Source organism: Pseudomonas sp. IT-P171, assembly GCF_949767765.1.
GTDB lineage: Bacteria > Pseudomonadota > Gammaproteobacteria > Pseudomonadales > Pseudomonadaceae > Aquipseudomonas > Aquipseudomonas fluorescens_B.
In genome coordinates, this window is sequence record NZ_CATKQN010000011.1 from 571979 (window position 1) to 798859 (window position 226881).

210 protein-coding genes, 1 tRNA gene and 8 pseudogenes (2 of these 219 only partly in view) are annotated in these 226881 nt (G+C 57.8%); 113 read left to right on the forward strand and 106 right to left on the reverse strand.

Features of this window, described 5'->3' with window-relative positions; all coding sequences use genetic code 11:
- The 5 genes from ACM6I5_RS11030 to phbB all read right to left on the reverse strand — a co-directional run.
- A protein-coding gene (locus tag ACM6I5_RS11030; protein WP_414883819.1) for an OprD family porin crosses the window boundary here: on the reverse strand, positions 1 to 362 show its 5' end (the start). Its footprint begins 961 nt before the window's first position; only the first 362 of its 1323 coding nucleotides appear in the window; its start codon is at positions 360 to 362; its stop codon lies beyond the left edge, outside the window.
- 65 nt (positions 363 to 427) lie between these two features.
- Positions 428 to 1081: a hydrolase gene (locus tag ACM6I5_RS11035; protein ID WP_017338794.1), complete on the reverse strand. Its 654-nt coding sequence runs from the start codon at positions 1079 to 1081 to the stop codon at positions 428 to 430.
- A gap of 147 nt (positions 1082 to 1228) precedes the next feature.
- Complete coding sequence (gene phaC / locus ACM6I5_RS11040) at positions 1229 to 2932, reverse strand: class I poly(R)-hydroxyalkanoic acid synthase (RefSeq protein ID WP_414883820.1); 1704 nt, start codon at positions 2930 to 2932, stop codon at positions 1229 to 1231.
- Positions 2933 to 3031: 99 nt separating this feature from the next.
- Positions 3032 to 4210 (reverse strand): acetyl-CoA C-acetyltransferase, encoded by a 1179-nt coding sequence (locus ACM6I5_RS11045; protein ID WP_414883821.1) that lies wholly within the window; start codon positions 4208 to 4210, stop codon positions 3032 to 3034.
- Between the two features lie 57 nt (positions 4211 to 4267).
- Positions 4268 to 5014 (reverse strand): acetoacetyl-CoA reductase, encoded by a 747-nt coding sequence (gene phbB, locus ACM6I5_RS11050; protein ID WP_017338797.1) that lies wholly within the window; start codon positions 5012 to 5014, stop codon positions 4268 to 4270.
- 281 nt (positions 5015 to 5295) lie between these two features.
- On the opposite strand from phbB, the gene ACM6I5_RS11055 reads away from it, so the two are divergent.
- Entirely contained in the window at positions 5296 to 6333 is a 1038-nt protein-coding gene (locus ACM6I5_RS11055; RefSeq protein ID WP_017338798.1) for an AraC family transcriptional regulator, read from the forward strand.
- A gap of 153 nt (positions 6334 to 6486) precedes the next feature.
- On the opposite strand, the gene ACM6I5_RS11060 is transcribed toward ACM6I5_RS11055, so the two are convergent.
- On the reverse strand, positions 6487 to 8871 hold the full coding sequence (locus ACM6I5_RS11060) for a DUF3141 domain-containing protein (RefSeq protein WP_414883822.1): 2385 nt from the start codon (positions 8869 to 8871) through the stop codon (positions 6487 to 6489).
- A gap of 242 nt (positions 8872 to 9113) precedes the next feature.
- On the opposite strand from ACM6I5_RS11060, the gene phaP reads away from it, so the two are divergent.
- Entirely contained in the window at positions 9114 to 9683 is a 570-nt protein-coding gene (phaP, locus tag ACM6I5_RS11065; protein ID WP_017338800.1) for a TIGR01841 family phasin, read from the forward strand.
- Between the two features lie 38 nt (positions 9684 to 9721).
- On the opposite strand, the gene phaR is transcribed toward phaP, so the two are convergent.
- The 6 genes from phaR to ACM6I5_RS11095 all read right to left on the reverse strand — a co-directional run bounded on the left by phaR (position 9722) and on the right by ACM6I5_RS11095 (position 17485).
- Positions 9722 to 10243, reverse strand: coding sequence for a polyhydroxyalkanoate synthesis repressor PhaR (gene phaR, locus ACM6I5_RS11070; protein WP_414880471.1), 522 nt, complete (start codon positions 10241 to 10243; stop codon positions 9722 to 9724).
- Positions 10244 to 10519: 276 nt separating this feature from the next.
- Positions 10520 to 11788, reverse strand: a complete 1269-nt coding sequence (locus tag ACM6I5_RS11075; protein ID WP_414883823.1) for an OprD family porin — start codon at positions 11786 to 11788, stop codon at positions 10520 to 10522.
- 127 nt (positions 11789 to 11915) lie between these two features.
- Positions 11916 to 13688 (reverse strand): acyl-CoA dehydrogenase C-terminal domain-containing protein, encoded by a 1773-nt coding sequence (locus ACM6I5_RS11080; protein ID WP_414883824.1) that lies wholly within the window; start codon positions 13686 to 13688, stop codon positions 11916 to 11918.
- Positions 13689 to 13748: 60 nt separating this feature from the next.
- Positions 13749 to 15410 (reverse strand): cation acetate symporter, encoded by a 1662-nt coding sequence (locus tag ACM6I5_RS11085; protein ID WP_414880466.1) that lies wholly within the window; start codon positions 15408 to 15410, stop codon positions 13749 to 13751.
- Complete coding sequence (locus tag ACM6I5_RS11090) at positions 15410 to 15736, reverse strand: DUF485 domain-containing protein (RefSeq protein WP_031318916.1); 327 nt, start codon at positions 15734 to 15736, stop codon at positions 15410 to 15412. The genes ACM6I5_RS11085 and ACM6I5_RS11090 overlap by 1 nt, the downstream gene beginning before the upstream one ends.
- 126 nt (positions 15737 to 15862) lie before the next feature.
- Positions 15863 to 17485, reverse strand: a complete 1623-nt coding sequence (locus ACM6I5_RS11095; RefSeq protein ID WP_017338806.1) for an acyl-CoA synthetase — start codon at positions 17483 to 17485, stop codon at positions 15863 to 15865.
- A 230-nt stretch (positions 17486 to 17715) separates the two neighbouring features.
- Between ACM6I5_RS11095 and ACM6I5_RS11100 the strand changes: the two genes are divergently transcribed.
- From ACM6I5_RS11100 to ACM6I5_RS11120, 5 genes are all read left to right on the forward strand, one after another.
- Complete coding sequence (locus ACM6I5_RS11100) at positions 17716 to 19992, forward strand: PAS domain S-box protein (RefSeq protein WP_017338807.1); 2277 nt, start codon at positions 17716 to 17718, stop codon at positions 19990 to 19992.
- A gap of 4 nt (positions 19993 to 19996) precedes the next feature.
- The gene (locus tag ACM6I5_RS11105; protein ID WP_414880464.1) at positions 19997 to 20632 is read left to right on the forward strand and encodes a response regulator transcription factor; all 636 of its coding nucleotides are present in this window, start codon (positions 19997 to 19999) and stop codon (positions 20630 to 20632) included.
- Between the two features lie 75 nt (positions 20633 to 20707).
- Positions 20708 to 21790 (forward strand): AI-2E family transporter, encoded by a 1083-nt coding sequence (locus ACM6I5_RS11110; RefSeq protein ID WP_017338809.1) that lies wholly within the window; start codon positions 20708 to 20710, stop codon positions 21788 to 21790.
- Between the two features lie 147 nt (positions 21791 to 21937).
- Positions 21938 to 22102, forward strand: coding sequence for a hypothetical protein (locus tag ACM6I5_RS11115; RefSeq protein WP_414880462.1), 165 nt, complete (start codon positions 21938 to 21940; stop codon positions 22100 to 22102).
- Between the two features lie 21 nt (positions 22103 to 22123).
- On the forward strand, positions 22124 to 22588 hold the full coding sequence (locus ACM6I5_RS11120) for a MaoC family dehydratase (protein WP_414883825.1): 465 nt from the start codon (positions 22124 to 22126) through the stop codon (positions 22586 to 22588).
- A 161-nt stretch (positions 22589 to 22749) separates the two neighbouring features.
- Here ACM6I5_RS11120 and ACM6I5_RS11125 read toward each other — a convergent pair whose 3' ends face one another.
- Positions 22750 to 24375: a methyl-accepting chemotaxis protein gene (locus tag ACM6I5_RS11125; protein ID WP_414883826.1), complete on the reverse strand. Its 1626-nt coding sequence runs from the start codon at positions 24373 to 24375 to the stop codon at positions 22750 to 22752.
- Between the two features lie 213 nt (positions 24376 to 24588).
- Between ACM6I5_RS11125 and ACM6I5_RS11130 the strand changes: the two genes are divergently transcribed.
- Entirely contained in the window at positions 24589 to 26376 is a 1788-nt protein-coding gene (locus tag ACM6I5_RS11130) for a SulP family inorganic anion transporter (RefSeq protein WP_414880460.1), read from the forward strand.
- A gap of 72 nt (positions 26377 to 26448) precedes the next feature.
- On the opposite strand, the gene ACM6I5_RS11135 is transcribed toward ACM6I5_RS11130, so the two are convergent.
- Genes ACM6I5_RS11135 through ACM6I5_RS11145 form a run of 3 tightly spaced genes read right to left on the reverse strand, consistent with a single transcriptional unit; the run spans position 26449 to position 30427 of the window.
- The gene (locus tag ACM6I5_RS11135; protein ID WP_017338814.1) at positions 26449 to 28485 is read right to left on the reverse strand and encodes an LTA synthase family protein; all 2037 of its coding nucleotides are present in this window, start codon (positions 28483 to 28485) and stop codon (positions 26449 to 26451) included.
- Between the two features lie 41 nt (positions 28486 to 28526).
- A complete protein-coding gene (locus ACM6I5_RS11140) occupies positions 28527 to 29132 on the reverse strand; it encodes a hypothetical protein (RefSeq protein WP_414883827.1) in 606 nt (201 codons plus the stop codon).
- Positions 29129 to 30427, reverse strand: coding sequence for a sialidase family protein (locus ACM6I5_RS11145; RefSeq protein ID WP_414880509.1), 1299 nt, complete (start codon positions 30425 to 30427; stop codon positions 29129 to 29131). Before ACM6I5_RS11145 ends, ACM6I5_RS11140 begins: the two co-directional genes overlap by 4 nt.
- 436 nt (positions 30428 to 30863) lie before the next feature.
- Here ACM6I5_RS11145 and ACM6I5_RS11150 point away from each other — a divergent pair, with 436 nt between their 5' ends.
- A complete protein-coding gene (locus ACM6I5_RS11150) occupies positions 30864 to 31526 on the forward strand; it encodes a dTMP kinase (protein WP_414883828.1) in 663 nt (220 codons plus the stop codon).
- 55 nt (positions 31527 to 31581) lie between these two features.
- Here the strand turns inward: ACM6I5_RS11150 and ACM6I5_RS11155 are convergent, their stop codons facing one another.
- The 6 genes from ACM6I5_RS11155 to ACM6I5_RS11180 form a co-directional block, all read right to left on the reverse strand.
- The gene (locus ACM6I5_RS11155) at positions 31582 to 32733 is read right to left on the reverse strand and encodes an MFS transporter (protein WP_414883829.1); all 1152 of its coding nucleotides are present in this window, start codon (positions 32731 to 32733) and stop codon (positions 31582 to 31584) included.
- Between the two features lie 96 nt (positions 32734 to 32829).
- A complete protein-coding gene (locus ACM6I5_RS11160) occupies positions 32830 to 33864 on the reverse strand; it encodes a GlxA family transcriptional regulator (protein ID WP_414883830.1) in 1035 nt (344 codons plus the stop codon).
- A 48-nt stretch (positions 33865 to 33912) separates the two neighbouring features.
- Positions 33913 to 35262 carry an MmgE/PrpD family protein gene (locus ACM6I5_RS11165; protein ID WP_414883831.1) on the reverse strand — a complete coding sequence of 450 codons (1350 nt, stop codon included), beginning with the start codon at positions 35260 to 35262 and terminating at the stop codon, positions 33913 to 33915.
- Positions 35263 to 35349: 87 nt separating this feature from the next.
- Entirely contained in the window at positions 35350 to 36393 is a 1044-nt protein-coding gene (proX, locus tag ACM6I5_RS11170; RefSeq protein WP_080995141.1) for a glycine betaine/L-proline ABC transporter substrate-binding protein ProX, read from the reverse strand.
- Positions 36394 to 36459: 66 nt separating this feature from the next.
- On the reverse strand, positions 36460 to 37464 hold the full coding sequence (gene proW, locus ACM6I5_RS11175) for a glycine betaine/L-proline ABC transporter permease ProW (protein WP_274521491.1): 1005 nt from the start codon (positions 37462 to 37464) through the stop codon (positions 36460 to 36462).
- A gap of 8 nt (positions 37465 to 37472) precedes the next feature.
- Complete coding sequence (locus tag ACM6I5_RS11180; RefSeq protein ID WP_017338823.1) at positions 37473 to 38510, reverse strand: quaternary amine ABC transporter ATP-binding protein; 1038 nt, start codon at positions 38508 to 38510, stop codon at positions 37473 to 37475.
- 448 nt (positions 38511 to 38958) lie between these two features.
- On the opposite strand from ACM6I5_RS11180, the gene ACM6I5_RS11185 reads away from it, so the two are divergent.
- Complete coding sequence (locus ACM6I5_RS11185; RefSeq protein ID WP_031318919.1) at positions 38959 to 39912, forward strand: LysR family transcriptional regulator; 954 nt, start codon at positions 38959 to 38961, stop codon at positions 39910 to 39912.
- A gap of 132 nt (positions 39913 to 40044) precedes the next feature.
- Here ACM6I5_RS11185 and ACM6I5_RS11190 read toward each other — a convergent pair whose 3' ends face one another.
- Positions 40045 to 41280 (reverse strand): aromatic ring-hydroxylating oxygenase subunit alpha, encoded by a 1236-nt coding sequence (locus tag ACM6I5_RS11190; protein ID WP_414883832.1) that lies wholly within the window; start codon positions 41278 to 41280, stop codon positions 40045 to 40047.
- Between the two features lie 745 nt (positions 41281 to 42025).
- Here ACM6I5_RS11190 and ACM6I5_RS11195 point away from each other — a divergent pair.
- The 4 genes from ACM6I5_RS11195 to ACM6I5_RS11210 all read left to right on the forward strand — a co-directional run bounded on the left by ACM6I5_RS11195 (position 42026) and on the right by ACM6I5_RS11210 (position 46774).
- A complete protein-coding gene (locus tag ACM6I5_RS11195) occupies positions 42026 to 42937 on the forward strand; it encodes a dihydrodipicolinate synthase family protein (protein WP_031318920.1) in 912 nt (303 codons plus the stop codon).
- A complete protein-coding gene (locus tag ACM6I5_RS11200) occupies positions 42930 to 44447 on the forward strand; it encodes an aldehyde dehydrogenase (protein WP_414883833.1) in 1518 nt (505 codons plus the stop codon). The genes ACM6I5_RS11195 and ACM6I5_RS11200 overlap by 8 nt, the downstream gene beginning before the upstream one ends.
- Complete coding sequence (locus ACM6I5_RS11205; RefSeq protein ID WP_414880454.1) at positions 44444 to 45790, forward strand: NAD(P)/FAD-dependent oxidoreductase; 1347 nt, start codon at positions 44444 to 44446, stop codon at positions 45788 to 45790. Before ACM6I5_RS11200 ends, ACM6I5_RS11205 begins: the two co-directional genes overlap by 4 nt.
- Positions 45791 to 45859: 69 nt before the next feature.
- The gene (locus ACM6I5_RS11210; RefSeq protein WP_414883834.1) at positions 45860 to 46774 is read left to right on the forward strand and encodes a DMT family transporter; all 915 of its coding nucleotides are present in this window, start codon (positions 45860 to 45862) and stop codon (positions 46772 to 46774) included.
- 107 nt (positions 46775 to 46881) lie between these two features.
- On the opposite strand, the gene ACM6I5_RS11215 is transcribed toward ACM6I5_RS11210, so the two are convergent.
- Together ACM6I5_RS11215 and ACM6I5_RS11220 are read right to left on the reverse strand one after the other, a co-directional pair.
- The gene (locus ACM6I5_RS11215; RefSeq protein WP_017338830.1) at positions 46882 to 47637 is read right to left on the reverse strand and encodes an SDR family NAD(P)-dependent oxidoreductase; all 756 of its coding nucleotides are present in this window, start codon (positions 47635 to 47637) and stop codon (positions 46882 to 46884) included.
- 12 nt (positions 47638 to 47649) lie between these two features.
- The gene (locus tag ACM6I5_RS11220) at positions 47650 to 48417 is read right to left on the reverse strand and encodes an SDR family NAD(P)-dependent oxidoreductase (protein ID WP_017338831.1); all 768 of its coding nucleotides are present in this window, start codon (positions 48415 to 48417) and stop codon (positions 47650 to 47652) included.
- Between the two features lie 292 nt (positions 48418 to 48709).
- Between ACM6I5_RS11220 and ACM6I5_RS11225 the strand changes: the two genes are divergently transcribed.
- Both ACM6I5_RS11225 and ACM6I5_RS11230 read left to right on the forward strand, forming a co-directional pair.
- On the forward strand, positions 48710 to 49417 hold the full coding sequence (locus ACM6I5_RS11225; RefSeq protein ID WP_017338832.1) for a TetR/AcrR family transcriptional regulator: 708 nt from the start codon (positions 48710 to 48712) through the stop codon (positions 49415 to 49417).
- Positions 49407 to 50183 carry a pyrroline-5-carboxylate reductase family protein gene (locus ACM6I5_RS11230; protein ID WP_414883963.1) on the forward strand — a complete coding sequence of 259 codons (777 nt, stop codon included), beginning with the start codon at positions 49407 to 49409 and terminating at the stop codon, positions 50181 to 50183. The genes ACM6I5_RS11225 and ACM6I5_RS11230 overlap by 11 nt, the downstream gene beginning before the upstream one ends.
- A gap of 53 nt (positions 50184 to 50236) precedes the next feature.
- Here ACM6I5_RS11230 and ACM6I5_RS11235 read toward each other — a convergent pair whose 3' ends face one another.
- Complete coding sequence (locus tag ACM6I5_RS11235) at positions 50237 to 52273, reverse strand: NADH:flavin oxidoreductase (RefSeq protein WP_017338834.1); 2037 nt, start codon at positions 52271 to 52273, stop codon at positions 50237 to 50239.
- Between the two features lie 171 nt (positions 52274 to 52444).
- Here ACM6I5_RS11235 and ACM6I5_RS11240 point away from each other — a divergent pair, with 171 nt between their 5' ends.
- The 4 genes and pseudogenes from ACM6I5_RS11240 to ACM6I5_RS11255 all read left to right on the forward strand — a co-directional run bounded on the left by ACM6I5_RS11240 (position 52445) and on the right by ACM6I5_RS11255 (position 56667).
- Positions 52445 to 53434: an isopenicillin N synthase family dioxygenase gene (locus ACM6I5_RS11240; protein WP_017338835.1), complete on the forward strand. Its 990-nt coding sequence runs from the start codon at positions 52445 to 52447 to the stop codon at positions 53432 to 53434.
- A gap of 131 nt (positions 53435 to 53565) precedes the next feature.
- Positions 53566 to 53773, forward strand: a pseudogene (locus ACM6I5_RS11245) (helix-turn-helix domain-containing protein); the annotation flags it as partial.
- Between the two features lie 472 nt (positions 53774 to 54245).
- A tRNA-Lys gene (locus ACM6I5_RS11250) sits at positions 54246 to 54320 on the forward strand.
- A 55-nt stretch (positions 54321 to 54375) separates the two neighbouring features.
- Entirely contained in the window at positions 54376 to 56667 is a 2292-nt protein-coding gene (locus tag ACM6I5_RS11255) for a hypothetical protein (protein ID WP_414883835.1), read from the forward strand.
- Positions 56668 to 56988: 321 nt separating this feature from the next.
- Here ACM6I5_RS11255 and ACM6I5_RS11260 read toward each other — a convergent pair whose 3' ends face one another.
- The 3 genes from ACM6I5_RS11260 to ACM6I5_RS11270 form a co-directional block, all read right to left on the reverse strand.
- Positions 56989 to 57243, reverse strand: coding sequence for a hypothetical protein (locus tag ACM6I5_RS11260; protein ID WP_414883836.1), 255 nt, complete (start codon positions 57241 to 57243; stop codon positions 56989 to 56991).
- 657 nt (positions 57244 to 57900) lie between these two features.
- Positions 57901 to 58116, reverse strand: a complete 216-nt coding sequence (locus ACM6I5_RS11265) for a hypothetical protein (protein ID WP_017338837.1) — start codon at positions 58114 to 58116, stop codon at positions 57901 to 57903.
- 206 nt (positions 58117 to 58322) lie between these two features.
- Entirely contained in the window at positions 58323 to 60218 is a 1896-nt protein-coding gene (locus ACM6I5_RS11270) for a sigma-54-dependent Fis family transcriptional regulator (RefSeq protein WP_414883837.1), read from the reverse strand.
- A 243-nt stretch (positions 60219 to 60461) separates the two neighbouring features.
- Here ACM6I5_RS11270 and ACM6I5_RS11275 point away from each other — a divergent pair, with 243 nt between their 5' ends.
- Both ACM6I5_RS11275 and ACM6I5_RS11280 read left to right on the forward strand, forming a co-directional pair.
- Positions 60462 to 62285, forward strand: coding sequence for an NAD(P)/FAD-dependent oxidoreductase (locus ACM6I5_RS11275; protein WP_414883838.1), 1824 nt, complete (start codon positions 60462 to 60464; stop codon positions 62283 to 62285).
- Complete coding sequence (locus ACM6I5_RS11280) at positions 62278 to 62517, forward strand: AbrB/MazE/SpoVT family DNA-binding domain-containing protein (RefSeq protein ID WP_414883964.1); 240 nt, start codon at positions 62278 to 62280, stop codon at positions 62515 to 62517. The genes ACM6I5_RS11275 and ACM6I5_RS11280 overlap by 8 nt, the downstream gene beginning before the upstream one ends.
- A gap of 250 nt (positions 62518 to 62767) precedes the next feature.
- Here ACM6I5_RS11280 and ACM6I5_RS11285 read toward each other — a convergent pair whose 3' ends face one another.
- Positions 62768 to 64087, reverse strand: a complete 1320-nt coding sequence (locus tag ACM6I5_RS11285; protein ID WP_414883839.1) for an ABC1 kinase family protein — start codon at positions 64085 to 64087, stop codon at positions 62768 to 62770.
- Positions 64084 to 64548 (reverse strand): DUF3429 domain-containing protein, encoded by a 465-nt coding sequence (locus tag ACM6I5_RS11290; RefSeq protein WP_017338841.1) that lies wholly within the window; start codon positions 64546 to 64548, stop codon positions 64084 to 64086. Before ACM6I5_RS11290 ends, ACM6I5_RS11285 begins: the two co-directional genes overlap by 4 nt.
- Positions 64549 to 66480: 1932 nt before the next feature.
- Between ACM6I5_RS11290 and ACM6I5_RS11295 the strand changes: the two are divergent.
- The 9 genes and pseudogenes from ACM6I5_RS11295 to ACM6I5_RS11335 all read left to right on the forward strand — a co-directional run.
- A pseudogene (locus ACM6I5_RS11295) lies at positions 66481 to 67008 on the forward strand (methyl-accepting chemotaxis protein); the annotation flags it as partial.
- Between the two features lie 67 nt (positions 67009 to 67075).
- On the forward strand, positions 67076 to 67522 hold the full coding sequence (locus ACM6I5_RS11300) for a thiol-disulfide oxidoreductase DCC family protein (RefSeq protein ID WP_414883840.1): 447 nt from the start codon (positions 67076 to 67078) through the stop codon (positions 67520 to 67522).
- A 162-nt stretch (positions 67523 to 67684) separates the two neighbouring features.
- Positions 67685 to 68245, forward strand: coding sequence for a GTP cyclohydrolase I FolE (gene folE / locus ACM6I5_RS11305; RefSeq protein WP_414880446.1), 561 nt, complete (start codon positions 67685 to 67687; stop codon positions 68243 to 68245).
- 35 nt (positions 68246 to 68280) lie between these two features.
- The gene (locus ACM6I5_RS11310) at positions 68281 to 68991 is read left to right on the forward strand and encodes an SDR family NAD(P)-dependent oxidoreductase (RefSeq protein ID WP_414883841.1); all 711 of its coding nucleotides are present in this window, start codon (positions 68281 to 68283) and stop codon (positions 68989 to 68991) included.
- A 14-nt stretch (positions 68992 to 69005) separates the two neighbouring features.
- Positions 69006 to 69311, forward strand: coding sequence for a DUF6482 family protein (locus tag ACM6I5_RS11315; protein ID WP_017338846.1), 306 nt, complete (start codon positions 69006 to 69008; stop codon positions 69309 to 69311).
- A 25-nt stretch (positions 69312 to 69336) separates the two neighbouring features.
- Positions 69337 to 70875, forward strand: a complete 1539-nt coding sequence (locus tag ACM6I5_RS11320; protein WP_414883842.1) for a cryptochrome/photolyase family protein — start codon at positions 69337 to 69339, stop codon at positions 70873 to 70875.
- Complete coding sequence (locus ACM6I5_RS11325) at positions 70872 to 71012, forward strand: DUF2256 domain-containing protein (RefSeq protein ID WP_080995142.1); 141 nt, start codon at positions 70872 to 70874, stop codon at positions 71010 to 71012. Before ACM6I5_RS11320 ends, ACM6I5_RS11325 begins: the two co-directional genes overlap by 4 nt.
- Positions 71013 to 71216: 204 nt before the next feature.
- A complete protein-coding gene (locus tag ACM6I5_RS11330) occupies positions 71217 to 71789 on the forward strand; it encodes a TetR/AcrR family transcriptional regulator (protein WP_017338848.1) in 573 nt (190 codons plus the stop codon).
- Entirely contained in the window at positions 71786 to 72763 is a 978-nt protein-coding gene (locus tag ACM6I5_RS11335; RefSeq protein WP_017338849.1) for a DMT family transporter, read from the forward strand. The genes ACM6I5_RS11330 and ACM6I5_RS11335 overlap by 4 nt, the downstream gene beginning before the upstream one ends.
- A gap of 653 nt (positions 72764 to 73416) precedes the next feature.
- On the opposite strand, the gene ACM6I5_RS11340 is transcribed toward ACM6I5_RS11335, so the two are convergent.
- From ACM6I5_RS11340 to ACM6I5_RS11350, 3 genes are all read right to left on the reverse strand, one after another.
- Positions 73417 to 74961, reverse strand: coding sequence for a diguanylate cyclase domain-containing protein (locus ACM6I5_RS11340; protein ID WP_414883965.1), 1545 nt, complete (start codon positions 74959 to 74961; stop codon positions 73417 to 73419).
- A gap of 309 nt (positions 74962 to 75270) precedes the next feature.
- Positions 75271 to 76641 carry a heavy metal sensor histidine kinase gene (locus tag ACM6I5_RS11345; protein ID WP_414883966.1) on the reverse strand — a complete coding sequence of 457 codons (1371 nt, stop codon included), beginning with the start codon at positions 76639 to 76641 and terminating at the stop codon, positions 75271 to 75273.
- On the reverse strand, positions 76638 to 77309 hold the full coding sequence (locus ACM6I5_RS11350; RefSeq protein WP_017338853.1) for a heavy metal response regulator transcription factor: 672 nt from the start codon (positions 77307 to 77309) through the stop codon (positions 76638 to 76640). Before ACM6I5_RS11350 ends, ACM6I5_RS11345 begins: the two co-directional genes overlap by 4 nt.
- Positions 77310 to 77459: 150 nt before the next feature.
- On the opposite strand from ACM6I5_RS11350, the gene ACM6I5_RS11355 reads away from it, so the two are divergent.
- From ACM6I5_RS11355 to ACM6I5_RS11370, 4 genes and pseudogenes are all read left to right on the forward strand, one after another.
- Complete coding sequence (locus ACM6I5_RS11355; RefSeq protein ID WP_414880504.1) at positions 77460 to 77963, forward strand: GlcG/HbpS family heme-binding protein; 504 nt, start codon at positions 77460 to 77462, stop codon at positions 77961 to 77963.
- Positions 77964 to 77973: 10 nt separating this feature from the next.
- Positions 77974 to 78384, forward strand: coding sequence for a hydroxyisourate hydrolase (uraH, locus tag ACM6I5_RS11360; protein ID WP_017338855.1), 411 nt, complete (start codon positions 77974 to 77976; stop codon positions 78382 to 78384).
- A gap of 207 nt (positions 78385 to 78591) precedes the next feature.
- Positions 78592 to 78772: pseudogene (locus ACM6I5_RS11365) on the forward strand (alkene reductase); the annotation flags it as partial.
- 72 nt (positions 78773 to 78844) lie between these two features.
- Positions 78845 to 79297, forward strand: a complete 453-nt coding sequence (locus ACM6I5_RS11370; protein ID WP_017338856.1) for a PAS domain-containing protein — start codon at positions 78845 to 78847, stop codon at positions 79295 to 79297.
- Between the two features lie 429 nt (positions 79298 to 79726).
- On the opposite strand, the gene ACM6I5_RS11375 is transcribed toward ACM6I5_RS11370, so the two are convergent.
- Positions 79727 to 80506 carry an SDR family NAD(P)-dependent oxidoreductase gene (locus ACM6I5_RS11375; RefSeq protein ID WP_414883843.1) on the reverse strand — a complete coding sequence of 260 codons (780 nt, stop codon included), beginning with the start codon at positions 80504 to 80506 and terminating at the stop codon, positions 79727 to 79729.
- An 83-nt stretch (positions 80507 to 80589) separates the two neighbouring features.
- On the opposite strand from ACM6I5_RS11375, the pseudogene ACM6I5_RS11380 reads away from it, so the two are divergent.
- A pseudogene (locus ACM6I5_RS11380) lies at positions 80590 to 80868 on the forward strand (tryptophan-rich sensory protein); the annotation flags it as partial.
- A gap of 255 nt (positions 80869 to 81123) precedes the next feature.
- Here ACM6I5_RS11380 and ACM6I5_RS11385 read toward each other — a convergent pair.
- Positions 81124 to 81378, reverse strand: a complete 255-nt coding sequence (locus ACM6I5_RS11385) for a DUF3079 domain-containing protein (protein WP_017338859.1) — start codon at positions 81376 to 81378, stop codon at positions 81124 to 81126.
- 157 nt (positions 81379 to 81535) lie between these two features.
- Here ACM6I5_RS11385 and ACM6I5_RS11390 point away from each other — a divergent pair, with 157 nt between their 5' ends.
- The 5 genes from ACM6I5_RS11390 to ACM6I5_RS11410 all read left to right on the forward strand — a co-directional run bounded on the left by ACM6I5_RS11390 (position 81536) and on the right by ACM6I5_RS11410 (position 85069).
- Positions 81536 to 81874: a hypothetical protein gene (locus ACM6I5_RS11390; RefSeq protein WP_017338860.1), complete on the forward strand. Its 339-nt coding sequence runs from the start codon at positions 81536 to 81538 to the stop codon at positions 81872 to 81874.
- Between the two features lie 87 nt (positions 81875 to 81961).
- Positions 81962 to 82492, forward strand: coding sequence for an iron transporter (locus ACM6I5_RS11395; protein ID WP_017338861.1), 531 nt, complete (start codon positions 81962 to 81964; stop codon positions 82490 to 82492).
- Positions 82493 to 82825: a cupredoxin domain-containing protein gene (locus tag ACM6I5_RS11400; RefSeq protein ID WP_017338862.1), complete on the forward strand. Its 333-nt coding sequence runs from the start codon at positions 82493 to 82495 to the stop codon at positions 82823 to 82825.
- Positions 82826 to 82847: 22 nt separating this feature from the next.
- Positions 82848 to 83702 carry an FTR1 family iron permease gene (locus ACM6I5_RS11405; RefSeq protein ID WP_414883844.1) on the forward strand — a complete coding sequence of 285 codons (855 nt, stop codon included), beginning with the start codon at positions 82848 to 82850 and terminating at the stop codon, positions 83700 to 83702.
- Positions 83690 to 85069 carry a 4Fe-4S binding protein gene (locus ACM6I5_RS11410; protein ID WP_414880443.1) on the forward strand — a complete coding sequence of 460 codons (1380 nt, stop codon included), beginning with the start codon at positions 83690 to 83692 and terminating at the stop codon, positions 85067 to 85069. Before ACM6I5_RS11405 ends, ACM6I5_RS11410 begins: the two co-directional genes overlap by 13 nt.
- Positions 85070 to 85102: 33 nt before the next feature.
- On the opposite strand, the gene ACM6I5_RS11415 is transcribed toward ACM6I5_RS11410, so the two are convergent.
- From ACM6I5_RS11415 to ACM6I5_RS11475, 13 genes and pseudogenes are all read right to left on the reverse strand, one after another.
- On the reverse strand, positions 85103 to 86164 hold the full coding sequence (locus ACM6I5_RS11415) for a methyl-accepting chemotaxis protein (protein WP_414883967.1): 1062 nt from the start codon (positions 86162 to 86164) through the stop codon (positions 85103 to 85105).
- Between the two features lie 30 nt (positions 86165 to 86194).
- Positions 86195 to 86764, reverse strand: a pseudogene (locus tag ACM6I5_RS11420) (MCP four helix bundle domain-containing protein); the annotation flags it as partial.
- 51 nt (positions 86765 to 86815) lie between these two features.
- Positions 86816 to 87511 carry an anaerobic ribonucleoside-triphosphate reductase activating protein gene (locus ACM6I5_RS11425; protein WP_414883845.1) on the reverse strand — a complete coding sequence of 232 codons (696 nt, stop codon included), beginning with the start codon at positions 87509 to 87511 and terminating at the stop codon, positions 86816 to 86818.
- Complete coding sequence (nrdD, locus tag ACM6I5_RS11430) at positions 87508 to 87675, reverse strand: anaerobic ribonucleoside-triphosphate reductase (RefSeq protein WP_017338867.1); 168 nt, start codon at positions 87673 to 87675, stop codon at positions 87508 to 87510. Before nrdD ends, ACM6I5_RS11425 begins: the two co-directional genes overlap by 4 nt.
- A 32-nt stretch (positions 87676 to 87707) precedes the next feature.
- On the reverse strand, positions 87708 to 89723 hold the full coding sequence (locus tag ACM6I5_RS11435) for a ribonucleoside triphosphate reductase (protein WP_017338868.1): 2016 nt from the start codon (positions 89721 to 89723) through the stop codon (positions 87708 to 87710).
- Positions 89724 to 89986: 263 nt separating this feature from the next.
- Complete coding sequence (gene moaA, locus ACM6I5_RS11440) at positions 89987 to 90979, reverse strand: GTP 3',8-cyclase MoaA (RefSeq protein WP_414880441.1); 993 nt, start codon at positions 90977 to 90979, stop codon at positions 89987 to 89989.
- Between the two features lie 25 nt (positions 90980 to 91004).
- Positions 91005 to 91964, reverse strand: coding sequence for a peptidylprolyl isomerase (locus ACM6I5_RS11445; protein ID WP_414883846.1), 960 nt, complete (start codon positions 91962 to 91964; stop codon positions 91005 to 91007).
- Between the two features lie 10 nt (positions 91965 to 91974).
- Positions 91975 to 92655, reverse strand: a complete 681-nt coding sequence (gene narI, locus ACM6I5_RS11450; RefSeq protein ID WP_017338871.1) for a respiratory nitrate reductase subunit gamma — start codon at positions 92653 to 92655, stop codon at positions 91975 to 91977.
- Positions 92648 to 93403: a nitrate reductase molybdenum cofactor assembly chaperone gene (narJ, locus tag ACM6I5_RS11455; protein WP_017338872.1), complete on the reverse strand. Its 756-nt coding sequence runs from the start codon at positions 93401 to 93403 to the stop codon at positions 92648 to 92650. The genes narI and narJ overlap by 8 nt, the downstream gene beginning before the upstream one ends.
- 2 nt (positions 93404 to 93405) lie before the next feature.
- The gene (gene narH, locus ACM6I5_RS11460) at positions 93406 to 94944 is read right to left on the reverse strand and encodes a nitrate reductase subunit beta (protein WP_010460230.1); all 1539 of its coding nucleotides are present in this window, start codon (positions 94942 to 94944) and stop codon (positions 93406 to 93408) included.
- Between the two features lies 1 nt (position 94945).
- A complete protein-coding gene (locus ACM6I5_RS11465) occupies positions 94946 to 98719 on the reverse strand; it encodes a nitrate reductase subunit alpha (protein ID WP_414880439.1) in 3774 nt (1257 codons plus the stop codon).
- A gap of 69 nt (positions 98720 to 98788) precedes the next feature.
- Positions 98789 to 100186, reverse strand: coding sequence for a NarK family nitrate/nitrite MFS transporter (locus ACM6I5_RS11470; protein ID WP_414883847.1), 1398 nt, complete (start codon positions 100184 to 100186; stop codon positions 98789 to 98791).
- A complete protein-coding gene (locus ACM6I5_RS11475; protein ID WP_017338875.1) occupies positions 100164 to 101468 on the reverse strand; it encodes an MFS transporter in 1305 nt (434 codons plus the stop codon). Before ACM6I5_RS11475 ends, ACM6I5_RS11470 begins: the two co-directional genes overlap by 23 nt.
- 304 nt (positions 101469 to 101772) lie before the next feature.
- Here ACM6I5_RS11475 and ACM6I5_RS11480 point away from each other — a divergent pair, with 304 nt between their 5' ends.
- The 4 genes from ACM6I5_RS11480 to ACM6I5_RS11495 all read left to right on the forward strand — a co-directional run bounded on the left by ACM6I5_RS11480 (position 101773) and on the right by ACM6I5_RS11495 (position 105480).
- On the forward strand, positions 101773 to 103575 hold the full coding sequence (locus ACM6I5_RS11480) for a HAMP domain-containing protein (RefSeq protein WP_414880437.1): 1803 nt from the start codon (positions 101773 to 101775) through the stop codon (positions 103573 to 103575).
- Entirely contained in the window at positions 103572 to 104219 is a 648-nt protein-coding gene (gene narL / locus ACM6I5_RS11485) for a two-component system response regulator NarL (protein WP_414883848.1), read from the forward strand. The genes ACM6I5_RS11480 and narL overlap by 4 nt, the downstream gene beginning before the upstream one ends.
- A gap of 86 nt (positions 104220 to 104305) precedes the next feature.
- On the forward strand, positions 104306 to 104980 hold the full coding sequence (locus ACM6I5_RS11490; protein ID WP_017338877.1) for a Crp/Fnr family transcriptional regulator: 675 nt from the start codon (positions 104306 to 104308) through the stop codon (positions 104978 to 104980).
- Positions 104981 to 105054: 74 nt separating this feature from the next.
- Positions 105055 to 105480, forward strand: coding sequence for a putative zinc-binding protein (locus tag ACM6I5_RS11495; protein WP_017338878.1), 426 nt, complete (start codon positions 105055 to 105057; stop codon positions 105478 to 105480).
- 51 nt (positions 105481 to 105531) lie between these two features.
- Here ACM6I5_RS11495 and ubiT read toward each other — a convergent pair whose 3' ends face one another.
- From ubiT to norR, 7 genes are all read right to left on the reverse strand, one after another.
- Positions 105532 to 106029, reverse strand: a complete 498-nt coding sequence (ubiT, locus tag ACM6I5_RS11500; RefSeq protein WP_017338879.1) for a ubiquinone anaerobic biosynthesis accessory factor UbiT — start codon at positions 106027 to 106029, stop codon at positions 105532 to 105534.
- Entirely contained in the window at positions 106023 to 106913 is an 891-nt protein-coding gene (locus ACM6I5_RS11505; RefSeq protein ID WP_017338880.1) for a U32 family peptidase, read from the reverse strand. Before ACM6I5_RS11505 ends, ubiT begins: the two co-directional genes overlap by 7 nt.
- Before the next feature lie 10 nt (positions 106914 to 106923).
- Complete coding sequence (ubiU, locus tag ACM6I5_RS11510) at positions 106924 to 107919, reverse strand: ubiquinone anaerobic biosynthesis protein UbiU (protein WP_010460211.1); 996 nt, start codon at positions 107917 to 107919, stop codon at positions 106924 to 106926.
- Positions 107920 to 108041: 122 nt separating this feature from the next.
- The gene (glp, locus tag ACM6I5_RS11515; RefSeq protein WP_414883849.1) at positions 108042 to 109277 is read right to left on the reverse strand and encodes a gephyrin-like molybdotransferase Glp; all 1236 of its coding nucleotides are present in this window, start codon (positions 109275 to 109277) and stop codon (positions 108042 to 108044) included.
- Positions 109274 to 109828, reverse strand: coding sequence for a molybdenum cofactor biosynthesis protein B (gene moaB / locus ACM6I5_RS11520; RefSeq protein WP_010460206.1), 555 nt, complete (start codon positions 109826 to 109828; stop codon positions 109274 to 109276). The genes glp and moaB overlap by 4 nt, the downstream gene beginning before the upstream one ends.
- Positions 109829 to 110071: 243 nt before the next feature.
- The gene (gene pdxH, locus ACM6I5_RS11525) at positions 110072 to 110719 is read right to left on the reverse strand and encodes a pyridoxamine 5'-phosphate oxidase (RefSeq protein ID WP_414880431.1); all 648 of its coding nucleotides are present in this window, start codon (positions 110717 to 110719) and stop codon (positions 110072 to 110074) included.
- Between the two features lie 88 nt (positions 110720 to 110807).
- Complete coding sequence (gene norR / locus ACM6I5_RS11530) at positions 110808 to 112337, reverse strand: nitric oxide reductase transcriptional regulator NorR (RefSeq protein ID WP_017338885.1); 1530 nt, start codon at positions 112335 to 112337, stop codon at positions 110808 to 110810.
- 155 nt (positions 112338 to 112492) lie between these two features.
- Here norR and ytfE point away from each other — a divergent pair, with 155 nt between their 5' ends.
- Complete coding sequence (gene ytfE, locus ACM6I5_RS11535; protein WP_017338886.1) at positions 112493 to 113167, forward strand: iron-sulfur cluster repair protein YtfE; 675 nt, start codon at positions 112493 to 112495, stop codon at positions 113165 to 113167.
- A 136-nt stretch (positions 113168 to 113303) separates the two neighbouring features.
- Here the strand turns inward: ytfE and ACM6I5_RS11540 are convergent, their stop codons facing one another.
- Together ACM6I5_RS11540 and ACM6I5_RS11545 are read right to left on the reverse strand one after the other, a co-directional pair.
- Entirely contained in the window at positions 113304 to 113741 is a 438-nt protein-coding gene (locus ACM6I5_RS11540) for a CopD family copper resistance protein (RefSeq protein ID WP_017338887.1), read from the reverse strand.
- A 28-nt stretch (positions 113742 to 113769) separates the two neighbouring features.
- Positions 113770 to 114960: an NnrS family protein gene (locus tag ACM6I5_RS11545; RefSeq protein WP_414883850.1), complete on the reverse strand. Its 1191-nt coding sequence runs from the start codon at positions 114958 to 114960 to the stop codon at positions 113770 to 113772.
- A 483-nt stretch (positions 114961 to 115443) separates the two neighbouring features.
- Between ACM6I5_RS11545 and ACM6I5_RS11550 the strand changes: the two genes are divergently transcribed.
- Entirely contained in the window at positions 115444 to 116127 is a 684-nt protein-coding gene (locus ACM6I5_RS11550) for a Crp/Fnr family transcriptional regulator (protein WP_059182808.1), read from the forward strand.
- Positions 116124 to 116324, forward strand: coding sequence for a hypothetical protein (locus tag ACM6I5_RS11555; protein ID WP_017338889.1), 201 nt, complete (start codon positions 116124 to 116126; stop codon positions 116322 to 116324). The genes ACM6I5_RS11550 and ACM6I5_RS11555 overlap by 4 nt, the downstream gene beginning before the upstream one ends.
- Before the next feature lie 15 nt (positions 116325 to 116339).
- Here ACM6I5_RS11555 and ACM6I5_RS11560 read toward each other — a convergent pair whose 3' ends face one another.
- The 6 genes from ACM6I5_RS11560 to ACM6I5_RS11585 form a co-directional block, all read right to left on the reverse strand.
- Complete coding sequence (locus tag ACM6I5_RS11560; RefSeq protein WP_414883851.1) at positions 116340 to 118181, reverse strand: nitric oxide reductase activation protein NorD; 1842 nt, start codon at positions 118179 to 118181, stop codon at positions 116340 to 116342.
- A 77-nt stretch (positions 118182 to 118258) separates the two neighbouring features.
- Positions 118259 to 119686, reverse strand: a complete 1428-nt coding sequence (locus ACM6I5_RS11565; RefSeq protein ID WP_414880427.1) for a cbb3-type cytochrome c oxidase subunit I — start codon at positions 119684 to 119686, stop codon at positions 118259 to 118261.
- A gap of 3 nt (positions 119687 to 119689) precedes the next feature.
- Positions 119690 to 120130: a c-type cytochrome gene (locus tag ACM6I5_RS11570; RefSeq protein WP_414883852.1), complete on the reverse strand. Its 441-nt coding sequence runs from the start codon at positions 120128 to 120130 to the stop codon at positions 119690 to 119692.
- A gap of 155 nt (positions 120131 to 120285) precedes the next feature.
- Complete coding sequence (locus ACM6I5_RS11575) at positions 120286 to 120543, reverse strand: cytochrome C oxidase subunit IV family protein (protein ID WP_414883853.1); 258 nt, start codon at positions 120541 to 120543, stop codon at positions 120286 to 120288.
- Positions 120544 to 120553: 10 nt separating this feature from the next.
- The gene (locus tag ACM6I5_RS11580; RefSeq protein WP_414883854.1) at positions 120554 to 121141 is read right to left on the reverse strand and encodes a cytochrome c oxidase subunit 3 family protein; all 588 of its coding nucleotides are present in this window, start codon (positions 121139 to 121141) and stop codon (positions 120554 to 120556) included.
- Positions 121125 to 121916, reverse strand: a complete 792-nt coding sequence (locus ACM6I5_RS11585; protein ID WP_414883855.1) for a CbbQ/NirQ/NorQ/GpvN family protein — start codon at positions 121914 to 121916, stop codon at positions 121125 to 121127. The genes ACM6I5_RS11580 and ACM6I5_RS11585 overlap by 17 nt, the downstream gene beginning before the upstream one ends.
- Before the next feature lie 199 nt (positions 121917 to 122115).
- Here ACM6I5_RS11585 and ACM6I5_RS11590 point away from each other — a divergent pair, with 199 nt between their 5' ends.
- The 11 genes from ACM6I5_RS11590 (at position 122116) to ACM6I5_RS11640 (ending at position 131155) form a co-directional block, all read left to right on the forward strand.
- Positions 122116 to 123807, forward strand: coding sequence for a cytochrome D1 domain-containing protein (locus ACM6I5_RS11590; protein ID WP_414883856.1), 1692 nt, complete (start codon positions 122116 to 122118; stop codon positions 123805 to 123807).
- Between the two features lie 24 nt (positions 123808 to 123831).
- Entirely contained in the window at positions 123832 to 124146 is a 315-nt protein-coding gene (locus ACM6I5_RS11595; RefSeq protein WP_414883857.1) for a c-type cytochrome, read from the forward strand.
- Between the two features lie 19 nt (positions 124147 to 124165).
- Positions 124166 to 124489 carry a c-type cytochrome gene (locus tag ACM6I5_RS11600; RefSeq protein ID WP_414883858.1) on the forward strand — a complete coding sequence of 108 codons (324 nt, stop codon included), beginning with the start codon at positions 124166 to 124168 and terminating at the stop codon, positions 124487 to 124489.
- Positions 124486 to 125664: a cytochrome D1 domain-containing protein gene (locus ACM6I5_RS11605; protein ID WP_414883859.1), complete on the forward strand. Its 1179-nt coding sequence runs from the start codon at positions 124486 to 124488 to the stop codon at positions 125662 to 125664. Before ACM6I5_RS11600 ends, ACM6I5_RS11605 begins: the two co-directional genes overlap by 4 nt.
- A 1-nt stretch (position 125665) precedes the next feature.
- A complete protein-coding gene (locus tag ACM6I5_RS11610; RefSeq protein ID WP_414883860.1) occupies positions 125666 to 126124 on the forward strand; it encodes an Lrp/AsnC family transcriptional regulator in 459 nt (152 codons plus the stop codon).
- The gene (locus tag ACM6I5_RS11615; RefSeq protein WP_414883861.1) at positions 126121 to 126636 is read left to right on the forward strand and encodes an AsnC family protein; all 516 of its coding nucleotides are present in this window, start codon (positions 126121 to 126123) and stop codon (positions 126634 to 126636) included. The genes ACM6I5_RS11610 and ACM6I5_RS11615 overlap by 4 nt, the downstream gene beginning before the upstream one ends.
- A complete protein-coding gene (locus ACM6I5_RS11620; protein ID WP_010460162.1) occupies positions 126629 to 127072 on the forward strand; it encodes an Lrp/AsnC family transcriptional regulator in 444 nt (147 codons plus the stop codon). The genes ACM6I5_RS11615 and ACM6I5_RS11620 overlap by 8 nt, the downstream gene beginning before the upstream one ends.
- Positions 127047 to 127550 carry a nitrite reductase gene (locus tag ACM6I5_RS11625; protein WP_414883862.1) on the forward strand — a complete coding sequence of 168 codons (504 nt, stop codon included), beginning with the start codon at positions 127047 to 127049 and terminating at the stop codon, positions 127548 to 127550. Before ACM6I5_RS11620 ends, ACM6I5_RS11625 begins: the two co-directional genes overlap by 26 nt.
- A 26-nt stretch (positions 127551 to 127576) precedes the next feature.
- Positions 127577 to 128755, forward strand: a complete 1179-nt coding sequence (nirJ, locus tag ACM6I5_RS11630; RefSeq protein WP_414883863.1) for a heme d1 biosynthesis radical SAM protein NirJ — start codon at positions 127577 to 127579, stop codon at positions 128753 to 128755.
- A gap of 70 nt (positions 128756 to 128825) precedes the next feature.
- Positions 128826 to 129665, forward strand: coding sequence for a uroporphyrinogen-III C-methyltransferase (cobA, locus tag ACM6I5_RS11635; protein WP_414883864.1), 840 nt, complete (start codon positions 128826 to 128828; stop codon positions 129663 to 129665).
- Positions 129662 to 131155: a cytochrome D1 domain-containing protein gene (locus ACM6I5_RS11640; protein ID WP_414883865.1), complete on the forward strand. Its 1494-nt coding sequence runs from the start codon at positions 129662 to 129664 to the stop codon at positions 131153 to 131155. Before cobA ends, ACM6I5_RS11640 begins: the two co-directional genes overlap by 4 nt.
- A 184-nt stretch (positions 131156 to 131339) precedes the next feature.
- On the opposite strand, the gene ACM6I5_RS11645 is transcribed toward ACM6I5_RS11640, so the two are convergent.
- The 11 genes from ACM6I5_RS11645 to ACM6I5_RS11695 form a co-directional block, all read right to left on the reverse strand.
- Positions 131340 to 132083 (reverse strand): SDR family NAD(P)-dependent oxidoreductase, encoded by a 744-nt coding sequence (locus ACM6I5_RS11645; protein ID WP_414883866.1) that lies wholly within the window; start codon positions 132081 to 132083, stop codon positions 131340 to 131342.
- Between the two features lie 108 nt (positions 132084 to 132191).
- Positions 132192 to 132695 (reverse strand): nitrous oxide reductase accessory protein NosL, encoded by a 504-nt coding sequence (locus ACM6I5_RS11650; protein ID WP_017338905.1) that lies wholly within the window; start codon positions 132693 to 132695, stop codon positions 132192 to 132194.
- 32 nt (positions 132696 to 132727) lie between these two features.
- Entirely contained in the window at positions 132728 to 133558 is an 831-nt protein-coding gene (locus ACM6I5_RS11655) for an ABC transporter permease (RefSeq protein ID WP_017338906.1), read from the reverse strand.
- Positions 133555 to 134478, reverse strand: a complete 924-nt coding sequence (locus ACM6I5_RS11660; RefSeq protein WP_414883867.1) for an ABC transporter ATP-binding protein — start codon at positions 134476 to 134478, stop codon at positions 133555 to 133557. Before ACM6I5_RS11660 ends, ACM6I5_RS11655 begins: the two co-directional genes overlap by 4 nt.
- The gene (locus ACM6I5_RS11665) at positions 134475 to 135764 is read right to left on the reverse strand and encodes a nitrous oxide reductase family maturation protein NosD (RefSeq protein WP_414883868.1); all 1290 of its coding nucleotides are present in this window, start codon (positions 135762 to 135764) and stop codon (positions 134475 to 134477) included. The genes ACM6I5_RS11660 and ACM6I5_RS11665 overlap by 4 nt, the downstream gene beginning before the upstream one ends.
- A 27-nt stretch (positions 135765 to 135791) precedes the next feature.
- On the reverse strand, positions 135792 to 137714 hold the full coding sequence (gene nosZ / locus ACM6I5_RS11670) for a TAT-dependent nitrous-oxide reductase (RefSeq protein ID WP_414883968.1): 1923 nt from the start codon (positions 137712 to 137714) through the stop codon (positions 135792 to 135794).
- 53 nt (positions 137715 to 137767) lie between these two features.
- Entirely contained in the window at positions 137768 to 139981 is a 2214-nt protein-coding gene (gene nosR, locus ACM6I5_RS11675; RefSeq protein WP_414883869.1) for a transcriptional regulator NosR, read from the reverse strand.
- A 77-nt stretch (positions 139982 to 140058) separates the two neighbouring features.
- Positions 140059 to 141447 (reverse strand): oxygen-independent coproporphyrinogen III oxidase, encoded by a 1389-nt coding sequence (hemN, locus tag ACM6I5_RS11680; RefSeq protein WP_414883870.1) that lies wholly within the window; start codon positions 141445 to 141447, stop codon positions 140059 to 140061.
- Positions 141448 to 141469: 22 nt separating this feature from the next.
- Positions 141470 to 142816, reverse strand: coding sequence for a coproporphyrinogen III oxidase (locus ACM6I5_RS11685; RefSeq protein WP_414883871.1), 1347 nt, complete (start codon positions 142814 to 142816; stop codon positions 141470 to 141472).
- Between the two features lie 117 nt (positions 142817 to 142933).
- Positions 142934 to 143377, reverse strand: coding sequence for a CopD family copper resistance protein (locus ACM6I5_RS11690; RefSeq protein WP_017338913.1), 444 nt, complete (start codon positions 143375 to 143377; stop codon positions 142934 to 142936).
- 272 nt (positions 143378 to 143649) lie between these two features.
- Positions 143650 to 144993, reverse strand: a complete 1344-nt coding sequence (locus ACM6I5_RS11695) for an MFS transporter (RefSeq protein ID WP_017338914.1) — start codon at positions 144991 to 144993, stop codon at positions 143650 to 143652.
- Between the two features lie 306 nt (positions 144994 to 145299).
- Here ACM6I5_RS11695 and ACM6I5_RS11700 point away from each other — a divergent pair, with 306 nt between their 5' ends.
- Positions 145300 to 146733, forward strand: a complete 1434-nt coding sequence (locus tag ACM6I5_RS11700; RefSeq protein WP_414883872.1) for an aldehyde dehydrogenase family protein — start codon at positions 145300 to 145302, stop codon at positions 146731 to 146733.
- Between the two features lie 71 nt (positions 146734 to 146804).
- On the opposite strand, the gene ACM6I5_RS11705 is transcribed toward ACM6I5_RS11700, so the two are convergent.
- Complete coding sequence (locus ACM6I5_RS11705; RefSeq protein WP_414883873.1) at positions 146805 to 148091, reverse strand: OprD family porin; 1287 nt, start codon at positions 148089 to 148091, stop codon at positions 146805 to 146807.
- Between the two features lie 224 nt (positions 148092 to 148315).
- On the opposite strand from ACM6I5_RS11705, the gene gcvA reads away from it, so the two are divergent.
- The 17 genes from gcvA (at position 148316) to scpA (ending at position 164383) form a co-directional block, all read left to right on the forward strand.
- Positions 148316 to 149221, forward strand: a complete 906-nt coding sequence (gene gcvA / locus ACM6I5_RS11710) for a transcriptional regulator GcvA (RefSeq protein ID WP_414883874.1) — start codon at positions 148316 to 148318, stop codon at positions 149219 to 149221.
- Positions 149222 to 149315: 94 nt separating this feature from the next.
- Positions 149316 to 150254, forward strand: coding sequence for an NAD(P)-dependent oxidoreductase (locus ACM6I5_RS11715; protein WP_414883875.1), 939 nt, complete (start codon positions 149316 to 149318; stop codon positions 150252 to 150254).
- Between the two features lie 244 nt (positions 150255 to 150498).
- Entirely contained in the window at positions 150499 to 150858 is a 360-nt protein-coding gene (locus tag ACM6I5_RS11720; RefSeq protein WP_414883876.1) for a Zn-ribbon domain-containing OB-fold protein, read from the forward strand.
- On the forward strand, positions 150855 to 152000 hold the full coding sequence (locus ACM6I5_RS11725) for a thiolase family protein (RefSeq protein ID WP_017338920.1): 1146 nt from the start codon (positions 150855 to 150857) through the stop codon (positions 151998 to 152000). The genes ACM6I5_RS11720 and ACM6I5_RS11725 overlap by 4 nt, the downstream gene beginning before the upstream one ends.
- 1 nt (position 152001) lies before the next feature.
- On the forward strand, positions 152002 to 152766 hold the full coding sequence (locus ACM6I5_RS11730) for an SDR family NAD(P)-dependent oxidoreductase (RefSeq protein WP_414883877.1): 765 nt from the start codon (positions 152002 to 152004) through the stop codon (positions 152764 to 152766).
- A 10-nt stretch (positions 152767 to 152776) separates the two neighbouring features.
- Positions 152777 to 153583, forward strand: a complete 807-nt coding sequence (locus tag ACM6I5_RS11735; protein ID WP_414883878.1) for an enoyl-CoA hydratase/isomerase family protein — start codon at positions 152777 to 152779, stop codon at positions 153581 to 153583.
- A gap of 18 nt (positions 153584 to 153601) precedes the next feature.
- Positions 153602 to 154012, forward strand: coding sequence for a PaaI family thioesterase (locus ACM6I5_RS11740; protein WP_017338923.1), 411 nt, complete (start codon positions 153602 to 153604; stop codon positions 154010 to 154012).
- On the forward strand, positions 154002 to 155207 hold the full coding sequence (locus tag ACM6I5_RS11745; RefSeq protein WP_414883879.1) for a CaiB/BaiF CoA transferase family protein: 1206 nt from the start codon (positions 154002 to 154004) through the stop codon (positions 155205 to 155207). Before ACM6I5_RS11740 ends, ACM6I5_RS11745 begins: the two co-directional genes overlap by 11 nt.
- A 364-nt stretch (positions 155208 to 155571) precedes the next feature.
- Positions 155572 to 156054, forward strand: a complete 483-nt coding sequence (locus tag ACM6I5_RS11750) for an MSMEG_0572/Sll0783 family nitrogen starvation response protein (RefSeq protein WP_017338925.1) — start codon at positions 155572 to 155574, stop codon at positions 156052 to 156054.
- A gap of 84 nt (positions 156055 to 156138) precedes the next feature.
- The gene (locus ACM6I5_RS11755) at positions 156139 to 157083 is read left to right on the forward strand and encodes a Nit6803 family nitrilase (protein ID WP_017338926.1); all 945 of its coding nucleotides are present in this window, start codon (positions 156139 to 156141) and stop codon (positions 157081 to 157083) included.
- A gap of 4 nt (positions 157084 to 157087) precedes the next feature.
- Entirely contained in the window at positions 157088 to 158167 is a 1080-nt protein-coding gene (locus ACM6I5_RS11760; protein ID WP_414883969.1) for an MSMEG_0568 family radical SAM protein, read from the forward strand.
- Positions 158168 to 158180: 13 nt separating this feature from the next.
- The gene (locus ACM6I5_RS11765) at positions 158181 to 158744 is read left to right on the forward strand and encodes an MSMEG_0567/Sll0786 family nitrogen starvation N-acetyltransferase (RefSeq protein WP_414883880.1); all 564 of its coding nucleotides are present in this window, start codon (positions 158181 to 158183) and stop codon (positions 158742 to 158744) included.
- Positions 158734 to 159729: a sll0787 family AIR synthase-like protein gene (locus ACM6I5_RS11770; protein ID WP_414883881.1), complete on the forward strand. Its 996-nt coding sequence runs from the start codon at positions 158734 to 158736 to the stop codon at positions 159727 to 159729. Before ACM6I5_RS11765 ends, ACM6I5_RS11770 begins: the two co-directional genes overlap by 11 nt.
- 1 nt (position 159730) lies before the next feature.
- The gene (locus ACM6I5_RS11775; RefSeq protein WP_017338930.1) at positions 159731 to 160057 is read left to right on the forward strand and encodes an MSMEG_0570 family nitrogen starvation response protein; all 327 of its coding nucleotides are present in this window, start codon (positions 159731 to 159733) and stop codon (positions 160055 to 160057) included.
- Positions 160058 to 160083: 26 nt separating this feature from the next.
- The gene (locus ACM6I5_RS11780; RefSeq protein ID WP_017338931.1) at positions 160084 to 161307 is read left to right on the forward strand and encodes an MSMEG_0569 family flavin-dependent oxidoreductase; all 1224 of its coding nucleotides are present in this window, start codon (positions 160084 to 160086) and stop codon (positions 161305 to 161307) included.
- Between the two features lie 95 nt (positions 161308 to 161402).
- Complete coding sequence (locus ACM6I5_RS11785; protein WP_238588290.1) at positions 161403 to 162212, forward strand: Pnap_2097 family protein; 810 nt, start codon at positions 161403 to 161405, stop codon at positions 162210 to 162212.
- Complete coding sequence (gene scpA / locus ACM6I5_RS11790; RefSeq protein ID WP_414883882.1) at positions 162209 to 164383, forward strand: methylmalonyl-CoA mutase; 2175 nt, start codon at positions 162209 to 162211, stop codon at positions 164381 to 164383. The genes ACM6I5_RS11785 and scpA overlap by 4 nt, the downstream gene beginning before the upstream one ends.
- On the opposite strand, the pseudogene ACM6I5_RS11795 reads toward scpA, so the two are convergent.
- Positions 164307 to 164465, reverse strand: a pseudogene (locus ACM6I5_RS11795) (oxidoreductase); the annotation flags it as partial. The gene scpA and the pseudogene ACM6I5_RS11795 overlap by 77 nt on opposite strands.
- A gap of 270 nt (positions 164466 to 164735) precedes the next feature.
- On the opposite strand from ACM6I5_RS11795, the gene ACM6I5_RS11800 reads away from it, so the two are divergent.
- The gene (locus tag ACM6I5_RS11800) at positions 164736 to 166640 is read left to right on the forward strand and encodes a sigma 54-interacting transcriptional regulator (protein WP_017338934.1); all 1905 of its coding nucleotides are present in this window, start codon (positions 164736 to 164738) and stop codon (positions 166638 to 166640) included.
- A 41-nt stretch (positions 166641 to 166681) separates the two neighbouring features.
- Here the strand turns inward: ACM6I5_RS11800 and ACM6I5_RS11805 are convergent, their stop codons facing one another.
- Positions 166682 to 167617 (reverse strand): DMT family transporter, encoded by a 936-nt coding sequence (locus ACM6I5_RS11805; protein ID WP_017338935.1) that lies wholly within the window; start codon positions 167615 to 167617, stop codon positions 166682 to 166684.
- A gap of 146 nt (positions 167618 to 167763) precedes the next feature.
- Here ACM6I5_RS11805 and ACM6I5_RS11810 point away from each other — a divergent pair, with 146 nt between their 5' ends.
- Complete coding sequence (locus ACM6I5_RS11810) at positions 167764 to 168609, forward strand: LysR family transcriptional regulator (RefSeq protein ID WP_017338936.1); 846 nt, start codon at positions 167764 to 167766, stop codon at positions 168607 to 168609.
- Between the two features lie 186 nt (positions 168610 to 168795).
- Positions 168796 to 169971, forward strand: a complete 1176-nt coding sequence (locus ACM6I5_RS11815) for an MFS transporter (protein WP_414883970.1) — start codon at positions 168796 to 168798, stop codon at positions 169969 to 169971.
- Positions 169972 to 170043: 72 nt separating this feature from the next.
- On the opposite strand, the gene catC is transcribed toward ACM6I5_RS11815, so the two are convergent.
- Together catC and ACM6I5_RS11825 are read right to left on the reverse strand one after the other, a co-directional pair.
- Positions 170044 to 170334, reverse strand: a complete 291-nt coding sequence (gene catC, locus ACM6I5_RS11820) for a muconolactone Delta-isomerase (protein ID WP_017338938.1) — start codon at positions 170332 to 170334, stop codon at positions 170044 to 170046.
- An 83-nt stretch (positions 170335 to 170417) separates the two neighbouring features.
- A complete protein-coding gene (locus tag ACM6I5_RS11825) occupies positions 170418 to 170801 on the reverse strand; it encodes a winged helix-turn-helix transcriptional regulator (protein WP_017338939.1) in 384 nt (127 codons plus the stop codon).
- A 93-nt stretch (positions 170802 to 170894) separates the two neighbouring features.
- Here ACM6I5_RS11825 and ACM6I5_RS11830 point away from each other — a divergent pair, with 93 nt between their 5' ends.
- Entirely contained in the window at positions 170895 to 172022 is a 1128-nt protein-coding gene (locus tag ACM6I5_RS11830; RefSeq protein WP_414883883.1) for an alkene reductase, read from the forward strand.
- Positions 172023 to 172086: 64 nt separating this feature from the next.
- Here the strand turns inward: ACM6I5_RS11830 and ACM6I5_RS11835 are convergent, their stop codons facing one another.
- From ACM6I5_RS11835 to ACM6I5_RS11860, 6 genes are all read right to left on the reverse strand, one after another.
- On the reverse strand, positions 172087 to 172677 hold the full coding sequence (locus tag ACM6I5_RS11835) for a TetR/AcrR family transcriptional regulator (protein ID WP_017338941.1): 591 nt from the start codon (positions 172675 to 172677) through the stop codon (positions 172087 to 172089).
- Between the two features lie 100 nt (positions 172678 to 172777).
- Positions 172778 to 173602, reverse strand: coding sequence for an HpcH/HpaI aldolase/citrate lyase family protein (locus tag ACM6I5_RS11840; protein WP_017338942.1), 825 nt, complete (start codon positions 173600 to 173602; stop codon positions 172778 to 172780).
- Positions 173599 to 174804, reverse strand: coding sequence for a CaiB/BaiF CoA transferase family protein (locus tag ACM6I5_RS11845; RefSeq protein WP_414883885.1), 1206 nt, complete (start codon positions 174802 to 174804; stop codon positions 173599 to 173601). Before ACM6I5_RS11845 ends, ACM6I5_RS11840 begins: the two co-directional genes overlap by 4 nt.
- A gap of 6 nt (positions 174805 to 174810) precedes the next feature.
- Complete coding sequence (locus tag ACM6I5_RS11850; protein WP_017338944.1) at positions 174811 to 176163, reverse strand: MmgE/PrpD family protein; 1353 nt, start codon at positions 176161 to 176163, stop codon at positions 174811 to 174813.
- 10 nt (positions 176164 to 176173) lie between these two features.
- The gene (locus ACM6I5_RS11855) at positions 176174 to 177334 is read right to left on the reverse strand and encodes an acyl-CoA dehydrogenase family protein (RefSeq protein WP_017338945.1); all 1161 of its coding nucleotides are present in this window, start codon (positions 177332 to 177334) and stop codon (positions 176174 to 176176) included.
- 40 nt (positions 177335 to 177374) lie between these two features.
- The gene (locus ACM6I5_RS11860) at positions 177375 to 178202 is read right to left on the reverse strand and encodes a MaoC family dehydratase N-terminal domain-containing protein (RefSeq protein WP_414883886.1); all 828 of its coding nucleotides are present in this window, start codon (positions 178200 to 178202) and stop codon (positions 177375 to 177377) included.
- Positions 178203 to 178333: 131 nt separating this feature from the next.
- Between ACM6I5_RS11860 and ACM6I5_RS11865 the strand changes: the two genes are divergently transcribed.
- Positions 178334 to 179221 (forward strand): LysR family transcriptional regulator, encoded by an 888-nt coding sequence (locus ACM6I5_RS11865; RefSeq protein ID WP_414883887.1) that lies wholly within the window; start codon positions 178334 to 178336, stop codon positions 179219 to 179221.
- Positions 179222 to 179262: 41 nt separating this feature from the next.
- On the opposite strand, the gene ACM6I5_RS11870 is transcribed toward ACM6I5_RS11865, so the two are convergent.
- Positions 179263 to 180141, reverse strand: coding sequence for a LysR substrate-binding domain-containing protein (locus tag ACM6I5_RS11870; protein ID WP_017338948.1), 879 nt, complete (start codon positions 180139 to 180141; stop codon positions 179263 to 179265).
- A gap of 124 nt (positions 180142 to 180265) precedes the next feature.
- Between ACM6I5_RS11870 and ACM6I5_RS11875 the strand changes: the two genes are divergently transcribed.
- From ACM6I5_RS11875 to ACM6I5_RS11885, 3 genes are all read left to right on the forward strand, one after another.
- On the forward strand, positions 180266 to 181642 hold the full coding sequence (locus ACM6I5_RS11875) for an MFS transporter (protein WP_414883888.1): 1377 nt from the start codon (positions 180266 to 180268) through the stop codon (positions 181640 to 181642).
- Between the two features lie 61 nt (positions 181643 to 181703).
- Positions 181704 to 182117, forward strand: a complete 414-nt coding sequence (locus ACM6I5_RS11880) for an ester cyclase (protein WP_017338950.1) — start codon at positions 181704 to 181706, stop codon at positions 182115 to 182117.
- Between the two features lie 95 nt (positions 182118 to 182212).
- Positions 182213 to 182473: a DUF2790 domain-containing protein gene (locus tag ACM6I5_RS11885; RefSeq protein WP_414883889.1), complete on the forward strand. Its 261-nt coding sequence runs from the start codon at positions 182213 to 182215 to the stop codon at positions 182471 to 182473.
- 237 nt (positions 182474 to 182710) lie between these two features.
- Here the strand turns inward: ACM6I5_RS11885 and ACM6I5_RS11890 are convergent, their stop codons facing one another.
- The 3 genes from ACM6I5_RS11890 to ACM6I5_RS11900 all read right to left on the reverse strand — a co-directional run bounded on the left by ACM6I5_RS11890 (position 182711) and on the right by ACM6I5_RS11900 (position 185962).
- Complete coding sequence (locus ACM6I5_RS11890; RefSeq protein ID WP_414883890.1) at positions 182711 to 184048, reverse strand: MFS transporter; 1338 nt, start codon at positions 184046 to 184048, stop codon at positions 182711 to 182713.
- Between the two features lie 310 nt (positions 184049 to 184358).
- A complete protein-coding gene (locus ACM6I5_RS11895) occupies positions 184359 to 184925 on the reverse strand; it encodes a 2,4'-dihydroxyacetophenone dioxygenase family protein (protein ID WP_144425261.1) in 567 nt (188 codons plus the stop codon).
- Positions 184926 to 185074: 149 nt separating this feature from the next.
- The gene (locus tag ACM6I5_RS11900; protein ID WP_017338954.1) at positions 185075 to 185962 is read right to left on the reverse strand and encodes a LysR family transcriptional regulator; all 888 of its coding nucleotides are present in this window, start codon (positions 185960 to 185962) and stop codon (positions 185075 to 185077) included.
- A gap of 412 nt (positions 185963 to 186374) precedes the next feature.
- Here ACM6I5_RS11900 and ACM6I5_RS11905 point away from each other — a divergent pair, with 412 nt between their 5' ends.
- Together ACM6I5_RS11905 and ACM6I5_RS11910 are read left to right on the forward strand one after the other, a co-directional pair.
- Entirely contained in the window at positions 186375 to 186839 is a 465-nt protein-coding gene (locus ACM6I5_RS11905) for a hypothetical protein (protein WP_238588291.1), read from the forward strand.
- 37 nt (positions 186840 to 186876) lie between these two features.
- Positions 186877 to 187773, forward strand: coding sequence for an N-acyl homoserine lactonase family protein (locus ACM6I5_RS11910; RefSeq protein ID WP_017338956.1), 897 nt, complete (start codon positions 186877 to 186879; stop codon positions 187771 to 187773).
- A 62-nt stretch (positions 187774 to 187835) separates the two neighbouring features.
- Here the strand turns inward: ACM6I5_RS11910 and ACM6I5_RS11915 are convergent, their stop codons facing one another.
- The 3 genes from ACM6I5_RS11915 to ACM6I5_RS11925 form a co-directional block, all read right to left on the reverse strand.
- Positions 187836 to 189113 (reverse strand): OprD family porin, encoded by a 1278-nt coding sequence (locus tag ACM6I5_RS11915; RefSeq protein WP_017338957.1) that lies wholly within the window; start codon positions 189111 to 189113, stop codon positions 187836 to 187838.
- A gap of 131 nt (positions 189114 to 189244) precedes the next feature.
- Positions 189245 to 190039: an enoyl-CoA hydratase-related protein gene (locus tag ACM6I5_RS11920; protein ID WP_414883891.1), complete on the reverse strand. Its 795-nt coding sequence runs from the start codon at positions 190037 to 190039 to the stop codon at positions 189245 to 189247.
- A 36-nt stretch (positions 190040 to 190075) separates the two neighbouring features.
- Positions 190076 to 191245, reverse strand: coding sequence for an acetyl-CoA acetyltransferase (locus tag ACM6I5_RS11925; RefSeq protein ID WP_017338959.1), 1170 nt, complete (start codon positions 191243 to 191245; stop codon positions 190076 to 190078).
- A gap of 147 nt (positions 191246 to 191392) precedes the next feature.
- Between ACM6I5_RS11925 and ACM6I5_RS11930 the strand changes: the two genes are divergently transcribed.
- The 20 genes and pseudogenes from ACM6I5_RS11930 to ACM6I5_RS12025 all read left to right on the forward strand — a co-directional run bounded on the left by ACM6I5_RS11930 (position 191393) and on the right by ACM6I5_RS12025 (position 211125).
- On the forward strand, positions 191393 to 192499 hold the full coding sequence (locus tag ACM6I5_RS11930) for a phosphotransferase family protein (protein ID WP_017338960.1): 1107 nt from the start codon (positions 191393 to 191395) through the stop codon (positions 192497 to 192499).
- A 10-nt stretch (positions 192500 to 192509) separates the two neighbouring features.
- Positions 192510 to 193685: an acyl-CoA dehydrogenase family protein gene (locus ACM6I5_RS11935; RefSeq protein WP_017338961.1), complete on the forward strand. Its 1176-nt coding sequence runs from the start codon at positions 192510 to 192512 to the stop codon at positions 193683 to 193685.
- Positions 193682 to 194470, forward strand: a complete 789-nt coding sequence (locus ACM6I5_RS11940) for an SDR family NAD(P)-dependent oxidoreductase (RefSeq protein WP_017338962.1) — start codon at positions 193682 to 193684, stop codon at positions 194468 to 194470. Before ACM6I5_RS11935 ends, ACM6I5_RS11940 begins: the two co-directional genes overlap by 4 nt.
- A 14-nt stretch (positions 194471 to 194484) precedes the next feature.
- Complete coding sequence (locus ACM6I5_RS11945) at positions 194485 to 195672, forward strand: CaiB/BaiF CoA transferase family protein (protein ID WP_031318945.1); 1188 nt, start codon at positions 194485 to 194487, stop codon at positions 195670 to 195672.
- 52 nt (positions 195673 to 195724) lie between these two features.
- Positions 195725 to 197341, forward strand: coding sequence for an acyl-CoA synthetase (locus ACM6I5_RS11950; protein ID WP_017338964.1), 1617 nt, complete (start codon positions 195725 to 195727; stop codon positions 197339 to 197341).
- 14 nt (positions 197342 to 197355) lie between these two features.
- Positions 197356 to 198093 (forward strand): FadR/GntR family transcriptional regulator, encoded by a 738-nt coding sequence (locus tag ACM6I5_RS11955; RefSeq protein WP_414883892.1) that lies wholly within the window; start codon positions 197356 to 197358, stop codon positions 198091 to 198093.
- 7 nt (positions 198094 to 198100) lie between these two features.
- Positions 198101 to 198814 (forward strand): nitroreductase, encoded by a 714-nt coding sequence (locus tag ACM6I5_RS11960; protein ID WP_017338966.1) that lies wholly within the window; start codon positions 198101 to 198103, stop codon positions 198812 to 198814.
- Positions 198815 to 198837: 23 nt separating this feature from the next.
- On the forward strand, positions 198838 to 199599 hold the full coding sequence (locus tag ACM6I5_RS11965; protein ID WP_414883893.1) for an SDR family NAD(P)-dependent oxidoreductase: 762 nt from the start codon (positions 198838 to 198840) through the stop codon (positions 199597 to 199599).
- Between the two features lie 207 nt (positions 199600 to 199806).
- Positions 199807 to 201114, forward strand: a complete 1308-nt coding sequence (locus tag ACM6I5_RS11970; RefSeq protein ID WP_414883894.1) for an MFS transporter — start codon at positions 199807 to 199809, stop codon at positions 201112 to 201114.
- A gap of 206 nt (positions 201115 to 201320) precedes the next feature.
- Positions 201321 to 202577 (forward strand): 3-isopropylmalate dehydratase large subunit, encoded by a 1257-nt coding sequence (locus tag ACM6I5_RS11975; protein ID WP_017338969.1) that lies wholly within the window; start codon positions 201321 to 201323, stop codon positions 202575 to 202577.
- A 9-nt stretch (positions 202578 to 202586) separates the two neighbouring features.
- A complete protein-coding gene (locus ACM6I5_RS11980; RefSeq protein ID WP_017338970.1) occupies positions 202587 to 203099 on the forward strand; it encodes a 3-isopropylmalate dehydratase in 513 nt (170 codons plus the stop codon).
- A gap of 20 nt (positions 203100 to 203119) precedes the next feature.
- Positions 203120 to 203977, forward strand: a complete 858-nt coding sequence (locus tag ACM6I5_RS11985; protein WP_017338971.1) for an isocitrate lyase/PEP mutase family protein — start codon at positions 203120 to 203122, stop codon at positions 203975 to 203977.
- A 249-nt stretch (positions 203978 to 204226) separates the two neighbouring features.
- Positions 204227 to 204334 (forward strand): annotated as a pseudogene (locus tag ACM6I5_RS11990) (LysE family translocator); the annotation flags it as partial.
- 305 nt (positions 204335 to 204639) lie between these two features.
- Positions 204640 to 205239, forward strand: coding sequence for a lecithin retinol acyltransferase family protein (locus tag ACM6I5_RS11995; RefSeq protein ID WP_414883895.1), 600 nt, complete (start codon positions 204640 to 204642; stop codon positions 205237 to 205239).
- A 189-nt stretch (positions 205240 to 205428) separates the two neighbouring features.
- Entirely contained in the window at positions 205429 to 207267 is a 1839-nt protein-coding gene (locus tag ACM6I5_RS12000) for an ATP-binding protein (protein ID WP_414883896.1), read from the forward strand.
- Between the two features lie 17 nt (positions 207268 to 207284).
- Complete coding sequence (locus tag ACM6I5_RS12005) at positions 207285 to 207905, forward strand: response regulator transcription factor (RefSeq protein ID WP_144425315.1); 621 nt, start codon at positions 207285 to 207287, stop codon at positions 207903 to 207905.
- 113 nt (positions 207906 to 208018) lie between these two features.
- Entirely contained in the window at positions 208019 to 208411 is a 393-nt protein-coding gene (locus ACM6I5_RS12010; protein WP_414880404.1) for a response regulator transcription factor, read from the forward strand.
- A gap of 359 nt (positions 208412 to 208770) precedes the next feature.
- Positions 208771 to 209718, forward strand: a complete 948-nt coding sequence (locus tag ACM6I5_RS12015; protein WP_414883897.1) for a LysR substrate-binding domain-containing protein — start codon at positions 208771 to 208773, stop codon at positions 209716 to 209718.
- A gap of 230 nt (positions 209719 to 209948) precedes the next feature.
- Positions 209949 to 210580, forward strand: a pseudogene (locus ACM6I5_RS12020) (carbonic anhydrase).
- A gap of 68 nt (positions 210581 to 210648) precedes the next feature.
- The gene (locus tag ACM6I5_RS12025) at positions 210649 to 211125 is read left to right on the forward strand and encodes a DUF1348 family protein (RefSeq protein ID WP_414883898.1); all 477 of its coding nucleotides are present in this window, start codon (positions 210649 to 210651) and stop codon (positions 211123 to 211125) included.
- Between the two features lie 210 nt (positions 211126 to 211335).
- Here ACM6I5_RS12025 and ACM6I5_RS12030 read toward each other — a convergent pair whose 3' ends face one another.
- Positions 211336 to 211878 (reverse strand): hypothetical protein, encoded by a 543-nt coding sequence (locus tag ACM6I5_RS12030; RefSeq protein ID WP_144425262.1) that lies wholly within the window; start codon positions 211876 to 211878, stop codon positions 211336 to 211338.
- A 151-nt stretch (positions 211879 to 212029) separates the two neighbouring features.
- On the opposite strand from ACM6I5_RS12030, the gene cynS reads away from it, so the two are divergent.
- The 4 genes from cynS (at position 212030) to grxC (ending at position 213846) form a co-directional block, all read left to right on the forward strand.
- A complete protein-coding gene (cynS, locus tag ACM6I5_RS12035) occupies positions 212030 to 212497 on the forward strand; it encodes a cyanase (protein ID WP_414883899.1) in 468 nt (155 codons plus the stop codon).
- Positions 212498 to 212602: 105 nt separating this feature from the next.
- On the forward strand, positions 212603 to 212851 hold the full coding sequence (locus tag ACM6I5_RS12040; RefSeq protein ID WP_017338982.1) for a DUF2790 domain-containing protein: 249 nt from the start codon (positions 212603 to 212605) through the stop codon (positions 212849 to 212851).
- A 38-nt stretch (positions 212852 to 212889) separates the two neighbouring features.
- Positions 212890 to 213552, forward strand: coding sequence for a carbonic anhydrase (locus tag ACM6I5_RS12045; RefSeq protein WP_017338983.1), 663 nt, complete (start codon positions 212890 to 212892; stop codon positions 213550 to 213552).
- A 30-nt stretch (positions 213553 to 213582) separates the two neighbouring features.
- Complete coding sequence (gene grxC / locus ACM6I5_RS12050; protein WP_414883900.1) at positions 213583 to 213846, forward strand: glutaredoxin 3; 264 nt, start codon at positions 213583 to 213585, stop codon at positions 213844 to 213846.
- Positions 213847 to 213863: 17 nt separating this feature from the next.
- Here the strand turns inward: grxC and ACM6I5_RS12055 are convergent, their stop codons facing one another.
- The 12 genes from ACM6I5_RS12055 to ACM6I5_RS12110 form a co-directional block, all read right to left on the reverse strand.
- Positions 213864 to 215936 carry a pyridoxamine 5'-phosphate oxidase family protein gene (locus ACM6I5_RS12055; RefSeq protein ID WP_414883901.1) on the reverse strand — a complete coding sequence of 691 codons (2073 nt, stop codon included), beginning with the start codon at positions 215934 to 215936 and terminating at the stop codon, positions 213864 to 213866.
- Between the two features lie 195 nt (positions 215937 to 216131).
- Complete coding sequence (locus tag ACM6I5_RS12060; protein ID WP_414883902.1) at positions 216132 to 216812, reverse strand: glutathione S-transferase family protein; 681 nt, start codon at positions 216810 to 216812, stop codon at positions 216132 to 216134.
- Positions 216813 to 216912: 100 nt separating this feature from the next.
- Positions 216913 to 217536 (reverse strand): DJ-1/PfpI family protein, encoded by a 624-nt coding sequence (locus ACM6I5_RS12065; RefSeq protein WP_414880397.1) that lies wholly within the window; start codon positions 217534 to 217536, stop codon positions 216913 to 216915.
- A 269-nt stretch (positions 217537 to 217805) separates the two neighbouring features.
- Entirely contained in the window at positions 217806 to 218717 is a 912-nt protein-coding gene (locus ACM6I5_RS12070; protein ID WP_017338989.1) for a LysR family transcriptional regulator, read from the reverse strand.
- Entirely contained in the window at positions 218717 to 219637 is a 921-nt protein-coding gene (locus tag ACM6I5_RS12075; RefSeq protein ID WP_017338990.1) for a LysR substrate-binding domain-containing protein, read from the reverse strand. Before ACM6I5_RS12075 ends, ACM6I5_RS12070 begins: the two co-directional genes overlap by 1 nt.
- Positions 219638 to 219841: 204 nt before the next feature.
- Positions 219842 to 220471, reverse strand: coding sequence for a glutathione S-transferase family protein (locus ACM6I5_RS12080; RefSeq protein ID WP_414883903.1), 630 nt, complete (start codon positions 220469 to 220471; stop codon positions 219842 to 219844).
- 107 nt (positions 220472 to 220578) lie between these two features.
- Positions 220579 to 221496, reverse strand: a complete 918-nt coding sequence (gene cynR, locus ACM6I5_RS12085) for a transcriptional regulator CynR (protein ID WP_017338992.1) — start codon at positions 221494 to 221496, stop codon at positions 220579 to 220581.
- A 332-nt stretch (positions 221497 to 221828) separates the two neighbouring features.
- Positions 221829 to 223190: a glutathione-disulfide reductase gene (gene gorA / locus ACM6I5_RS12090; protein WP_017338993.1), complete on the reverse strand. Its 1362-nt coding sequence runs from the start codon at positions 223188 to 223190 to the stop codon at positions 221829 to 221831.
- Between the two features lie 46 nt (positions 223191 to 223236).
- Positions 223237 to 223470 (reverse strand): hypothetical protein, encoded by a 234-nt coding sequence (locus ACM6I5_RS12095; RefSeq protein ID WP_017338994.1) that lies wholly within the window; start codon positions 223468 to 223470, stop codon positions 223237 to 223239.
- Positions 223471 to 223787: 317 nt separating this feature from the next.
- On the reverse strand, positions 223788 to 224021 hold the full coding sequence (locus ACM6I5_RS12100) for a DUF2790 domain-containing protein (RefSeq protein ID WP_414883904.1): 234 nt from the start codon (positions 224019 to 224021) through the stop codon (positions 223788 to 223790).
- On the reverse strand, positions 224018 to 224593 hold the full coding sequence (rclC, locus tag ACM6I5_RS12105; protein WP_017338996.1) for a reactive chlorine resistance membrane protein RclC: 576 nt from the start codon (positions 224591 to 224593) through the stop codon (positions 224018 to 224020). Before rclC ends, ACM6I5_RS12100 begins: the two co-directional genes overlap by 4 nt.
- A 173-nt stretch (positions 224594 to 224766) precedes the next feature.
- Positions 224767 to 225108, reverse strand: coding sequence for a carboxymuconolactone decarboxylase family protein (locus ACM6I5_RS12110; protein ID WP_414883905.1), 342 nt, complete (start codon positions 225106 to 225108; stop codon positions 224767 to 224769).
- 111 nt (positions 225109 to 225219) lie between these two features.
- Here ACM6I5_RS12110 and ACM6I5_RS12115 point away from each other — a divergent pair, with 111 nt between their 5' ends.
- Positions 225220 to 226116 (forward strand): AraC family transcriptional regulator, encoded by an 897-nt coding sequence (locus ACM6I5_RS12115; protein ID WP_031318950.1) that lies wholly within the window; start codon positions 225220 to 225222, stop codon positions 226114 to 226116.
- A gap of 317 nt (positions 226117 to 226433) precedes the next feature.
- A protein-coding gene (locus tag ACM6I5_RS12120; protein ID WP_414880391.1) for a response regulator transcription factor crosses the window boundary here: on the forward strand, positions 226434 to 226881 show its 5' portion. It continues 203 nt past the right edge of the window; the window shows 448 of its 651 coding nt (coding positions 1–448); its start codon is at positions 226434 to 226436; its stop codon lies off the right edge, out of view.

Here is a 226881-nt window from a genome sequence, read left to right on the forward strand (position 1 = left end):
TAGTTGCCTTCGCTACGACCGTCATCATTTACGGGCAGCAATCCAGTCCCGGAATGCCCCTTGCCGCCATCCAGTTTCAATCCCAAAAAGGCATGAGCATCCAGGCCAAACCCAAGCGTACCGGGTGTGAAACCGGATTCAAAAGCGCCGATAAAGCCTTGAGCCCATTCCGCTTTATAGCTTTTGCCTGTCGGCGAAGGGGATCGGTAATCGCTATTGAGGTAAAAGTTGCGGCTGAGCACGTCAAGCGTCGCGCCGTCCAGAAACCCTTGTGCGGGTTCATCAGCCAGGGCTGTTCCAGCGAACAGCATCGATAACCAGAAGGGCAACCCGGCGCGAAGATCTTGCTTGCGAAACTTCATCGTCAATGACCACGCACCAGCGACTGCGGAATGTCCACAGTCGCTTGCTATTAAAAGGAAACCGCTTAGTGGCCTTCCGAAGCCCCGAACATGGTCTTGGCGTAAATCAGCCCCAGACCGTAGGAACCACCGTTGGCAATCGAGGTTTTCACGGTTTCGTCATAGGTCTCGGTACGTGCCCAGTCGCGCTGCAGTTCAAGCAGGTATTGCAGCGAGGTCATCGGCCGCGCGCCGATCTGGATCATGCGCTGCATGGCCATTTCATGCGCTTCGGTGCTGACGTCGCCACAGGCATCGGCAATCACATAGACCTCGAAACCCTGGTCGATGGCCGACAGCGCCGGGCCGACGATGCACACGGAGGTCCACAGGCCGGCGAGGACGATTTTCTGTTTGCCGATCTTGTTGACTTCGACGGCGATGCGCTCGTCTTCCCAGGTGTTCATGCTGGTACGGTCGATGACGTTGTGTTCCGGGAATACCGATTTGATTTCGTCGAAGATCGGGCCTGAGAAGCTCTTCTCGGCAACCGTGGTGAGGATGGTCGAGACCTTGAAGCCACGTGCAGCCTTGGCCACCAGCGCGGCGTTGTTGCGCAGGGTCACGGCGTCGATCGACTTGGTCGCAAAGGACATCTGCGACTGGTGGTCGATCATGATCAGTGTGTGGTCGGTCGGGGTCAGCAGGGTTTTGCCGGGAACTGCTTTTGCGATAGCCATGGCGAGGTCCTTACGGGTGAGTGAGGAGGCCATGGTTGCGTAAATTCATTCGGGGATATTGAACCGGTGTGCTGTGTTTTGACTTTCTTGCGGGGCGGGATCACCGCGCCGCCCCGCGCAATAAAAGCTATCGCACGGGACAGTCCATCATTGCATCACGTACCGACCGGGGGCCGATTCAAGTGCAGGATACTGCGTATTGCCGGTGTGCGGCGCCGAAGGCTGGCGTTCGCCGCCGTGTTCGGCGAGCCAGGCGAACCAGTCGATCCACCAGCTGCCGGGCTGTTGCTCGGCATTCTTGAACCAGGTATCGGGGTTTTTCGTGACCCGGTTATTGGTCCAGTAATGGCGCTTCTCCTTGGCGGGCGGGTTGATGACCCCGGCAATATGCCCCGAAGCACCCAGCACGAAGCGCTTGGTGCCGGACAGCAGTTCGGTGCTGGCGTAGGCGCTTCGCCAAGGCACGATGTGATCGTCATGGGTAGCGAGGATGTACGCCGGCGCGTCGATGGCGCGCAGATCGAGCCTGGCGCCGCAGCAGTCCAGCTCGCCGGATTTCAGATCGTTCTGCAAATAGGTGTGGCGCAAATACCAGCAATACATCGGGCCGGGAAGGTTGGTGCTGTCGTTGTTCCAGAACAGCAAATCGAGAGGGATCGGCTTCTGGCCCTTGAGGTACTTGTCGACGTTGTAGTTCCACCACAAATCATTGGGGCGCAACAGTGAGAAGGTGTTGCCCATGTCCTCGCCCTTGAACAGGCCGATGGGGCCGTCAACGCCACCGATGGTGCGCTCGCGGTAAGCCACCAGTTGCTCATCGACGAAGATGTCGATAGGGCCGGTGTCGAGGTAGTCCAGGAACGTGGTCAACAGGCTCACGCTGCCGATTTCGCGATCACCGCGGGCCGCCAGCACCGCCAGCGCGGTGCTCAGCAGCGTGCCGCCGATGCAGAAACCGACGCAATTGGGCCGTTGCTCGCCGCTGATTTCACGGGTCACTTGCAGGCCTTTGATGATGCCGGTTTCGATCAGGTCGTCCCACGTGGTGCCTGCATGTGCCTGATCGAAGTTGCGCCACGACATCAGAAACACTGGATGACCTTGTTGCAACAGGTGGCGAACCATCGAGTTGTCCGGGCGCAGGTCAAGGATGTAGTACTTGTTGATCGACGGCGGGACGATGAATACCGGTCGCCGGTATTGGGTGTCGCTTTGCGGGTAGTACTGAATCAACTGGAAGAGGTCGTTCTCGAATACCACTTCGCCGGGCGTGCTGGCCAGGTCGACGCCGACCTTGAAGGCGCCGCTGTCGCACTGGCGCATCTTGCCTTCCTGCAGGTCGCTGGCCAGGTGCAACAGGCCCGTGAGCAGGCTGGCGCCTTGAGTTTCCGCGGCCCGCTGCAGGGCATCGGGATTGCTCACCAGAAAATTGCTCGGCGCACCCGCGGCGATGGCTTGCTCTACGAGGTATAGCAGGCGCTGGCGGGGTTTCTTGTCTTTGATCGGCAGTTTGTCGAGCAGTTTGAGCAGGAACCCGGCGTTCAGCAGGTAAAACGCGGCGAGGGAGCCGAACAGCGGCTCGCGCCAGTTGCCACTGGCAAAACGTCGATCCTCAAAGGTGAAGGGCTGGCCGCTCATTAGCCGGTGCCCGAGGTCCGCCCATTGCAGCTGATAGTCCGACTGGAGGCTGTCCAGGGTGTCGCGCGGCAAGTCGAACCACTCGTTGTATTCCTGCCCGGTAAACCACGGATTGGTGCTGACCCATAAACGTAATTGTTGCACTGCAAAGGAGGCAATGAACGGAACCTGGCCGGACCAGAAGGTATTGAAGGTGTGCGCGTTATTGTCCATGGAACTCCTTGCCCACATCAGTAAACCGGGCAGAAAAAAACCGCGGTGCCGGAATTCGGCACCGCGTCAGCAGTCAAGCAAGCAGTCCTGTGTTTCGTCTTATCGTTCGATGACCAGACTGACGCCTTGGCCGCCGCCAATGCACAACGTGGCCAGGCCCTTTTTGCCGTCACGGCGAATCAGTTCGTGCACCAGCGACACCAGAATCCGCGCGCCCGACGCGCCGATCGGATGGCCCAGTGCAATCGCGCCACCGTTGACGTTGACCTTGCGGGTGTCCCAGCCCAGTTCCTTGCCAACTGCCAGTGATTGCGCGGCGAACGCTTCGTTGGCTTCGATCAGGTCGAGGTCGTCCAGGCTCCAGCCGGCTTTCTCCAGCACCAGACGGGTGGCCGGAACCGGGCCGATGCCCATGATCGACGGGTCGACGCCTGCGCTGGCGTAAGCCTTGATGCGTGCCAGCACCGGCAAGCCGAGGGCCTGGGCCGTGGTGGCGCTGGCCAGCAGCAACACGGCGGCGCCATCGTTGAGGGTCGACGAGTTGCCGGCGGTCACGCTGCCGTCTTTCTGGAACGCCGGTTTCAGATTGCTCAAGGCTTGCAGCGTGCTGCCCGGGCGCGGTTGTTCATCCGTATCGAACACCAGCGGATCGCCCTTGCGCTGAGGGATCAGGATCGGCGTGATTTCACGCTTGAAGTAGCCTGCTTCGATGGCGGCAGCCGCTTTCTGTTGCGAGGCGGCGGCGAAGGCGTCCTGGTCTTCGCGGGTGAGGCTGTACCGCGTGGCCAGATTTTCAGCGGTGATGCCCATGTGGTAGTCGTTGAAAACGTCCCACAAACCGTCCTGAATCACGCTGTCTTGCAATTGCGCATGACCCAGACGCAGCCCGGTGCGTGCCTTGGGCAGCACATAGGGCGCCAGGCTCATGTTTTCCTGGCCGCCGGCAATCACCAGTTCGGCGTCGCCGCAACGGATCGCTTGAACAGCCAGTTGCACGGCCTTGAGGCCCGAGCCGCAGACCTTGTTCAGGGTCAGGGCCGGGGTAGTAAAGGGCAGGCCGGCCTTGATCGCCGTCTGGCGTGCCGGGTTTTGTCCCGAGCCTGCGGTGAGGACCTGGCCGAGGATCACTTCATCGATCTGCGCGCCGTCCAGACCGGTTTCTTCCAGCAGACGGCGAATCACTGTGGCACCCAGCTCGGTGGCTGGAATCGCGGACAAGGCACCCTGAAAACTGCCAATGGCGGTACGAGTAGCGGCAACGATTACGACTTCGTTCATGCATGACCTCATTAAAATTTTGTCCTGCGGGAGCAGGGCGTCCGTGCCCTGATCGGTCTACTGCATGTTCATGCCGCCGTTCACCGAGAAGTCGGCGCCGGTGCTGTAGCCCGATTCATCGGAAGCCAGCCAGGCCACGATCGAAGCGATTTCTTCGGGTTGGCCGAGGCGCCCGACCGGGGTGGCCGCAATCATGGTGTCGAGGATGTCCGGGCGGATGGCGGCGGTCATGCTGGTCTGGATGTAACCCGGCGAGACGGTGTTGACGGTCACGCCCTTGCCGGACACTTCCCGCGCCAGTGCCATGGTGAAACCGTGGATGCCGGCTTTGGCCGCGCTGTAATTGGTCTGGCCGAACTGGCCGCGTTGACCGTTGATCGAAGAAATGTTGATGACCCGTCCCCAGCCCTTGGCCAGCATGCCTTCGATCACCTGTTTGGTGGTGTTGAACAGGCCGCTGAGGTTGGTGCCGATCACCGCGTTCCAGTCTTCGGGGGTCAGTTTGCGAAAGGACGCATCACGGGTAATGCCGGCGTTGTTGACCAGCACGTCCACCGCTCCGAATTGTTCGTGGGCCGTCTCGAAAGCCTTGCGCGTCGACTCCCAGTCGGTGATGTCGCCGTAGATGCACTCGAACTGGTAACCCGCTGCCAGCTGGGTGGCAATCCAGTCGTTCTTGCGGGCGGAATCGGCGCTGCAACCGACGATGACCTTGAATCCTTCCTTGTACAGGCGCTGGCTTATGGCCGTGCCAATCCCACCCATACCACCCGTGACCAACGCAATACGACCAAGCGACTTCATAAGCTCCAATCCTTTTTTGTTTTTGCGCTGCAAGATGGGCGATTGTTCGGTATTGGCAGGGGATGCGGAAGTGTTGGGAGGTGACGGTGTGGTGTCCAACGGTGCCATGCGCGGTTTGGCGACTCCGATGCGACGAATGGCCTGAAACAGTGGCTAAAGGTGAGGACTACCTATACTGGGATCAATATTGGCAACGACATCACCCGTTAGAATTTTGATTCATCGCAGATCAGTCATGGCTCCGGACAGGATGTCCGGTTCCACAGGTCATTGAGGACGCCATGTATAAAATGAGTTCAGGCTATGCCAGCGTGCTGGTAAATACGCTCTCGGCTCAAGGACTGGATGTTGCCAGTCTGTGTCGGGAGGCTGGACTAGACATTGATCTCGCCAATAAACCCGGAGCGTTTTGCGAGCGAAAGGCCATCTATCGACTCTGGGAACTGGCCGCTGAGGCCTCGGGCGATCCGGACATTGGCCTACGGGCCTATGGCAGTTTCCACCCCGGCAGCTTTCAGATCGTGGGCTACACCATGATGTCCAGCCTGAATCTGAAAAAAGCCCTTGAACGCCTGGTCCGTTTCAGTCCGTTGATTGGCACCGGGTTCAGCCTTTTCTTTACTTCGGAACAGCAACATTACCGTCTGTCCGGGCTCGACCATCAACAGCAGGGGTCGGTCAAGCCGCGGCAATACACCGATGCCGGGCTGGCATCATTGCTGGGTTTCTGTCGCAAGCTGTCGGGCGGCAACGCACCGCAACCCTTGAGCGTTGAGTTCACTTATCCCGAGCCCGAAGACATCTCCGAGCATCAGCGGCTGTTTGGCTGCAATCTGCAGTTCGACGCGGCTTACGACAGCATTTTGTTTGACCGGGAGGAGCTGATGCGGCCTTTGAGCATGGCCAACGAAGCGTTGGCGGTGCTGCATGACAGCTTCGCCGAGGCGCAGTTGGACCTGCTGTTCGGTTTTTGCATTGTCGGCCGGATTCGCGCGCTGATTACCGAGCGCTTGAGTCAGGGGCAGGGGCAGTGCGACATGGAATCGATCGCGGCGGCGTTGAACATCAGCAAACGAACACTGCAACGTGCGCTGGAAAAGGAAGGGACACAATTCAGGGACGTGCTGAACGCGGTGCGTCGACAACTGGCGGATTTCTACCTGCGTCATTCTCACTTCAACATGAAGCATGTCGCGTATCTCCTTGGTTTTCATGATCACAGCAGCTTCAACAAAGCCTGCAGCCGCTGGTTCGGCATGACACCGGGGCAGTACCGGTCCGATGAATCGTTTGAGATCGAGGAAGCCGCGCCGGTGTGACTTTCCCTGCGGGAGCGGGCCTGAGTGTGGCGAGGGAGCTTGCTCCCGCTCGGCTGCGAAGCAGTCGCAAGGATTTTGGGGCCGCTTCGCGACCCAGCGGGAGCAAGCTCCCTCGCCACACACACACACAGGCCCGCTCCCACAGGTTGCTCATCAGGGTGCGGGAGGTTTCTTCGCGCCTTTTTTGCCCTTTGCGGGTTTGTGCGTTTTTGCCGGCGTTACTGGCGCGATCGGTTCAGGGCTAACCACTGGAACCGGATCGGCTTCGCCGGGTGAGCGGGTCAGGCTGAACCCCGGCAGCGGCACATCGAGCAGCGTGTGCAGCTCGCACCAGAACGGGTTGTCCGCACCGTTGGTCTGCAGTTCCGGCAGCAAATTGGCGACAGCCGCCAGCACTTGTTGGCGTTCTTCGACCGCACCCAGCATCAGGGGCAGGCTGTCCAGGCTTTCCTGAGGGTGGGTGGCAACCAGCAGTTTTTGCAGGCGAAGGGTTTCACGCAGGTCCAGCGGCTCGGCGCTGTAGTCCTGCAGCAGTACTTGCAGTTGCAGGATCAGTTTCTCGACGCTTTGCTTGCCCGGTTCATCGCCGTCGCGGCCCAACAGGAACAGGATCCGGATCAAGGCTTCCATCAAACCACCAAGGGGCAGGGCGTCCTGAAGGCGTTCGGTCAGGGCTTTATCATGCTGCCTGGCATGCGCCTGGAGATCTCGCCCCGGAGTATTGCCGGCGAGGCTATTGAGGACGCCATACACGCCATAAAAACTCATCTCCTGAGCGGCATCACGCAGGTCCCGATAGCCGTTCAAGGCGTCCTGTATCTGGTTGGAAAACAGTTCCTGCCAGGCCAGCAACGGATTGGATGGGCTGGCGGGATGTCGCTCCTTGTTCACTTGAGCGGCACTGCCCGCCAGCCACCAGAGCCCCGGGTTCATACTGTTCCACATCACCTGTTGCTGGTGAAACGGGTGGGCCTTGCGCATCAGTTCGGCGGTCGGCTCGTTGATCAACTGACGCAACCACGGCCGTACAAATCCGTCATAAAGCGTGTTGTTGAAATCAGAGGCACGTTCGACCAGTGCGAACTCGCGATCGTCGTCACGGGGCGGCTGCACTTTACCGTGGATGTCGGCGATACGCCTTCGCTCGAAACGCACGGCGTACGGCGTATCCGAGTTTTCCGGCAGGTCATCGATGAGCATTTCATAGAGTCCGCCCGGCAACTCATTGATCGCGTCGACCGCGCCCAGCAACTCACGGTGTTCACGCCGCGCCACTTCACCCGACACGAAGATACCCAGGTGACCGATGCTCGCGTGCCGCAGGTAAACGATTGTGCGACCGGCATTTTGCAGGGCGAGATCGCTGGGATAGACGTCGGTGATCCAGTCCAGCGCCTGTTGTGGCGAGGTGATGTTGTCGCCATAGGAGCAGAACACTACCACCGGCACTTCGATGCGTTTGAGGTCGAGCCCGCTGCTCTTGCGCCCGAGGCCGCCGGACAGCTGATTGCCGATGAACAGGTCGTCGACAATCATTTCGATCTCTTCGCCATTGAGCAGGGTCGGGCTGCCCCACCAGCGTTCGAAGTCCAGAAAGCGCGGGGCTTCGCTGTCGACTTCGCTGAACAGGTGGTAGTACTTGCCCCACCAAGTGTTGGCCGGGTCGAGGCTTTCGAAATTGCTCACCAGCCAGGTGCCGTCGAAACGGTCATTGCCCAGGTCGCTGCCCAGGCGCGCCATCCAGCCGCCACCCAGCAAACCGCCGGTGTAGCGCATCGGATTGCGCCCGTTGACGCCGGCCCAGTACGACAAAGGTGCACCATTGACGATGATCAGTCCTGGCAGTTCCGGGCGGGTCGCCGCCAGGCCCATCAATGCCCAGCCGGCCTGGCAGTTGCCGATCACCACAGGTTTTGCGCTGGCGGGATGTCGCGCGCTGACTTCTTCGAGGAACCGCGCCTGGGCTTCAACGATGTCCGCCAGGGTCTGCCCGGGGCATGGCGAATGGCTGAACGAGATGAAGTAGGTCGGATGGCCGGCGCGCAGGCTTTCGCCGATGACTGAATCCTGCTTGAAACCGCCAATCCCCGAGCCGTGACCGCCGCGTGGGTCAATGATGATCACCGGCTGTTTTTTGCTGTCGAGCCGTTGCCCTGGCCCTGCGAGGATCTGCAGCAACGAGTAGTTGACCGGGCGAAGCAGGTCTTCGCCGGCGATCAGGGTTTCATGATCGAACTTGAGCAGCAGCGGATACCCGGCGCGTTCGTGGGCCAGGGTGTTGTCGCCACGCTGACGCAAGGTGTCCCAGAACAGCACGCTGCGTTGGCCCAGGTCGGTGAGGTATTCCTGCCAGTCAGCGGCGTTCGGCTGGGTGAGTAGCCCAAGGCTGGAAGGCGCGTAGGTTTTGGCCTGGCGCTGTTGCACGGCGTCGAGAACGTTGAGGGTGTTGAGGCGCTGGAGATGGTTCAGGTGCTCGAACAACCCGGACGGGGCTGAAAGCCCTTCATCTTGCAGCGCAATATTTTCTTCCTGACCCATCGTGAACTCCTGACGCCATGCGTGGGAATGTTGCCCTGACTAATAGAAGCCAAGCCGGCCATTCGATTTTCACGAGTGTATAGGGAATATCAGTCGAGGAAGCGAACTTTATTGTGCGCCGCACAAAATAGCCATTGCCAAATGGTTTTGTGCACTGCAATATCAATTCGGCGCGATGACTGGCAGGATCGCTATCGCGTCCTCAGGCCCATCCGGGCCTTCCCGTACCAGGAGATCCAAGCATGTCTTTTTTCAACCCGGAAAATCTGCAAACCGCTCAGAAAGCCAACCTCGACCTGCTGCAGCAAATCAGCGGCAAAGTGTTCGCCAGCGTTGAACAGCTGAGCCAGCTGCAGTTCAAGGCACTGCGCGACTCCACCGAAGAACATTTCGAAGGCGTTCGCAAATTGCTCGCCGTGCGCGATGCCCAAGGCTTTGCTGACTTGCAGGCATCGTTCACCCAGCCGAGCGCGCAAAGCGAACGCCTGGCCGAGTTCAATCGTCAGGTTCAGGCGCTGATCGTGGGTACGCAGTCGGACATCGCCAAACTGACGTCGAGTCAGGTCGAGGCTGGTACCCAGCAGGTGAATGAGTTTGTTGAGTCGATCAGCAAGCATGCACCGGCCGGCTCCGAGCCTGTAGTGGCTGCATTCAAGTCGGGCCTGGCGAATGCCGGCACAGTGTTTGAAAGCGCACAGAAAGCCGTGAAACAGGCTTCCGATGTGGCTCAGAGCAATTTTGACGCCGCCACTGCCGCTGCCGCCAAAGCGGCGCCAGAAGCCAGCGCCAAGACCACCAGCGGTAACAAGTAAGTCAAATCAGGCCGGCGGCACAAGAAATGGCGATGGGTTTATTCCCCATCGCCATTTTTTTTCGGCCCGTTATCGGTGCCGGGCTTGGCGCCAAACATGCCGAACAGGTTCTGGGTATTGAGGTACAAGGCCTTGGACTGGTCGACATACTGGCGCATCAGGTCCTGCATGACCGGTGCCTGTTGATGCATGAAGTCGCTCCACGCTTCGGACGATTGCGCACCGGTCTGGGACTGGATGTCGATGACGGTCTGGATACTTTTGTCCAGGTAGCTGCCCAGTACACCCTGATACGGACCGTAGAACTGGATAATCCCCATCAGCATGTCGCTGGTGAATATCGGCTCACCGCCGCTTTCGGCTTCCAGAATCACTTGCAGCAGGATGCTGCGCGTCAGATCCTCGCCAGACTTGGCATCGACCACCTGAAACGCAATCTTGTCGACGACCAACTGGCGTATGTCCGCCAGGGTCAGGTGACTGCTGGTGTGGGTGTCATACAGTCGGCGATTGGGATACTTCTTGATCAGGCGGGGGGTGTTCCGACTGTTATCTGGCATGCGGGGCGTCTCGTGGCGAGCCTGGTTTTCAGGCATCTTAACCTACAATGGCTGCGGCCGCGGGATGGTGTCGGGGGAGGGATGCCAGGTTCAACATCTTCAGTGCTTCTGAAGCCGTCTTCGCGAGCAAGCCCGCTCCCACAGGGGACTTGCGAACACTGAAGATCTAATGTGTGTGCGGGCTTGCTCGCGAAGAGGCCCGCAATCACAGCGAAAATCCGAAAAAAAAAGAGGACTGCGCCGCAAAGCGAGTCCCCTTTGTGAAACCTGAATCGCTTACCAGATCGGCAACGTGTAGCTGACAATCAAACGGTTTTCATCAAGATCGCTGCCAAAATTGGTCGAGCGAACGGTCGCATTACGCCATTTTACCCCGACGTTCTTCAACGGCCCGCTTTGCACGACATACCCGATATCGGTATCACGCTCCCATTCCTTGCCTTCCGGGCGGTTGCCGCCCAGGTCGATATTGTCACCGGTGATGTAGCGGGTCATGAACGTCAGGCCGGGAATACCGACGGCAGCAAAGTTGTAGTCGTAACGGGCCTGCCAGGATTTTTCATCCTTGCTGGCGAAGTCGCCGATCTGCACGAAGTTCACCAGGAACGCATCGGTGCCATTGACGTACGCATACCCGGTGTCGCCACTCATGCCCTGATAACCCAGGCCGAACGCATGCCCGCCAAGGCTGTAAGTGAACATCGCACCGACGGCGTTGTTATCGACATTGCTGCCGCCATCATCGGTGGAGCGGGCGAAGCGCAGGTCGGTCTTCAACGACTGGCCGGTGGTGACCGGCAACACATAGGTCAGGTTGACCAGGTGCTGGCTGTAGAAATTGTCGAGGTGACCGTAGCTGTAGCCGGTGGCGAGGTTACTGGTCCATTTGTAGTTGAGGCTGGCGAAATCGAAGCTGTCGCTATCCAGATGGCGGCTGGTGATGCCCTTGGCGCCGGTACGGGTGATGCCCATGTCCTCGTAGTCCGAGGAGTCGCGCTGGTTGACCTGCGTCAGTCGACCGGCATCCACGCTCAGGCCTTCGATTTCCAGGGAGGTCAACTGACCGCCCTTGAAGGTTTGCGGCAACAACCGTGAATCGTTAGCCAGCACCGTCGGCAGCTTGGGCAGCAGCGTGCCGAGTTTCAGCGTGCTTTTCGAGGCGCGCACTTTGGCGGTCAGGCCCAGTTCACCGTACTCGTCCTGAGCGCCTTTGCGCGTATCGCGATGACGCTGGAGCACACCGGAACCGGCGCGATCCGGGCTGGAGTCGAGTTTGACGCCCAGCAGGCCGATCGTATCGAAACCAAACCCGATCATCCCCTCGGTAAAGCCGGATTCGTAGCGCAGCAGGAAACCCTGCGCCCATTCCTCCTGTTTCGATTGCGCCGCGTTGGCCTGACGGTAATCACGGTTGAAGTAGAAGTTACGCAGCTCGAGGCTGGCCTTGCTGTCCTTGATAAAGTCAGCAGCGGCGGGGGCCGAGAGGCTGATGACGCCACCGGCCAGCAACAGTCGGGTAGCGAGAATGCGGGTGTTGCGATCCATGTGAAGCCCCTTTGTTTTTATTATGGAATGACGGCTTGTGCGACCCTCGCCAACCGGGCGAGGGCTTGTCAATAAAAAACGCGGACACCGAAAAGAGAGGAGCGTGGCGCCGCGTGCGGTTCAATCGTTAGAACTGCTCGGCACTCAGACCGAACAACGAGGCGCTGCCGGCGCGAATCGACTGCTCGAGGCTCAAAATGCGCGGCAGCAAGCGGTGGATGTAGAAGTCGGCGGTGGCGATCTTCGCCCCGTAGAACGCTTCGTCTTCGCCGCGTTTTTGCTGGGCCACCTGTGCCATGCGCGCCCACAGCCAGGCGTAAGCGACATAACCGAACAGGTGCAGATATTCCACGGAAGCGGCGCCAACTTCGTTGCGGTTGGTCGCCGCCCGGTCCTGTAACCAGTCGCTGAGGTCTTCCAGGCGCTGCACGGCATCGAACAGTTGCGCGGAGTAGGGCGCGTCAGGCTGGTGGGCAAAATGGCGGATCTCTCCGGTGAACTGACGCAGCGCGGCACCGTTGTCAGCCAGCACCTTGCGCCCGAGCAGGTCCAGCGCCTGGATGCCGTTGGTGCCTTCGTAGATCTGGGCGATGCGCACGTCGCGGACCAATTGTTCCTGGCCCCATTCGCGGATGTAGCCATGGCCGCCGAACACTTGCTGGCCGTTGATGCAGCTTTCCAGACCGGTGTCGGTGAAGAAGGCCTTGGCAATCGGTGTCAGCAGGGCGACCAGGGTTTGCGCGGTGTCGCGTTCTTGCGCGTCATCGGAAAATTTCGCCAGATCGAGCTGCTGCCCGACATAACTGGCGAACGCGCGGCCACCTTCGGTCATGGCTTTCATGCTGAGCAGCATGCGGCGCACGTCGGGGTGAACGATGATCGGATCGGCGACTTTGTCCGGGGCCATGGCGCCGGTCGGGGCGCGGCTCTGGATACGTTCACGGGCGTAGGCCACGGCGCTCTGGTAGGACGCTTCGGCGCAGCCAATGCCCTGAATGCCGATGGACAGGCGTTCGTAGTTCATCATGGTGAACATCGCCGCGAGGCCTTTGTTGGCTTCGCCCACCAGCCAGCCGCTGGCACCGTCGAAATTCATCACGCAAGTGGCCGAGGCCTTGATGCCCATCTTGTGTTCGATCGAACCGCAACTCACGGCGTTGGCGTCACCGAGGGAACCGTCGGCATTGACCAGCACTTTGGGCACCGCAAACAGCGAGATGCCTTTTGGCCCCACCGGTGCGTCGGGCAGTTTGGCCAGCACCAGGTGGATGATGTTTTCGGTCAGGTCCTGATCGCCACCGGTGATGAAGATCTTGCTGCCGGTGATGCTGTAACTTCCGTCGGCCCGAGGTTCGGCGCGGGTGCGGATGAGTCCCAGATCGGTACCGGCATGGGCTTCGGTCAGGCACATGGAACCGGCCCAGCGACCTTCGTACATCGGCGGCAGGTACAGCTCTTTCAAGCTGTCGCTGGCGTGGGCATCCAGTGCCAGGCAGGCACCGGAGCTCAATGCCGAGTACAACGCGAAGCTTGAATTGGCGCCGTAAAGCATCTCTTCAAACTGCACCGCCAGCATCTTCGGCATGCCCATGCCGCCGTATTCGGCGTTACCGGACAAACCGACCCAGCCACCTTCGATGTAAGTCGCATAAGCCTGTTTGAAGCCGATCGGCGTCGTGACCTGGCCTTCATGCCACTGCGCGCCTTCTTCGTCGCCGCTGCGGTTCAAGGGTGCAATCAGGTGCGCGGTGACTTTCCCCGCTTCCTCAAGGATTGCGTCGGCGATGTCGGCATCGATGTTGTCAGCCAAGGCAGGCAGGCGCGCCCACAGGGCAGGGGCGTCGAACACTTCATGCAGGACGAAGCGCAGGTCGCGCAGAGGGGCTTTGAATTCGGGCATAACGTGAACCTCGACAGGACGGTTGTGCACGGCGCCGCAACCGGGCGCCGTGTCTTTCAATCAATGACTGGAAGCGGCGGCAGCACCAAGACCGGTCTGGGCGCGCACGAACTGGTCGGCGTAGGCATCGCGTTCCTTGTCGGCCCGCACGCTGCGGTCGAGGCGGGACACGACGACGATCACCAGGAACGCCAACGGCATGGAGAACAGCGCCGGGTGGTCGTAAGGGAAAATCGCGTGAGCATGACCGAGCACGGTCACCCACACGGCCGGGGACAGGATCACCAGCACCAGGGCGCAGATCAGGCCGGCGAAACCGCCGATGATCGCGCCTTTGGTGGTCAGGCCTTTCCAGTACATGGCCATGATCAGTACCGGGAAGTTGGTCGAGGCGGCGATGCCAAAGGTCAGGCCCACCAGGAACGCGACGTTCATCTTCTCGAACAGAATGCCCAGCAGAATCGCGATGACGCCCAGGCCCACGGTGGCCATGCGGGTCACGCGCATTTCCTGTTTCTGGGTGGCTTTGCCTTTCTTGAACACGGTGGCGTAAAGATCGTGGGAAATCGCCGAAGCACCGGCCAGGGCCAACCCGGAGACAACTGCAAGAATGGTGGCGAAGGCCACGGCCGAGAGGAACCCGAAGAACAGGTTGCCGCCCACCGCTTTGGCCAGATGCATCGCGACCATGTTGCCGCCGCCGATCAAGGCACCGCCGACTTCGCCGTTGACGTAGTACTGCGGATCGGTACCGATGATCACCATCGCGGCGAAGCCCAGGGTGCACACCACCAGGAAGAAGAAACCGATGAACCCTGTGGCGTAGAACACCGATTTACGCGCTTCCTTGGCGTTGGGCACAGTGAAGAAACGCATCAGGATGTGCGGCAGGCCGGCGATACCAAACACCAGTCCGAGGGACATCGAAGCGGTGTTGATCGGGTCGGCGAGCATTGAACCGGGGCCCATGATGTTCCAGCCGCTGGCATGCGCCTCGACCGCTTTGGTGGCGAGGGTTTCGTAGCTGAAGCCGAACTGCGACATGGCCATGACCGCGAGGGTCGTGCCGCCGGCCAGCAGCAGCACGGCTTTGATGATCTGTACCCAGGTGGTGGCGATCATCCCGCCGAAAATCACATACACCAGCATCAACGCGCCGACGATCATCACGGCTACCGGGTAGTCGAGACCGAACAGCAATTTGATCAACTGGCCGGCACCGACCATCTGCACGATCAGGTAGCAGCACACCACCGTCAACGAACCGAACGCGGCGAAGATCCGTACTTTGTTCTGGTCCAGACGATAGGAAACGATGTCGGCAAAGGTGTAGCGCCCCAGATTGCGCAAGCGTTCGGCCATCAGGAAGGTGATGATCGGCCAGCCGACAAAGAAGCCGATGGTGTAGATGAAACCGTCGTACCCCTTGGCGAACACCAGGCTGGACAGCCCCAGCAATGTGGCGGCGGACATGTAGTCACCGGCAATCGCCAGGCCGTTTTGAAACCCGGTGATACCACCGCCGGCGGTGTAGAAGTCAGACGTGGATTTGGTCTGGCGTGCAGCCCACCAGGTGATCGCCAGCGTGCCGAGGACGAACAGGAAGAACATGCCGATGGCATGCAGGTTCAGCGGTTGTTTTTCTATGGTGCCCAACGCGGGTGCGGCGAGCACAGCGGAAGCCGGCAACAGGCACGCTGCGGCGAGGATGAGTTTACGCATCACTTGCTCTCCTCAAGAATGGCGGCGCCCAGCGCGTCGAAGCGCGTGTTGGCGCTGTAGACATACCAGCCGGTCAACAGCCAGGAAAAAATGATGATCGCCGCGCCAACCGGCATGCCCAGGGTCAACATCCGATGCTCGCCAAGCGGTGCGTGCAGCCACTGCGGGGCAAACGCCACCACGAGCATGAACAGGTAATAAGTGCCCAGCACGGCAGCACTCAACGACCAGGCCAGGCGCGAACGGCTGCTGACCAATTGAAGGAATTTCGGGTTGGTCCGAATACGTTCACAGCGTTGGGTATCGGTTGCATGGATGTCGATCATGGTGCGCTCCACATTGTTGTTGTTATCGGTGTGAGGTGGCCGGCCGTGCAGGCCGAATCCGGCGTGCACGAGCCCGAAGCGGCAGGTAAGGCACCTGCCGCCTGATAGGTGAAACGTGGGTGAGGGTTAGAGAGCCTTGGCCCTGTCGCGCAGCACGTACTTCTGAATCTTGCCGGTAGAAGTCTTCGGCAGCAGGGTGAAAATCACCGTGCGCGGGACTTTGAAACCGGCGAGGTGTTCGCGGCAGAAACCGATGATGTCGGCTTCGCGAACGTCCTGGTGATCAGCCTTCAAGGTGATGAAGGCGCAGGGCGTTTCGCCCCATTTTTCATCGGGACGGGCGACTACTGCGGCCTCCATCACACCTGGATGGCGGTAGAGCACGCCTTCGAGTTCGATGGTGGAAATGTTCTCGCCACCGGAAATGATGATGTCTTTGAGGCGATCCTTGATTTCGACATAACCGTCGGGATGACACACCGCCAGGTCGCCGGTATGGAACCAGCCACCCTCGAACGCTTCAGCGGTGGCCGTCGGGTTTTTCAGGTAGCCCTTCATCACGGTGTTACCGCGCATGAACACTTCGCCGATGGTCTGACCGTCGCGCGGGGTCGGCTCCAGCGTCTTCGAGTCGCCGACCATCACGCCTTCCAGCGTCGGGTAGCGCACACCCTGGCGGGATTTGATCTGCGCCCGTTCTTCCAGCGGCAGTTCATCCCATTCGGAATGCCAGGCGCACAGCGTCACCGGGCCATAGGTTTCGGTCAGGCCGTAGACGTGGGTGACCTTGATGCCCATTTCTTCCACGGCGCCAATGACTTTGGCCGGCGGTGCAGCACCGGCGACCATGGCGTTGACCGGATGATCGATGGCGGCCTTCGCCGATTCCGGCATGTTGACCAGCGCATTGAGCACGATTGGCGCGCCGCACAGATGGGTGATCTGGTGTTCACGGATCAGCGTGAGGATTTTCTGTGGATCGACCCGGCGCAGGAACACATGCACACCGGCCAGCGCAGTGATGGTCCACGGGTAGCACCAGCCGTTGCAATGGAACATCGGCAGGGTCCAGAGGTACACCGGGTGATTGCCCATGGCCCAGGTCATCTGGTTGCCCAAGGCATTCAGATAAGCGCCGCGGTGGTGATAGACCACGCCTTTCGGATTGCCGGTGGTGCCGGAGGTGTAGTTCAACGAGATGGCTTGCCACTCGTCCACTGGCCATTGCCAGGCGAATGCCGGATCGCCCTCGGCCAGCAGGGCTTCATAGTCCAGATCGCTGACGGCCTGACCTTCGCCGTACTCCGGGTCGTTGACGTCGATCACCAGCGGCGGGTGATCCAGCATGCCGATAGCGGCATGAATCACATTATGGAACTCGCGGTCGGTGATCAGCACCTTGGCTTCGCCGTGCTGGAGCATGAAGGCAATGGCTTCGGCATCCAGGCGTACGTTGAGCGGGTTGAGCACGGCGCCGATCATCGGTACGCCAAAATGCACTTCGAGCATTTCGGGGATGTTGGGCAGCATCACCGCCACGGTATCGTTCTTGCCGATGCCGCGACCGGCCAGCGCCGAGGCCAGGCGTCGGCAACGGGTGTAGGTCTGCGCCCAGGTACGGCGAATGGAGCCGTGGATGACGGCGGGGTAGTCTGGGTAAACGTTGGCCGTACGCTCAAGAAAACTGAGCGGAGACAGGGCGATGTGATTGACAGCCGAAGGGCTTAGCCCCTGTTCATAGATCGACATGTGCGGGTACTCGGTGGCTGATTGTTAGCTCTATCGGTGGCCCTTCAGCGTAGCCGCTGAGGTCACCTTTTATGTCCGGCCTGCTTTATATAACAATCCACCACAAATATGGAAGTACAACCTATAGCTTATAGTACATATACTATATTTGATTCTTGCTGATCTAAATGACTGCAGTCATATCGCCAAGGCCGGTATATCCTTGGCTTCCCCAACCAAGCGGACCCGTGATGACCCTGACTCCCGTTCGATTGCACAGCTGGTTGCGCCTGCAGCGCGAGGGCGTTTCTCTGGCCGCCCGGGCCGATGCATTGTGCCGTGCGTTGCAGGATTGCCCCGAGGTGCGTCGCGCGGTTTACCTGAGCTGGCAACCCCAGGCGCGGATCTACAGCCACGAAGGCGCGGCCCAGCATTTTCCACCGGGCCAGGGCGACCCGTCGCAGGCCAGCGATCAGTTGTTGTTCGATCGGCTGCTGGAAGCGGGGCGCCTTGATCTCGCGCAAGTACGGCGACTGGATTGCTGGTTGGCCGGCCGACTGCGCCGCGCCGCGATCAGCCATGGTCAGGTATTTGATCTGGCGTTGACGCCTGGGCAGGCGGGCCTGTTGCTGGTGGAAGTGTGCGAGGGTGTGAGTTTCGATTGGCTGGGTTGGGTGCAGGATTTGCTGACGACCTTGCTCAGTAGCGTCAACGGCATGCTGCGCGGCTCGCCGTTGTTGGGCCACGATCCACAGCCGAGCCTGTTACTCGATGCGCAGGGGCGGCCGCAGGAATTCAACGCGGCGTTGCTGGCGCTACTGGCCGAAAAGCCGCTGACCGACGTGCTGGGATTTCTGCCGGTCAATCATCGGGTGCTGGTACGCGCGTGTCTGGACCAGCAACGGGCCATTGAAGGGGTCGAAGCACAGTTCGAGGCGCAGATCCTGATCTGGACGTTCATTCCCGATCCCCAGGACAACCGCGTGCTCGCCCGTTGTCGCGACGCCACCACGCAAGTGCTGGCCGAACGCGAAGCAGCCCAGGCGCGGCGGCTGTACCGGTTGATCATCGAGAACACCACCGACCTGATTTCCCGGCACACACCGGACGGCTGTTTTCTCGATGCCTCGCCCGCCTCCTGGACATTGCTCGGTTACTGGCCGGAAGAATTGCGCGGAAAAATGGCCCAGGGCCTGTTCCATGGCCAGGAACTGGCCAGCCTGATGCAGCGCGCCCGCGATGCGCTTGAGCAGGATGGTTATCACACGATGACGTACCGCATTCGCCATCGGGACGGGCATTACCTGTGGTTCGAAACCGCCAGCCGGGCGATTCGTGAAACCTACACTGGCACGGTGGTCGAGGTGGTCAGCGTGTCCCGGGACATTACCGCCCGGGTGCAGGCCGAAGAGAACAAACGGCGCCTGGCCGAAGTCGTCGAGGCCAACATTGACCCGGTGCTGTTTATCGCCCCCGAAGGGCAAGTTACCTACCTCAACCCGGCGGCACGACGCATTCTCGGGATTGGCGAGCAACAGCCGATGCCGACCCTGGCTGAACTGTTCGCCAGCGCTGACCTGACACGCCTGCAACGTGACGGCTGGAGCGGCGCCGAACGCGACGGCGTCTGGAGCACCGATGCGCGTTTGCAACCACCGGGTGGCGGCGCGTCGGTGCCAGTGTCGCTGGTGCTGTTGGCGCACCGTTCAGCAGGTGGCGAGCGTTACTATTCCCTGGTCGCTCGGGACATGACCGAACGTGAATTGCGCGAAGTGCAACAACGTCGCCATCAGGATGAACTGGCGCACACCGCGCGCCTGGTCACCCTCGGTGAACTGGCTTCGGGTATCGCTCACGAAATCAACCAGCCGCTGGCCGCCGTGGTCAATTACGCCAATGCCAGCCAGCGCTATTTGCAGACCGTGGATTCCAATCCCCAGGCCGCCGCCCGGGTGGCACAAGGCCTGGAGCGCATCACCCACCACGCCACTCATGCTTCGGAAGTGATCCGACGTCTGCGGGCATTTTTGCGCAAAGGCCAGCGTCGCATGCAGGCGCTGAATGTCACCGATGTCGCCCGCGAAGCCGTGCGTTTGTGCGACTGGGAGGCGAGCAATTGCCAAGTGACAATCGAGGATCGACTGCCGGATAATCTGCCGCCGGTTTATGCCGACCGGGTGTTGCTGGAACAAGTCCTGCTCAATCTGCTGCGCAATGCCATCGATGCCAACCGCGAACAACATCCCGGCCAGCCTTCGTTGATCGTGATGACGGCGGGGCAGGGCAGTGCTGCCAGTGTGGACATCAATGTGCAAGACCAGGGCCCTGGCGTGAGCGAGCCGGAACTGGAGCAGATCTTTACCCCGTTCTATACCAGCAAGGCCGATGGCCTGGGGCTCGGCTTGTCCATGAGTCGCAGCATCATTGAAGGTTTCGGCGGCGAATTGCAGGCCCGGCGCCAACCGGTCGGGCTGCTGATGTGCTGTCGCTTGCCGCTTGCCGGCCCAACAAAACAACAACAGGAATAATGCAATGGCAGGTGTGGCGGAGCACGTGGTGTATGTGGTCGATGACGATCAAGGCATGCTCGATTCGACGGTCTGGTTATTGGAGTCGGTCGGCCTCAAGGCGTTGCCGTTCACCAGTGGCGTCGAGTTCCTCAATGCCTGCGACGCCAGTCTGGCGGCCTGTGTGCTGCTGGATGTGCGCATGCCTGGCATGGGCGGCTTGAACGTGCAGGAAGAAATGCGTTTGCGCGAACTGAATTTGCCGATCATCTTCGTCAGCGGTCACGCCGATGTCCCGATCGTGGTGCGTGCGTTCAAGGCTGGCGCTCACGACTTCATAGAAAAGCCCTACAACGAACAATTGCTGCTGGACAGCGTGCAACAGGCCCTCAGCAATTGCGCGACCCACCGTTCGGGCAATCAAGGGCATGAAGCATTGCAGGCGCGCTTGCTCACGCTGACCCCACGGGAGCGGGACGTCTTGCTGCCGCTGGTGCAGGGTTATACCACCCGGGAAATCGCCGAACAATTGGAGGTCAGCGCGAAAACGGTCGACCTCTACCGCTCACGCGTGATGAAGCGCATGCAGGCCAATACCCTGCCGGACCTGGTCGGCATGGCCATTGCCGCCGGACTGGTTGATCCATTGAAACTGCGTTGAACCCTCGCATTTTCCGCCGAACGTCTATGCTGGGCTAACCGATCCTGTACCGTTGCAGTGATCAGGGAGGCTGCCATGGAACCCACGTCCTTATCCGAAACAAAGCTGACGCGCACGCTGCTCGATGTGTTTATCCGGGCCGGGCTGATCGCCGTTCTGGTGCTGTTCTGCTTCCAGATCTTCAGCCCGTTCCGCGACCTGATGCTGTGGTCGCTGATCCTGGCGATCACCCTTTACCCACTGCAAGAACGGCTGAAGGGGCCGCTGGGGCAAAAGGAAGGGCGCATTGCGACGCTGATCATACTGGTCGCCATCCTTATCCTGATGGTGCCGATCTATCTGATGGGCATCTCGATTGCCGACTCGGTCGAGCACGCCATCAGCGTGATCAAGAACGGTGGTTTCCACATTCCGCCGCCCGCCGATTCAGTCGCCGAATGGCCATTGGTGGGCAAGCCACTGTCGGCCCTCTGGCTACAGGCTTACACCGATCTTCCGAGCCTGACAGAGAAGTACATTCCGCAAATCAAAGGCATCAGCCTCACCCTGTTGGGCAAACTCGCCGGTGTCGGCATGGGTTTCCTGATGTTCATTTTCGCCTTGATCATCGCCGGGATCTTCATGGCCTATGGTGAAAACGGTTACCGCAGCTCGGTCCAGATAGCCTCCCGCATCATCGGCCCGGAAAAAGGGGCGAAGATCGCCGGGCTTTGCACCGCAACGATTCGTGCGGTCGCACTGGGGGTGGTAGGCATCGCCTTCATCCAGATGCTGCTGGTAGGCCTGGGTTTCGTGTTCAAGGGGGTTCCCGGTGCCGGGTTGCTCGCACTGGGGGTGCTGCTGCTCGGAATCATGCAGTTGCCGGCAACCTTGATTACGCTCCCCGTGATTGCCTTTGTGTTCGCCACGGAAGGTGCCAGCACGGCGACGATTGTCTTTGCAATCTATGTCTTCGTTGCCGGCCTGGTGGATAACGTACTCAAGCCCTTGCTGCTGGGGCGCGGTGTCGATGTGCCGATGCCGGTGATTCTGATCGGCGCCCTGGGTGGCATGGTCACTGGCGGGATTCTCGGGCTGTTCATCGGCCCGGTAGTGCTGGCGGTCGCGTATCAATTATTCTGGCAATGGGTACGGGATCGGCCAGGGCCGCAAGAATGAATGCGCAGGGTGATGATCTGCTGAATCAGGTACTGACCGCCCACGGAGGGCTGGAGCGCTGGAACGGCTTCAGCCACGTAAGCGCCACCCTCGTGACCGGTGGCTCGCTCTGGGCAATGAAAGGGCTGACTCAGGCGACGCTTGCGGGTGACCTTTCCCGAGAACATCGCCACGCATTGCGCGGTGCAGGATTTCTACTTCGGTAAAGACTTTCTGCTACGTCGACACGACTACAACGTGGAGGTCAGCGGTGGCCTGCCTGCCGCCCAGTACGTTCATGGCTATGTCGAAGCCGACATCGACTATTCGTAATGCATTGCGGAGGAATGAATCATGACCGCGCATTCCTGGGAAAAACTCTACCTCGATGACCTGAGCCTGGGTCAGGAATTTGAAAGCGACCCTGTTCGCGTCCACCGGGAAGCGATGCTGGCCTTTGCTCGCGAGTACGACCCGCAACCCTTTCACCTGAGCGCCGAAGAGGGCGGGTTGAGCCTGTTCGGCGGCCTGGCAGCGAGCGGCTGGAACACCGCTGCCCTGACCATGAAAATGCTGGTGGCCAGCGTGCCTCTGGCGGACGGCATCATTGGCCTGGGCATCGAGCTGAGTTGGCCGACGCCGACTTATCCGGACGACGTGCTGCGCCTGTTCAGCACCGTGCAGGCCATCGAACCGTCCGCCACCAAACCGGATCGGGGCGTGGTGACGCTGTTCATGGAAACGTTGAACCAGAACGACAAGGTGGTGCAGCGCGCCACCGGGAAGTTGCTGGTGTTCAGAAGACCGGCAGAGGATTGAAGTGGCACTCCGAAGGATTGGCAGTTGCATTTACCGGTCAGTCAGTAATCCGGGAAGCTAACGACACGGGTCAAGCAAATACAAGACCTTGGAAAATGCTCATTACCGCCCCCGTCATAACTATCAAACTGCCGTTGATGGTTTGACGGGGGTCAGGTCTTTCAGAAACTGAACCGCTGCAAAATAACGCCCAGTCCGTCGGACATTGCCTTGAGTTCCTGGGTCGTTCGAACGATCCCGCCTTGGGCTGTGGCGTTCTCTTCCACACTTTGCGCCACTCTTTCGACGTTGCAGGCGACCTGTTCACTGGCGGCGCGTTGTTCCTGGAGCGACAACGAAATGAAACTGACGGCCGCAAGGGATTCGTCCAGTGCACCCTTGATCCTGCCCATGGAAAGGCCCGCGCTTTCGACCAGTTTCTGGCCATGGGTCACGCGCTCACAGCCAGCGGCCATGCTGTCTTTGGCTTTGACCATGCCGTTTTGTATGGCGTTGACCAAGGCCACGATTTCCGTGGTGGATTGGGCTGTGCGTGCGGCCAGGCTGCGCACTTCATCGGCGACCACGGCGAAGCCGCGACCTTGTTCGCCCGCGCGTGCCGCTTCGATGGCGGCATTGAGGGCCAGGAGATTGGTCTGTTCGGCGATGCCCCGAATCACCCCGACAATCAGACTGATGTCGTTAGACTGAACCGCCAGTTGATCGATGTCAGATGAGCTTTGTGCAACCAGATCGGCAATCTGATCCATTTCCTGGATGGATGCTTGCATGACCTCCATGCCTTCGCTGGTGATTTCGCCCGCTTTCTGCGCGGTGCTCTGTGCCTGTCGGGCATTGTCGGCAATGTGCGTGATGCTGACGGAAAGCTCTTCTACTGTGGCCGCCATGGAGGAAGCTGTCTCGCTTTGCAGGGCGGCGCTGCTCAATCCTTGTTCGGAAGATGCAGACAGTTGCAGTGTGGCACTCTCGATCTGCTCGGAGGCCTGGCTGATCTTGCCGATCATGTCGCTCAAGCTGTGGCGCATCGCCTGGACGGAGTGCAGCACCCCCGTCGACTGCTGTTGGAGATCAAACTGTGTAGGGGCCAGTTGCCCCTGGGCGATGTTCGAACTGATGGCGGCAAGTTCCGCCGGTTCGGCACCGAGCTGACGACTCAACAGTCGGGAGAACAAAAACGTGTAGGCCACGCCCGCGATCAGCGCCAATGCCAGAATCAACAGGCTGAACCGGAGACTGGAGGTATAGGCGATCTGGTTCAGCTCGAACTGGTTCTTGGCCTCCACCAGCTGAACCTCGATCAACTCGGAAAACTTGGCTGACAAGGGATCGATCAGTGGATACAACTGCTCTGTTGCGAAACGTGCAAGCCCGGCGTTGTCGTTCTGGCGCAGCATGCCCTGCAAGTTTTGCAATGGCCCGTGGGTGGCTTCCATTAGCGGATTGATTTGCGCGATTAAACGGGTTTCTGCGGGAATCAGTGTTGTCGATTTGTATGCTTGCCACGTCTGATCGATTTCCCTCTGCGCTTGCTCTATCCGGGTCAATGATTCAGCGTAGGTAAAGTTTCCATTACGTGCCTTGTGGGTGGCATCGACGATGTCCACGGCGTACAGGTCAGCGATTTTTTTCAAGTCGCGCAGGGGCACGACTCGATCGAGATACACGGTCTCCAGACTGTGTACAGCGGATTGCATTCCCAAGAGTCCGAGCCCGCCGACACACAATAGACCCAGCAGCAAAGTGCTAGTGAGCACAAGCAGGTGAGTCCTGATCTTCCAGCTTTCCATAGTCCATAATTCCTGAGTCAGCTAAGCGATAGAGATCGAGAAGGTCAGCATCAGTTGCAATGAGGGCACATTGACATCATCCGCTGAGGCTCAGGAGAAGAACATCGTTTGACCGGCGTACATTTATGAATTTGCGACGTTTGAACACCCTAAGTCTCGAGCTTGTTCCACACCTGCCGCACGCGATTTGTTAACCCTGAGGGCTAAAGTCCCATGAGCGATTCGGATGCTCTGCCTCCCGGTCCTGAACCGGGTCGGATTACACGCAAGCACACTGGCGATCAAACCACCTGGCGCCGTTGGCTGCCGGGGCTGCAGACCTTGGGTCGCTATAAGATGGCATGGCTGCAGCACGACATTGTGGCCGGACTCGTGCTCACTACCATGCTGGTGCCCGTCGGTATCGCCTACGCGGTGGCATCGGGGGTGCCCGGCATTTATGGCCTTTACGCGACCATTGTTCCATTGCTCGCTTATGCGTTGTTTGGCCCGAGCCGAATCCTGGTGCTGGGGCCCGATTCCTCATTGGCTGCCGTCATTCTCGCGGTAGTACTGCCGTTGTCCGGCGGCGACCCGCATCGCGCGATTGCCCTTGCCGGCATGATGGCGATCGTCTCGGGGACCGTGTGCATCCTGGCGGGTATAGCGCGGCTGGGTTTCGTCACCGAGCTGCTTTCCAAACCGATTCGCTATGGCTACATGAACGGCATTGCACTGACGGTATTGATCAGCCAACTACCCAGGCTTTTCGGCTTTTCGATCGAAACCGACGGACCGTTGCGCAACCTGTGGGCCATTGCCACCTCGGTGATGGATGGAAAAACCAACTGGACCACCTTCATGATCGGCGCGGCCACCATGGCGGTCATCTTGTTGCTCAAGGACAAAAAACGCGTGCCGGGGATTCTGATCGCCGTGGCAGGAGCCACCGTTGCCGTTGGCGTGCTGGATCTTGCATCCTACGATGTGGCGGTCCTCGGTTCTCTGCCCCAAGGCCTGCCGGGGTTTGCCATCCCCTGGATCAGCAGTGCCGATATCGTTCCTGTGCTGATCGGGGGGTGCGCCGTTGCGCTTGTCTCGTTCGCCGACACCAGTGTGCTCTCGCGTGTCTATGCGGCGCGCACCCAGACCTATGTCGACCCAAACCAGGAGATGGTAGGACTCGGCGTCGCCAACCTTGCCAGCGGTTTGTTCCAGGGCTTTCCGATCAGCAGCAGTTCTTCACGGACTCCCGTGGCCGAGGCTGCGGGTGCCCGAACACAACTTGCCGGCGTGGTGGGAGCACTGGCTGTTGCTTTATTGCTGGTGTTTGCCCCGGATTTGCTGAAGAACCTGCCCACCAGCGCACTGGCGGCGGTGGTCATCGCATCGGCGATCGGCCTGATCGAAATCACCGACCTGCGACGGATTTATCGTATCCAGCGCTGGGAGTTCTGGTTATCGATCGTTTGTACGGCAGGTGTGGCCGTATTCGGCGCCATCGAAGGCATTGGCCTGGCCATCGTCGTGGCGGTGATCGAGTTTCTATGGGATGCCTGGCGCCCGTATTCTGCGGTCTTGGGGCGCGCCAAAGGCGTCCAGGGCTATCACGACATCACGCGTTATCCGCAGGCGAATCTTATTCCCGGTCTGGTGCTGTTTCGCTGGGATGCCCCGTTGTTTTTTGCCAACGCAGAACTGTTCCATGACCGAGTGCTGGACGCCGTGGCGACATCGCCCACGCCGGTTCGTTGGCTGGTGGTAGCAGCGGAGCCGGTCACCAGCGTGGATGTGACTTCCGCCGACATGCTGGCCGAACTGGATGAAACCTTGAACGCAGCTGGCATCACGCTCTGCGTGGCGGAGATGAAGGACCCCGTCAAAGACAAGCTGAAGCGCTTCGGGCTTTTCGAGCGGTTTGGTGAAGCTGCGTTCTTTCCGACATTAGGCGTCGCGGTCAACAGCTACCTCAAGGTCCATTCGGAGGACGGGAAGGAAGGGCAGGGCGAGGATCGCGAGTAAATGATCGTGCGTGCACGCTATCGGGGCCGGTGCGGTAGTCCGGCCCCGACGTAATCGGGCTGGCGATCCCGGTTACTTACGCACGTTCTGGTACAGCATCAACCTTGAAGTTTCATGCAAGCCGCGGGTCAGCTGCACCAGGCGCTCGAACTCTCCAGGGTTTTGCCGGGCCACGTTGTCCAGCGGCGTCGGTGAGGCCAGGTCGTGCAACGTCGGCGAGCTGCCATCGTGCTGCATCTGCACCATGTAGTGTTGAGTGACGCCCGCAATCAACGGGAACGTACCTTCACGCAGCACCAGTGGCACCACGCGTTCCCCCTCTGGCGCAGGCTGCTGGATATCACGCCCCAGGCCGCTGTTGCGAAACTCGAGGCCGGCCATGCCGGCCACGGTTGGCAGCAAGTCCACCAGGCCGACGGCTTCCTTGACGGTCCGCGTGCCGAGCAGGCCCGGTGCATGGATGATCATGGGCACCGCGTTGCTTTCCAGACCCAGTTGCTCATAAGCCGGTGCCAGGAAAGGGATCTGGGCGATACGGGTGTTGTGGTCGCCAAACAGCACGAAAATGGTGTTGTCGTAGTAGCCACCTTCCTTGGCGATTTCCATCAAGCGCCCGATGTTGAAGTCCAGCAAGCGCACGGCGTTGTACTGCTCGACACTGCGCGATCCTGCGGCCTGAACTTCCGCCAGGGTAGGGTGCTTGACCTCGAATCCGTCATTACTCTTGGGAATCGTAAAGGGGCGATGGTTGCCGGCCGTCTGCACATAGGCAAAGAACGGTTTGTCCTTGGGCAATGCCTGCAGGATCTTGTCGGTTTCCTTGAACAGATCCAGATCAGAAATCCCCCAGACATCCACGACCGGGGATTCCCAGTCCCGCTCCTCAAGCAAACGAACCCCGTCGATACTTTGCCGGATCAAGGCGTTCATGTTGGCCCAACCGGAGTTGCCGCCAATGGTGTAGATCTTCTCGTAACCGGTGAAGGCATTGATCAATGTGTGCTGTTTGGTGATCAGCGGATTACGCGTCGCGGTTTCCTGCCGAGTGACGTCTGGAACCCCACTGATGCTGGCCCAAACGGTTTTTGCGGTCCCGGTGACCGGTACGTAGAAGTGCTCGAAGAACCAGCTCTGAGTGGCCAGGCGATCGATATTGGGCGTCGGATTGATCGGGTTGCCATAGGCCCCGACGGCACTCGTGCCCAGCGACTCAAGCATCACAAACATCACGTTCGGCGGCCGTGTGCTGGATACTTTGTAGGGTTGTGGCGCTTGATGACGGACGAAATTCAGGGTTTGCGGGTCGGGCTGGTCGACCCCCAGGTACTTGGCAATCACGGCGTAATGTTCACGCACCTGCGCTTCGTCATAGCGCGACTGGCCGACCTTGACCGTGTCATAGAGGAAAATCACCGGGTTCAGACCCAGCGCAGCGACCTGGTTATTGCCAGAGAAGAACGCGTCGCTCCAGCGCAACGGGACAGGGTTTTCAAGATTCATGTTCTCGACACGACCCAAGATGCCCAACAGCACCAACACGACCATCAACGCACCACCCCAGGTGGCGGAAAGCGGGTGAATGGCTTTGCGTGGGCGGTCCAGTGTCACGCGTTCCAGGCGCACCAGGGCCAGCGTCACCAATGCAACTGTTGCCAGCCACCCCAATGAAATCCAGATGACCGGGTAGGTTTGCCAGACCATGTCTCGGGATATTTGCGCATCTTCGATGAAGCGCAGCACGGTGGCGTTGATCCTCACGCCCAGGTAGGCGTAATGGCCAAAATCGACGATATAGATCAGCAGCAGGGCGCCCATGGCGACTGGCACATACACGCGTGCCAATTGGCGAAGCAGGCGGCTGCTGACGAGATTCCAACGCGGAATCCAGGCCAGCAACGCCAGTGGCAACATGACCAGGATGGCCAGGCGCAGATCGAAACGAAAGCCGATGCCCAGCGTTTCCAGGACTGCATGGTCGTCGCTCAATGCTTTGGCGTCGAAACCGGAAAAACCGAAAAAGAACACCACCCGTAGCAATGCAAACAGCACAAATACAATGGCTGTTGCGCCTAGCCAATAATGCAAACGTCTTGATTGCAGCCAACCCATCCCTGTTCCCCTGTTAAAAATGTCGTTGAATCTCAAACGGATCAGGACTCTTTCACTGAGCTACGCAGCGTGCTCAACCTGCCATACGACCAGCGCACCGCCTGCATCAGCAGTGCCGCGCAGCAATACAGGCCCAGCAGCGGATCAACCAGGTAATCCCAATAGTTATGCGAGGGTTTTACCCCGACGATGAAGGCCAGGGTCGCACTCGCAAGCATCACGACGGCCAGGTAACTGCGCAGGTAAAACAGACCTGCCGTGAGCAGTGCGACGAAAATCAGCAACGGACGCGGGCTGAAGCCAAACCGGTAAGGGTCCAGATAACTCAACCCCAGCGTTGCCGGGTAGAGCACCAGCGCCATCGCAGCGAAGATGATCAATACGCTGGTCGTGCTTTGCTGCGCAGACGACAGGAAACCCAGTCGCCGCAAACACCCCCACGCCATGAACACCAATGTCGTGACCGCCAGGTCATCAATGTGGCTGCGCAAGTACGCAGCCAACGACAAGCCACCCAGCGGTATGAAGCTGGCTGCCAGCAAGGCGATCAACAGCGTGATCCTCGCGGTCGTCTTTAAACCGAAGGAAGGCAGCAACAGAAAGATGATCAGGGTGAAGCTGATATGGGCTTGCCACAGGTTGATCATTTGGCACGCTCCGACAACCATGCATCGTTGAAGGTGACGTGCTTGATGAAAGTGTTGTTCCAGGAATAAACCAGGTGATACATACCGTCGGGACTTCGGATGAAGTACGGGTATTCATATTCGAAACTGCAGCCTTGCGCCTTACAGACCCGGGTGTCGAGGTTGTTCAGGAACTGCGCCTCCAGCGGTTGGCGAAGTGCGCCACTGGATCCGCGAAACTCTCTGCCGATGATTTCCTTGTATGCCTCGGGTGAAAACGTATCGCCCTCCGGATCGGGTGATTTGTCGAGATCCCGCAGCGAGCGCCAATCGTCCATTTTTGCGTCGGTACCATAAAGACTCAGTTTGAAGCGGCCCTCCTGCAAATCATTGAGCGCCACCAGCAACCCGTGTTCGGGCGTTGCGATGGCGGCCAACGAGGAGTTCGGATTGGAGGGGTCGAGCGGATAAGGATCGCTCCAGGATTGCCCGGCGTCTTCAGTGCGGGCCGCCAGCACACGGTGATGGGTGTTTCCGGCATAGCGCAACAAGGCGATACCGCGCTGTCCATCCAGCGGAACGACCGTGGGTTGCAATGAGTTGTTGCCATGGCTGATGCGGAATTTATCGATCACATCACCGTCTGCGCTCAGGTACAGGTACTCGGCAAACTTGCCCAGAAATTCGTGATAGACCGGCAAGCCGATGGAACCGTCGGCATGAAACACCGGGGCGGAACGTACCAGGGTGCTGATATTCAGAAAGGGCGAGGTGATCAATTGGCGCGGCGCGGACCACTGGCGACCATAATCGTCAGAGACCATCACATTGACCGCACTACCGGCCCAGCCCCCCATGGACACCGACACGTAGAACAGCCAGAGGCGGTTGTCCGGTGCGAGCGCAATGACCGGGTTGCCCAGTTTGCGGATGTATTTTCCTGTGCCCTGTTGGGTCGAATCCCGCGTCGCCAATACCTGTTCCGCCCCCCATTCGCCAGTTACCGCGTCGAAGCGGGCAGAGCGCACCTGAACGTCGGATGCGCCTTCGCGGGTACCCGCGAACCAGACCGACATCAGACTGCCGTCAGGCAAGGCGGTTACCGCCGAGGAATGCACGAAGTCCACCAGGCCGGATGAGGCAAAACGACTGGTATAGATGGGTTTGGCAACTTGATCAGTCACCGCTCTTACGGGACTCATCAAGGCAAAGGATGAGTGCACAGGAGCAGGATGGGTGAACCATGCGACCGAAAACAGGCAGGAAAGGGCTAAATAGGCCCCGAAGGCAGGGAGGGTGGGTAGGTGGATGCGCATGATTAAGGCTGTGCATCTCATGGCCAATTCAGGCCGCTCAACCTATCACTTGTAGTTACAGGTTCGATGTTTTGCGAGCTGCTATTTTGTAAGCAAATAATTGTAGCGCGGATGCGTAGTCCAGAGCCTATATCTATCAATAGGTTACAACCGAGATTGGGTACCGGACCGTTAATCGTATTCCTGAACTGGACGGAGGATGGCGTCATGGCGTCATGGCAAAGGTGTCCCCTCTGCGGCCGAAGGTCAGGAATGTGCTCGATGAGCCGATCAAGCTTGAGCATTGGCAGTTTTGAGACCCGTTAGCCAGAAACCAAGTTAGAGTGTTCATCAAAGTCCGTTCATAAGGTCCCTCCACTCGATTCGCGTAGTCGCGCCAAGCGCTTCCAGCGAACGAACCGGGCAAAAAAACCGAATCTCAATCGTTATGTGAAGAATGAATCGTCCGCTGTTTGTTTCTCTGGATGGGCCCAAGGGAGCCGGCAAAACCACACTGTTGGAAGCCGTGACGAAAGTACTGAGGGCCGACAACAAAAAGGTGATCCGACTTTGCGAGAAAAAAAGCGATCCCTATAGGGGGGAAACAATGACCGTCGTTAACAAGCTCGTCAGAAATCCCACTCGGGATCTGGAGTTGAGGGTTTGTGAGCGCTTTGCGGATAGCCGTACCTGGATTTCCCGGCACGTGCTGACTAAACAGCCACCAGACAGCATCATCCTGATTGATCGGTGGTACCCGTCAGATGCGGCGTTTCGCCGGTTAGTCCCATTTGCAGAAATTCTACAGTTGAACATTGACCGAAACGTGCGAGTGCCAGACCTGCATGTCGGGGTCGTCACTACTCCTGACATTTCGTGGGCAAGGGCGGCGGCACGAGGGCGCGGGCTGGGCAGTACCGTGATTCATAAGCTGGAAGAACATGTCGCTTGTACAGAGGCGTTCGAGCGAGCAATTGCCGATCACGGCTGGGTGTTGTGTCGTAATGAAGGATCGATCGAAGACGCAACGATGCAGGTGGTTTCCGAGATCTATAAAGTGCTTCGTCGCAGGGATTGCCCAAGTGATACATCCATCGAGTTGTCGCGTGACCCTTTCTGAAGGATGAGCTCGATTCGCAATGGCCTATGCCGAAGTGGCGCCTGAAAAAATCCGGCTAATTGCGAAGCAACCGAGCCGTAGCACTGACAAAAACCAGCAGCACACTCACGCAGCCAAGAGCGAATGACAAAGTGCTCAGATGGGCGACCGCCCCGATAAATACGGGTCCTACCAGAATCCCCGCGTAGCCCATCGAGATGACAGCGGGGATGGCTACCGCCTGTGGCATGCGTTGCTGGCGGCCTACAGCAGTAAAGAGCACAGGGACAATGTTCGAGCATCCGGCACCGACCAGCGCGTAGCCAATCAGGGACGCGGCCCAGCCATCGATACCAAGCGATACGAGCATGCCTGCGGCCGCGCAGAGTCCGCCAAGCGCAACGACGCGCACGCCGCCCAGTTTGCTGACGATGGCATCCCCTGTCAGGCGGCCCACCGTCATGGCCGCCGCGAAGGAGGCATAGCCCAAGCCGGCCATGCTTGGCTCTAACCCTCGGGTCGAGACAAGGAAAACTGCGCTCCAGTCGAGTATTGCACCTTCAGTGAGGAAGACGATGAAACAGAGCGCGCCTAAAAACAGCACGATACCCCTGGGCACCGCGAACAATGGCCCACCCCGTTCAGTGCCAGAAGTCAGAAAAGCAGGCGCTGCCTTGTAGAGCGCTCCCAAAACGGTGGCAACGATGCAGAGCACAGCAATCAGCGGATGCAGGCCCAAAGTCAGCAGAGCCGTCATCGCCCCGGCGCCCAATATGCCTCCAACGCTGTAAAGGCCATGGAAGCCGGACTGAAGTGCCTGCCCGCTGTTTTTCTCGACGATGACGGACTGTATGTTCATGGCGCAATCCAGCATGCCCATGCTGGCCCCGAAAATAACGACAGCGATGACCAGGCCAGGCAGCCACGCCACGGTGCTCAACAGCGGAAAAACGGCGCACAAGACAATCGTCGCCCAGATTACGACCGGGCGGCATCCATAGTGTGCAGTGAGATAGCCCGCGAAGGGCATGGCCACAATGGATCCACCACCCAAGCCAAGCAGCAGCAACCCCAGGCCACCATCGTCCAGGCCCGCACGGGCTTTGACCAATGGGACCATAGGCGCCCATGCGGACATGAGTAAGCCCGCGATCAGGAAGGCGATGCGTGTAGACATCCGCTCGCGGTGGTTAGCCGTGGGGACCAATACCGGGGATGGCGCATTCATAATTCTCGGTATTCCTTATCGATGATGCTAGCCATCGTTTGCTCGGCCTGGACAATGCGGATTCAGGTTTTTTTGCGGGCCCGATTTTCGGAAAACCTAACGCCTGCGCTCATACGTCGCTCTATAACTGCTTGGCGCCACGCCAAAGAAGTCCCGAAAGCGCATATGGAAGTTGGCGAAACTACAAAAGCCGGTCGCAATCGCGATATCGGTGATAGGCCGATTGCTCTGCAGAATAAGCTGCCGCGCCCGAGTCAATCTAAGTTCAAGGTAGTAGCGTGTGGGCGTGGCGCCCACGAAACGGCAGAAACGACGCTCCAGTTGTCGTCGGGAAATATTCACACACTCAGCCAGCTCGTCGATCGATAGCGGTTCTTCGATATTCTTTTGCATCAGTTCTAAAGCGAGCTTCAGGGTTTGGGGCAAGGTGGGGTCTGAGTCAACTATGACAGTCGATATCCCGGAGACTTCAGAGGTTTGATCGCAACTGAGTATTTCCTCGACAGCATGGGTCAGCGACACGCCTTGTTTAGCGGTGATGAGCTCCAGCATCATGCGTAACGAACTGCTGGCGCCGGCGCACGTGATGCGGTTGCGATCGATGACGTGCGTTCGACGAGAGACCAGCACCTTGGGGAAAACATCCTCCATCATCGCTCGCCCATCGGGATGGAACGCACACTCGACGCCGTCCATGAGTTGAGCTTCTGCCAGGAAAAATGCCCCGTTCCACAAACCGCCCATGGTCGCGCCGAGGGAGGCGGCGTTACGCAGCTTGCGCCGTAATAACGGGTCGCTGATCAGCTTCACTCGCAACCCACCGGCGACGATGAGAACGTCGATGCGATCCGGTAGTTGTGATAGCTCCAGGTCTGCTGAAATCGCAATTCCCAGATCGCTCATCACAAGACGGCCCCTGATGCCGACAGTCAACACTTCAAACGCCGGTGTATCGCTGATCAGGTTGGCAGTCACCAGCGCATCGATAGCACCGGTAAATGACATCATCGAGAAGTTGTTCATCAGTACGAAAGCTACACGAGTCACCGCCTGCGGCTTTACTGGTTTCTGCGCCGTACAGGAGTAGCCCCTGTTCTTGTCTTTGAGCACGCTCTCGAATACGAAGGGCATAAATCCTCTTTGAAACCTGAACGAATAGCCATGAAACCGTTGTGCAATCTAGGCCGCGGTTTTTGGAGCGGACAACAACAACTCAAAGAATGATTGGCAGTCACCACTGCCGGGCAATGCTTCAACACTGTGCTTGATGGCATTGCTGAGTGTGGTCCCCAAGCTGTCATCAGCCAACAGATGGTATTTAGCGGTGAGTTCGTCACTCGACATAGAGTTGCCGGGGTCGCCCTTGGCCGTTGCGGTCGGGCTCGTAAGGCGCGTGCCGTCTTTCAGGGTAACCGTGACGCGGGACAGAATTTCCTCCGGGAACCTGGCGGACAGGTCTGGCGCCTCATGGAGGGTTATTTTCTCGCTGATACTCAAGATGTCTGGCGCGTGAATGGAATCCCCGGTGACCTCTTCAGGCCCCAGCTTCCCGCGAACGATCAGGGCAGCCAGGGGGAACGCCAGCGCATACTGGGCCTCGTCCGCATTCTTTGGAAAATGCCCCTGCAGGCACACAGACTCGTGGAAAGTTTCCACATCAATGGTCTCGATCAACGCTGCAGTGATGACCGGATGTGCTCGCATCAAATCAGTCATGGCCGTGAGCGCCGGTTGCGCCCAGCGACAGACCGGCCAAGGTTTGAAATATTGCTCGTCGATCTCCCAGCGGGTTCCGATGTCCTGCCAGAAAGTGGAAATTTCCAAAGGTTCAACGGTGGCGGCTGGAGCGCCGGTGACACCTACCTGTGCCATCAATAGTGCGTTCAGTCCGGCATACGCCCCGGCGCCGTGGGCATCACGCAACATCGTCGGGAAGCTCACCAGGCGCATCATCGGGCACCTCGGGCCGAAGTATTCCGCGATACCGAGCGCATGACGGAACGTGGTTTCATCAAGCTTCAGCAAGCGGGCGCCAGCACAAACGACCCCGATCCCGGAAAAAGCACCTGAGGCATGATATTCAGGGGCGGTGGCCATCAATGCCTGGCCCGCCCGTAACGCGGTCTCGTAACCGATGCACAGTGCGCTGAGAAATTCTTCGCCGCTGATGTCCTTGCCTTGACTGCGACAGGCGTCGACCAATGCAACGATGGCCGGGACCACGGTCGCACCCGCGTGCCCCTTGGAGGTGAAGTGACCTTCATGTGCATCCAGGCTATCAACGCAGAAACCGCCCGCATACGCGGCACCCAATGGATGTACGGCTCTGCCGTCGAACCAGAGGCGGCTGGACAGCTTGTTGGCGGAGTAATGGGTGTCAGCGTAGGTTTTGAGCATCACGCTGGTTTGATTGTTGCGAGCTCCGGCGGCCACACCAATGATGTCGAGCAGGCAGGTTTTAACCAACTCGCGTGTATGCAGGGGAGCGTCCTTGTAACTGAAATTCTGGACGAATGAATACAACTGCATTTCATGATTCCTGAATGATGAACACCGAAACAGATGAAAAAGTTGCCCGGGGGAGGGCAACCTCTTATGCAGATTTAAATGAAGGGACTAGTTTTTGGCGGTGGCGGTATTCGCCGCAGCGCGTGCGTCTGCCAGCCAGGTGTCGTATTTCGCGCGATGGGCCGCGATCCATTCTTTGGCGTGACGAGTAATGTCGGCTGCACTTTTCTCACCATTGTGCATTTTGAGATTTTGCGCGCTTTCATCGTCGGTAGTGATCTGCATTTCAGACAGGAACTTCACGGCGGCCGGATTTTTCTCGGCGAACTCTTTATTGATGACCGCTCTGACACTGTCTACCGCGAACCCAAGGTTTTTACCATCGAAGGTCGTGTTGGTATCGTTTTTGCCACCTGGAAGATCCGTACGCGGCACGGTCAACCACACAACATCTTTACCTTCGACCAGAACACCGGAGATCCACTGAGGTACCCAGGTGTAATAGAGAATCGGCTTACCTTGTTTATAACGAGCGATGGTGTCCGCCATCAATGCAAAATAGGAGCCCTGGTTATTGGAAACGGTCTTCGTCAAGTCATAGGCTTTCATCTGGTGCGCAATGATGAGCTCACAGCCCCAGCCCGGGTTGCAACCCGTGAGGTCGGCTTTACCGTCACCATTGGCATCGAACAGTTTGGCAATTTCCGGTTTCTGCAAATCTGCGAGCGAGGTGATGTGGTGCTCATCGGCCGTTTTTTTGTCAATCATGTAGCCCTGCAACACGCCCGGCATGATAGCGCCGGTTTTCACCATCACCTCATCGCCGCCAGCCTTCTCGTAGAAGGATTTGTGCAGTTCCTCCCACAGATGCACGGAGAAATCCGCGTCACCATTGGCAATCGCAACCATCATGGTTGAGTACTCGGTTTCCTTTGGCGTTTCAACGTCGTAACCCAATTCCTTGAGGCCCGCCATTGCAATTTCTCCGCGGAACCGCTCCTCGGCGATTGACGGAAAGATCGGGGTGATGGAGACCCCTTTTCCGGGCTCCTGCGCCGAGGCGGCCGATGCGAACACAGGTGATACCGCTAACACTAAAAGCGCCACAGAATGAATGAATTTCTGTTTTATTCCGAAGGTTGTGAAGTTCATTATCGTTTACCTTGGCTGGTTAAGAAGTTGGCTTTTCTTTTGGTTCACAACATGCCGCTAAGCGAATTAACTTTCTTTGGGACTCACTTCTATCTTTGTAATAGTGTTCTTTCTCTTCAGACGGTAAACGACACCCGCAGGGCCGGTCTGGTACCAGTGCTCGCCTTTGGTTGCCCTGTTACTGCGTTCGCCCATTGCCTGGGTCAGGCGGTCGAGGAAAATCGCCAGCAGTACCAGGCCCAGTCCACCGACGGTTGCCAAGCCCATATCAAGGCGGCCAATCCCGCGAAGAACCATCATCCCCAAGCCACCCACCGAAATCATTGATGCGATCACCACCATGGAAAGTGACAGCATTAATGCCTGATTCAGACCGGCCATGATCGTCGGTGCAGCCAAAGGCAACTGGACCCGCCTCAGCATCTGGCGAGGGGTGCATCCGAAAGCCCGGGCCGCCTCAATCTTGTCTTCCGGTACCTGCCGAATTCCCAGATTGGTAAGCCTGACCAGTGGTGCTACCGAAAAGATGATCGTGACCAGCACTCCCGGTACGTTGCCTATACCAAACAGCATCACCACGGGCACCAGGTAGACAAATGCGGGCAGTGTTTGCATGGCATCGAGTACCGGCCGCAGCAGCATCTCCAGCCGGTCACTCCGGGCACACAGGACACCCAGTGGTATGCCGATAGCTGCACAGAAGAACAGTGAAGTGAGCACCAGGGCGAGGGTGACCATGGCGTCACTCCATACGCCGATCACTCCCAAGAGGGTCAGGGTGACGAAACAGAGGATTCCAATCTTTCTCCCTCCTACCTGCCAGCCCAGGAGCGTCGCAAAAATAATGAATATTGACGGAGGAATAGCCAACAATCCGAACTGAATACCATTAAGTACCTGGTCGATTGGCCATCTTATTGAACGGAATACTTCGCGAAAATTATGAACCAGATAATTCAGGGCAACTTCTACCCATTGGCCCAAAGGAACATTGATGGATTGAAACGGGTCTAGAAAACTGAATTCGTTCATGTCATCACCTGAGTATCCGAGCCTGGCAAGCCAGCAAATAGTGACTATTAATGTCGGCTCATTGTTTGAAGCAGCAGGCTCTTGGAGATCGTGCCTTTGAACACACCCTGGCGATCCAGCACAGCCACTGGATTAACGGCATCAGCCACAATGTGAAAGACGTCCTGCAGGAGTACATCGTCGCGCAGCGTTGGCGTGGATTGATCCATGGCGTACGGATGCTCTGCGCAGATCTTGGCAACATCGCCAGCCTTGAGGATCTTCGAGGCATCAAAGCCTTTGAAGAAAGCTCTGACGTAATCGTTCGCGGGATTGCAAAGCAGCGCTTGCGGGGTACCGATCTGTACAACCTGGCCACCCTCCATGATCGCAATGCGATGGCCGATGCGAATCGCCTCTTCAATGTCATGGGAGATGAAGATGATGGTGCGATGCTGTTCTGCCTGCAGGCGGATCAGTTCACCCTGCATTTCGTGGCGAATCAACGGGTCGAGTGCGGAGAAGGCTTCGTCCATCAGCAGGATGGCGGGGTCGTTGGCCAGCGCTCGGGCCAGGCCTACCCGCTGTTGCATACCGCCGGACAATTGGTGCGGATAGCTGTAGGCGTGGCCATCGAGCCCCACCTGCTTGAGTGCTTCGAGCGCACGTTTATGCCGCTCACTTTCCTCGACGCCCGAGATTTCCAGGCCGAAAGCAACGTTGTCGATCACACTCATGTGGGGCATCAGGGCAAACGATTGAAACACCATGCTCATGTCTTTGCGACGAACGCTGAGGAGATCGGCATCCGACAGGCCGGTGATTTCCTGGCCATTGAGATGGATGGTTCCGGAGGTGGGCTCGATCAGTCGATTGAACAACCGGACCATCGTCGACTTCCCGGAACCGGAAAGCCCCATGATGACGAAAATCTCTCCACGTTTTACGGAGAAACTGGCATCAAAAACGCCAACGACTTGACCTGTTTTGCTGAAAATTTCACTTTTATCAGCACCGCGAGCCAGCATCTCCATCGCGAGCTTTGGCTGAGCACCAAAGACTTTGTAAATGTTTTTTACCGAGAGTATCTCGTCACCAAGACTCATAACCCCTCCTGCTGCAAATACGACGTAAGATCAAGAATTTGGATATACGTATCTTGATCAGTGAAAACGGTGCTTATGGGGGCAGTCAAGCTGGGAGAAAGGTTGCGAGTTAGTCATTGTGACCATCCTCTTTATTATGTGATGTTTATTATTCTTGTTTTATCGGTGCTGAATTAATCAGTGCCTTGAGACCCAAGTTATTACCTTATAGAGTCAGCGTCTAACAACATTTCTTCCAGCCAATCAATAACGTCATGTTATCAATCATTTAAATATGTCAATTTGCGACTGCGATGATGCTAGTTGCGAAGGCGACTGCCGCTGGCGCTGTCTTAGCCCCTCTGTTTCGGCTACGCTCCAGCGTAGGCTCTAGATGGAACCTTCTCGCCGAACTCATCGCTCACGGCCCTCCAAACGGCCCCGAACCGGATATTCAATACTCTAGGTTATGGTTAAGCACATCGATCCAGACATGACGCTGCTGAAAATGCCGTCTCTGAAAGCAGTGAAGTCATTCGTAGCCGCCGCCAAATATCAGAGCTTTACGCGTGCTGCTGAAGCGCTGTGCGTTACTCAAGCGGCCATCAGCCGTCAGATTCGGGAGCTTGAGGCGTACCTTGGGGTGGATCTCTTCAAGAGGGTCGGGCGAGCAGTCGAGTTGACGGAAGCCGGGTCCATCTTTTTTGATGCGGCACAGCTATCTTTCGTCAATATTTCCCAGGCGGCGGAGCGCATTCGTACCAACAATGCGGGCAAGCGTACGTTGACGCTTTGCTGTTCTCCCGCGTTTTCGGCCCTCTGGCTCGCAGCGAAGTTGCCGGGTTTTTTTACCAGGAACGCAGACATCGACCTCAATCTGGTCACCACTCAAAACTTTTTGTCGATGGAGCCGGGTGTTACTCCGGACATCTTCATCACCAAAATGGCCAGAATTCAGGATGGCTACCGCAGTTATCCGTTGTTTCACGACGTCATCTACCCGGTGTGCACACCTCGTTACAAAGAGGAGCACCCTGAGCTGTCCAGTCTGGAAGGATTACGCGACGGGGTTCTGCTCAACCTCAGCCCCTATGGCAGATCCCAGGTAGCGGAGCACGTTGACTGGGGCGTATGGCTGGCTTATCACGATGTTGATATCGAGAAACGCCCCCACGACAGCCCTCATGTTTTCAACGCCAACGACTACAACCTGGTCATCAGCATGGTGTTGACCCATCAGGGCGTAGCCCTCGGATGGAATCACCTGGTGGCAACCCTGATCGAAAACGGCACGCTGATTCGGCCGATCGAAGAGGAAGTGGTTCTTCATGAAAGTCAGCACTACCTGACATTTCGTGAAGACCGGATCAATGACGATGCCTGTTGCCGGCTACGCGACTGGATTCTCGCTCAGTTTTCCTGAGCTGTCTGGAAGAAAGGAACACGGCCAGCGGCTGAGCAGTCACTGGGGTGGCGGAGAGGAGAGGGGATTGAAGGTGTGAATCAAGATACCGGTGGTGATCATTCGTGGTTCTCACCACCGGCAGTGCTGCACTTAGCCGACAGATCTTAACGGGATCGTGTCATTGAGCTGCTCAAGCATCGTTTTGCAGTACCAGTCATCAAACTGGCACACACCAATTTCGCTGGCCACCGACAACGGACCTGGCTCGAAAGCTGGAGAGCTGACACCCACCTGTGCACCTTCAACCAAGGTGCGGTCCTGGTCATTGGTGGCAAGCCAAACCTTGGTCAGGCGATCGATGTCGTAGTCGACACCTTCCTGCGCGTCCTTCTTGACGAGCCATTTTGTAGTGACCAACGTCTCGCCCGGACCGATGGGCAGAACGCGGAAGCTCAGCGCGTGATCGCCCAGAAAGTGGTTCCAGGTTGATGGGTAGTTGAAATAAAGCAGCGCACCGATGTTGGCCTCACCGGTGGTGTCCAACCGGCCAGCGACCGCAGGCTTGCCATCCATTGTGTAGCTGACGGCCCCGGAAAACAGGGGAATGCGCGTCATTCGGAAACGACCTTCATCATCCATGACCAATCGGCTAGGCAGACCGGCCGCCTCCCAGCGATCCCAGTGCTCCTTGAGTTCGAGATCTTCATCGCCGCCGGCGCCGCCCACGGATGGGTTGTCCACGAATGAATGCATCAATTCCGGGTGAGTAAAATCGCAGTGGTAGCACTCACGGTTGTTCTCGAACACCAGTTTCCAGTTGCCTTTCTCGATGATGTTCGACTCAAACGCGACTTTGCAGTCGTCCAGGTTATGAGGTGCAACGAAAGGGGTGACGGATTTTCTGAACGACGAAAAGTCTGGGGCGACATCTGCTACGCACACGTAGATGTACGTTTCGACGACCTCACAATGCACGGACTTCAACCCATGCTGAGACTTGTCGAAATCTTCCCCCATGTTCCCGGCGAACAGCAAGCGGCCATCCAGTTCGAATGTCCATTTGTGGTAAGGGCACACCAGCTTGGCGACCTTGCCGCTTGCTTCCGGGCACACCTTGGAACCGCGATGGCGACAGGCGTTGTGGAAGGCACGGATCTGCTTGTCTGCGCCGCGCACGATAGCGACCGGGTAATCGCCGATTTGCAGCGACATGTATTGACCCGATTTCTCCAGCTCAAATGTGTGCCCGGCGAAGATCCAGCTTTTGTGCCAGATCTGTTGCAGATCCTGCCTGTAAACGTCGGGATCGCTATAAAGGGCACCTGGCAGCGCGTGGTCAGGCTTGCGCTGCGCGATTAGATTTGAAACTGCCGATTTAGTGCTCACGGTCAACACACTCCAAAATACCAAGGGGGCGACACATTCAGCCTGCTCAGCGAGGTGAGGCCAAACGGTCCTGAGTTCGCAGTACCGTCTGTGGATGCAAGCCCATCAAACCGTGCTGCTGCTAGCCGCGATCCGGAACGTTTTGCCACGTCCAGGAAGCGTTTTACGAAAAATGTGCCTTCTTGGATGGTGGTGCCATCCGTGCACTCATCTCGATCGAATCCTTATTACGGCAGACAATTCCGTAATGCCGATGTTTGCGTCAATAGCAACATTTCTACAGCACCTTATTCAAGCCTGAGCAAACAGACTCTAACTAATGGAGCGAATGCTCGCGAAATTCACTTATCCAATTAGTCGGTAGAATATCGCTGTTGTAAGGCTACGACGGTAATCATGCATCAACAAGAAACATTTACTCTTATCAATGCATAAACAAATGTTATCGATTGAGGTCGCGGCCGCGGTGATGAAATTTCAAGCTATTGAAATAAAAGAAAAATATATTTTCAAGGGCGGGTGAAGCAACCATCTGGAACTGTAGGCGCGAGAAATACACTCTATTGACCACCTTCTTGGCCCATGCCAGTCTGGATTCAACAGTTAAGCAAAGTGCCGCAATTGATCTCATGTTTGAGCCTGGGCATCCGCCCCGTGAAAACATGAAGATTTTTATCGCGCCTAAAGGCATCCAGGCTAACGCGCTCGTTGATCTTCCACCTAACTCGCATTCGGAGCATTTATCTTGAAATTTGAAGGTATTTATACGCCAGCAGTAACTCCTTATAACTCTGATGGGGAGATTGACTGGAACGTGTATTCGGAAGTCTTGGAGTCGCTGATTGAGGCGAAGGTGCACGGCATTATTATTGGCGGGTCGACCGGCGAATATTATGCGCAGACGTCGGAAGAACGTACCGAGTTAGCGGCCTACGCCAAAGATGTGATCGGCACTCGGGTGCAACTGATCGTCAGTACCGGGGCGATCCGTACCGAAGACGCGGTTCAGTACGCCAAGGATGCCAAATCGATCAAAGCGGACGCCATTCTCGTCACCAGCCCGCCGTATGCGCTGCCGACCTCCCAAGAGAACGCGATTCACGCATTGACCATTGATCGCGCCGCCGACCTGCCAATCATGCTTTACAACTATCCGGGGCGCATGTGCGTTTCGATGGATGAAGAATATTTCACGCGTGTCAGCCAGTCGAAAAACGTCGTCGCCATCAAGGAAAGTTCCGGCGACATGGGCCAGGTGCATATGCTGGCCCGGCAGTTCCCCAACATCGCCTTGTCCTGCGGATGGGACGACCAGGCCCTCGAGTTTTTTGCCTGGGGTGCCCGTAGTTGGGTGTGTGCAGGTTCCAACTTCCTGCCCAGGGAACACGTGGCGCTTTATGAAGCCTGCGTGATCGAAAAGAACTTCGACAAAGGCCGTCAGATCATGTCGGCAATGATGCCGCTGATGAATGCCCTGGACGGCGGCAAGTTCGTGCAGTCGATCAAGTACGGCTGCGAAGTGGCCGGATTGAAAGTCGGTAACGTGCGCCTGCCATTGCAGCCCCTTGAAGCGGACGAAAAGCAGAATTTCGCGTCGGTCATTACTGAACTCAAACGTAACGTAGCCAATGTTTCTTCGGGAGCCAGCCATGGGTGATCTACTGAGCAAGGCCGAATACGCCGCTCTGGCCAAAGACATTTCGTTGCCATCCAAGGCGTTCATCAATGGCGCATTCAAGCCCGCAATGTCCGGCAAAACCTTCGCCACGAACAATCCGGCGACCGGTGACTTTTTGACCGACGTCGCAGCGTGTTCGTCCGATGATGTCGACTTCGCGGTGAGCAATGCCAAGGAGGCCTTTGAAGATGGACGCTGGAGATCTGTTTCTCCTCGAGAGCGCAAAGCGGTTCTGTTGAAGTTTGCAAACCTGCTTGAAGGCCATCAATACGAACTGGCCGTCCTCGAAAGTCTCGATAGCGGCAAACCCGTCAGTGAATGTCAGTTGGTCGACATTCCGGACACCATCCACACGATCCGCTGGCACGCAGAACTGATCGACAAGATTTATGACAACACAGCCCCGGTGGGCAGTGACGCGCTGACCATGGTGGTCCGGGAGCCGATCGGCGTGGTGGGCTGCGTATTGCCCTGGAACTTCCCGCTGCTGATGCTGGCCTGGAAAATCGGCCCGGCGCTCGCCGCGGGCTGTTCGGTGATCGTCAAGCCTGCTGAACAAACCTCGCTGACCACGTTGCGCGTCGCGCAGCTGGCGTTTGAAGCCGGTGTTCCCGCTGGTGTACTCAACATTGTCACCGGTACGGGCAAAGACGTCGGTGAGCCGATCGGTTTGCATAACGATGTCGACATGGTCAGCTTCACCGGCTCCACCGCGACCGGCCGCCGCTTCCTGCATTACGCCGCCGATTCGAACCTGAAACGCATCGTCCTTGAGTGCGGCGGAAAAAATCCGGCCGTGGTGATGGACGATACCCAAGACCTGGATCTCGTCGCCCAGCACGTGGTCAATGGCGCGTTCTGGAACATGGGAGAAAACTGCTCCGCAACCTCGCGCCTGATCGTCCACGCGTCCGTGAAAGACGAACTGCTGGAGCGCATGGGCGCCTACATCCGTGAATGGAAGATGGGTGACCCACTGGATCCGGAAAACCGCGTAGGGTCGCTGGTCAGCCCTGAGCATTTTGCCAAAGTGAAGTCCTACCTTGAGCACGCCGCCGCCGGAAAGCTTGAGGTGGTTTACGGTGGCGCAACCAAAGACGGTGCCTTTGTAGAGCCGACGGTGATTGACGGTGTTGGTCGAGACAATCGGCTGTTCCAGGAGGAGATCTTCGGCCCGATTCTTTCGGTCACTACCTTCAACACGATCTCCGAGGCCATTGCGCTGGCCAATGACACGGTCTACGGCCTGGCGGCCTCTGTTTACACCGGCAGCCTGCGGCGGGCAATCAAGTTGTCGCGGGAAATTCGCGCGGGCATCGTCACCGTCAATTGCTTTGGTGAGGGCGACGCATCAACCCCCTTCGGTGGCTACAAGGAGTCGGGCTTCGGCGGTCGGGACAAATCCATTTTTGCCCATGACCAGTACACCGAAATCAAAACCATCTGGATCGATGTGTCTGATCGGTCGGATGAAGAGACCGAAAAATGAGCACCCATACCATCAAGCGCCTGCCGGTAGACACCGGGGTTTCGGGTTGGGAGGCGATTTCCGCACGCACTGCGCCTGTCCGCATGCTTGATGGAAACGTGACGGCGGATTGGCTGATCATCGGTGCCGGCTTTGCCGGCCTGTCCGCCGCTCGCAGACTTTCACAGCTGCACCCGGGTGACAGCATTGTTGTGATCGATGCTCATGAAGTCGCCAAGGGGCCGGCGGGCAGAAACTCGGGTTTCATGATTGATGTGCCGCACAGTCTGTCGTCCGGGGAATACTCCGTGGCGAGTGAGTCTGCAACGGCGCTGGAAATTGCGCAGAACCGCTTTGCGATTGCTTTTGCCGCTGCCGCCGCGCGGGAGTACGGCATGTCTGCCGACACGTTCGACCCTTCCGGGAAGATCAACGCGGCCGCCACTGAACGGGGATTGAAGCTGAACGTCAATTACGCTCAATCCCTTGAACGCATTGGCGAGAAGTTCGAGATGTTTGATGCCGCGCACATGCGCGAAATCACCGGGTCCACCTATTACCACGGCGGAATCTACACCCCCGGCGCAGTGATGATTCAACCCGCGCAATACATCAGGGACCTGGCAGCAGGGCTCGAAGGGAAAATCACGTTGTTCGAACGCTCTCCGATTATTGAATTGACCAAGCAGGGAAGTGGCTGGAGCGCTCGTTCTGATAACGGGACGGTGTACGCGCCCAAGGTCATTCTGGGCGTTAACGGGCACATCGAAGACTTTGGCCATTATCAAGGCCGCCTGTTGCACGTCTTCACTTACGCGTCCATGACGGCCGCTTACAGTGATGATGTATTCAGCAAAGAGGTGCCGGGCAAGGCCAGGTGGGCGTTGTTGCCGGCGGATCCAATGGGCGCGACCGTTCGCAAGATCTCTTCAGACGGTCAATCGCGTATCGTCATCCGGACAAAGTTCACCTATGACCCGAGTATTCAGGTCACTCCCGAGCGGGTAGCTGCGGTGGCCAAAGAACAGCGACATTCCTTGGATGCGCGCTTTCCCGAATTGAAATCCACTGCGTTGGAATTCAGTTGGGCCGGCCGTCTGTGCCTGAGTCGAAACAGCGCGGCCGCATTTGGCGAGATTGAAGAAAACCTGTATTCGGCTTGCTGCGAAAACGGGCTGGGTACTGTGAAAAGCACCCTGGCAGGTGTGATGGCTGCGGAGTTGGCATCGGGTACGCGTTCGGAGTTTCTTGATAGCTTCAGTCACGCACCTGGCCCCAGCAAGCTACCACCCCGGATAATAACGAAGCTGGGCGTCAGTTCGGTTATTCGCTGGCATGAGTTTTGGGCCGGGCGAGAAGGCTAGCGAACTCAAGTTGTCGGCTATTGACCGACTTCAAAGTCTGATCGGAACGATCTACGAAGGAAAACTTGATTGAAGAGCGACCGAACAAACAACACCGCGCACTTAACGACGCCCACCGTTATCGCCACTCCTGGGGTCACAAGGCCCCAGCTCGGGATATTTTTATGCCTGCTTTCAATGCTGATCTTTGCCAGCCAGGACGGCATAACCAAGGTGCTGGTCAAAGACTTCCCGGTCGCCCAATTGGTCATGGTGCGTTATTGGGTGTTTGTCGTTTTTGCTCTCGGATATGCCGCCTACCAAGGTAGGGTAAAGGCGTCGTTTCGCAGTAAGCATCCCTGGCTCCAAATCCTTCGAGCGTTGCTGGCCGTGGGCGAAACCATACTGTTCGCGGCGGGGCTACGATATTTGGGCCTGGCGGAAATGCACGCGATATACGCGGTATTTCCGCTGATGACACTGGCCTTGGCGGGAGCGTTGCTTGGGGAGTTCATCGGCCTTCGACGCTGGGTTGCTGCCGCGATAGGGTTCACCGGCACACTGATCATCCTCCGGCCAGGCGCAGGCGTCTTTGAACTCGCGGCGCTGATTCCGCTGGTGGCTGCTTTGGCATTCGCGGTGTTCAACATACTTACCCGCCGGATTAGCCTGCACGACTCCCTTGCTACGAACATGCTTTTTATGGCGTGTGTGGGTGCCCTGACGGTCACATTTGCAGGGCTGCCGGCATGGGTTTCTCCGACTCCAGTCCAGGGCCTCTTGATGGGGTTACTGGCATTGACGGGAGTAGTCGCACAGATTCTCTTCATTCAAGCATTGAAATACGCAACCGCTTCTAGCTTGCAGCCTTTCAACTATGCGCTTCTGGTATTCGCCACGCTGATTGGTGTCATCGTTTTTGCCGAGCGCCCTGATACCTGGGTGTTTGTCGGCGCAGCGTTGGTGATTATCGGTGGTCTGTATGCGATCAAAGCGAAGACGTGAACAGGTAATACAGCGTTCAACTTAATCCTCTGGAGGCCGTCTGGTTCCGGCAACCTGCAACGGAGGAGGGCAAGTGCCTTCCGCCGTCGCCGGTCAGTCTGCTTCGATCAAAACGGCAGTGGCAGTTTTGCCGTTCGCCCCCCATCCACCACCAGCACCTGCCCGGTGATGAAGGCCGACGATTCGGAGGCCAGGAAAACGACTGTCCCGCCCACATCCGCCGGTAATCCGGTACGCCCGACCGGGTGAAGGCGCAGGAGTGCCTGGCGCGCCGCACGCGGATCGGCTTGAGCGGAAAGGTATGCATCACTCAACTCGGAATTTATCCATCCCGGAGCAATGGCATTGCAGCGAATGCCATCTCGGCCGAGATCGATTGCCAAGGCTCGGGTCAGCCCATGGATACCCGCCTTGGAGGCACAGTACGCGGCATGTTCAGGGTTGGCGCCTAACCCTTCGATCGACCCGATGTTGATGATGCTGCCACCGCCTCGCTGACGCATCTGAGGCACCAACGCCTTGCACAGGAATGCTGGCGCTCGCAGATTGACAGCCATCATGCGATCCCAGTCCTGCTCGGTCATATCATCGATGGACTTTTCGAACATGAACCCGGCGTTGTTAACCAATACATCGACTCCGCCAAGCTGCTCCTGGGCGACCTGAGCAATCAAACTCGGTGTCTCCATCGAAGCGAGATCAGCCTCGACGAAATAGACTTGAGGGTGATTTTGCAAGTCGGCGTCCAGTGCCTGGCGCTGAGCGATCAACACAGAAGCGCCTGCCTCCAGCAATTGTTCGGTGATGCCGCGGCCAATCCCTCTGCCGCCCCCGGTCACCACCACATTTTTACCGTTGAGCATCGCAACCTCTCCTTAGCCGGATACCGGCTTCGCGCCTGTGACTTCTACCGTTTCACCGGCGATGTACCTGGCCTCGTCGGACGCCAGAAATGCGATGACATCCGCAATGTCTTCAGGCTCGGCGATGCGGCCTAATGGCACGCTCTTGTTCAGTTCTTGCACGGCTTTGTCCGGATCCAGGCCTCGACGCTCAAAGCCGCTGCGTATCATCGGGGTATTGATTTCGTGCGGGCACACGGCGTTGACACGGATGCCCAAAGGGGCGCAATCGCGGCCCAGATTCTTGGTTAAAGCCGCGACGGCCCCTTTGCTTGTGCAATACGCCACATGGGCTGGACCGGGATAAATGCCCCAGACAGATGATGTGTTGACGATTGCGGCGCCCGGGCGATTTTTCATGTGAGGTATCGCGGCACGGCAGATGAAGAACACTGCATTCAGGTTTACGCCCATGGCGTCAAACCACATGTCGTCAGTCGTTTCCTCAATCGTGCCACGGGGAATAATGCCGGCATTGTTCAATACGATGTCGATTCCCGAAAAGATATCGACGGCAGTTTGGACAATCGCCTCGCAATATTCCTTACGGCGTAAGTCGCCAGCCACGTAATGCACTTCAGCGCCCAGGTCACGGACTTTGGCGGATATAGATTTGCAACCGGCTTCATCAAGATCAGATAACACAAGCTTTGCGCCTTCTCGGGCGAACAATAATGCTAACGCCTGTCCGACGCCCCCGGCAGCGCCGGTGATGATGACCACTTTATTATTAAACTTCATGACACCTACCTATTGTTTTTTTCGGTAGAGCCATTATTTGGTTTCATTGGTTCTAATCGTCCAGCAACATTTTTATAGGGGCAAAGATAACTTTTTGTTATCTAAAAGTTGGAATCCGCGGGTAATCAAAAGTGACCCGTCGTACGGCTCGGGCGGTATTCATTGAGGCAGTCCGTTGTGAGATCGAATGCGAATCATCGTCTAATAAATGTACACTGCTGTACATGCCGTGTACGCCACGGCCCCTGAGGTGTACAGTGGGGAAGAATTCTTAAATGAAGGTGCAACCCGAATGTCACAGACAGGAAGGGCGAAAACCAAAGCGCAGGATGCAGGCTGGCGAGGCTCCGTCGATGGTTGGCTGGACGCTGCCTACGATGCTCTTAAAGAGTCGGGAGTGGAGGCTGTGCGGGTGATGCCGCTGGCCAAACGCTTGAACTTGTCTCGCACCAGCTTCTATTGGTTCTATGAAGATCGGGAACAGCTGCTGGCGGCGCTCCTCGCTCGATGGCGGGACAAGAACACCGGCGGTATGGTCAGCCAATGTGAGAGTTATGCGGAAAGTATTTCCGAAGCGATTCTCAACGTCTTCGAGTGCTGGGTGAACCCCGAGCTGTTCGATTCACAGTTCGAATTTGCCGTGCGCAGCTGGGCGCTGCAATCGGACGAAGTCAAAGCTGAAATCGCTCTGGCCGATGAGGCACGGATGAATGCCCTGGCCGCGATGTTCCGGCGGTTTGGCTACGACGCCGAGGGGGCTGACGTTCGGGCCAGGACGATCTACCTCACGCAGATCGGCTACATATCCATGAAAACCAATGAAGATATTGTCGTTCGATTCAGACGGATTCCTCAGTACGTGAGCGTGTTTACCGGCAAAGTACCGAAGAGGCGCGAGCTGGACCGCTTTTATGGAAAGTTCGGCTACGCAGAAAAAGAACCCGGCGTTTTCGTCCCCTTGGTCGAGACATTCGAGGAATCCACTGCCGATGGAGAATAGAACGCTGGGCATCATTGGCGGCACCGGCCGGCTCGGGCGTGCAATTGCCGAGGCGCTCCTTGATAACGGTTTCATCAAGCCTGACCATTTGTTGATCTCGAACCGCTCCGGCATCAGTACCTTCGAGCCTGGTGTGAAGCTGCTGTCCGACAATCAACAGTTGGTGGACCTCAGCGATATTGTCGTGCTGTCCATCCGGCCGGAGCAGTTTCGTGAACTGCAGATCAACGCCCGCGGCAAGCGAGTGATTTCTCTGATGGCCGGCGTTCCGGCGGCAGCCATCAGCGCGGCCACCGGTGCGGATGAAATAGTGCGGGCCATGCCGAATGCGGCCGTGGAAATCAGACAGTCGTACACGCCCTGGTACTGTGTCGGAAACCTTTTTGAGCGCGATCGCAACTGGGTGCAGCGACTGTTCGAGTGCGTAGGCTCGGCGGACGAAGTGCCTGATGAAGACTGCATTGATTACCTCAGCGCGATGTCCGGGACTGGGCCGGCCTTTCCGGCAATGTTGCAAATGGCACTGACTAATCAGGCGGTGGCTGCGGGAATTCCCCCTGCTATCGCGCAGCGGGCTGCACAAGGCGTAGTAGTGGGGGGCGGCCAGATGCTTGCCCGCCGCGATCCGCGGCAAATGATCGAGTCGTTGATGGCTTACCGTGGCGTGACGGCCGCAGCGCTGCAGTCGATGGCCGATCAGGATATCGAATCCATTGTGGGGCGAGCAGTAAAGGCTGGCGCTGAGGTTGCGCGGCGGGGAATGTAGCTTGGGCAGGGGACATACAGTGAAGGCCCGCTGAAGGGCCTTCACTTTTGGACTTAGATTTCTTTCACCAGGCGCAAAGCGTCGTAGATGGCTGCGTGGGTGTTGCGAGCAGACACGGCGTCGCCGATCCGGAACAGCTGGAAGCGCCCTTCAGGATTGGTGACGATGTTCTGTGCCGTGCCGGCGATCAGGTCATGCTGCTCTACCGCGCCGCCATTGGTGGAGAGAGGACGCAGGTCGAAGTACAAATCGTCCAGGGGAAGGGTGCCGTGGTTGACGACAACCTGATCGACCACACGCTGCTTGTGGACCTTTCCGTAATCGCTGCCAAAGGTTGCAACGAGCCCGCCATCACGTTTTTCCACGGTATCGACCCGGTAGGTGACGGTGAAGGTGACGTCCAGGTCCTGCAGGCTTCGCATGTAGGGCACCAGATTCATAGCCATGACTTCAGGTGCAAACGAGCGGTCGGGGGTGACGATTTCGACTTTCGCACCGCTTTGCGCGATGACCTCGGCAGCCTGCAGGGCAGCATGGTCGCCAGCATCGTCGAAGATCAGTACGTTGCGACCGGGCTTGATGTCGCCGGAAATGATGTCCCAGGTTGAAACCACGAGTTCGTTGCCTTTGCGCAGCACCTCGGTATCAGGCAGGCCGCCGGTCGCAACGATGACCACGTCAGGCTCGAAGGCTTGCACAGTGTCGGCTTCGGCCCAGGTGTTGAAGTGGAACTTCACCCCCAGCCGCTCGCATTGCGCCATGCGCCAATCAATGATGCTGATCATCTCACGACGACGTTCGCTCAACGCCGTCAGACGAATCTGCCCGCCTGGTTGGTCAGCCGCCTCAAGCACTGTTACCTCATGGCCGCGCTCACCGGCGACCCGCGCCGCTTCCAGCCCGGCAGGGCCGGTACCGACCACCAGAACCTTGCGCTTGACGGCGGCTTTGGGAATGTCATGTGGCATGGTGGTTTCCCGACCCGTCGCTGCGTTGTGAATGCAGTAGGCCGCGCCGCCCTGATAGATGCGATCCAGGCAATAGTTGGCGCCCACGCACGGGCGAATGTCTTCTTCGCGCTTCTCGATGATTTTGCGCACGATGTGCGGATCGGTCATGTGCGCGCGGGTCATGCCCACCATGTCCACTTTGCCCGAGGCGATCGCGTAGCGCGCGGTGGCCACGTCAGGAATCTTCGCCGCGTGAAAGGTCGGAAAGCCTGTCGAGGAGCGGATCTCGCCTGCGAAGTCGAGATGGGGTGAGTTGCGCATACCCTGGATCGGGATGACATCAGTCAGGCCGGCGTCTGTATCGATGTGACCACGCACGACATTCAGGAAGTCGACCAGTCCGCTGTCCTTGAGCATGTGAGAAACCTGCATGCCCTCGCTGGCAGTGAAACCACCGGGCAATTCTTCATCACCGGTGTAACGAACTCCCAGTAGAAAGTCTTCGCCTACCCGCTGACGTATGCCACGCAAGACGTCGAAGGTAAAACGCATGCGGTTTTCCAGCGAGCCGCCGTAAGGGCCGTCGAGGTCATTGGTCAACGGCGACCAGAACTGGTCCATCAAATGCCCGTAAGCCTGGAGTTCCAGACCATCGAGGCCTGCGGCCTTCATGCGTTCCGCGGCGTCTACATAGTCCTTGATGATCCGCTCGATGTCCCATTCCTCCATTTTCTTCGGGAAGGAGCGGTGCGAAGCCTCGCGACGGTGTGACGGCGACACCACCGGTAACCAGTCGGCCTTGTCCCAGCGGGTGCGACGGCCCAGGTGAGTCAACTGGATCATCACTGCCGCGCCATGTTCGTGGCATTCATCGGTCAGGTCCTTCAACCATCCGACTACTTCGTCCTTGTAGGCGAGCACATTGTTGAACACCGGCGGACTGTCTCGGGATACGGCAGCGGAGCCGGCAGTCATGGTCAGGGCGACACCGGCCTTGGCGCGCTCCACGTGGTAGGCGCGATAGAGATCCTTGGGCATGCCGTCCACAGGGTAGGCCGGTTCATGAGAGGTGGTCATGATCCGGTTTCTGAGGGTCAGATTCTTGATTTTATAGGGTTGCAGCAAGGGATCGCTGGACATCGTGGTGCGCTCCAAAGTGGGCTTCATCAGGCTTGGCCACTTGAAATTAGGACAAATGTACACCTGTGTCAACGCTTTGTGACACAGGTGTACATTTTGCTTGCGTGCCAAAAAATCCAGGATTAACATCCGTCAAAACCAAGACCGACTTGTTTGGATAGGAGAGGGCACGTGACAGAGTTATTTGATATTCGGCTGGCTAGTAAACAGACAGCTTTCACTGAAATTCCAGTCATCGATATATCGTCGCTCATACACGGCAACAATCCGCTGACGGTGGCAACCCAAATAGGTGATGCCTGCGAAAAGGTGGGGTTCTTTTATATAAAAAACCATGGCATTGACCAGCAACTCATCGATGAGATGTACACGTTAACCAAAAGATTTTTCGAACTTCCTTATGAGGAGAAAAACAAACTCAATGTCGTAAACTCCGGGCTCACGCTACGTGGTTATATACCGATGTATGCGGAGAACGTCGATCCGGCTAATACCCGCGATTTCAAAGAGTGCTTTGATTGCGGAGCTCATTACGACGAGGTCTCTCCCTTTTTTGGCCCTAATCAAATGCCGTCGGCACTGCCGCAATTCGAGAAGGTTGCCGAAGCGTATCACTCCGCTGTATTGGCGCTCGCAAGAAAACTCATCGGCGGGATAGCGCTGAGTTTGGGGCTGCCACAAGATTACTTTGAACATCTTCAACGCAAGCCCATCACTATTCAGCGAATTTTGCACTACCCGCCCCAGATCGGAAGGATCTCCCAGGAAGAGATTGGTATCGGGGCGCATACGGACTACGGTTTCTTGACTGTCCTGTCTCAAGACGCAGTTGGCGGTTTGCAAGTCAGGAACCGGGCAGGGGAGTGGGTTACAGCCCCTCCAGTTGAAGGCACTTTTATTGTCAACATTGGTGATCTGGTTCAAACACTCACCAACGATCGCTATACCTCGACAATGCATCGCGTCATAAATACCAGCGGTCTAGAGCGTTATTCAATACCTTTCTTTATTGATTTGGATTTCGATGCGGTTGTTGAGCCTGTACCAACCTGTGTAAGTGAGACTTTGCCCGCGAAGTACGAAGCCTACACGTGTGGCAAACACAAGTTTAAGCGTTTCGTTGATAGCTATGCGCATCTGCAAGAAGTCGAAAAGGCATGATCGCGCTTTAAGCTGTGCGAATGCCTTATTTAAGAGTTCAAAAATTATCATTGCAGCTGTGAGACGATTGTTCCACTGGGACCACAAGACTCACCTTGGTGTGCCTTGTGGTTTTTCAAGAGATATTCATCGCGATGAGACCGCTGCAGTATCGGAAATGGCTGCGGTTAAACGAGGCGCGTCGCTTGATGCTCAATGAACATCAGGATGTCTCCAGCGCGGCTTTTAAGGTTGCTTACGAAAGCTTCGCAGCTCAGTCGCGAATTCCATGATGTCGGTCATCGCCATCGTAAACCTGCGATTAGAATTGAAGGGATGATTCGTCGCCGCAGGGAGTAGCCGGTTGACGATTGCTCTGGGCGCCTGTCAACGAACGCGTCGCCGAAGCTGCCCGGGGTGGGTGATCAGACGGTTTGAGCGTTGATGACTGGATCCGTGGGGAATGAGTTGGGGATTGGTAACTCTAAAGAGCCCTTTGGTAGAAGTTCCGTCCTAACACATGATTTAACTTATGGGCGATGTCAGATGTTCATAGTTCCAAAAAATCCTTTGAGAATAAGGATTTTAGCTAGAAAAACTAAGCGCAGGCTCTCCAAAATTTGTTCATGACCGACTGTTCCGTCCACGGCGGTGCGTAGGTTTATCACCGTACGGCCGTCCACCTCCTGATGAGGTCCGCATCAATTGCACACCGCTGCCACAGGCCAGTTACGCTAATATTTCGAACGGGAATAATCTCGACACGCGTCACGAGCGGCAACGTTTTCAATCTTCACATCCCTTCGATGCTGGTAGACAATGCGCGCTCTGCTCCGGGGTAGTTCAGCGGTAGAACACTCGGCTCTTAACCGGGTGGGCGCTGGTTCGAATCCAGCCCCCGGACCCACTACATCGCAGGGTCAGAAGGACATATGTCCAGGCACGATAGGGAATCGGATGCAATGGCCGGCATAAACTCCGGTTATGCGGTCTTTCAGGTATCTCGAGCATTGACCGCATCGGGTCTCGACACTGAGGCAAAAACACGCGAACGGATTGAACGCTGGCAGCAGGTGGTCGAACACATGGTGGAGGGCACTGCGCTGTATGGCTCGCGCACACCACTCGTGGATGTGCCTGAATGGGTCGCGCTGGAGGTTGTCACGGGTGGTTTTACCACTGGGCGGTATCTGGCCGGTGGTGCACTGACCGAGTACGAGCGGCGGTTGGTCACCTCAATCCCAGGCATCCGCCCTGGTTTTGAACGACTTGATCTCAACACCTGGCACCTAACGGATGAGGGGATCGAAGCACTGCAAAAGCAGCTGGTGAACAGCGACTATCGGGTCGATGTACCAGAAGAGGCAGCGCTACTGTACGTGGCTTGGTTGTTGGGCCAGCAGCGCACGGAGGAAGCGCGCAAACTGGTTGTGTCGATCGCTCCTTTTTTTGAGCAACTGCGTTTCTTTCCAATGGCTTCTGACGGGTTGCCACTCGCGGCGGCGGAAGTGCACATCTTCGATGTCGGCGATATCCAAAAGCTGCTTTCAAAACTCCCAGCGCAGCAGCGCCTGGCGATGCAAAAACATGTGGTCGCGACTCGGTTGACTCTCTACGACGCAGCCATCTCGCTCTTCCTCTTAACGTACCAGGATGATTGGCCTTGTCGGCAATATCCTGAAGGCTGGCTTGAGCACGCGAATACTCTAAATAGTCAGTTCGATGCCACCAGTAACAATGACATCCTCGATGTTGAACCTTTCAGAGATCGGGTAGGGGAGTTGTACGCGTTGCTGAGGCTCTGCTCCCGTGACCCAGCTTCGCTTACAGGACGTCAAGTCGGACGTATTCGGCGGATCGTCAATGATTTCGTGTGCAAACATGGTCATCCAGAATCTGAACATCATCTACAGTACCGAGAAACGCAGCACCGTCAGGTGGCCGCGCCCGAGCATCATCTGATCGCCAAGGTTGTTTCTGAGCGTCTGACCAGCTATTCGAGCTCGGAAGGCATCTCTGATTTTTCGTCCCTGTTGGAGCCCGTTACCGGCGAGGAGGCGAAGGCATATTCGCTGATAACAGGTGTCGCCATTCCTCCGGCGGTTCGCCGACGCCTCGAGCGCTGTCGAAAGGGAACCATTACTGAGTTGATTGACAAGGGATTGATCACATCCGGGGATACCGTGGCGCGAGTACTGCCGGCGATGACGGCCGAAATCTGCAGTGCTGGATTTCGCGATACGACGCTGCGTATGTTGTCTGTCGCAACGTATCGTGCTTTTCGGCGACGCCGTTCATTGCTGCTGCTCAACCTACAGAGCCAAGTCAAAATCAGTGAGCTGCCTTGGGTAGCGGCCGTCGAAGGTGAACGTGAAGCACACGCTGTCGGTGTTGAGGGAGCCAGACAAGCCTTGATCGAATCCTCGGCAACGACCCTCTCTGCTTTTCCTCAGGCAATCCTTCCGAACAAACTACTTCAGGAGTTTGATTCGCTTGCTGTCACCGCGAAGCTGGATCTTCCTTTTGTGGAGGAGGTCGCAGTGGACATTTTCATGGGAACCTTCTCGAACAAATTCGTGGAAGCAGCCAGACGAACGGCCTCGTTGATAGGTGGCACCGTTTACGCCCATTATTACGACATCGACACGAACCAACTGGCGATCCTTCCCGATAAGCCGAAATCGAAGAGCAGAAACTATTTCCAGCGTGACTTGGATACCAGTGATGCATTGGCGAACCTTTGCGCACAGCGGGCTAATGCACCCTTGGGTGCATGGCACTCAGCAACCAACGGAAGGATCATCGAGCAACAACAGATTCTGACGACGCAAAACCTTTCGCTTCTATTTGGTGAGCTCGGTTTGAAAGCGCTGCTACATCATCGCCTGGGTTCACTTGCTCAGGAGTGCTTCCAATGGATATGCATACGGCAGCAGATGAAAATCAAGTTCTACCACTCAAGCTTGGTGATGCTCAAAAATACCGCTTATGCCTGGCGCCAGATGGTGTTTTATTTATCCATGCTGGATGACGTCGAGAGGCGTTGCGCTATCGATAGCATCGAAGAACATTTCGCGGCACAACCCACTGCATTCCGGGATAGATTTCTACCGGCAATTATAGGGTTACGTGTGGCAGCTGCCGGGCTCCCGTTGACTCTGAACCGCCAGAAAAGTGAGGGGGCTCGGGTTTTTCTCGGGTGGACCTCCGAACGACATTGGTTGTTGCCGCCGCAAACGAATGACAACAGGTAAACGCTCGGCTACATTCGGCGATGCGTGCTTGAACGCATCAAAAGCGATGTTTGTGTATCGGCTGGAGTTCTTGTACGGACGGGTCAAAACTTTCATGCATACGTCAGGTGTCGAAGCCACGAAGGACGTCCAATGAGAAGAGCCTAGACGCCTGAAAAATCGGAAAGTGGTGGAGCTTGACCTCAAGCATAGGAAGTTCCGTACAGACACATCGTTTAACATAATATACATTATGCGTACCTTCGGATAAGAGCCTGGGGCCAAGGAGACGCGCCTTTCAATGTGCTGAAAGCCCCCGACCACGCTCAATTCAGCCTACGGTCAATCGTTGATGTAATGTTCACGGGTCAACGAAGCAGGATTGCCGCTCACCAGGTTCAGCCCTTGATGTGTCAGAACAGCCCCTTTAAAGCTAGCTGGAAGCTCTTTGGAGAACCGGACAAAGTCTTCGTCAGACAACCAACGAACGCAACTCGTGAACAAAAACTCCTCAGCACTTGCCGCAACATATCCAGCTCCATCCCAGCTATTGCCTTCTCGATAGACAGCCTGATAATCGGCTGAGTCAGCTTGCAAGTGAACGGGCTCGGGGAAAGTTCAGCCATGTGCTAAACCGCTCAACAGGCGGAATTACAAATGCAGCAGCCGTCTTGGGCCTGAGCGAGGCCAGGCTAAATGAGCTTTGCGCGGACAATTCAATGACTACGAGGAAAAGGATCTGATCAAGTACCTAGCGAAACTCAACCACGGCGGGAGTTTCGCGGGCGGGAAACTGGAGAAATGAGAGTTACAGCCTTCTGCTTCTGCTGGTATTTAATACGATTAAGTTATAACTATGCTAAATGGTTCTTTAGTTTAGTTATATTAGCAATCAACCAGCCTCGGCGTCAGAAAAAGAACAAGCTCCGTACTGTTTGAAACGGTCGAGCTGCTGGTGAATAACCACTTGAAGGACGATGGTGAATCTAGCTTTGCGCCCGATGATTACCCTGGCTTAAAAGAGGCAGGCGCTTCATCAAATCAGTGGTGATGTTTTGGCGCCCGTGCTGCGGTATTCGGTACCTCGCCGCCCTCCTCTTATGCAGCCTGTCGACGAATAGTCAGGCTGGCTGCTCCGAAGCAGATGAACGTCGACTCAACTACCCAGCGGACCCACTGGGATAGCTCGGGTCATCACGCACTTGCCCAAGAGACCAGTGCGGCATACAGACTAAGAAACGTCACCAAGCCCAATCACGCGAGCTTTATGGCTCCGCCTTGGATATCGTCACGCGCCATTCGTAAGTCAATAGCGTCCTGGTTGAGTCGGTGAATCATGTTGAGCAACCGTTGACGTAGCACTTCGTCTTGAAGCTGCTCTACTGCGCGCATCATATCGAGCGCCGCTACCTCATTGTTAGTGGCGACGGAGTCGAGCAGTTTGCGCATGCTTCTTGATGGTTGATTCATCTCCAACTCCCTGGATTTCAGTGACGCGAATCATATGACCAGAATGTTTCATCGATATTTCAGCTGCACGAACTGGCTTTAATCACCGGCTCCGGCTCATTTGGCGCTAGCTGGAGGGGTGCCCTGTGAGGTGTCAATAACACATGTCGTATCTACCCTCAGTCCAGGTCCACAGAGACAGGGAACGCGACGATGTCATTCTGCATTCAACCGGGTCGTGAAATACCGTGGTGGCGCAATTTGCGATAGAGCGTATTGCGGCTGATCCCCAAGCGAGCAGCAACGTGGGCGATATGCCAGTGTTCCGCCTCAATCAATGTGAGCAGTGTCTGCCGCTCGGATACGCCCAGCGGATTTTCTGCCAGCGCAATTGTCGCTGGCACTACCGGCAGCAACTCCTCCAAATCATCCAGGGTCACACGCCCTTCCAACGCCAACGCTACCAGTGTGCGCAGGCACGTACGCAGCTGCCGGACGTTGCCCGGCCAAGGCTGCGTCAGCAGACGCTCTCTGACGCCAGGCTCTAGCCGAATTCTGCCCCCTGCCCCCTCATCGCGCAGCAATAGGTCGAGTAAAAGCCCCTTGTCTGATCGTTCGCGCAGCGGTGGAAGGTGCACGGCGAACCCCGCAATGCGGTAGAACAGATCCTCGCGCAAGCGCCCTTCGGCCACGCAGACGTGTAGATCCTGGTGGCTGGCACTGATGAGGCGAACATCGAGCGGACGTACCGTCGCGCCGCCTAAGGGCACCACCTGACGCTCTTCCAACACGCGCAGCAGGCGAGTCTGTAAAGCCAGTGGCATATCGGCGATCTCATCAAGAAATAGTATGCCGCCATGGGCCTGTTCCAGCTTACCGATCATTCCCTCCTTGCGTGCGCCGGTGAAGCTGCCACCGCGATAGCCGAACAGCTCGCTCTCGATCAGCGCTTCTGGAATGGCCGCGCAATTTATCGCCACAAACGGCTGGCTCGCTCTGGAGCTGGCGCGATGCAGCGCCGCAGCAAAAGCCTCTTTGCCGGTACCGGTTTCGCCCTGTAAAAACACCGGAACGTCACGCTCCAAAACACGCAATGCGCGAGCAAAGCCGCGTTGCAGGCGCGGGTCTTCCAGGCACACATGCACGTCGTTAATTTGGGGGATTGCAGGAGTGACTAAAGGCACCTTGCGTAAGGGTTCTCGCAACTGTCCGTAGAGCAGGCGTCCGTCCAGCAGCCGCATTGGCCAGCAGACACTTGGCTGCGAGCTGGCCTGACTCATCACCTGATCGAGAGGTGTCTCCAGCAGCATCGTCAGAGATTGCCCAACCACCTGCTCACGGCTGAGGCCCAGCAGCTCGAGCGCCGCATGATTGACTGAACAGATACAAGCGCTCTCGTCAAAACTGAGCAACCCCTCCCCCAACAGCCCGACGTAGCCGGACTCCGGGTGGAAGCGCAGCAAGTATCGCTGCGGATCATGCCCCAGGAAATAACAGCTCTCGATCATATGGGCCGTCAGGTTGGTCAATGCCATTGCTTTGAAGTGCTGCTGAAGACCTTGTTCCTCTCGCACAGAAGAGAGGTTAAGAACGGCGAGCAGCTCTCCGTTCGCATCAAATATCGGGCTGGCCGAACAGGTTAAGCCGGCATGCTTGCCACGGAAATGTTGATCACGACGGATAGTGACATGCTGTCGCTCGACCAAGCAGGTGCCGACACCGTTCGTACCCTCGCAATCCTCGCTCCATATCGAACCGAGCCATAATCCGGAACGCTGAAATTCGGCTCGTTCGGATTCGTTAAACACACTGTCGATCGCCACACCGCGAGCATCGGTGAGTAGCACCACGTGGCCATCACGTCCGAGCTGTTGGTGCAAGTTGCTCATCTGCCAGTGCGCCACAGCGATGATGTGTTCCAGTGGCGCGCGGTGATCCTGCAAGCGTGGATGCTCAACCACGTTAGGTGCGCGGCGACTGGCAGGATCGAGCTGATATTGATCCAGGCACCGGCGCCAGGATCGTGTGATGGCCAAGTCAGCAATAGGGCCATGGGTGGCGTGAGTGCCCTGCACGGCTTGCAGCACTTGTTGTGCATGGGCGTTGATCAAGGCCGGCTTCATTGTTCTTGTTCTCCGTTACGGTCAGGACACGGGTCTGTTTGCAGCTTATATGAAAAGACCGGAACCAGCGCTTTTTGCACCGAGTGACACTCTGTCATCCACCATTTCCAGAATCGTGACAGATCTCCGAATCCAAGGCTGAGCAACACCGCAGCAGCCGCTCTGCAATGGGGCTTTCGCGAAGGTGGCCCGAGCCTTGCTCAGGGGCAAGTTGTACAAAAACAACAAGATCGGAGAAGCCCAATGAACATCGCTGTTGAAACACCTCTGCACACGCCAACTGCTCAACTCGCGGCTTGGGTCGAAAACCTCGGCGAGCGTCTCGCCCAACGTGATGTGGACGGCGTACTGGAACTGTTTGCCGAAGAGTGTCACTGGCGTGACCTGCTACTTTTCAGCTGGAACCTGGTGACCCTCGAAGGCAAGCCTGCCATCCGAGACATGCTCGAAGCACGCCTCGACCAGACTCGTCCTGAGCGATGGAAACTGGAAGGTGAAGCGACGCTGAATGACGGTGTGCTCGAAGGTTGGATCAGCCTGGAAACCGAAGCGGCGCGAGGTAAAGGTTACGTTCGCCTAAAAGACGGTGTGTGCTGGACGCTGTTGACAGCCATGCGCGAGCTCAAAGGCTTTGAAGAACCCAGTGGCCGCCGTCGTCCAATGGGTGCAAGTCACGGTCACACCCACGCCGACAAACGCAACTGGTTAGAGCGTCGCCAAGATGAAGAAGCTTCGCTAGGCATCACCACCCAACCTTACTGCCTGATCGTTGGTGGCGGCCAAGGTGGGCTGGGGCTCGCTGCGCGGCTCAAGCGAATGGGCGTGCCAACTCTGATCGTCGACAAAGCCGAGCGTCCTGGAGATCAGTGGCGCGGTCGCTACAAGTCGCTGTGCCTGCACGACCCTGTCTGGTACGACCATATGCCTTACCTGCCCTTCCCCGATCACTGGCCAGTCTTCACCCCAAAAGACCAGATTGGCGACTGGCTGGAAATGTACACCAAAGTCATGGAGCTCAATTATTGGCCGCGTACCGAATGCGTAAGTGCCAACTTTGACGAGCAAAGTGGCACTTGGAAGGTTGAAGTGCAGCGCGATGGCGAGCGTGTGACTTTACAGCCTACCCAGTTAATCCTCGCCACCGGCATGTCTGGCGTACCCAATGTTCCCACTTATCCGGGTGCCGACGCTTTCAATGGCCAGCAGCATCATTCCAGCCGCCATCCCGGCGGAAACGCCTGGAGCGGCAAGCGCGCGGTAGTAATCGGTGCGAACAATTCGGCTCACGATATCTGCGCCGACCTTGTGGAGAACGGTGCCGAGGTGACCATGGTGCAACGCTCAAGTACTCACATCGTGCGCTCTGACAGCTTAATGGATCTCGTCTTCGGGGGGCTCTACTCCGAAGATGCCTTGGAGTCGGGTTTGACCACCGACAAGGCCGACATGCTGTTCGCCTCGATCCCCTACAAGGTAATGCCAAGCTTTCATCAACCGATCTTCGAAGCGATCAAGGAGCGTGACAAGGACTTTTACGAGCGCTTGGCCAAGGCCGGGTTCATGCTGGATTTCGGTGACGACGAGTCTGGCCTTTTCATGAAGTACGTACGCCGTGGTTCTGGTTACTACATCGACGTCGGCGCCTCCGAACTGATCGCCAACGGCACGATCAAGCTCAAGAGTGCTCCTGGCCTGGGTGTCGAACGCATCGAAGCAGATGCCGTCGTGCTCAACGATGGCAGCCGGCTACCAGCAGACCTGATCGTCTACGCCACAGGCTATGGCTCAATGAATGGTTGGGCCGCGAAGCTGATTTCCCAAGAAGTCGCTGACAAGGTCGGTCGCTGCTGGGGCCTGGGTTCCGGAACCACGAATGACCCTGGCCCATACGAGGGCGAACTGCGGAACATGTGGAAGCCAACACAGCAAGAAAACCTCTGGTTTCACGGTGGCAACCTGCATCAGTCACGGCATTATTCGCTGTATTTGGCGCTGCAGTTAAAAGCGCGCTTCCAAGGCATCAACACGTCCGTCTACGGCCTTGCCGAGAGTCACCACACTGGCTGAGTCAAATGGCGCTCAGCCGTGGTTGGGCGCCTCTCCACAATGCCCCGGACGGATCCGGGACGAAGCGCTGCGGGAGCGCGAACTGGTCGGCGACGCTGTGTATTTGATAGAAGAATTTGTTGGCAACATGCGCTGCCTTGTCCTATCAAAAAAGCCTCAAATCACGGATCGGATAGACGAGCTCACGGAAGCATGGAATAGCAGGCAGCTTGGTAACGCCCAGGAGAAATGAGACAGCTGCAATGCGCTTCGCGAATCAATCGTGGTCGGCCAACTGCGGAGTGAACCGCTCAGGGCATATGAAGACTTTGGGTCGAGCCGGGCTTAAGCCCGAATGAGCGATAGCCGATGTAGCTATAGCTCCGCAGCCCAGCAAATCGCCAATTGAATCAGAGATCAGATACTTGCGGGCCTAGAATTATGCAAAGGCATGGTTAAACGGTAGCGGTACCCAAGGCGAGCATTTACCGTCCATAAAGCGCTCAAATCACGTAAGGCTCGAACAGCCTCCGGACATTTACCCGCGCCTTCAGCTTCGCGGCCAACAGGTACAAACCTACCACCTTGCGATGCAGAAACAGCACATCCACAGGTGGCGTGTGCCAGAAGTCGCGGTCGGCACCTAGTTCCCAACCGGTATCACGTAGGCGTACGGCCAGGTCAGACGTCGCAAAGTCATAGGCACCTTGATGCCTCAGTGGCTCGCAGGCCTGTGTAATGAGATCAGTGAGTACCGCTCGGTGTTTGGGCAGCGTTTCAGGCTGAAAGTAGCCGACGTCCAGCGCGGCATTGGTGATGCCGGCACGGTCTTCATGCAGGCCTCCAATCAACAAGCGGCGATAAGCCTCGGTAGTGTTGCGGTCATAAAGTCGCGTGGCGCCGAAGTCCAACAACACCATCCGTCCTGAGCCTTGCTGATAACGGTAATTGGCAAAGTTAGGGTCGGTCTGCACGCACTGGAACTCGAACACCTCGCGCAGAAACAGGCCGAATAGCAACATGATGATCCGGTCGCGCTCTGCTTGGGGCGCGTGCTCTAGTGACTCCACCGCTACCCCGTCAACGAAGGACATCACCAAAATATTCGGCGTGCTGAACTGGGCATACGCACGAGGAACCAGAAAGTCAGGACTGTCCGCCAACAGTTGATCAAAGCGCTGTAAGTGATCGGTTTCTTTCATGTAGTCCGCTTCATCCTGTAGCTGACGCTTGGCCTCTTGGAGCAATGGGCCGACGTCCATGCCCTTAGGCAGCATCCCGGACATGCGCAGCAAGGAAGCAACGTTATCCACATCGCTGGAAATACTCTCGCGCACGCCAGGGTATTGCACCTTGATCGCCAGGCGTTGGCCGTCCTTTCCTTTCGCAACATGAACCTGGCCGATGGACGCTGCCGCCAATGGCGTGAAGGAAAACCGTTCGAAGCGCCCTTCCCAGCCCTTGCCCCAGCTTTCGTTAAGGACTGCCACCAACTGGCTCATGGGCATAGGATGAGCGTCGCAACGCAGACGAGAAAGGATTTCGCTGAACTCGCGCGGCAACAGATCACCTGCATCCATCGATAACAACTGCCCAATCTTCATGGCGGCGCCACGCAGTTGCGACAGCTGCTCGACCACCCGATGCACATTGCCCGACGTCAACAGCAGTTCGCTGAGCGCCGGACGTTTGCCCTGAACCCACTGCCGAGCGCCTTCGGCTAGCATGCCGCCCGCGACGCCCGAGGCCAAACTGCCTAAACGCATCAACCGCGATAAGCGGCTGCCAGGCACGGGCAACGAGCCGGGCACACGAGGCTTCATGAATGAAGCGCCTCAACGATCGCGGCAAGCAGCAAGCAGACGCTCGCCACGAGGGTAAGCCGTAATCGCATCGGCAGGTACCAGGCGGGCAAGCTCGTAACCCGCAACAGCTGCCTGTCCTGCCGAAGGTGGACAACAAAGCCGATGACCAGCAGCAAGCAACCCAATGGCATTGGCAGTAACGTGGCAATCCAAGCAATAAGCGCAGGAATGACACTCCAGATGAACCGGTCGCTGCCCTGCTCGGCGCTCATGTCTTTCACTGTCATGGCGAAGCCCCAGTGTAAGGCGCCGACGAAGCTCAGGATGACTGCGCCATAGTTAACAAGCGCCATCGCAAACAACGGCCGATAGTCGAGAGAGAACGGGATCAGCAGCGCCAGAAAAATAAACGGCAACAGACCGCCATAACCCAGCAGGCTGACGTGCTTTGGCAGAGAGGTTGAAGGCAACGCGTTCATTTGTATTCCTTGCAGTGAGCGACACTCAAGACTGTAGGCCCAAAAGCCCCGCTTGGGCGAGATTGATGGCGATCCGAAGCTGAGGTCAACGTAATGAGTCGCTTTGTAGAATCAGGTCATTGCCCCATTGCTTTTCGGGCAATCAGGCGACGCCATATGAGGCGCTTCGCATCCTTGAGATCATGCTCAGTGCCTGCATTTACCAAGTCGACAGCACCTTAGAACCCTTCCAGCCTTCAGTTCTTCGTGAGCGGGTTTTTAAAACGTGCCAATGCAATCAACAGATTCTTGAAACCAAAATCAATAGGAAAACCGCGCCAGCAGTGCTTTGCCTGGTCGTCCAAGATTGCTTGCAGTAAGTCATGACGCGATGTGACTGGCGACGCTGTATGAGATGAACAGGCGCTAGAACACGAAAATCACGACTACAAATTTTCGGAGATGTCTGGTCGTTTCACCATCGGTTTTAAGCATACGAGCACGGGCTCTCGCTGACGAATCCCGGTCCTTCATCGGGGCCACCTAGCTTTTACGAACCGATCCGCTCGCCATCCTGGTGCATCACCGAAACCAGACTGTGACTGCCGTGGCTCGACCTTGAGAGAAGCGATAATACCTATACAAAAATAACTTTGTGTATAGGTTTTCTGCAATCTGTGTCACTCTGCCATCAGTCAGCTATCACCAGCGGCTCACGCTCGTACCTCGCCGGGCTCTCGTCACTTTCAAATGGGCGGTAGAGACAAGAGCCCTTAACACGGACAGCAAAACAGAACCACCACGTCTTGCCCGTACAGGGTCTATCTAAGAGTTCAGCCGATGAAAAACTCCATCACACTAGCCTCGCGCATAGGCCTTGGTTTCGCCGTAATTGTGTCGCTGCTCATACTAATCACCGCCGTGGGCATCCAACGTGTGGACTTTATCGACTCCACCCTGGAACACGTAAGCGAAAATGCGGCCAAGATTCAACGTTACGCTATTAATTTTCGCGGGAGTGTACACAACCGAGCCATTGCTATTCGGGACGCAGTGTTGGTGGATAGTGATAAAGACTTAACCGTCCACCTCAATGAAGTTATCAATCTAGAACAGGCCTACTCCGATTCAGCCATGCCAATGGATCAGCTATTTGCAACTGCAGGGGTAACATTGCAGGAGCAACAGCTGTTACTGGCGATTAAAGATATTGAAAAGCAAACGCTAGCTTCCACCAAGTCGGTAATTGCTTTGCGTCGCGCCGGAGATATTTCAGGTGCACAGGCTTTGCTGCTGCGCCAAACTTCCGGTCAATACAGTGAATGGTTGAAACGCGTGAATGCACTGATTGACTATGAAGAAGCCTCGATCAAAAGCCAACTCAGTGCGGTACAAGCCACCGCTAGTGAGTTTCGAGGACTGATGCTCATGGCCACCGGGATAGCGCTGCTGCTGAGCATTATCCTGGCGATCTCAATTATTCGCTTCGTCAAGTCAACGCTGGGTGCTGAGCCGACTCAGGTTGCACAGGCTATCCAGCGATTGGCGGCAGGTGACTTGCAACAAATCATTGTTACCGATTATCCGAACAGCGTGATGGGCGTCCTGAAAACTGCCCTAAGCCGTTTGGCTGATACCATTAGTGAAGTACGCATTGCGGCCCAAGAGGTCAACAATTCATCTAGGCAACTATTGACCACATCGTCCACCAATAACAATCAAATTAGCCTGCAGAACCGCGAAGCCGAACAGGTGGCAACTGCAATTACGCAAATGGCGGCAACGGTCAATGAAGTTTCAGGTTATGCATATCAAGCAGCGGACGCAACGCGTCTAGCCGATGCGGAAGTTGTAAGCGGTAATCGCGTCGTTGCGGACACCACTCTCGCTATCGAACAATTAGCGAACACACTGGTTGAAACCACCCATACGGTAGAACAGGTGTCCAAGCGTAGCGAAGAGATTGAAATAGTGATCGAGGTAATCAATTCAATTGCAACGCAAACTAACCTGTTGGCGCTGAACGCAGCCATCGAAGCGGCCCGAGCAGGTGAGCATGGCAGAGGGTTTGCAGTTGTGGCCGATGAAGTGCGCTCTCTAGCTAATCGCACTCAGGAGTCGACGCGGGAAATTCGAGAAATGATAGGCACGCTGCAGAGCGGTACCGAAACGGCTGCACAAACCATGCGTAATAGTTGCGAACTGGTAAGCCACACCGTTGCGCAAACCCGCAACGCCCAGACGGCGCTATCTAAAATCAGCCAGCAAGTCGGCGCCATAAACCACATGAATGCCCAAATCGCCAGCGCATCTATCCAGCAAAGCGTAGTGGCCGAAGACGTTGCGCAAAATATCACGCGCATCCATAGCTCAACGGTGCAATCAGCAACGGGCTCTCGTGAAGTTGCAACGGCCAGCCAGGAGTTAGCGCAGCTTGCGGATCGTCTTACCCAGAAGGTCGCATTTTTCAACTTGGCTTAGGGCGGGCCCATTGTCAGTCCTTTTCTTTCAGCATATCTTGTGCAAAACCTATACAGGTCGGCTAAAAATGTACAATAAAAAGGATTGGCCACTGACGCTGTACTTTGACGGTCAATGTCCGCTGTGTGCGCGCGAAATCAAGATCCTGAATCGACACGCCGCAGAGAGTCGACTGCTATTTATTGACATCAGCAGCGGAGCGTTCGACGCCAAGGTACTCGGGTTCACGTTCGAGCAAATGCAGTCCTCGCTGCACGCCCGTTTCGCCGATGGCCGCTGGGTAACCGGTCTGGACGCCACCTTGTGGAGCTGGCGAGCCGCGGGCTTGGGGTTTTGGGCTGCGCCATTGACATGGCGTGCCACCCGACCGCTGCTTGATTTGGGTTATCGCCTCTTCTGCCGCTTACGCCCCCATTTGGCGTGGCTTCCTCACCCTGATGGCCGCCGTCGCTGTGTCGATGACCGTTGCGGTGGGCCGGAGTCAAAACCCGAAAAGACGAGCGGCCCACTTTGAAAACAAAACAGACCTAGAAAACTTCGCTTTCCCATCGGGCCGACGCAGAACCTGAGCAACAGATGATCTGGCGAACTCCTTGTTATCTGGTGCGCAGCAGGCACTCCCCTACTGCCAAGGATTGCCGCCACCTTAAGCACAGCATGGCTGCGAGGAATCAAAATGAACCCATCAATAGCCAAGCATTACCGTGAAATTCTCATCGCTGTAGGCGAGAACCCTGAGCGTGAAGGACTGCTGGACACGCCCAAGCGCGCAGCCAAAGCGATGCAATACCTTTGCAACGGCTACACGATGAGTCTGGAAGACGTGACCAACGGTGCCCTGTTCGAATCGCAAAACGATGAAATGGTCATCGTGCGCGATATCGAACTGTATTCATTGTGTGAGCATCACCTGCTGCCCTTCATCGGCAAGGCTCATGTCGCGTACATCCCCACAGGAAGGGTACTGGGTCTATCAAAGGTCGCCCGAGTCGTCGATATGTTCGCCCGCCGCTTACAGATCCAGGAAAACCTCACAAAACAAATTGCTGATGCCATCCATCACATCACCGATGCGGCCGGCGTGGCCGTGGTCATTGAGGCAAAGCACATGTGCATGATGATGCGGGGCGTGGAAAAGCAAAACTCTGTGATGACGACCTCAGTGATGCTGGGGGCCTTTCGCGAGTCATCCGCTACGCGTCTCGAGTTCCTGCAACTGATTGGGCGACGCAGCTAAGGCCCCAAATCCGCACAAGGTGTAGGAGAGGCGAAATGAACAGTTCCTTTGAGATGAACTCACTCGGCTACGGCTACCGTGCCTTGGTGATAGGAGCCAGTGGAGCGCTCGGCGCGGCGTTTTGTGAGTTGCTCAACGAAGATCCAAGATGCTCGGTTGTTCGTGAGCTGGGGCGCAATAGTGCTCCAGGATTGGATCTGGAAAAGCCAGACAGTATCGCCAGCGCAGCCGCCGTATTAGCCGAAGAAGCCCCGTATCAGTTGATTTTGCATGCTGCCGGTCTGCTACATCGCGAAGACATCAAGCCTGAAAAAAGTTACACCTCTATTGAAGCTGATGCGCTTCAGGCGATATTCCAAGTCAACGCGCTCGGGCCTGCGCTGGTTTTGCGTCACTTTCTACCCTTGCTAGACCCTCGCGGCGCAATGGCGGTGCTCTCCGCCAAGGTCGGCAGTATTGGCGATAACCGTCTGGGCGGCTGGTATGCCTATCGCGCCTCCAAGGCAGCGTTGAACATGTTGATTAAAACGGCTGCGATTGAACTGGCACGAACACGCCCTCAGACCCGTTTGCTGAGTCTTCATCCAGGCACGGTCATTTCGGGCCTGTCCCAGCCCTTTAAAGGCGCTTCTGCCGCCAGGCCTGCAAGCCTCGTTGCCCGCGAATTGTTATCACTGATTGACCGCTTGGCGCCTGCCGACAGCGGCAATTTCTTTGCTTATAACGGAGAACGCCTACCGTGGTAGGCAGGGAGTGAACCTTGAATCTGCAAGCGTTGACCGAACGGGCCGCGAATGGCGAAGTACGAGAGTTGGAGCTGCTGTCTCTGGAAGGCGGTTTTTATCTGGCGCGAGTCGGGCTGGATCACGGCCAGTTCACACTGCTGGACGACGAAGCAAAGCCTATGCGCCTTCGCTCCATCAATCACCTGCGTGAGTTGTTGCAGTTTGTGCCGCCTTTCCCCTGCGTGCTTGTGCAGCAGTGCGTCCATGACGAGATGTGCGGCTCACGTGAAGGGCGCATTGAGCCGTTACGCATTCCATTCTCGCTGACTGCGCCTTGGTGAGTCATCTTCCGTTGGACTCTTTCGAATGAACAAGACTCACCGACTATGCCTGGTCTTGGGCGACCAGTTGTCTTTTGACCTGGCCTCATTGAAGGGGCTGGACAGCGAGCGCGATACGGTTTTGCTGGTCGAAGTGATGGAGGAAGCCAGCCATGTGCCCCATCACCCGCAAAAAATCGCACTGATCTTCAGTGCGATGCGCCATTTTGCTGAGGCGTTGCAGCAGCGTGGCATCCGCGTGCAATACGTCACGCTCGATGATCCGCAAAATAGCGGATCGGTACCGGAAGAGTTACGGCGCTGGCAATCACTGCTGCAACCGGATGAGCTGCACCTGACAGAATGCGGTGACTGGCGCCTGGAGCAGTCGCTGAAAGATTGTGGCTTGGCGATCCAGTGGCATACCGATACCCGTTTTCTCTGCACCCGACTCGAGTTTGCGTCCTGGGCCGAAGGCAAAAAGCAGCTGCGCATGGAGTTCTTCTACCGTGAGATGCGACGCAAGAGTGGTCTGTTGCTCAACGGCGACGGCAGCCCGGTCGGCGGCGCCTGGAACTTTGATGCCGATAACCGCAAGGCACTGCCCAAAGGCGTGAGAGCTCCCTCGCCAGTGCGATTTTCAGCCGATGCAATCACCCAGGAAGTGCTTGAGCTGGTCGCAAAAAACTTCTCCAGCCACTATGGCGCACTCGACACTTTTGATTACCCGGTAACCCACGCCGATGCCCAAGCGTTGTGGGATTACTTCCTCGATTGGAGCCTCGCTGCTTTCGGCGACTACCAAGATGCGATGGCCAGTGATGAACCTTTTCTGTTCCATGCGCGGATCAGCGCCGCACTGAATATTGGCCTGTTGGATCTACGTCAATTGTGCAGCGACGTCGAGGCTGCTTACTGGGCGCACAGCATTCCATTAAACGCAGCCGAAGGCTTTATCCGTCAACTCATTGGCTGGCGTGAATATGTACGCGGCGTGTACTGGCTGAAAATGCCCGACTACTCCGGCGGCAATCTGTTTGGCAACAGCAGGCCGCTTCCAGAGTTCTATTGGACTGGCGACACCAAGATGAACTGCATGGGCCAGGCGATCGGCCAAAGTTTGAAACATGCCTATGCCCACCACATCCAGCGGCTGATGGTGACCGGCAACTTTGCACTGCTGGCCGGCATCGCTCCGTCCCAGATTTGCGACTGGTACCTGGCGATCTACATGGACGCATTCGACTGGGTCGAGCTACCCAATACATTGGGCATGGTCATGCATGCCGATGGTGGTTACCTGGGCTCTAAGCCTTACTGCGCCAGTGGCCAATATATAAAGCGCATGTCTGACTACTGCCGTAATTGTGCGTACAAAGTCAGTGAAAGCACGACGGACGACGCCTGCCCTTTCAATTCGCTTTACTGGCATTTTCTAATACGTCATGGCGACCTTCTGCGCAGCAATCAGCGCATGGGCATGGTCTATAAAAACCTCGATCGTATGACTGAATCCAAGCAGCAAGCACTCTGGGATCGTGGCCAGAAACTGCTCGCCAAACTAGATGTCGGGGAGTCGTTTTGAAGAAGAGTGAACTACCGATCAAAACCTGTGCGGTCTGCGGATTGCCTTTCGCCTGGCGCAAGAAATGGGCGCGCTGCTGGGCTGAGGTGCGCTACTGCTCGGAGCGTTGCCAACGGCGCAGGAGCATTGAATGGTGAGAGAGCGTATGCGTTAACCACTCGGGTGCAGGCTGCGTTTAGCTAGCGTAACGAACGTCCTGGCTGGCCAAATCCTGCGATTTACTGCTGCTTTTGCATACTGCGGTCTGCGTCGTAGCGGCCATGATTCAGGTCGTATTTGGATGCACCCCAATCTTACCGGTCAGTATAGTTAGCTCCGTCCCTACGCCGGAGTGCCTTAAATTGGACAATACCCGTGAACGCTTGATTGACTCAGCGTTGAAGCTGTTTCTGTCGCAAGGTATACACATTACTGGTGTGATGGCCATCGCCGCGATGGCGGGTGTTACCAAGATGACGCTCTACAGCCATTTCCCCTCCAAGGATGCGCTGATAGTGGCTTGCCTTGAGGAGCGTGACCGACGCTGGCGTGAAGAGGTAGCGCGCACCTTGGCAGGGCATCCTGACCCGGTCAGTGGCATGCTCGCTTTTTTCGATTTGTATCAACGTTTTCTTTTACAAGACAGCGAACGCGGGTGCCTGTTCGTCAACAGTGCGGCTGAATTCCCCCAGTTTAGCCACCCTGTACATTTAGCAGTCAGCAGGCATAAGCAAGGGATACGCGACAATCTTAATGCCTTGGCCGTGAGCGCCGGTATAAGTGACCCTGACGTAGTTGCTGAGGGGCTGTTTATCTTACTGGAGGGCAGTTTTGTCAGCGGCACCATGGGCCAGGACGTGCGGGTATTCGACACTGCCCGACACGTAGCTCATTGCTGGATCCGGAAGCAGGCCCAACAGGAGCATCACGTATGACCCTAGGCCTATTAGCGGCCATTGCCGCCACTTTTTCCTGGTCGCTGCTCTACATCTTTCCGGGGTTGGTCGGCGATTACAGCCTTTTTGATCTGGCTGTGGTGAGCTATTCCTTTGCCGGTTTAGGTAGCCTGCTTGTGCTGTTTGTTTACCGCTGCGAAGTTCGGCAGTTGCGACTGAGCGACTGGGCCTGTGCCGCACTGCTGGGCTTCTTGGGATACATCGGCTACTTCTTCCTGATCACCACTGCGGTCTTGGCAGCTGGGCCGGTGATCCCTCCGGTAATGATGGGGTCAGTACCGATTGTGCTCGCGATTGCCGGCAACATGCGAAGCTCCAGCGTACCCTGGCGCGCCATTGCCGGGCCGCTGCTGGTGGCGGCATTGGGCATAAGTTTGGTCAACTTGAGCGTGTTTGATTTTAGCGCCGCAAAGGTGGTGCTCCCGACCCATTCGATATTGCTGGGGCTGCTCGCATCGTTAATGGCAATTGGATTTTGGACTGGCTTTGGATTGTTAAATGAAAGTGCTTTGGCTCAGCGTCCAAGCATGTCACCCATGTTGTGGTCAGCCATGCTGATCTTCATGTGCAGCGTCGAGATGCTGGCGTTCATACCCGTTGGTCTGCACTTGAACCTGTCCCACTTCGCTAGCCATCCGAGCGGGTTAGCAGGTACTCAGGCGCTAATAGTCTGTGGGTTGATTCAGGGGTTAGGGGCCACCCTTGCAGGTGCCTGGGCATGGTCGATTGCAACTCGACGTCTACCTCTGGCGCTCAGCGGGCAATTGATCGCCAGCGGAACCATTTATGCTACTACGATGGGCCTGCTGATCAACCAACGCTGGCCCTCTCCTATGGAAGCGCTTGGGACAGGGTTGCTACTGGTAGGAGTGGTATGGGCAATTCACGCCTTTTATCGCAGGCAAACACGCCTCGCGACGCGTGGCGGGATAACTGACCTTGGCCAAAACTAATTCGACTGCGCCGGTATGGGCATTTTAAAAAAGTGCGTTACGAGCCAACAAGTCAGCGTCCGAAACTCAAGACTGTTATTCATTTTCCTTCCATGTCTGATGGTATCGAAGCGATTATGTCGAGGTCGCTTGCTTCCTCATCTGCCCCCTTAACCGTAGATACGAATATTATGGGATGAAAGAATCCGTAGGACTCGATGATCCTCTTGAATAGCCGGGCCCTGCTGGCCCGAAGCATCGACTATAGGAAAAATGGCTCAACACGCTACCTACTGCTAACCGTGCTTCATGCGATGAGAAGCATGGTGCACCGTCATAAATTGTCTCAGCTTCAGTCCGTCCCGTTCTTGAAGTGGTCTCCTTTTGCCGGTACTTGTAGGGCACCAATCTTCAGCAGGGAACGCACCATGCACCCAAGATTCAGAGTCATCGAGACCACCGGCATGGAAGATGGCGCTAAGCGATACAGAGTCGTTGATCTCGTCGAAGGAGGCTCAGCTAGCAAGCACGATGTCTTCAAAATCAGGACGGATGCGGAGGCTGTTTGTTCGCTCCTGAATGCCGAGCCTCATCAGCGTGATGTAACTCATAAGTCGCTTAGTCTTTGACCCGCTTGTCCATTCAAAACGGCACAAGTCTCATGCAGCAGGGGATTACGTCATCCCTACACCCCTCCGACCAAGTTGCTTGACTCCATACATGGCCTGATCCGCCGCTTTAAGCAATGTGTCGAGATTCTGGCCATGAATAGGACACAGCGAAACTCCGACACTGCACGATACCGATAGCTCTCCTGCACTTGTCACGACTGTCTGCGCGATGGTGTCGAACACCCTCAATGCCTGCGACTCAGCACTCTCGGGGTCAGATAGTTTAGAGATCAGCATCACGAATTCGTCGCCACCGTACCGGGCAACGGTGTCACATGAGCGGGTGGCTTGAAGCATGCGGTGTGCGACCGCTCGCAGAACCTGGTCGCCTACTTCATGGCCGTACTTGTCGTTGATTTCCTTAAAATGATCCAAGTCGATCAAAAGCACAGCAAACGGAATCCCTTTAGCCTCCCAATCCGAGAAGGCCTGGGCAAAACGTTCGGCGAACAAGTAACGGTTAGGCAGTTGCGTGAGCACGTCATGTGTTGCGAGGTAGGCCGAGCGCTGGTGCTCAACTTCAGCCCTTTCTAACGCCTTGAAATGCCGAATCAATACCATCGGCATCAACACCAGTGCCCCGGCGAGGACAAAAAGTATCATCAACATTTCTTTGGTGAGGACATCCCCGACACGGAGTTGCCGCTCGAAGACCAACGTCATTGGCTGCGATGTACTGCGGATCTCGACTCGGTCAGCCAATTGCGGCAAGAAGAGGCGATCTAGAAAACTTGCTTGTTGAACCTGTGTTGAAAACACACTGCTTTCAGTCCCAGCAGCGGTTTTCAGGACTGCACTGATGTGAACCAGGGGATCCAGGTTTGCATTATTCACTGCATCCAGTAGCGCGCCCGTTTTGATCAATAGCAAAGACACCATCGTGCTGCCAAAAAAATTGGGGCGGGTGTTCTCTCGCGACTGTTCAGGCCGAATGACTGACTGCATCAGAATGTATGCGTTGCCACCCTCATACATTGTAAAAACGGGTGATACAACGGGCTTCTGATTATTGTGGGTCCGAGCCAGCGCATAGGAGAGATAGGCGACGGTTTCTAATCTGACGCCATAGATCGAACTGGATTCAGGGAGTAACGGGTACATGAACAACACCGGCCAAGTCTCGCTGAGATACACCTGATTTTGGGCAGGTTGCTGGGTGAGGCTCGGGAAGTCTTTGAGTTCAAAGTCTGGCCGCCAGGTACGGCGCAACAGATCTTCAAAGGCAGCCTGTTCGGCGATGGGTACTGCCCTAGCAGCCTCGAGCATGTAAATATGAGGGTAAGCTGATAAAACGGCTGCCGCATAACGGGCCGCAGCTTCAGTATCGCTCTGATCCACGGCTTGGAGAAATGCTGAGAAACCTGCCAATACAGCTTCATTGGTATCAAGCTGATTTCGCACGACGCCGGAAATATTCTGAACGTATTCCGAGAAACGCGTTTCCCTGCTTTGGGTCTCTGACTTCAGTAGCAACATGGCCGAAAAACCAACCAGGCCGACAGCAAGAATAATGAAACCTGCCAGGGAGCTGCGCCGCCTAGTAAGCATCACTTTAACTTTTCCAAGGCGCAGAGCGAGAGCCGAGCCTTGGCAAGCACCGTTGAAGCTAAAAGAGATCGCGGGTGAACGACCGATAAATGCCGATTTGAAGGTCGCTGAGCATTGAAAACAATTCCCAAGGAATCAGTTCCGATACGATTTCTGCTCTGCACTGCGACTACCCCTTTCGCATGTGATCGAAAGAAAAATTTTCGAGCCCCATTTGCTGCTCCCTAGATGTTCACCACTGCAACGAAACTCACTATAGGGCAATTTGCCAGCATTCGCTGTGTCGTGTGCAATAACTTCGGTTCGAGCTCAGGCGTTTATAAGGGGAAACTCCAAGTGAAAGCTCGTACCTGCGTCAGTGCTGTCAACGGTTATACAACCGCCATGCAGTTGCATAATCGAACGAACGATGGCCAATCCCAGACCACCGGAATCGTCGGGTTGATTACGTGATGGGTCACACCGGTAAAAGCGCTCAAACAATCGTGGAAGATGTTCTGCCGCAATCGGCTCGCCGTGGTTGTGCACCGTGATGTCGAGACGGTGCTCCAAAACCCTGCTGCTGATCGTCACTGCAGAGGTAGGAGTTGCGTAGCGCAGCGCATTCGCCAGTAAGTTAGCAAGTGCTCGACGGATCAAGCCTGGATCACCCAGCAATTGATCCTGGGTCTGGTTTATCAGCTGTACATCTCGTTCTTGCGCTACCCCTTCGAAATACTCACAGAGCTGCTCGATCAGATCGTGCAGGTTGATTTGCTCGAATTTTACGCAAGCGTTTGGCTGCTCGGTGCGAGCGAGAAACAGCATGCTGTCGATCATGCGGGCCAGCCTTTCATACTCTTCCTGATTGGAAACCAGCAGGTTCTGATAGTCCTCTATAGAGCGACTGCGCCTCAGGGTTTGTTGGGTATGTCCCATCAGGTTGCCTAGTGGGGTTCGCATCTCATGGGCGAGGTCTTCCGAGAAACGTGAAAGCTGGGCGAATCCGTCCTCAAGACGTGCAAGCATCTGGTTGAGGGCATTACAGAGCGGTTTGAGCTCATTCAGCTCACTGAACTCATCCAGCCGCAGATGCAGATGCTGCACATCGATTGCGGCAGCGCGATTGGCCAGCAGGCGCACAGGGTGCAGGCCTCGTTGACTAACCCACCAACCGAATGCAAAAGCCAATAGCGCTCCGACTGACATGGCCAGCCAAAGCCTGAGTCGGTAAACCCCCAGCATCTGCTCGCGCTCACCCAACAACTTGCCAGCGATCAGGGTCAAGCCGCGATCACCCTGCATGACATCCTGCCAGGCAAGCCGCACAGGCTCGGAAGAGTGATCCTCAACAAGGCGCGCCTGGTGGGCAGCCGGCAACTTTGGAAAGGTCATACCCACCGGGTTGATTTCGATCAACACCTTGCCGGTGTCATCGACAATCCATAGCAGACTGTCGCGATTGCCCAACATGTTTTCGTAGAGCTTGGGCCGACCTCGCAGTTGCTCGATGCTGTCGCTATCGCTGATCAATGCTTGCATTCGCTCCAGGCGTCCCAGCAGGGCCTGGTCGTCGCGCCATGCAATCTCTCGCTGTAACGATTGATAAAGATAAAAACCAATGGAGCCCAGTAATAGCACGCTGACCAGTGCGAACATGATGGCCAGGCGCAGGCTCAGAGTGCGCGGATATAGATTCAGGATTGCACCTCGAGCATGTAACCGATACCACGGACTGTGTGTATCAACTTCAGCGGGTAAGGATCATCAACCTTGGCCCGCAGTCGGCGGATGGCGACATCGACCACATTAGTGTCACTGTCAAAGTTCATTTGCCAAATCTGTGAGGCAATCAGCGAACGCGAGAGCACCTCCCCTTCACGACTAAGCAGCAAGTGCAGTAGGGCGAACTCCTTGTTGGTCAGGGTGAGGCGCTCGCCGCTGCGCGTTACCCTGCGTCGCAACAAGTCCAGACTAAGGTCACCAGCCACAAAATGCTCCACCTCGCGAGGCGGACCACGGCGCAGCAAAGTGCGTACGCGTGCCAACAACTCGGCATAAGAAAAGGGTTTCACCAGATAATCATCAGCCCCCAACTCCAGCCCTTTGACCCGATCATCAACCGAATCACGTGCGGTAAGAAACAGTACCGGGGTCTGGCACTTACGCCGGATGATTTGAAGCAATTGCCAGCCATCCAACCCCGGCAACATGACATCCAGAATGATCAGATCGAACTCACTCTCCTGTGCCAAATGCTGGCCATCAAGGCCGTCAAGAGCGATCTCTACCGAATAGCCCGATTCAGTCAGGGCTTTGCGCAGGTAATCCGCCATTTTCGTTTCATCTTCAACCACCAGGATACGCATTTTTTCCTCCAGGACTGGCGCACAGGCTAGCCCGCTTCGCTGATTTCTCACATTACATATTGGTAATCAGGAGGTAATCATTCTGACGGAGCGAGCTGGTCATGATGTCTGGCAATGACCCAGACAGACTCAACCAACCAAGGGAACAGCATGCGTACAAGCCTATCGACTTCATTGCTGATCACACTCGCAATGAACTCTGCGTTCGCCGTTGCAGCTCCGGATCAGGTTGCGCAGCGCCAGGACGTGTCACTTGCAATGGCCAACGATTTGCTAACGGCCGCGCTGACCGCCTGTCACGCCGATGGCCGCACAGCCGTTGCCGCAGTTGTCGACCGTGGCGGCAATCTGGTTGCCGTGCAACGCGATGACAATGTCGGCCCGCACAACACGTTAGCCGCGCAACGCAAAGCCTATACCGCCCTGTCGACCAAGACTTCGACGCGGTTGTTAGCTGAGCGCGCTCGCGCTAATCCAGATGCTGAAAACCTTAACACCCTCGATGAGTTGTTATTGCTCGGTGGAGGCGTGCCATTGAAATTCGATGGTCAGGTCATCGGCGCCATCGGGGTGGCCGGTGCAGGCGGCGCTGCAAACGATGAAGGTTGTGCAGAGGTCGCTATCAACAAAGTTTTACCTGCCGTTAAAAACTAAGGACATCACCATGACTGTATTGAAGAGTTTCTTCGCTGGCGCTGTATTGAGTGCCCTTTCAGCGTTTGCATCAGCGGCAACGAATCCATTGAGCGTGCATGTACTCAATTTGCAGGATGGCCTGCCCTCCCCTGGAGTCAATGTCACGTTGGAAAAACAGGATGGGAAAGACTGGGACATGCTCAACAGCGCGAAAACCAACGAGCAAGGTCGTATCACCGGGCTGTATCCGGAAGGTCGGGGTCTGGAGAAAGGTACCTACCGTGTCACCTTCAAGACTGGCGAGTGGTTCAAGTCGCACAAAACGTCCAGTTTCTTTCCGGAGGTACCCGTCATTTTTGAGGTGGACGGTACCGTACCTCACTATCACATCCCGTTGCTTCTGAGCCCTTACGGTTTCTCCACATACCGAGGAAATTGATCGTTAAGCGATACCAATGGATACCGTCCGAAGGTGAAGACAGCCGCCCCTAATCAAAAGGGCGGCACTGTCGCTTAACTTTTCGGCATCAAAACCTTCAGCGATGACCACGCTCACTCCTCAGGCTTGGCTCACGTTACAGGAGGTGATGCCGGTGACAGCACCTTTCTGATCCTTGAACACGAATAGCGGGCCACTCATCCCCCCCTGAGATACCTCTCCATCGCCGCAGCGGACTGGGATAATGCACCACGGATGCCGGAATCGTTCCGTCGCGGATTCCGTAGTACTTTCAGCGGGGCTGATCATCTACGCCAGTCGTTACAGTGCACAAAGCGCTACGCAGTTGCTGGATTCAGGACTGGCCGACCTTGTCGCTTTTGGCCGTACGTTATACTGATTACTCCGTGTATGGCGGGTAACCGCTAAAAATGAGATGTCACTCACTGGGGCTCTGAAAATGATCGACGCAGAACTGCTGAAACTGGTGGTTGAAGCATCCAACGACGGCATCGTGGTAGCAGAGCAGGAAGGCGACGAAAACATCCTGATCTATGCCAACCCCGCCTTTCAGCGCCTTACGGGGTACAGCGTTGACGACATCCTGTACCAGGACTGCCGCTTCCTGCAGGGTGACGACCGTAATCAAGCTGGTTTGACAGTAATTCGCGAGGCGATAAGGAACATGCTCCCCTGCCGCCAAGTCATTCGCAACTATCGCAAGGACGGCAGCGCCTTCTGGAACGAACTGTCGATCACCCCAGTGTTCAACGACACCGATCAACTCACCTACTTCATCGGTATCCAGAAGGACGTCAGCGTCGAAGTTGAGGCCAAGGAACGAGTGCGTGAACTGGAAGCTGAGGTCGCACAACTGAAGACTCAACTGGCTCAATTTCAATCTAAAGCCTAGATGGATCCGCACTTGATGGGTTAACGATCCAGTATCCACTCGTAAAAACGTCCCTGTTTCTGAACCAGGGACTGGTGAGTTCTCACTCGCAATGATCCGCTAGAACTCGTACACAGCCGTAATCGTAATCAGATGGTGCACAAGGTCATGACCCATTCCAGCTATCCGGCGATATGCCAATGGCCTGGCCTTTCGCCAAGTTTGGCGTATACCTATGCCATACGTCATCGACAGACAAGACGTGGTGCGTAAGGATGGCTGGGCTGCACGGATGTTCTGGTATAAAAGCTCCTGAAAGTAATCGCTCAATCCGAGTCACTATTTCAACACTGGCGTAACTAGCATCGGGCTTAAGGCCAGCCAGCATCTGCGCGTTTGATTTCTTCGCTAAATAGTAGGCTCACTACAAGACAGCAGTCCAAGCTAGCGTCAAGGCGCCTTGTTTTCGATCAGACAATTACCGCCATCCACCACCAGCACTTCACCGGTGATATAGCTGGCTTCCGGAGACGCCAAAAACGCCACTGCAGCGGCAACCTCTTCTGGACGACCGGCGCGGCCGATTGGAGTGTAGGTACCGGCGCGGCTTTCTTCCTCTGTCAATGCCCCCGTATCAATCCAGCCTGGGGCAACGCTATTGACGGTGATGCCCCGTTTACCGACTTCCAGCGCCAGGCCCATATTCATCCCGACCATCGCTGCTTTTGCCGCACTATAAGCCGCCTCACCTGGGTTGCTGCCGCGTGTACCTGACGTCGAACTGATGTGGACGATGCGTCCGTAACCGCGCGTCTTCATCCCAGGTAACACCGCACGAGTCAGCAAAAAAGCGCTGGTCAGATTGCGCGCCAGAGATAGATTCCAGGTCGCCAAATCCATGTCAGCCACTTGAACGAAGGGTTCCGGGCTGCCGACCATAGCCATACCGGCGTTATTGACCAAAATGTCGATATGACCGAACTGCTCATAAGCCCAATCGGTCAGCTTCTTGACCTGCAATTCGTCAGTCAGGTCGGCTGTCATCGCCCGAGCGTCTAAACCCTCAGCCTGCAACTCGGCGACACGTTGCTGGATCCGCGCACTGCTGGCAGTGATCAAGACTCGCACGCCTTCGCGGCCCAAGCGTCGGGCGATCGCCAGACCAATACCACTTTCACTGCCCGCACCGCTGACCAGAGCGACTTGACCTTGCCACATTGGAATCGCCATTTCTTATCTCTTTGTAATCACAAATTTAATGCACGATAGCAAAACAGCCGATGAACGCCGGTGATTCGGGAATTTGTGATCAGGCCGGGTACCGGTTGACATTGGTTCCTGGAAGTCAGGCGGTGCTGGCTTTATGAGCGGAGCAGATTGCCCTTAATACGCTATGGACACTGGTGTCTTTAGGCGCTCACCACATTTTCGCCGGCATGGTGATCCTGAAGCTACTCTGGGTTGTGGCCGATGCGATGGTGGTGATGGCATCGCAGTTTGACGTGATTACTGTCTTGATCCTGTTTCCTTACCTTGTTTGGCTTTATATCGCAGCGGCGTTGAATCTTTCTACCTTAAGCAATAAGTGCTGATGCTCAATCCCGATAGGCTGGCTATTCAATGAAGTGCTGCGTGGTTGCATGGACGCAGGTTTGGTCAAAGGTGAAGGCTTTGCCGTAGACGCCAGCATCATCAAAGCGGATGCCATGGGTTGTTTATTCATCTGGCGAACCATTAGGTGTTTTAGCCCAGCAATGGCCAGAACCTAAATTGGCCGTGCCCCCCGCGAGCATCGTGGATCAATATTTCGGAAATATCGAGCCTCGCCTACTGTTCAGATATTGGTGTCAGGTAGATCCAGATGGGGTCTTTTCGGATATCAATGAGGTGTCCGCTGCATCATATGTCGGTTTGTCAGTTGTGATGAGCTTCTCGATACCCCAGTCACCAGGCAGGTGCCAATCCTCGCCGAAAAGTTCGGCCGGATGCATCGTACGGTCGGAGCCATTGCCACAGGCTAGGGACTTCGCCGGACAATACCGGTCGCACCCCCAACAGATCCGTTCGGGGTGTTTGGGGTTGATAGGGAAGTTCTTAGCCATGCCGATCTCCGGTCTTTGGGAGGCGTTCCTCCAACCTACAGCCCTTACACAAAGTCAGCCTTGATACGCATCAAGAATCGACATCGGGCGACTGCGCTCACCTCCTTCGCAATCCCGGGGCTAAGCTAACGCTTTAATAGACTTGGAGACGTCTCTCATGCTCAATAAAAATCCTTTCTCAAGCGGCCTATCAACTTGGAACGATCAAGATGCCGCAACATCTCTCGATGACAAAACGTTTACCGCTCCGCCCGCCTTGACGAACGCCGAACTGGTTCATCTGCGTGTCCGAGTGATTGCCCTTGAAAACCTGGTCATCGCCCTGCTGGCCACTGGCTCGGAACATCAGCTCGCCGTTGCTCGGGAGATGGCCACCTACATATCCCCCAGACCCGGTTTTACCCAGCATCCGCTGACCATTCACGCAGCCGAACAGATGACCCACACCGTCGAGCGCGCCCAGCGATTTCGCCAGAGTGATGTGCCATCGGTTTAATTGCTCGAAACTTGATGCCAATCATTATTGTTCGCAGCAAAGCTTCCTAGACTCGGGCTCCTACTCGTCAATGCCCAGGAAGAAATTATGCGTACCCCCTTGTCGCTTTCGCTTGCCCTGCTCTTGCTCACACCGCTGGCTCACGCCAAGGAATACCCGATCGGTGAGCCACAGTTGTGTCCTGGGCTGGAAGTCGGGGCGGTGTATTTGCAGCCAATCGAGATGGCACCTGCCGGAATGATGCGGGCCACCGCGGATTCCGATGTGCATCTGGAAGCCGACATTCGCGCCACGGCGGACAATCGACAGGGCTTTCAGGAAGGCAGTTTCGTGCCTTACCTCAATGTCTCGTTCAATCTGAAAAAACAGGGCAGCGAGAACGAACTCAAAGGCGATTTCCACGCCATGGTCGCCAATGACGGCCCGCACTATGGCGACAATGTAAAGCTGCTCGGCCCAGGCAAATATCAGCTGACCTTCACCGTCCTGCCACCCGGCGGTCATGGGTCCCTTGGCCGTCATACCGATAAGGAAACCGGCGTAGCCCCCTGGTTTGAACGCTGCGAATTGCACTACGAGTTCATCTACGCCGGCATTGGTAAAAAAGGCGGCTATTGAATGAAGCGCCTGGAGATTGCCTGGCTGATGCTTGCCGGAGCAGTGGCGCCGTTCACGGCCTATGCCGAATTACCCAGCTATGAACTCAGCCTGCGCGATGGCCACTTCACTCCTGCCCTGTTGGAGGTTCCGGCCGGTCAGCGCTTCAAGATCATCCTGAAAAATATCGGCCAAGGCCCAGCCGAATTCGAGAGCACGCCATTGCGGGTTGAAAAAGTACTGTCGCCGGGCGTGACAACCTTCGTGGTCATTCACCCGCTCAGGCCCGGCCACTACCCCTTCTTCGACGAGTTCAATCCACAACTGCCCGAGGGCGGCATCCTCGCGAAATAAGCCGTTCAAACACGGAGTTTTCATGAATCAATCAATGTTCATTGTCTGGCGCGAAAGCGTCGAGGCGCTGCTGGTGATCGGCATTCTCCAGGCCTGGGTCAGTCAGCAGCATCAGGGTGATCGACTGGCGAAGTACTTGTGGGCAGGCGTCGTGCTGGGGTTGATGCTTTCGGGCCTGCTGGCGGTGTTGATTCTGTTTGCCGGTGAGGCCATGAGCGGTTCAGCCAGTGAATGGTTCCAGGCTGCACTTGCGCTGGTGGCCAGCCTGCTGATCGTGCAAATGGTCGGCTGGATGCACCGCCACGGGCGCACGCTCAAGCACGATTTGCAACGACACGCCGAAAGCCACCTGGCTCGGCAAGGTGGCGCGGGTCTGTTACTGCTGGCCCTGCTCGCCGTCAGCCGCGAAGGCAGTGAAACGGTAGTCTTTCTCTATGGCTCCGGTGCTCAGTTGCGAGGTCCGCAGCTCGGTTTGTTTGCCGTCGGCGGCGCAATGGGGTTGGTGCTGTCGGCGCTGACCATTGCCCTGCTGCACAGCAGTCGCCGGTTCATCTCGTGGCAGCGATTCTTTGCCATCAGCGAAGCTGTTTTGCTGGTACTCGGCGCGGCGTTGCTGGTCAGCGGTACCGAGCGAATTGGCGGCCAATTACTCGCCATGGATTTACCGGAGGTGATGTACAGCCTCGTTGGTGATGCGCTTTGGGACAGCAGTGCCTTGCTCAGCGACAGCCATGGACTGGGTGGTTTTCTTGCCGGTTTTGCCGGTTATCGTGCGACGCCCAGCGGCATGACGTTACTGGTGCTGGCCGGTTATTGGCTGACCGTCGGCGGTTGGCTGCGCCAGCGTGCTGTGGAAAAAGTCCCATGCCTGAGCTGAGTTGCCGCAATCAATGGCTGCAGCGCCTGGGCGACGGCATGCGTCGTCACGCGCCCGTCATCCGTGCCGTGCAGTGGGCCGTTGTTCTGTTCTATGCATTGCTGTTGGTGATCCCGGCGGTGTTGCCGCTGCCGGACAGCCAGGCACGGCTGTTCGATAACCTGACCCTGTTCGCGCAGTTTTTTTTCTGGGGCATATGGTGGCCGTTCGTGCTGTTGTCGATCGTGCTGTTCGGACGACTCTGGTGTGGCGTTCTCTGTCCGGAAGGTTCACTCAGCGAATGGGCCAGCCATTACGGCAAAGGTTTGGGTGTGCCGCGCTGGTTGCGCTGGGGTGGCTGGCCAACCCTGGCGTTCTGCCTGACAACCCTCTACGGCCAGTTGATCAGCGTCTATGACTACGCCCTGGCGGCGCTGTTGATTCTTGGCGGTTCGACCGTCGCCGCGGTCGTCGTCGGGTTGCTGTTCGCCCGGGGCAAGCGGGTCTGGTGCCGTTACCTGTGCCCGGTCAGCGGCGTCTTCGCCCTGCTCGCCCGACTGGCGCCCGTGCATTTTCAGGTCGACGAACAACGCTGGATGGAAAACGCCGTGCCACGCCTGCCGCCGCCCAACTGCGCGCCCTTGCTCGATATCCGTCGTATGCGAGGCGCCAGTGACTGCCATGCCTGCGGACGTTGCAGCGGACAACGCGGCTCGGTTCAGCTGATCGCGCGCTCCAGCAACCAAGAGATTCTTCGTGCGACGGCGCAGACGCTTTCACCGTGGGACGCGCGCTTATTGCTGTTCGGCGTTATCGGTCTGGCCATGGGTGCGTTTCAGTGGACGGTCAGTCCATGGTTCGTTGCCCTTAAACAAACCCTCGCCCAATGGCTGGTCGAACACGACCAACTCTGGGCCCTTGAGGACAACGCGCCCTGGTGGCTGCTGACCCATTACCCGCAGCTCAACGACAGCTTCAGCTGGCTCGACGGTTTCAGCATCGTCGCTTACTTGAGTTTGAGTTCGATGGTGTTGGGCACAGCGTTGATGATCCTTCTGCGCCTGACGGCTCGACTGGCGCAAGATCCTGCACTGTATTGGCCCCTGGCGCTGACACTCACGCCCTTGGGTGGTGCGGGATTGTTTCTCGGGCTGTCGGCCACAACGGTGAAATTGCTGCGCTATGAAGGTCTGCTACTGGAGTGGGTACAACCGGCCAGGGCTTGTCTGTTAATGGCCGCGATGGGGTGGAGCCTGTTGCTGGGTTGGAAACGGCTGGACCGCGAAGGCCTTTCCCAGGTTCGTCGCTGTGCTGGCAGCACTTGCCTGCTACTCGCCATCGGCTTGGTAGGGTTCGACTGGTGGTTGCAGTTCTGGGGCTGGTCCTGAGCGCCCTCATCCACAACCACCAACCCGAATTACCTAGACTTTAAAACGCGCCACCGTCTGGTGCAGCGCCCCGGCCATCTGCGCCAAATCGTGACCTGCGGTGTGAGTATGTTGGGCACCCAGCAAGACCTGCTCTGACAAGTTGCGAATCCCCATCAGATTGCGATCCACCTCACGCGCCACCAATGCCTGCTCCTCCGTAGCGCTGGCAATCATCATGTTGCGCTCGTTGATCTGCGAGATCGACCGGGTGATTTCATCCAATGCATCGCCCGACCGTTGCGCCACTTCCAGGGTGGCCCGCACCAGGTTGCTGCTGCTTTGCATGGCCGTCACCGCATGCCCGGTATCGAGACGAATGTTGCCGATCATCTGCTCGATTTCCTGGGTGGACTCTTGAGTGCGATGCGCCAGGGCGCGTACTTCATCGGCGACCACGGCAAAACCGCGTCCGGCATCACCGGCACGAGCCGCTTCAATGGCCGCGTTAAGGGCCAGTAAATTGGTCTGCTCGGCGATGCTGCGAATCACGTCCAGCACCTTGCTGATGTCCTGCACCCGGCCCGCCAGTTGCTCGATGCGCTGTGAGGTGTCGGTGACCCCATCGGCCAGTGCGCCGATTGAAACCACGGTTTCCTGAACCTGTTCACGCCCGCGTTGCGCGGTTTGCTCGGACTGCCGCGAGGCCTCGGAGGTGCTGACCGCATTGCGCGCCACTTCATCGACCGCCGCGGTCATCTGGTTCACGGCGGTGGCCGCCTGCTCGATCTCCAGCCCTTGCAATTGCAGGTTGCTGCTGGTCTGGCTGCTGACCGCACTCAGCTCTTCGGAGGAACTGGCCACCTGGTCCACCGACATCGCGATGTGCCTGACCATGGCATTCAGACTTTGCTGCATCTGATGCATGTTCATCATCACGCTGCCGCCGGCACTTGAGTTCACGGGTACCTGAATCGTCAGGTCGCCTTGAGCGATCTGATTTAAAAACCGTGCGGCATCATCCGGCTCGCCGCCCAATGGACGGGTCACACTGCGCGTGACGATCACCGCCGCGGCGATGACAAGCGCCACACAGAACAAAAACAACCCGAGCATATTGCGCCGGGCATCGCTGTACAGTGCCTGCGCCGACTGCTCCCGGTCGGCGAATATTTTGCCTTGCAGCGCCATCAACTGATCCAGGCTGCCATAAACCTCGCGTTCGGCCGGCACGACCTTTTGTTTCAGCTGTGCCATGGCGTCATCGAAAGCCCCTTGCCGGATCAACACCTGCACTTGAGTGAACGCCGCCACGTAGGCTTCACGATTCTTCTTCAACGCGGCATAAGCGGTTTTGCCCTCTGGCAAATAGAACAATGGTTCAAGCGTATCGAGTGCCTGGGTAATCCGTTTCTTGGTAGCGTCGATTGACTGCTGCACCTGCTGATTATCTTTATCGATCAGTAGATCCCGGGTGTTCCTGGCGTTATCACGCACGCCGGTGGCGATGACCATGATCGGATCGATCTTCGGCCAGTCCTGCTTGACGATTACTACCGCCTGTTCCTTGAGCGTTGCCAGATCGTGCAACGCGTAAAACGCCATGCCCATCAGCGCCAACGGCGCGATGGCAAAGCCGATGACGATACGTTGTGCTGTCGTTAATTTGGCCATATCAAATGCTCCCTGTTTGATACCTGCCGATTGGCAGCGCATTTGAAAACCTAATGATGGATGTCACCGTTAAACGTTGATTCGCAGCCACGGTTACCCCCGTAACACGAAAGCGGGAAACAGCTCGCGCATGGTTTCCCATAAGTCAGGTAGCAAGGCTTGTGCCGAAACACTCGGCAGCAGCGGATCGAACATCCGTTCGGTGCGGACCAACTGCACGGCGAAGCGTTTGACGCCGAGTTCGCTCAAGCGCTTGGCGAGGATCAGCAGACGCACCGGTTCAAACAGATGCCAATGCACGGTGGTGCGACATTCGTAGTCGACACCGCTGGCCAGCAGATGCTCAAGGCTGCGCCAGTTGGCCGTTCCGCTGCCTTCGACCCGGGTGATCGCCTGGCAATCCTCGGGCAACGCCTTGACATCGAAACCGACCCAATCGGCCCCGGCCAGTGCCTTGGCGAACGCCGCGGGTTTGATGCCGGCGCTGTGCAAACCGATACGAAATCCCATCGCCCGCACCTCCTCCATGGCGCCGAGCAAACCGTCCTGCAGGGTCGGCTCACCGCCACTGAACACCACTGCATCGAGCAGGTCCTGACGCCGTTTCAGAAACGCCAGCACCCGCCGCCAATCCACTTCGCCTGCGCCTCGAGGCGGGATCAACTGCGGGTTATGGCAGTAACGACAACGCCAGGCGCAACCCTGGCAAAACAGCACGCAGGCGAGCTGTCCCGGATAGTCGATAGTGGTCAGGGGCACCATGCCCCCGACCCGTAGCGTTCGACTCATTGGCGCCCGGCCAGTGCCGCGCTTTCAGTGAAGTGCACCCGCTCACGGTGCTCCGACTGTTTACCCGGATTGAACGCCGACACAGGGCGGTGATAGCCCATCACCCGGGTCCAGACTTCGCAGCGTTGACGTTGAGCCTGGGGCAGTGTTTGCGATGCAGTCATGGTGAAGCTCCTTGCGGTTGAGTGGATCGAAATCAATGAACGGTGCCGAGCTTCTGTTCTTGCAGCAGCAAGACCTCGTCGCATTTGGGGCAGAACTCATGCTCGCCATCGAGGTAGCCGTGCACCGGGCAGATGGAGAACGTCGGGGTCACGGTCAGGTACGGCAGGCGGAAGCGGCCAAGGGCTTTGCGCACCAGTTGCTTACACGCCTCGGTCGAGGAAATCCGCTCGGCCATGTACAGATGCAAGACGGTACCGCCGGTGTATTTGCATTGCAGTTCGTCCTGAAGTTCCAACGCCTCGAAGGGGTCTTCGGTGTAGCCCACGGGCAGTTGGGAGGAGTTGGTGTAATACGGCGCCTGCACGCTGCCGGCCTGGAGAATGCCGGGGTAACGCTTGAGGTCTTCCTTGGCGAAGCGGTAAGTCGTGCCCTCGGCCGGCGTCGCTTCAAGGTTGTACATGTGGCCGGTTTCTTCCTGGAACCGCAGCAACGTGGCGCGCACATGATCGAGCATCTTCAAAGCGAACTGGCGGCCCTGCTCGGTGTGCATGCCCTCCTCGTCGCCGGTGAAATTGCGCAGCATTTCATGCATGCCGTTGAGGCCGATGGTGGAAAAATGGTTGCGCAGGGTTCCGAGGTATCGCTTGGTGTATGGGTACAAACCGGCATCCATGTGGTGCTGAATCACCTTGCGCTTGACCTCCAGGCTTTCCATCGCCAGTTCCATCAGTGTGTCCAGGCGCTGCAGCAAACCGCTGGTATCACCCTTGAACACATAGCCCAGCCGAGCGCAGTTGATGGTGACAACGCCGAGCGACCCGGTCTGTTCCGCTGAGCCGAACAAGCCGCCACCACGCTTGAGCAACTCGCGCACATCCAGCTGCAAACGGCAGCACATCGAGCGCACCTGATTGGGTTGCAGGTCAGAATTGAGGAAGTTCTGGAAATACGGCAGGCCGTACCGCGCGGTCATCTCGAACAGACGATCGGCGTTTTCACTGTCCCACGGAAAGTCATGGGTGATGTTGTAGGTCGGGATCGGAAAGGTGAACACCCGCCCTTTCGCGTCGCCGGCCTGCATCACTTCGATGTAAGCGCGGTTGAGCAGCTCCATTTCGGCTTGCAGGTCACCATAGGCAAACGGCATTTCTTCACCGCCGATGACGGGTATCTGCTCACGCAAATCCTGGGGGCAAACCCAGTCGAAGGTCAGGTTGGTAAATGGCGTCTGCGTGCCCCAGCGTGACGGTACGTTGAGGTTGTAGATGAACTCCTGGATCGCCTGGCGCACTTCCTGAAAACTCAGTTGATCCTTGCGCACATAGGGCGCCAGATAGGTGTCGAACGAGCTGAATGCCTGGGCGCCGGCCCATTCGTTTTGCAGGGTGCCGAGAAAATTCACCATCTGCCCCAAGGCACTGCTCAAGTGCTTTGGCGGACCGGCTTCGACACGCCCCGGCACACCGTTGAGCCCTTCGTGCAACAGGGTGCGCAGCGACCAGCCGGCGCAGTAACCGGCGAGCATGTCGAGGTCGTGCACATGCAAATCCGCCTCACGGTGGGCCTGGCCTATGGCCTCGCTGTACACCTCGTCCAGCCAGTAGTTGGCAGTGACCTTGCCCGACACGTTCAACACCAGTCCGCCCAGTGAATACCCCTGATTGGCGTTGGCCTGGACCCGCCAGTCTTCACGGTCCAGGTATTCGTTCATCGAAGTCGCCACCTCGACCATGGTCCGGCGGTCGCGGCGCAAGCGCCCGTGCTGTTCGCGGTAGACGATGTAGGCACGCATGGCGAGGAAATATCCGGCGTCCATCAACACCCGTTCAACGCGGTCCTGGATTTGCTCGACATGGAGTCTTGGCAAACCTTCGAGCCTGGCCAATACCGCGTTGAGCAAGCCTTCGACCTCAACCTCGGCGTACTCCCCCGTCGCCTTGCCGGCGGCGATCAATGCCTGACGGATTTTGTCGGCATCGAAGGCGACCTGACTGCCATCGCGTTTGTGCAAGCGGTTACATCCTACTGCGATCAGCGTGCTTTGCATTTGGCCTCCAGATACTACATATAGATGTTTATAGATAAATAAACACAACATGCAGTGAAGACTACGGACAAAGGGCTGATCTGCAATTGATCGACATCAAGATTTCCCGGCGAAAAAACGTCCGATGACGGCAGAAGAAAATCTAATGTGGGAGCGAGCCTGCTCGCGATGACTGCAGCACGCTCAACATTGATGTCGATTGTTCTACCGCTATCGCGAGCAGGCTCGCTCGCACATTGATTTGCTGTGTTTTACAGATCAGCTCAACCGCCACTCATGTTCATGAACCGTACAATCTGCACCTCCCCTTCGGGACTGAAATCGTGGCGCAACGGCTTGCCGCGCAAGGCCTTCTGCACAGCATTGATCACGGGCTGATCATCCAGCGGATAACGCCGCAGCAATCCTTTTAAATCCAGGGCATCGTCCTGCCCCAAACACAGCAACAGCTTCCCTTCAACGGTCATCCGTACCCGGTTGCAGCTGCCGCAGAAGTTGTGGCTGTTGGGTGAGATGAAACCGATCCGGGTCTCCGGATGGCGTTCCAGTCGCACATAGCGTGCCGGTCCGCCGCTGTTTTCAGTGCTGTCGAGTAACCGATGCTGGCTGGCGATCAGCGACCGAACCTCGTCGCTGGAACAAAACGATTCACCCCGGGAACGCCCGACATCGCCCAAGGGCATTTCCTCGATGAAACTGATATCGATGCGCTGGTCGATGGCGTACTGCACCAACGCCGGGACTTCATCAAAGTTGCGGCCCTTCATCACCACGCAGTTGAGTTTGATCCGCTCGAACCCCGCGTCCCGTGCTGCCTCAATGCCGTTGAGCACTTGATCGAGATCGCCAATGCGGGTGATCGCGCGAAACTTCTGCCTGTCCAGACTATCGAGGCTGATGTTCATCCGCTTCACCCCGGCATCGACCAACGGCCGGGCCAGACGGCCCAGCTGCGAGCCGTTGCTGGTCATCACCAATTCGCGCAAACCGGGCAACGCGGCGATGTTGCGACAAAGTTCGACAATGCCCGGACGAATCAGCGGCTCGCCGCCGGTCAGGCGAATCTTGCGTACACCCAGGCCAACGAACAGCGTTGCCAAACGCTGCAACTCTTCAAGGGTGAGCACCTGCTGACGCGGCAGGAAGGTCATGTTTTTCGCCATGCAATACACACAGCGAAAATCACAGCGGTCCGTCACCGACATCCGCAGATAATCAATCTGCCGTCCAAAGCCATCCTGCATTACAGCGTTCATCACATCTCCCGGTTTACCTTGATGCTCACTGCACCAGCGGTGAGTCGGCGCCCTGCAGATGGATACCGCGAATATCCGCCGCACCGATCAGGGTTTGCAGGTATTGCACCAGGGCTTTTTGCCAGACGCCTTGCTGCAACTGCGTGCGAATCGCCGTCGACACCACTTCATAGGGCAACGGCATGCCTTGGATCCGCTGATCGACACTGACCACATGCCAGCCGTAGCGACTTTCCAGCGGTTTGCTGGCCAGGCCCGGTGCCAGAGTGAACAACTGACGTTCCAGTTCAGGCACGGTCTGGCCCTTACTGATCTGCCCCAAAGAACCACCCTGGGCCTTCGACGGGCAGGCCGAATAGTTCACCGCCAGTTCGGCGAAAGTGCCGGGGAATTCATCCAGACGTTGCAGCAGGATTTCCGCCTGAACATGCGCAAGGCTGCGCGCCTCGACATCGTCCGGCGCACATTCGAGCAGGATGTGCCGCACCGCCAGCAACGGAGCACTGTGGAAGCGTCCGCGATTGTTTTCGTAGTAACGAAGACTGGTTTCCTCGTCGCACTGCGGCACATGCACCTCGCGTTCAAGCAACAAACGCGTGGCCGCTTCTTCTTCGTTCTCGCCAGCACCGATCTCCATCGATACGCCGAGTTCGGCAATGCGTTGCTGCAACAACTCGCGGATCACCAGTGCCCGGGCGGCCAAGTACACCGCTTCTTCGCGGCTTTCGGCCGGGTGATATTGCAGCTCCTGGGCCATCGCTTCCGGCGTAATCGACACCTCGTTGACGCTGATGATCGGCCACTCCTGTTCACTGCTGGCGATCAACTGCGCCGGGGCGTCATCGGCCCCTGCGGGCTCAACCGGCAGCGCTTCGAACTGCGCCTCTGCGACCGGCGCCATGTCGAGAACGGCCTCCGCTTTTTTTGAAGAACCGCAGCCACCGCCGCCCCCATTACCGCCACCACATCCGCATCCACCTGACATGATTGTCTCCTCAGTACTTCTGACGAACGATTTGATAACGGCGCCCCAGGTACCAGATCGGTGCGCTGATCATGTGTACGAGACGGGTGAAGGGGAACAGCACAAACAGGGTCAAACCGAGAAACACATGCAGCTTGTAGATCAGCCCAACCGGCGCGATGGCCGCCGCTGCTTCCACCGGACGCAACAACACGGTGTTCTGTGCCCAATCGGCGAGCATCACCATCACCGAGCCGTCCATATGCGCGGTGGACGCAACGATCGTCAGCAGCCCCAGCAGCAACTGCGCCAGCAGCACCAGCAGAATCAGAATGTCCGAGGGGCTGGACGTGGCGCGGACCCGTGGATCGGTCAGCCGCCGATTGACCAGCATCAGCAAGCCAATCAGGCACAACAGACCAAAGAAGCCACCGGACACCATCGCCAGCAACTGCTTGTTCTCAGTGCTGATCACGTGGTGATAAACCGACGCAGGGGTCAGCAGGCCGACAAAGTGTCCGGCCAGTACGAACAACACACCGATGTGGAAGAAGTTGCTCGCCACGCGCATGCCGCGCTGATTGAGCATCTGGCTCGAGCCGGCCTTCCAGGTGTACTGCGACAGATCAAAACGCGCCCAGCTGCCAATCAGGCAAATCGCAAGGGCGACGTAGGGATAGACCCCGAACAACAACAGGTTCCATTTAGACATTGCCTACCTCCTTGGCCGGCACGGCGGCCAACCCTTCATGCTGAAAATCCACCCAGTGCAACGGCACCGCGCTTTCTTCCCGGGCCTTGCCCGGTGCGCTTGGCAGTCCACTGCAACGGTCCTGCTGTTCGGCCTGGAGAAAGTCCACGGCCTCCTCTTCCCAGATCTTGTCGAGGGCTTCCAGGGAGTCGTCGCGCGGCTCCGCCGCCACCTGCGCCCGCAGGTCGGCCACCGCTTGATGCGGCTCGGCCCCGGCAATTTGCAGCAGCGCCCGGAAGCAGCTGGCATAGGCGCTTTCGCGCTCTTCCAGACGTGCGGCGAGCAAGGCCAGCAAGTGCGAAACATCCGCCAGGCCCTCCCGGGCCTCGATGTCTTCGCGGGTGGACAGGAACTCCAGGTACAGCGGGATGTAATCGGGCAGCTCTTTGACGCCGATGGCAAAACCGGCTTCTTCGTATTGCGCCATCATGTCGACCATCGCCTGGCCGCGATCGCGGGATTCGCCATGCACGTGCTCGAACAAGAGCAGCGACAGCGAGCGGCCTCGACCGAACAGCGCACCGTAGTGTTCCTGCCCATCCATCAGGTCATTGGCGCAGATCAACTCCAACAATTCGAACAACGCACCCCGTTGCTTCGGGCTGATTTCCCGTGACTGGATGATCGCTTGCTCGAGTTCGTCGCGACCGCCAATCAGTGTCTCGGTCGGGTAATCGAGCAGCAGCGAAATCACTTTGAGAATTTGCATGCTCATTCCTCCCACAACTGGACGGTTTTCAGGATGTCGCGGCGGTTGGCTTTCTTCGCACCGAACATGTTGGTGTCGGAGCTGCCGCTGCAGCCGCTACCAAAGCTGAAACCGCAACCGGAGCGCTCGGCAAAGGCGTCGCTCATAGCGTCTTCACGGTGGGCGCTCGGTACCACAAAGCGGTCTTCGTAGTTGGCGATTGCCAGGTAGCGATACATCTCCTCGACCTGGGCCACACTCAGGCCGACATCCGCCAGCACCTGCAGGTCCTGCACGCCGTCGACTTGCTCGGAACGTTTGTAGGCGCGCATCGCCAGCAAACGTTTAAGCGCACGCTTGACCGGCTTTTCATCACCCGCCGTCAGCAGGTTCGCCAGGTACTTCAGGGGAATACGCAGGCTGTCGACATCCGGGATCACCCCGTTCATGCCGACGGTGCCGGCAGTGGCAGCGTTCTGGATCGGCGACAGTGGCGGCACGTACCAGACCATCGGCAAGGTGCGGTATTCCGGGTGCAGCGGCAGCGCGAGTTTCCAGTCCACGGCCATTTTGTAGACCGGCGAACGCTGAGCGGAATCGATCACCGATTGCGGTACGCCATCGGCCAGGGCCTGACGAATCACTGCCGGATCGTTCGGATCGAGGAAGATCTCCAGTTGTTTCTCGTACAGGTCCTGCTCATTGGCGGTGCTCGCCACTTCGCTGATGCGGTCGGCGTCATACAGCAGCACGCCGAGGTAGCGGATGCGCCCGACGCAGGTTTCCGCGCAAACGGTCGGCATCCCGGCTTCGATACGCGGGTAGCAGAAGATGCATTTCTCGGACTTACCGCTTTTCCAGTTGAAATAGATCTTCTTGTACGGGCAGCCGCTGATGCACATCCGCCAGCCACGGCATTTTTCCTGGTCGATCAGGACGATGCCGTCTTCTTCACGCTTGTAGATCGCACCGCTCGGGCACGACGCCGCGCACGTCGGGTTGAGGCAGTGCTCGCACAGGCGCGGCAAATACATCATGAACGTGTTTTCGTACTCGCCGTAAATGTCCGCCTGAATCTTGTCGAAGTTCTTGTCCTTGCGACGTTTGGCGAATTCGGTGCCGAGGATTTCTTCCCAGTTCGGACCCCACTCGATTTTTTCCATGCGCTTGCCGGAGATCAGCGAACGCGGACGCGCGGTGGGTTGATGCTCGCCCAGCGGCGCGGTGTGCAGGTGCTGGTAATCGAAGTCGAACGGTTCGTAGTAGTCGTCGAGGCTCGGCAGGTCCGGGTTGGCGAAAATGTTCGCCAACACGCGGAATTTACCGCCGATGCGCGGGTTGATCGTGCCGTTGGCGTTGCGGATCCAGCCGCCCTTCCACTTGTCCTGGTTTTCCCATTCTTTCGGGTAGCCGATCCCGGGTTTTGATTCGACGTTGTTGAACCAGGCGTATTCCATGCCTTCGCGGCTGGTCCAGACGTTTTTGCAAGTGATCGAACAGGTGTGGCAACCGATGCATTTGTCCAGATTCAGAACCATGCCGATTTGTGAGCGAATCTTCATCTCAGTTCTCCTCAATATCGGTCGGCAGCGGACGTGGCAGGTCATCGCCACTTGAACCATCGAGCCAGTCGACTTTGGACATTTTGCGCACCACGACGAATTCATCGCGGTTGCAACCGACCGTGCCGTAATAGTTGAAACCGTAGGCCTGTTGGGCATAGCCGCCGATCATGTGGGTCGGTTTGAGCACGACGCGGGTGACCGAGTTGTGGTGGCCGCCACGGGTCTTGGTGGTTTCCGAACCTGGCACGTTCACGATCCGTTCCTGTGCGTGATACATCATCACCATGCCGTCCTTGACGCGCTGGCTGACCACCGCCCGGGCGGTCAGTGCACCGTTGACGTTGAAGCACTCGATCCAGTCGTTGTCCTCGATGCCGGCGCTTTTCGCGTCGTTCTCCGAGAGCCAGACAATCGGCCCGCCACGGCTGAGGGTCAGCATCAGCAGGTTGTCGCTGTAGGTGCTGTGAATGCCCCATTTCTGGTGCGGGGTAATCCAGTTCAGGACGATTTCCTTGTGGCCGTTGCTGCGCTTGCCTTTCACCCCTTCGATGGTGCGGGTGTTGACCGGCGGGCGATAACTCATCAGTTGCTCGCCGAACGCCTGCATCCACGGGTGATCCTGGTAAAACTGCTGGCGACCGGTGATGGTGCGCCACGGGATCCCTTCGTGAACGTTGGTGTAGCCGGCGTTGTAGCTGACGTGATCGTCTTCGAGGCCCGACCAGGTCGGGCTGGATATGATCTTGCGCGGCTGTGCCTGAATGTCGCGAAAACGAATCGCCTCGTGGGCCTTGGACAGCGCCAGGTGGCTGTGATCGATGCCGGTAAATTCCGAGAGCGCGGCCCAGGCCTTGACCGCAACCTGGCCGTTGGTTTCCGGCGCCAGGGACAGAATCACTTCAGCGGCATCAATGGCCGTGTCGATTTTCGGACGGCCGTGACTGATACCGGCATCGCCTTCTTTGTGATTGAGTTCACCGAGGAATTTCACTTCGTCTTCGGTGTTCCAGTTGATGCCCTTGCCGCCGTTGCCGTGTTTTTCCAGCAATGGCCCGAGAGATGAGAACTGTTTGTAGATGTTCGGGTAGTCACGCTCCACCACGTGCAGATTCGGTGCGTTTTTGCCTGGCACCGGTGCCACGCCGGCGCTTTTCCAGTCGGTGCCGCCAAACGGCTGGGCCAGTTCGCCGACGCTGTCGTGCATCAGCGGGATGGTCACCAGATCCTTTTCAACGCCCAGATGCCCTTCGGACATGCTGGAAAACGCCTTGGCGATGCCTTTGTAGATTTCCCAGTCGGAACGCGATTCCCACGCCGGGTCGATCGCTGCCGACAACGGGTGAATGAACGGGTGCATGTCCGAGGTGTTCATGTCGTCTTTTTCGTACCAGGTCGCGGTCGGCAACACGATGTCGGAATAGACACAGGTCGAGGACATGCGGAAGTCCAGCGTAGTGACCAGATCAAGCTTGCCGATGGCGCCCTCATCCACCCATTCGGCTTCTTCAGGTTTGCAATCGCCGACCTGGCCGATGTCTTCGTTCATCACCCCATTTTTGGTGCCGAGCAGGTACTTGAGCATGTACTCGTGGCCCTTGCCCGAGGAGCCCAGCAGGTTGGAACGCCAGATGAACATGTTGCGCGGGAAGTTGACCGGGCTGTCCGGCTGTTCGCAGGAGAAGCGCAGCGAACCGTCCTGCAGCGACTTGACCACGTAGTCTTTCGGGTCCATGCCGGCCGCCGCCGCGTCACGGCAAATGTGCAAAGGGTTAGTGTTGAGTTGCGGTGCGCTGGGCAACCAGCCGGCGCGTTCGGCGCGGATGTTGTAGTCCAGGGCATGCTCGGGGAATTTTGATTTATCGGCCAATGGCGAGAGCACGTCGTGCATGCTCATTTTCTCGTGACGCCATTGCGAGCTGTGGGCGTAGAAGAAGCTGGTGCCGTTCATTTGGCGAGGCGGACGGTTCCAGTCCAGGCCGAATGCCAGGGGCAGCCAGCCGCATTGCGGACGGAGTTTTTCCTGGCCTACGTAGTGCGCCCAACCGCCACCGGTCTGGCCGACACACCCGCAGAGCATGAGCATGTTGATCAGCCCGCGGTAGTTCATGTCCATGTGGTACCAGTGGTTCATCGCCGCGCCGACGATGATCATCGAGCGACCCTTGGTCTTGTCGGCGTTGTCGGCGAACTCACGGGCAATCTGGATGGCTTTCTCACGGCTGACGCCAGTGATCTGCTCCTGCCACGCCGGCGTACCCGGTACAGAAGCGTCGTCGTAGTCCTTGGCCACATTATCGCCACCGAGGCCGCGATCAATGGCCAGGTTGGCGGCCGACAGGTCGAACACGGTGGCGACTTTGGCCACGCTGCCGTCCGCCAGCACCACGCTGTGAACCGGCACGCGGCGGTATTGCACGGCATCGCCGGCCACGTGCTGGAAGTGTTCGTGGGACTCGCCGGCAAAATACGGGAACGCCACTTCGGCAACGTCACCGCCAATCAGGCTCAGTTTCAGATCGATCTCACGGCCTTCGCCACCTTCACGGGGAAGGATGTTCCACTTGCCCTTCTCGCCCCAGCGATAACCGATGGAACCCTGAGGCGAAACCAGTTCGCCGCTGACGTCGAGGGCGATGGTTTTCCATTCCGGGTTGTTTTCCTGGCCGAGGTTGTCGGTCAGGTCGCTGGCGCGCAGGAAACGGTCAGGCTGATAACCGGCGCCCGGTGCCTTGTCGACCATTTGCTTGAGCAGCACCAGCACCGGCAGATCGGTGAAACGCTTGGCGTAGTCGGTGAAATAGGCGCTCGGTTTGTCCAGGTGGAATTCTTTGAAGATCACATGGTTGAACGCCTGCGCCAGCGCCGCGTCAGTGCCTTGCTTAGGGTTCAGCCACAGGTCGGTGAGCTTGGCGACTTCCGAGTAATCCGGGGTGATCGCGACCGTCTTGGTGCCCTTGTAGCGGACTTCGGTAAAGAAGTGCGCGTCGGGGGTACGGGTTTGCGGGACGTTGGAGCCCCAGGCAATGATGTAGTTGGAGTTGTACCAGTCGGCCGATTCCGGCACGTCGGTCTGTTCGCCCCAGACCATCGGCGAGGCCGGTGGCAAGTCGCAGTACCAGTCGTAGAAACTCAGGCAGGCGCCACCGATCAGCGACAGGTAACGCGAGCCTGCGGCATAGCTGACCATCGACATGGCCGGGATCGGCGAGAAGCCGACGATCCGGTCCGGGCCGTATTGCTTGATCGTATAGACGTTGGCCGCGGCAATGATCTCGTTGACTTCCTCCCAGTTGGAGCGGATGAAGCCCCCCATGCCACGCTTGCTTTTATAGGAGTCGGCCTTGGCCTTGTCCTCGACGATGCTGGCCCAGGCTTCCACTGGCGCCATGGTCTGCCGCGCATCGCGCCAGAGCTTGAGCAATGGCTTGCGGATTTTCGGGTACTTGAGCCGGTTGGCGCTGTAGATGTACCAGCTGTAACTGGCACCACGCGGACAGCCACGGGGCTCATGGTTCGGCAGATCGTTACGGGTACGCGGGTAGTCGGTCTGCTGGGTTTCCCAGGTGATCAGGCCGTTCTTGACGTAGATTTTCCACGAGCAGGAACCGGTGCAGTTCACCCCGTGGGTGGAACGCACGATCTTGTCGTACTGCCAGCGCGAACGGTAGACGTTCTCCCAGTCACGCGACTCTTTGCGGGTCTCGCCATGACCGTCGGAAAACTCGTTTTGCTTGCGGTTGAAAAACCGCAATTGATCCAGTAAATGACTCACGGTGTAGTCCTCTCAGGCTTTGTCGCGGGGTCTGTGCCCCGCCCACGCAATGGTTGGATGCAGCTCGGCTCAGCAGGGTGTCGCGGCGCCTTTGCGCGCGTACCACCACCAGGTCACCACGATGCAGCTCAGGTAAAAGCCGACGAACATGTAGAAGGCCATCTCCGGGCCGCCGGTCTGGGCCATCGAAGTGCCGAAGGATTTGGGAATAAAGAACGCGCCGAAGGCGCCCATGGCCGAACTGAAGCCCAGGACCGCAGCTGATTCTTTGCCGGCATCCTTGAGCGCTTGTTCGCGCACGGCGGCTGGTTTGCCGACCGAGGCTTTTTCATGTTGGGTGCGGAAGATCACCGGGATCATGCGGAAGGTGGAACCGTTGCCGACGCCGGTGGTGATGAACAGCAGCATGAACATACCGAGGAAGCCGTAGAAGTTACCGCCCTGGCCGCTTTGCGGCAGAAAGTGCAGAACACCGAACACCATCACGATCATCAGCACGAAGTTCCACAAGGTCACCTTCGCACCGCCGAGCTTGTCCGCCAGCCAGCCGCCCAATGGACGCACCAGCGCACCCACCAACGGGCCGAGGAAAGCGAATTTCAAGGCAATCACGTCAGGGAACGAGGTTTTGATCAGCAGCGGAAACGCGGCGGAGAAACCGATGAACGAACCGAAGGTCGCCAGGTACAACCAGCACATCAGCCAGTTGTGTTTGCGTTTGAAGATCACCGCCTGTTCGCTGAACGAGGCCCGGGCACTGGACAGATCATTCATGCCAAACCAGGCCAGCACGGTCACCAAGACAATAAACGGCACCCAGATGAAGCCGGCGTTCTGCAACCACAACTGGCCGCCGTCCGGCAGTACTTGCGGCGAGCCGCCCATGAAACCGAACACACCGAAGGTAATCACCAGCGGCACACAGAACTGCATCACCGAGACGCCCAGGTTACCCAGCCCCGCGTTGAGGCCAAGGGCCGTGCCCTGCTGCGACTTGGGATAGAAGAAACTGATGTTGGACATGCTCGACGCGAAGTTGCCGCCACCAAAACCGCAGAGCAACGCAATCAACACGAACACGCTGTAGGAGGTGCTCGGGTCCTGCACGGCGAAGCCCATCCAGAGCGATGGCAGCAACAGCGACGCGGTGCTCAGGGCGGTCCAGCGACGGCCACCGAAGATCGGCACCATAAAGGAATAGAAAATCCGCAAGGTCGCCCCGGACAGCCCCGGCAACGCCGCCAGCCAGAACAGCTGGTCGGTGGTGAAGGAGAAACCGATGGCGTTCAAACGCACGATCACCGTGCTCCAGACCATCCACACCGCAAAGGCCAGCAGCAACGCAGGAATGGAAATCCACAAGTTGCGCGTGGCGGTCTGTTTTCCGCTACTTCCCCAGAACGCGGGGTCCTCGGGGCGCCAGTCATGAATGACCGGGCCTTTGTCAGGCTTTTGCAGAACGGACATGTTCTTCTCCTAGGGCAATGCTGGAAATCGGGGACGGTGTCAGCAGCGGCGCTTTACCCAGCACCGGGCTTTTGCGTATTTCGCTGAAGTACATCCAGGTGAGGGAGACCCAGACCACGCCGTACATCAACATGAAGCAGGAAGAGCGCACGCCGGTGAGGTCCACCAGGGCGCCGAACAGGATTGGCAACACGAAGCCGCCCAGGCCACCGGCGAGGCCGACGATGCCGGACACCGCACCCATGTTTTTCGGGTAGTCATTGGCGATGTATTTGAAGACCGAGGCCTTGCCGAACGCGAAGGCGATGCCCATGACGAACAGCAGTACGGTGAACAGCGCGGGGTTGAGGCCGATGTGAAAATCCACCGGGCCGTTGATCGTTTGCACTTGCAGTTGGGTCTGGGGATACGAGAGCAGGAACAGGCAGATCCAGCTGATCCACAACACCCACCAGGTCACGCTTTGCGCACCCCAGCGATCCGACATCCAGCCACCGACCGCACGCAGCACGCCACCGGGCAGGGAAAAACAGGCCGCCAGCAGCGCCGCGCTTTGCAGGCTGAAACCGTATTCCTGCACGTAGTATTTGGTCATCCACAGCGCCAGGGCGACATAACCACCGAAGACGATCGAGTAGTACTGGCAGTAGCGCCACACGGCCGGGTCCTTCAGCGAACTCAATTGCTCACGCAACGTGGCGCCCGAAGCGCTGCGGTGGTTTTTGTTCTCGGCGCTGAGGAACCAGAACAACAGCGCGGTGATAAATAGAATCGCGCTGAAAACTTTCGGCACCAACTGCCAACTGCCGGCAGCGATCAATGCCGGGGCCAGAAACTTGGTCACCGCGGCTCCGGCGTTACCGGCGCCGAAGATGCCCATGGCGAAGCCCTGATTCTCCTTGTCGAACCATTTGGCGACGTAGGCAATCCCCACCGAGAACGAGCCGCCGGCCAGGCCGACGAACAAGCCCAGCACCAGGAACTGCCAATAGGCGGTGGCGTGACTGATCAGGTACAGCGGCGCGACGCAGGCCAGCATCAGCAGGAAGAACACGCTGCGCCCACCAAAGCGGTCGGTCAGCAGCCCCAGTGGCAGACGCACCAGCGAACCGGTCAGCACCGGCGTCGCGGCCAGCAGGCCGAACTGGGTTTCGTTGAGCTGGAGAAGGTCCTTGATCGGCACCCCGAGCACGGCAAACATCATCCAGACCATGAAGCAGACAGTGAAGGCCAATGTGCTCATGCCCAGCACCAGGCCTTGTCGTACACGGGGTTCGGTCACAATGCTCTCCAGTCAGTTAGCCATGGCGGCAGACTAGAGAGGCCAACCCCGCAAAAACTTGACCTACGTCAACGAAGCCCATGGGGGCATAGGCCTATGCTTGCGGGGTCTACCTCTAAGGAGGTAGTACAGAAGAACCCTAAAACCGTTTGTTTATCAGTGTCTTAAGGTTTTTCGCCGCGGTTTTTGCTGACAAGGATCAGTCGACAACTCTTTAGAGGTAGCGCGCCCTGGATCGGCGGCAAAACCCTGACCTGGGGTTCCACATGCTCTGTTTTCCTGAAATTGTCCGGGACCTGCGCTGATGATGCGCTGGTTGCGCAGCTCCCTGCCCGCTCGCGCCGGGCTGGCCGTGATCCTGATCGCCGTGCTCGCCCTTGCCAGTTCGTTGAGTGCCGGACTGATCGCCTGGTTCAGCCAGGGTGATGCGGCTGCCATCAACACCGCAGGCTCTGTGCGCATGGAGACCTACCACCTGAGCTGGAAACTGGCCGCAGGGGCAACCGGTGAAGAAATCCTCGCCATCACCGACAGCCTGCAAACCCGTCTAAACAGCCAGTCACTCAAAGCCGTGCTGGAAGATGGCCCGACCACCGCGCTGCAGATCAGCTACGGGCAAATCCAGCAACAATGGAACGAGGATTTGCGTCCGGCACTGGAGCGCGGTGATGCCGCCTATTTTCAGCTCCAGGCCCTGCCCTTCGTTGAGCAACTGAACCATTTCGTCGACTTGTTACAGCGCCAAAGCGAACAGAAGCAAGGCTGGCAACAAGTTATCCAGGGCTTGGCGCTGTTCACCACGATGATCGTCCTGCTGCTTGGGCTTTACGAACTGCAATATGGCGTGGTCACGCCCCTGAAAGAGTTGGTGGACGCGACCCAGCGTTTTCGTCGTGGCGATTTCAAGGTGCGGGTCAACCATCAGTCCCAGGACGAATTGGGCCAATTGGCCATGAGTTTCAACGCCATGGCCGAGACGATCGAAGACTCGCATCGCACCCTTGAGAGTCAGGTCCAGCAGAAAACCCTGAACCTGCAACAAGCCAATGCGGCCCTTGAATTGCTTTACCAAAGCAGTCGAAGCCTGGCTACACGCCTGGCCAATGCCGAAGGTTTGGATGAGTTGATCCGGCGCTTCCAGCAACGCCTGCCCGGCTTGCGCCTGTCGCTGTGCCTGCAAGGTCAATTGCAGGCACCGGCCCAACAGTTGCTCGCCCTGCATGGCGCCAACATCCGCGAAGTCTGCGCCAGCAGCGATTGCGCCACGTGCCAGAAGCACCATAAAGCCAGCCCGCAAACCTTCAGCATCAGCAACCAGGGCAGCGAACTGGGTGAGCTCAAGGCGCATTTTGTCGATGGACACCCGACGCAAGCCTGGGAAACCCAACTGATCCAGGCCCTGGCCAACCTGATCGGCACCTCGCTCTCGCTCAAGCGGCAACGGGAACAGGATCATCGCCTGCTGTTGCTCGACGAACGCACCATCATTGCCCGCGAGCTCCACGACTCACTGGCCCAGGCCCTGTCCTACATGAAGCTGCAAGTCAGCCGCCTGCAGACCCTGATGCGTCGTGGCGAACCGGTCGAGACCCTGGAGAACGTCACCGCCGAACTGCGCGAAGGGCTGAACAATGCCTATCGCCAGTTACGCGAGTTGCTGACCACCTTTCGCTTGCAGATTCACGATGCGGGGCTGGTGCAGGAGCTCAAGGACACCGCCGAAGAATTCTCCCGTCGCGGGGAGTGCCAGGTGCACCTGCACGTCGACGCGCTGGCCTTTCAATTATCGGCCAGCGAACAAATCCACATTCTGCAGATCACCCGCGAGGCACTCTCCAATTGCCTGCGTCACGCCCACGCGCAAAACGCCTGGCTGCAACTGCGTCAGGACGGTGAAACCGTGAGGCTGATCGTCGAAGACGACGGGCGTGGCTTCAGCGGCAACGTCGACCAACGCGAGCATCACGGCCTGAAAATCATGGATGAGCGGGCCCGCAGCTTGCGCGGTCAACTCGAAATCGTCTCCAGGGAGCCGCAAGGCACCCGTGTCCAACTGGAATTCCAACCGGAGTTTCTGGGACAAAAAACAGAAGGTAGCGTCACATGAACCCGTCCCTGCAACACACCATCCTGCTGGTCGATGACCATCCGATGATGCGTCACGGCATCCGCCAGATGCTCGAACTCGAAGATGATTTCCTGATCGTCGGTGAAGCCAGCAACGGCGAAGAAGCGCTCGGACTGATCGAGCCGCTGCAACCGGATCTGGTGTTGCTCGATAACAACATGCCGGTAATGAATGGCATTGAAACCCTGCGCCAGTTACGGGCGATGCACTACACCGGCAAGGCGCTGCTGTTTACGGTCTCGGATGCCGAAGACGATATTCGCGACGCGCTGCGTCTGGATGCCGACGGCTACCTGCTCAAGGACATGGAGCCCGAGCTGTTGATTCAGTACATCCGCAATGCCTTGAACGGCGAATTGGTGATCAGCCCGGGGCTGACCCAGGTCATGGCCCAGGCACTGCGCTCACCCCAGCGCCAGACCGTGGTGGAACTGACCGAGCGTGAACGTCAGGTGCTGAAAACCATCGCCAGCGGCTTCAGCAACAAAGTCATCGGGCACAAGCTCGGCATCACTGAAGGGACGGTCAAGGTTCATGTGAAAAACCTGCTGCACAAACTCGGCTTGCGCTCGCGGGTCGAGGCCGCGGTATGGGCCATGGAGCATCTGCGCAATGCCGGATGACGGGTATGCCTCTTTGGAGGTAGACCGGCAGAGGCATAGGTCATCCGGCCGACACTCTCTACTATGAGCGTCAGCGGAGGTACGCCATGCTGACCCACCCTTCCATCGTTTTAACGTTGCGCCGTCACCATCTGTTCAGCCAACTTCCGGAGAAAATCTTCGAGGAAGTCTGCGGCCTGGCGATGCTCAAGCGCCTGAGTTGTCACAGCACACTCATGCACCAAGGGGATCCGGCCAAGCGTTTCTTCCTGCTGGTCAGCGGCCAGATCAAGTTGTATCGGCTGACCGGCGAAGGCCAGGAGAATCTGGTGGAGATCATCCAGCCGGGCCAGACCTTTGCCGAAGCTTTACTGTTCAGCCAGGCCCGTCTCTACCCGGTCAGCGCCACGGCGCTGAAAGACAGCGTACTGGTGAGTATCGAGGGCAACCACTACCGCAATGCCCTGGAAGATCAGCCGAAAGTCTGCCTGGCGATCCTGGCGAGCATGAGCGTCCACCTGCACCTGCGTCTGCGCGACATCGACACCTTGACCATGGCCAGTGCGAGCCGCCGGGTGATCAATTTCCTGTTCCAGGAACGCAACCCGGTCAGCGGTTTGATTGTGTTGCAGGTGTCCAAACGCCTGGTGGCCTCGAAGCTGGGCATTCAGCCGGAAACCTTTTCGCGGATCTTGCACCGCCTGGTGGACAGCGGCCTGATCGCCATGGAACGACGCAACATCAGCATCCTCGCCGAAGAGGATCTTGCGGCCTTCCAATAGTTGTAATTGACCGCCGTCAATGCGCAATGCCACCGCTCTTGCACACTGAAGATGTCCATCCATGGAGAGCGCTCATGTCCCGTTCAACCTTGCCCCTGATTTACTCCTGCTCAGGCTGCTCCAACGTTGCCCAACTGGCCAATACCCTGGCCGTGCGGCTTGATCGCAGCGGACTGGCGGAAATGTCCTGCATCGTCGGGGTCGGCGGGCACGTGGCGGCGTTGGTCAACAAGGCACGCTCGGGACGGCGGATTTTTGCTTTGGATGGTTGTCCGTTGCAATGCGTCGAAAACTGCCTGAAACAGCATGGTTTGCACGCGGATGTGCATTTGATTCTTAGCCATTACGGGTTGCGCAAACGCTTTGGCGAGGACTGTACGGAGGCGCAGGGGGATGAGTTGTTTGAAGGGATCAAGCAGTTGATTGCCAGTGATGCCCGCCAGTCTGTGGAACAAATACATTCTAATGTGGGCGCGGGCCTGCTCGCGAAGGCGGACTGATATTCAACATTGATGTTGACTGACACACAGCCTTCGCGAGCAAGCCCGCTCTCACATTTTGACCGGCGTTTGCAGGTTGTACTGCGCCGCCAACCCCTTCCCTGCCCGCTCCAGATTGCGCCACAGCCACACAGGCAACACGTCGGGATCGAGGCTGTCGATCAGGTTCTTCAGCGCCAGCCCCAACTCCGTATCGCCCTCTATCACCAAACGCCTGCGAAAGAACAACGTATCCGGATCCTCCTGACGACTCGCCAGCAATAAAAACTCACGCCAGTTACCACTGATGGTCACATGCGCGTTGGCGCGTTCAGCAATTCGCAACCCTTCACGGGTCAGCGTAAGAAACCAGGACAACCCCAGGTCCGGAATCCGCAAGCACAACCAGCGCCCACGCAACACTTCAAACTCGCCGTCGCGCAACGGCTCCGCGAGGCAGCGATTGAGCGCCTGCTGCAACGCCAGACGCTGCACGACAAAAGGCACCCGGCGCACCAACGGCAACAACCGGTCGGCGCCTTTGAGCAGCCACTTCTTCCGATTCAACACAGGCCGACCTCCTCGACGCGCAACATGCCGGCCTGGCCATGCCAGTAACCGTTACAACCGTCGACGAACACCGGCGGTGTCTCGCCCAGACGAACCCGTTGATAGGCGGCAATGACCTGCGCCATGCCTTGATAACGAGGGCTCAGTCGCAACAAATCAGCGCCGCAGGCCACCAGCCCTGCGTAATCTGCCAGGAGATTGGTCACCTCGGCCGACATCGTTTGAATGCCGTTAATGGTGAACAGTGCCTGCCCTTCCTGACTGGTCAGCGGCAGGCCGTCGGGGTAGTTGATGCAGCAAAACTGGCAGTCGTCCTTGGGCCGGTTTTCCGCCCGCGCGGTGAAGCAGCGTGCGGAATAGGCCAACGGCAAATGTCCATAAGCGAAGACCTCGACTTCCGGGACCTCTCGACCCAGTTCCCGCACCTGATCGAGCACATCGCTAATCAGCGTCGCCGAACACTCCACGGGCGGCACCCAACGGGTCATCCCGCCGTCCAGCAGTTGCGTGAGCGTATGCCCGTTGTACACATTCAGCGCAGGACCGCCCACGAACGGCAACTTGCGCTCGGCCAGAAACTGCACCGCGCCCATGTCGTTGGCTTCCACCAACAGTTGGCCGTTGTCGCAGAGCCGCCGCAGGCTAGAGAGTTCGGAGGCCGCTTCGATAAGCGTCAGGCTGGAGAGAACCAGTTGTGCCTGGCTGCATTCTTGTAACTCGCGCCCCAGCCCCAACCATTGATCCAATGAAAATGACCGGCGTTTCGAGCACACGGTTTCCCCCAGATAAATCACATCCAGGGGCAAGGCCGACATCTCGGCGTAAAAGTTGCTGAGTTGCGCTTTGTCCCAATAAAACAGGACCGGTCCAAGGCTGAGCTTCATGTCGCCTCCCTCATTGCCATGATCGATGGTAAGCACCCAAAGTGGTCTGGCTGCCTTCGGACAAACCGGCCAACACCCGGCGCCATTCCTCCTTGACCCGAAAACTGCCCGGCGAACCACGATGGGCATCCAGCGCCGCACGCCAGACACGGGTGACTTGTTCGACATACGCCGGGCTGCGTTGCCGGCCCTCGATTTTGACCGCCTCGACGCCGATGGCCGTCAATTCCGGCAGCAAGTCCAGGGTGTCGAGGCTGGTGGGTTCTTCCAGCGCATGAAAGCGTTTGCCGCCGACCAGGAAACGGCCTTTGCACAGGGTCGGATAACCGGCGGGTTCCTCAGGGGTGTAACGGTCGATCAGCACTTCACTGAGCCGTGCACTCAAGCCGTCGGCGTCTTCGCTCCAGCGCACCGCTTTGGCCGGCGAACAGACGCCACAGAGGTTCGGCGACTCACCGGTAATGTACGAAGACAGATGGCAACGCCCTTCAGCCATGATGCACAAGCTGCCGAAGCCAAAGACTTCGATGGGCACCGGGCTGCTTGCAGCGACCTGACGCACCTGCGCCAACGACAACACCCGTGGCAGTACCGCGCGACGAATTCCGTAGCGCTGCGCATAAAACTCCAGGGCCGCGGCATGGGTCGCCGAGCCCTGCACCGACAGGTGCAGCGCCAGTTGCGGATGCCGCTGGCTGGCGTAGTTGAGTACGCCGGGGTCGGCGGCGATCAGCGCATCCACACCAAAATCGGCGGCGCGATCAACCGCGCGCTGCCAGCGCTCCCAGCCCTTGGGTTGCGGGTAGGTGTTGACCGCGACATAGAGTTTTCGTTGATGCTGACGAATGTGGGCGACCGCCGCGTCGAATTGTTTGTCGTCCATGTTCAGCCCTGCAAAATGCCGGGCATTGGTGTCATCGCGAAAACCGACATAAACGGCATCGGCGCCTTGGCGCACCGCCGCTTTCAGCGCAGGCAGGTTGCCTGCCGGGCAGACCAGTTGCATGGGTAATCCTCATGGGAAAACGCGTCTGAACCCTCCCCCGATGCCTGTGGTACAGCGATCGAAAAAGGCGCTGCCAGTCTAGCGAAACCGGCAGGCACAGCCTTGACGGCAATCAATTGCGATCAATGCATCAGGTCGGCGAAGGACAGGAACATCACGTTGTCGTGCTTGAGCACTTGCTGCTCGCACTCGATCACCGCCAGGCCATCGGCCCAGCACGCGGCGGTCAACATCGCCGAGCTTTGCTGGGGGTGCAGCTCCACGCTCAACTGACCATCAGCACCGGGTGTCAGCCGTGCCCGCAGGTACTGCCGACGTTTGTTGCGCTGCAACCAATCGAACCCGGCGGGCACGGCCAGTGGCGCCGGCAACACATCGCTGACGCCCTGGGCCCTGAGCAGGAACGGGCGCACCACCACCAACGCGGTAATCAGCGCCGCCGAAGGATTGCCCGGCATGCCGATCCAGGGTTTGCCGGCGACTTCGCCGAAGGCCAGCGGCTTGCCCGGCTGAATGGCCAGCCGCCAGAAATCCAGGCTGCCGAGTTCCTCGATCGCTTGTTTGAGGTGATCTTCCTCACCCACCGAGACGCCCCCCGAACTCAACAACAGGTCGCATTCCGAAGACGCCAGGCTTAACGCATGCCGGCTGGCGGCCAACTCGTCGGCCATGACGCCATAGTCATGCACCTCGCCCCCCCAACCGCTCAACAACGCGGCGAGGCAGTAGCGATTGCTGTTGTAAATCTGCCCGGGCGCCAATGAATCACCCGGCTCACGCAGTTCGTTGCCACTGCTGAGCAAGCACACCTGCAACGGTCGATAGACCTCGACCCGCCCGATACCAGCGCCAGCCAGCAATCCCACTTCTTGCGCACGCAGACGTTTGCCGGCCTGGATTAACAGGTCGCCCCGGCGAACCTCCTCACCTTCTTTGCGCACGTGATCGCCAGTATTGACGGGCGGGAACCACACGCGCTTGCCCTCGATCCGACAACGCTCTTGCGGCACCACGGTGTCGGCGCCTGCAGGTAATGGTGCACCGGTAAAAATCTGCACTGCTTGCTGCGCGAGCAACGGTGAGCACGCCGAATCCCCCGCTGCGATTCGTCCGCCAATCAACAACCAGCCACCCTCCGGCGGCAGGTCAGCGGCCCTGAGGGCATAACCGTCCATGGCGCTGTTGTCCCAGGCCGGCAGGTTGACGGGGGAATGAATGTCCGCCGCCAGCACCCGACCCAAGGCTTGATCCAGGTCGATCTTTTGCGCCAGGGGCGGCGGCGGTGCCTGGTCCAGCAAACGATTGATGGCCTCGTCCACCGGCATCAAGTGACCAAGGTCACACACCCGGCCAGTCATGAGCGGGTCTCGCAGGCGTCGACGACCCGTTGCCCTTGCGGTTTCAAATGGGGGGCGAAATTGCATGGGCCGGTGCGGCTGTCCAGCTGTTCGAGCAGGATCTGGTTCCAGGCCGTTCGACACGCGCCCGGCGAACCCGGAACGCAGCACACCAGCACGCCATTGCTCATCCCTGCCAATGCCCGGGATTGCAGGCTGGACATGCCGATTTCCGCAAGGGACACCTGACGGAACAGTTCACCGAAGCCTTCCACGTGTTTGTCCAGCAACGGCAAAACCGCTTGTGGTGTGTTGTCGCGCGCGGTGAAACCGGTGCCGCCGGTCATCAATACCACCTGCACCTTGGGGTCGGCGATCCAGTGGGAAACCTTGGCGCGGATCTGATAAATGTCGTCCTTGACCAGACCACGATCGATCAATACATGCCCGGCCGTTTGCAGCAAATCCGTGAGGGTCTGCCCCGAGGTGTCGGTGTCAAAGGTGCGCGTATCGCTGATGGTCAGCACGGCAATGTTCAGGGGTTCAAACGTGCGTTGCGCCAGATGGGCCATATCCAAGCCTTCCCGTAAATGAGGGTATGGGGCAAAGCCTGAACTGGAATTCCCGATGAGCCTATTCCTCCAAGGAGGTACCTCTACAGGGACATATGAAGAACGTGTAGGCCACACGATACCTGTGGGAGCGAGCCTGCTCGCGATAGCGGCTTGTCAGGCAATATTGATGTCGACTGACCCACTGCTATCGCGAGCAGGCTCGCTCCCACATTGTTCTCCATCGCTGCGCGTTCTGCGGGTTCAAGGTGCCAAGCGGTTCCGTTGCCATACGCCATCGCGCAACCGGTAATCGAGACGGTCATGCAAGCGGTCGGCACGGCCTTGCCAGAATTCCAGGCGATCAGGCTGCAAGCAGTAGCCGCCCCAGTGCTCGGGCCGCGGCACGGCCTGGCCGGCAAACCGTTGGGTGGTTTGTATCAACAGCGACTCAAGCTCGGCCCGATTGGCCAATGGTCGGCTTTGCGGTGAGGCCCAGGCGCCCAGGCGACTGTCCTGTGAGCGGGAATCGAAGTACGCATCCGACAGCGTCGGGGCGAGCCTGGACACTTGCCCCTCGATCCGCACCTGACGCTCCAGCCCCGGCCAAAAAAAGGTCATCGCAGCATACGGATTAGCAGCCAATTGCTGCCCCTTGTCGCTCTGGTAATGACCGAAAAACGTGAAGCCTTCATCACTAAAGCCCTTGAGCAGCAGGACCCGACAGTGCGGGCGACCTTCACTGTCGACGGTCGCCAACACCATGCTGTTGGCTTCGACAGGCGCGCGCTCGGTGTCGCGGGCCAGTTGCATCCACTGTCGGAACATGGCCAGCGGGTCGTCCAGCGCCGCCTCGTCTTGCAGGCCAAAAAGGGTGTAGTTGCGGCGCATCTGTGCCAGGGAAAGCGGCATGAGGGTGATCTCCGAAAAGGTTCTGCCCAGCGTGCGAGACTTCGCGCAACAGCACCTTGATCACCATCAACACTGAGCATGCCCAGCCTTACTTGAGGCGTAACCGCCGCGCCAGTTTGTGCAGGTTGCTGGGATCGATTTCCAGGATCCGCGCGGCGCTGGCCCAGTTATCCCCGGACAGGCTCAAGGCCTGGAGAATTTTCTTGCGCTGGTAATCGTCGACCGCTTCCCCCAGGGGCTGGAACGGCGCGTCAGCCGTTTCGTCCAGAGGACTTTCGACGACCACGCCCTGCCCGCCCATGGCACTGTCGAGGTCCAGAATCTCGGGTTCCAGCGTCATGATCAGGGTACGACTCGTGCCGCGGCTGAGCGTCTTCAACGCGGCTCGGCTGATCACATGTTCCAGCTCGCGCACGTTGCCCGGCCAGCTGTAAGTCAGCAGCGCGCGCTCGGCGGCCGGCGACAGACGCAAACCGCGCAAGCCAAGCCGCGCCCGATTCAGCTCAAGGAAGTGCCCGGCCAGCATCAAAACATCGTTACCCCGCTCGCGCAACGGCGGAATCGGCACCGGATAGACCGAGAGCCGGTGATACAGATCCGCCCGAAACAAGCCATCGCGGATGCTGTCCGGCAGGTGCCGGTTAGTCGCGGCGATGATGCGCACATCCACGTGCAACGGCTTGTCGGCGCCGAGGCGCTGGATCTCGCCGTTCTGCAGGGTGCGCAGCAGTTTCGCCTGCACAGCCAATGGCAATTCACCCACTTCATCGAGAAACAGCGTGCCGCCGTTGGCCGCATCGAAACGCCCGGCACGGTCACTGGTGGCGCCGGAAAACGCGCCTTTGACATGGCCGAACAATTCACTTTCCGCCAGAGACTCCGGCAAAGCCGCGCAGTTGACCTGCACCAGCGGCTTATGACTGCGACGCGACAGACGATGCAAGCGCCGGGCGAACAGCTCTTTGCCGACGCCGGTCTCGCCCAGCAGCAACACCGGCAGCTCGGAATCGGCCAGTACATCCAGTTCATTGAGCAACTGGTGCAGCACTTCACTTTGCCCGAGGATTTCGCCTTCGTCTGCCGGTCTGCGTACGTCTTGAATATCGCTGCGGGACAAGCGCAGGCTGCGGTTTTCCTGTTCCAGTCGGGTGACTCGCACGGCGGCTTCGATCTGCAAGGTGCAGCGCTTGAGTTCTTCCCGCGCACGGCTGTCGAAGGTCCCGGCATGCAGCGCATCGAGGGTGATCGCCCCCCAGATCCGACCTTCCACATACAGGCTCACGCCCATGCAGTCATGCACTGGCATCGGTTCGCCGGCGTGATTGTCGAGCAAGCCATCATAGGGATCCGGCAGCCGACTGTCGGGCTCGAACCAGGTGGGTTCGCGCGACGCCATGATCGCCGCCAGCCGCGGATGCTGAGCGATGACAAACCGGCGGCCCAACGCTTCATGCACCAGCCCCACCGTCGCGACCGGCCTGAGGCTGTCGTCATCCAGACGCAGCAATCCCACGGCGCCACTGTTGAAGTACTCGCGCAGGGTCTGGACCAAACGTTGCAACCGCACAGCATTCGGCAACTCGACGATCAGGTCGGCCGCCAGGCTTTCACGCAGCATGGTAGTTATTACCCTCTATGGTTGGATTCACCCTAAAGCGTCCGGGTGTCTATCACCACAACTAAAAATTAAGCCATATTTTTCAATGCGTTAAATATGGCATGCCGGGTGCAATGAGCCTGGGGAACCGTTGAAATCCAAACAAGGAACCCCTGATGAGCCTGACTCTATTGGAACAAAGCCTCGGCCAACTGGCGTGCGACATTCCCGGCGCCACACGGATTTTTCACACCTTTAAACTGGACTTCTGTTGTGGCGGGCATAAAAGCCTGCTTGAAGCGGCCGCTGGCAAAGGCCTCGATCCGGCCCTGATTGCCGATGCGCTGCACCGGCTGCAGGACACCGGCGAAACCCAGCACGACTGGCGCAACGAACCCTCGGAGCTGTTGATCGCCCATCTTCTGGCGCGCTACCACGCCCGCCATCGCGAACAACTGCCGGAACTGATTCGTCTGGCCCGCCGCGTCGAACAGGTCCATGGTGCCCGCAGCAGTTGCCCCAACGGCCTGGCCGATCTCTTGACCGACATGCAACAAGAACTTGAAGGCCACATGCTCAAGGAAGAACAAGTGCTCTTCCCGATGCTGCAACAAGGCATCGGCCCTCAGGCCGCACCGCCGATCCAGGTGCTGCGCTTTGAACATGATCAACATGGCGAAGCACTGGAAAGGCTGCTTGCGCTGACCAACAACATCACCCCGCCGGCCGATGCCTGTAATACCTGGCGTGCCCTGTATCGCGGGCTGCTGGAGTTCCGTGATGACTTGATGCAACACATCCATCTGGAAAACAACGTGTTGTTCGTCAACGCACTTAAACCTCGCCATTGATCGATTGCGGGTCATACAAAACCAGTGACACAGCTTTCGCGAGCCAGCTCGCTCTCACAGGGGAACGGTATCCCAATGTGGGAGCGAGCCAGCTCGCGAATGGCGCCGTTACAGGGTTACGGGTTTTCCAGCGCGATCAACCGTGCCAATAGAACATGGCCTTGGCCAGGATCACGATCAACACCATGTGCCCGAGGATGCTGCGGCGAATCCAAGTGGCGCGGGTCGTGGTCAGGCGTGCGCTTTTCAGCCAGTACGCCAGCAGAAAGTAATGGCCGATGATGCTCAGGGCCAGGATGATCTTCAGGCTCAGCAACGTACCAAAACTGCTCGCCAGCGGCTGACTCAATACACCCCGGTGTTGCCACGCCAGGCTGATACCGGCGCCATACAACAGCAGCACCACGCCATGCAGCACCTTGCGCGAACGCACTGCAATCGCTTGATCGGCGCTCGTTTGCGCGCTAACCGCCACCTGCTGGCGGGCGTTGTGCCAGATCACCACCTCGAAAAACAGCGTGCCGATGAAGGCAATCGCCGCCAGCAAGTGGGTGACCAGTAAAAAGGGATACATCACCGGCAGCCTCCATCAGTTAGCGTGCTTAGCCCGGATGGCCGTCCACCCGGGACTGCAACAGCATCGGCCCATAGCGCCAGGCGTATAGCGCAAACGCCAGCACCCAACACAGACCGGCCAGCCACAACGCCGGCAAGGGGAAAAACAGGATCAACACGACCCGGCTCAGACAGGCCAGGTTGAGCAGAATGAACGCCAGGGTCATGCCCGTCGGCGGCTCCAGCGCGCGGCCGGTATGCCCCAGGCTGACCCGTGCAATCATCGCCAGCACCAGGCCGCCCATGGCGCCAATGGTCAGGCAATGCACCGCCAGACTCGGATTGATCGGCACACCGAAATGCCACAGCGCCATCCCGAGACAGGCCACCGCCAGCCAGGCATAAGCCAGGTACAACGACCACAACAACGGCACATGCCAGAGGGCGCGATCATGCCAGCGCACCAGGCGCACCAGATGCCCAGCGGCCAACACAGCGAACAACAGGCCCACCCAGAAATCGGGGGCAAGCGCAGGTCCCGCGGCATAGAGCAACGCCACCAGCGGTGAGCCAATCAGCAGCAGCCAATCCAGCCACGGCCAAGGGGTAACGCCCTCGACCTTGCCGAGGCCGCGCTGGATGAAGAACGGAATGACGCGCCCACCGATCAAACCCATCATTGCCGCCACCAGCCACATACCCGTCAACACGCCTTGACGCTGCCAGCCTTCATGACCTTCGACCAGACCATACAGGGACAACCCATCGGCCGCCGCTAACAGCAGCAACACCACCGCTATGGGGTAGTTACGTTTCTGCCGCACCTTCCACAAGGTGAATCCCATGAGCGCAGCCACCGCCAGCGGGAACGCCAGTTCCAGCACCGCGAGCACCGGCAACGGTGCATTGACCAGCCAGGCCACGCGCGCCAACAACCACAGCAGCGCCAGCATGGCCAGTGGTTGCCCGCTGATGCCGGGGCGACCGGTCCAGGTCTGCACCGCCGTCAGCAGAAAGCCGGCGATGATCGCCAAGCCGAATCCGAACAGCAATTCGTGTCGATGCCAGCCCAGCCAGCCACCCGCCGGCTTCCAGCCGGAAAGCTCACCACTGAAGGCGAACAGCCAGAGCGGAATGACCAGCACCGCCAGCAGGCAGCCGGCGAGGAAAAATGGCCGAAAGGCCAAACGCAACAGCGGCGCGATAGCCATCGCTTTACGGCGGTCAAGCACTTGCATAAAGCTACTCCTTTACCTTGCTGCTGACCTGACGCCAACCCACACGCGTCGAGGCAAGTCCGGGGGCAATCATCGGGTATTGACGATTAATTGCCTTTGTCGCAGATCAAGTGTGCAAGGGCCGTGCCCTGATGTTCATTCGCCCGCTGTGGTGAGAGGACCTGCCCCCTGTGGGACCGGCTCAGGGTAGAAATGACCATTTAAGGGTTATTTCAACCCTAAACTCCGTGGTCGTTTTCACCCTCCTATCTGACAACCCCAGTAAACAACGGACTCCAGGCATGGCCCGCGTCTTGCTCAATGGTTCAGAAATCAAGGAAAACCTGATCCTTCTCGATCTCCAGGAGTCGTCATGAAAAAAGTCATCCAGCCATTGGCCTGGTTTGTGGTGCTGACCTCGGTGCTGGCGTTGGCCAGCGGTGTCTCGCTGGGCCTCGTTTGACTTGATCGCCATCCCCTCTTCAAACTTCAGGATGAATTCTTATGGTGCTTCATCGCGTCCATCACCAGATTCTGCGCAGTCATCACTTGTTCGAGCCGTTGAACGAAGAACAGCTGGATGAGTTGATGAGTACCAGCCATTTGCTGAGCATCGACAAAGGCGAACCGTTGTTCCGTCAGGGCGAGCCGGCTGACTCGTTCTATTTCGTGATTGCCGGCGCGGTGAAAATCTATCGCCTGACGCCCGACGGGCAGGAGAAAGTGTTTGAGGTCATTGGTGACCGGCAAACCTTCGCCGAAGCGATGATGCTGATGGACACCCCGAACTATGTGGCCTCGGCCGAAGCGATCTGCCCCACTCAGCTCTATCGGTTATCCAACAACACCTATATGCGCCTGCTGCAAAGTAACAGCCGACTGACCTTTGCGCTGCTCGGCAAGCTGTGCGTTCGCTTGCATCAACGGGTCAACGAAATCGAAACCCTGTCACTGAAAAACGCCACCCACCGGGTCGTGCGTTATCTGCTGACGCAACTGGTGCGCCAGCAAACCGTTGGCAGCCAATTCGAACTGCCAATGGCCAAGCAACTGATTGCCGGGCACCTGTCGATCCAGCCGGAAACCTTTTCGCGGATCATCCGTCGCCTGATCGATGAAAACATCATCACCCAGGACGGCCGCCAGATCGCCATTCTTGATCGTCTGCGCCTGGAACAGTTCGAGTGAGTGCCCTGCCCGTCTGTTTGTATTGCCAACGCGCCAACCCCGCACAAGAAACCGAGTGCCTCCAGTGCGGCATGCCCCTGCCGGTATTGGCCGCACACGCGGCGCAACGTCGGCTGCGCCGATTCACGTGGTTCTGCATTGGCCTGACGATCTTCTGCGTGGCGATGTTTTTCTGGCTGCCACGCGGCAGCAGTTGATGCTGCGTGCCCCCCTCAAGGTTGGGTCAACTGGCGGTACAGCTGCGGCAATCGCAGGGGTAATTGCTCGGGCTGACGGATCAAGGTGTAGCCATTGGCGCCGAACATGTAAGGCAGGTATTCCCCGGCCTCGCGATCAATCGTGATGCAGAACGGCGTCAACCCCTTGCGCCGCGCCTCCAGCACCGCTTCGCGGGTGTCTTCAACGCCGTAACGTCCCTCGTACAAGTCCAGATCGTTTGGTTTGCCATCCGTGAGCAGCAGCAACAGTTTGCTGCGGCGCTTGCTCTCGCCCAGTAGTTGGGTGGCCTGGCGGATGGCGGCGCCCATGCGCGTGTAATAACCCGGTTTGAGCCCTTGAATACGACCGCGGGTGTTGTCGTCATAACGCTGGGTGAAAGACTTGAGTTCCTGCATCCGCACTTGATGACGGCGCAACGAGGAAAACCCGTACAGGGCGAAATCATCACCGAGCACCGACAGGGTCTCACCGAACAGCAGCAAGCTGTCGCGGATGACATCAATCACCCGATGCTCATCGTTCAGGTGCGCGTCGGTGGACATCGACACATCGGCCAGCAACAGGCACGCCAGGTCACGGCGTGTCTGCCGTTGTTCCATGAACAAACCGCGTTCCGCACACTGGCCATGCTCGCGTTCAACGTGAAAATCCAGCCAGGCCTGCATATCCAGTTCAGACCCTTGGGGTTGCTGGCGTAACCATTGGCGGTCATTGCGCAGGTGCTCGAACTGGCGCCGCAGACGGTGCGCCGAAGCTTTCAGCCGTGGCGGCAGTGGCTGCGCCTCGCAGTCCCGGGGCACCATCATTTGCAGATTGACGAAGGCGTCTTGCATCTGCTGTTTGCGATAGTCCCACTCCGGCAACTTGATGCCCTCGCCCAGGGGAATATCGTCGACATCGGCCGGCGGTAAATCCAGGTGCAGCTTGAGGCCGCCGCCCTTGCGCAGTCGGGTGCGCGACAGGCTCAACTCGTCGAGGTCCTCGGCGACTTTGGCCGCGTCCGGGTCCTCGCTGTCGTCCGACCAGCGATCCAGGTCCACGTGTTCGGTCCAGCTGAACAGGTTCTCCAGACGCACGATCAACAACCCGCCATCGCGGGTGCTTTCATCGATCCGCTTGGCGCGTTTGCTTGCGCCCTTTTGCTCACCGGGCGGGGTCGTCAACGATTCTTCGGACTCCTCCCCCAGGTCGGCAGCCTGAGGGCTCGCGAGGTTTTGCGGCGGGTACAACCACAGCGGCAGCGGCCACGCGGCCCGTTCGCTGCGGGGGAAATGTTCGACACTGCCGGGCTCGCGCAGCGCCTGGCATAACGCCCGTTCCAGGGCCGCTTCGCCGCTACTCAATGTGGCCGGATCCGGGCGCAATTGCAGGTGAGCATCGACCAGACGTTTGTACCGGGCACGCAACGCGGGATAACGCCCTAACAGCAGTTGCGTCCAGCGTTGATTGTCCCGGCCCCAGTGCCGCATCTGGCCGGCCTGTGCCGCCAGCAAGGCGAGCCAACGATAGAGTTCTTCGTTCAGTGCGACTTCGGGAAACACCGCGAGGCTCGACGGCAGGCGAAGGTTGCTCGCGTCGCACCACGCCAGGGGCACTTGCTTGCAGGTACCGGCGATCTGCTGCAGCACATTGCGCCGCAACAGCAGATCGCGGTCGCTGGCGGCTTCGACACCGATACCACTGGCGCCGCCCATGGCGCGAAACAGCAGCGCCAGCGGACGTTGCTGGCTGGCCAGTTCGACGCGTGCTTCGGGGAAATCCGGGCTGGCGCGCCGGGTGATGAAGCGATGCCAGACGCTGCCGACCCACTCTTCCAGTTCGACGGTAAAGGCCATGATCATTGCCCTTTTTGTAAAGCAAAAAACGGCCCGCTGTATCAGCCGGGCCGACCTTTTCTAGCCTTGACAGCGACTCATGAAGGCACCACGGCCGCCGGGGCGCGCAAGGCTGCGCGGCCACGTTGTTTGAAGCTGAACAGGTAACAGAGCAGTCCCGCAAGGAAACCAAGACCGGCGCCAAAACGGGCCCAGAACAGCACCTGCAGATGTTCGACCGTGGCCATGAAGGGCAACGCGACACCATCGACCTGCCAGCGTTGCAGATAAACCTGAACGACACCGGCAGCGGTGAGGAACAGCGTGATCATCACCATCGACAGGGTCATCAACCAGAAGCCCCAGATTTCGAAGGTCTGCGAGCGCTCATCGCCTGCTTCACCCAACCCGCGCAGTCGTGGCATGGCGTAGCTGATCAAGGTCATCACGATCATCGCGTAAGCACCGTAGAAAGCCAGGTGGCCGTGCGCCGCCGTCAGTTGCGAACCGTGGGTGTAGAAGTTGACCGGTGCCAAGGTATGTAAAAAGCCCCAGACGCCAGCACCGAAGAACGCTGTGACGACGGTTCCCTTGGCCCACAGGGTGGCGGCGCGGTTCGGGTGTTGCCGGCGGCGGTTCTTCACCATGCTGAAGGCGAAGATCACCATGGCCAGGAACGGCAGCGGTTCGAGTGCCGAGAAGATTGAACCGACCCACAACCAGACCTCAGGCGCACCGATCCAGAAGAAGTGGTGACCGGTGCCGATGATCCCGGTAATCAGCGCCATGGCGATGATCACATACAGCCATTTCTCCACGACTTCCCGGTCTACCCCGGTGATCTTGATCAGGACAAACGCGAGCATCGAACCCATGATCAGTTCCCACACGCCTTCCACCCAAAGATGCACCACCCACCACCAGTAGAACTTGTCGCGGGCCAGGTTGCCGGGGTTATAGAAGGAGAACAGGAAGAACACCGCGAGCCCGATCAACCCGGTCATCATCACCATGCTGACGGTGGTCTTGCGACCTTTGAGCAGGGTCATGCCGATGTTGTAGAGGAAGCCCAAGCACACCACCACAATGCCCATCTTGGTGATGGTCGGTTGCTCCAGGAACTCCCGGCCCATGGTCGGCAGCAGTTCGTTGTGGGTCAGCCTGGCCAGGCCGGCATACGGCACCAGCAGATAGCCCAGGATCGTCAGCACACCCGCGGCGGCGAAGACCCAGAACAGGATGATCGCCAGCTTCGGACTGTGCAGTTCGCGGTCGGCCTCTTCCGGAATCAGGTAATAGGCAGCGCCCATGAACCCGAACAGCAGCCAGACGATCAGCAGGTTGGTGTGCACCATCCGCGCCACGTTGAAGGGAATGATCGGGAACAGAAAGTCCCCTATCACGTATTGCAGGCCCATGATCAACCCGAACAGCACCTGACCGAGAAACAGCATCAGGGCGAACACGAAGTACGGTTTGGCCACGGCTTGCGAGGCAAATTTCAGATGCGGATTAGCAATGCTCATCGCTTAGCCCTCCTTGTTTGGCGGCCAGCCATTGGTGTTGATGTTCGAGCTCCATTTGAGGAACTCTGCGATGTCATCCACCTCCTGGTCACTCAACTTGAACTGCGGCATCGCGCGCCGGCCGGGTACGCCCAGTGGCTGCATTTTCATCCAGGCATGCAGAAAGGGTTTGAAGCCCGCTTCCCCACCGCGCCGCTGGAACACGTTGCCCAGCTCAGGCGCAAAGTAGGCGCCCTCGCCCAGCAGCGTGTGGCAGCCGATGCAATTGTTTTGCTCCCAGGCCAACTTTCCGCGCACCACGGATTCGGTGAGCTGCGCCTCATTGCTGCGGGCCGGAAAGGTCTGTTCCGTGTGATAGGTCAAGGCCAGGAATATCAGGAAGAAGAAGATGCTTCCCCCGAAGTAGATATTCCTGGCCATGCCTTTGGTGAAGGTCTCTGACATGGTCGCTTCCTCTTTGCTTGGCCCGTCCATGATAGGAAGCGAAGGGTTGAAACCTGCTTGATGGCGATCAAGAAAGACAGATGGTTTTGGTCGGGTATTACTGACAACGCAAATCGAATGGGAGCGAGCAAGCCCGCTCCCACATGAGTATTCCTTCAGCGGAACGACATCAGTGTCATCCCGATCACCGTCGCCAACACCAGCGCCCAGCTCAACATCAACCGGCGCCACAGTCGCGGCGCATGGCGCATCTCCATGAAGCCGTCGGTGATCAGCCACGCCTTGCCCACCGCCACCAGCAAGATGGCCATCGACAGCAGCGATGTCGCGCCAGCGTGGGCCAATGCCACTGTGCACACACTTAACGTGGCAAGCGCCGCCCAACAGACGAGCAATACCCTGGAAACAGACATGAGAACCTCGTCAACTCAGCACGTAGACCAGTGGAAACAGCATGACCCAGATCAGATCGACCATGTGCCAATAGAGCACGCCGGATTCAAACCCGCTGCGCTTGCTGGCGTCGTACAAGCCACGGCGACAGCGCTCCGCGAGCCACCCGAGAATGACCATGCCGAGCAGTACGTGGAGAAAATGAAAACCGGTGAGGATCCAGTAGAGGGTGAAAAAGGTGTTGTGCTCAATGCCCAGCCCCGAGGCCAGCAAGTGCCGGTATTCCGTGAGTTTCAGCACCACGTAGACACTGGCGGCGAGTAACGCCATCAGCAGGAAGCCCGCACCGTGACGCGGCCGTGAGCGCCTGACTTGCTCCTGCGCCAGCGCGGCGAACAGCCCCGCAGTGAGCAGACTCAGGGTCATCGCCAACCCGGTTGAGGTGTTCAGCAACAGGCGGCTTTCACTGAACATCTGCGGCTTGATCGCTTGGGTGACGGCGAACGCCAGGATCAGGATGGCGAACACCGACAGCTCGGCCAGTATGAAAAACCACATCGCCAGATCGCCCGGCAAATGCCTGGGCGCCACACCGCTGGACTCAACCGAAGTGCACATCAACCACGTCCATCAGCGCCGCAACGGTCAGCGGATCATCACTCAGCGGCTCGGCCAGGCAGGCCATGCAGGCCTCACGCGGGGTCATGCCGGAACGGATCATGCGCGCGGTAAAAATCAGCAGCCGCGTTGAGGCGACCTCTTCCAGATCATGTTGATCGAGCCGGCGCAGCGCCTGGCCCAACCGCACCACTTGCGTCGCCAGCGCGTTGTCCACCTGGGCTTCCCGGGCCACGATACGTTCTTCGTCAGCCACCGGTGGATAGCCGAAACGCATCGCCACGAAACGTTGGCGGGTGCTGGGTTTCATGCCTTTGAGCAGGTTCTGGTAACCGGGGTTGTAGGAGACCACCAGCATGAAGGACGGCGGCGCCTTCAGCACTTCGCCGGTGCGTTCCAGGAACAGTTCACGACGATCATCGGCCAATGGATGCAACACCACCACGGTGTCCTGACGCGCCTCGACCACTTCGTCGAGGTAACAGATGCCGCCTTCACGCACCGCGCGGGTCAGCGGTCCGTCCTGCCACCAGGTGCCCTGGGCACCGATCAGGTGGCGGCCGATCAGGTCGGCCGCGCTCAGATCGTCATGGCAAGCCACGGTGTACAGCGGCAGTTTCAGCCGATGGGCCATGTGCTGGACAAAGCGGGTCTTGCCGCATCCCGTCGGGCCTTTGATCAGCACCGGCATGCCGTGTCGCCAGGCTTGCTCGAACAGCGCCTCCTCATTGTTGAGCGGTTGATAGAAGGGTTCGCAAGACGGGTTACGGTCCATGGGCTGTCTGTTCCAAAAGCGGATTCAAGGAACACGCTACGGGCCCCTGCGACAACCTGGCAAGTGAGATGGCCGGCAAACTTGATCGTCGTCAAGCGAACAATGGCCTGCTCGGGCATAGCCTTGCACGGCACTAAGAACCTGCGTTCTGCGCTGCCGTTTCAGCACATCGCAAAGGTCTTGCCTGAGGAGAAATGGAATGCTGATCAGCAACAGAAAAATGTTTGCCCTGACCCTCGCCACTTTGTGTTCGTCACTGGCCCTGGCGGTGAGTCATGCCGCCAGCGCTGACGAGCCCGCCGCCGCTGCGGCCAATTCGCCCATGGTCAAAACCGCCGGCGCTCCCGACATGAGCCAGGCCGAGTTCGACTCATCCAAGGAAATCTACTTCCAGCGCTGCGCAGGCTGCCACGGCGTTTTGCGCAAAGGGGCCACGGGCAAACCGTTGACGCAGGACATTACCCAGAACCGCGGGCAGCCGTACCTGGAGGCCTTGATTACCTATGGGTCGCCGGCGGGCATGCCGAACTGGGGGACGTCCAATGCGCTGACCAAGGATCAGATCACGGTCATGGCCAAGTTCATTCAGCACACGCCGCCGACGCCACCGGAATGGGGCATGGCCGAGACGCTGAAAACCTGGAAAGTGTTGGTCAAACCCGAAGATCGTCCGAAGAAGCAGCTGAGCAAACTCAACCTGCCGAACCTGTTTTCGGTGACGTTGCGCGATGACGGCAAGATCGCCCTGATCGACGGTGACAGCAAGAAGATCGTCAAGCTGATAGAGACCGGTTACGCGGTGCACATCTCGCGCATTTCTGCTTCGGGTCGCTACCTGTTGGTGATTGGCCGAGACGCCCGGATCGACATGATCGACCTCTGGCCGGTGGAGCCGACCAAGGTCGCCGAAGTCAAAGTGGGCATCGAGGCACGCTCGGTCGAGACCTCAAAGTTCAAAGGCTACGAAGACAGATACACCATCGCCGGCTCTTATTGGCCGCCGCAATTCACCATCATGGATGGCGAAACCCTGGAGCCGAAGCAGATCGTTTCGACCCGCGGCATGACCGTCGACAAACAGGAATATCACCCGGAGCCTCGGGTCGCGGCGATCATCGCCTCCCACGAATGGCCGGAGTTCATCGTCAACGTCAAGGAAACCGGCAAGGTGATGCTGGTCAATTACCAGGACATCAAAAACCTCACTGTCACCTACATCGATGCCGCGCCGTTCCTGCATGACGGCGGTTGGGACAGCACGCACCGCTACTTCATGACCGCCGCCAACAACTCCAACAAGGTCGCCGTGATCGACTCCAAGGAGCGCAAGTTGGCCGCTCTGGTGGACGTCGGCAAAACCCCTCACCCGGGTCGCGGCGCCAACTTCATCCACCCGACCTATGGCCCGGTCTGGGCCACCAGCCATCTGGGTGATGACGGCATCTCGCTGATCGGCACCGACCCGACCAAACACCCGCAATACGCCTGGAAGCAGGTCGCCTCGCTCAAGGGACAGGGCGGCGGATCGCTGTTTATCAAAACCCACCCCGACTCTCGTCACCTGTACGTCGACACCACCCTCAACCCGGACGCCAGGCTCAGCCAATCGGTGGCGGTGTTCGACATCGACAAACTCGACGCTGGCTACACCGTACTGCCCATCGCTGAATACGCGGGCATCAAGCAAGGCGCCATGCGCGTCGTGCAACCGGAATACAACAAGGCCGGCGATGAAGTCTGGTTCTCCGTGTGGAGTGGCCAGGCAGACGAGTCGGCGCTGGTGGTGATCGACGACAAAACACTGAAGCTCAAGTCAGTCATCAAGGACAAGCGACTGATCACACCCACCGGGAAGTTCAACGTCTACAACACCCAACACGACATCTATTGAGCTCCATCAATGCAAGGAAACACCATGAAAAATACTCTGTTTTCACTGTTCGCCCTGACCGCCGCGCTGAGTATGCAACCGGCCATGGCCCAAGACGCGCTGGAGCTGTTCAAGAGCAAACCCTGCGCAGCCTGTCATTCCATCGACACCAAGATTGTCGGCCCTGCGCTCAAGGATGTAGCGGCCAAGAACGCTGGCGTAACCGGAGCCGTGGACACCCTCGCGAGCCACATCAAGAACGGTACACAAGGCAACTGGGGGCCGATGCCCATGCCGGCCAACCCGGTGACTGAAGAAGAAGCGAAAACGCTCGCGACTTGGGTACTGACACTCAAATAACCGCCAGGAGGGCGTCTTGATGGTGTATCGACACGCTGTGATTCTGGCGGCCCTCCTCCTCATTTGCGCAACCGCGGTTGCGGCGCCGGACGCCCAGCGTCAGGCACAACTCGAACACTTGCTGACCCAGGACTGCGGCGCCTGCCATGGACTGCACCTGACTGGCGGGCTTGGCCCAGAACTGACGCACGCAGCACTGGCCGGCAAATCCAGGGACAGCCTGATTGCCACCGTCACCCAAGGCCGGCCCGGCACCGCGATGCCCGGTTGGGCTCCGCTGCTCAGCCCCGGCGACATCCGTTGGCTGGTCGATCTACTTCTCCAGGGATATCCCGCACCATGATCCGTTCAATCCTGCTGTCAGCGGCGACCGGGCTGTTGTTGTCCGCTTGCGTTCAGCCACCATTGCGTGGCACCGGCGACTTGGGACTGGTCGTGGAGCGCGCCACCGCAAGCGTACAAATCATCGAAAGCGACACCCACACCGCGCTGGCCCGACTCGAGGGTTTCGGCGACCTGTCCCATGCCTCGGTGGTGTTCTCCCGTGACCAGCGCTACGCCTATGTGTTCGGGCGCGACGGCGGGTTGAGCAAAATCGACTTGCTGACCTGGCGTATCGATCATCGCGTCATCCAGGGTGGCAACAGCATTGGTGGCGCCATCAGTCAGAACGGCAAGCTGATCGCCGTGTCCAACTACGTGCCCGGCGGGGTCAAGGTGTTCGATGCCGATACCCTGCAACTGGTGGCCGATATCCCGGCCACGCCACTGGCCGATGGCACCAAGCGCTCCCGGGTGGTCGGCCTGGTCGACGCGCCGGGGCAATGCTTTGTCTTCAGCCTGTTCGATACCGGCGAGATCTGGATCGCCGATTTCAGTCAGGGCAGCACGCCACAGATCAGCCGTTTCACCGGTATCGGCCAGCAACCCTACGACGCCTTGATCACCCCGGACGGACGCTATTACATGGCCGGCCTGTTCGGTGAAGACGGCATGGCCCAACTCGACCTCTGGCATCCAGAACGCGGCGTGCAGCGAGTACTCGGCGATTACGGACGCGGTCAGGCGAAACTCCCGGTCTACAAGATGCCGCACCTGGAAGGCTGGGCTGTCGCCGACAACCAGGCCTTCGTGCCCGCCGTCGGCCGGCATCAAGTGTTGGTGATGGATTCACGCACCTGGCAGCAGACCGCCGTGATTCCGGTGGCCGGCCAACCGGTGTTCGTCACGTCGCGCCCGGACGGTCGGCAGCTGTGGGTCAATTTCGCCTACCCGGACAACGATCGGGTTCAGGTCATCGACACCGAAACCCACGCCGTGGTCGCCGATCTGCGCCCCGGGCCAGCGGTGCTGCACATGGAATTCACCGCACGCGGCGACCAATTGTGGCTGTCATTACGCGACGGTGATCAAGTCCAGATCTGGGATCCGTACCGCCTGGAGCTGCTGAGCACCCTGCCCGCCAGAGCACCGAGCGGCATCTTCTTCAGCAGTCGTGCGCAGAAAATGGGGTATTGAAATGAACCTTGAGCTGCTCAGTCGCCAACTCATCGACCGCTTTCAGCACGGCATGCCGCTGTGTCCGTCACCGTACAAGGAGATGGCCAGGATTCTCGGTTGCCGCGAGTCCCAGGTGATGGCCTGCCTGGAAGAAATGGATCAGGCCGGCACCCTCTCACGCATCGGCCCGGTGTTCGAACACAGCCGCGCCGGGGCCAGCACCCTCGCCGCCCTCGCCGTGCCCGCCGACCGCCTGCAACAGGTGGCCGATCGCGTCAGTCAGTACCCGGAGGTCAATCACAACTACGCACGGGAACATTTCTACAACCTGTGGTTTGTGCTGACCGGCCCTGATCGCCAACACATCGACCGCGTGCTCAAGGAACTGGAGGACGACACCGGCCTCATGCCGCTGGACCTGCCGATGTTGACCGCCTACCGCATCGACCTGGGCTTTGCCCTGGGAGAAAACTCATGACACCAGGATTGAACCCCAAACAAGCATTGGCGTTGCGCCAGCACCTCGAAGGCGGGTTGCCGCTGGTGTCGCGCCCGTATCAGGCTCTCGCCGAACGGCTCAACGCTGACGAAAACCAAGTGCTCGAACAGATGCGCCAATGGAGCGAGCAAGGGCTGTTTCGCCGTATCGGCCTGGTGCTACACCATCGCGCACTGGGCTTTACCGCCAACGCCATGCTGGTGCTGGATGTTCCCGATGCGCTGATTGACGAAGTCGGCCAGCGCCTGGGGCGAGCGGCCGGCATCAACCTCTGCTATCAACGGCCCCGGCGCCTGCCGCAGTGGCGGTACAACCTGTTTTGCATGGTGCACGGGCGTCAACGTGAGCAGGTTGAGGCGCAGATCCAGGCGTTGTTGGAGGAGCATCTACTGAGCGACCTGCCCCATCAATTACTGTTCAGCACCCAGGTCTTCAAACAGTGCGGCGGCCGTTTTGCGCCCTCGCGCACCGGAGCAGCGACCCATGGATGACCTCGACCGCCGACTGATCAACCGTTTGCAATTGGGCTTGCCGCTGGTGCGCCACCCCTGGCGGGTATTGGCGGCCGAACTGCAGAGCAGCAGCACTGAACTGCTCGACCGATTGCACACCCTGCTCGCTGATGGCGTGCTCACACGCTTCGGCCCGATGTTCGACATTGAACGGCTGGGCGGCGCCTTCACCCTCGCCGCGTTGGCGGTGCCGGAAGAACGTTTCGATGACGTCGCCGAACAGCTCAATGGCCTGCCGGAAGTGGCGCACAACTACCGACGCGAACACGCCTGGAACATGTGGTTCGTGCTTGGCTGCGCGACCGAAGAAGGCATCGCCGAGACGCTGCAGCGCATCGAAACCCTGACCGGCCTGCCCCTGCTCAACCTGCCTAAAGAGGAGACTTACCATGTCGGTCTGTATTTCCCGGTCTGAAGACACCCTCGCCCAGCGTCTGATTGCGTTGACCCAGGCCGGTCTGCCGTTGCTGGATGACCCGTGGGCATGGCTCGCCGAACAACTGGGATTAAGCATCGAATCCACCCTGGACCTGCTTAAGCGCTTGCAGGCCGAGGGCGCGATTCGGCGCATTGCCGCCGTACCCAATCACTACCGACTGGGCTATCGCCACAACGGCATGACGGTCTGGGATGTGCGCGACACCGACATAACGCGCCTCGGCGCGCTGATCGGCGCGCAGCCTTTCGTCAGCCACTGCTATCGCCGCCCGCGCCGAACCGGATGGCGCTACAACCTGTTCGCCATGGTGCATGGCCGCAGCCGCGATGAGATCAACAGCTACCGCGAGCACCTGCGCTATTTGTTGGGCGAGGCCTGTGTTGCCGACGAGATGCTGGTGAGCAGCCGCATCCTGAAGAAAACCGGCTTGCGATTACCTGTCGCTTCGCACTGAACACGCCCTGACTCAAGGAGAGTTGCATGTTGAGGATCAGCCAATACTTGCGTGCGCTGGCAGGCCAGGCGCCAGCACCCAGAACCGGTCCACCGGGCAGTAACCGGGCGCCGGTGGTGATCTGGAACCTGCTAAGGCGCTGCAACCTGACCTGCAAACATTGCTACGCCACCTCGGCCGACAGTGTCTTTCGCGACGAACTGGATACGGCCGCCGCGCTGACCGTGATCGACGACTTGCACGATGCCGGGGTGAAGGTGTTGATTCTTTCCGGTGGCGAACCGCTGTTGCGCGAGGATCTGTTTGTGCTCAGCGCCTACGCCCGGGCCAAAGGTTTCTATGTGGCCTTGTCCACCAACGGCACGCTGATCGATGAGCAGAACATTGCGCAGATCAGTGCGGCGAATTTCGACTACGTCGGGATCAGCATTGACGGCCTGGAAGCCACCCATGACGCTTTCCGCCAACTCAAGGGCAGCTTCGCCCGCTCCATGCAGGCGATCCGGCTCTGTCGCGAACAAGGCATTCGCGTCGGGCTGCGCACTACCCTGACCCAGGAAAACCATCCGCAGTTACCCCAATTACTGGCGCTGATGCGCGAGTACGACGTGCAGAAGTTTTATCTGTCGCACCTCAACTACAGCGGTCGCGGTAAACGCAGTCGCAAACTCGACGCGCACCAGCAGATGAGCCGCGAGGCCATGACGTTGATCTTTGAGCGAGCCTGGGAAGACATCCAACAGGGGCGCGACAGCGATTTTGTTAGCGGCAACAACGATGCCGATGCCATTCTGATGCTGCAATGGGCAGCCCTTCGTATTCCCGAGCATTACCCACGCCTGGAAAACATGCTCCGCGCCTGGGGTGGCAACGCCTCCGGCAGCGGCATCGCCAATATCGACAACACCGGCGAAGTGCACCCGGACACCTACTGGTGGCAGCACTCGGTGGGCAATGTCCGGCGCACGCCGTTCCGCACGTTGTGGCTGGATCAGCCGGATGCCCTGCTGTTGCGCCTGCGTGAGCATCCCCGCGCCGTCGGTGGTCGTTGCGCGCAATGCCGCTGGTTGCCCATCTGCAACGGCAACACCCGCACGCGTGCCTGGGCCGAGGGAGATCTGTGGGGCCAGGACCCCGGCTGCCACCTCAGCGATGACGAAATCGGTGTTACGCCGTCAACGAACATCCCTTGCATTACCCACTGAATAGCCCGTCCGGCCAACCACCTGACAAAGGCTGGGGCCGGTCAACCTGATGAAGCACCAAGGACGTCCCATGCCTCCATCAATTGCTATACCGGCCACACTTGAGTCGCCGTTCCGGCCGGGCGAAGTTGCCCTGGTCGGCGCCGGCCCCGGCGACCCACGCCTGCTGACCCTGCGCGCCTGGAGCCTGTTGATGCAGGCCGACGCCGTGGTGTACGACCGGCTGATCAGCCCCGAACTGCTGACCCTGATTCCCCTCGCCTGCGCCCGGCATTACGTCGGCAAGGCCAGCGGTTGCCACAGCCTGCCCCAGGAACAGATCAACGAACTGCTGGCCGACCTCGCCGATCAAGGGCAACGCGTGGTCCGGCTCAAGGGCGGCGACCCGTTCATTTTCGGTCGCGGTGCCGAGGAGCTGGAGTACCTGCTGCAACGCGGCATTAATTGCCAGGTGGTGCCGGGAATCACCGCTGCTTCCGGCTGCAGCGCCTATGCAGGCATACCGTTGACCCACCGCGACCTGGTCAATTCCTGCCGGTTCATCACCGGCCATTTGCAACGCGATGGCGAGTTGTCGCTGCCCTGGAGCAGCCTCGCCGACAGTAGCCAGACGCTGGTGTTTTACATGGGCTTGTCGAACCTGGGAATCATCGCTCAACGCTTGATCGAAGCCGGATTATCAGCCGACACACCGGCGGCGCTGATCAGCAACGGCACGCGCCCCGACCAGCACGTCGCCCGCGGCAAGCTGCACCAATTGCCGACCCTCGCGCTGGATTGTCCACCGGGCATTCCGACACTGACGGTAATCGGCTCAGTGGTCGATATGTTTGATGCAGAACAGCTGGAATACCCGGCGCGACTCTATCCGACCCAAGCCCTGCTACGTCGCGCCAAGGTGGCGATATGAGGCGCATCGTCCTTGCCCACCTGTTATGGATCAGTACGGCCCAGGCCGGCGCAGCAGTGCCGGCACTTGAACACGCAGAGCAACTCTATCAGTTGCATTGCCAGAGCTGTCACGGCATCAACCGTCTCGGCGGCGCAGGGCCGGCGTTGTTGCCGGAGAGCCTCAGCCGGATCAAACCTGATGAAATCCGCAGCGTGATTGAGAACGGTCGCCCCGCAAGCCAGATGGCCGGCTATGCCAACGTGTTCAGCCCCGCGCAGGTCGACGCGCTGGTGGACTACCTTCAGCAACCGCCCGCCACCCCGCCCACCTGGAGCAATGACGACATTCTCGACAGTCACTCGCTGCTCGCGGACCTCAGCAAACTGCCCACCACACCCCAACATGGCGCCGCCCCCCTGAACCTGTTCGTGGTGGTGGAAGCCGGCGACCATCATATCGACATCCTCGACGGTGACCGCTTTGAGGTGCTCGCGCGGTTCGCATCGCACTTCGCCGTGCACGGCGGACCGAAGTTCTCGCCCGACGGGCGCTTCGTCTACTTCGCCTCCCGTGACGGCTGGATCAGTCTGTATGACTTGCACAACCTGAAGCTGATCGCCGAGGTCCGCGCCGGCCTTAACACCCGCAACCTGGCGGTGAGCAAGGATGGACGCTGGGTGCTGGTGGGCAACTATTTGCCCGGCAACCTGGTGGTGCTCGATGCCCGCGATCTGTCGCTGGTCAAAACCATCCCGACCATCGGTCAGAACGGTACCGCGTCACGGGTCAGCGCGGTTTACTCCGCTCCGCCGCGCGACAGCTTCATCGTCGCACTCAAGGACGTGAAGGAAGTCTGGGAGCTGTCCTGGGCGGGCACACCGGATTTCGAACCCCGGCGGATTCCTGCCGGGGATTTTCTCGATGATTTTTCCTTTTCGCCGGACTACAAACAGCTGCTGGCCACGTCGCGCAAAGCCCAGGGCGGCCAGGTCATCGACCTCGACAGCGGCAAGGTGGTCACCGACATACCGCTGCCGGGCATGCCGCATTTGGGGTCGGGGACCTATTGGAAACGCAACGGTGAATGGGTGTTCGCCACACCGAATATCAGCAAGGGGCTGATCTCGGTCATCGACTTCAAGACCTGGAAACTGGTCAAGGAAATCCCGACCCTGGGGCCCGGGTTTTTCATGCGCAGTCATGTCAACTCGCGGTATGCCTGGACCGATGTGTTCTTCGGGCCGGACAACGATGCGATCCACCTGATCGACAAACAGACGCTGGAGATTGCCCACACCTTGCGCCCGATGCCCGGTAAAACCGCCGCTCATGTTGAGTTCACTCGCGACGGCCGCTACTTGCTGCTGAGCATCTGGGCCACCGATGGCGCGCTGATCGTCTACGACAGCAACACCTTGCAGGAGATCAAACGCATTCCGATGAACAAGCCTTCGGGCAAGTACAACGTGGGGAACAAGATTGAGTTTGCCGAGGGGACTTCGCATTAGGCCTTGTGCCCCAATACCGAAATATACATCGCACTTGTGGCGAGGGAGCTTGCTCCCGCTGGGGCGCGCAGCGCCCCTACAAACCGTCACTGGGTACATTCAGATTAAACGCAGGCGCTGGTTTTACGACTGCTACGCAGCCGAGCGGGAGCAAGCTCCCTCGCCACAGGTTTGTCTTCGCCCTTTAACCCAAGGTGTATCCGTTATCGACTGTCCAGTCCTGACCGTAAACACACCGAGCGCCCTGCGACAGTTGAAAAACAATCACATTGGCCACCGCCCCTGCGTCGAGAAAGTGACCGGGCAACAGACGTTTACCCAGGGTGTCGGCGACGTCGCCGAGTTCCCCCTCGCTCAACCCCAGGTTGTCCCACATCGCGGTGGCGGTCGGTCCCGGCGAGACCAGATTGATGCGCACATCAAAACTCGCGAATTCCACCGCCAGCGTGCGTGCCTGAGCCGCGAGCGCAGCCTTGCTGGCAATGCAAGCGGCCAACCCGGGAAAGCTCGAGCCGGTCAGGAAGCTCCCGACAAACACTACCGAAGCCGGGCTCGCCAATTCACCGCGTAACGCCGCCAGGGTGTTCAACGCACCGGCGCCGTTGACCGCCCACTGACGCTGGAAGGCCTGCATATCCAGGCTGTCGGCCATCTCGGCGACACCCGCGTTAGGCACCAAATAGTCCACGGGGCCCATCGCCGCAGCGCGCTCGGCCAGTTCGCTCAGGTCTTGCTGACTTGTGACGTCCCCGGCAAACCACTGCAACCGCTCGCCGTAGATCTGCTGCAAGGCCGGCAATTCACCGAAGGTTCGTGACATCGCCAGCACCTTGACCCCGCGCGGTAACAGCGCGGCGCACAGCGCCAGGCCGATCCCGGAGCTGGCACCTGTGACCACCGCCAAACGATCTTGAAACTCGGTTTTCATCATTTTCTCCTGGGCATCACGGATGCCAGCACTGAGGACGTAGCGAGCCCTATCTTTGAGCAGGAGACGAAAAAACGACTTGACGGCGATCAGGCTTTTTAAACGACGTTAGCGTTGCTGCAGCAGTGCCGGAGTGATCTCGCTGAAGCGCAGCAAGCGACCGCCCTGTTCAGCGGCAAGCTTTTCAGCGGCCTCGCGACTTGAGAACGACGCCAGCACCACGCCCATGGCGCCTTTGAGTTGGGTGCCGACCACGTAGAAGGCGTCTTTGGCATCGATCAGGTGGGCGTCATTCGGCGCGTTCCACGGGCTGCGGCCCATGTCATGGACATACAGTTTTGCATCGCCATGATGGTTTTCCGGCTGCAACCACCAGCCGATCATTTCCGCCGTGGAACAGAACTTCCTGACCCCGGCCCGCTCGACCACTTCGCCCTTGGGCCCGGGGAATCCGTCGATAATCATCCCGCAGACATGGCATTCATCACTGGGATGAAAGGCTGCGGCGGCGTCGCTGTAAGTGGCTTGCACTGGGTTGTCACAGGCCGTCAGCAGGAGGCACATCATCAGGCCCGCCACTGCGCGCACTGTCGTCAGATAAAACGCATTCATCGTCAACTACTCCAAACCATCAAAGTGGAAATTCATGTCGCCCGGCGACGAAACAACAGCCAGGCCGAGCCCAATGGCACCGCCACCCACAGCGACAGGCATAGCCAGAGCATCGAGCCCGGCATCGGCAAATCGCTGCCCAGCGTCAGCACACCCGCGGTACTGGCGCCGGGTTCAAAGCCGGAGAGGTTGATCAGGCGATAGATGTCAGCGGGGTTGAGCAGAAGCAACCAGGGCAGCACTTTCGGGTTGAACTGCCCTTCGCTGAGCACCAACAGCGCCAGCAAAGCCAGATCGAACACCAGCACGAAGAAGAACCACACGCCCAGCGCCAGCCCGGCCGCCGTGGATTTCTCGGCCGACGCACTGCTCAGCACATAGGCCAACCCCAGAAACCCCCAGCCCAATAACGTCGACGACGCCATGAACCGGCCAAACGCCCAGAGCAGCAGGCTCAGCTGGATATCGTCCACCAGCACCGCGATGGCCAGCATGGCGCAGCCGAAACCGATCAGCGTCGCCAGCGCCAGGATCAACCCGTGGCCGACAAACTTGCCGAGCAGAATCTGCCCGCGACCCAAGGGGTACGTCAGCAACAGCAGCAACGTGCCGCTCTCGTCCTCGCCGACGATGGCGTCATAGGCCAACAGCAACGCAATCAACGGCATCAAAAACGTTGCCAGACTGGCGAGGCTGGCAATGGTGGCTGGCACCGAGGTAAAACCCAATTGCCCGGAGGCCGCCGCGCCCAGCCAGGCGATGCCGATGGCCAGCACCGCGAACAACACACTGATTGCCAACAACCAGCGATTGCGCAACCCGTCACTGAATTCCTTGCGGGCCATGTTCCAGACAGCGTTCATACGGCCTCCCCGATTGGCGTCGCACCGGCCCGGCTCATGTAGTAGCGGTAAATATCTTCCAGCGACGGTTGATGGATTTCCACGTCGGCCGGTTCGTCTTCATTGAGCAGCTGGCGCAACAGCCCGAGTTTGCTGCCATTGAGCGCGGCCACTTCAAGACCTTCGACGCCCCAGCGTTCGGTGAGGTGCCCGGCGTTGTTCCAGCGTTGCTGCAAGGGCCCGGCGTGCTTGAGGCCGTTGGCGCGAATCAGCGTCGGCAACCCGGCTTGCTCGCGCAAACTGCGTAGACTGCCCAGCGCCAGCAGACGTCCCTGGGTCAGAATCGCGGCGCGGTTGATGTGCGCCTCGACACCGGGCAAGACGTGGGAACACAGAATGATGCTGGTGCCTTGGCTGCGCAGGCGATCAAGCAACCGATACAGGTCCTGGGTCGCAATAGGATCGAGGCCGACCGTCGGTTCGTCGAGCAACAACAAACGCGGTTCGCCGAGCAGCGCTTGTGCCAGTCCCAGGCGTTGGCGCATGCCTTTCGAGTAGGTCTTGACCCGTCGATGCGCCGCACCGGCCAGGCCGACTTCCTCCAGCAGTGCGTCCACTTGGGCGGACGCGGCGCCTTTGAGTCGCGCGAAATGACGCAAAGTCTCGACACCGCTCAGTTGCGGGTAAAACGTGACGTTTTCCGGCAGATAACCGAGCAGGCGCCGCACATGGGGATCGCAAGGCAAGCGACCGAACACCCGGACCTGCCCTTCGCTGGGCTGGAGCAGGCCCAGCACCAGTTTCATGCTGGTGGTCTTGCCCGCGCCGTTATGCCCGAACAAACCCAGCACTTCACCTTCCGCCAGGCTGAGGTTGAGCTGATGCAACACGGTGGCATGCCCATAGCGCTGGCTGACGCCTTCGATGTCGATGACGTTCATGAGTTGGGCTCCTGGGTCAGGGGTTGAGTGGATGATTTCATCAGCGGATGGCTGTCCAGCACCCCTGGCGATTTCATCACCGGAAAGGCCCGTTGCACCCAGCGCAGCAACTCGATCCCAGGGCTGTTCATCAGCAACCGCACCTGCGGGTACAGCCAGAGCAGGCGGTCGACGTTGTCATTGGGTTCGTAGGCGATATCGCCGAGGCCGTCGTTGTTGCGGTCCCAACCCAGGTAATCGCTCCAGTAGTTACCGCGGCCATCCGCCGACCATTCCTGCAAGCGGGTGGCGACGTACTTGACCTGTCGCTGGTTGCCGACAAACGCGTTGTCGGCGATGCGGTTGTCTTCCGAGCCGGCGGTGAGATGGATGCCCACGGCGCTGCGCTCGAAGTGGTTGTGTTCGATGCTGTTGAACAGCGAGTTATAGATGAACAGCGCCTTGCCCTCGGCGCCGCTGATCATGCTGTCGCCGGTCGAGCCGTCGCGCACGTCAGTGACGAAGTTGTCACGCAAGGTTGAGTAAGTGATGTAGTTCATCAGGATCCCGTAGTTCTGATCCTGTTCGGAGCGATTGCCGATCACCGTGAGCTTGCGGCTTTGCATCAAGGCGTAGCCAGTGCGGGTGCGGCGGGTGGTGTTGCCGATCAGTTGGTTATCGTTGGCGAACATGTAATGCACGCCATAGCGCAGGTCTTCCAGGGTATTGCCCTGCAGCAGGTTGCCGTTGGAGGTGTCGATGTAGATGCCATCGCGGGTGTCGCGCACCTGGTTGCCAATGACCTTGGCGCCATGCACCGCATACAGATGAATGCCGTTGCCGCGATCTTGCGAACGCATCGCCGGATCACCCTGAATGCGGTTGTCGATCAGGCTCACATTCTGAGTGCCGTCGACCCAGATACCGAAGCCCTTGCCCTGCAGCCGATTGCCTTTGATCACCGCGCCATGGGCCTTGGGCTGGATGAACAGCGCCGCATTCATGGCGGTGAGGTCGTGTCCCCAGTTTAGAAAGGTGCAGCCTTCGATGGCGACATCCGGCGCGCTGATGATCACACCGTTGCCCTGCCCCTCCCCCTGAAATACCGCGCCGGGCTCGCAGAGAATCTGCATCGGTTGATCGACACTGAACGAGCCCCGGTATTCCCCCGCCGGCAGGTGCCAGCGTTGATTGGCGTCCACCCGCAGCGGCAACGAGGTGATGGGTTGCACCGCCAGCGCGCTGCCGGACATCAGCAGGAGCGCAAATGCAATGACCGTCACCGGGTTTCCCTTGCTATCAGTCATTGCTTCGCTCCTGTCGATGGGCAACGGTCAGGCCTTCTCGACCTTCATGCGGCCGACCATTTCCATGTGCAGTGCATGGCAGAACCAGCTGCAGTAGTACCAGTGCAGGCCGGCCTTGTCGGCGATGAAGGTGATCGACGAGGTCTGCTGCGGGCTGATTTCCATGCTCACGCCATGGTTGGTCATCACGAAGCCGTGGGTCACGTCTTCAATCTGGTCGATGTTGGTGATGGTCACCGTGACCTCGTTGCCTTGTTTGACGGTGAACTCCGGCAAACCGTAGGCCGGGGCCATCGAGGTCATGTAGACGCGGACTTTGTTGCCGTCGCGGATGACCTTGTTGTCGGTCTCCAGCTTGATCCCGTCTTTGGCGGCGATCGCCACCGTCTCGGCGAAAAACGGGTCGTTGCGGTCCCAGATCTTCTTGGTCTTGATCTGGTCGCGGCGGGCCATGACGCAGTCGTGGGGTTCGGCGAAGGCCGGGCCGTCATGCACCAGTTTCATTTCCTCGCCGGAGATATCGATCAGTTGATCGTTTTCCGGGTGCAGCGGGCCGGTCGGCAGGAAGCGATCCTTGGAAAACTTGCTGAGCACCATCAGCCATTGGCCATCGGCGTCTCTGGTTTCGGTCAGCGAGGCATGGTTGTGGCCCGGCTGGTATTGAACGTCGAGTTTCTGCTTGATGTAGTTGACCTTCTCGCCGGTGTACGCGCGAATGGCCTCCTCCACGTTCCACTTCACCACCTGGCTGTCGATAAACAGCGTGGTATAGGCATTGCCGCGGCCGTCGTAGGTGGTGTGAAGCGGGCCCAGCCCCAGTTCCGGTTCGCCGACCACCGCATCGCGCGGGTCCTTGAATTTGTCGTCGAACAGATCATCCAGCTTCGCGGTGGCGATGATCGTGCAGGTGGGCGAAAGTTTGCCCGCGGCAATGAAGTACTTGCCATCGGGCGTCATATTGATGCCGTGGGGGTTCTTCGGCACCGGGATGTAGCGGGTGAACGTGCTGTCCTTGCCTTCGTTTTTACGACCGTCGACCACCGGCACTTTCGAGCCGTCCAGGGTGATGAACTTGCCAGCCTTGATCGCCGCTTCGATGCGCGGGATGTTGAACACCACCACCCAGTCGCGCTCGTTGCGCATCATGCCGCCCAGGTCGTAGGCCTTCTCCGAGTTGTAGCAGGTGGACGCCGCGTATTTGCCGGTGTAGTCGGCGTCGGTGTTGTCCAGGTTGCCATCGACAATGACCTGGAAGGCCATCTCCATTTTCTCGGCATCGATGGCGTTGAACATCGTGTAGCTATTCTTGTCCTGCAGGTCGAAGGTGCTGCCGTCATTGGGGTGTGGAATCACGAATTCGGCATTGGCGAACACGTATTTTGTGTGCGGCACTTTTTGCAGGCGCAGCCCGTGAACGGCCTGCACATTGGGCACGGTGAGCATCTTGTCGCACTTCATGATGTCCAGACGGATACGCGCAACACGGCTGTTGGCCTTGTCATTGATGAACAGGTATTTGCCATCGTACTTGCCGTCAGTCATGGACAAATGCGGGTGGTGGCAGTCGCCATTCTGGAAATGCGCGCTATCGCCCATGATCCGTTTGCTTTCGTTGGTCAGGCCCCAGCCAGTGGCGGAGTCGACGTTGAACACCGGTACACGCAACAGCTCGCGCATCGACGGAATGCCCATGATCCGCACTTCACCCTGATGACCGCCACTCCAGAAACCGTAGTACTGGTCCAGTTCGCCCGGCCCGACGTGGGTTTTCAGTTGCGCGTCCTTGGCCGCTGCCGCCCAGGTCTCACGGGTAAACACCGCGCCACCGATGGCCGTGGCACCGGCCAGTACCGCGCCGGTCACCGCGCTGGTGCCCAGGAAACCGCGACGACTGAGGCCGGTAGATTCCGGCACTTCAGTGGCTTTTTTGGATTCTGTGTCGTTCATCAGGTGTATTCCTTGAAGGGATAAAAACGGTCACTGCGCACAGGTGCTCGCGGGGTTCATTCCAGAGCGCTCACTTCCACGACAGGTATCAGTTGCACAGCGATGGGTGCCGGTTTGCCGCGCTTCTTGCGCTTGTTGATCAGCGGCGGACACTTGTTGTCGTTGTGGTAAGTCATCTGGCAATCGAGGCAGTAGTGGCACTCGTTGGCATTGATTCGGCCATCGGGATGAATCGCCTGGATCTCGCACTCCTTGGCGCACAGCTGGCAGGGTGTGCCACAGTCCTTGCGGCGTTTGAGCCAGTCGAACAGGCGAAATTTGCTCGGAATCGCCAGCGCGGCTCCCAACGGGCAGATGTAGCGGCAATAGACTTTGCGGGTGAAGAGGTTGATGACCAGCAGTGCCACCGCGTAGAGAACGAACCACCATTGGCGGTCGAACCTGAGGGTTACAGCGGTCTTGAACGGTTCCACCTCGGCGAACAATTCGGCGGTGGACATCGACTCAAGGGAGAGGCCGAACAGCAGCAGCAAAATGATGTATTTGATGGCCCACAGCCGTTCATGCACCGCGAAAGGCAATTCGTATTGGGGGATTCTCAGCTTGCGCGCTGCTTCGTTGATCAGCTCCTGCAAGGCACCGAACGGGCACAACCAGCCGCAGAATACGCCCCGCCCCCACAGCAGAATGCTCGCGGCGGCGAAGACCCAGAGCATGAAGATCAGCGGGTCGGTGAGAAACAGCTCCCAGCGAAAGTGATCGAACAGCGCATGGGCGAAGGTCAGCACATTGACCACCGACAGTTGCCCCAGCGCATACCAGCCGAGAAACACCACGGTAAAGACCAGGTAACCTCGGCGCAGCCAGTGCAGAAAACGTGGCCGACGCGTGAAGGAGTCCTGCAGGAACAGGATCGCCATCAGCAGCAGTAATGCGCTGCCGAGCACGGTGATCTGAAAGGTTTTCTGGTACCAGATGGTCAACCACATCGGCCGACCGGCTTCCTCGAGGGCGGCCAATTCTTCGACGCTGGGCAGTGGCCGCTCAAGGTACGGCTCGGGCAGTTGATAAGGCAGTTCGAAGCTGCTGAAGGTGCTACTGAGCGGCCCGGTTTGACGACGCACCAGCAATTCCAGGGACCAGGGCGATCCCGGGTCGAACCGGGCCGGCTCGCGCACAATGAAAATCGACATTTCGGTGAATTCCGGCATGCCTTTGGCAAAGACGTCGGAGAGCCGCTGATGGTCCATGTCGCGAAAACTGATGACGTTGCCGAACTGGCGCAATTGCACCCGATCGAAAATCCCGCCGCGCACATACCCCGAGCCTTTATAGGAAAAAAGCCCACGACCCAGCACCACAATGGCCTGCTCGCCGGGCTTGAGGTCTTGCATAAGTAAGCGATATTGATTGTCCCCCAGCAGCGCGCGGCCGATGGTCGGCGGATTCAGGTCGGCGGTGTAGAGCTCGATAAAGGTCTCATCCACCTGATCGGCGGCGGCGTTTTCCACGCCTTCGGCGTCGGTGCCCTTGAAGGCGGCGTCGACCTGGCCACGGGTCAGGTTCAAGCGGCGGATGGCGCCGTTGCCGGTCAGTTGTTCCCAGGTGGCGGGTTCGAAAAAGTCCTGGCGCACGGTGGCAGGCATGCGTGCCACACCGCCCGTGTCCTCGATCAGCTTGAGCGATACGGCCACGTCGTGGGCGGCGCGCATGATGACCTCGTTGACCACCATCGCCGTGACGGTAGCCCCGGCAATCGCATCGACGGTGACGGCCTTCGGGTCGCTGGAATGGCCAACGACCACCCGCTGGCTGACCTTGATGCCCTTGTACCTGGCGCTGAAGCCGTGAAGTTTTGCCTCAGGAATACCGATCAGCAGAATGGGCTCATGGTGCTCCAGCACATAGGTATCCTGAATCGCACCTGCAGTGTCGAGGATCACCTGGGTATTGATCGGCTTGCCCGAGTAGGCAGGAATGTCCACCACGTCCAGACTCTGGAACACATAGCCGAGCACCTTGCCGGCGGCGGACAGCGTGCGCACCTTGAACCGGCCTTCGGGGGCGGAAACGGAATCGGTCTGAGGGAAGGTTTTCTCGATGCGCTGCTGCTCGATGTCGCCGTATTGCTTGGCTTGCACCGCCTCAAAGGTGGCGAGCATCAGCATTAGCATGACCACCAGCCCGACGCCCCAGGCGCGCAGGTTGCCGTGTATCGAAGGCGGATGGATTGTCATGGGCTCGCTGATTTCAAAAGGGCTTTCGGTCATGTTAGGGAGCGTTGCGCCCCCTGCCCTTGATTGAAATCAACTTGAGAAATTAGCCCTTGAGGACAGGCGCCAATGACTCAAACCGTGCGTGAAAACAGGCCTTTTTGCTCACTACCCAGATAGGCGTCAAACGCCATCGCGGCACTGCGCATCATCAAGTGCCCCTGTGGTAACAGCACCAGTTCGTCGCAGTGGATCTGCAGCAGTCCGTCGCGAACATGCTCCTCCAGTTGGGCCAAGGCGTCGGCAAAGTACTCGGTGAAGCGAATGTCATGACGCATTTCATAGCGGTTAAACGTAATACGGCCATGGCACATCAGGTCGCTGATCACTTCGCGGCGCAGCAAGTCGTCTGCGCTCAAGCGGTAACCGCGATGCACCGGTAGCAGGCCTTGGTCCAGACGCGCGTAGTACTGAGACAGCTCCTTGACGCTCTGGCTGTAGCTGTCGCCGACCTTGCCGATCGAGGACACGCCGAGGCCGATCAAGTCGCAGTCGGCGTGGGTGGAGTAACCCTGAAAGTTACGCTGCAGGGTGCCATTGGCGCGGGCCAGCGACAGCTCGTCGTCCGGCAAGGCGAAATGATCCATGCCGATATAGACGTAACCGGCCGCGGTCAGACGGCGGATGGTCAGTTCAAGCAATTCCAGCTTGCGCTCCGGCGGCGGCATGTCGGCGGGACGAATCAACCGTTGTGCGCGAACCATTTCCGGCAGGTGCGCATAGCTGTAGGCAGCAATCCGGTCCGGACGCAGCGCGATGATTTTGCTGAGGGTGACGTCGAAACTCTGCACGGTTTGCAACGGCAGGCCATAGATCAGATCGACGCTGATCGACTTGAATTGCGCCTCGCGTGCCGCAGCAACCAGCGCATAAATCTGCTCTTCACTTTGCTGGCGATTGACCGCGGCCTGCACGTCGGGGTCGAAATCCTGAACACCGAAGCTCAAGCGATTGAAGCCCAACTGGCGCAGCGACTGGATTTGCTCGGTGCTGATGGTGCGCGGGTCGACTTCGATGGAAAATTCATGGTCATCGCTGTCATCCATGTTGAACGCCTGGTGCAGGCAATCCATCAGGTCCGCGAGTTGTTCACTGGTTAAATAAGTAGGCGTGCCGCCGCCCAGGTGCAATTGCGTGAGTTTACGGGTGCTATCGAACAAGGCCGCCTGCATCGCAATCTCAAGCTTGAGGTACCGAAGGTACTCGACGGCGCGATGGGTTTTCTGGGTAATGATTTTGTTGCAGGCGCAGTAGTAACAAAGACTTTTGCAAAACGGAATGTGGATATACACCGACAGCGGTTTCGACGCGCTCGCCTGGTTGCTCGCGCGGGCGGCACGCTGATAGTCGTCAACGGCAAAGGCCTGATGGAACTGTGGCGCGGTTGGGTAAGAAGTGTAGCGCGGCCCCGGGCGGTCATACTTTTCGACCAGGGCGCGATTGAAATCAAAGGAAGGCTTCATGATCAATCAACTCGCAAATGGGTTAACACCTCGCACCGCCCACATCCTTTTCAAACAGGTTGCAGATGGCATCCACTTCCGGCCGACCGGCAGGGAGAATGCTGATGAAGCGGTCCGACAACTCAATCAACCCCTCACGACTCAATTGCTCCAGCAACGGCCAGACCGACGAGAAATACCTGGAAAAAACCAGCCCATAACGTCTTTCGATGGCGCGTATATCCAGTTCCAGATCACACGCCAGTCGCTCCATGACCATTTGCCTGATTTGCTCCCCCGCCTCGAAACGCCAGCCTCGACACGTCGGCAATTGCTGCCTGTCCAGTTGCTGCTGATAGCGTTCAATCTCGTCGGTGTTTTGCGTGTACAAATCGTCGATCTGGCTAATGGCACCCAATCCGAATCCAACATGATCGCAATAGCCGTGACGGGAGAAACCCTCACAGGTACGGCGCAACCGGCCTCGCTCCTGGGCGACTGCCAAATCATCATCGGGCCGGACAAACTGCCCCATACCGATGTAGTGATAACCCGCGCAAAGCAGTTGATCAAAGCAGATCTGGCGCATCGCGCCTTTATCGACCTGGCTGCACGGCGCTCTGACTTTGTCACCGAGCACCGGACGATATCGCCGTGGTGGCCGGGCATAATCGAACACCATCAGCCGGTCTGGCTCCAGCTTGATAATGCTCGCCAGCTTCAACGCAAAACTGTCTGGCGTCTGCCAGGCATGGCCAAAACCCAGATCGACATTGATGGATCGAAAACCAAAGGTCCGCGCCGCGTCCATGAGCGACTGGATCGGCGCCGGGTTCTGGTAGCAGGCCACCGACCTCTCACAGTCGCTGTCGAAATCCGGTACACCGATGCTGACATGATTGAACCCCTGATCGCGCAGCACGCCCATGGTCGCCCAATCGGTTTGATAGAGGTCCACCTCGACGCTGTAGTCGCCGCAATCATGTAAGAGAAAGTTGAAACGGCGACGCAGATGACTCATCAGCCGCCCTATGTGAGCAGTGGTGAGTGTTGCGCCGCCCAGATGAAACTGTTCCACCCGTTGCTGCGCATCCAGGTGGCAACCGACGAGGTCGATCTCCTGCTCCAGATGCTGGAGGTACTGCTCAATACCCTGGTGCTCGTCGGCGCTATCACGAGGGGAACAAAAGGCAAGCTTGAGGCTGGAGGATAGCTGCACGTTCAGGGACAGCGGACGTCGCTTCTGGCGGCTGACGCGCAACGCGCGAAGCAGATCCAGTGATCCGATACCCTCATGGAATTTTTGCGTGTCGGCATGACAGTTGGGGTCGAGCACGCCCTGATCGCACCGGGCGACCAGCTCGCCGGGGTTGTGAAAGAAATCGAGCATGAAGGTCTCCGACACTGGCTGCGGGTCATCAGTGTCGGGGTTCAACGATCAATACGCCTTGATTTGCATCAAGCACAAGGCAACGTCTTGGAAGAACAGACCACCCGTCAAAGCCGATCACCAGGTCAGATAAAACATTCCCTTGGCCAGCAGCACGATAACGACCATGTGACAAAACAGGCTGCCGTGGATGAACTGCAGGTACCGCGGACTCATTCGGCCACGTTTGAACAAAAACATGGCCACCAGGAAGTGCAGCAGTACGCTCACGGCCACCGCGACTTTCAAGGCCAGCAAGGTGCCGAACGATGAAGCCAATGGTGAGGCAAGGACTGGCAGGTAGCGCAGCCAGACCATGCCGAGCCCCGCACCGAACAATACCAGCAGCACCCACGGCATCAGCGAGCGCGCTCGCCGGCCGATGCCTTCCTCCACCAGCAACATGACCCTGGTGGGTAGCTGTTTGCGGATACTTTCAAGGAACAGAACTTCGAAGAACACCGTACCGATAAAGATCAGGGCGGCAAACAGATGCAACGTCAGAATCAGCGGATAGATCATGGAGGTGTCGCCTTGAGTCAAGGCAACCCGTTACGCACGGGTATGTCGATCTCTGGAGATTACTGAGCCGTCGGCTCCATTTGGTTGACATCGATCAAGAAAGCCACAAAACCCACACTCACCGCACTTCATCGGTATCGAACGCGCAGAAGTGGCCGTTTTTACCGTTGGTCAAGTGAAAACCTGATAGGCGTGCTGCCTAAACCATTACTGAAATGCCAAACGCCCGATGCGGTGCATCAGGCGTTCGGTTAAATCGGTGTAACACTCAATTAGCGCAGAGGCAGGCCCTTGGTTTCTGGCATACGCAAATAGACCACGGCACTGATGGCGCTGATCACCGCCAGGTAGATCCAGAACAAGTGCCCATAGCCCCATCCGGCCATCGCGGCCATGAGATACGGTGCGGTTCCGCCAAACAGTGTCACTGATAATGCGTACGGCAAGGCGATACCGGTCACTCGAACTTCAGCCGGAAATTGCTCCGCCATGGTCACTGCAGAAGCTGCGCCGAAGCCTGTCATGATGACCATTGATATGGTTTGCAGGATGGTCACTTCCGTCAGACTGATACCGACATGCAACAGACCGAAACTTGGCCACGCCCACAGTACCGAAGCGACGGCGAATCCGATCAGAACCGGCCGGCGACCGAGTCTGTCAGCAAGTTTCCCGGCAAAAGGCATTAGCACCAGTGACACCCCTACCGAGATCACGCCTGCCAGCAATGTGTCACGGATCGACATACCGGTGATCAGGTGAACCTGCGAGGGATAGCTCACCATCCAAACATAGTTGAGCAAGTTGCCGGCCATGGCGATGCCGATCACCCGCATCGCATCTTTTTTATGGCTGAAAAACAGATCACGCAGAGGCCTTTTTTTCATGTTGCTCGCGGAGCGCGCCTTGAAAATTTCAGTCTCGCGCACCGACAGGCGGATCCACAGCGCGATCACCCCCATCAGAGCGGCAATGATAAAGGCAACGCGCCAACCCCAGTCGTTCAACGCAGCGTCACTTCCCAGCGATGCCAGACCAAAGCCCAGAAGGAACGAAACCATGGTCCCGGCATTGATCGCGAACCATTGCCATGAGCCGGCGAAGGCGCGGCGGTGTGCAGGGGCTGACTCGATCAGGAACGCCGAAGCAGAGCCGAATTCCCCCCCAGCGGAAAACCCTTGGACCAGGCGCGCTAAGACCAAAATGATCGGTGCGGCAATTCCAATGCTGTCGTAGTTGGGGCATAGGCCGATGACCAGCGAGGCCAGCGACATCAGCAGGATAGAAAGCGTCAAGCCTTTCTTGCGGCCGTAGCGGTCGGCTATTTGGCCGAGAACCGCACCACCGATTGGCCGCATGATGAAACCAACGGCGAAAATCGCCAACACTGACAGCAAGTTAGTAAGACTATCCCCAGCGGGGAAGAACTGTCGGGCAAGGATGGAAGAAAACGTGGCGTAAATCACCCAGTCGGTATATTCGACTATGGTGCCGAGCGTTGCGGCGACAATGGCCTTTTTCTCGCCATAGGTCAGTTGCCGCCCCTGAACATTTGCACCGGCGCCTGATGCCGACTCTGGCGACAGTGCACTCATCAAACTATTGTCGTTACTCATTTCTACGGCTCCCGTGGGCGCTATTATTATTGACCTCTAGTCGCGGCCTCGTCTTGTCACGGGTTCATACTGCAATTTACCCGCGCCCCGGTGAATCGAGATTTTCGCCCTGCATCGTTGATTAAATCTCAATGCATAGGCATCTATTGAATATTTCAGGCTATTGAAAGTTGTTTGATATTTGCTCAATCGCCAACACCATAAAACTCAGTTGAGCAATATGAATCTGCTGGTTGTAATAGGTATTCGTAATGGAGTTTTAAACAATAAAGACGAGCCTCACTGCAGTTTCAGAGGAGACACACAATGTTTGTAAAAGTTAACAGCTTCGTCGATGGCCGTTCCATGGAGCCGGCTGACGGGCAGTATGTCGACAAGATCGATCCGCGCACCGGAGCCAAGATCAGTGAAGTCGCCAGCAGCGGGCCGAAGGATGTGGCTCTGGCAATCGAGTCGGCAGCCTCCGCGCTGCAAGGCTGGCGCGACATGCGCCCCGCCGAACGTGGGCGCATCCTCAATGAATTCGGGCGTATCATCCGTCAAAGCGAAAATACGCTGGGCGCGCTGGAAAAGGCCGATACCGGTAAACCCGGCAGCGAGATGGCGGCGCTGATGGACCTGACCGCCCAATACTTTGAGTTTTATGGTGGCATCGTCAACGTCATGGACGGGGACGTGATTAACCAGGGCCCCGACTATCACATCTATACACGCCGAGATCCCTTTGGCGTGATTGGGGTCATCCTGCCTTGGAACGCCCCGCTGCACCAGGCAGCGCGCGCTATCGCTCCCGCCCTCGCTACCGGCAATACCGTGGTGGCCAAACCCTCCGAACACACCTCTGCCTCACTGGTGGAACTGGCACGCATTGCCGTGCAAGCCGGAGTGCCTGCCGGAGTCTTCAACGTCATCGTGGGCAAAGGGAGCGTGATCGGCCCCGCCATGGCTCACAACCCGCATATCCGCAAGATTTCCTTTACCGGCGGTCTGCGCGCGGGGCAGGAACTGGGACACATTGCCGCTGAACGCATCCTACCGCTGACCCTTGAACTGGGCGGCAAGTCCGCCAACATTGTGTTCGACGACGCCGACCTCGATGCGGCCGCCAAAGGCTCGACCAAGGCATTTACCTGGAACAGCGGCCAATGGTGCGCTGCAGGCACGCGGTTGCTGGTCCAGGAGAATATTCATGACCGCTTCGTCGACAAGTTGGTTGCCGAGGTGGGTGCCCTGCGCGTCGGCCCGGAGGATGACTCGACGTCCGGGCCGATTACCACTCATGCGCAGTTCGAGAAGATCCAGAGCTACTTCGCCATCGCCGAACGCGAGGGGCTCAAGCCTGCAATCGGCGGCAAGGTGGCCGTACACGAGGGCTATGAAGAGGGTTGGTACATCGAACCGACGGTATACACCGGTGTGAACAACGATATGACCCTGGCCCGCGAGGAGATCTTCGGGCCTATTGTCTGCGTCATTCCCTTCAAGGATGAAGCCGATGCGCTGCGGATTGCCAACGACAGCGAATTCGGCCTCGGTGCCGGTATCTGGAGCCGTGACATCGGCCGGGTGCATCGGGTCGCCGCGCAACTGGAGGCCGGCCGGATTGTCGTCAACGAGTACAGTGGCGGTTTCGTCCAGACGCCATGCGGTGGCTTCAAGCAAAGTGGCTACGGTCGCGAACAAGGCATCGACGCCCTCTCCCACTATACCCAGCTCAAATCCGTGATCATTCGCCTTTAAATACTTTTCACACACAAAAAAAAAGGGCACAGCCATTGGCTATGCCCTTTTCGTTTACGGTCGACGACTGTTTACCAGATCGGCAGGGAGTAGCTGAGGATCACCCGGTTCTCGTCGATATCGCTGGCAAAGTTGCTGCGCGTGCTGGCGTTTTTCCATCTAACGGCAAGGTTTTTCAACGCACCGCTCTGAATGACATACGCCAATTCAGTGTCTCGTTCCCACTCTTTTCCAGCCTGAACCTGGTTGCGCACACTCACCTGGTCGCCCGACAGATAGCGCGTCATGAAAGTCAGGCCAGGAATGCCAAGCGCCGTGAAGTTGTAGTCGTAGCGCAGTTGCCAGGAACGCTCATCTTGATTGCCGAAATCATTTATCTGTACCAGATTGATCAAATACGCGTCGGTGCCGTTGAGGTTGGCAAAGCCGGTTGCCCCGCTCATGCGTTGATAGCCAAGGCCCAGCGAATGGCCGATCGCGCTATAAGTGAACATCGCGCCGAGGGCAGAGTTTTCGACGTTGCTACCGCCCTCATCAAGGCTTCGCGCCCAGCGGATATCGGACGTAAGCGTTTGTCCTTCGGTGAGCGCCAACTTGTGGTTCAAGGTCAGGTAGTGCTGCCGGTAAATGCCATCAAGAGCGCCATAGTGGTAGGCCGTACTCAATGCTGGCGTCCAGCGATAGGTCCCCCCCGCAAAATCGAAGCGCTCACTGCTTGTCTTCCGGCCTGGCCGGATATTGCGTGCAGCGCCGTTGAATACCGTCATGGGCTCATTGTCGCTTGAGTTACGCAGGTTGATCCGGTCGAACCGCCCGAGATCGAAAGTCGTATTGCTCAGGTCGGCACTGTTGAACCAGGCGCCGCGAAACGTCTGCGGCAACAAACGCGTGTCGTTGTACATCGCCACGGGCAGTTTGGGCGTCAGGGTGCCGGCTTTCAGTGTGCTTTGCGCCATGCGTAACTTGGCGGTCAGCCCCAACTCGCTATATTCATCCTGGGCACGGCCGCCCGGGTCGCGATCAGTAACGAGCAACCCTGTGCCGGTTCTGGATGGGCCCGAGTCCAACTTGATGCCGAGCATGCCCAATGCATCCATGCCAACGCCGATCACTCCGGGAGTAAAGCCGGATTCATAGCGCAGGAGAAAACCCTGGGCCCACTCCTCTGCCTTGCTTTGAGCCGCACCTGATTGGCGAAAGTCGCGATTGAAGTAGTAGTTGCGTAAATCCATGCTGGCTTTGCTGTCGGTGATGAAGTCCGCAAAAGCCGGCGAATGCACAGTGCTGACTGCGCCGCACAATGCCAGTCCTGAGGCGCGTTGAAAATGCTTGCGATGGCGCGTTTTGGCGATCTTCATGAATGGATCTCTTATTGTTGTCGGGAGCTGCATCACGACCAGATGGCGCGTGCGCGCCGATCGTAGAAATCGCAGCCCCCTGACGACAATCGAATAAAACGGGCGCCCACCTTGAGCTTTTATCAAGCGTTCACTTTATTGTTGGGATGCGCCGGGCAATTAAATACACTCCGCGTCCTCGTTTTTTCCAATACAGTAACTTCCAACAACAAGAGATGACTTCCATGGACCGACTGCCGCCACTGAATGCCATCCGTGCGTTTGAGTCCGTAGCGCGTCATTTGAGCATCACCCATGCCGCCGATGAGTTGAATGTCACGCCGGGTGCGGTCAGTCGGCAGATCCGCGCACTCGAGGATTTTCTCGGCCTCGACCTGTTTGTGCGCGGGCATCGGCAAATCACCTTGACCCATTCCGGCGAACAATATTTCCGTGCTGTGGCCAGGATGATCGAAGACTTGCGCGGCGCCACGAAGAAACTCATGTCGCCGCCCCTGCGGCGGCAAATCAAGGTGCGTGCCTACACCACGTTTGCCATGCAGTGGTTGATACCCAGGCTCGCCAGCTTTCACGCCGAACATCCCAAGATCGAGGTGCTGTTGACCGCATCGCTCGAGCCGGTCGACTTTCACAAGGAAGACATCGATGCCGCGATCCGTCTTGGTGCCGGCGAATGGCCCAATTGCAATTGTTACGTGCTGAGCGATAACCGTCTTGCACCCGTCTGCAGCCCTTCTCTTTTGCAACATGGTCCGGGCCTGAGTACACCCGCCGACATCGCGCAGTACACCATGCTGCACTCGATCGCCAGGCCCGAAGATTGGCGCTACTGGCTGGAGGCAAGCGGCGTGAGCCGTGACGTCGATGCGCTTGCCGGAATGTCATATCAGAGCTCTTCGATGGTCTATGCCGCTGCCGCTGGTGGCCAGGGCATTGCCATGGCGCAGTTGTTCCTGGTCGAGAAGGAGTTGCGCGACGGCACGCTGATCAAACCTTTCGATCAAGTCGTCGACATGGGCGTGTACACCTATTATCTGCTCACGCCAAGGCACCGCGAAGAGAGCGATGACACCCGGGTTTTCCGCGAGTGGATCCTCGAGCAGGCACGTTTGACCCGCGAAGGCGCTTGAGTTTTTATCAACCAAAACGCGCCAATAACTCCTTTGTCGCAGGGTAAACGGCAAACCTAGGATGGTGTCTTCCCAATAATAAGGACGACACGCGATGAGCCGACTTACAACGCATTCAGACGCTGCATCCATCGAAACCATCGGTTTTATCGGGTTGGGCGCCATGGGCCAGAAAATGGCCCACCACCTACTCGACAATGGCTATGACCTGAGTCTGTTTGACCCCAATCCGCAGGTATTGGCGCCCTTGCTCGCACGCGGAGCGCGCAGTCATGGCAGTCCCCGTGATGTCGCCGATCACGCGCGGATCGTGCTGATCTGCGTGCCCACTCCGGAGATCGTCGAACATGTGGTGCTGGGTGACAATGGGGTCATCCACGGCCAACAGGTGAAAATCCTGGTGGACCACTCAACCACCGGTCCGAGTATGGCCCGACGTATTGAACAGGCACTGCGCGATCATGGTATCCAGGCATTGGACGCGCCATTGGCGGGTGGCGTGACCGGCGCACTCAATGGCACCCTCTCGGTGATGGTGGGCGGTGACAAAACTGCCTACCAACTGTGTGAACCGGTATTCGCCTGTTTCGGCAAAAAAGTCGAACACATCGGCACAACGCCAGGCCTGGGCCAGACCTTGAAGCTGGTCAACAACATGATCGTTGGCGCCACGCTGGTCGCCACTAGCGAAGCAATGCTGTTCGGTATCAAGTCCGGGCTCGAACCCGGGCAAATGCTGGAAATGCTCAACGCCAGCACTGCGCGCAGCTTCAGCAGCGAACAGATACTGGCCGGCACCGTGATGCAGCGCGAATTCGATTTCGGCTTTCGCCTGGACTTGATGCGCAAGGATGTACGACTGTTCCTCGCAGAGGCGGAAAACGTCGGCACACCGGCCTTCACCTGCGCCGTGGTCAAGCAGTTCTTTGATCAAGCCATAAGCGACGGTGACCCAGCACGCGACATGACCCATGTGGTCAAGGTGCTCGAGAAAATGGCCGGCGCAACCATCGACGGGCATACCTCATCCTAGGCTCACCCCCCTCCTTTTCTGGATGCAGGCAAGCTGGCTTGGCCCGCAGTTTTCAAAGCGTAAAATAAACCAGGCGGGCCGCTAAGGCCCGCCGTCATCTGTGCCTTTGAAGGTGCCCTCTGCGGCTGCTGGTTTGATTTTTTCTCAATTCAACCGCTTTTTTTTATCGTTTGTCGCCCATTGAGGCGTGCCCGAACATACCTCCAGACGTTCGCAATCGAGCGCAATAAAAACAGGAGGTCACATGAACAGTCCGTCACCCGTCTGGGCATCCACTACACCGCCCCGGCTTGCTGCTTCACGACATTTGGGCACTGGCGAAATCTTCTTTCCTGCGGTCACTGCCGATTCGCCCCTGGCCGATCAGTTCCAGGACACCACCCTGAGCGTGGAAGGCCGCGTGTACAGCTTCACCATCATGCACCCCAGCCCCAAAAGTGGTTTGAATCCCTTCGTCCTGGCCTACGTCGACCTGCCCGGTCCTGTGCGTCTTTTCGGCCGCCTCAACGCCAGCGGTGACCGTCCATTCATTGGCGAAAAATGCCGCGTGATTGCCGATGAGACTTTCGGCTACGTATTTGAATCCCTGGAGATACGTCCATGACCCAGATGCATGTAATGGGCGCTGCGATGACGCCCTTTGGCCGCCACATTGGCGTGATGGCGCCGGAACTTGCCCAGCGAGCGATCCTTGACGCGGTGGCCGATGCCGGCGTCTCCCTTGCAGACATACAGGCGGTCTATTGCGCCAATGTGCTGGGCGGGATGATTCTCGGACAAGTGATCCTGCGTGACCTGGGCCTCAAGGGCATTCCGGTCTACAACATCGAAAACGCCTGCGCCAGCGGCGCCACCGCCGTCCACCTCGCTCGGCATGCGCTGATGTCCGGGCAATACGAGCGGGTACTGGTGTTTGGTATCGAGCAACTGACGGCGTTGGGCGGTGGCACCATCCCCATGCAGCGCAACGATCGCATGACTGATCTGTACGCCACGGCCGGTATGGTCCTGCCGGCAGTTTATGCCATGCGCGCCACACGCTTTATCCATGAGCGAGAAGCCAAGCCAGCCGACCTCGCAGCTGTTGCAGTGAAAAACCGCCACCATGGTTCGCTCAATGAGTATGCGCAGCAGCGTACCGAAGTCAGCCTGGAACAGGTGCTCAGTTCACGGATGATCGCCGACCCGCTGACCCTGTTGCAGTGCTGCCCGTCGCAAGTCGATGGCGCCGCCGCCATGGTGCTCGGAACGCAGCCTGGGCCACAGGCCAAAGCTGTCAAGGTGTTGGGCTCGATCATTGTCTCGGGCATGCGCGAAACCGGTGATGACGACATTCTCGATGCCGAAATCACCGCACGCGCGGCGCGCCTGGCCTATGAGCAAGCCGGGGTTGCGCCCGCCGACATTGGCGTGGTCGAGCTGCATGACGCCTTCACAATCGCCGAACTGCTCTATTACGAAGCCCTTGGCCTGGCGGCGCCGGGCGAAGCCGTGTCGCTGTTGCACTCAGGGGCCACCGCGCTTGGCGGTCGCGTACCGGTTAACCCAAGTGGCGGTCTGCTGGCCAAGGGTCATCCGCTGGGCGCTACCGGCGTCGCGCAAATGGTCGAGCTGACCTGGCAATTGCAAGGGCGCGCCGGAAGTCGTCAGGCCGGCACACCGAAGCTGGGCCTGGCGCAATGCACCGGTGGCGGTATTGCGGGCGTCGATCACGCCGCCTCTGCCGTCCACATTCTGGGAGTTTGAGATGAGCACTCGACATTTCACTGCTACACAGGTCGCCGCAATCACCGGCGCCGCTCGCGGCATTGGTCTGGCTATCGCTGAACGACTGGCGCGCCAAGGCGTATTTGTCTATCTGTTGGACCGCGACGAAGCAGCACTCGCCGCAAGTGTTGAGGCCTTGACGGGGCATGGTTTGAAAGTCGCCGGCATTGCGCTGGACTTGACCGAAGGTGAGGCCGTCAATGCAGCGTTTGCGCGGATCCACGAAGCCCACGGGACGCTCGACTTTCTCGTCAATAACGCCGGTGTGGTCAGGGACAAGCGTTTCCTGAGCATGACTGAGCAGGATTGGGACCTGGTCGTCGATACCAACTTGCGTGCCCAGTTTCTGTGCTGCAAGGCCGCCCTGCCGTTGATGCTGGAAAAAGGCTTCGGCCGTATCGTCAACATGTCCTCCAGGGCCTGGCTCGGCGGTTTCGGTCAGGCCAACTACTCGGCGGCCAAGGGCGGCGTGGTGAGTTTGACCCGCAGCCTGGCCATCGAGTTTGCCGCCAAGGGCATCACTGTCAACGCGATCGCGCCCGGCATTGTCGATACCCCGCTGTTCCAGAGCTTCGCCCCTGAGGTTCAGGCAAAACTCAAGGAAACCGTGCCGGTAAAACGCATCGGTACCCCAGAGGACATCGCCAACGCCGTCGAGTTTCTCCTCGACCCGGCCAGTTCCTATGTGACCGGACAAACCTTGTATGTCTGTGGCGGACGCAGTCTGTCATCGGCCAGTGTTTGAGGTGAGCGCCATGTCAGTCTCAATGGAACTACAGGGTGCGGTTGCGCTGATCACACTGGATCGTCCGCAGGCCTTGAATGCCCTCGATCTGGACTCGCTCCAGGTCCTTCGGGAGCACCTGGTGAATGTGCGCGATAACCCCGCGCTGCGCGTCGCCGTCATCACCGGTGCCGGCGAGCGGGCGTTTTGCGTCGGCGCGGACCTTAAAAGTACCCGTTCTTCGTCAGCCTCATATGCCCAGGCGCTGTTCCTGGCCAATGACCCTGCTGCCGATGCCGGTCTTTACATCCGCTTGATGGACCTCAGCGACCTCGACCTGCACAAGCCACTGATTGCCGCTGTCAACGGTCACTGCCTGGGCGGTGGCCTGGAGCTGGCGTTGCAATGCGACCTGCGCATCGCCTGCAGCAGCGCCTCCTTCGGGCTGCCCGAGGCTGCCGTGGGCTCTATCCCTGCGGTCAGTGGTTTGCACCGGCTGATGCGGGCGATACCGGCGGCCCCTGCCATGCAGATGGCCTTGACCGGGCAACGCATCGATGCACACCAGGCACACAGCATCGGCCTGATCTCCGAACGGCTGGACAGCCACGACGCATTGCTGGCGCGTGCCATGGAGCTCGCCGAGCGAATTGCACAGCAGGCGCCACTGGCCATACAGGCACTGCAAACCCTGTCACGCAGCACTGCGCACCTCAGCGACCGCGATGCCCAGCGGTTGACCGAGTTGTACTGGGGGGTGCTGCGCGATACCGAAGATCGAATCGAGGGCCGTCAAGCCTTCGCCGAGAAACGTGTACCGCACTACAAGGGCCGCTAGGTGGCCCGAGGAGAGATCATGCAATTGCACAATCCCTTTCTTCAGGGCCTGGGTGTCAAGTTGATCCGCTGGGAACCGGGAGAGGCCGAATTTCAGCTGCACATCGCCGAACAACATCTCAACCGTCAGGGCGCCTTGCACGGCGGGATGATCGCCACACTGATGGACGCGGCGTGTGGCTATGCAGGCTTGCACACTGGCGAAGGCGAAGCTGAGATCCATGGACTCACCGCAATGTTGAACATTGCCTACCTGCAACCGGCATTCGAAGGGAGCGTTAGCGCATTGGGCCGGGTTCGCCGCGCCGGCAGGAGCCTCTACTTCGCCGAAGCCGAGCTGCTGTCCGACACCGGCGTTCTTCTGGCCACCGCCCAAGGGACCTTCAAGAAACCCCGGGCGTCGATCCGCGGAGGTAATCATGTTACGTAACGCACTGGAGGGCCTCACCGTCCTCGATTTCACCCAGATCGCCGCAGGCCCGACGGCGACCATGCTGATGGCCGACATGGGCGCTCGTGTGATCAAGGTCGAACCCCGCGAAGGAGAGCTGGGTCGCACCCTGGGGCCTGCCTGGGTGGGCGAGGACAGTGCGCTTTACCACGCTTTCAATCGCGGCAAGCAATGCATTGGCCTGGACCTCAAGCACCCGGACAGCATCGAGGTCATCAAACGCCTGGTGCTGCAAGCCGACGTGCTGATCGAAAGCATGCGCCCAGGTGTGATGACGCGGCTGGGCCTGGGTTATGAAACCCTCGCCGCACTCAAGCCTGACCTGATCTATTGCTCGATCTCGGCCTACGGCCAGGAAGGACCCTATTCGGACCGGGCGGGTGTCGACGGGATTCTACAAGCGGATTCCGGCCTGATGAGCCTGATTGGCACGCCGGGCTCGGCGCCCTGCAAAGTGCAGGCTCCGGTGGTGGACGTGGTCACTGGCTACATGGCCTGCATGGCCGTATTGGCCAAGCTGCACGCCCGTCAGAGCGATGGTTTGGGCGGCCATCTGGATGTCAGCCTGATGAATTCGGCGCTTGCACTGCAACAGTCGTCCATCACCAGCTATCTGAGTGATGGAAAGTTGCCGACTCGCATCGGCAGCGGCGCACCCTACTCGGCACCCAACGAAGCCTTCCAGACTGCGGATGGCTGGCTGATGGTTGCGGCCTACAACGGCAACCGCTGGCCGACCCTGTGCAAAGTACTGAACCACGAAGAATGGATCACCGACCCACGCTACGTCAGCTCCGCACAGCGAGTCGTCCACCGCGCTGAGATGTGCGCCGCGTTGACTGACGTTTTCATCAGCAAACCAACGGCCCATTGGCTGCAGGTGTTGCATGAAGCGGACATTCTCTGTTCGAAGGTGGCCGACTACAGCGATCTGATGACTCATCCACAGATTGCCAGCAATCGCATGCTGGTTGAGCTCAACGATCCTGTACAGGGCGTCGTGCGGGTCCCGGGGTTCCCCATCAACAGCGTGCAGGCTGCGCAAACAGCTTATGGGCCCGCCCCGCAAAACGGTGAACATTCGCGCTCGGTGCTGCGCGACTTTGCGTTTTCCGAAGCACAGATTGCCGCGCTACAGGCATCGAAGGCATTGCACTGTAGCGACGCCCTCTGACGGCCAATGGCTGAAACCCGGGCCCTTTCATCGCAACGCGGTGGAGGGTCCCGGGTTTTTTCTTTTCTGCAAAACACCTGGTTGTTCAAGCTCGCGGCAAATATCGCGGAACCTGAAGCGCACCACTACGATATTTCGTACCGAGCCACTACGAAACTCCGTATTTATACGCAAATTCGTGATCCGGAGATGAACCCCGAGGGGCTTTCAAGACGTCTTAAATTTTAATTTATCGTTGTATTTCAACGACTTGACGATCGCCAAGACCAACAGGATTCAAGTGGCACACTTCTCGCTCCAGTCCCTGTAACCGATCGGCCGATCCCGGCCATCGATAACAGCAAGTACTACTGGAGACGACGACATGCCCAATGTGGACATTGCCCACTATCAAGACGGCGACTTTTTGGTCAACTACGAAGAAAAGGTCTTCGAGGACGTCAAGGCCGCACCCGGTGACAAGGCCCTGTTGACCTTCCACACGATCGCCTTCGAAGGCTCCATTGGCCTGGTCAACATGCTGCAAGCCAAGCGCCTGCTGCGCAAAGGTTTTGAAACCAAGATCCTGCTCTACGGGCCAGGCGTGCAACTTGGCGTGCAACGCGGCTTCCCCACCTTGGGCGCCGAGGCCTTCCCCGGCCACTTGGCCGTCAATAACCAGATCAAGGCATTCATGGCTGAAGGCGGTGAAGTCTATGCCTGCCGCTTTGCCTTGCAGGCGCTGTATGGGCAAACCGAAAAAGCCCTGATCGAAGGCATTCGCCCAATCAACCCTCTGGATGTCATGGACCTGCGTCTGCTGATGCGTCGTGAGGGCGCGATGATCATCGATACCTGGACTGCCTGAGTCGCGGCCCGCCCGCTCCGCGCAGGAAGCGGGCGGGCCTGCAAAGACCTTCAGCCTCCCTCCGCCGCCCCAAGGAATTACCCCATGCCCGTTATTCGCGCCGCCGCCGTGCAGTTCAGTCCCGTGCTTTACTCGCGCCAGGCAACCGTCGACAAACTCTGCCGCCAGCTGCTGGAACTGGGCCGCGAAGGCGTGCAGTTTGCTGTCTTTCCGGAAACCGTGGTGCCGTACTACCCCTACTTCTCGTTCGTGCAGCCGCCCTGTGCCATGGCCAGGCAACACCTCATGCTGCTCGAAGAGTCGGTCACCGTGCCCTCGGACGTCACCCGCCAGATCGGCGAAGCCTGCCGCGAAGCCAACCTCGTCGCCTGCATCGGTGTCAACGAACGCGATGGCGGCACAATCTACAACGCTCAACTGCTGTTCGACGCCGACGGCACGCTTATCCAGCACCGACGCAAGATAACCCCCACCTATCACGAGCGCATGGTCTGGGGCCAGGGCGATGGCTCCGGTCTGCGCGCTACCGACAGCGCCGTCGGCCGCATCGGCGCCCTCGCTTGTTGGGAACATTACAACCCGCTGGCGCGCTACGCGCTGATGGCCGATGCAGAACAGATTCACGCAGCGATGTTCCCCGGTTCCCTGGTCGGTCAGATCTTCGCTGATCAGATCGAAGTCACCATCCGCCATCACGCCCTGGAAAGCGGCTGTTTTGTGGTCAACGCCACTGCCTGGCTGGATGCCGGGCAACAGGCACAAATCATGGCCGACACAGGTTGTGCCATCGAACCTATCTCAGGTGGTTGCTTCACGGCCATCGTTTCGCCGGAAGGCAAGCTGCTCGCGCAGATGACCGAGGGCGAAGGGGTGATCATCGCCGACCTCGACTTTGCCTTGATCGACAAGCGTAAACGCATGATGGATTCAGTCGGCCATTACAGCCGCCCGGAATTGCTCAGCCTGCAGATCGACCGCCGAGTCACGGCACATGTGCATGAGCGTGGCGAGGCTTGCGAACATGAATAGTCCAATGATTGCCAGCGATCTGCTGGCCCAACTGCAATGCCATGGCGTTCGCTGGCAAGGCGCCGAAGGTCTGAGCCGCAAGGGCGGAGCGGGCCCGTCGGACCACAAGGCGCTGAGCCTGGGCGCGCACACCGCCATGGTGCCGATGCTCAACCGCGCCTCCCTGGACTCGCCCTACTCTGCCGAACCTGACGCCACCGGCGGCCAGGCGCTGATCTTTCGCGAAGGCTTGCAGGTTGGCCAGGTACAACTGCCGGGCGTGCCGAATTTCTACAGTTTGAGCACCGAAGACGGTACGCCGTACTGGAAGATCGCCACGTTGCACAGCAAGGACGTGTTGGCCACAACCGTGCTGCAACACTGCATCCGCATGAACGAAGCGGCCACTTCCTGCCAGTTCTGCGCCATCGACCAGTCCCTGACGTCGGGCAAAACCATTGCCCGCAAGCGCCCTGCACAATTGGCAGCGGTCGCAAAAGCGGCGGTCGAGCTGGACGGCGTCAAGCACATGGTGATGACCACTGGCACGCCGCAGACGCCCGACCGTGGTGCGGCAATCCTTTGCGAATCGGCGGCGGCCGTAACGGCCGCGGTCGACCTTCCCATCCAAGCCCAATGCGAGCCGCCAGACGACGATGTCTGGTTCGAGCGTCTCAAGGACAGCGGCGTGGTCTCGCTGGGCATGCACCTGGAGGCAGTCACCGACGAAGTTCGCCGGCGGATCATGCCGGGCAAGGCCGAAGTCCCGTTGCAACGCTACTTCAGCGCCTTCGAGGCCGCGGTCAAGGTCTTCGGCCATGGCCAGGTCAGCACCTACATCCTCGCCGGACTTGGCGACAGCGAGGAGGCCATCGCCAACATGTGCGAAAGGCTCGCACGCATGGGCGTATACCCCTTCGTGGTGCCCTTCGTGCCCATCGACGGCACTCCACTGGCCCACCACCCAAAACCCGACAGCGCCTTTATGCAACGGCTCTATCCGCGTATCGGTGCGAGCTTGCGCCGGCATGGGCTGCATTCGGACAACATCAACGCCGGCTGCGCCAAATGCGGCGCCTGCTCGGCCCTGAAACATTACGAGTGACAGGAGCCTGACCATGGCCGAACACGCATTTGCCTTGAGCGAAGACACGTTCCGGGATTTTCTCGCCGACGATTTGCTCGTCAAGCCAGCCAGTGAAACCTGGGAGCGCAGCGGATATTACGCACTGCGCCGCACAGTGTTCTGCGAAGAACAACGTTTGCTGGAGAAAGACAAGGACGAACGCGACTTTCAGGCCATTCCCATTGTTGCCATCGCCCACCACTGCGGCATGCCGGAACAAGTGATTGGCGCCGTGCGGATCTACCAGACCGAGCCCGGTGTCTGGTTCGGCGGTCGCCTGTGCGTGGAGCGGGCCTACCGCCGCCACGGCATGATCGGCAAAGCCCTCGTCAACGAAGCGGTATCGCGGGCTATCGACCTGGGCTGCCAGACCTTCCTGGCCACCGTGCAGGTTGCCAACCAGCAGTATTTCCATGGCTTGCACTGGCAGACGCTTGAGGCAATCGAGCTGCTTGGCCAGCCCCACATGCTGATGCAGGCAGACCTTGATTGCTATCCCTTCATGCGGCGTCAGGTTGCCTTGACGCCTCGCCGGAGCCGCCGTCATGGGGACTGATCTGCACACCCTGTTGGCAGCATTGAAGAACACGCCAGCAATGCGTTCCAAACAAGCCATCCAGCAACCAGCGCGATTCATGCAAGCGTTGACGTGCAGCGACGATGCGCGCTACGCGTTACCCGGTGACGACACCGCAGCCATCCGTTGTGGCGACCAATACCAACTGCTCGCCATCGAGGGCATGCTGCCGAACTTTGTCGCCCAGGCGCCGTGGTTCGCCGGTTGGTCGTCTGTCATGGCCAACGTCAGTGATATTACCGCCATGGGCGGTCGCGCCACGGCAGTGGTCAATGCCTATTGGCATCACGATGTCGAAGCAGCCGACAGCGTGCTCGCCGGCATTCGCGACGCCTGCAATGCCTATGGCCTGATCCTCGCGGGCGGTCACACCAGCCTCACCCCGGACAATCCGACGGCACTCGCCGTGGCGATCACTGGCTGGGCCCGGAGCCTGCTCTCGAGCCTTCATGTCGCGCCCGGTCAGGCCCTGGCCATGGTCGTGGACCTCAACGGCCAATGGCACGGCCAGGCGCCGTACTGGAAAGCGTTCGAAGGTGTGCCCGGCGAACGATTGCGGGAAAAGCTCGAAGTCATTCCGCGCCTGGCCGAGGCAGGCCTGTTGCTGGCCGCCAAGGACATCAGCAACGCGGGGATTCTTGGTTCCTTGCTGATGTTGCTGGAGCCGACAGGATGTGGCGCGCGAGTCGATCTCGGCGCCCTGCCCCGACCTGGGGATGCGCCTTTGGAACGCTGGCTGCAAGCCTTCCCCAGCTTCGGCTTCCTGTTGACCCTCAAGCCAGAAGACCTGGCCACTGTGCAGGCGGCCTTCGCCTTTGAAGGTTTGCACTGCGCGCCAATCGGCACGATCAACGACAGCGCCAGCCTCGACGTACAACTGGCCAACCAGCACGACGAATTCTGGAACTTGCGACGACAGCCCTTTACCGGTTTCAGCTACCCCAACCTGATCAAGGAGCACTGACATGCCCGCCGTCAACATCCGCTTGCGCTGGCCCGATGGCCAGGAGAGCAACGCCTACTCGCCGTCCACCACCATCTACGACTACCTGCAAGCGGGTCAAAGCTATCCCCTCGACGAATTTCTGCGCCGGGCGGAAACCGGCCTCAACAACGCCTCCGAACGGGTCAGGCAGGTCAAGGGTTTTTATTGCAGCGCTGCGATGGACACGCTCGGCAGCCTGCGCCTGAGCGCGAGCAAGTTCAATGCGCGCGAGGCGCAGGTCGAGGTACTGGAAATCAAGAACCAGGGCGCCGGGCAGGTTAACTACGCCGGATTTTCCGACATTTGAATCACGACTTCTCAGAGGACCACAGCATGAATCACTACAAAGCGATCGTCGTCGGCGGCGGCCAGGCAGGCCTTTCTGCCAGTTACTACCTGCAACAGCAAGACATCGACCACCTGGTGCTGGAAAAGCACACCCTGACCCACACCTGGCGCAACCAGCGCTGGGACGCCTTTTGCCTGGTGACTCCCAACTGGCAATGCGCCCTGCCCGGCTATCCCTATGCCGGTGACGACCCGCACGGGTTCATGAAAAAGGATCAGATCATCCGCTACCTGGACGGATTCATCGCCAAGGTCAACGCCCCGGTGCGTGAGGGCGTGACCGTACAGCGCATGAGCGCCCGCGCAGAAGGCGGTTACCTGCTCAACACCAGTGCAGGCGACTTCAGCGCCGACCAGGTCATCGTCGCCAGCGGCGGCTACCACACCCCGATCATTCCGCGCCTGGCCGAACGCCTGCCAGCCGAGATCAAGCAAATCCACTCCGAACAGTACCGCAACCCCGATGCGCTGCCAGAGGGTGCAGTCCTGGTGGTCGGCTCTGGGCAGTCCGGCGCGCAAATCGCCGAAGACCTGCACCTGGCCGGCCGCAAAGTCTTCCTTGCAGTAGGCGATGCGCCGCGCTGCGCGCGCTTTCACCGCGGCAAAGACGTGGTCGACTGGCTGGCCGAGATGGGCTACTACGACATCGGTGTTGATGTGCACCCTCTGCGCGAGGGCGTACGCGACAACACTAACCATTACGTCACCGGCCGTGACGGCGGGCGTGACATTGACCTGCGCCGCTTCGCCAGCGAAGGCATGCAACTGTTCGGCCGCCTGGAAAGCCTGGACGGCACCACCCTGAAGTTCGCCCCTGATCTTGGCACCAACCTCGACGCAGCGGATGCCGTGTACAACCGAATCAATGCGAGCATCGACAAGTACATTGCGGAAAAAGGTATTGAGGCCCCCGCCGGCACGGTCTATGAGCCACTGTGGACGCCCGGGCAGGAAACCACCGATCTGAACCTGGCAGGCTCGGGCATCACCAGCATCATCTGGTGCATCGGCTTCCAGCCGGACTTTACCTGGGTCGACGTCCCCGTATTCAACGGCCGCAGCTATCCCGGCCATCAACGCGGCGTGACTGCCCGGAAGGGCCTGTACTTCCTCGGTTTGCCATGGCTACACACTTGGGGCTCGGGGCGGTTTTCCGGGGTGGCGCGCGATGCGCAGTTCGTGGTCGAGCATCTCGCTGCTTGCCGCTGACCTTTCGACTGGCATTTATCCGTCGGCCCTGCGCGGGCCGACGTCAGGGGTTTCGCATGCATAACGTCAGCCTCGAACAGACTTACCTCGCCAGCATGCCCAATCTGGCGTACACCGGCTTGTCCGAAAACTGGCTGCTCAAGGAATGCGGTCACCAGCACTGGCTGGCGCTCGCCGGACTCTACGACCGACCACTCCCCGATTTTGTCGACGCACAGGGGCGCACAGCCTATGCCGCCTTCACCCTGGTCAAAAGCCAGGGGCTGCAGTTGCAGGCGATCACCGAGAATCGCTCGTTCAGGATAGAAACAAAACTCGGCCGGGCGGGCCAAACCCGGCATTACAGCGAACATCGGCTAATGCTCGGCCAGCGTTGCGTCGCAGAAATCAGCCTGATGTCGGCCTTTGTCAGCCGCCATACGCCGGGGGACAACCGTAGCGTCGCCAAAGCCAGCCTCAGGGGCACAGCACCGATTGAGGCCACCCTCCCCACCTCCCTGCAAACCTTGCATGCGTTCGGCAAACAGCTGCGTAAAGGCGACTGGCTCAAGCACTTCGAGATCAGCCGTGCCGCGTCATCAGCAACATCGGTCTTCTCATTCACCCCTTGCCCCGACGTCGACTTCAATGGCGCCGAATTTCTTTACTTTGCCAACTTCCAGGCGCTGGTCGAGCGCGCCGAGTGGAGCGTACTGGGGCTGCGCCGCCCAGGTTTGGTAAGGCAACGTGAAATCCACTTCCACGGCAACCTCAACATTGGCGACAGCGTTCACGTTCATCTGCATACCGCAGAAGCTGGCCAACATTCACGGCATTGGTGCGAGGTTTTTCGCCAGTCCGATGGCTACAAGCTTGCCGATGTCTTTACCGAGAAAACCTGGCTTCGGGAGTGCACAAGGCCATGACTCGTTCTCCGTTGTACCGCGCCCCCGGCCTGCAACTCAAAGCGCTTTACCGACCCTGCGATCTTGCCGGCATCGAACATCTGGATAGCGATCCGGGCAAGCCGCCTTATCTGCGCGGCCCCTACGCCAGCATGTACACCCACAAACCCTGGACGATCCGTCAATACAGCGGTTTTGCCGACGCCCGGTTGTCCAATCAGCGTTTACGCCAAAGCCTCGCCGAGGGGGCCCAGGGACTGTCCGTTGCATTCGATCTGCCGACCCATCGTGGTTACGATTCTGACGACACTCACTGCAGCGCCGACGTCGGCAAGGCCGGCGTGGCCATCGACAGTGTCGAGGACATGCTTGAATTGTTCGACGGCATTGCACTGGACCGGGTTTCCGTGTCGATGACAATGAACGGCGCGGTTCTTCCAGTTCTGGCAGCCTTTATCGTGGCCGCCCAGGAGCGCGGCATCGCCAGGGAGCAACTGAGCGGTACCATCCAGAACGACATTCTCAAAGAGTTCATGGTGCGCAACACTTATATCTTTGCGCCCGAACCTTCGCTGCGGATCTGCACCGATGTCATCGAATACCTCGCCCGGCACATGCCACGTTTCAACCCCATTTCAGTGTCCGGCTATCACTTCCAGGAAGCCGGCGCCGATCCAATACTCGAATTGGCACTGACCCTCCTCAACGCGCGAACCTATGTCGAGCAGGTGCGACTTAGAGGGCTGGATATCAACGCCTTTTGCGCGCGAATGAGCTTCTTCTTTGGTGTCGGCAACGACTTCTTTACGGAGGTGGCAAAGCTACGGGCTGCGCGTGTTTTATGGAATGAGATCAGCGAACAGATGGGGGCCGACAAGCCGAGCGCCAGGGCCATGCGCATGCATTGCCAAACCTCCGGCTGGACGTTATGCGCACAGGACCCGATGAACAATGTCGTGCGCACGACCGCACAGGCCATGGCCGCAGTATTTGGCGGCACCCAGTCACTGCACACCAATGCCTGGGATGAAGCCCTCGCACTGCCCAGCGCAAGTTCGGCAAGGCTGGCAAGCAACACCCAACAAGTCCTGCAAGAAGAAACCGGTCTGACCGATGTCATTGACCCTTGGGCCGGCTCCTACATGATGGAGTCCTTGACCGCGTCAGTGTGCCGCGAGGTTCGCGCGTGTATTGCACGCATAGACAGCGAAGGCGGCGTGGTCGCGGCGATCAATAATGGCTCGATCAGCACGATGATCCATGCCCAGGCAGTGCAGACACAAGCGCGGCTCGATACCGGAGCGCTACGACGGGTCGGAGAACGGACAGCCAGCCCGACATCGCAAGCCCTCCATACGGCCTATCCGGTGGACAGCTGCGCGGTGCGTCAGCGTCAGAACCAGCGACTCACGCAATTGCGTATCAGGCGAGACGAGGCGGCGGTACAGGCGCACCTTCAGGCGCTCACCCATTGCGCACGGAACGGTCAGGGCAATCTGCTGGAACTCGGCATTGCCGCGATCAGCGTCAGAGCGACCGTAGGTGAGTGTACGAAGGCACTGGAGAAAGCCTGGCCTCGTCACCGTCAGGCACCTGCTTTTCTACCCCGCGGCTATGGTGCCCTGCGCGGCCAATTACCTGGTTGGTCGGCACTTTGTGTACGTACTTCACGCTTTTCGACACAGCATGGCCGGCCGCCACAGGTACTGCTCGGAAAACTCGGCCAGGATGGCCATGATCGCGGGATCCGCTTGATCGCCTCAGTGCTCGTCGAAGCAGGATTTCGGGTCACGATGCTGCCACTGTTCCAGAGTCCAGCCGAACTGCTGGCCTCCATGAACGCCGATGGGCCGGTCGATCTGATCGGATTTTCCAGCCTTGCAGGTGCGCACAACGAAATACTCTGCGACCTGCTCCTACAGCTGCATCGCCAGCGCATCGACGTTCCCGTCGTGCTGGGCGGGATCATTGCGCAATCGGACATCGCCTCACTCACCCAGCAGGGTGTGCGTGCCGTCTTCGGCCCAGGAGACGATGTGCTCGAAATCGCCAATCAGTTGATGAGCCTTGTCGAGCAACAATCTGTTCAAAGCCGCGCACGGAATGCGGCAGGATTCAGCGGCGCCGAAACAGCGGCCGGGGCTCAATCGCCAAGCGCCCATACTGCACGCTCATACCAGCCAGCCCCCTGAGGGCGTCGTCAGGGGATTTGTCTTCACGCACCGCAATTTGCTCGGTACTCAACGACGGGCGATCACTTTGCCCAAGGCTGCGCTTGCGCTGATATTCATTACAGATTCAGATCTCGTATAAAAACAGGATCAGACTCAACTGAACCTGCCCGGTAGGCGCGCCCTATCTGATATCTTTTTTTTAAACGGTTGCTCTGCCTGTTTTACCTCAAACAACTAGCACCTGACCTTTCACCGCTGGCGCTCATCACATCAATCTGCGATGGTTTTTTACGGCTCATCTGATGCTATCAATGAACCCCGAACTCCCGTAGATATACGAAAATTCGTAACGCCACGAGATGTCGTACCCATGAACGAAACCGACTCCATCACTGGCTGGGCCGACCTGGCCTACTCTTCACGACATATGGTTTTCGAGCATTGCGCCGAAGCCATTGCCCTGCTCAACCCCTTCTCCGACCGCTTGGTGGACCTGAACATCGCAACCTGCAAGTTGCTCGGTTACCCGCGTCAGGAACTGCTTGATCTGCCTGTGAGCAAACTGTTCGGTCATCAGTTGGCGGACTTGATCGTGTTTACCCAAGCCGTCATGGACAAAGGTCGCGGCTGGACTGAAGAACTGAGTTGCAACTGCAAGACCGGTGAGCGCATCGAATTGACGATTTCTGCCACAACCTTGCAGATCAAGGGCCAGCAGCAGCTTATCCTGGTACTGCGAGAACTGAGCCATGAGCAATACCAGCGTGACCAGGCCCACACTGAGCGCACCATGCGCGGCGGGCTGATCGAGTGGCGCAATATCCTCAACCTGTTCCAGGAATCGGAGCGTGATAACCAGTTACTGCTCAGTTCGGTGGGGGACGGTATCTACAGCATCAACACAGAGGGCCTGGCTACTTTTGTCAATCCGGCCGGGGCTCGGATGCTGGGTTGGGAACCCAAGGACATGATCGGCAAGAACATCCACCGCATACACCACCACACCCATGCCGACGGCAGCCATTACCCGGTCGAGAGCTGTCCGATCTACAAGGCGGTGCGTGATGGTGTGGTTCATGAAGGACGCCAGGAGATCTTCTGGCGCCGCGATGGCAGTTCGTTCCCGGTGGAGTTCACCAGTACTCCAGTGATTTCCGATGGCCGAATCGTCGGGGCCGTGGTGGTTTTTCGGGATATTACCGAACGGCGCAATACCGAAAACCAACTGCAAAGTGCGCTTGATGAACTGCAGGTACTGAAAAAACGGCTGGAAGAGCAAAACGCCTACTTGCAGGAAGAGATTCATATCGAGCACAACTTCCGCGAAATCGTTGGCCAGAGCGCCCCCATTCTAAAAATCATCAAGCAGATCGACGTGGTTGCCCCTACCGATGCCAGCGTACTGATCAACGGCGAGTCGGGCACGGGTAAGGAATTGATCGCTCGTGCGATTCATCAGGCCAGCCGTCGCAACGCAAGTCCGCTGATCCGGGTCAACTGCGCGGCAATTCCCACCGAGCTGTTTGAAAGCGAATTCTTCGGACATATCCGTGGCGCCTTTACCGGTGCTGTGCGCGATCGCGTCGGGCGCTTCGAACTGGCTGATGGCGGCACGCTGTTTCTCGACGAGATTGGCGAAATCCCCCTGGAGCTGCAAAGCAAGCTGCTGCGGGTTTTGCAGGAAGGCCAATTCGAACGGGTCGGCGAGGAGCGCACGCGCAAGGTCGATGTCCGGATCATTGCTGCCACCAATCGGGACTTGCGTCTGGAAGTGGCGGACAAGCGTTTTCGCGAAGACTTGTATTTTCGTCTTAACGTATTCCCGATCCAGTCTCCCGCACTTCGCGATCGTCCCATGGACATCGCGCCGCTCGCTGCGCACTTCCTTAAACAAACCGCAAAGCGGCTAAACATGCCTGGGCGTCGACTGCGCAACCTGGATATCGAGCGCCTGCAGCGCTACTCCTGGCCGGGCAATATCCGCGAGCTGCAAAACGTCATTGAGCGTGCGCTGATCACTTCAATCGGCGTAGACCTGACGCTCGATCTGCCCGAAGAGAACAAACACAGTCCTCTGCTGACTCAACCCTCCAGCGTCTCCCCCACGATCATGACCGATGCCCAGTTGCGCGAACTGGAGCGCAACAACATGCAGGCTGCGCTCAAGGCCGCTGACGGCAGATTGTTTGGCAAAGGTGGAGCCGCTGAACTTCTTGGGCTGAAACCCACGACGTTGGCTTCAAGGTTCAAACGGCTGGATATCAAACCCGGATAGCATCATGTCAGCCGCCCGCTTGCCTGCGATCCTCGCGGAGCTCAGCGCGGGCTGGGAGCAGCGGCTAACGGGTCAGGTTGTGTCGGCCTGAACACCAGACCCGAGGCAAACACTACGCCCAGAATGACGCCGCCAGCGCCAAGCAGTTGCCAGACATTGGGTGCTACACCCAACACCGAGGAAACCAGCATGGTGAACACTGGGGCCAGATTGAAAAAGATCGACGTGCGTGCGGCGCCAATGGCGTGGATGCCTTTGAACCACAGCAAGTACGCAATCAACGAGCCGCAGACCGCCAGGTAGATGACTGCACCATGAATGGACAGCGAGGCGGTACTGATGCTGGCAACCGGAGCCTCATAGATGAATCCCAGCACAATCAGGCCAATGACACCGAACAACATCGAGAAGGTTGTTGTTTCCAGCGGCGTTGCATTTTTGACAAAGCGCCGTGTGCCGACCATGTTCGCAGCCCATGCAATGCTGCCGGCCAGAATGATCGCATCACCGGTGGCCACTTTCAGCCCCAGAAGCACCTGGATATCCCCTCGGGTGATCACCAGGCCGACGCCCAGCAAGCCCAATACGAGACCTATGGCACGCCCGCGATCAATGCGATCGCCCTCAAGCAGAACTGCAAAAAGCATGGTCCAGAGCGGCGTGGTCGCCAGGATCAATGCGCCGTTGATGGGGGTGGTGCTTTGCAGGCCAAAGAATGTCGCGAGGTTGAACGCCGTGAATCCAAGCAGGCCCAGGCCGATAAAAGCCACCAGATTGTTCTTCAGCGTACTCAGGCGCAACTTGCCGGCCAGACCGAAAATCAGTACGAGTAACAGGGTAGAAATCGAAAAGCGCTCAATGGAAGCGCTGATGGGTGCCATGCTCTTGATGATGTAGGCACCCGCGTTGAAGTTGGTGCCCCAGAAAAATGTGGCACCCACGATGCCGGCATACGCGAGAGGCGTTGATTTAGACATGGCTTTTTCCTCGTCAAGTCGTGCGATGAAAACCCGGCAGCACGCGGGGCTCTTTGCACCTGTTTGTCAGGTGTTGAAAGATTCTTGCAGACCCGTCGACGGGGAAAAATTCCCCATTTATTCACCTGTCATATGAGAAAACGCCCATGTTTGACTGGGAGGATCTTCGCTATTTCATTGTCTTCGCCCATGAACACTCTTTATCGGCGGCGGCACGCAAGCTCAAGGTCGACCATGCCACCGTGGCGCGCCGCATCAGCGCCCTCGAGGGCTCGCTTAACCTCAAACTGGTGGACCGCCGCCCTCGCTCGTACGTGATCACCGAAGACGGGGAACGTATCGCTCAGCTGGGGCGACGCATGGAAAGCGAATCCTTCGCGGTGCAGCGGACCGCGTTGGCCGGGCAGGAAAGCTATACCGGCGAAGTCATCGTCAGTGCCCCGCCAGCGCTCGCCTGTACCCTGATCGCGCCCCGCATCAATGAATTGCGCATGAAACATCCGCAGCTGTCCCTGCAATTGATCGGTAGCCTGGGCAGCGCTTCCTTATCACGACGGGAGGCGGATATAGCTGTGCGACTGAGCCGCCCCACAGAGCCGGACCTGGTGGCCCGCAAGGTTGCGACGTTGCCGTTCCACCTCTATGGCTCGGCGGACTATTTGGCCAACACCGCCGCGCAGGACCTGACTTTCATCGCCTACGACGAGACGATGGAACAAACACCACAGCAGGACTGGCTCCAGGCGCAAGCGGGTGATCGTCCTATCCTGCTGCGCAGCAATGACCTGAATATCCAGGCCACCTGCGCTCAAGCAGGCGCCGGTGTTGCCGCACTGCCCTACTTCCTGGGTCGCCACTACGGCCTGCAAGCGATGGAGACCGTGGGAGCGGATTTTGCGCGGGATGTGTGGCTAGTGGTCCATAGCGACATCCGCTATACCCCGGCTGTGCAGGCGGTAATGAGTTTTCTCGCATCCTGCTTTGATAACTGAACCCGTGCACAGGGACGGATGTGCATTTTTGCGGACGCTGCCCGCACTTTTTCAGGCTGGCGAAGGGAACTATCCAGCGGCAAAAATAGGATCACGAATGCCCGATCACTCCATTCATACCCTTCGAGGATTTCAGTGACCGACACGCACCCAAAACCAACGGTTGTTGCTTCCGTTTTGTTGGCTATCGCACAGATTATGGTCTGGGGTGGTTCATTTTTTTTGATGGCGATGCTTGCAGGCCCGGTGGTCAAGGACACGGGCTGGTCACAGCAATGGGTGTACGGCTCACTGTCGCTAGGCATTTTAATTTCTGGGCTGCTGGCACCGATGGTCGGCCGCGGGATCGCCAGGATCGGTGGTCGACTGGTCCTTGCAAGCAGTGGCCTCATCATCGCATTGGGCCTGTTCTTGCTCGCCAGCGCCCCCAACCTGCCTTGTTTCGTTCTGGCCTGGGTGGTGATTGGTATCGGTATGGCGGTTGGACTTTACGACCCTTTGTTTGCCGCGCTGGGGCAACTCTATGGAGACAATGCGCGCAGTGCGATCACCCGGATCACGCTGATTTCGGGTTTCTGCACCACCATTGTCTGGCCACTGATTGCCATCCTCATCGAGCACCTCGGCTGGCGGGAAACCTGTCTGGTGTACAGCGCTGGACTTGCGCTGATGGTGCTGCCGATCTACCTGTGGGTGTTTCCCAAGCACGTCCCCGCCGTGCAAACACCAAAGGTGCACTCAGGCATCGAACATGCGCTATCGAGCGTGGCGCAGGAAAGAATGTTCAAGCTACTGACCGCGGGCTTCATCCTGGCCTCGGTGATCATGACCGCCATTTCGGTGCAACTGATCGCGATACTACAAGCGCAAGGCATCTCGCTCCCTGCAGCCCTGGGTATTGCCGCATTGCTCGGCCCCAGCCAAGTGGGTGCCCGCGCCATCGACCTGTTCATCGGCAAGCAAACTCACCCGATCTGGAGCGCGTTAGGCTCTTCGGTGCTCGTCGCACTGGGTCTGCTGTGCGTGATTATGTCTCCTACGATGGCAGCCGTAGGCATCGTGCTCTACGGCGCAGGTAGCGGCATTCGTTCCATAGTTCGCGGCACTCTGCCCCTGGCGCTTTTCGGTGCGCGCATCTACCCGATCATACTGGGCCGAATCGCTCGCCCTACATTGATTGCGCAAGCATTGACACCTTTGGCAGGCGGGTACTTGCAGCAGCGTTATGGCGCAACGGTGACCATGATAGTCCTGGGTGGCCTTGCGCTAGTCAACGTCGTTCTCGTGTTGATGTTGTTGATTCAGGTACGCAAGACGTCGAAGCCGGACGGCACGAGGGCCGCGACGATAGCGTCTGACTGACGAGTCCCTCATGAGACTGCCCGCGTTGAGAAGGACCATGGGCCTTGACGCTCACTCACGAACAGCATCAGCCTAGCGATCATCTTCATGAATGGATGCGGGGTGCCGGCAGATCGCATCCACCTCAATTGCCATATAGGGATGTAACGGCAGTTGCATCAACAAGTCGTGCAGTTCCTGCACGCTGTCAACGTCAAAGATGCTGTAATTGGCGTAGTGCCCGGCGATGCGCCACAGGTGACGCCACTTCCCTTGTTGTTGCAGGCGCTTCGCCAAGGCTACCTCATCAGCCTTGAGCTGGGAGGCGAGTTCAGGGGGCATGTCGAATGGCAAATTCACGGTCATTTTCACATGGAACAGCATGATGCTCTCCTCAAGTTTGATGAACGATGGGGAGGGAGCCAACTGCTCCCACCCTTCAACCTCCAGTTAGCGGCAGACTCGCACTACCGCTGGCCATCAAGCGAACGCACGACCGCATCGCACGATAATAGTCGATGGGCATCCCCCTGTTCATTCGCGTGCTGCTGGCCCCATTCCTGAAGCGACGAAATCAGCGGCTGAAGACTCAACCCCAATGGCGTCAGCATGTAATCGACGCGTTGCGGCTCTTCAGGATAGGTTTTTCGCCAAACAATACCGTGTTCTTCCAGCGCCTTGAGCTGTTGAATCAAAACTTTCTGCGAGATGCCGGCAATTTGCGCCTCTATCTCACACGTCCGCTTGGGACCCTCCAGCAACACATGGATGATGACGGCTTTCCAGCGTCCTGAAATGATTCCAAGGGCACGCTCGATGGGTAGGCGGGGAAGCAATTTTGTCAGGGTCATAGGGCGATTAAATCTTGCATACCAAAGGGTGTGTAGATAGGAGAATAAGCGCTAACTAATCTGGTTCTCCAGTCCACTTTGGAGTTAATTCAGATGTCCTCCTTGTTCAAGGCTTATACACGAGGTCCCCTTAAACTGAAAAACCGCATCGTCATGGCCCCCATGACCCGATCGCGCACCTCCAGCGGGGATGTCCCCAATGCGCTGATGGCGGCCTATTATGCGCAACGAGTGAGCGCTGGCCTGATCATTACGGAAGCTACAGATGTCTCGGCATCTAGCAATGGCTATGCGTGCACCCCCGGCATTTATACAGCGGAGCAGACTCAAGGTTGGCGCCTGGTAACCGACCGAGTCCATCTCCACGGCGGAACGATTTTTCTGCAAATCTGGCATGTCGGCAGAATGGCCCATCATACAATGCTACCTAACGGAGAGGCACCGCGTGGTGCGACCGATGAGCGGGCAGCACAATCCCAAGTATTTATCTACGACAGTACCGGCAAGGCGGTTTTCGTTCCCGCGGATACGCCGCGCAAGATTGAGACCGACGAGGTCGCAGATCTGCTCGATGAGTTCACCCTCGCTTTCAGGAACGCAAGGGCTGCCAAGTTTGATGGTGTGGAAATTCACGGGGCCAATGGTTATCTCTTCGATCAGTTCATGAACTCGACCCTTAACAAGCGCTCAGATCAGTTCGGGGGGCAGACACCTCAAACACGCACGCGCCTGCTGCTGGATGTGGTCGATCTGGCGATTCGGGAACTGGGGGCCGGCAAGGTCGGCGTTCGCGTTTCCCCCTTCGGAAAATTCAATAGCATGCCTTCTGATCCATTCGTTGAAGAAACATTGCTGTACCTGTGCAGCGAGTTGAATCGCCGTGAGATCGCTTATCTGCATGTCGTTTACCAACCATTACCTGCAGGCAACACGGTGGACAGTGAGTTTAACGAAAAGAATCTCAGTGACGACTTGGTGCGCGAGGTGCGAAAAGCCTTTCAGGGGACATTGATCTGGTGTGGTGGTTTTGACCAAAACTCGGCTCAGGCGGCATTGGATGAAGGCTGGGCAGACCTGATTGCTTTCGGCAGACCCTTCATTGCCAATCCAGATTTAGTGGAGCGCATGACAAACAATTGGCCGCTCGCTGAAGCGCATCCTGGCACCTTCTATACACGCGACGGTGAGAAGGGCTATACCGACTTCCCGTTTTTCCAGTAAGCCGAAAAGCGCCCGTCAAATCACATTTTGTGTGATTTGACGGGCGCAAACACGATCAGCGCGTCTATTGCGTCTGCATCAACCTTCGGCAAAGCATCGCGATGGATTCGGTGACGGACCGGTCCATTGCATTGACCGAACCCACCGTTTTGATGACACCCGAGATCATCGACAGTAAACACTGCGAAGTCAGGTCGATATTGCACACTTGAAACTGACCATGCCGAATGCCCTGAACAATGATTTCGCTGAGCGCCCCCAAGTATCGCCCATGAAGTGCAACCAGTCGGGTTTGCAATCCATCATCGACGTGGCGCAGTTCACGCTCGAACAACCGTTCTTCATTGGCGAACGCTGAGCTGCGTTGTAAATGGAACAACACAAACGCATTGAGGTTTTCCAGCGCGCCCCGACGCTTGGGTTTGCAAACTTTCCAATCGTCGAGCCGCCGTTGCAGCACTGAGCTGAGCACCTGCTCGAGCAGCTCAACCTTGCCAGGAAAATGATAGTAGAGACTACCCGCGTGCACTCCGAGCGTCTTGGCCAACATACGCATCGACATTGCACTGTAACCACAGTCGAGCATCAAGAGCGTGGCCGCCTGCACAATGTCAGCTTCGCACAATGCAGGCCGTTGTTTGAAAACCGCGTTCATTCTCGATCGAACTCTGCTTATCCATTACGCATAGACCGGTAATCGGCCCAGACCGATCACCCATCTGGTTAGCGCGATTCGGCATCTGAGGCAAAACCGCTTACGACCTTTCATGAGCCAGCACCTGACGCGCACGGCGCAGTACCGGCGCATCGATCATCTGGCCATCAAGTCGAAACGCTCCGCCTTCATGTTCAGCCGCGGCCAGGACTTTGCGTGCCCACGCCAACTCCTCTCTAACCGGCGCAAATGCTTGCTGGACTGCTGCCACCTGTGCAGGATGAATACACAGCAAGCCATCAAAGCCCATACCGCGGGCGCGTCGCGCAGCGTGTGACAAACCATCGAGGTCACTGATGTCGGGAAAAACCGTATCGACCGGTGCCGCCAAACCTGCTGCCGCGCTTTGCAATACCAATTGATAGCGGACATGGTCGATGATCGTTGCGCCTCCTTCGGTACCTTTGATGCCCAGATCCAGGGCCAGATCCAGGCCACCGAAACTCAAGCGTTCCACCCCGGGGCCGCCAACGATTTGCTCTAGCGCAAGAAGTCCCTGGGCCGTTTCGATCAGTGGCCACACGGGTTTTGCGCAAACGGATAAGGCCTCGACCTGATCCACGCTTTCTGTTTTGGGCAGAATCACGCCGATGACCCCCGGATGCCGGGCACAAAATTCAATGTCGGCAGTATGCTCGGCATGATCAGGAGCATTAATGCGTACCATGACCCGCGCCTGGCAATGACTGCGTAGAAACTCCGCCAGGTTCTGCCGCGCCTGTTGTTTGAGCGGTTCTTCTACAGCGTCCTCAAAATCAACGATAACCCGCCCTGCTCCGCTGGCCAGCGCCTTGGCGAAACGCTCCGGGCGACTACCCGGAACGAACAGTGCGGTGACGATCGCAGGCCCATTTCGCTTGCTCATATAACCGCTCCCTGTTTCATCTTCGCGATTGCGTCGCTGGTGTACCCGAGCTCAATGAGTATGGCTTCACTGTGCTCGCCCAATGCAGGGACTGCGCCCATGCGCGGTTCGAACGCACTATTGCTCGCCGGTGGCAACAAAGCCGGCAACACGCCTGCCGGACTGCCGATATCAACCCAGCGTTTGCGCGCCTTGAGTTGGGGATGGTTCCACAACCCACGCATGTCATTGACGTTGGCGTTGGCAATTTGCGCACGATCCAGCCGCTCGACGATTTGCGTTACGTTTAAATCAGCGAAGGTGTCGATAATGATTTGTCGCAGCGCCTTGCGATTAGCCGAGCGTTTGACGTTGGCGCAAAACCGCTCGTCCTGTTTGAGAGTCGGCATCAGCAGAACCTGATCACAAAACGCCGACCATTCACGCTCGTTTTGCAGGCCCAGCATGACCGCCCCGCCATCACCGGCAGGAAACGGACCATAGGGGTAAATCGTTGCGTGGGAAGCGCCTGCGCGTGGCGGCGGTGCCGCACCGTCGTAAGCGTAATAGAGGGGGAAACTCATCCACTCGGCCAGGCTTTCAAGCATGCTGACGTCAACGCGGCTACCCTGCCCCGTACGTCCACGCAACAGGAGCGCCGACAGAACACCGCTGTACGCGTACATACCCGCCGCAATGTCTGCAATTGAACACCCGGCCTTTGCCATCTCGTCCTGACCCGCACCGCCCGTAACCGACAGAAATCCACTCTCGCTCTGAATCAACAAGTCATAAGCCTTCTTGTCCGAGTAGGGACCGCCCTCCCCGTACCCGGAAATATCGCAGACGACCAGTTGCGGGTACTTTTCGTGCAGTGCTTCAAAAGACAATCCCATCCGCGCCGCTGCGCCTGGCGCAAGGTTCTGAACCAACACATCGGCTTTAGCCAGTAGCGCGTCGAGAACGTTGTCGGCGCCTTCCGCTTTCACGTCCAGCGCCAGGCTCTCCTTGGAGCGGTTGCACCATACGAAGTGCGATGCCAGACCGTTGGTGCGCGTGTCATATCCGCGTGCAAAATCACCGACATTGGGCCGCTCGACCTTGATCACGCGCGCGCCCATATCCGCCAGCTGACGCGTGCAAAAGGGTGCGGCGATCGCGTGTTCAAGGCTGACGACCGTGATGCCGTCCAGCGGGCGCGGTCTATCAAAGTGCTGACTCATGAACGGCTACTCCGCGAAGGTGGACAGGTCTTGGGCTTCACGCAACGCCCAGACACGGTCAATCAGAAGGCTAGAGTCTTCAAGCGTTCGGGCTGCGGAAAACGCCAGTAACTGGCGGAATTTTTCCTCCAGCTCAGGCCGGGATAACGTGTTACCCGGATCGCCCTTAGGCTCATCGCAGCGGCCAAAGAGAACGCGACCATCGGTTGTGGTGACCTCTACACGGCCCAGCCAACGCTGGGGATAGGCTTGGTCGACTTGCAGGTCGAGTTCCATGCTGACGTTTTTGGCGAACGCGGCGACCTCTGGATCGGTCAGCGCCAGCCGGTCGAACTCGGTTAGCCCAGCCTTGGCGTGTACCGCAATCAAACCCAGCACGGTGCCCATGGAAAACTTGGCCTGGTGCACGGTTTTTGGCAGGACGACTCGGCCCAGCACGTCGATGGCGGCTTGATGGACATGCGTGACCACCTTGGCGATCTGCTCGTGGGTCAGGCTCTGCTCACGCATCAAGGCCAGCAATGCATCCGCGGCGGGATGGGTGTGGCGACACGAGGCGTGGAATTTGAAAGAGGTTTCAAGCAATGCCCAACGACTGCCCAGGCCCAGTGATAATTTGCTCGGATCGGCATCGCTGGACATGCCTGCAGCCATGCCTTGATCACCCTCCAGAATATTGCGTGCCCCGGATAGACCTTCTTCAGTCAAGTACGCGGCGAGCAAACCGTCAGCAGCGGCTTTGGCCGTGTGCAGTTGCTTGGAGTCTGCGGCATCGCGCAAGAACTCCCACAACCCGGCGGCCTGGGTGCCTGCCGTCCCCAACAGGTTGATGAACTGCTCCTCGTTGAATCCAAGCAGCTTGCCTACCGCCACCGCTGACGCCAGCGTACCGACGGTCGCGGTGGTGTGGAAAATCCGGTAGTGCGAGCGCCCCAGGAACTCACCGATACGAATGCCGGCCTCATAGCCGGCAACCGAGGCCAACAACAGGTCACGGCCGGATTTGCCGCGTTCCTGCGCGGCAGCCAACACCGCCGGAAATACCACGGTCGCCGGATGCAGCACCGAGCTATTATGCAAGTCATCCTGCTCGACCAGATGCGATGATGCACCGTTGACCAAGGCCGCAAAATACGCCGAAGTGCCGCGACCATTGACCAGTATTTTGGCGTTACCGTGCGCCGGTCCCATCTTTTGCGCATAACGCTCGAACAGCGGGATCGGGTGCGCGCCCTGGCTGGCAAACGCCGAACCGAGCCAGTCCAGGAACAAGTCTTCAGTGCGATCAAGAACACTGTCCGGGATGCTGGCGTACTCCAGTTCCGCGAGGAACTGCGCCAGTTGTTGTGTATGACTCATGACAGGCTCCTTAGAAACTGCGCGGCAGTTCGAGCAGATGTTCGGCAACGTAAGACAGGATCAGGTTGGTAGAGATGGGCGCTACCTGGTACAGCCGGGTCTCGCGGAATTTGCGTTCCACGTCGTACTCGCAGGCGAAGCCGAAACCACCGTGGGTTTGCAGGCAGGCATTGGCGGCCTCCCAGGAAGCCTTCGCCGCCAGGTACTTGGCCATGTTGGCGCTGGCACCGGCATTGATGCCGCTGTCGTATTCCTCACAGGCACGCCAGCGCATCAGGTCTGCGGCTTCGATTTCGATATGGGCTTCGGCAATCGGGAACTGCACCCCCTGGTTCTGGCCGATGGGACGACCAAACACTACTCGGTCACGAGCGTACGACGCCGACTTTTCGATAAACCATCGACCGTCGCCGATGCATTCGGCAGCGATCAATGTGCGCTCGGCATTCAAGCCATCGAGGATGTAGCGGAAGCCCTGGCCCTCTTCGCCGATGAGGCTGTCGGCAGGAATTTCCAGGTTGTCGAAGAACAGCTCGTTGGTCTCGTGATTGACCATATTTGCGATCGGCTGCACGGTCAGGCCGTTGTCGATGGCTTCGCGCAGGTCGACGAGGAAAATCGACATGCCTTCGGACTTTTTCTTCACTTCAGCCAACGGTGTGGTGCGCGCCAGCAGGATCATCAGGTCGGAATGCTGGATGCGCGAAATCCAGACTTTCTGCCCGTTGATGATGTACTTGTCGCCTTTGCGCACGGCCGTGGTTTTGATCTTGGTGGTGTCGGTTCCCGTGGTCGGCTCGGTAACCCCCATGGATTGCAGGCGCAACTCGCCATTGGCGAGCTTTGGCAGGTAGTAACTTTTTTGGCTCTCGCTACCGTGGCGCAGCAGGGTAAACATGTTGTACATCTGTCCGTGAATAGTGCCGGAATTACCGCCGCAACGATTGACCTCTTCCAGGATCACTGACGCTTCGGCCAGTCCGAGGCCGGAACCACCATATTCTTCGGGGATCATCGCCGACAACCAGCCGGCTTGGGTCATGGCAAGGACGAAGGCTTCGGGAAAGCCTTTGCGCTCATCGATTTCGCGCCAATACGCGGCGTTAAATTCCCCGCACAGCGCTCGCACACCTTCACGAATGGCATTGAGTTCTTCATTGTTGTTTTGCATATCTATCGCTCTCAGGGTGCTTGGAAGTGAGTCTGCCCACTCAGTCGAAAACCAGTTCGGCGATCTGTGCCAGACCACCGTCATTGCTCGCCCACAGTTGCGCACGGCCAGGCGCGAGAACGGCTCCACCGACGTCAAACGGCTGTGGAGCAATCAAAGGGCGCACACCGCGGAAATTGAACGCGCGTGGTTGGGCGTAAGGATGGGCACGCAGGAACGCTTGCAAATTCAGCGTTGCGATCAAAGGACCATGGACGACTTTTTCGGGGTAGCCCTCGACATCCACCACATAAGGCACGTCGTAATGAATACGGTGACCGTTGAACGTGATAGCGGAATAACGGAACAACATCACGGCGTCTGGGAAGACGGTTTCGTGCCATTGTGTGACCGGCGCGGGGTCACCGGGCGCGAGGTTCGGCGCCGTCATTTCGCGATAGACGATGTCCTGCTCTTCGCGAATGCACAGTTGCCCGCCCTGGGAAAATTCGTGGCTTACCGTCACGAAGAGCAATTGCCCGCTACGACCGTTTTTCTCCTCGATGCGGGTAATGGTCGACAGGCGTGAAGCTTCGGTTCCAGCGCGTAGAGGCTGGATGAATTCGACCCGGCTGCCGGCCCACATACGATTGCGCCGGGCCGCTGGCGGCAGGAATCCACCCCTCGCCGGATGGCCGTCCTCGCCCAAACCGGACGGCGCGACAGGCTCCTGAAAAAAGCACCAGTGCCACAGTGCTGGAAGTGCCGCCCCCGGCTTCAGCGGTGGCACGCCGAAAGTCGCAGCCACCCGTTTAAGCAGACTGGCGCCCAAATCGTCGGTCGCTCCTTCGGTGTTGCCGAGCCACGCTTTTAGGTCGTGATTACTCATCAAATTTGCATCCTCGGTATGTTGCGTTACGACCGATGATGCGAGTGGCGTGGTGTTCTGTGAATCTACTTTTCTTTAAGCCTTCGTTAAACCAGAATTAACACCAAAGACCATCAGAAGAGACTTGCGGCATGCACTTTGATTTGACTGATCTGCGCCTGTTCATTCACATCGCCGAAGCCGCCAGCTTAAGCCAGGGGGCTCGACGGGCATTTATGTCACCTGCTGCGGCAAGCGTACGTATCAAGGCGCTGGAGGCGCAGTTGAACAACCATTTGCTGTATCGAGACAGCAAAGGCGTCGAACTGACCGATGCGGGCAGCAAGCTGCTGCAACACGCACGGTTGATCATGCGTCAGGTGGGGTATTTGAAAACCGAGTTCACCGAGTTCGGCGCCGATTCATCCGGGCATATCCGTATTTTTGCCAATACAACGGCCGTCACGGAGTTCTTGCCCGAATTGCTTTCCGGATTCCTCGCACAACGTCCTGGCGTGACTGTGGACCTGCGGGAACGGTTGTCCCGCGACATCATTCGAGGCGTGCTCGATGGTTCGACGGACATCGGTATCATTGCCGGCCCGGTGACGGCGAAAAATCTGCAAGTGCTGCAATTCAGCACTGACCGACTGGTGCTCATAGTGCCCGAGGGGCACGAACTGACCCGGCGTAAACACATCAGGCTGCGAGATACCGTTGCCTTTCACCATGTCGGCATGCAAGAAGGCAGTACCCTTCAGGCATTTGTACGCGATAAAGCCGAATTGATGGGTGAAACTCTGGTCTGGCGAATTCAGTTGTCCAGTTTCGAAGCAGTCTGCCGCATGGTTGAAGCAGGCATCGGTATAGGTGTGATTCCGGAGTCCGCCGCCCTGCGCAATAGCAAAACCATGAAACTGGCCATTCTGGAGCTGGACGAACCCTGGGTGGTGCGCGACCGCAGTATTCTCATACGGGACTTCGATGCATTGCCAGGATGCGTCAAAGCACTGATCAGTCTCTTGCGAGAGCAACAATGAAACCAGGTTGCACGGTTCATCCGGCCGCGCAGCCTTAGACCTCAGGTCAAACTGGTTCCCGACATCAAGCCTTCGGTCAGCAACGAAACCAGAGGCTGGACCAGATGCTGCGTGCGCAACTCATCACCGATCACCGCCACTTCCGTCGTTGGCAACGTCGGTAATTTTTCCGAGGGTTCGACAATCCGCATGCCTTCCTGCAGGAATGAAGTGCCCAGCGCGGTAATGCCGAGTCCGGCCGCGACGGCAGCCTGAACCCCAATCAGGTTGCTGGCAAGACAAGCTGAAGACCATTCACGTCGTACCGACGCCATCGCTTCAATCATGATTGCGCGGTAGGCACACGGTGGTCGCATCATCACCAGGCGAACCGGGCGCGAGGCTTCGATTTCATAGTCTTTGGCAGCGATCCACACCAGCGGCTCGCGCCAAATGATTCGACCACGCTGAGCGCTGTTGCTGATCTTGCGTTTGGCAATCACTACATCCAGCTGGCCGGCTTCGTAGTCGTTCAACAGGTCGTTACTCAGGCCTGTTGTGAGTTCAAGCTGGACATCGGGGTAAAGCTTGCTGAACCGCGACAACAGCTTGGGCAACTGAGTGGGCACGAGATTTTCCGAGATCCCCAGACGTAGCAGGCTTACCTCCGCGGGTTCCCTGATTTCCCGAACGAAACTGTCGAAGTGCACCATCATCTTGCGCGCGCCGACCAGCAGGCGTTCGCCGTCCGGCGTCAGGGTCAACGCACGGCTGGTACGTTCGAACACTCGCAGGCCCAGCACTTCTTCCAGGCGGATGATCTTCTGGCTGACCGCCGATTGCGACCGGGAAATCACGTCGGCCGCGGCAGTAAAACTGCCGGTTTCCGCCACGGCGATGAACGCCCGCAACAAATCGATTTCAACGTCTCCAGCTTGCATGATGAATTCGCCTTTCTACTAGATACCATTAACTTTATGCGTTTGAGTTCTTGATAGCAAACTCCGAATATCGGGTCATGAAGCCAATCGAGTTGGCCCGACAAACCGGATCAGGAGCGTGTGGATGAATGAATCAGAATCCAGGCCCTCGGTCATGAAAGTGATATCCAACGCACTTGTGCTTATGGCAGTAGCACTTGGATTCGTCATGGCCATGCTGGATGTCACTGTGGTGAACGTTGCGCTGTCGGATCTGCAACGCGAGTTCGACGTACCCTTATCCTCCCTGGTTTGGGTCATTGATGCTTATACGCTTACATTTGCTTCATTCCTGCTGCTGGGCGGTGCGCTGGCAAACATGCTCGGAGCCAAGCGGGCTTACATGCTCGGCCTGGCCTGGTTCATTCTGGCCTCTTTAGGATGCAGTCTGGCCACATCTGCGCCGGAGCTGATCGTAGCCCGTTTCATGCAAGGCATCGGTGCCGCGCTGTTCATGCCAAGCTCCTTGAGCCTGCTCAGCGAAGTATTTCCTGATCGCAGTGTGCGTATGCGAATGGTTGGAATCTGGGGCGCCATCGTCGGTACGGCAGCAGGAACCGGACCATTTGTAGGCGGTGTACTCGTCAACACCCTGGGCTGGAGAAGCATTTTCTATTTGAATATACCGATCGGCATCATCGGTATTCTCCTGTCCCAGTGGACATTGTCCGCTTCTGCTCGCCGCCCGGTCAGCTTCAACCCCAGCACGCATTTGCTGATTATGCTCGCATTGGGCGGTGCCAGTTTCGTGCTCATTGAAGGCCCCACGCTCGGCTGGCGCGCCACGAGCAGCCAAATTGCACTGGCTGTTACGGTAGTAGGCGGATTGGCCGTGGTCTGGCGGGAAAAAGTCTCGGCAGCGCCAGTCATCCCGATCCAACTGCGGGGCAACAAAAATTTTTGGACCCTCAACGGGCTGGGGTTTCTGATCAACTTCGTCTTATTTGGCGAGATCTTCTTCATCAGCCTGTTCCTGCAACAGTTCCATCACACCACGGCGCTGCAAACCGGCACTTGGATGCTACCGATCATGGGCGTGGTGCCGATCATCAATTACGCCTCAGGACATCTTTCACACCGGTATGGCGAGCGTTTGGTAATGCTTTGCGGGTTAGGCATTGGGGTAGCAGGCGCCCTTGCCACGGCCTTGATCGGCGGTAAGGCGGCCTATGTCTGGATAGCCCTTGGCGCAGCACTGTGCACGGGCGGCATGGCGTTAGCGATACCGGCAGTCATCAGCACAGTCATGCATGTGAGCGGTGCCCTTAACTCCAACGTGGCCGCCGCCGCGCTTAACGCAAACCGCCAGATCGGCGCACTCACTGGTGTGGCGGTGATCGGGATTTTGCTGCACGCCGTCAGCGACTGGAACCTCTCAATACGGTTCGCGTTTGCCCTTGATGCCTGGGTTCTGATCGCCGCACTGGCATTGGTTTATCGGTCAAGAACTCTGACCCACTGATATCTGTTTTGCGTCACCACTGAAGCGGGCTGTAAGGCCCCAAAAAACCGAGGAACCCAAGATGGCAGACAATAAAGCTGTAGAAATTGTTGAAAGCTTCTGGCGTGAAGTCTGGCAGGCGAGAGACCCGCAAGCCGCCGCACGCTTTGTTGCAGAAGACTTCATTATCACGTCGGGCGGTGTCGATATTGTCGGACGTGAAGCCTTTATTGAGTGGATTGGAGTTTTCCTGTCGAAGATTGAAGACTTCACGTTTGGCAGTATCGAAACCTTTCAAAATCATGAAGGTACTCGAGTGGCTTCGCGCTGGAAACTCGCTGGAAGAAACCAGGGGTTCATTGGCGGTCGTTCATGCCGCACACCTTTTGAAATGCTCGGTACCGCGGTTTGGGAGGTTCGTCCAGACGGCTTGCTGGCGCATAACTGGGTTGAGCGTAACTCGCTCGAAGTCCATCGCGACTTGATGGCTCTATAAGGTCGTCACACGACGGCACTTTTGTCTCGAAAACTCCCTCCGCTCTTGTCCACGCAACAAAGTTGAGGGAGTCATTTACCAATGAGGATACGTTAATGAAGAATTATCTTCCGTGGATGACGCTCGTCTGTGCTTTTTCTGTCATGGCTCAACAGGAGCACAATGAGGGTCCGATAAAAGTTGAGCAATACCACTATGGAATGCAATTGGATATCGCCAGCGTCATCTCCACTACGACGCCGGCAGACAAATGCAACGCATCACCGGTCACCATGATTTATCGCGACTCCGAAGGCCGTCTCAAAGGTCTTGAATACATCGTTCTGTCGTCGGACTGTGCAGCTGCAAGCGGCTGAAATCACCTCGCTACCTGAATGAACTCCTACTCGCTTGCAGAAACAAGAACAAGAAAGCAAGCACCCTTCCCCCCCTTCTTCGACATCCCCCTCATTCCTTTCCATTCGATGGCTATATGGAACCGCGTTGTGTCCGAAACTCAAAGTGACCGCGATGTTCCGAGGGACACAAGCACAAAAAAATCGCCGAGCACAGCTCAGCGATTTTATCGTTCAATCCTGTTTGAACCCGCAGTTTTATACTGCCGGTACTTGCGCACCAAGAACCGGTTCGATGCGCGGGGTACGCACCATGCACATCATGATCAAAATCCCAAGCAGCAATAATCCGGTGACGGCGTAGAGCCCATAGGCAAAACTTCCGGTAGCTGTTTTGATGGCTCCCATCAAGTAAGGCCCCACAAAACCGCCCACCATGCCAACGGTATTCACGTAAGCAATGCCACCGGGCGCGGCGCCAGCCGGCAAGTAACTCATGGGCATGGCGAGGATTATCGGCATCGCCGAAAACACGCCGAGTGCAGCCAAGGTCAGCCCGACAATACTCAAGCCAAAATTACCTTGCACAAAAGGCAACATCCCGAAACCGATGGCAGCCATTAATGAGCACACTGAAATATGCGCGCGGCGCTCCAAACGTCGATCGGAATGCCGGGAGATAAGGATCATGCCAATCGTGGTGATGCTGTAAGGCACCATCGCCCACAGGCCGATTTCAGTCCCCGTGGTCAAGCCGGCTTCACGCAGCATCATGGGCATCCAGAAATTCACCGCGTTGTGCCCACAAACAATGGTGAACCAGGTTATGGCGATAAGATGGATAGTTGGCCCGCGCAACGCGCCGATAAAGCCGTCATCACGCGCTGGCTGGAAACTGGCCAGATGACCGATCACTTTGACTTTTTCATCGGCTCGCAACCACCTGCAGGTGGCGGGACCATCAGACAGCAACCACAGCGCCAAGACCCCCAACACAATCGAAGGAATGCCCTCAATGACAAACAACCATTGCCAGCCTTGCAGCCCGGCCGTGCCCTGGAATACGTCGAGAATCATCCCTGACAAGGGCGCTCCTGCTACGCCAGCGATGGCCGAACCGCAAAGGAAAATGGCGGCCATCTGCGCCCTTCGAGCCGGAGGAAACCAAAAAGTCAGGTACAGCAGTACCCCAGGGGCAAAGCCAGCTTCGAATGCCCCCAGCAGTAAGCGCATCAGATAAAACGAAGTTGGGCTTTGGACCAGCATGGTGCAGCAAGAGACAAAGCCCCAACCGATCATGATGCGGGCAATGGTGATGCGTGCACCGAGGCGTTTCATCAGCAGGTTGCTGGGGATCTCGCAGCAGATGTAGCCAAAAAAGAAAATTCCGGCGCCCATTCCGTATACGGCGTCGGTAAAGTTCAGGTCTGCCTTCATATGCAGCGCGGCAAAGCCAACGTTAACCCTGTCCAGGTAGGCGAACACATAACAAATGAACAAAAAGGGCATCAACCGCCAGGCAATCTTGCGATAGACGGGATCGTTATCATCGATCTGCGGCGCAACGCCATTAGCGTTGGAGGGTGTGGAATGCATGGATTGAATCTCCTGCTGCTATTGTTATTGGATGCGGAAGAGTTACGTTGATGAATGTTTGTCTCTTTTGCAGTCAAAGCGGTTGGGCAAGTGCATCCAGATCCATGGAAGTTCGAATACGTACAAGCCGCGAACAAAATGAATAAACGTCAATTCATTTTAAGCTCGCGGCCGGGCCAGATTGTTCGCAAAGTGCTCGTATTAACTCGACACTGTAATCACCGGATAACGCGATGCCGTCATCGAGACTTTCAATCCGATGCCAATTAACGCTTTGGAACTTTTCTTAACCGTTATTTTTCAAGTCGGATCAGCGAATGAACTGGTCGGCGTAATCAGCACCCAACCCGACGGATTCGTAATGACGACGGGCACTTTCCAGTTTGGTGTATACGTCCTCATAGTCCAGCGCCTTGCCGTAAGGATCGACATAGACGTAGTTGCCGGTCACGTGAAACAGCGTGATCATTTCGGTCACGTCTTCCGGCACAACCAATGTATGGGTCTCTCCTGGTGGTTCGAAGGCATAGCTGCCCTCGGTAGCGACCCATTCGTGTTCAAGATAATGCCAATGGCCGCGCAGGGTAATCGCATGCACCGGCCCACCATGTCGGTGACGGGAAAGAACACCGGCACGACGCACGCGGGTCAGATTGACGAAGTAGCCGCCCGACAAACTCAGGATCAACGGACGAAACCATACGCCTTCAGCTTGTGGCACCCACTCTCGTTCGTCACAGTCAAGATTCAGTGCGCCTGGCAGCAAAAAATCCGCCGGCATTCCTGCCGGTTGATCAAACTGATAAGGCACTTTGGATTGATCGCCACGCGCGGCCGTCATCACGGGTCTAGCCAAACTTGTTTCTTGTGCAGTCATTTTCAGATCACCTCACGGTCAAGCATTTAGCAAATACGATATCGCTATCGCAAACATCATAAAGTTTGCATTTAACATGCGAACTCCCCCAATGAGCGCACCCAATAGGAGCACACTCAAAAAAGATCAACTTAACTTTTCGCCGTGCGTCAGGTTATCGTCCAGCGCTGGTCTTTCACTCGATCGCTGAGAAAATCAATAAACACTTTTATCCGCGGACTTAAATATTTTCGATTCGCATATATCAGGCTCACCGATTCTTTTTCACCGGTATAGAACTCTGGCAACAGCGGTACCAGCCGCCCGTGGCGAATATCTTCACCAATATGAAATCCCGCGAGCTTGACGATGCCCGCTCCCTGTAACGCCAAATCTCGTAGCAGGTCACCCTGACCGAACGAAGAGCGACTGCGAAACGGCACTTTGAACAAGCGCCCGTTTTCCTGAAATGACCACGCGCTCCATTGGCTTTCGAAGTCAAAGCCAAAACATTGGTGGGCCAGCAAATCCTGCGGATGAAGTAATGGCGCGTGATTAGCCAGATACTGCGGCGAGGCACAGATAATCCATTCGTTGTCGTTCAAGCGACGGGCAACCCTCGATGAACTGGGTAAAAAACCGCTGTGAATGGCGACATCGACACCTTGCTCAAACAGATCGAGGTATTGCGCCCCCAATTGAATATCAAGATCGAGTAACGGATAGGTTTCCAGAAACTGTGGCAGCCACGGCAGGATCTGGTGCTTTGCAAAAGTGGTCATCGTATGCACGCGCAACATGCCGCTGACCCGGGTGGGCAGACGTTCGGCTAATGAGTCAGCCTCGCTCATGGCATCAACGACCGCCAAGGCACTTTTCAGATAGACCGCTCCCTCTTCCGTCAGTAGCAATGCTCTGGAACTTCGAACAAACAAACGCACTTGCAAGCGTTCTTCCAGCCGTGAAATCAGCTTGCTTACTGCCGAGGGCGTCAGATGGCTTGCCCGGGCCGCCGCGGAAAAACTGCCGTGCTCGGCTGCGCGTATGAAGGCGAGCATTTGCGAATAGTTGTCCAGATCTCACCTCCCGTTTTTATCAGTTGTCAGCCGGTCAATGACCGGGGCTTGGGGATCATGGTGCTTAAACTATTACATCTCTGAAAGGCTGAATATCCTCAAGATTTCACACCGGCTGTGAATTTTGGTCACAGCGGTGCCAATTCATAGGTGGCGAAATAAAGACTGGCAGACAGGCCAGGATTTATTGGCTTAACCACTGGCTGCAATCTGATTTATTCGTTTGCCAAGGGCATTGGTCACTCAAATACTCAAAACGCAGAAATGCCAAAGACAATAAGAGAGACCCCACATGTCCAATACGCCACGTTCCCTGGCTACGCCTTATACGTTGTCGTTCAGCCAGGATTGCATGGATGGCCGGCTGGCTCCCTTCAGCGCGGAAGTCGAGTCCATGACCGAGTCGGCGGTTCGTCCGGTCATCCATACCAAAGATGAACTCAATCACTATGTAGCGCTGATCGAACGCCCCTATGCAAAGCTCAATCGGGTGATAGCACAAATCGCCGGGCTGTTGATTCTTGGGCAAGCCGATAATGGCTTCAGTACTTACGCTCAACTGGCGCGCACGCCGGAACAGGATCTGATCGAAGTTATGGATCTGCTGGGCAACCTCAATATCCCGGTGATGGCGTCAGCGCATTTCAACCACTTGTCGCACACGGCCAGCAGTTTGTTGCACATCGCCCGAGAACTGCAGCGAAACATCAGTAATGGTGCAGTACTCAGGGAGCGCACACCGGCCTTACTGAAGGGACTCAATAACACCAATGCCATGCTGCGCTGCGCATCCAATGCACAGTTGGGGCTTATGCCTGTCGATCTGCAAAACGCCTGTTTTTGCTGTTCGCAGCATTGATATCGCTTTCATTCAAACACTCATAAAAGAGGCTGTCATGTCCCCCTATTCGATCTGGATTCTCGAATTTGCCAATATTCCGAACTTTCCGGTCAGCGGCATCAAATACGGCGTACATAATGAAGGGACCCGCAAATTGCCCTATTGCTATGTGCTGATCAAAGGTAATGGCCGCACGATCATGGTGGACGTCGGTTACAACCATCGCGATTACGGCCAGGCATTGGCCAAGCAATTTGGGGTTGGCGACTGGCACTCGCCACGGGACGTTCTGGCCGAGTGCAATGTCACGCCTGAAGAGGTCGATACGGTGTTTGTGACTCATGCTCACTTTGATCATTTCGGCAACACCGATGCCTTTCCCAATGCACGGTTTTATCTTCAGGAGCGGGAGCTGTCGAAGTGGATCTGGGCCATGGCGCTTCCGGACCGTCTGAACTGGACCCGCACCGGACTCGATCCTTCGGACATTTTGCGAGCGGTCGATCTGGCGCGCCAGGGCCGCCTTATCTGCGTGGAAGGTGAGATAGAGGACGTAGCACCGGGTATCGATCTGCGCGTCGCGTTCGACAGCCATACATTCGGCTGCATGTGGGTTCACGTACGCAATGATCTGGCCTCCAGTTCACACAACAGTTGGGTGTTGGCCGGAGACTTGGTGTACGTGTACGACAATATGCTGGCCAACCCGAAAATAGACCAAGGTGATATCACCGGGACATTGGAATACCGGCCCGTCGGGCTGGCGCAGAACAGCAATACCAATCTTGTGCTTGCCACCGAGGAAATGCTCAAGGCCGTGGATTACGAGGCCAAACGGGTGATCCCGGTGCACGAGGATCGGTTGAGCGAGGTATTCCCTACCCGTGTCACCGATAAAAACCTGCGGATCATGCAAGTCTGCCTGGCTGAAGGGGAAACTTCCCGCGTCTGACCCTCGGGTGTTGAGTCTTGCAAAAGCCGTCTTGCGACGGCTTTTGCGTTTCTGGCATGGGGTTACTTCAGCGCCAGGGTGTAGCTGAATATCAAGCGATTTTCGTCTGTGTCGCGCGTGTAGTTAGAGCGCTGGGTCGCATTGAGCCATTGCACACCGACGTTTTTCAACGGTCCGTCCTGCACCACGTACGTGATGTAGGTGTCGCGTTCCCACTCTTTACCCTCCTGGCTCATGTTGATCACATTAGCCTGGTCGCCACGTACGTATAGGGTGGTCAACGTCAGGCCCGGTATGCCCGCTGCAGCAAAGTTATAGTCGTAACGCGCGCGCCATGAACGTTCCTGGGCGCGCGAGAAGTTACTGACCTGTAGTTCAGTGAAAAGGTAGCTGATCGTGCCGTCGATCAACGGATAGGCGGTATCGCCCCACAATTTCTGATAGCCACCGCTGATGGTATGGCCATTGAGGGAGTACCCCAGATTGGTACTGAGCGTTTGGTTATCGACCTTGCCGCCCAGCGCCGCGCCCGTTTCACTGCCGTCAAAGTATCGAACTTCACCCAGGATCCGGCCCGGCCCCCATGGCGTGCTGTATTTCAACCCGGCGAACCCTTGCTGATAGATGTCCTGCAGTTGACCGTAATGCAGGCTGGCGAGCAGATCCGGAGTGACCAGATAATCGACTGCCGCGAATTTGAAATCGTCCGAGCGTGCGCTGCTTGCATACTGCCCAGACTGGCTGGTGATGCCCATTTTTTCGAAATCCGTGGAGTCGCGTTGCTTGACCCGACTGATATGGCCCAGGTTGAGGGTCATGTTTTGCACGGCCTTGCTGGTGAGTTGCTGGCCTTCGAATGTCTGGGGGAATGCACGGCTGGTGTTCGGTTGTATCACCGCGATGCCAGACGGTTGCAAACTGCCCACGAACAATTCATTGCTTTCAAACAACCGCGCCTTGGCGGTCAGTCCAAGTTTTGAATATTCGTCAGCGGCACGTTTGGCGAAGGGCTTGGCCGGATCGTCGGAATCAGCCTGGCGCGCCAGAATCCCGGTCCCAGACCGCTCCGGTGCCGAGTCAAGTTTGATCCCGAGCATACCCATTGCATCGAGGCCGAAACCAAGCGGCCCTTCGGTATAACCGGACTGGTATTTGAGGATAAAGCTTTGCGCCCACTCCTCCGCTTTCGACGGCCCGGTACCGTCGCGGTAATCGCGATTGAAGTAATAATTCTTGGTGCTGAAATTGACGTGACTGTCTTCAATGAAATCAGCGTGTGCCAGCGCCGGCAGCCCGGCCAATGCGCCTGCCAGAGAGACAGAGAACAACTTCGGAGTCATGTTTTGTATACCTGTATTGTTGTTGTGGGGACTTCGGAAATGACTAAACAAACTCGAATGACGGACACGCAAAACCGACAAGCCAGAATAAAAGTCCGGCCCATTGGCATAAACGAATGTCTTGTTATGTATCAGCGATGCTGGAAGATCGGCGCTCGTTTCTCAATGAACGCACTGGCTCCTTCCTTCTGATCCTGTGTCGCGAACAAGGAGTGAAACGCGCGTCGCTCATAGCCGAGCCCTTCGCCCAACCCGGTTTCGTACGCCTGGTTTACACATTCCTTCATCAGCAACAGACTGGGCAAAGAGCGCGCGGCAATGTTCTGCGCGATCGTGCCGACTTCAATCAGTAATTGCCCTGAAGCCACCACTCGTGAAACCAGCCCGATTCGTTCGGCCTCCTCGGCCCCGATTCGGCGCCCCGTCAGGCACAAGTCCATCGCTTTGGCTTTACCGACCCAGCGCGAGAGTCGCTGTGTTCCGCCGGCGCCAGGAATCAAGCCAAGGGAAATTTCCGGCAAAGCGAAACTGGCGTTGTCCGCCGCAATGATCAAATCGCACATCATGGCCACTTCACACCCGCCCCCCAGTGCGTACCCCGCGACTGCGGCGATCATCGGTTTGCGACACCGTGCGATCCGGTCCCACTCGCCAAGAAAGTTATCAAGGCTGGTTCGCGGAAATGTCTGGTCGCGGGTTTCCAGAATGTCAGCACCGGCGGCAAAAGCTTTGGCGCTGCCGGTCAACACCACGCAGCCGATCTGAGGATCTTTTTCAAAACAATCCAATGCCTGGGAAATTTCCGCGATCATCTGCGTGTTCAAGGCATTCAACGCTTCGGGACGGTCCAGCGTGATCCATCCGACCCGGGCATTACGGCTGGCGCGCACATAAAGCAGGTGGCTTAAACAGACCTCATCTTGCATATCGTTCTCCTGATGCAGTTATTTCGTCAGCGTTGCCTAACGCGTGCGCTCCAGAATGCTGACGTAGTTGGCGACCGCCGCACCGCCCATGTTGAACAGGCCTCCCAGGCTTGGTGTGTTGGTCAGTTGCAGGCCAGGTGACTCGCCTGCCAATTGCATGGCGGTCAGCACGTGCATTGAGACACCGGTCGCCCCGATGGGATGACCTTTGGCTTTCAATCCCCCCGACAGATTGACCGGCAAACGCCCGTCAGGCTGCGTCAACCCCTCAAGAATTGCCTTGGCGCCTTGGCCAGGCAGCGTCAGGCCCATGGCTTCGTACTCAATCAATTCGGCGATAGTGAAACAATCGTGGGTCTCGACGAAGTTCAGGTCATCGAGCGTCAGGCTCGCCATGCTCAACGCCTTGTGCCACGCCTTGGAAGCACCTTCGAAACGCGTGATGTCGCGTCGGCTGATCGGCAGGTAATCGTTGACCTGCACCTGGGCTCGTATCGAAATACGCTGCTCCCTGCGCATCGCGACGTCATCGCAAGCCAACACCAGGGCTGCCGCGCCGTCCGACACCAGCGAACAATCGGTACGACGTAAAGGTTTGACCACGTAAGGATTGCTTGCGGATTCCTGACCGCAAAAACTCACGTCCAGGCTTTTCCGCAAGTGAGCCAATGGATTGATGCTCCCGTTGTGATGGTTTTTCGCCGCAATGCAAGCCAGCGCATGAGATTGATCCCCGTAACGGGAGAAGTACTGTTGGGTAATATCGGCGAACAACCCGACAAAAGACGCCTGCGCCCCGCCCTCCTCGGCGACATAACTGGCGGATACCAATGCCTGGCGCACCGCTTCCTCCGTGGCAGCCGTCATCTTCTCCACGCCCACCACCAAAACAATTTTCGCCTGGCCCGACGCGATCAGGCTCGACGCCTGGCGCACCGCTGCAGACCCGGTGGCGCAGGCGTTTTCCACCCTTGTCGACGGCGTAAAACGCAAACCGCTGTCGGCCTGCAAGACCAGTGAGGCCGGCGAGCCTTGGGGATCCATACCCTGGTTGAAATGCCCGATGACAATCTCGTCGATATCCCGAGCCTCCAAATGCGCATGTGCCAACGCGTCCAGAGTCACCCGAGTAATCAACGATTCCAGCGACTCGCCCGCAAGCTTGCCGAATGGTGTATGCGCCCAACCAATAATATTGCCGAACATAGCTGCCTCCCCGACAAAGCCTATTTTCAGTCCGACAATATTCTTAATCGTTACGCTCAATTCCCGCAATAGCTCATTTTAATGCTTGACGATGTATTTTCGGTCCGACAATAATCGATTCAATCTCAACGTCGGATGAACGTAGCTATGGTCGAGATCGGATTCACTCCCGCTGCCCGTCAGCGCTTACCCGAAGGTGTTGCCCTCAGGCCCAAAGAGGCAAGCCACGAGCTTGACTGGGTCACTATTGAGCGCTATCTCGCCAGCCAAAACTTGCGGATGGACCCTGGCCACGCACCGAGGCAACTGTCGGGCGGACTGGCCAACCTGAATTTTCTGGTGCGCATCAATCACACCTGGATGGTGCTGCGTCGTCCTCCCGCAGGACCGCTACCACCGGGCGCCAATGACATGCAACGTGAGCACCGGATTCTTTCCCGACTCTGGCGCGTATTTGCGCTGGCGCCACGCAGCCATCATTTCTGTGCCGACGCGGGCGTCGCTGGCGCGCCGTTTCTCTTGATCGACTACCGGGCCGGCTTGTCTTTGCGAGGCGACAGTGTTCACCCCTTGCCTGCCAGCGAAACCACCGGGCACCAATTATCAAACATGCTGGTCGATACGCTCGCTCAGTTGCATACCGTCGACCTGGCCAGTGTCGGGCTGGAAAACCTCGGGCGGCCGGAAGGCTTTTTCAGACGCACTGCGCAGGGCTGGATCAAGCGCGCGCAGTGGGTGGTCAATGGTGACTTGAGCCGTCCAGCGCAAGCGCTGGCGCAATGGTTAACCGACATCAAGGACCCGATCGCAGGCAAACCCGTGCTGCTGCATAACGACTTCAAACTCGACAACATTCTGATCGACCCGCAGACATTGCAACCTAGGGCCATTGTCGATTGGGACATGGGCACACAAGGTGACGGCCTGTTCGATCTCGCCACGCTGCTCAGTTACTGGGGCGAGCCCGACGACCCTTCCTGCATGCACCGCTTGGCGCAGATGCCAACGATGCAACCGGGCTTTTCCACCCGGCAAGACATTGCCACCACCTACAGCGCATTGACTGGACAAAGTCTTGACGACCTCAAGTCTTATCGCGTGCTCACCATGTTCAAACTGGCGGTTGTGTTTCAACAACTTCACCGCCGGTATTTGGTCGGCGAAACCAGCGACCCCCGTTACGCCGACTTCGGTCAACTGGCAGAAGAGCTTTTCGAATTCACCCTCGATATTTCCAACAATAAGATTTTCTGAGGATTTCGCCGTGGACTTCACGTTGCCTGATTCGCTCGCTCAATTGCGAGACAAGACCTGTACCTTCATTCAGGAGGTGGTGATTCCCTATGAGAAAGACCCTCGACGCAGCGCCCACGGGCCAAGCGACGAGTTGCGCAGCGAACTGATCACCCAGGCTCGTGATGCCGGCCTGTTAAGTCCACACGTAGACCGCGATCTGGGTGGTCTGGGGCTTTCCCATGTGGGCCGCGCCGTGGTTTTCGAAGCTGCGGGTTATTCGATGCTCGGGCCTGTAGCGCTCAATTGTGCAGCGCCGGATGAGGGCAACATGCATTTGATGCAGACCGTGGCCTCTGCCGAGCAAAAACAACGCTGGCTCGTGCCCTTGGCGCAAGGCAAGACGCGCTCCTGCTTTTGCATGACAGAACCGTCGCCAGGCGCCGGCTCCGACCCGACATTGCTGATGACTACAGCCATCAACGATGGCGACGACTTCATCATCAATGGCCGTAAATGGTTGATCACCGGTGCAGACGGCGCAGCGTTCACCATCATCATGGCCCGCACGATTGTCGATGACGTGGACGTGGGCGCCACGATGTTTCTGGTTGATCTGCCTAACCCGGGATTTCGCATCGAGCGCGCCCTGGACACCCTTGATTCGTCCTTCACCGGCGGTCATGCCGAAGTCGTGCTGGATAACTTGCGCGTATCCAGAACCGATGTACTTGGGGAAGTCGGCGAAGGTTTTCGCTATGCCCAGGTGCGATTGGTCCCGGCCCGTTTGACCCACTGCATGCGCTGGCTGGGTGCCGCGCAAAGGGCCCATGACATTGCCGTGGTCTACGCACAAAAACGTGAAGCCTTTGGCCTGCCCATCATCGCTCACGAAGGCATCGGCTTCATGCTTGCCGACAACGAAATCGATTTGCACACCACCCGTCTGAGTATCTGGCATACCGCCTGGCTGCTCGACCAGGGTGAGCGCGCAAGCGCCGAAAGCAGCATGGTCAAAGTTCATGCGTCAGAAGCGATCTGGCGAGTCGTCGATCGTTGCGTGCAGGTGCTGGGTGGCATGGGCGTCACAGCCGACACCGAGGTCGAGCGGATTTTCCGTGACGTGCGGGCTTTCCGTATCTACGACGGCCCGTCCGAAGTCCACCGCTGGAGCATCGCCCGTCGCCTGGGGAGGAAGGCCCAATGAACGGTGAAAACTCACCCGCGTTCGCCGTGTTTGCCGACCTCGCCGATAAAGTCGTGATCATTACCGGCGGTGGCCGAGGCCTGGGGCGAACCATTGCCGATGGCTTCGCCAAGCAAGGTGCCACAGTGGTGCTGGTAGGGCGCAGCCTTGAACAACTGAACATCGCCGTGCGCGAGATCAATGAAGCGGGTGGCAAAGCCGCCGCGTTCCAGGCCGATATCGCCGATGAAGACAGCGTGTCCGCCCTGTGTAAATCAGTGCATGACACCTATGGCCGGATTGACGTATTGGTGAACAACGCCGGTATCAATCCCTGGTATAAATCTGCGGAAAACACCACGCTGCAGGAGTGGCGGCAAATCATCGACGTCAACCTGACGGGCGTGTTCCTCACCTGTAAATATGCCGGCCAATTGATGCTCAACGCGGGCCAGGGCTCCATCATCAACATCACCTCCGTGGCCGGTCGCGTGGGCCTGGCCAAGACCACCGCCTACTGCGCGGCCAAAGGCGGGGTCGAGATGCTGACGCGCCAGTTGGCACTGGAGTGGGCAGCAAGAGGCATTCGGGTTAACGCCGTTGCACCCGGCTACTTCGCCACCGACTTGACCGAAGGCCTGCGCACGCATCCGGTCCTGGGTCGCAGAGTCATGGATCGCACGCCGTTGGGGCGCTTCGGCGAGCTCCAGGAAATCGTCGGCGCCAGTCTGTTTCTGGCCTCATCGGCAGCCTCGTATGTCACCGGTCATTCATTGGCCGTTGATGGCGGCTGGACCGCGTGCTGAGGGAGGCATAGACCATGAGCACTCCTGTGATGGCGCTCGAAGGCCTGAAGATTCTCGACCTGACCCGCCTGCTGCCCGGTGCATTCTGCACGCAGATCCTGGCCGATCTGGGGGCTGAAGTGATCAAGATTGAGCAGCCACTGAGCGGCGATTACAACCGCGCGTTTACCCCGCTGAACAAGGTCGAGTCTGGCTCCTTTCTCCTGCTTAACCGTAACAAACAAAGCATCACGCTCAATCTGAAAAGCGAACAGGGAAAGCAGATCCTGCTGGATCTGGCGCGGGATGCGGACGTGTTGATCGAAGGCTTCCGCCCAGGCGTGATGCGACGTTTGGGTCTGGCTTACGAGACGTTGAGCGAGATCAATCCACGGCTTATCTATTGCGCCATTTCCGGCTACGGCCAGGACGGTCCTGACCACCTCAAGGCTGGCCACGATCTCAACTATATGGCGCAGGCCGGGGCGTTGCAGTTGTTCGGCAAGGCTGGCGAGGGACCGATGGTGCCGGGCCTGTCGATTGCCGACGTCGGTGGCGGTTCGCTGATGGCGACCACCGGCATTCTGTCTGCACTGCATGCCCGTCACCGGACCGGTAAAGGCCAATTGGTGGACGTGTCGATGCATGACGGCGCGATTTCCTGGCTGGCCCTGCATGCCGCCGACTCATTGTTCGCCGGCATCGAACCCCGAGGCGGCGAGCGCCCGTTTATTGGCCAGGCGCCCTGCTACAACGTCTACCGCTGCGCCGATGGCAAGTACTTCGCGCTGGGCTTGATCGAGGCACATTTCTGGCTGCGGTTTTGCCAGCATCTGCAACTCGAAGAGCTTGAGAACGAGCAATGGCCAACCGGCGAGCGCTGCGTGCAGCAAAAGCAATTGCTGGCCAGCCTGTTTGCCAGGCAGTCCCGCGATGCCTGGGTGGAAACCTTCAATGACGTCGACCTGCCGGTCGGGCCGGTACTGGACATCGCCGAAGCACTGGATGCACCACACGCCAGGCACCGACAAATGCTTCAACACATTGAGCATCCGGTGGAAGGTGTGATTCCACAACTGGGCTTCCCGGTGAAGTACTCCCTGACGCCTTGTACCCTCAGAAGCCCGCCTCCATTGCTGGGCGAGCACAATGAAACAGTACTCGGCGCCCTCGGCTACAGCGCCGGTCAAATCGATGCGCTTCGACAATCGCGGGTGATCTGAACCCGCCAGTGATTTTGACGAAAAACAATAATGACTCCTGAGGAGAAAAATCATGGCCCGCAATATGAGTCACTACGATCAGAGCTATCGGGATTTCAAATGGGAACTTCCGCCGACGTTTAACTTCGGCACCGATGTGGTCGATCGTTACGCTCGCGAAGCCGATGGTCCCGCATTGATTTGGGCGAATGCCGCCGGGGAAGAAATCCGCCTCTCGTATTCCGACATATCACAACTCACCGACCGATTCGCCTCAGTGTTGACTCAACGCGGCATACGACGCGGCGATCGAGTGCTTATCATGCTGCCGCGTATTCCGGATTGGCAGATCGCGATGGTCGGCTGCCTCAAGATAGGGGCGATTCCGATTCCTTCCGTGGAAATGCTCACCCGCAAGGATATTAATTACCGCGTCCGTCACGCCGACGTGCGCGCGGTGGTGGCCAGGGCTGAGCACGTCGAAAAGTTCGCCGATGTGATGAACGACGTGGCGGTCAAGTTATCGCTGGGCATCGCACCGGGTTTTGAGTCGTACGAGAACGCGATGATCAACGCCGACGGCGTCTTCGAGCCCGCGGTGTTGTCCCTCGATGAACCGGCGGTGCTGTATTACACCAGCGGTTCTACCGGCGAACCCAAAGGTGTGCTGCACCCGACCCGAAGCCTGTTTGCCTGGCGCGAAGCCGCACGGCACTGGCTCGATCTGGATCGCAACGATGTGATTTGGTGCACCGCCGACGTAGGTTGGAGCAAGGCCGGCACGTCCATCCTGTTTGGCCCATGGAGCGCCGGTGCCTGTACTTTTTTTTATGACGGCCCGTTCGATCCAGCACAGCGTCTTGCGTTGTTGGCCAAATACCAGGTCAGCGTCTATTGCGCCCCTGGCACCGAACTGTTTCGCGTGGTCGACGAGGATCTCTCCCGCTACGACCTGTCGCAGCTGCGTCACACGGTATCGGCCGGCGAGCGGTTAAACGCTTGCGTGGCAGAGAAATGGCGTAAGAAAACCGGGGTCCCGGTCATGGAAGCCTACGGACAGACCGAAACCCTGATGACCCTGGCAAACTTTGCCTGTGTTGCGACGCGCGAAGGATCGATGGGGCTGCCGATGCCGGGTAGCGACGTCGACATCATCGATGCCCAAGGCCGCCGACTGCCCTGGGGCAGTGAAGGCGATATCGCGATTCGCGTTCCTAATCCATTGCTGATGCTCGGTTACTTAAAGGACGAAGCGCGCACCCAAGAGTCGTACGTCGACGGCGACGATGGGCGTTGGTTCATTACGGGAGATATCGGAGCGCGAGACGCGGACGGTTACTTCTTCTACAGTGGCCGACGTGATGACGTCATCAACTCGGCGGGTTACCGAATCGGTCCAACCGAAGTGGAAAATGCCCTGCTCAGTCACCCTGGCGTTCTGGAATGTGCCGTGATTGGCGCGCCCCACGAGGAACGCGGTGAAATCGTCAAGGCGTTCGTGGTGCTGCGCCCCGGTATGGCGCCGAAAGATCAACTTGTCAGTGACTTGCAGGACCATGTCAAACACATGACTGCGCCCTATAAATACCCACGCGCCATTGAGTTCGTCGACGCGCTGCCCAAGACCCAGACAGGCAAGATTCAGCGCAGCGCACTCAGGGCACTTGAAAAAAAAGAGACTCACCCTTGAAGAACAGCCCATTCATGGCACTGCCAATTGATACCACCTCTACGGAATCCAGCTTCCGCGTGGTGGCCCGAACCATTGAACAGCAGATCCTCTCCGGGGAAATCAATCCCGGGGACATCCTGCCGGCTGAAGCCAGGCTAGCGGAACAACTGGGCGTAAACCGCTCGACCATCCGGGAGGCCATCCGGGTCCTGGAGCAGAACGGTTTTGTCAAACGCGAACCGGGGCGACGCAAGCTGATCACCTCGATCCCGCATTCCGGTGAGATCTCCCAGCGCCTCACCGCCACCATGGTGCTCAACCAGGTGACGTTCGAGGAGTTGTGGGAAGCGATGTACGCCCTGGAGCCGGCAGCCGCAGCTGCCGCAGCGGTACGTGGCAACGACGAGGATTTTGCCGCAATCGAGGTCAATCTCGCCGCGACGCGCCAGGCAGTGGAGGACTGTGCAAGCCTGGTGGAACTGGATATCGAGTTCCACGAATTAGTGGCCAAGGCAACACGCAACCGGGCGATCCAAATGGCCAGGGCGCCATTGAGCACGCTTTTTTATCCGCCCTTTTACACGGTGATGTCGCAGCTCAATGCGGGTCAGCGCTTATTGACCGCTCACGAACATATTTACCAGGCCATTCGCGATCACGACACGGTCAATGCCCGGGGCTGGATGGAAAAACACATTCAGGACTTCGAACGTGGCTATGAGTTGGCGAACCTGAACATGAACAGTCCGGTGCATATGCCCGAACGATGAGGTCAGCATGAACACAAAGGCCTTTTCCATGAACATTCACGATCCGCAGCTCAGTACTCGGCAAGCCATCACGTCACGCCGTTCGGTACGCGCTTTTTTGCGCACGCCGGTACCACGCGAGACAGTCGAGCACGTTCTGGAACTGGCAGCCCGCGCACCAAGTGGATCGAATGTTCAACCCTGGCAGGTTTGGGTACTGACAGGCGCCCCGCTCTACGATCTCGGCCAGGAACTGCAAGCCCTGGCGCTGAATGCAGAGTCGGAGCACGCCGAAAACCCGCAAGTGCATCACGTGCGCGAACCGTACCGCTCCCGGCGTCGAAAAGTCGCTCAGGACTTGTACCAGGCCGTGAATATCAATCGCGATGAAATGCAAAAAATGCGTGTGCAAACATCACGCAACTTCGTTTTTTTCGATGCCCCGGTTGGGCTGTTCTTTACCATCGATCGGGATCTCGATAACGGCCGCTGGCTCGATTACGGGATGTTCCTGCAGACCCTGATGCTGGCGGCAAAAGCCCATGGTCTCGACACCTGTGCCCAGCAGGCCTTCGTCAAATACGAAACGCTGATCGCTCGGCGCCTGGGCCTGGATGACAACCAGAGGCTAGTGTGCGGCATGGCGCTTGGTTTTGCCGACCCGAGTGCGCCGTCAAACAGTTTCATTGCCGAACGCGCGCCGTTATCGGCATTCGCGCAGTTCGTCGTCACTTTGAACTGAACAACAAAACCCGGAGCTACAGGATGGATATCGACAATAAGGTTGTGGTGGTCGCCGGTGGCGGCTCAGGTCTTGGCCAGGCAACGGCCCAAGATCTTGCGGCGCGTGGCGCCCGCGTGGTGATCGTGGACCTTAACGAACAGGCCGTGCACGAGGTCGCCAGCAAAGTTGACGGCTTGGCAGTCATCTGCGACGTGGCGGATGACGAGGCGTCTCGGATCGCCATGCAGACGATTGTGGAACGTGTCGGACGACCTCACGTACTGGTCAATTGTGCGGGCATTGCCCCTTCCGCGCGAATCATTGGCAAACGGGGCCCGGCATCGCTCAGTGATTTCGAACGGGTCATTCGTATTAATCTGTTGGGCACCTTCAACTGGCTGCGTCTGGCGGCAGACGCCATGAAAGACAATACGCCCAACGATGATGGTGAACGAGGCGTGATCGTCAATACCGCCTCGATAGCCGCCTATGAAGGCCAGATCGGCCAAAGTGCCTATGCCGCCTCCAAGGGAGCAATCGTCTCCATGACATTACCCGCAGCCAGGGAGTTGGCACGTTTTGGCATTCGCGTGACGGCGATTGCGCCAGGCTTGTTCGGCACTGCGATGCTTGAGGCAATCGACGCCGACATCAAGCAGCGACTGATCGCTGATATACCGTTTCCTCATCGCTTCGGAAAACCGTCCGAGTTTTCCGCGATGGTCGGCGCGATCATAGAAAATCCGATGCTCAACGGCTCGGTCATCCGGCTGGACGCCGCACTGCGCATGCAAGCGCAATAAATTCCCCACGCTCCATATCGGTACCCGATGTGCACTTTCATTTGCGATCGCACAACAACTTGATCAATTAAAAAACGGCAACAGTAAATACCGCGGCATAAAGATGATCGCCAGTAACGTTTTCGCGCGCGCGTAAAAAAACACCGCAATAAATAACAGCGTTGATGCTCTCTCGTGCTTCCAATAATAATTTTCGGAGACAACATAATGCACTCTAACTCTACCGTCGGAAAATCCGACCCGCTTGATGCCACTTACAAAAAAATAACCTGGCGCTTGCTTCCCTATTTATTCATCGCCTATGTGTTTGCGTATCTCGACCGGGTCAATATCGGATTCGCCGCTGTGCAAATGAAAGCTGATCTGAACTTTACCGATGCTGTTTACGGGTTGGGTGCCGGCGTATTCTTTATCGGTTATTTCATGTGTGAAATCCCCAGTAATTTGCTGATGAACAAAATAGGCGCCCGCTTGACCATCGCCCGCATCATGATCTGCTGGGGGCTGGTATCCAGTTGCATGATGCTGGTGACCAGTCCGACGTCGTTTTATCTGTTACGGCTTTTATTGGGCATCTTCGAAGCCGGCTTTGCACCCGGAGTGCTGTTGTATCTGACGCTGTGGTATCCACCGGCACGCAGGGCACAGATGGCTGCTATTTTTCTCAGCGGTGCCGCAGTCGCAGGTTTGATCGGCGCGCCAATCTCCGGCTGGATGCTCGACGCGCTGGATGAATACGCCGGATTGCATGGATGGCAATGGCTGTTCATGCTCGAAGGTATTCCTTCGGTTTTTCTGGGCTTGATGGCATTGGTGATGTTGCCGGATCGCCCTGGCGCGGCAAGCTGGCTTACACCTGAAGAAAAAAATCGCATCAAGGCCGAATTGGTTACCGGGCAGTCAACAGCCCACCATGGTTTTATCCACGCGTTGCGCGATCCGGTCATTTATTACATTGCTCTCGCCTGGTTTACCGTGATTTGCGGTATTTATGCCGTGGCTTTCTGGATGCCCATGCTCATGCAGGACGCCGGGATCAAAACCTCCACTCAGATCGGCCTATGGTCGATCATTCCCTACGGCTTCGCAGCCATTGGCATGGTGTTGATATCGCGTCACTCCGACAAAGTCATGGAGCGTCGATGGCATGCAGCGACCTGTGCCTTGCTTGGGGCGCTAGGCCTCGGTCTGCTTCCGTTTGTACACGACAATTTCTTCCTGACCATGGCAGCTTTGACCCTGGCCAGCACGGCGGTCTTCTCTGCCATGCCGATTACCTTGGCAATGCCCATGTGCTATCTGTCCGGCAAAGCTGCTCCGGGCGGTATTGCCTTTGTCAACACGATCGGTTTGTTGGGCGGCGTGGCCAGCCCTTACATGCTGGGCCTGATCAAGACCAATACAGGCAGTCTGGACAACGGGTTGTTTCTCATCGCGGCGTTGCTGGTAATCGGCTCGTTGCTGGTGGTGGGATTCGTGCGCCTGGAACCGCAAAACAAACCTGTAGTTGTCTGAGATGCTTTTCTGATTTCAGCCATTAGGTAACCGCATCGCAGGACGAGACTGTCTTATTTCAGTCAGTCTCGTCCTGCGCTTTTTCCGTCAATCAATTAGAACAGTGACTGGCTGCAATCAGAATTATGCGTTTGCCCGTTCGGCATCAAAATCAAATAATCAACTTATAGACAACCCATTATTTGCGCTCACGCAGGAGTATTCCTATGGGCTACACCATGACTGAAAAGATTCTGGCCCGTACCGCTGGGTTGGCAGCAGTCAACGCCGGCGATGAAGTTCAAGTCAAACCGGATTTCGTATTGGCATATGACTTTCCCGGTTATACCGATCGCTACTTCAAGGAAATGGAAAGCGAGTTTCAGGTTATCCAGGTAAAGGAGCCAGAACGCTTTGGCGTATTTATCGATCACATGGTGCCGGCCATTAATCCGGAAGAAGAAAACTTCCACAAGGAAACCCGGGACTGGACAACGCGTAACGGTGTGGAAGTATTCGAGCGTCGCGGCATTGGTCATCAGGTGGCGGCTGAAGTCGGTTATGCGGTGCCTGGCGCATTGGCTGTGCATTTTGATCCACACATTTCGCAGTTGGGAACGTTCGGTACATTAGCCCTGGGCATTCACCGCAACATGCTACAAGCCTATGTTCAGGATACGGTTTCCTTGCGAGTGCCGGAGACTGTGCGGATCGATTTCATCGGCCATTTGCAAGACGGTGTCATGGCCCGCGATGTGCTGAATCATCTGGTCAAAACCCTGGGCCCGAGCGCCTGCCAGTTCTGCGTGATGGAGTTGGGCGGTCGCGGGCTCGCCAACCTGTCCGTCGAAGGCTTGCAGACCATTACCGGCCTGGCGATGTTCACCGGTGCAATTTCCGCGATTGTCGCGCCTGATGCCGCGCGCCTCGACTATGCCCTGCCTCTGGCTCGAAAAGTTCTCGAGCCGGTATACAGCGATCCGGATGCCCGGTATCAGGCGATCCACACCATCGACTTGAGCGCTATCGAGCCGGTTATTGTCATTCCACCCAGCTCCGCCGGTACCCGCGATCTTGCCGAGTACATCGGTATGGAAGTGCAAGTCGGCTATCTCGGTTCCTGCGCCTCCGGACGCCTGGAAGACCTGCGCATCGCGGCGCGTATTCTTCGCGGCCGCACATTGGCGCCTGGCTTCACGTTGTATGTCGTTCCGACCAGTCAACACATCATGGCCGAAGCGGCCCGGGAAGGCTTGTTGACCACGCTGGTGGAGGCCGGCGCTTTTGTCTCGTCGCCCAGTTGCGACTACTGCTATGGCCGGATAGGCACCATGAATGCGGGACAGCGTGCCGTTTCCACCGGAACCTTGAACGTACGTGGTCGGATGGGCAGTACCGACGCTGAAATCTACCTGTGCAGCGCCGCCGCTGTGGCTGCTGCCGCAATCGAAGGCAAGGTCGCTGACCCTCGCCATTATCTTTGAGGATTCGTCATGAGCCTGCTCAATCTACGCGGTCGTGTGGCTTACGTATTCGAAGAGGAAAATTTCGATATCGATCAAATTGTGGGTGTCAAGAATATCCGCACAAGCGATGCCGAAGCGTTGGCCAAGTTGGCCATGAGTGCTTACGACGAACACTTTGCGCGGGACATGCGACCCGGTGACGTGTTGGTCGGTGCTGCCAACTTCGGCTATGGGCATCCACACTACCCACCGATGATCGCCATGCGCCAATTGGGTATCACTGCGGTGATCGCCGAGTCCTTTTCGCCAGGTTACTGGTGGGGAGAAATGGCCGAAGGCTTTCCGCAAATCGAATGCCCGGGCATCACCCGACTGGTGAAGCGCTGGGACGAGATTGAAGTGGATTGGCAGCGCCTTCGGGTGATCAACCACAGTCAAGGCACCGAACTGACGTTCCGGCCCTTCAGCCAATCCGACCTGCATGTGCTCGAGGCCGGAGGGCTCATTCCCTACATCAAACAACAACGGCAATGCCGATAGACTTCCTCAGGAGAACCGAAATGCGCGCAAAGAACAGCTTTTACCCACTGACCGAAGCCTTCAGCGGCCCCAAGGCGCTAGTGATTCCAGGGGCCTACGATGCATTGAGCGCCATGCTGGTACAAGCGGCCGGTTATCCGGCGGTCTATGTCGGTAGCTATGCAACGGCGGCCGCCGGATTTGGCCTGGCGGACGTCGGCGTGCTGACGCTGGATGAGCTGGCCCGGCATGCCAAGTCGGTCAGCGGCGCAGTCAGCGTGCCAGTGATTGCTGATGCCGAGGGTGGTTTCTTCGACCCCGCCAATATCTGGCGCACTGTGCAGGCCTTCGAAGACGCAGGCGTGTCGGCTATTCATATCGAGGATCATGCCGGTGGCAAACACACCAATCTGGAACAGAAGCTGATTCCGTTAGAGCTGATGCTGCAACGTTTGCAGGCCGCCATGGATGCGCGACGCAACCCGGAATTCATCATCATCGCTCGAACCGATGCCATCTGGGCGACTCACAATGTCGATGAGTGCGTTACACGCTTGAAAGCGTTTGCGCAAATCGGCATCACGCACTTTTTTGCGAACGGTGCAGACCCGGCCACGTTGCGAGAAATCAAAAAGCAGGTGCCGGGCAACTACATCGTGATCAACCTGCCCAGCATACGCAATCGGGATGAGTGGGATGGCGCTGCCGATGTCGTGATCGATTACGCATTCTGCCTGCTGGCGGCGAGCAAGGCTCTGCAAGTGGCACTCGATCAATTTACAAGTAGCCCCGACGCAAATCGCTCGGACGCATTGATCGAAGACTTTGAAGCGTTTGAGCATCGTCTGGGCTACAGCGAGTTTACCGAGCGAGCGCTGCGCTACGCCCGTCACGATTAAAGCCGAACTCAATGTATTTCAAACGTGTCCAGTCTATCCGGCCTGCCGGAACACACTGATCGGGCCATCCTGCGAAACCGCCCATGAATCTGATGGCAATACTTGTATTGTTTCTTCAATTGATGACATCGCCTCACGCTGCCCGACCACCGGAAATCGTGATGAGCAGAAGAAAAACCATTCCTTGGGCGGGACTTGCGTACCGGCGTCCATGCATTTCGACGATTATCTTCAAGAAAAAAAATTGATGGCTTTTGGCTTGAACGAAGCGCGCTGGCGCAACGTATTCAGCAGTGGCTGTTCGGTACTCTTCTCATAGGATTCTCCGTAAGGCTGGCACTGGTAAAGCAAGCCTGAATCCCAATTATTGAAGAGCTGTTTCATTGGCTACTGTGGTACCCGCCCATTCGCGTCGGAACCGGCGCGAAATCGCCGCCTTAATAACTGAAGCGCTTGATACAACCCTTTCGGTCAGGTCGGCTCAACCAGATCGAGAGGCTCTCGGATGAGTCATCGATTCGGATAGAACTCGATTGGCGCCCGGAATAATACTGAAGTATGAGACGCCCATATACAGTGACTATCGGCTACAAACCTATGCACGACTGCTTATTTCCCTCTGGAAAGTTACTCTACTTTCAAAGGTTCCAGAGGACTTCATCGTGAACAAACTACTGATGAAAACAATTGGCATTGTATCCTCCCTGGGTTCGATCTGTTTGAACTCGGTAGTCGTCAATATGGAATGTGAATCAAGCGTGAATGACCCGTTTTTTGAAAACGGTTCCCGTGCCTGCAGCGTTAACAGTGCGCCAACACCATGGGAAGCAGACTCAAAGCATGCAGCCTTCATAGTCCGCGACGCTGATCGCCTGAGCCCCGGATCGCACCTGATGAGTCCGCGCAAGTTCTATGTTCATCACGGCATCTACCTTGGCGATGGCAAGGTCGCTCATTACTCAGGATTGAGTGCATCGCTGCAAGCCGGCCCTATCGAAGTCACTGACCTGGATCGCTTCGGCAACGGCAGTTCCATCTGGGTAGATCAGGAGCAGTGCGCTTTTTCCAGCGACGAGATCATTGTGCGGGCCATGTCGAGAGTCGGTGAATCACAGTACAAAATACTGTCAAACAACTGCGAACACTTTTGCAATTGGTGTATCAACGGCAATAGCTACAGCGCACAAGTTACCGAGTACCTCCATCGCCCTTTGCGCTTGGTGCGCATACTTTTCTCGTCGAAGACAGGTTTGATTGCTTAGTTTGTCGTACGCTTCCCCAACTTTATGTTAGCTGTCTTCACTCATAGAAACGCGGGAGCGACGTCGTTTCCCGGCACGAACCAAAACGCTTTGCTTTCGGATATGGGTTTTGCTTGCTGCAATTTCGCCAGGGGTGTTCACTGCAATCACCCGTAACGAAATGCGTTCCCAGCAGGCCTATTGATTGATATGAAAATCTCAATTGAACCGACGGTAGCTGTAGAAAATCCCGCCCCCCCTACCCTTCATATGCACCTCCAGAGATTTGGCGCCGCCACGCTTTCAGCCGCCATCTTCATCATCGACACACTCACTTCCATCCATATCGCTATTGCGGTGCTCTACGTCGCCGTGATTTTGATGTCGGTGAACCTGTTTTCCCGGAAAGGTGTAATTGGCGTTTCGCTCTCCTGCTTTGGATTGACGTTGGCTGCGTTTTTTATTTCCCATGGCAGCGACTTCAATAGCTCCGCGTTCGCCCGTTGCCTGGTCAGCCTGTCCGCGATCGGTATCACCACTTTACTGGCACTGAAAAACAAAGCCGCCAATGACGAGTTGCAGGAGCAGGTGCGGATGCTCGCGCAAACCCACGACGCCATCATCGTTCGAGACATGAATGGCATCATCACCACGTGGAGCCCGGGCGCCGAAGCCTTGTATGGCTGGTCAAAAGCACAAGCTATTGGTCAGGATTTTCGAAAGCTCCTGCGGCCTCAACTGACGCTCACCTGGGAGCACGTGATGAACTCGCTGATTGAAACCGGTCGATGGGAAGGTGAAGTTGTGGAACACCGACGTGACGGAACACCCGTGACGGTTGTAAGTCGTTGCTCTCTGTCACGGGACGACAGCAATCAACCAAAAGCGGTTTTGGCCACTCACAACGACATCACCGAGCAAAAAAGGGCCATCAATGCCCTGCGACGCAGCGAAGCGTTTCTGGCCGGTGCTCAATGGCTGAGTCAGACCGGGAGCATTGGTCTGAAAATCCCAAGCGGCGAGATGTATTGGTCCGACGAGGCTCGGCGGATATTCGAGTTCGGCGACGACGAGGAACCACTGCTGTCCAGCGTCCTGAAAAAAACCCATCCAGATGATCTGGACGTGGTCAAAGTATCAATCAAGCACGCCTATCAGAAAGAGCCTCACATCAAGGTGGACTACCGGCTTTTGATGACTGACGGGCGGATCAAGCATGTGCAAATGCTGGCTCATCCCGTCCAGGATGCCGCCGGGAATTTTGAATACATCGGAGCACTGATGGACGTCACCGATGCAAAAATGTCTGAGGAAGCGCTCCACCGCTCGCAGACAGAATTGGCTCACGTGACCCGAATCACAACGTTGGGTGAACTGGCCGCATCGATAGCACATGAAGTCAACCAGCCATTGGCGGCCGTAACCACCAATGGCACTGCCGGTTTGCGTTGGTTGAATCGCGAGGTGCCAGACATCGACGAGGTGCGCAGTGCAATGGAGCGGATGATGAGCGAGACCCATCGAGCGAGCGAGGTGATTCGACGTATCCGCGCAATGTCACGCAAGACCGATCCTCAAAGCGTTCCGGTTGATCTCGTGGAAGTCATAGAAGAGTCATTGGCACTGGTCGACAGGGAGGTCAGACGGAACAAAATTGTGCTAGACCATCAATACGATACTGAGGTTGCCCAGATTATTGGTGACCGTGTCCAACTTCAGCAGGTCATCATCAATCTGATCATGAATGGTGTGCAGGCAATGTCCAATACCAAAGGTAAACATCGCACACTCCATTTGCGCCTCAGGCGTTCTGATGCGGGCGAACTGTGCGTTGATGTCAAAGACAACGGCCCCGGTATTTCGCCGCAAAGCATGCCTAAACTCTTCAACGCTTTCTACACCACCAAGCCCGATGGAATGGGTATGGGGTTATCCATTTGTCGATCGATCATTGATGCTCACGGTGGCCGCATCTGGGCAACAAGTGAAGCAGGTGAAGGCGCGGTATTCCACCTGTCCTTCCCCTCCAGCAATGAGGAGCCTGCGTGAACGCAGATATTACTTCCATGGATAAGGCCCCGGTTGTCTTTGTGATTGACGACGAGGCCCCCATGCGCGAAGCGCTCAGTAGTCTCTTTCGTTCGGTGGGGCTCCAAGTGCAGACGTTTGCCTCGCCGACAGAATTTCTACAACTACCCGATCCCGATGCGCCCAGCTGTCTGGTCCTCGATGTACGGCTTCAAGGCGCCAGTGGCCTGGAGTTCCAACATCAGTTAGTGGAATCGAAGATCGCATTGCCCATCATCTTCATCTCCGGACATGGAGACATCGCCATGTCAGTCAAGGCGATGAAAGCCGGGGCTGTGGATTTTCTGGTCAAACCGTTCCGCGATCAGGATTTGCTGGATGCCGTCGCCGCTGCTCACCACAGGGATGCCAAGCGTCGGGAAATCGACCAGCAGGACGCCGAAATGCATGCCTGCTACCAAACGCTGACACCCCGGGAGCGAGAGGTCATGGCCCACGCAGCCAAGGGCCTGATGAACAAACAGATTGCGGGAGAAATGAATCTGAGTGAAATCACCGTCAAAATCCATCGCGGGCATGTGATGAAAAAAATGCACGCAAAGTCGTTTGCAGACCTGGTTCGAACGGCACAAGCCCTGGGGATCGGACCAAAACGCTGAGCAACACATACGTGTGTATGATTTCTTTTAAGGCTATCGGCAAATAGAGTGGAATTGGCGCGATAGCTTTTCAGCTGTTTCGAACCCATTGATATCGCGCCAGGATCTGCGCGATGAATAAAATCCCTGTGATCTCCATTGTCGACGATGACGAATCTGGTCGAATAGCACTCAGTAGCCTGGTGCGTTCCATGGGCTGTGAACCCAGTCTTTTTTCCTGCGCCGAAGATTTTCTCGCCTGCGCCAAAAGCTACAGCACGGACTGCCTGATCTCGGACGTTCAAATGCCGGGCATGACTGGCCTGGACCTGCAATCTGAACTCCTCAGTAAAGGGCACGACATCCCCATTATTTTCATCACCGCATACCCGGAGGAGTTGGTTCGCAAACGTGCAAATTCCGCAGGGGCGATCTGCTTTCTCAGTAAACCATTTGATGGACAAGTCATGATTGACTGTATTGAGCAAATCTTGAGAAATAGAGAGACTGGCCTTGTCACAAATTGACAACCGCGAGGCGTCCAGCAAAGCCTAGCTGTTTAACGGCCAACAGTAACTGTCTCTTTTCCGACGCCCAGCCTTAACCCACTCAACTAACACCTACATACTCAAGTATTAGCCCTTACCACTTACACCCTAGACAAACAAAACCTACGTAGAAGTGCCAAGCAAGTCATCATCAATCACTATACAACCAAGCCAACGACAGCGGCATTTCAATTAAATATCAGCCATCAACGCTGTTTAATTGATTCGGTTATTACCGCCCGCCTAGAGGCTCACAAGCAATGAGCCAGATGTCCTTTGAACACCGCTCTTTGCGCGCCGAAGCACAATAACGGGCCGCAACCCTTTTGGTGATGACGATGAATAGAAACGATCTTCGCAAAATCGACTTCAGCCTTCTGATCGTTTTCGAAACGCTGATGCACGAACGAAATCTTACCCGCGCCGGTGAGAAATTATTTCTCTGTCAATCGGCAATCAGTGCTTCCTTAAATCGGTTGCGTCAGTTTTTCGATGATCCGCTGTTTATTCGGATGGGTCGAACCATGGAGCCCACGAGCAGAGCATTTGAAATACAACTCACGTTGACTCCGGCGCTGGACAACATGGCGGCAGCGCTGAGCAATGTTAGCGAATTTGATCCCACGACCAGTACCAACGTCTTCAGAATTGGACTTTCCGATGATGTGGAGTACTCCTTGCTGCCAGGCCTGCTTCGCCAACTGCGTATGGAAGCGCCTCAAGTCAGTTTCGTCGTGCGCCGTACCGACCATTCTTTGCTGGCCAACCAACTGGCTACGGGCGAGGTGTCACTGGGCGTGTGCCACTCCCGGGAACTCCCCGCCAATGCCAAACGAAAATTTCTGCGCAGCATCCGGCCGACTGTTTTAAGTGCCAACACCCTCACGGGTCTACTGGACCTCAACGAGTATTGTAATCGGCCACATGTCTCTGTTTCGGTCAACGGTGAAGCGTCCGATTACATTGACCGGGCGTTGGGATCTCTGGGGCGGCAACGCCAGATTATCCTGGCAGTTCCGCAATACAGTGCGCTTAAAACACTGCTTGAGGACACGCAGATGTTGGCCGTCGTACCCGATTACGTGGCCAAGGCCATGATTCGACAAGGTGGTTTACGCGCGGACCCCGTTCCGATGAGTCTCCCGACTCTCGATCTATCCATGTCATGGAGCGCCACATTGGACAACGATCCAGGCGAGCGTTGGTTACGCTCGAGAATTACTGATTATTTAAGTGAAAAAAGTGGAACCTTGATCGAAATTAGTGCAAAAAAAGAAGCGGCTTAAGATTTCAGTTAATAATTAAGACCCACCAAGGCTAATTATTTCAATAATTGGCAGGGGAAATCACGACCTCCCTTAAACAATACGCAGGCAGCACAAAAGTTCAACAGTATTAGATTCATCCTATCTAACAGATAAATCGTTACTCCCTCTTATTCTTGGACGATGTTTAGCAAGACTTATAACATTGGTCATCGCAATCTCACACAAAGGCTTAACGCCGGTACTTGCACATGAAAGCACTCATCGAAGGCTTCATAAAGTTTCAAAAAGAAGTTTTCCCGCAGAGAACGGATCTTTTCAAATATCTCGCCACCACTCAAAATCCAGAAACGTTATTTATCACGTGCTCCGACAGTAGAGTCATTCCGGAACTGCTCACACAGCAAGAACCCGGAGAGCTGTTCGTTATACGCAACGCTGGAAACATAGTTCCCTCCTATGGGCCGCAGCCGGGGGGTGTCACCGCCTCTGTCGAGTATGCCGTTGCGGTACTCGGGGTCCGTGACATCGTCATTTGCGGTCACTCGGATTGCGGAGCAATGACGGCGGTTTCCAGTGGCAGGTCATTGAATCATTTACCGGCAGTGGCAGCCTGGATGAGCTATGCAGAGTCCGCAAAAGTTATGAACGCGACCCGTACCCACGCATCCGATAAAGAACGTGTCAGCTCGATGGTTCGGGAAAATGTTATCGCTCAGCTCTCCAACCTGAAAACCCACCCCAGCGTCAGATTGGCTTTGGAACAGAAAAAACTGAATCTGCATGGTGGGTGTACGACATCGAAACAGGGTCCATCGTCGCGCTCGATGGCAGAACCAACACATTCGTTCCATTGGCGGAGTTCCCGGAAACTACGGCATAGGACTCACCTGTTCCCTAAGCACATTGCCTGCTCGACCACGATGTCCCCACACATTCGGAGTGAAAATCATGGCTGGATCTGAAACCCGTCCCCCACTGCCCCCTTTCGATCGCGAATCGGCGATTCTTAAAGTCCGGCTTGCAGAAGATGGCTGGAACTCTCGCGATGCAGAAAAAGTTTCACTGGCTTACACCACTGATACCCAGTGGCGAAATCGAGTCGACTTCGCAGTAAACAGGTCTGAAGCCGCAGCATTCCTCACCCGAAAATGGAACAAAGAGCTGGACTATCGACTGATCAAAGAGTTGTGGGCATTTACCGATAACCGCATCGCGGTACGTTACGCCTACGAATGGCACGATGACTCCGGTCATTGGTATCGCTCATACGGAAACGAGAATTGGGAGTTTGCTGAAAACGGACTGATGGCTCATCGGTTTGCCTGCGTCAATGACATGCCAATCAAAGAATCGGAGCGAAAATTTCGTTGGCCGTTAGGCCGTCGCCCTGACGATCATCCAGGTCTTTCTGATCTAGGCCTGTAACCATTGGCGTTCGACAGACGATGTAGCGAAACGTGGTTTGGAGAGTAGTGCGCTCTTCACACGAAAATTTGTAAGTGTCAAAGGCAGACGACTGCAGGCCGTTACTCCCTAAAAAATTACGGCTGTGGAAGTAGATTGCGCCTGTCCCTGACTTTTCCCTCTGCGACTTACACAAAGCTTCGCCTCGTCGGCCAGATCGAGGCGAAAGCTTCACCCTCCCCACCGCAGCGCCAACAGCCTCGCCAATGCCTCTGGCAGATCGCTTAGCCAATCCCGGAAAGGCCGGACCGTTATCGATTCAGGATCATGGTCATGGGATTGCGTGGTCCAGACCACATCGTAACGAGCGAGGATCTCAATCATGTCGCTGCGTTGGTAAGCCTTTTCAAGGGCGGCCACCGCAAGTTCTCGAAAGGCTTGTTCGACCGCGCCTGGCCATAACACCGCACCGACAGTGCTCGCCACCGTTCCACGCTGATGGATGCGGTGAGCGATCCCGGGAGCGAGTTTTATAGCCTCGCCTTCCTGAAGTAAGGCGATTCGCTGTCGACCGGCACGAATATCCAGTTCGCCCTTGAGCGCCACCACCAGTTTGGTTTCCTGACGATGCATCAACGGTAGGTTGTGAGCCTGTAAGGGCAACACAAAGCGCATCGCCGTGCCCGCCCCTCCAATGCTTGCCTGGGCTACGTCAATCCACACCGGAAAGCCGTTGGGGATCAATAGCAGCGCCTCTGAGTTTTCAACGTTCATCAACACTCCGACCTGCATCTATAGGAACCACCTATGCGCAGGATTGTATATCGGTCTTGGACGCTATGGAGCAAACGGCAGAAGATTGCTTCACACCCAAGCAACACCAACCTGGCAACCGCCACCAAGCAAACGCGATAGGAGAAACACCATGCAACAGTCCCACGCTTATAACGACACCAGCCTCGACCTGACCGTGAAAATCCTCGACGCCAAGGCGCGTAAAAACCTGTCCTTCGAAGACGTGGCCCAAGGCACCGGCCTCGGTCTGGCTTATGTCACCGCCGCCCTGCTCGGCCAGCATCCACTGCCTGAAGCCGCAGCCAAAGTGATCGGCGACAAACTGGACCTGGACGCCGACTCGGTCGCCCGTCTGCAAATCATCCCACTGCGCGGCAGCCTGTCGGGTGTTCCAACGGACCCGACCATCTACCGCTTCTACGAAATGATTCAGATCTACGGCACCACCCTGAAAGCCCTGGTTCACGAACAGTTCGGCGACGGCATCATCAGCGCGATCAACTTCAAGCTGAACATGCAGAAAGTTGAAGATCCGGAAGGCGGTCACCGTGCAGTGATCACCCTCGACGGCAAGTTCCTGCCACTGCGTCCTTTCTAAGGATGCAACCGGACCTGTAAATCGGCCCGCAGCCTTGCGGGCCTGCTTCAAAAAAAATTCTTAACCCTTTTCGATCAATCACCACATTTGAATGGAGGATCCGTCATGAAAAAAATTCTGTTTCTTGCCCTGTCACTGACCGCTTCGCTGTCGGCCTACGCCCAGCCAGCCGTAGTCGCACCGGAGGCCATTCCATATGCGTATGGCATGCAGCTGGATATCGCCAAAGTCATTCACATCACCCCGACGGCGGATGTCTGCGGCCCGACAGCCGTGCAAATGGCTTACCGCGATTCGCACGGTGAAACCCACATCCTGGAATACAGCGTGATCGGTAGCGGCTGCACCAACTGACGGTCACTCACTCAATACTCAATGAAAGGTAAAACACCATGAAAGCGCTCATCGAAGGTTTTTTGAAGTTCCAAAAAGAAGCATTCCCACAACGCACTGACCTGTTCAAACACCTGGCCACCACGCAACATCCGGGCACCTTGTTCATCACCTGTTCCGACAGCCGCGTCGTACCGGAACTGTTGACCCAGCAAGAGCCTGGCGAACTGTTCGTAATCCGTAACGCTGGCAACATCGTGCCGTCCTACAGCCCCCATTCCGGCGGTGTGTCGGCCACCGTCGAATACGCCGTCGCCGTACTGGGCGTGACTGATATCGTGATCTGCGGCCATTCCGATTGTGGTGCCATGACCGCTGTCGCCAAGTGCAAGTGCATGGATCACCTGCCTGCGGTCGCCGGTTGGTTGCAGCATGCCGAGTCGGCGAAAGTCATCAACGAATCGCGTCCTCACGCCAGTGAAAGCGCCAAAGTCAGTTCCATGGTGCGTGAAAACGTCATTGCCCAACTGGCCAACATTCAGACTCATCCAAGCGTGCGCCTGGCTCAGGAAAAAGGTCTGGTGAATCTGCATGGCTGGGTCTACGACATCGGGACCGGTTCAATCGACGCCCTGGACGCCGACAACAAGACCTTCAAGTCACTGGTCAAGCATCCGAACACCGTTGCCGTTCATGCCCGTCCAGCAAAAGCTGTTGCCTGAATCAGCCGCTAATTTCCAGGAGTACTCAACATGCTTGAAGTCACTATGTACACCACCACGACCTGCCCCTACTGCCGCAATGCCAAGCGTTTGCTCGATACCAAAGGGGTGGCGTACAAGGAAATCGATGTGCGCTCAGTCGACGTGAAAAACGAAATGATCAGCCGAAGCGGTCGCCATACCGTCCCGCAGAGCTTTTTCGGCAACTGGCACGTTGGCGGCTTCGATGACCTGGCTCAACTTGAAAGCGAAGGCGGCATCGACCCGGTACTCAACCCGCGCATGGCGGGATGAGCACCGATGACGCCAACTCACAATTCCAGCACCAGGGGGGCGTCGCCCTCCTTGGCTTGCGCTGGCACCGCACAGCAGATCAGTACTTCCCCTTCGGCCGGCATCTCAGCCGGCAGGTTCAGATAATGCACTTGGCCACTGACCAATCGGGTCCGGCATGTACCGCACGATCCGCCCCGGCAACTGAAGTCCGGGTTCAGGCCGCGGCTCTCGGCCAGTTCCAGTAAACTCCCGCCACCCGGCTCCCAACGAGCTTCCTTCGCCGACGCCGAAAACAGCACTTTGACCGGGCTGCTTGCCGCGGGTATCTGCTCGACCGCCGGGGTTAAATGATCCCGTTGGCGAACCAGGGTCGAAGGACCGAAAGTCTCCGCGTGAATACGGTCATCGCCAATACGCAACTGACGCAGGCCGTCGTAAAGCGCCTGGGTAAAAGCACCAGGGCCACACAGGTAAAAGTCGTAATCGTCCAGGGGCAGCAAAGCCTTGAGCAGTTCGACATCCACCCGCCCCGCCACCTCAAAATCCTCACCAACGCGAGCATGAGTTTCCGGCTGGCTGAGCAGGCGCAGCGCACGAATTTTATCCTTGGCTCGAGTCGCCAGTTCGTAAAGCTCATCGCGAAACCCGAGTTCACCCAGGCTGCGCGCACTTTGGATGAACCAGGTGGGTCGAGTGCGACGGATGCGTTCGCCTTCATAAATCACTTCGCGCAGCATCGACAGCAGTGGCGTCACGCCCACGCCCGCGGCCAGCAAAACCAACGGTCGATATTCATCGGCTTGCACCGTGAAACGCCCTTGAGGGGCGCGGGCTTCGACCAGATCCCCTACCTGAACGCGGTCATGCAGATGCGACGAGATGAGTCCGTCACGCTTGACGCTGATGCGGAAAAAACTGTCCGACGGCGCACTCGACAGGCTGTAGGTTCTGACCAGAGGCGCCTGTCCTTCAGCAAGGCAAAAGCGAACCGGCAGATGTTGGCCAGCCTCGAACCGCGGGATGCCCGCGCCATCGGCCGGTTCAAAATAGAAGGAGCGAATGGAACTGCTTTCGTCAACGATCCGCGTCACCCTCAGCGGTCGCCATTGATCGCGCAGGTAATCGGCTTGCAATCGGCCCTCAGCTTGCTTCCAGCTGCCCGTCATCAGGCTGTTAGGTGAAAAACCTTCAAACCGCCAACGGAGGGCCAACACAGCCTGACGTCGAACCACCTGTTCCACGGTCAGCGTCCAGAGCCGTTCGGCCCCCTGAAAGGCGGCAATCTCCGGCCCCTCGAGGATGATCTCGGTACGCCCGCTGACTTGCAGCATGTTGCCTGTTTCAAAATCGATGAACACCAGCCCCGCGCGCGGGTTGAGCAGGAAATTACCCAAGGTGTTGAAGTGCAGGTTGCCGGCGAAATCGGGAATCGTCAGCACGTTGCCTTCTATCCTGACGAAACCTGAATTGCCACCTCGGTGAGAAACGTCTACCGAGCGCCGGGTTGCGTCGCCATCCAGGTCGACATAGCTGGCGATGAAAAAGGTATCGGCCTTGCTGATGGTCGCCTTCGCGGCTTCATCCAGTTCACTGAGGCATTCGACCGCCACGTTTGCCGAGGCTTGGCCAAGGCTGACCGGCTCAACGCCTCGCAACTGGATGTATTGCGGGCAGTTGCCGAAAGCGTGCACCACAGAAACGGCAAAACCGCCTGACGAGGCGGTATTGATGTTGCCGTTCATGCGATTGCGCCTTCGGGTCTTCAGGTCAATACCCAGCAGTCCCACCGCAGCGCCCTGCTTAAGGGCCGCCCGAACCGGATCACCCTCGGCGGGCAGGCGGTCGAGTTGCAGCATTCGCGGATCGGGAGAATGGATGAAGCCAGGGGGGCCTTCGATCAACGTGGCCCAAGGCATCCCTTGTTCATCGACCGCGCCCACCACCAGGTAAGGCAACTGGTTGTAAAACAATCGATGCTGATCAGGGATGAAGTCACGCACGACCTTGCGTCCGAATATCTCCATTTGATCGGCGACGCCGACGCTTTCCTGCAATTCACGCTCACCCGCATGCCAAGGGGATGTTCCTGGCGCGTCCGACTGACTCATGATCACCTCTACGCATTCGTAAACAGGTGTCCTTCACCCGCCGCCCGGCGAGGAATGGTTGAATCCCCGGCAGCGGGGTAAATACGCCAGTGCCGGTGATCATCAACTCTGCGTTTTGCAACCTCAGGAAGCTCGATACAGACCCTGCACGCACTCGAGCAACCCGGAATCGCCTAAGGGGGGGTAGCGACCCCGCTATGGAAGCCCATATAGCTTTTTTCTGTCTTGATCAGTTTGACCAGATGGACGAATTCGCTCGCCTTTAACGTAGGCGCGAACCACTGCTGGACGCTTACTGATTTTCTCTAGCCAAGCGGCGACGTTAGGATAACCATCGAGCGTCATTCCTTGCTTGTCATGTTGCAGCACCCAAGGATAGATCGCCATATCGGCAATGGAGTACTCGCCGGCGACGTAAGGCCGTTCGCTCAATTGCTGCTCCAGAACGGCATACAAACGTTCGGTCTCTTTACTGAACCGTGACACGGCGAGCGGCACATGTTCAGCGGCGTAATTCAGGAAGAACACTGTCTGTCCCAATATCGGCCCCAGGTTCGCCGCTTGCCAGAACAGCCACTGCATGACTTCAGCCGCCCCTTTCGCATCGGCGGGCATGAATTGCCCGCGACGCTGAGCCAGGTACAACAAAATCGCCCCTGACTCAAAGACCGATACCCCAGTCTCTCTGTCGACTATCGCTGGAATACGCTGATTGGGCGAAATCCGGGTGAACTCGGTGGAAAATTGCTCACCATTGCTGATATTGACGGGATGCGCGACGTAGGGATGTTCCGACTCCTCCAGAAAAATGGCGACCTTCTGCCCATTGGGGGTTGGCCAGTAGTAGTAATCGACAGCACTGGAAAGATTGAACATTGGGTTCCCCATTTCGGCAACAGAATGAAAACCTAGGCCACATACTCGTCAGTGCTCAGCTCAAGGCAGCCATGAACGCCGTCGGAGTTGGCGGATCATTTCAGGGCACTTGCGGCGTTTCGTACCAATCACGGCTGGGGGTGGCGAAGCGCATCTTCTTGCGGATAACAGCGGCATTTTCGACGCTGGTTATTTTTTCGAGCAGTACGAATGCAACTTCAGTGGCAGTCCCCGGCCCGCTTGACGTGATGATCTGGTCATCGACAACCACGGGGCGATCGACAAAGCGTGCACCGGTTTCCAACAGTTGGTTTTTCCGCTTGCCTCCCTCCTGGTGATAGGTCGTAGCGTTCCTGTCACGCAACACGCCGGCCACGCCGAGGCATACGGAAGACACGCACACGCTGGCGACGGGTTTACCCGCTTCGACGAAATGCCGGATGGTCGCCAGGAAGGGTTCACTCAAGGCTTCCTCGTAAAAACCCGACGGTTCAAAACCACCCGGCAGTGCCAGGGCATCGAAGCTGCTCACGTCCAGATCGCTCAATAAAAAACTCGGATTGAGCATGAGGCCAAAGGTGGTCACGATCTTTCTGCGAAGGCCGGCGTTGACCAGTTCCACAGGGTGATCACCCAGCAGGTTGGCCCAGCCAAGCACATCGGTAAAAGCGGCCATTTCCAGGGGCTCCACGCCGTTGGCCAGTAACATAAGCACGCGTTTCATCAGTCATTAGCCTCTGCGGTACAGCATGGAAGAGTGTGTGCTTATGCTCCGCCTTAAGCGCGATGTAGAGAACGACCAGAAAATACAATCCACTATTTCGCGCACTGAAATGCCCGAGCAGGCACACGCGAAGAAGACTGTTGTAGTCAAAGACGCGTCCCTTGGGACGATGGTGTCCAATCCGACAGTCGTTGCCTGCCTGTTTGAAACAGCTGCCACTGCCAAGTAATGGCTCGCAGTGACCTCCGCGGTTGGTGCGCTGCAAGCGTTCAAAGCACATCCGGCTGCATGGCCGGATGCTCGCGCAGGCCGTCGACGATGTGGTCAACAAAACTGCGCACCCGCATCGAGGCCTTGCGCCCTTCGCGGTACACCACGTGCACCGGCAGCGCCGGTAACTCATAGGGCTGCAACACACGCCGCAATCGCCCAGTGTTCAAATACTCATACAACGGATAGCTCAGGCAACGGGTAATGCCGGCGCCATAAGCGGCTGCATCGATGGCCGCCTGTACCGTCGCGCAACTGATCCGTGTACGGGCTTTCAAGTGATTGATCTCACCGTCGTGCTGGAAGTCCCACTGGACTCGGTCTCGATAAGCATGGGTGGCGACCAGTCGATGATTTTGCAGTTCCTCGGGTTCGCTGGGCTCCCCGTGAGTAGCCAGATAAGCCGGGCTGCTGCATACCATCGAGCGTACGTAGCCCACCTGTCGTGCGATCAATGACGAACTGGGTAGATGGCCGACCAGCACCGCCACATCGATGCCTTCTTCATTCATGTTCGGAAAACGATCATGGTATTGCGCAAAGACTTTTACCTCCGGGTACAGGCTCATGTAGTCCGTCAGAATCGAGGTCATGACGTAACGGCTGAACAGCAAAGGCATCAGCACCGTGAGATTGCCTTGGGCCTGTACATGCAAGCCCTTGGCCGAAGCCTCTGCATCTTCGATGGCCCTGAGAATGCGTGAACAATCGACCATGAAACCGGCGCCGGCCTCGGTCAGCGACACCCCACGGGTGCTTCGAATCAACAGAGGCACGCCAAGACGTTCCTCCAGCCGTGCAATGGCGCGAACGACCGTAGGTCCGGACACATCCAGACGACGGGCCGCAGCAGCGAGACTGGGACGCTCCGATAACGCTTCGAACATCAGCATTTCATGGTAGCGATCCATCAGTTGGAACCCTTCACCACAGCCTTGAGCGCCGAGTCCTTGCCGAGTCGATCCGCGAGAAAATCCACGAAGGTACGAACCTTTGCCGGAATTCGGGTGCTCTTGAGGTAGACCACCTGAATGGGCAGCGCCGGTGGTTCGAAGTCCTCCAGCACCAGTTCCAGTTCGCCAGCCGCCACCTGGTTGGCCACCTGATAGGACAACACCCGCGTGACACCCCAGCCCAGGCTGGCGATATTGATCGCGGCCTGATTGGCGGTGACCACCAATCGCGGTTCGAATCGAAAGCTCAGCGCGTTGCCGTCGTTGACGAATTGCCAGTCGCTCAGCAAATGGCTGGCCGAAGACATGACGATGTTGGCGTTACTGAGTTCACCGGGATGACGCGGCCTGCCGTGGCGTTCGAAATAATCGGGGGTACCGCAGATCACCTGACGTACTTCGCCAACTTTGATGGCGTGCTGATTAGTCTCATGCAAGTGGCCGATGCGTATGGCCACATCGATACCCTCGTCCGTCATGTTCACGACACGATCCACCAGCAAGGCATTGAGGTGCACCGAAGGAAACTGGTCCACGTAGTCGGCCAGTAGCGGCGCGATGTACAACTCGCCAAACAGCACCGACGCGGTCACGGTCAAATGCCCGCACGGTATCGAGTAACTCCCGGCAGCCGCCTCCTCCGCCTCGTCGATATCACTGAGGATACGCCGACAATCCTCGAGATAGCGTTGACCCGCTTCGGTAAGATGCAGGCTGCGAGTGGTTCGAGAAAGGAGCTGTGTGCCGATTCGCTCCTCCATTGCGGCAATGGCACGGGTCACGCTGGGGGGAGAGATATTCAACAGCCGGGCGGCGGCGGCAAAGCCTTCTTCCTCGGCCACGGCCATGAATATCTGCATTTCTTGAAAACGATCCATAGTCGCCCCTGTCTTGATGAGAGGACAGCGAGGTATCTGGCCGCTTGCGCGGTAAGACCTGATTGCCAGTATCGTCGGCTACAGCGACTTTCGCACGCGCCGTCGGGCTGGCTGCATTTACGTAAAGCGTCCTGGGAAAACCGCGAAACAAATGAAAAGGAGCTGGCCGGAATTATTTTCCCGGCAAGCTCCTTCAGAATCGAGTCAAGCCTCTTGCAAGCCTACAGCAGTACGTTGCATGCCAACGAAGTTCGGCAAACCTTCGATGCTGCTCAACCAGGCACGGACATTCGGGTAGTCAGTCAGCGCCACGTTACCTTCCGGCGCGTGGGACACGTAAGTGTAGGCAGCAACATCGGCGACGGTCGGCTTGTCGCCGGCCAGGAATGTGCTCTGACCCAACTCTTCTTCCATGACCTTAAGCAGGGAATGAGAGCGTTTGATTGTATCTTCGGCGTCAAGACCGGCACCAAACACCGTGATCAATCGTGCGGCGGCAGGCCCCGAACTGATTTGACCGGCGGCCACCGACAACCAGCGTTGAACTTTGGCTTGCTCTAAAGGATCGGTTGGCAGCCATTGGCTCTTGCCATATTTGGCGGCGAGGTAAACCACGATGGCGTTGGAATCTGCCAGGACGGTGCCGTTGTCATCGATCACCGGCACTTGGCCGAAGCGGTTGAGCGCCAGGAAGTCAGGCGCTTTGTGCGCGCCCTTCATCAGATCCACGAAAACCAGTTCGGTTGGCAGTCCCAGCAGGGACAGCATCAGTTCGACCCGATGTGAGTGGCCAGACAAAGGGTGACGATAGAGTTTGATCGCTTGCTGAGACATGACGTGCTCCGATAGTTGTTAGACTTCGACCCGGTGATCGCGTCGATGGAGTTATCTTCCCCTCCTCTCGTAAACAGCGGAATGACCAGCAATTACAATCCAGCATTTCATTGCATGTAATAATCATTTTTTTTCGACCCTGCTGCCCCTCCCGACACTCCCAGCATCAAGTCCATAAAGGCCACTGACGCCGCGCTGTGATAGTTGTTTTTACGCCGTAACAGCGCGGCTCCGCGCCGTGGCCCCTTGTCCAGCAGCGCGATCCTGCGCAGGGCTCGGTCCTGGGTAGCGATAGGCTCCGGAAGAATAGTGGCGACCGCCGTGTGCCGCATGACTTCCAGCAAGGTATTTACCGAATTGACCTCGATCACCACCTTGGGTGTGATCTGCGTCTTGGCGAAGTACTCGTCAATACAGATGCGGGTGGCGAAGTCGGGCGTCAGCAACGCAAAGTCCAGTTGAGCGACCTGCTCGGCGGTCAACGGTTTCTTGCAGTCGTATAACGGATGATCCCGCCCCACCACCAGCCCCAGGGTTTCTATAAAAGCCGGGATCGTTTCGATGTCCGGGTTTCTCACCTCATCAAACGCAATGGCGATATCCAGTGAGTCATCCGCCAGGCCGGTTTCGATATCGGCCATGGAGAGTTCAAAGATCTCCAGGTGGATATTTGGATAGAGAGCCATGTAGTCGCGCATCAACGGTCCTACCAGGTACGCCATGAACGTCGGTGTCATGGCCAGGCGCAGGGTACCGCGGGACAGATCCTTCACATCGTGCAAAGCGCGCTTGCCAGCTTCCAACTCAACCAATACGCGACGTGCACATTCGATGTAAGCCTGCCCCGCATCGGTAGGTTTTACCGTGCGCGAGGTCCGGTCGAACAGCACAACGCCAAGGGTCTCTTCCAACTGTCGGATCTGTTGCGACAAGGTCGGCTGGGAAACATGCAGCGCCTCGGCGGCGCGGGTGAAGCCGGCGTTATCGGCGACAGCCAACAAATAGCGCAAGTGTCGTAGCAGCATGGGATTCCCCCTCTATAGGCCGTGCTTATGCGTTGCATTGTATATCGGTCCTGGACGCTATCGAGCAACCACCAGGACATTGCTCATACCCCGGCAACACCAGGAATGCCAAAGGTTATTCCGGCGAATTGATGTGCGACGCGAACAGCAAACTGGACACCAGTCGTACAAAAGCGCTTTTACACAACCTCTATCGAGGATGTGTAAAAACGTCATAGAGGGATTTTGAATCTCAGGTCCAAGCTTTTTGAGGGTGACGTTCCGTCGTTGCGTCCGGCGTCATCGACAAGTAAGCACATGCCGTGAAAAAAATATGAATTGGCCGTCTGCTGTCATCTGCCAGAGACAGGTGTACGCAGGGTCACAAATTCTTCTGCCGAGGTCGGGTGTACACCGATGGTTTCATCGAACAGACGCTTGGTCGCACCCGCTTTCAACGCGATGGCCAGCCCCTGGATGATGTCTCCGGCGTCGGGCCCCACCATGTGCGCGCCCAAGACCCGATCAGTAACGGCATCCACCACCAGCTTCATCAACGTCTGCTCGGACGAGTCCGTGAGGGTCAGTTTCATCGGCTTGAATCGGCTTTCGAAAACGATCACATTCTGGCCATTCTCCAGCGCCTGTTCCTCAGTCAGCCCAACGGTTCCGATGTTGGGCTGGCTGAACACAGCAGTGGGAATGTGGCGGTAATCTACTGGACGATATTCTTCAGGCTTGAACAATCGACGAGCGACCGCCATGCCTTCCGCCGTTGCAACAGGGGTCAGTTGCACCCGTCCAATCACATCACCCAACGCCAGGATCGATGGTTCGCGAGTTTCAAAGTTGTCATTGACGTCTATGTAACCCTTCTCATTGAGTTCGACGCGGGTATTTTCCAGGCCCAGATTGTCGAGCATCGGCCGCCGGCCAGTGGCGTAGAAAATGCTGTCGGTCTCCAGTTGACGACCGTCGTTGAGTGTCGCCAGTAGACTTCCGTCAGGCTGTTTATCGATCCGGACGATATCCGTGTTGAATTCCAATTGCAGTCCGCGCTTGGTCAGCTCCTGCACCAGGTGCGTGCGAACCGCCTTATCAAACCCACGCAGGAACAGATCACCGCGATACAGAAGGCTGGTGTCGGCACCAAGGCCATTGAAGATGCCGGCGAATTCGACGGCGATGTAACCGCCGCCCACCACCAGTACTCGCTTGGGCAGTTGCTCCAGAAAGAAGGCTTCATTCGAAGTGATGGCATGCTCGCGACCTGGAATTTCCGGAATGTGTGGCCAGCCGCCAGTTGCAATCAAAATGCGTTCGGCGCTGAAACGCTGTCCATTGATTTCCACATGATGCGCGTCGGTCAGTCGTGCATGGCCTTCGAGTAACGTTACGCCGCTGTTGATCAGCAGTTTGCGATAAATACCATTGAGTCGTTCGATCTCTCGGTTCTTGTTGGAGATCAATTTTTGCCAGTCGAATTGCGCCTTGCCGGCCGTCCAGCCAAAGCCCTCGGCCTGTTCGAAGTCGTCGGCAAAATGCGATCCGTAGACCAGGAGTTTCTTCGGCACACAGCCGACATTAACGCATGTACCACCGAGGTAACGACTCTCGGCAACTGCCACTTTCGCGCCGAATCCTGCGGCAAAACGCGCTGCACGGACACCGCCGGAACCAGCGCCAATCACAAACAAATCAAAGTCGTAGGTCATCTCAATTCTCTGCAAGGTCGCACAACACATGTGCTGCCAAATATCGTTAAAGGGGAGAAAAACGAAGTTTCAATGCACGCAACATCGAGCCGCACCGTTCCAGGACCGAAGCCTTGTTCTGACGCGTGCCGGATCTGTACGTGACAGGAGCCGCGATGTATTCGCTAGCCAGCGCTCCCATCAATTGGGGCAGCAAAAAGCCGCCTTCGTATTCGGTAACGACCATGACCGGAGTATCCAGCCAAGGGTTACCGTCGCAGGAATGAGCGACATCAATCATGTGGGGACTCCCTGGATGGACACTGCATTCACCCGAACTGGGTCAATTGCTTCTGCGCTCAGTCTCACCATGTATGGGCAATTAGAGAACCAGCAGGGATGTCATGACTTAATTGTGCTGAGTGAAACAATCCTGCGAGGCGTTGTTCTGAACATACTGATCAGGCTGCCGTCAGCGTCTTATGCGAGGTCATTGACAGTCACAAATCCCACGCTAATCCCTCTTTCCAGCGACCATCCGACTATGAGGTCGCTGGAAAGACACGGGGGCTTATCGCGTGTTGTCAGGGTCGCTTAGCCGCCGCTGCACGCCGATCCCTAGACTTGATACGTCACGGTGTGACGCTGGCCCTGGGAATCGTCATACGTCAGTTCCACGGGGACGATTCCGCAGGCATTACTGACATCGGTGATGCTGATGGTTTTGACGATATCAAGGGGCACCCCGGTCCGTGCAACCTCCTCAGCCGGTGCTGCCACGATGCTGCTGGAAACAATGGCAAACGTCAGAGCTATCACCGGTTTGAAAAAGTTCTCCAATAAGCGGTTCATGCGTGACTTTCCCGCAGCAGATTGCGAGCGGAGTCGGCCATCACGGCAAGAGAGCCGGCCAGCATCAGTACGTCTTTGAGCACCAGGCGACCGCCACCGGACAGGTAGGGAAAACCGTGTTGAGCATCGCCCAGAGCCCCCACCCAGGCTTCGGGCGTAGTGATCAGAAAGCTCAAAGTCACCAGCGGCGTACCGAAGGCCAGCGCACCACCGAGCAAGCCGGTGCGTCGTGAGATCGGGTTGGACAGCACCAACAAGCCAATCAGGAGTTCGACAATGCCCAACCCCGTCGAGAATCCGTAAGTGTTGTTGCCTGTCTGCCACGCGCGCTTCTCCACGTTCAGTTCACCTTCATGTGTCAGGTGAGCCTTGTACTCTTGGGGGTGTTCGTAGAAGAACGACATGAAGGGACTGTTGGCCACAAACGGTGTGATGCTATCGGCCTCATATGGGACGAATTTGAGCGCGCCGATCCACAGGAAAACGATGCCGATTGCCAGTCGCATGAGCGAAGCGCCAAAGGTGTCCACTTTGCTGAGGAACCGTAACCAGGTTGTAAATGAGGTGAGCATGGGACTTCTCCAGAACATTGAATGTGGAGCCAGTCTGCTGGTTTTGAGACCAGTGCTTTTGTTCGTCATGCTCAAGTTGTTGCTTGATCGTCTCAACGTGACCTTCACGTTTCAATGACGTAAAAAAACCTCGGCACTTTGTAGTACCGAGGCTGCTTGGACGCGATGTCAGGCTAGTTTTTCAGCGCATCAAACGCTTCGAGCGTGCGTAGCGAATAGATGTAAGCAGCGCCCGCGTTCATCGAGATAGCCGTGGCCAGGGTCGCAGCCACCTCTTCGCGGCTCGCGCCTGCCTTGATCGCTGAGTTCGTATGTGCGGCGATACAATCATCGCAACGAGTAGTGACAGCGACGGCGATCGAGATCAACTCGCGTGTCTTGACATCAAGCACATCGTTTTCGGCAGCGGCTTCACCGAGTGCCATGTAGGCTTTGACCATCTTGGGGTTGCTCTTGCCCAGTGCGCCGAAGGCTTTCTGGATAGTGGGCAATAATTCGGACCAATTATTGAACATAGCGTAAATTCCTGAGCAGGTTGAGTGTACTGTTTCGACACACTCAGTTTTCTCCAGTGGCGCGATTCAGGTTTGTTCGATCGGCTCAGCTTTTATTGCGAAAGACTCAAAATGAATTCAATCGATAAACTCATCAGCTTGGCCAACGTGCGCGGCAGCCTGGATTTGCGCTGCCAGTTCGAGGGGGATTGGGCTCGCGAGCATGAGCAGGAAGCCTTGGGCAAGGCGCCCTATCACATCGTGTTGGCCGGAGAGTGCCAGGTATATTTTCCTGATGGCGAGCGTGTTTCCATGAAGACCGGGGACATTTTGCTGCTTCCACGGGGCGTGCCGCATGTCATGCACAGCACAGGCAAAACCGTAGCGCCGACCGTGCCGTACGTTAGCGAAGGTGGTGTCGTGCCGATGCATCGTATTGGCGGGGCCAGTCGCGATTTCGACATGCTCTGTGGCGGGTTTCACTTCAATCGCACGTCACTGCTCTTCGCTGCGCTGCCCGAGTATCTGGTCATCCCGCCCACCGCCAGTGGGCAGCTACTTGCGCTGGTGGAGATGCTGCGTGGCGAAGCGGATGGCGACCAGGTCTGCTCCAGATTCATGCTCGACGCGCTATCCCAGGCGCTGTTCACCTTAATCCTGCGAGCGCACCTGGCAAGCGATGGCCAGACCACTGGCTCATTGGCCTTGCTCAGCGACAAACGCCTCGGACGCGCCTGGCAAGCGATGCTGGCCGACCCTGCATTCGAGTGGACCGTTGAAGGGCTGGCGGAAATGGCGAGCATGTCCCGCGCAACGTTCCTGCGCGCATTTGCACGTGTGGCTGGCGCGTCACCCTGGGTGCTGTTGACTCAGGTCCGTATGGAAATGGCGTTCAACCTGCTGAGCCATTCCCATCTGGGGCTGAGCGATATTGCCGTACAGGTCGGGTACCAATCGCAATCGGCCTTCAGCAAGAAATTCAAGGAGTTTTACGGCGAGGCGCCAGGGAAACTGCGTCGCGGGATTTAACTCTACGGCAGGTCCATCGGCGACACGGCGGTCACGATCTTCAAGGAAACCTCCCCCGGCCGTATGCCTGTTCGCGCCGCCCTGGCAACAGGATTGTGCTAGACCTTAGATATGATTGCGCTGGCGTCGAAGTCGTAGGGAGGCCGCATCCAATGGCGCCAGGTGATCAGCCATTTGCTCATCAATGACTTGCAGTCAATCACAGATACCACAGCAAGGCTTCCCGCCTTGTGCTCGAGCCTTTGACCATAGGGAGGTTCTGAGCGAGGAGACACTGCCGCTTTCCACTTGTCGTTACCTACCTGGGAGGAGCACATGTGAGTCGAGATTCCCTCTCTGATTCGCCTCTGGATAACGGACCAATAGTCTTCGTTGTTGATGATGATGAGTCCGTGCGCATCGCATTGAGCAGTCTTTTCCGCTCGATGGATGTGCGGGTCGAGACGTTCGCCTCCGCGGCCGAATTCATTCGCCGCCCCGACCCTCAAACACCGTGCTGCCTTGTGCTGGATGTCCGCCTACAAGGGTCCAGTGGCCTGGATGTCCAGCGAGATTTGCTTGAGTCAGCGAATAAGTTGCCCATCATCTTCATTTCCGGGCATGGCGACATCGCGATGTCTGTTAAAGCGATGAAGGCTGGCGCCCTGGACTTCCTGGTCAAACCGTTTCGCGACCAGGACCTCCTGGACGCGGTATCGGCTGCACTCAGGACAGATACAAAGCGCCGTGAACTGGCCAAGGAGGACGCTGGTTTGCATGCCTGTT

What these genes read in the sequence shown, in the direction of transcription:
- gorA (WP_017338993.1), bottom strand. Translation starts at nt 223,190, where the DNA reads ATGACCTACGACTTTGATTTGTTTGTGATTGGCGCTGGTTCCGGCGGT.
- ACM6I5_RS11985 (WP_017338971.1), top strand. Translation starts at nt 203,120, where the DNA reads ATGCGCGCAAAGAACAGCTTTTACCCACTGACCGAAGCCTTCAGCGGC.
- ACM6I5_RS12010 (WP_414880404.1), top strand. Translation starts at nt 208,019, where the DNA reads ATGAATAAAATCCCTGTGATCTCCATTGTCGACGATGACGAATCTGGT.
- ACM6I5_RS11205 (WP_414880454.1), top strand. Translation starts at nt 44,444, where the DNA reads ATGAGCACCCATACCATCAAGCGCCTGCCGGTAGACACCGGGGTTTCG.
- ACM6I5_RS11185 (WP_031318919.1), top strand. Translation starts at nt 38,959, where the DNA reads ATGGTTAAGCACATCGATCCAGACATGACGCTGCTGAAAATGCCGTCT.
- ACM6I5_RS11735 (WP_414883878.1), top strand. Translation starts at nt 152,777, where the DNA reads ATGTCAGTCTCAATGGAACTACAGGGTGCGGTTGCGCTGATCACACTG.
- folE (WP_414880446.1), top strand. Translation starts at nt 67,685, where the DNA reads ATGAACCCATCAATAGCCAAGCATTACCGTGAAATTCTCATCGCTGTA.
- ACM6I5_RS11780 (WP_017338931.1), top strand. Translation starts at nt 160,084, where the DNA reads ATGAATCACTACAAAGCGATCGTCGTCGGCGGCGGCCAGGCAGGCCTT.
- ACM6I5_RS11320 (WP_414883842.1), top strand. Translation starts at nt 69,337, where the DNA reads ATGAACAAGACTCACCGACTATGCCTGGTCTTGGGCGACCAGTTGTCT.
- ACM6I5_RS11495 (WP_017338878.1), top strand. Translation starts at nt 105,055, where the DNA reads ATGTCCCGTTCAACCTTGCCCCTGATTTACTCCTGCTCAGGCTGCTCC.
- ACM6I5_RS11665 (WP_414883868.1), bottom strand. Translation starts at nt 135,764, where the DNA reads ATGACTGATAGCAAGGGAAACCCGGTGACGGTCATTGCATTTGCGCTC.
- cynR (WP_017338992.1), bottom strand. Translation starts at nt 221,496, where the DNA reads ATGCTGCTACGACACTTGCGCTATTTGTTGGCTGTCGCCGATAACGCC.
- ACM6I5_RS11830 (WP_414883883.1), top strand. Translation starts at nt 170,895, where the DNA reads ATGTCCTCCTTGTTCAAGGCTTATACACGAGGTCCCCTTAAACTGAAA.
- ACM6I5_RS11855 (WP_017338945.1), bottom strand. Translation starts at nt 177,334, where the DNA reads ATGCAAAACAACAATGAAGAACTCAATGCCATTCGTGAAGGTGTGCGA.
- ACM6I5_RS12080 (WP_414883903.1), bottom strand. Translation starts at nt 220,471, where the DNA reads ATGTCTCAGCAAGCGATCAAACTCTATCGTCACCCTTTGTCTGGCCAC.
- ACM6I5_RS11580 (WP_414883854.1), bottom strand. Translation starts at nt 121,141, where the DNA reads ATGTGCACTTCGGTTGAGTCCAGCGGTGTGGCGCCCAGGCATTTGCCG.
- ACM6I5_RS11180 (WP_017338823.1), bottom strand. Translation starts at nt 38,510, where the DNA reads ATGAGTCTTGGTGACGAGATACTCTCGGTAAAAAACATTTACAAAGTC.
- ACM6I5_RS12100 (WP_414883904.1), bottom strand. Translation starts at nt 224,021, where the DNA reads ATGAACCGCTTATTGGAGAACTTTTTCAAACCGGTGATAGCTCTGACG.
- ACM6I5_RS11590 (WP_414883856.1), top strand. Translation starts at nt 122,116, where the DNA reads ATGCTGATCAGCAACAGAAAAATGTTTGCCCTGACCCTCGCCACTTTG.
- grxC (WP_414883900.1), top strand. Translation starts at nt 213,583, where the DNA reads ATGCTTGAAGTCACTATGTACACCACCACGACCTGCCCCTACTGCCGC.
- narH (WP_010460230.1), bottom strand. Translation starts at nt 94,944, where the DNA reads ATGAAGATTCGCTCACAAATCGGCATGGTTCTGAATCTGGACAAATGC.
- ACM6I5_RS11895 (WP_144425261.1), bottom strand. Translation starts at nt 184,925, where the DNA reads ATGACTGCACAAGAAACAAGTTTGGCTAGACCCGTGATGACGGCCGCG.
- ACM6I5_RS12055 (WP_414883901.1), bottom strand. Translation starts at nt 215,936, where the DNA reads ATGAGTCAGTCGGACGCGCCAGGAACATCCCCTTGGCATGCGGGTGAG.
- ACM6I5_RS11890 (WP_414883890.1), bottom strand. Translation starts at nt 184,048, where the DNA reads ATGCATTCCACACCCTCCAACGCTAATGGCGTTGCGCCGCAGATCGAT.
- ACM6I5_RS11575 (WP_414883853.1), bottom strand. Translation starts at nt 120,543, where the DNA reads ATGTCTGTTTCCAGGGTATTGCTCGTCTGTTGGGCGGCGCTTGCCACG.
- ACM6I5_RS11610 (WP_414883860.1), top strand. Translation starts at nt 125,666, where the DNA reads ATGAACCTTGAGCTGCTCAGTCGCCAACTCATCGACCGCTTTCAGCAC.
- ACM6I5_RS11375 (WP_414883843.1), bottom strand. Translation starts at nt 80,506, where the DNA reads ATGGCGATTCCAATGTGGCAAGGTCAAGTCGCTCTGGTCAGCGGTGCG.
- ACM6I5_RS11405 (WP_414883844.1), top strand. Translation starts at nt 82,848, where the DNA reads ATGAATCAATCAATGTTCATTGTCTGGCGCGAAAGCGTCGAGGCGCTG.
- ACM6I5_RS12060 (WP_414883902.1), bottom strand. Translation starts at nt 216,812, where the DNA reads ATGTTCAATCTTTCCAGTGCTGTCGATTACTACTACTGGCCAACCCCC.
- ACM6I5_RS11490 (WP_017338877.1), top strand. Translation starts at nt 104,306, where the DNA reads ATGCTGACCCACCCTTCCATCGTTTTAACGTTGCGCCGTCACCATCTG.
- ACM6I5_RS11810 (WP_017338936.1), top strand. Translation starts at nt 167,764, where the DNA reads ATGTTTGACTGGGAGGATCTTCGCTATTTCATTGTCTTCGCCCATGAA.
- narL (WP_414883848.1), top strand. Translation starts at nt 103,572, where the DNA reads ATGAACCCGTCCCTGCAACACACCATCCTGCTGGTCGATGACCATCCG.
- ACM6I5_RS11860 (WP_414883886.1), bottom strand. Translation starts at nt 178,202, where the DNA reads ATGAGTAATCACGACCTAAAAGCGTGGCTCGGCAACACCGAAGGAGCG.
- ACM6I5_RS12005 (WP_144425315.1), top strand. Translation starts at nt 207,285, where the DNA reads ATGGATAAGGCCCCGGTTGTCTTTGTGATTGACGACGAGGCCCCCATG.
- ACM6I5_RS11560 (WP_414883851.1), bottom strand. Translation starts at nt 118,181, where the DNA reads ATGGCCTTTACCGTCGAACTGGAAGAGTGGGTCGGCAGCGTCTGGCAT.
- ACM6I5_RS11645 (WP_414883866.1), bottom strand. Translation starts at nt 132,083, where the DNA reads ATGAAAACCGAGTTTCAAGATCGTTTGGCGGTGGTCACAGGTGCCAGC.
- ACM6I5_RS11650 (WP_017338905.1), bottom strand. Translation starts at nt 132,695, where the DNA reads ATGAATGCGTTTTATCTGACGACAGTGCGCGCAGTGGCGGGCCTGATG.
- ACM6I5_RS11910 (WP_017338956.1), top strand. Translation starts at nt 186,877, where the DNA reads ATGTCCCCCTATTCGATCTGGATTCTCGAATTTGCCAATATTCCGAAC.
- ACM6I5_RS11435 (WP_017338868.1), bottom strand. Translation starts at nt 89,723, where the DNA reads ATGCAAAGCACGCTGATCGCAGTAGGATGTAACCGCTTGCACAAACGC.
- ACM6I5_RS11150 (WP_414883828.1), top strand. Translation starts at nt 30,864, where the DNA reads ATGAATCGTCCGCTGTTTGTTTCTCTGGATGGGCCCAAGGGAGCCGGC.
- ACM6I5_RS11085 (WP_414880466.1), bottom strand. Translation starts at nt 15,410, where the DNA reads ATGCGTAAACTCATCCTCGCCGCAGCGTGCCTGTTGCCGGCTTCCGCT.
- ACM6I5_RS11230 (WP_414883963.1), top strand. Translation starts at nt 49,407, where the DNA reads ATGGAGAATAGAACGCTGGGCATCATTGGCGGCACCGGCCGGCTCGGG.
- ACM6I5_RS11220 (WP_017338831.1), bottom strand. Translation starts at nt 48,417, where the DNA reads ATGAAGTTTAATAATAAAGTGGTCATCATCACCGGCGCTGCCGGGGGC.
- ACM6I5_RS11120 (WP_414883825.1), top strand. Translation starts at nt 22,124, where the DNA reads ATGACCGCGCATTCCTGGGAAAAACTCTACCTCGATGACCTGAGCCTG.
- ubiU (WP_010460211.1), bottom strand. Translation starts at nt 107,919, where the DNA reads ATGCAACTGGTCTGCCCGGCAGGCAACCTGCCTGCGCTGAAAGCGGCG.
- ACM6I5_RS11940 (WP_017338962.1), top strand. Translation starts at nt 193,682, where the DNA reads ATGAACGGTGAAAACTCACCCGCGTTCGCCGTGTTTGCCGACCTCGCC.
- ACM6I5_RS11965 (WP_414883893.1), top strand. Translation starts at nt 198,838, where the DNA reads ATGGATATCGACAATAAGGTTGTGGTGGTCGCCGGTGGCGGCTCAGGT.
- ACM6I5_RS11915 (WP_017338957.1), bottom strand. Translation starts at nt 189,113, where the DNA reads ATGACTCCGAAGTTGTTCTCTGTCTCTCTGGCAGGCGCATTGGCCGGG.
- catC (WP_017338938.1), bottom strand. Translation starts at nt 170,334, where the DNA reads ATGCTGTTCCATGTGAAAATGACCGTGAATTTGCCATTCGACATGCCC.
- ACM6I5_RS11585 (WP_414883855.1), bottom strand. Translation starts at nt 121,916, where the DNA reads ATGGACCGTAACCCGTCTTGCGAACCCTTCTATCAACCGCTCAACAAT.
- ACM6I5_RS11110 (WP_017338809.1), top strand. Translation starts at nt 20,708, where the DNA reads ATGGAACCCACGTCCTTATCCGAAACAAAGCTGACGCGCACGCTGCTC.
- ACM6I5_RS11035 (WP_017338794.1), bottom strand. Translation starts at nt 1,081, where the DNA reads ATGGCTATCGCAAAAGCAGTTCCCGGCAAAACCCTGCTGACCCCGACC.
- ACM6I5_RS12115 (WP_031318950.1), top strand. Translation starts at nt 225,220, where the DNA reads ATGAATTCAATCGATAAACTCATCAGCTTGGCCAACGTGCGCGGCAGC.
- ACM6I5_RS11725 (WP_017338920.1), top strand. Translation starts at nt 150,855, where the DNA reads ATGACCCAGATGCATGTAATGGGCGCTGCGATGACGCCCTTTGGCCGC.
- ACM6I5_RS11970 (WP_414883894.1), top strand. Translation starts at nt 199,807, where the DNA reads ATGCACTCTAACTCTACCGTCGGAAAATCCGACCCGCTTGATGCCACT.
- ACM6I5_RS11905 (WP_238588291.1), top strand. Translation starts at nt 186,375, where the DNA reads ATGACCGAGTCGGCGGTTCGTCCGGTCATCCATACCAAAGATGAACTC.
- ACM6I5_RS11655 (WP_017338906.1), bottom strand. Translation starts at nt 133,558, where the DNA reads ATGAACGCTGTCTGGAACATGGCCCGCAAGGAATTCAGTGACGGGTTG.
- ACM6I5_RS11100 (WP_017338807.1), top strand. Translation starts at nt 17,716, where the DNA reads ATGACCCTGACTCCCGTTCGATTGCACAGCTGGTTGCGCCTGCAGCGC.
- ACM6I5_RS11140 (WP_414883827.1), bottom strand. Translation starts at nt 29,132, where the DNA reads ATGATCAACCTGTGGCAAGCCCATATCAGCTTCACCCTGATCATCTTT.
- ACM6I5_RS11045 (WP_414883821.1), bottom strand. Translation starts at nt 4,210, where the DNA reads ATGAACGAAGTCGTAATCGTTGCCGCTACTCGTACCGCCATTGGCAGT.
- glp (WP_414883849.1), bottom strand. Translation starts at nt 109,277, where the DNA reads ATGACTGGCCGGGTGTGTGACCTTGGTCACTTGATGCCGGTGGACGAG.
- ACM6I5_RS11865 (WP_414883887.1), top strand. Translation starts at nt 178,334, where the DNA reads ATGCACTTTGATTTGACTGATCTGCGCCTGTTCATTCACATCGCCGAA.
- ACM6I5_RS11275 (WP_414883838.1), top strand. Translation starts at nt 60,462, where the DNA reads ATGAACATCGCTGTTGAAACACCTCTGCACACGCCAACTGCTCAACTC.
- ACM6I5_RS11225 (WP_017338832.1), top strand. Translation starts at nt 48,710, where the DNA reads ATGTCACAGACAGGAAGGGCGAAAACCAAAGCGCAGGATGCAGGCTGG.
- ACM6I5_RS11145 (WP_414880509.1), bottom strand. Translation starts at nt 30,427, where the DNA reads ATGCGCATCCACCTACCCACCCTCCCTGCCTTCGGGGCCTATTTAGCC.
- ACM6I5_RS11800 (WP_017338934.1), top strand. Translation starts at nt 164,736, where the DNA reads ATGAACGAAACCGACTCCATCACTGGCTGGGCCGACCTGGCCTACTCT.
- ACM6I5_RS11695 (WP_017338914.1), bottom strand. Translation starts at nt 144,993, where the DNA reads ATGAGTAACGACAATAGTTTGATGAGTGCACTGTCGCCAGAGTCGGCA.
- narJ (WP_017338872.1), bottom strand. Translation starts at nt 93,403, where the DNA reads ATGCAAATTCTCAAAGTGATTTCGCTGCTGCTCGATTACCCGACCGAG.
- ACM6I5_RS12045 (WP_017338983.1), top strand. Translation starts at nt 212,890, where the DNA reads ATGAAAGCGCTCATCGAAGGTTTTTTGAAGTTCCAAAAAGAAGCATTC.
- ACM6I5_RS11545 (WP_414883850.1), bottom strand. Translation starts at nt 114,960, where the DNA reads ATGCAAGTGCTTGACCGCCGTAAAGCGATGGCTATCGCGCCGCTGTTG.
- ACM6I5_RS11605 (WP_414883859.1), top strand. Translation starts at nt 124,486, where the DNA reads ATGATCCGTTCAATCCTGCTGTCAGCGGCGACCGGGCTGTTGTTGTCC.
- ACM6I5_RS11480 (WP_414880437.1), top strand. Translation starts at nt 101,773, where the DNA reads ATGATGCGCTGGTTGCGCAGCTCCCTGCCCGCTCGCGCCGGGCTGGCC.
- nosR (WP_414883869.1), bottom strand. Translation starts at nt 139,981, where the DNA reads ATGACCGAAAGCCCTTTTGAAATCAGCGAGCCCATGACAATCCATCCG.
- ACM6I5_RS12095 (WP_017338994.1), bottom strand. Translation starts at nt 223,470, where the DNA reads ATGATTGATGTCGCTCATTCCTGCGACGGTAACCCTTGGCTGGATACT.
- ACM6I5_RS11875 (WP_414883888.1), top strand. Translation starts at nt 180,266, where the DNA reads ATGAATGAATCAGAATCCAGGCCCTCGGTCATGAAAGTGATATCCAAC.
- ACM6I5_RS11415 (WP_414883967.1), bottom strand. Translation starts at nt 86,164, where the DNA reads ATGCTCGGGTTGTTTTTGTTCTGTGTGGCGCTTGTCATCGCCGCGGCG.
- ACM6I5_RS12000 (WP_414883896.1), top strand. Translation starts at nt 205,429, where the DNA reads ATGAAAATCTCAATTGAACCGACGGTAGCTGTAGAAAATCCCGCCCCC.
- ACM6I5_RS11565 (WP_414880427.1), bottom strand. Translation starts at nt 119,686, where the DNA reads ATGAGCATTGCTAATCCGCATCTGAAATTTGCCTCGCAAGCCGTGGCC.
- ACM6I5_RS11825 (WP_017338939.1), bottom strand. Translation starts at nt 170,801, where the DNA reads ATGACCCTGACAAAATTGCTTCCCCGCCTACCCATCGAGCGTGCCCTT.
- ACM6I5_RS12070 (WP_017338989.1), bottom strand. Translation starts at nt 218,717, where the DNA reads ATGGATCGCTACCATGAAATGCTGATGTTCGAAGCGTTATCGGAGCGT.
- ACM6I5_RS11600 (WP_414883858.1), top strand. Translation starts at nt 124,166, where the DNA reads ATGGTGTATCGACACGCTGTGATTCTGGCGGCCCTCCTCCTCATTTGC.
- ACM6I5_RS11505 (WP_017338880.1), bottom strand. Translation starts at nt 106,913, where the DNA reads ATGAAGCTCAGCCTTGGACCGGTCCTGTTTTATTGGGACAAAGCGCAA.
- ACM6I5_RS11395 (WP_017338861.1), top strand. Translation starts at nt 81,962, where the DNA reads ATGCGTACCCCCTTGTCGCTTTCGCTTGCCCTGCTCTTGCTCACACCG.
- ACM6I5_RS11960 (WP_017338966.1), top strand. Translation starts at nt 198,101, where the DNA reads ATGAACACAAAGGCCTTTTCCATGAACATTCACGATCCGCAGCTCAGT.
- ACM6I5_RS11310 (WP_414883841.1), top strand. Translation starts at nt 68,281, where the DNA reads ATGAACAGTTCCTTTGAGATGAACTCACTCGGCTACGGCTACCGTGCC.
- phaR (WP_414880471.1), bottom strand. Translation starts at nt 10,243, where the DNA reads ATGCCAGATAACAGTCGGAACACCCCCCGCCTGATCAAGAAGTATCCC.
- ACM6I5_RS11265 (WP_017338837.1), bottom strand. Translation starts at nt 58,116, where the DNA reads ATGAATCAACCATCAAGAAGCATGCGCAAACTGCTCGACTCCGTCGCC.
- ACM6I5_RS11765 (WP_414883880.1), top strand. Translation starts at nt 158,181, where the DNA reads ATGGCCGAACACGCATTTGCCTTGAGCGAAGACACGTTCCGGGATTTT.
- ACM6I5_RS11270 (WP_414883837.1), bottom strand. Translation starts at nt 60,218, where the DNA reads ATGAAGCCGGCCTTGATCAACGCCCATGCACAACAAGTGCTGCAAGCC.
- nirJ (WP_414883863.1), top strand. Translation starts at nt 127,577, where the DNA reads ATGTTGAGGATCAGCCAATACTTGCGTGCGCTGGCAGGCCAGGCGCCA.
- ACM6I5_RS11625 (WP_414883862.1), top strand. Translation starts at nt 127,047, where the DNA reads ATGTCGGTCTGTATTTCCCGGTCTGAAGACACCCTCGCCCAGCGTCTG.
- ACM6I5_RS11135 (WP_017338814.1), bottom strand. Translation starts at nt 28,485, where the DNA reads ATGGGTTGGCTGCAATCAAGACGTTTGCATTATTGGCTAGGCGCAACA.
- ACM6I5_RS11900 (WP_017338954.1), bottom strand. Translation starts at nt 185,962, where the DNA reads ATGCTCGCCTTCATACGCGCAGCCGAGCACGGCAGTTTTTCCGCGGCG.
- ACM6I5_RS12015 (WP_414883897.1), top strand. Translation starts at nt 208,771, where the DNA reads ATGAATAGAAACGATCTTCGCAAAATCGACTTCAGCCTTCTGATCGTT.
- ACM6I5_RS11355 (WP_414880504.1), top strand. Translation starts at nt 77,460, where the DNA reads ATGCGTACAAGCCTATCGACTTCATTGCTGATCACACTCGCAATGAAC.
- ACM6I5_RS12040 (WP_017338982.1), top strand. Translation starts at nt 212,603, where the DNA reads ATGAAAAAAATTCTGTTTCTTGCCCTGTCACTGACCGCTTCGCTGTCG.
- ACM6I5_RS11770 (WP_414883881.1), top strand. Translation starts at nt 158,734, where the DNA reads ATGGGGACTGATCTGCACACCCTGTTGGCAGCATTGAAGAACACGCCA.
- ACM6I5_RS11775 (WP_017338930.1), top strand. Translation starts at nt 159,731, where the DNA reads ATGCCCGCCGTCAACATCCGCTTGCGCTGGCCCGATGGCCAGGAGAGC.
- uraH (WP_017338855.1), top strand. Translation starts at nt 77,974, where the DNA reads ATGACTGTATTGAAGAGTTTCTTCGCTGGCGCTGTATTGAGTGCCCTT.
- moaA (WP_414880441.1), bottom strand. Translation starts at nt 90,979, where the DNA reads ATGAACGCTGTAATGCAGGATGGCTTTGGACGGCAGATTGATTATCTG.
- ACM6I5_RS11385 (WP_017338859.1), bottom strand. Translation starts at nt 81,378, where the DNA reads ATGGCTAAGAACTTCCCTATCAACCCCAAACACCCCGAACGGATCTGT.
- ACM6I5_RS12030 (WP_144425262.1), bottom strand. Translation starts at nt 211,878, where the DNA reads ATGAACGTTGAAAACTCAGAGGCGCTGCTATTGATCCCCAACGGCTTT.
- ACM6I5_RS11925 (WP_017338959.1), bottom strand. Translation starts at nt 191,245, where the DNA reads ATGTTCGGCAATATTATTGGTTGGGCGCATACACCATTCGGCAAGCTT.
- ACM6I5_RS11470 (WP_414883847.1), bottom strand. Translation starts at nt 100,186, where the DNA reads ATGTCCGTTCTGCAAAAGCCTGACAAAGGCCCGGTCATTCATGACTGG.
- ACM6I5_RS11060 (WP_414883822.1), bottom strand. Translation starts at nt 8,871, where the DNA reads ATGGGTCAGGAAGAAAATATTGCGCTGCAAGATGAAGGGCTTTCAGCC.
- nrdD (WP_017338867.1), bottom strand. Translation starts at nt 87,675, where the DNA reads ATGACTGCATCGCAAACACTGCCCCAGGCTCAACGTCAACGCTGCGAA.
- ACM6I5_RS11750 (WP_017338925.1), top strand. Translation starts at nt 155,572, where the DNA reads ATGCCCAATGTGGACATTGCCCACTATCAAGACGGCGACTTTTTGGTC.
- ACM6I5_RS11620 (WP_010460162.1), top strand. Translation starts at nt 126,629, where the DNA reads ATGGATGACCTCGACCGCCGACTGATCAACCGTTTGCAATTGGGCTTG.
- ACM6I5_RS11300 (WP_414883840.1), top strand. Translation starts at nt 67,076, where the DNA reads ATGTACAATAAAAAGGATTGGCCACTGACGCTGTACTTTGACGGTCAA.
- ACM6I5_RS11540 (WP_017338887.1), bottom strand. Translation starts at nt 113,741, where the DNA reads ATGTATCCCTTTTTACTGGTCACCCACTTGCTGGCGGCGATTGCCTTC.
- cynS (WP_414883899.1), top strand. Translation starts at nt 212,030, where the DNA reads ATGCAACAGTCCCACGCTTATAACGACACCAGCCTCGACCTGACCGTG.
- ACM6I5_RS11640 (WP_414883865.1), top strand. Translation starts at nt 129,662, where the DNA reads ATGAGGCGCATCGTCCTTGCCCACCTGTTATGGATCAGTACGGCCCAG.
- ACM6I5_RS11885 (WP_414883889.1), top strand. Translation starts at nt 182,213, where the DNA reads ATGAAGAATTATCTTCCGTGGATGACGCTCGTCTGTGCTTTTTCTGTC.
- ACM6I5_RS11755 (WP_017338926.1), top strand. Translation starts at nt 156,139, where the DNA reads ATGCCCGTTATTCGCGCCGCCGCCGTGCAGTTCAGTCCCGTGCTTTAC.
- ACM6I5_RS11805 (WP_017338935.1), bottom strand. Translation starts at nt 167,617, where the DNA reads ATGTCTAAATCAACGCCTCTCGCGTATGCCGGCATCGTGGGTGCCACA.
- phaP (WP_017338800.1), top strand. Translation starts at nt 9,114, where the DNA reads ATGTCTTTTTTCAACCCGGAAAATCTGCAAACCGCTCAGAAAGCCAAC.
- ACM6I5_RS11920 (WP_414883891.1), bottom strand. Translation starts at nt 190,039, where the DNA reads ATGCAAGATGAGGTCTGTTTAAGCCACCTGCTTTATGTGCGCGCCAGC.
- ACM6I5_RS11080 (WP_414883824.1), bottom strand. Translation starts at nt 13,688, where the DNA reads ATGCCCGAATTCAAAGCCCCTCTGCGCGACCTGCGCTTCGTCCTGCAT.
- ACM6I5_RS11200 (WP_414883833.1), top strand. Translation starts at nt 42,930, where the DNA reads ATGGGTGATCTACTGAGCAAGGCCGAATACGCCGCTCTGGCCAAAGAC.
- ACM6I5_RS11880 (WP_017338950.1), top strand. Translation starts at nt 181,704, where the DNA reads ATGGCAGACAATAAAGCTGTAGAAATTGTTGAAAGCTTCTGGCGTGAA.
- ACM6I5_RS11785 (WP_238588290.1), top strand. Translation starts at nt 161,403, where the DNA reads ATGCCCAATCTGGCGTACACCGGCTTGTCCGAAAACTGGCTGCTCAAG.
- ACM6I5_RS11720 (WP_414883876.1), top strand. Translation starts at nt 150,499, where the DNA reads ATGAACAGTCCGTCACCCGTCTGGGCATCCACTACACCGCCCCGGCTT.
- proX (WP_080995141.1), bottom strand. Translation starts at nt 36,393, where the DNA reads ATGAACTTCACAACCTTCGGAATAAAACAGAAATTCATTCATTCTGTG.
- ACM6I5_RS11930 (WP_017338960.1), top strand. Translation starts at nt 191,393, where the DNA reads ATGGTCGAGATCGGATTCACTCCCGCTGCCCGTCAGCGCTTACCCGAA.
- ACM6I5_RS11840 (WP_017338942.1), bottom strand. Translation starts at nt 173,602, where the DNA reads ATGAGCAAGCGAAATGGGCCTGCGATCGTCACCGCACTGTTCGTTCCG.
- moaB (WP_010460206.1), bottom strand. Translation starts at nt 109,828, where the DNA reads ATGGCCCATCTGGCGCAACGCACGTTTGAACCCCTGAACATTGCCGTG.
- ACM6I5_RS11595 (WP_414883857.1), top strand. Translation starts at nt 123,832, where the DNA reads ATGAAAAATACTCTGTTTTCACTGTTCGCCCTGACCGCCGCGCTGAGT.
- rclC (WP_017338996.1), bottom strand. Translation starts at nt 224,593, where the DNA reads ATGCTCACCTCATTTACAACCTGGTTACGGTTCCTCAGCAAAGTGGAC.
- ACM6I5_RS12075 (WP_017338990.1), bottom strand. Translation starts at nt 219,637, where the DNA reads ATGGATCGTTTTCAAGAAATGCAGATATTCATGGCCGTGGCCGAGGAA.
- ACM6I5_RS11660 (WP_414883867.1), bottom strand. Translation starts at nt 134,478, where the DNA reads ATGAACGTCATCGACATCGAAGGCGTCAGCCAGCGCTATGGGCATGCC.
- ACM6I5_RS11350 (WP_017338853.1), bottom strand. Translation starts at nt 77,309, where the DNA reads ATGCGTATCCTGGTGGTTGAAGATGAAACGAAAATGGCGGATTACCTG.
- ACM6I5_RS11235 (WP_017338834.1), bottom strand. Translation starts at nt 52,273, where the DNA reads ATGTCCAGCGATCCCTTGCTGCAACCCTATAAAATCAAGAATCTGACC.
- ytfE (WP_017338886.1), top strand. Translation starts at nt 112,493, where the DNA reads ATGAGCCTGACTCTATTGGAACAAAGCCTCGGCCAACTGGCGTGCGAC.
- hemN (WP_414883870.1), bottom strand. Translation starts at nt 141,447, where the DNA reads ATGAAGCCTTCCTTTGATTTCAATCGCGCCCTGGTCGAAAAGTATGAC.
- ACM6I5_RS11075 (WP_414883823.1), bottom strand. Translation starts at nt 11,788, where the DNA reads ATGGATCGCAACACCCGCATTCTCGCTACCCGACTGTTGCTGGCCGGT.
- ACM6I5_RS11165 (WP_414883831.1), bottom strand. Translation starts at nt 35,262, where the DNA reads ATGCAGTTGTATTCATTCGTCCAGAATTTCAGTTACAAGGACGCTCCC.
- ACM6I5_RS11975 (WP_017338969.1), top strand. Translation starts at nt 201,321, where the DNA reads ATGGGCTACACCATGACTGAAAAGATTCTGGCCCGTACCGCTGGGTTG.
- ACM6I5_RS11370 (WP_017338856.1), top strand. Translation starts at nt 78,845, where the DNA reads ATGATCGACGCAGAACTGCTGAAACTGGTGGTTGAAGCATCCAACGAC.
- scpA (WP_414883882.1), top strand. Translation starts at nt 162,209, where the DNA reads ATGACTCGTTCTCCGTTGTACCGCGCCCCCGGCCTGCAACTCAAAGCG.
- ACM6I5_RS11130 (WP_414880460.1), top strand. Translation starts at nt 24,589, where the DNA reads ATGAGCGATTCGGATGCTCTGCCTCCCGGTCCTGAACCGGGTCGGATT.
- ACM6I5_RS11550 (WP_059182808.1), top strand. Translation starts at nt 115,444, where the DNA reads ATGGTGCTTCATCGCGTCCATCACCAGATTCTGCGCAGTCATCACTTG.
- ACM6I5_RS11090 (WP_031318916.1), bottom strand. Translation starts at nt 15,736, where the DNA reads ATGATCGACATCCATGCAACCGATACCCAACGCTGTGAACGTATTCGG.
- ACM6I5_RS11335 (WP_017338849.1), top strand. Translation starts at nt 71,786, where the DNA reads ATGACCCTAGGCCTATTAGCGGCCATTGCCGCCACTTTTTCCTGGTCG.
- ACM6I5_RS11850 (WP_017338944.1), bottom strand. Translation starts at nt 176,163, where the DNA reads ATGAGTCATACACAACAACTGGCGCAGTTCCTCGCGGAACTGGAGTAC.
- ACM6I5_RS11685 (WP_414883871.1), bottom strand. Translation starts at nt 142,816, where the DNA reads ATGCTCGATTTCTTTCACAACCCCGGCGAGCTGGTCGCCCGGTGCGAT.
- ACM6I5_RS11950 (WP_017338964.1), top strand. Translation starts at nt 195,725, where the DNA reads ATGGCCCGCAATATGAGTCACTACGATCAGAGCTATCGGGATTTCAAA.
- ACM6I5_RS11160 (WP_414883830.1), bottom strand. Translation starts at nt 33,864, where the DNA reads ATGCCCTTCGTATTCGAGAGCGTGCTCAAAGACAAGAACAGGGGCTAC.
- ACM6I5_RS11740 (WP_017338923.1), top strand. Translation starts at nt 153,602, where the DNA reads ATGCAATTGCACAATCCCTTTCTTCAGGGCCTGGGTGTCAAGTTGATC.
- ACM6I5_RS11055 (WP_017338798.1), top strand. Translation starts at nt 5,296, where the DNA reads ATGTATAAAATGAGTTCAGGCTATGCCAGCGTGCTGGTAAATACGCTC.
- ACM6I5_RS11125 (WP_414883826.1), bottom strand. Translation starts at nt 24,375, where the DNA reads ATGGAAAGCTGGAAGATCAGGACTCACCTGCTTGTGCTCACTAGCACT.
- ACM6I5_RS12065 (WP_414880397.1), bottom strand. Translation starts at nt 217,536, where the DNA reads ATGAAACGCGTGCTTATGTTACTGGCCAACGGCGTGGAGCCCCTGGAA.
- ACM6I5_RS11835 (WP_017338941.1), bottom strand. Translation starts at nt 172,677, where the DNA reads ATGAACGCGGTTTTCAAACAACGGCCTGCATTGTGCGAAGCTGACATT.
- pdxH (WP_414880431.1), bottom strand. Translation starts at nt 110,719, where the DNA reads ATGCCGCTTTCCCTGGCACAGATGCGCCGCAACTACACCCTTTTTGGC.
- ACM6I5_RS11715 (WP_414883875.1), top strand. Translation starts at nt 149,316, where the DNA reads ATGAGCCGACTTACAACGCATTCAGACGCTGCATCCATCGAAACCATC.
- ACM6I5_RS11870 (WP_017338948.1), bottom strand. Translation starts at nt 180,141, where the DNA reads ATGCAAGCTGGAGACGTTGAAATCGATTTGTTGCGGGCGTTCATCGCC.
- ACM6I5_RS11215 (WP_017338830.1), bottom strand. Translation starts at nt 47,637, where the DNA reads ATGCTCAACGGTAAAAATGTGGTGGTGACCGGGGGCGGCAGAGGGATT.
- ACM6I5_RS11410 (WP_414880443.1), top strand. Translation starts at nt 83,690, where the DNA reads ATGCCTGAGCTGAGTTGCCGCAATCAATGGCTGCAGCGCCTGGGCGAC.
- narI (WP_017338871.1), bottom strand. Translation starts at nt 92,655, where the DNA reads ATGTCTAAATGGAACCTGTTGTTGTTCGGGGTCTATCCCTACGTCGCC.
- ACM6I5_RS11615 (WP_414883861.1), top strand. Translation starts at nt 126,121, where the DNA reads ATGACACCAGGATTGAACCCCAAACAAGCATTGGCGTTGCGCCAGCAC.
- ACM6I5_RS11760 (WP_414883969.1), top strand. Translation starts at nt 157,088, where the DNA reads ATGATTGCCAGCGATCTGCTGGCCCAACTGCAATGCCATGGCGTTCGC.
- gcvA (WP_414883874.1), top strand. Translation starts at nt 148,316, where the DNA reads ATGGACCGACTGCCGCCACTGAATGCCATCCGTGCGTTTGAGTCCGTA.
- cobA (WP_414883864.1), top strand. Translation starts at nt 128,826, where the DNA reads ATGCCTCCATCAATTGCTATACCGGCCACACTTGAGTCGCCGTTCCGG.
- ACM6I5_RS11390 (WP_017338860.1), top strand. Translation starts at nt 81,536, where the DNA reads ATGCTCAATAAAAATCCTTTCTCAAGCGGCCTATCAACTTGGAACGAT.
- ACM6I5_RS11340 (WP_414883965.1), bottom strand. Translation starts at nt 74,961, where the DNA reads ATGCTTACTAGGCGGCGCAGCTCCCTGGCAGGTTTCATTATTCTTGCT.
- norR (WP_017338885.1), bottom strand. Translation starts at nt 112,337, where the DNA reads ATGCTGCGTGAAAGCCTGGCGGCCGACCTGATCGTCGAGTTGCCGAAT.
- phbB (WP_017338797.1), bottom strand. Translation starts at nt 5,014, where the DNA reads ATGAAGTCGCTTGGTCGTATTGCGTTGGTCACGGGTGGTATGGGTGGG.
- ACM6I5_RS11255 (WP_414883835.1), top strand. Translation starts at nt 54,376, where the DNA reads ATGGCCGGCATAAACTCCGGTTATGCGGTCTTTCAGGTATCTCGAGCA.
- ACM6I5_RS11285 (WP_414883839.1), bottom strand. Translation starts at nt 64,087, where the DNA reads ATGAAGCCTCGTGTGCCCGGCTCGTTGCCCGTGCCTGGCAGCCGCTTA.
- ACM6I5_RS11445 (WP_414883846.1), bottom strand. Translation starts at nt 91,964, where the DNA reads ATGTCAGGTGGATGCGGATGTGGTGGCGGTAATGGGGGCGGCGGTGGC.
- ACM6I5_RS11570 (WP_414883852.1), bottom strand. Translation starts at nt 120,130, where the DNA reads ATGTCAGAGACCTTCACCAAAGGCATGGCCAGGAATATCTACTTCGGG.
- ACM6I5_RS11700 (WP_414883872.1), top strand. Translation starts at nt 145,300, where the DNA reads ATGTTTGTAAAAGTTAACAGCTTCGTCGATGGCCGTTCCATGGAGCCG.
- ACM6I5_RS11745 (WP_414883879.1), top strand. Translation starts at nt 154,002, where the DNA reads ATGTTACGTAACGCACTGGAGGGCCTCACCGTCCTCGATTTCACCCAG.
- ACM6I5_RS11730 (WP_414883877.1), top strand. Translation starts at nt 152,002, where the DNA reads ATGAGCACTCGACATTTCACTGCTACACAGGTCGCCGCAATCACCGGC.
- phaC (WP_414883820.1), bottom strand. Translation starts at nt 2,932, where the DNA reads ATGGACAATAACGCGCACACCTTCAATACCTTCTGGTCCGGCCAGGTT.
- ACM6I5_RS11980 (WP_017338970.1), top strand. Translation starts at nt 202,587, where the DNA reads ATGAGCCTGCTCAATCTACGCGGTCGTGTGGCTTACGTATTCGAAGAG.
- ACM6I5_RS11955 (WP_414883892.1), top strand. Translation starts at nt 197,356, where the DNA reads ATGGCACTGCCAATTGATACCACCTCTACGGAATCCAGCTTCCGCGTG.
- ACM6I5_RS11290 (WP_017338841.1), bottom strand. Translation starts at nt 64,548, where the DNA reads ATGAACGCGTTGCCTTCAACCTCTCTGCCAAAGCACGTCAGCCTGCTG.
- ACM6I5_RS11400 (WP_017338862.1), top strand. Translation starts at nt 82,493, where the DNA reads ATGAAGCGCCTGGAGATTGCCTGGCTGATGCTTGCCGGAGCAGTGGCG.
- ACM6I5_RS11095 (WP_017338806.1), bottom strand. Translation starts at nt 17,485, where the DNA reads ATGTCGATCTATGAACAGGGGCTAAGCCCTTCGGCTGTCAATCACATC.
- ACM6I5_RS11155 (WP_414883829.1), bottom strand. Translation starts at nt 32,733, where the DNA reads ATGAATGCGCCATCCCCGGTATTGGTCCCCACGGCTAACCACCGCGAG.
- ACM6I5_RS11690 (WP_017338913.1), bottom strand. Translation starts at nt 143,377, where the DNA reads ATGATCTATCCGCTGATTCTGACGTTGCATCTGTTTGCCGCCCTGATC.
- ACM6I5_RS11105 (WP_414880464.1), top strand. Translation starts at nt 19,997, where the DNA reads ATGGCAGGTGTGGCGGAGCACGTGGTGTATGTGGTCGATGACGATCAA.
- ACM6I5_RS12110 (WP_414883905.1), bottom strand. Translation starts at nt 225,108, where the DNA reads ATGTTCAATAATTGGTCCGAATTATTGCCCACTATCCAGAAAGCCTTC.
- ACM6I5_RS11425 (WP_414883845.1), bottom strand. Translation starts at nt 87,511, where the DNA reads ATGAGTCGAACGCTACGGGTCGGGGGCATGGTGCCCCTGACCACTATC.
- ACM6I5_RS11945 (WP_031318945.1), top strand. Translation starts at nt 194,485, where the DNA reads ATGAGCACTCCTGTGATGGCGCTCGAAGGCCTGAAGATTCTCGACCTG.
- ACM6I5_RS11845 (WP_414883885.1), bottom strand. Translation starts at nt 174,804, where the DNA reads ATGAGTCAGCACTTTGATAGACCGCGCCCGCTGGACGGCATCACGGTC.
- ACM6I5_RS11705 (WP_414883873.1), bottom strand. Translation starts at nt 148,091, where the DNA reads ATGAAGATCGCCAAAACGCGCCATCGCAAGCATTTTCAACGCGCCTCA.
- ACM6I5_RS12025 (WP_414883898.1), top strand. Translation starts at nt 210,649, where the DNA reads ATGGCTGGATCTGAAACCCGTCCCCCACTGCCCCCTTTCGATCGCGAA.